General features: G+C 71.6%; 193 protein-coding genes, 1 tRNA gene and 11 pseudogenes (2 of these 205 only partly in view). 87 read left to right on the plus strand and 118 right to left on the minus strand.

Features of this window, described 5'->3' with window-relative positions:
- Positions 1-584, minus strand: the 5' portion of a protein-coding gene (locus tag QFZ58_RS07360) for an inositol monophosphatase family protein (RefSeq protein ID WP_307124106.1). Its footprint begins 253 nt before the window's first position; only the first 584 of its 837 coding nucleotides appear in the window; it begins with the start codon at positions 582-584; its stop codon lies off the left edge, out of view.
- A 45-nt stretch (positions 585-629) separates the two neighbouring features.
- A pseudogene (locus tag QFZ58_RS07365) lies at positions 630-1226 on the minus strand (gamma-glutamyltransferase); the annotation flags it as partial.
- A gap of 78 nt (positions 1227-1304) precedes the next feature.
- On the opposite strand from QFZ58_RS07365, the gene QFZ58_RS07370 reads away from it, so the two are divergent.
- Entirely contained in the window at positions 1305-2516 is a 1212-nt protein-coding gene (locus tag QFZ58_RS07370; protein ID WP_307124107.1) for a PP2C family protein-serine/threonine phosphatase, read from the plus strand.
- A 308-nt stretch (positions 2517-2824) separates the two neighbouring features.
- Here the strand turns inward: QFZ58_RS07370 and QFZ58_RS07375 are convergent, their stop codons facing one another.
- On the minus strand, positions 2825-3010 hold the full coding sequence (locus QFZ58_RS07375) for a hypothetical protein (protein WP_307129095.1): 186 nt from the start codon (positions 3008-3010) through the stop codon (positions 2825-2827).
- Between the two features lie 251 nt (positions 3011-3261).
- On the opposite strand from QFZ58_RS07375, the gene QFZ58_RS07380 reads away from it, so the two are divergent.
- Complete coding sequence (locus QFZ58_RS07380) at positions 3262-3519, plus strand: HU family DNA-binding protein (protein WP_307124108.1); 258 nt, start codon at positions 3262-3264, stop codon at positions 3517-3519.
- A gap of 140 nt (positions 3520-3659) precedes the next feature.
- Here the strand turns inward: QFZ58_RS07380 and QFZ58_RS07385 are convergent, their stop codons facing one another.
- The 6 genes from QFZ58_RS07385 to QFZ58_RS07410 form a co-directional block, all read right to left on the minus strand.
- On the minus strand, positions 3660-4001 hold the full coding sequence (locus QFZ58_RS07385; protein WP_307124109.1) for a DUF3140 domain-containing protein: 342 nt from the start codon (positions 3999-4001) through the stop codon (positions 3660-3662).
- Entirely contained in the window at positions 3998-4225 is a 228-nt protein-coding gene (locus QFZ58_RS07390) for a DUF2945 domain-containing protein (RefSeq protein WP_307124110.1), read from the minus strand. The genes QFZ58_RS07385 and QFZ58_RS07390 overlap by 4 nt, the downstream gene beginning before the upstream one ends.
- Positions 4226-4431: 206 nt before the next feature.
- Positions 4432-6270 (minus strand): glycoside hydrolase family 2 protein, encoded by a 1839-nt coding sequence (locus tag QFZ58_RS07395; protein ID WP_307124111.1) that lies wholly within the window; start codon positions 6268-6270, stop codon positions 4432-4434.
- Positions 6271-6326: 56 nt separating this feature from the next.
- A complete protein-coding gene (locus tag QFZ58_RS07400; protein WP_307124112.1) occupies positions 6327-7226 on the minus strand; it encodes a carbohydrate ABC transporter permease in 900 nt (299 codons plus the stop codon).
- 2 nt (positions 7227-7228) lie between these two features.
- Positions 7229-8179, minus strand: a complete 951-nt coding sequence (locus tag QFZ58_RS07405) for a carbohydrate ABC transporter permease (RefSeq protein WP_307124113.1) — start codon at positions 8177-8179, stop codon at positions 7229-7231.
- Between the two features lie 24 nt (positions 8180-8203).
- Positions 8204-9568 (minus strand): extracellular solute-binding protein, encoded by a 1365-nt coding sequence (locus QFZ58_RS07410; protein ID WP_307124114.1) that lies wholly within the window; start codon positions 9566-9568, stop codon positions 8204-8206.
- 247 nt (positions 9569-9815) lie between these two features.
- Between QFZ58_RS07410 and QFZ58_RS07415 the strand changes: the two genes are divergently transcribed.
- Both QFZ58_RS07415 and QFZ58_RS07420 read left to right on the plus strand, forming a co-directional pair.
- Positions 9816-10880 (plus strand): LacI family DNA-binding transcriptional regulator, encoded by a 1065-nt coding sequence (locus QFZ58_RS07415; RefSeq protein ID WP_307124115.1) that lies wholly within the window; start codon positions 9816-9818, stop codon positions 10878-10880.
- A 151-nt stretch (positions 10881-11031) separates the two neighbouring features.
- On the plus strand, positions 11032-12096 hold the full coding sequence (locus QFZ58_RS07420) for a biotin/lipoate A/B protein ligase family protein (RefSeq protein WP_307128794.1): 1065 nt from the start codon (positions 11032-11034) through the stop codon (positions 12094-12096).
- A gap of 93 nt (positions 12097-12189) precedes the next feature.
- Here QFZ58_RS07420 and QFZ58_RS07425 read toward each other — a convergent pair.
- Positions 12190-13168, minus strand: a pseudogene (locus tag QFZ58_RS07425) (hypothetical protein).
- A gap of 170 nt (positions 13169-13338) precedes the next feature.
- Between QFZ58_RS07425 and QFZ58_RS07430 the strand changes: the two are divergent.
- The gene (locus tag QFZ58_RS07430) at positions 13339-15591 is read left to right on the plus strand and encodes a cation-translocating P-type ATPase (protein ID WP_307124116.1); all 2253 of its coding nucleotides are present in this window, start codon (positions 13339-13341) and stop codon (positions 15589-15591) included.
- 186 nt (positions 15592-15777) lie between these two features.
- On the opposite strand, the gene QFZ58_RS07435 is transcribed toward QFZ58_RS07430, so the two are convergent.
- The 4 genes from QFZ58_RS07435 to QFZ58_RS07450 all read right to left on the minus strand — a co-directional run bounded on the left by QFZ58_RS07435 (position 15778) and on the right by QFZ58_RS07450 (position 20850).
- Positions 15778-16068 carry a hypothetical protein gene (locus tag QFZ58_RS07435; RefSeq protein WP_307124117.1) on the minus strand — a complete coding sequence of 97 codons (291 nt, stop codon included), beginning with the start codon at positions 16066-16068 and terminating at the stop codon, positions 15778-15780.
- A gap of 147 nt (positions 16069-16215) precedes the next feature.
- Positions 16216-18438, minus strand: coding sequence for an NADP-dependent isocitrate dehydrogenase (locus QFZ58_RS07440; protein ID WP_307124118.1), 2223 nt, complete (start codon positions 18436-18438; stop codon positions 16216-16218).
- A gap of 386 nt (positions 18439-18824) precedes the next feature.
- On the minus strand, positions 18825-20315 hold the full coding sequence (locus tag QFZ58_RS07445) for an amidase (protein WP_307124119.1): 1491 nt from the start codon (positions 20313-20315) through the stop codon (positions 18825-18827).
- Positions 20316-20490: 175 nt separating this feature from the next.
- Positions 20491-20850: a hypothetical protein gene (locus QFZ58_RS07450; protein WP_307128795.1), complete on the minus strand. Its 360-nt coding sequence runs from the start codon at positions 20848-20850 to the stop codon at positions 20491-20493.
- A gap of 258 nt (positions 20851-21108) precedes the next feature.
- Between QFZ58_RS07450 and QFZ58_RS07455 the strand changes: the two genes are divergently transcribed.
- A complete protein-coding gene (locus QFZ58_RS07455; protein ID WP_307124120.1) occupies positions 21109-21870 on the plus strand; it encodes a hypothetical protein in 762 nt (253 codons plus the stop codon).
- 108 nt (positions 21871-21978) lie between these two features.
- Here the strand turns inward: QFZ58_RS07455 and QFZ58_RS07460 are convergent, their stop codons facing one another.
- Positions 21979-22443: a MarR family winged helix-turn-helix transcriptional regulator gene (locus QFZ58_RS07460; RefSeq protein WP_307124121.1), complete on the minus strand. Its 465-nt coding sequence runs from the start codon at positions 22441-22443 to the stop codon at positions 21979-21981.
- 679 nt (positions 22444-23122) lie between these two features.
- Between QFZ58_RS07460 and QFZ58_RS07465 the strand changes: the two genes are divergently transcribed.
- The 6 genes from QFZ58_RS07465 to QFZ58_RS07490 all read left to right on the plus strand — a co-directional run bounded on the left by QFZ58_RS07465 (position 23123) and on the right by QFZ58_RS07490 (position 35105).
- On the plus strand, positions 23123-24955 hold the full coding sequence (locus QFZ58_RS07465) for a non-ribosomal peptide synthetase (protein ID WP_307124122.1): 1833 nt from the start codon (positions 23123-23125) through the stop codon (positions 24953-24955).
- Between the two features lie 211 nt (positions 24956-25166).
- Entirely contained in the window at positions 25167-29666 is a 4500-nt protein-coding gene (locus tag QFZ58_RS07470) for an amino acid adenylation domain-containing protein (protein ID WP_307124123.1), read from the plus strand.
- 88 nt (positions 29667-29754) lie between these two features.
- Entirely contained in the window at positions 29755-30972 is a 1218-nt protein-coding gene (locus QFZ58_RS07475) for a 3-deoxy-7-phosphoheptulonate synthase (RefSeq protein ID WP_307124124.1), read from the plus strand.
- Positions 30969-32951, plus strand: coding sequence for an anthranilate synthase family protein (locus QFZ58_RS07480; protein WP_307124125.1), 1983 nt, complete (start codon positions 30969-30971; stop codon positions 32949-32951). Before QFZ58_RS07475 ends, QFZ58_RS07480 begins: the two co-directional genes overlap by 4 nt.
- Positions 32938-33525 carry a flavin reductase family protein gene (locus QFZ58_RS07485; protein ID WP_307124126.1) on the plus strand — a complete coding sequence of 196 codons (588 nt, stop codon included), beginning with the start codon at positions 32938-32940 and terminating at the stop codon, positions 33523-33525. The genes QFZ58_RS07480 and QFZ58_RS07485 overlap by 14 nt, the downstream gene beginning before the upstream one ends.
- Positions 33526-33530: 5 nt before the next feature.
- Positions 33531-35105, plus strand: coding sequence for a 4-hydroxyphenylacetate 3-hydroxylase family protein (locus QFZ58_RS07490; protein WP_307124127.1), 1575 nt, complete (start codon positions 33531-33533; stop codon positions 35103-35105).
- A 73-nt stretch (positions 35106-35178) separates the two neighbouring features.
- Here QFZ58_RS07490 and QFZ58_RS07495 read toward each other — a convergent pair whose 3' ends face one another.
- Entirely contained in the window at positions 35179-35847 is a 669-nt protein-coding gene (locus QFZ58_RS07495) for an O-methyltransferase (protein ID WP_307124128.1), read from the minus strand.
- Between the two features lie 242 nt (positions 35848-36089).
- Here QFZ58_RS07495 and QFZ58_RS07500 point away from each other — a divergent pair, with 242 nt between their 5' ends.
- From QFZ58_RS07500 to QFZ58_RS07530, 7 genes are all read left to right on the plus strand, one after another.
- A complete protein-coding gene (locus QFZ58_RS07500) occupies positions 36090-36593 on the plus strand; it encodes a VOC family protein (RefSeq protein ID WP_307124129.1) in 504 nt (167 codons plus the stop codon).
- The gene (locus QFZ58_RS07505; protein WP_307124130.1) at positions 36590-37543 is read left to right on the plus strand and encodes a hypothetical protein; all 954 of its coding nucleotides are present in this window, start codon (positions 36590-36592) and stop codon (positions 37541-37543) included. Before QFZ58_RS07500 ends, QFZ58_RS07505 begins: the two co-directional genes overlap by 4 nt.
- A gap of 48 nt (positions 37544-37591) precedes the next feature.
- Positions 37592-38527, plus strand: coding sequence for an LLM class flavin-dependent oxidoreductase (locus QFZ58_RS07510; RefSeq protein WP_307124131.1), 936 nt, complete (start codon positions 37592-37594; stop codon positions 38525-38527).
- Entirely contained in the window at positions 38524-39387 is an 864-nt protein-coding gene (locus QFZ58_RS07515) for a PhzF family phenazine biosynthesis protein (RefSeq protein WP_307124132.1), read from the plus strand. The genes QFZ58_RS07510 and QFZ58_RS07515 overlap by 4 nt, the downstream gene beginning before the upstream one ends.
- A gap of 43 nt (positions 39388-39430) precedes the next feature.
- Positions 39431-41224 carry a gamma-glutamyltransferase family protein gene (locus tag QFZ58_RS07520; RefSeq protein WP_307124133.1) on the plus strand — a complete coding sequence of 598 codons (1794 nt, stop codon included), beginning with the start codon at positions 39431-39433 and terminating at the stop codon, positions 41222-41224.
- A 63-nt stretch (positions 41225-41287) separates the two neighbouring features.
- A complete protein-coding gene (locus tag QFZ58_RS07525; protein WP_307124134.1) occupies positions 41288-43588 on the plus strand; it encodes an excinuclease ABC subunit UvrA in 2301 nt (766 codons plus the stop codon).
- Positions 43589-43631: 43 nt separating this feature from the next.
- On the plus strand, positions 43632-43829 hold the full coding sequence (locus tag QFZ58_RS07530; protein ID WP_307124135.1) for a tautomerase family protein: 198 nt from the start codon (positions 43632-43634) through the stop codon (positions 43827-43829).
- A gap of 72 nt (positions 43830-43901) precedes the next feature.
- On the opposite strand, the gene QFZ58_RS07535 is transcribed toward QFZ58_RS07530, so the two are convergent.
- A complete protein-coding gene (locus tag QFZ58_RS07535; RefSeq protein WP_307124136.1) occupies positions 43902-45098 on the minus strand; it encodes an FAD-dependent monooxygenase in 1197 nt (398 codons plus the stop codon).
- 210 nt (positions 45099-45308) lie between these two features.
- On the opposite strand from QFZ58_RS07535, the gene QFZ58_RS07540 reads away from it, so the two are divergent.
- Positions 45309-47258: a chorismate-binding protein gene (locus QFZ58_RS07540; protein WP_307124137.1), complete on the plus strand. Its 1950-nt coding sequence runs from the start codon at positions 45309-45311 to the stop codon at positions 47256-47258.
- 13 nt (positions 47259-47271) lie between these two features.
- On the opposite strand, the gene QFZ58_RS07545 is transcribed toward QFZ58_RS07540, so the two are convergent.
- The 6 genes from QFZ58_RS07545 to QFZ58_RS07570 form a co-directional block, all read right to left on the minus strand.
- A complete protein-coding gene (locus QFZ58_RS07545; RefSeq protein ID WP_307124138.1) occupies positions 47272-48717 on the minus strand; it encodes an NAD(P)/FAD-dependent oxidoreductase in 1446 nt (481 codons plus the stop codon).
- A 338-nt stretch (positions 48718-49055) separates the two neighbouring features.
- A complete protein-coding gene (locus QFZ58_RS07550; RefSeq protein ID WP_307124139.1) occupies positions 49056-50057 on the minus strand; it encodes a TIGR03842 family LLM class F420-dependent oxidoreductase in 1002 nt (333 codons plus the stop codon).
- 271 nt (positions 50058-50328) lie between these two features.
- Positions 50329-51543 (minus strand): D-mannonate dehydratase ManD, encoded by a 1215-nt coding sequence (gene manD, locus QFZ58_RS07555; RefSeq protein WP_307124140.1) that lies wholly within the window; start codon positions 51541-51543, stop codon positions 50329-50331.
- Positions 51544-51691: 148 nt separating this feature from the next.
- Positions 51692-53089, minus strand: a complete 1398-nt coding sequence (hydA, locus tag QFZ58_RS07560; protein ID WP_307124141.1) for a dihydropyrimidinase — start codon at positions 53087-53089, stop codon at positions 51692-51694.
- 150 nt (positions 53090-53239) lie between these two features.
- Positions 53240-54523: an aspartate aminotransferase family protein gene (locus QFZ58_RS07565; protein ID WP_307124142.1), complete on the minus strand. Its 1284-nt coding sequence runs from the start codon at positions 54521-54523 to the stop codon at positions 53240-53242.
- Complete coding sequence (locus QFZ58_RS07570; RefSeq protein ID WP_307124143.1) at positions 54520-55362, minus strand: nitrilase-related carbon-nitrogen hydrolase; 843 nt, start codon at positions 55360-55362, stop codon at positions 54520-54522. Before QFZ58_RS07570 ends, QFZ58_RS07565 begins: the two co-directional genes overlap by 4 nt.
- 831 nt (positions 55363-56193) lie before the next feature.
- On the opposite strand from QFZ58_RS07570, the gene QFZ58_RS07575 reads away from it, so the two are divergent.
- Positions 56194-57249: an aldo/keto reductase gene (locus QFZ58_RS07575; protein ID WP_307124144.1), complete on the plus strand. Its 1056-nt coding sequence runs from the start codon at positions 56194-56196 to the stop codon at positions 57247-57249.
- A gap of 3 nt (positions 57250-57252) precedes the next feature.
- Here QFZ58_RS07575 and QFZ58_RS07580 read toward each other — a convergent pair whose 3' ends face one another.
- From QFZ58_RS07580 to ggt, 4 genes are all read right to left on the minus strand, one after another.
- The gene (locus QFZ58_RS07580) at positions 57253-58653 is read right to left on the minus strand and encodes a hypothetical protein (RefSeq protein ID WP_307124145.1); all 1401 of its coding nucleotides are present in this window, start codon (positions 58651-58653) and stop codon (positions 57253-57255) included.
- Between the two features lie 130 nt (positions 58654-58783).
- A complete protein-coding gene (locus QFZ58_RS07585) occupies positions 58784-59164 on the minus strand; it encodes a PPOX class F420-dependent oxidoreductase (RefSeq protein WP_307124146.1) in 381 nt (126 codons plus the stop codon).
- A 20-nt stretch (positions 59165-59184) separates the two neighbouring features.
- Positions 59185-59487, minus strand: coding sequence for a helix-turn-helix domain-containing protein (locus QFZ58_RS07590; protein WP_307124147.1), 303 nt, complete (start codon positions 59485-59487; stop codon positions 59185-59187).
- A 242-nt stretch (positions 59488-59729) separates the two neighbouring features.
- A complete protein-coding gene (gene ggt / locus QFZ58_RS07595; protein WP_307124148.1) occupies positions 59730-61535 on the minus strand; it encodes a gamma-glutamyltransferase in 1806 nt (601 codons plus the stop codon).
- A 104-nt stretch (positions 61536-61639) separates the two neighbouring features.
- Between ggt and QFZ58_RS07600 the strand changes: the two genes are divergently transcribed.
- A complete protein-coding gene (locus QFZ58_RS07600; protein WP_307124149.1) occupies positions 61640-62389 on the plus strand; it encodes a hypothetical protein in 750 nt (249 codons plus the stop codon).
- 482 nt (positions 62390-62871) lie between these two features.
- Here the strand turns inward: QFZ58_RS07600 and QFZ58_RS07605 are convergent, their stop codons facing one another.
- From QFZ58_RS07605 to QFZ58_RS07625, 5 genes are all read right to left on the minus strand, one after another.
- Positions 62872-63753, minus strand: coding sequence for an amino acid ABC transporter permease (locus QFZ58_RS07605; protein WP_307124150.1), 882 nt, complete (start codon positions 63751-63753; stop codon positions 62872-62874).
- On the minus strand, positions 63750-64394 hold the full coding sequence (locus tag QFZ58_RS07610) for an amino acid ABC transporter permease (RefSeq protein ID WP_307124151.1): 645 nt from the start codon (positions 64392-64394) through the stop codon (positions 63750-63752). The genes QFZ58_RS07605 and QFZ58_RS07610 overlap by 4 nt, the downstream gene beginning before the upstream one ends.
- 16 nt (positions 64395-64410) lie before the next feature.
- Positions 64411-65322, minus strand: a complete 912-nt coding sequence (locus QFZ58_RS07615) for a glutamate ABC transporter substrate-binding protein (protein ID WP_373428652.1) — start codon at positions 65320-65322, stop codon at positions 64411-64413.
- 14 nt (positions 65323-65336) lie between these two features.
- Positions 65337-66080, minus strand: a complete 744-nt coding sequence (locus QFZ58_RS07620) for an amino acid ABC transporter ATP-binding protein (protein WP_307124153.1) — start codon at positions 66078-66080, stop codon at positions 65337-65339.
- Between the two features lie 101 nt (positions 66081-66181).
- Positions 66182-66643 carry a DUF6278 family protein gene (locus QFZ58_RS07625; RefSeq protein ID WP_307124154.1) on the minus strand — a complete coding sequence of 154 codons (462 nt, stop codon included), beginning with the start codon at positions 66641-66643 and terminating at the stop codon, positions 66182-66184.
- A gap of 103 nt (positions 66644-66746) precedes the next feature.
- Between QFZ58_RS07625 and QFZ58_RS07630 the strand changes: the two genes are divergently transcribed.
- On the plus strand, positions 66747-67526 hold the full coding sequence (locus QFZ58_RS07630; protein WP_307124155.1) for an SDR family NAD(P)-dependent oxidoreductase: 780 nt from the start codon (positions 66747-66749) through the stop codon (positions 67524-67526).
- A 144-nt stretch (positions 67527-67670) separates the two neighbouring features.
- Here QFZ58_RS07630 and QFZ58_RS07635 read toward each other — a convergent pair.
- A tRNA-Cys gene (locus QFZ58_RS07635) sits at positions 67671-67766 on the minus strand.
- 20 nt (positions 67767-67786) lie between these two features.
- Positions 67787-68524 (minus strand): Clp protease N-terminal domain-containing protein, encoded by a 738-nt coding sequence (locus tag QFZ58_RS07640; RefSeq protein WP_307124156.1) that lies wholly within the window; start codon positions 68522-68524, stop codon positions 67787-67789.
- A gap of 129 nt (positions 68525-68653) precedes the next feature.
- Between QFZ58_RS07640 and QFZ58_RS07645 the strand changes: the two genes are divergently transcribed.
- Positions 68654-68941 carry a mycoredoxin gene (locus tag QFZ58_RS07645; protein WP_307128796.1) on the plus strand — a complete coding sequence of 96 codons (288 nt, stop codon included), beginning with the start codon at positions 68654-68656 and terminating at the stop codon, positions 68939-68941.
- Between the two features lie 30 nt (positions 68942-68971).
- Here QFZ58_RS07645 and QFZ58_RS07650 read toward each other — a convergent pair whose 3' ends face one another.
- The 9 genes from QFZ58_RS07650 to QFZ58_RS07690 all read right to left on the minus strand — a co-directional run bounded on the left by QFZ58_RS07650 (position 68972) and on the right by QFZ58_RS07690 (position 77794).
- The gene (locus QFZ58_RS07650) at positions 68972-69751 is read right to left on the minus strand and encodes an exodeoxyribonuclease III (RefSeq protein WP_307124157.1); all 780 of its coding nucleotides are present in this window, start codon (positions 69749-69751) and stop codon (positions 68972-68974) included.
- A 59-nt stretch (positions 69752-69810) separates the two neighbouring features.
- Positions 69811-70458 (minus strand): MBL fold metallo-hydrolase, encoded by a 648-nt coding sequence (locus QFZ58_RS07655; protein WP_307124158.1) that lies wholly within the window; start codon positions 70456-70458, stop codon positions 69811-69813.
- 12 nt (positions 70459-70470) lie between these two features.
- Positions 70471-71754 (minus strand): alpha/beta fold hydrolase, encoded by a 1284-nt coding sequence (locus QFZ58_RS07660; protein WP_307124159.1) that lies wholly within the window; start codon positions 71752-71754, stop codon positions 70471-70473.
- A 148-nt stretch (positions 71755-71902) separates the two neighbouring features.
- A complete protein-coding gene (locus tag QFZ58_RS07665; protein ID WP_307124160.1) occupies positions 71903-72514 on the minus strand; it encodes a hypothetical protein in 612 nt (203 codons plus the stop codon).
- Between the two features lie 80 nt (positions 72515-72594).
- The gene (locus QFZ58_RS07670; RefSeq protein WP_307124161.1) at positions 72595-73761 is read right to left on the minus strand and encodes an ROK family glucokinase; all 1167 of its coding nucleotides are present in this window, start codon (positions 73759-73761) and stop codon (positions 72595-72597) included.
- Between the two features lie 131 nt (positions 73762-73892).
- Positions 73893-74753 carry an ATP-binding cassette domain-containing protein gene (locus QFZ58_RS07675; RefSeq protein ID WP_307124162.1) on the minus strand — a complete coding sequence of 287 codons (861 nt, stop codon included), beginning with the start codon at positions 74751-74753 and terminating at the stop codon, positions 73893-73895.
- Complete coding sequence (locus QFZ58_RS07680; protein ID WP_307124163.1) at positions 74750-75802, minus strand: ABC transporter permease; 1053 nt, start codon at positions 75800-75802, stop codon at positions 74750-74752. Before QFZ58_RS07680 ends, QFZ58_RS07675 begins: the two co-directional genes overlap by 4 nt.
- A complete protein-coding gene (locus QFZ58_RS07685) occupies positions 75799-76782 on the minus strand; it encodes a sugar ABC transporter substrate-binding protein (RefSeq protein WP_307124164.1) in 984 nt (327 codons plus the stop codon). Before QFZ58_RS07685 ends, QFZ58_RS07680 begins: the two co-directional genes overlap by 4 nt.
- A gap of 250 nt (positions 76783-77032) precedes the next feature.
- Positions 77033-77794, minus strand: a complete 762-nt coding sequence (locus tag QFZ58_RS07690; RefSeq protein ID WP_307124165.1) for a GntR family transcriptional regulator — start codon at positions 77792-77794, stop codon at positions 77033-77035.
- Between the two features lie 93 nt (positions 77795-77887).
- Here QFZ58_RS07690 and QFZ58_RS07695 point away from each other — a divergent pair, with 93 nt between their 5' ends.
- A complete protein-coding gene (locus QFZ58_RS07695) occupies positions 77888-78892 on the plus strand; it encodes a Gfo/Idh/MocA family oxidoreductase (RefSeq protein WP_307124166.1) in 1005 nt (334 codons plus the stop codon).
- Between the two features lie 11 nt (positions 78893-78903).
- Here the strand turns inward: QFZ58_RS07695 and QFZ58_RS07700 are convergent, their stop codons facing one another.
- The 3 genes from QFZ58_RS07700 to QFZ58_RS07710 all read right to left on the minus strand — a co-directional run bounded on the left by QFZ58_RS07700 (position 78904) and on the right by QFZ58_RS07710 (position 81650).
- Positions 78904-80100: a cytochrome P450 gene (locus QFZ58_RS07700; RefSeq protein WP_307124167.1), complete on the minus strand. Its 1197-nt coding sequence runs from the start codon at positions 80098-80100 to the stop codon at positions 78904-78906.
- Positions 80101-80111: 11 nt separating this feature from the next.
- The gene (locus QFZ58_RS07705) at positions 80112-80531 is read right to left on the minus strand and encodes a PaaI family thioesterase (RefSeq protein ID WP_307124168.1); all 420 of its coding nucleotides are present in this window, start codon (positions 80529-80531) and stop codon (positions 80112-80114) included.
- 198 nt (positions 80532-80729) lie between these two features.
- The gene (locus tag QFZ58_RS07710) at positions 80730-81650 is read right to left on the minus strand and encodes a DMT family transporter (RefSeq protein ID WP_307128797.1); all 921 of its coding nucleotides are present in this window, start codon (positions 81648-81650) and stop codon (positions 80730-80732) included.
- A 223-nt stretch (positions 81651-81873) separates the two neighbouring features.
- Here QFZ58_RS07710 and QFZ58_RS07715 point away from each other — a divergent pair, with 223 nt between their 5' ends.
- Positions 81874-82599, plus strand: a complete 726-nt coding sequence (locus tag QFZ58_RS07715) for a TetR/AcrR family transcriptional regulator (protein WP_307124169.1) — start codon at positions 81874-81876, stop codon at positions 82597-82599.
- A gap of 13 nt (positions 82600-82612) precedes the next feature.
- Here QFZ58_RS07715 and QFZ58_RS07720 read toward each other — a convergent pair.
- Together QFZ58_RS07720 and QFZ58_RS07725 are read right to left on the minus strand one after the other, a co-directional pair.
- Positions 82613-82780: pseudogene (locus QFZ58_RS07720) on the minus strand (dihydrofolate reductase); the annotation flags it as partial.
- 227 nt (positions 82781-83007) lie between these two features.
- Complete coding sequence (locus QFZ58_RS07725; protein ID WP_307124170.1) at positions 83008-83841, minus strand: helix-turn-helix transcriptional regulator; 834 nt, start codon at positions 83839-83841, stop codon at positions 83008-83010.
- Between the two features lie 117 nt (positions 83842-83958).
- On the opposite strand from QFZ58_RS07725, the gene QFZ58_RS07730 reads away from it, so the two are divergent.
- From QFZ58_RS07730 to QFZ58_RS07745, 4 genes and pseudogenes are all read left to right on the plus strand, one after another.
- Positions 83959-85023 carry an aldo/keto reductase gene (locus QFZ58_RS07730; RefSeq protein ID WP_307124171.1) on the plus strand — a complete coding sequence of 355 codons (1065 nt, stop codon included), beginning with the start codon at positions 83959-83961 and terminating at the stop codon, positions 85021-85023.
- A 40-nt stretch (positions 85024-85063) separates the two neighbouring features.
- Positions 85064-85174 (plus strand): annotated as a pseudogene (locus QFZ58_RS07735) (IS5/IS1182 family transposase); the annotation flags it as partial.
- Between the two features lie 129 nt (positions 85175-85303).
- Positions 85304-86041 (plus strand): SDR family oxidoreductase, encoded by a 738-nt coding sequence (locus QFZ58_RS07740; protein WP_307124172.1) that lies wholly within the window; start codon positions 85304-85306, stop codon positions 86039-86041.
- A 77-nt stretch (positions 86042-86118) separates the two neighbouring features.
- Positions 86119-86955, plus strand: a complete 837-nt coding sequence (locus QFZ58_RS07745) for an aldo/keto reductase (RefSeq protein WP_307124173.1) — start codon at positions 86119-86121, stop codon at positions 86953-86955.
- Positions 86956-87157: 202 nt separating this feature from the next.
- On the opposite strand, the gene QFZ58_RS07750 is transcribed toward QFZ58_RS07745, so the two are convergent.
- From QFZ58_RS07750 to allB, 3 genes are all read right to left on the minus strand, one after another.
- Positions 87158-87487 carry a putative quinol monooxygenase gene (locus QFZ58_RS07750; protein ID WP_307124174.1) on the minus strand — a complete coding sequence of 110 codons (330 nt, stop codon included), beginning with the start codon at positions 87485-87487 and terminating at the stop codon, positions 87158-87160.
- A gap of 105 nt (positions 87488-87592) precedes the next feature.
- Positions 87593-88708 (minus strand): allantoicase, encoded by a 1116-nt coding sequence (gene alc, locus QFZ58_RS07755; protein ID WP_307124175.1) that lies wholly within the window; start codon positions 88706-88708, stop codon positions 87593-87595.
- A 2-nt stretch (positions 88709-88710) separates the two neighbouring features.
- The gene (allB, locus tag QFZ58_RS07760; protein WP_307128798.1) at positions 88711-90090 is read right to left on the minus strand and encodes an allantoinase AllB; all 1380 of its coding nucleotides are present in this window, start codon (positions 90088-90090) and stop codon (positions 88711-88713) included.
- A gap of 360 nt (positions 90091-90450) precedes the next feature.
- On the opposite strand from allB, the gene QFZ58_RS07765 reads away from it, so the two are divergent.
- On the plus strand, positions 90451-91254 hold the full coding sequence (locus QFZ58_RS07765; RefSeq protein WP_307124176.1) for an IclR family transcriptional regulator: 804 nt from the start codon (positions 90451-90453) through the stop codon (positions 91252-91254).
- A gap of 202 nt (positions 91255-91456) precedes the next feature.
- On the opposite strand, the gene QFZ58_RS07770 is transcribed toward QFZ58_RS07765, so the two are convergent.
- Positions 91457-92137, minus strand: a complete 681-nt coding sequence (locus tag QFZ58_RS07770; protein WP_307124177.1) for an ABC transporter ATP-binding protein — start codon at positions 92135-92137, stop codon at positions 91457-91459.
- Positions 92134-93226 (minus strand): annotated as a pseudogene (locus QFZ58_RS07775) (ABC transporter permease). Before QFZ58_RS07775 ends, QFZ58_RS07770 begins: the two are co-directional and overlap by 4 nt.
- A 110-nt stretch (positions 93227-93336) precedes the next feature.
- Between QFZ58_RS07775 and QFZ58_RS07780 the strand changes: the two are divergent.
- The 6 genes from QFZ58_RS07780 to QFZ58_RS07805 all read left to right on the plus strand — a co-directional run bounded on the left by QFZ58_RS07780 (position 93337) and on the right by QFZ58_RS07805 (position 99574).
- Positions 93337-94581 (plus strand): sensor histidine kinase, encoded by a 1245-nt coding sequence (locus QFZ58_RS07780; protein WP_307124178.1) that lies wholly within the window; start codon positions 93337-93339, stop codon positions 94579-94581.
- On the plus strand, positions 94578-95210 hold the full coding sequence (locus QFZ58_RS07785; protein ID WP_307124179.1) for a response regulator transcription factor: 633 nt from the start codon (positions 94578-94580) through the stop codon (positions 95208-95210). Before QFZ58_RS07780 ends, QFZ58_RS07785 begins: the two co-directional genes overlap by 4 nt.
- A gap of 156 nt (positions 95211-95366) precedes the next feature.
- A complete protein-coding gene (locus QFZ58_RS07790) occupies positions 95367-95972 on the plus strand; it encodes a nucleotidyltransferase family protein (protein WP_307124180.1) in 606 nt (201 codons plus the stop codon).
- A 265-nt stretch (positions 95973-96237) separates the two neighbouring features.
- Entirely contained in the window at positions 96238-97860 is a 1623-nt protein-coding gene (gene aceB, locus QFZ58_RS07795; protein WP_307124181.1) for a malate synthase A, read from the plus strand.
- A 409-nt stretch (positions 97861-98269) separates the two neighbouring features.
- Positions 98270-98908, plus strand: a complete 639-nt coding sequence (locus tag QFZ58_RS07800) for a hypothetical protein (RefSeq protein ID WP_307124182.1) — start codon at positions 98270-98272, stop codon at positions 98906-98908.
- Positions 98909-99031: 123 nt separating this feature from the next.
- Positions 99032-99574, plus strand: a complete 543-nt coding sequence (locus QFZ58_RS07805) for a DUF1360 domain-containing protein (protein WP_307124183.1) — start codon at positions 99032-99034, stop codon at positions 99572-99574.
- A gap of 416 nt (positions 99575-99990) precedes the next feature.
- On the opposite strand, the gene QFZ58_RS07810 is transcribed toward QFZ58_RS07805, so the two are convergent.
- A complete protein-coding gene (locus QFZ58_RS07810; RefSeq protein WP_307124184.1) occupies positions 99991-100983 on the minus strand; it encodes a fibronectin type III domain-containing protein in 993 nt (330 codons plus the stop codon).
- Between the two features lie 117 nt (positions 100984-101100).
- Between QFZ58_RS07810 and QFZ58_RS07815 the strand changes: the two genes are divergently transcribed.
- The gene (locus QFZ58_RS07815; protein ID WP_307124185.1) at positions 101101-101709 is read left to right on the plus strand and encodes a TIGR03086 family metal-binding protein; all 609 of its coding nucleotides are present in this window, start codon (positions 101101-101103) and stop codon (positions 101707-101709) included.
- A gap of 217 nt (positions 101710-101926) precedes the next feature.
- On the opposite strand, the gene QFZ58_RS07820 is transcribed toward QFZ58_RS07815, so the two are convergent.
- Complete coding sequence (locus QFZ58_RS07820) at positions 101927-102610, minus strand: alpha/beta fold hydrolase (protein WP_307124186.1); 684 nt, start codon at positions 102608-102610, stop codon at positions 101927-101929.
- A 65-nt stretch (positions 102611-102675) separates the two neighbouring features.
- On the opposite strand from QFZ58_RS07820, the gene QFZ58_RS07825 reads away from it, so the two are divergent.
- Together QFZ58_RS07825 and QFZ58_RS07830 are read left to right on the plus strand one after the other, a co-directional pair.
- Positions 102676-103479 carry a chitosanase gene (locus tag QFZ58_RS07825; protein WP_307124187.1) on the plus strand — a complete coding sequence of 268 codons (804 nt, stop codon included), beginning with the start codon at positions 102676-102678 and terminating at the stop codon, positions 103477-103479.
- A 512-nt stretch (positions 103480-103991) separates the two neighbouring features.
- Positions 103992-104900 (plus strand): chitosanase, encoded by a 909-nt coding sequence (locus QFZ58_RS07830; RefSeq protein WP_373428531.1) that lies wholly within the window; start codon positions 103992-103994, stop codon positions 104898-104900.
- 66 nt (positions 104901-104966) lie between these two features.
- Here QFZ58_RS07830 and QFZ58_RS07835 read toward each other — a convergent pair whose 3' ends face one another.
- The 9 genes from QFZ58_RS07835 to QFZ58_RS07875 all read right to left on the minus strand — a co-directional run bounded on the left by QFZ58_RS07835 (position 104967) and on the right by QFZ58_RS07875 (position 113234).
- Complete coding sequence (locus tag QFZ58_RS07835) at positions 104967-106481, minus strand: nucleobase:cation symporter-2 family protein (protein WP_307124189.1); 1515 nt, start codon at positions 106479-106481, stop codon at positions 104967-104969.
- A gap of 220 nt (positions 106482-106701) precedes the next feature.
- On the minus strand, positions 106702-108090 hold the full coding sequence (locus tag QFZ58_RS07840; RefSeq protein ID WP_307124190.1) for an 8-oxoguanine deaminase: 1389 nt from the start codon (positions 108088-108090) through the stop codon (positions 106702-106704).
- A gap of 45 nt (positions 108091-108135) precedes the next feature.
- Positions 108136-109536, minus strand: coding sequence for a nucleobase:cation symporter-2 family protein (locus QFZ58_RS07845; protein ID WP_307124191.1), 1401 nt, complete (start codon positions 109534-109536; stop codon positions 108136-108138).
- Positions 109537-109598: 62 nt separating this feature from the next.
- Positions 109599-110522 (minus strand): factor-independent urate hydroxylase, encoded by a 924-nt coding sequence (pucL, locus tag QFZ58_RS07850; RefSeq protein ID WP_307124192.1) that lies wholly within the window; start codon positions 110520-110522, stop codon positions 109599-109601.
- 6 nt (positions 110523-110528) lie between these two features.
- Positions 110529-110921, minus strand: coding sequence for a hydroxyisourate hydrolase (gene uraH / locus QFZ58_RS07855; protein ID WP_307124193.1), 393 nt, complete (start codon positions 110919-110921; stop codon positions 110529-110531).
- A gap of 41 nt (positions 110922-110962) precedes the next feature.
- On the minus strand, positions 110963-111469 hold the full coding sequence (uraD, locus tag QFZ58_RS07860; protein ID WP_307124194.1) for a 2-oxo-4-hydroxy-4-carboxy-5-ureidoimidazoline decarboxylase: 507 nt from the start codon (positions 111467-111469) through the stop codon (positions 110963-110965).
- A 156-nt stretch (positions 111470-111625) separates the two neighbouring features.
- Positions 111626-112003 (minus strand): helix-turn-helix domain-containing protein, encoded by a 378-nt coding sequence (locus QFZ58_RS07865; protein WP_307124195.1) that lies wholly within the window; start codon positions 112001-112003, stop codon positions 111626-111628.
- Positions 112000-112251, minus strand: a complete 252-nt coding sequence (locus QFZ58_RS07870) for a hypothetical protein (RefSeq protein ID WP_307124196.1) — start codon at positions 112249-112251, stop codon at positions 112000-112002. The genes QFZ58_RS07865 and QFZ58_RS07870 overlap by 4 nt, the downstream gene beginning before the upstream one ends.
- A 140-nt stretch (positions 112252-112391) precedes the next feature.
- Positions 112392-113234, minus strand: a complete 843-nt coding sequence (locus QFZ58_RS07875; protein WP_307124197.1) for a GntR family transcriptional regulator — start codon at positions 113232-113234, stop codon at positions 112392-112394.
- A 247-nt stretch (positions 113235-113481) separates the two neighbouring features.
- Between QFZ58_RS07875 and QFZ58_RS07880 the strand changes: the two genes are divergently transcribed.
- From QFZ58_RS07880 to QFZ58_RS07920, 9 genes are all read left to right on the plus strand, one after another.
- Positions 113482-114747: an extracellular solute-binding protein gene (locus QFZ58_RS07880; protein ID WP_307124198.1), complete on the plus strand. Its 1266-nt coding sequence runs from the start codon at positions 113482-113484 to the stop codon at positions 114745-114747.
- Positions 114748-114790: 43 nt separating this feature from the next.
- Complete coding sequence (locus QFZ58_RS07885; protein ID WP_307124199.1) at positions 114791-115759, plus strand: carbohydrate ABC transporter permease; 969 nt, start codon at positions 114791-114793, stop codon at positions 115757-115759.
- The gene (locus tag QFZ58_RS07890) at positions 115756-116595 is read left to right on the plus strand and encodes a carbohydrate ABC transporter permease (protein WP_307124200.1); all 840 of its coding nucleotides are present in this window, start codon (positions 115756-115758) and stop codon (positions 116593-116595) included. The genes QFZ58_RS07885 and QFZ58_RS07890 overlap by 4 nt, the downstream gene beginning before the upstream one ends.
- Positions 116596-116683: 88 nt before the next feature.
- On the plus strand, positions 116684-118246 hold the full coding sequence (locus tag QFZ58_RS07895; protein ID WP_307124201.1) for a beta-N-acetylhexosaminidase: 1563 nt from the start codon (positions 116684-116686) through the stop codon (positions 118244-118246).
- Between the two features lie 34 nt (positions 118247-118280).
- Positions 118281-119711 (plus strand): cellulose binding domain-containing protein, encoded by a 1431-nt coding sequence (locus QFZ58_RS07900; RefSeq protein WP_307124202.1) that lies wholly within the window; start codon positions 118281-118283, stop codon positions 119709-119711.
- A gap of 156 nt (positions 119712-119867) precedes the next feature.
- Entirely contained in the window at positions 119868-120710 is an 843-nt protein-coding gene (locus QFZ58_RS07905) for a TIM barrel protein (protein WP_307124203.1), read from the plus strand.
- A 46-nt stretch (positions 120711-120756) separates the two neighbouring features.
- Positions 120757-121650: a 2-hydroxy-3-oxopropionate reductase gene (locus tag QFZ58_RS07910; RefSeq protein ID WP_307124204.1), complete on the plus strand. Its 894-nt coding sequence runs from the start codon at positions 120757-120759 to the stop codon at positions 121648-121650.
- Between the two features lie 282 nt (positions 121651-121932).
- Positions 121933-123390 carry a catalase gene (locus QFZ58_RS07915; protein ID WP_307124205.1) on the plus strand — a complete coding sequence of 486 codons (1458 nt, stop codon included), beginning with the start codon at positions 121933-121935 and terminating at the stop codon, positions 123388-123390.
- Positions 123391-123726: 336 nt separating this feature from the next.
- Positions 123727-124815: a tyrosine-protein phosphatase gene (locus QFZ58_RS07920; protein ID WP_307124206.1), complete on the plus strand. Its 1089-nt coding sequence runs from the start codon at positions 123727-123729 to the stop codon at positions 124813-124815.
- Positions 124816-125053: 238 nt separating this feature from the next.
- On the opposite strand, the gene gcl is transcribed toward QFZ58_RS07920, so the two are convergent.
- Positions 125054-126838, minus strand: a complete 1785-nt coding sequence (gene gcl, locus QFZ58_RS07925; RefSeq protein ID WP_307124207.1) for a glyoxylate carboligase — start codon at positions 126836-126838, stop codon at positions 125054-125056.
- A 254-nt stretch (positions 126839-127092) separates the two neighbouring features.
- Here gcl and QFZ58_RS07930 point away from each other — a divergent pair.
- The 3 genes and pseudogenes from QFZ58_RS07930 (at position 127093) to QFZ58_RS07940 (ending at position 128647) form a co-directional block, all read left to right on the plus strand.
- A pseudogene (locus tag QFZ58_RS07930) lies at positions 127093-127807 on the plus strand (hypothetical protein).
- A gap of 19 nt (positions 127808-127826) precedes the next feature.
- The gene (locus QFZ58_RS07935) at positions 127827-128354 is read left to right on the plus strand and encodes a GNAT family N-acetyltransferase (RefSeq protein ID WP_307124208.1); all 528 of its coding nucleotides are present in this window, start codon (positions 127827-127829) and stop codon (positions 128352-128354) included.
- A 71-nt stretch (positions 128355-128425) separates the two neighbouring features.
- The gene (locus tag QFZ58_RS07940) at positions 128426-128647 is read left to right on the plus strand and encodes a hypothetical protein (protein ID WP_307129096.1); all 222 of its coding nucleotides are present in this window, start codon (positions 128426-128428) and stop codon (positions 128645-128647) included.
- A gap of 70 nt (positions 128648-128717) precedes the next feature.
- Here QFZ58_RS07940 and QFZ58_RS07945 read toward each other — a convergent pair whose 3' ends face one another.
- Positions 128718-130325, minus strand: coding sequence for an AMP-binding protein (locus tag QFZ58_RS07945; RefSeq protein WP_307124209.1), 1608 nt, complete (start codon positions 130323-130325; stop codon positions 128718-128720).
- Positions 130322-131998 carry an AMP-binding protein gene (locus QFZ58_RS07950; protein ID WP_307124210.1) on the minus strand — a complete coding sequence of 559 codons (1677 nt, stop codon included), beginning with the start codon at positions 131996-131998 and terminating at the stop codon, positions 130322-130324. The genes QFZ58_RS07945 and QFZ58_RS07950 overlap by 4 nt, the downstream gene beginning before the upstream one ends.
- 106 nt (positions 131999-132104) lie before the next feature.
- Between QFZ58_RS07950 and QFZ58_RS07955 the strand changes: the two genes are divergently transcribed.
- Complete coding sequence (locus QFZ58_RS07955) at positions 132105-132950, plus strand: helix-turn-helix transcriptional regulator (protein WP_307124211.1); 846 nt, start codon at positions 132105-132107, stop codon at positions 132948-132950.
- 12 nt (positions 132951-132962) lie between these two features.
- On the opposite strand, the gene QFZ58_RS07960 is transcribed toward QFZ58_RS07955, so the two are convergent.
- The gene (locus QFZ58_RS07960; protein ID WP_307124212.1) at positions 132963-134102 is read right to left on the minus strand and encodes a winged helix DNA-binding domain-containing protein; all 1140 of its coding nucleotides are present in this window, start codon (positions 134100-134102) and stop codon (positions 132963-132965) included.
- Between the two features lie 95 nt (positions 134103-134197).
- On the opposite strand from QFZ58_RS07960, the gene QFZ58_RS07965 reads away from it, so the two are divergent.
- Positions 134198-135070: a DMT family transporter gene (locus tag QFZ58_RS07965; protein ID WP_307124213.1), complete on the plus strand. Its 873-nt coding sequence runs from the start codon at positions 134198-134200 to the stop codon at positions 135068-135070.
- A gap of 34 nt (positions 135071-135104) precedes the next feature.
- On the opposite strand, the gene QFZ58_RS07970 is transcribed toward QFZ58_RS07965, so the two are convergent.
- On the minus strand, positions 135105-136151 hold the full coding sequence (locus QFZ58_RS07970) for a glutathione S-transferase family protein (RefSeq protein ID WP_307124214.1): 1047 nt from the start codon (positions 136149-136151) through the stop codon (positions 135105-135107).
- Positions 136148-137644 carry an MFS transporter gene (locus QFZ58_RS07975; RefSeq protein ID WP_307124215.1) on the minus strand — a complete coding sequence of 499 codons (1497 nt, stop codon included), beginning with the start codon at positions 137642-137644 and terminating at the stop codon, positions 136148-136150. Before QFZ58_RS07975 ends, QFZ58_RS07970 begins: the two co-directional genes overlap by 4 nt.
- A 321-nt stretch (positions 137645-137965) precedes the next feature.
- Between QFZ58_RS07975 and QFZ58_RS07980 the strand changes: the two are divergent.
- Positions 137966-138346, plus strand: a pseudogene (locus tag QFZ58_RS07980) (VOC family protein); the annotation flags it as partial.
- A 49-nt stretch (positions 138347-138395) separates the two neighbouring features.
- On the opposite strand, the gene QFZ58_RS07985 reads toward QFZ58_RS07980, so the two are convergent.
- The 7 genes from QFZ58_RS07985 to QFZ58_RS08015 form a co-directional block, all read right to left on the minus strand.
- Positions 138396-139430 (minus strand): aldo/keto reductase, encoded by a 1035-nt coding sequence (locus QFZ58_RS07985; RefSeq protein ID WP_307124217.1) that lies wholly within the window; start codon positions 139428-139430, stop codon positions 138396-138398.
- A gap of 226 nt (positions 139431-139656) precedes the next feature.
- Positions 139657-141036, minus strand: a complete 1380-nt coding sequence (locus QFZ58_RS07990; RefSeq protein WP_307124218.1) for an LLM class flavin-dependent oxidoreductase — start codon at positions 141034-141036, stop codon at positions 139657-139659.
- A 30-nt stretch (positions 141037-141066) separates the two neighbouring features.
- On the minus strand, positions 141067-141813 hold the full coding sequence (locus QFZ58_RS07995) for an ABC transporter ATP-binding protein (RefSeq protein ID WP_307124219.1): 747 nt from the start codon (positions 141811-141813) through the stop codon (positions 141067-141069).
- Positions 141789-142670 (minus strand): ABC transporter permease, encoded by an 882-nt coding sequence (locus QFZ58_RS08000; RefSeq protein ID WP_307124220.1) that lies wholly within the window; start codon positions 142668-142670, stop codon positions 141789-141791. The genes QFZ58_RS07995 and QFZ58_RS08000 overlap by 25 nt, the downstream gene beginning before the upstream one ends.
- Positions 142667-143731: an ABC transporter substrate-binding protein gene (locus tag QFZ58_RS08005; protein WP_307124221.1), complete on the minus strand. Its 1065-nt coding sequence runs from the start codon at positions 143729-143731 to the stop codon at positions 142667-142669. Before QFZ58_RS08005 ends, QFZ58_RS08000 begins: the two co-directional genes overlap by 4 nt.
- A gap of 13 nt (positions 143732-143744) precedes the next feature.
- Positions 143745-144311 (minus strand): flavin reductase family protein, encoded by a 567-nt coding sequence (locus tag QFZ58_RS08010; RefSeq protein WP_307124222.1) that lies wholly within the window; start codon positions 144309-144311, stop codon positions 143745-143747.
- Positions 144312-144696: 385 nt separating this feature from the next.
- Positions 144697-145950 (minus strand): ROK family transcriptional regulator, encoded by a 1254-nt coding sequence (locus QFZ58_RS08015; protein WP_307124223.1) that lies wholly within the window; start codon positions 145948-145950, stop codon positions 144697-144699.
- A 561-nt stretch (positions 145951-146511) separates the two neighbouring features.
- Here QFZ58_RS08015 and QFZ58_RS08020 point away from each other — a divergent pair.
- Positions 146512-148930: pseudogene (locus QFZ58_RS08020) on the plus strand (endonuclease/exonuclease/phosphatase family protein).
- A 19-nt stretch (positions 148931-148949) separates the two neighbouring features.
- Here QFZ58_RS08020 and QFZ58_RS08025 read toward each other — a convergent pair.
- From QFZ58_RS08025 to QFZ58_RS08035, 3 genes are read right to left on the minus strand one after another with little or no spacing between them, the layout of a single operon-like run.
- Complete coding sequence (locus tag QFZ58_RS08025) at positions 148950-149855, minus strand: alpha/beta fold hydrolase (RefSeq protein ID WP_307124224.1); 906 nt, start codon at positions 149853-149855, stop codon at positions 148950-148952.
- A gap of 16 nt (positions 149856-149871) precedes the next feature.
- Positions 149872-151146: a beta-ketoacyl synthase gene (locus tag QFZ58_RS08030; protein ID WP_307124225.1), complete on the minus strand. Its 1275-nt coding sequence runs from the start codon at positions 151144-151146 to the stop codon at positions 149872-149874.
- A complete protein-coding gene (locus QFZ58_RS08035) occupies positions 151143-151376 on the minus strand; it encodes an acyl carrier protein (RefSeq protein ID WP_307124226.1) in 234 nt (77 codons plus the stop codon). Before QFZ58_RS08035 ends, QFZ58_RS08030 begins: the two co-directional genes overlap by 4 nt.
- Before the next feature lie 328 nt (positions 151377-151704).
- Between QFZ58_RS08035 and QFZ58_RS08040 the strand changes: the two genes are divergently transcribed.
- Together QFZ58_RS08040 and QFZ58_RS08045 are read left to right on the plus strand one after the other, a co-directional pair.
- Positions 151705-152451, plus strand: a complete 747-nt coding sequence (locus tag QFZ58_RS08040) for a nitroreductase family protein (protein WP_307124227.1) — start codon at positions 151705-151707, stop codon at positions 152449-152451.
- 212 nt (positions 152452-152663) lie between these two features.
- Entirely contained in the window at positions 152664-154226 is a 1563-nt protein-coding gene (locus QFZ58_RS08045; protein WP_307124228.1) for a peptidoglycan-binding protein, read from the plus strand.
- Between the two features lie 68 nt (positions 154227-154294).
- On the opposite strand, the gene QFZ58_RS08050 is transcribed toward QFZ58_RS08045, so the two are convergent.
- Positions 154295-155509, minus strand: coding sequence for an FAD-binding oxidoreductase (locus tag QFZ58_RS08050; protein ID WP_307124229.1), 1215 nt, complete (start codon positions 155507-155509; stop codon positions 154295-154297).
- 208 nt (positions 155510-155717) lie between these two features.
- Between QFZ58_RS08050 and QFZ58_RS08055 the strand changes: the two genes are divergently transcribed.
- Complete coding sequence (locus QFZ58_RS08055) at positions 155718-157208, plus strand: FG-GAP repeat protein (protein ID WP_307124230.1); 1491 nt, start codon at positions 155718-155720, stop codon at positions 157206-157208.
- 80 nt (positions 157209-157288) lie between these two features.
- Here the strand turns inward: QFZ58_RS08055 and QFZ58_RS08060 are convergent, their stop codons facing one another.
- The 6 genes from QFZ58_RS08060 to QFZ58_RS08085 all read right to left on the minus strand — a co-directional run bounded on the left by QFZ58_RS08060 (position 157289) and on the right by QFZ58_RS08085 (position 167943).
- A complete protein-coding gene (locus QFZ58_RS08060; protein WP_307124231.1) occupies positions 157289-161044 on the minus strand; it encodes a S8 family serine peptidase in 3756 nt (1251 codons plus the stop codon).
- A 131-nt stretch (positions 161045-161175) separates the two neighbouring features.
- Positions 161176-162315 (minus strand): XdhC/CoxI family protein, encoded by a 1140-nt coding sequence (locus QFZ58_RS08065; RefSeq protein ID WP_307124232.1) that lies wholly within the window; start codon positions 162313-162315, stop codon positions 161176-161178.
- Positions 162316-162358: 43 nt separating this feature from the next.
- Positions 162359-163816 (minus strand): NCS2 family permease, encoded by a 1458-nt coding sequence (locus QFZ58_RS08070; protein ID WP_307124233.1) that lies wholly within the window; start codon positions 163814-163816, stop codon positions 162359-162361.
- A gap of 217 nt (positions 163817-164033) precedes the next feature.
- On the minus strand, positions 164034-166451 hold the full coding sequence (locus tag QFZ58_RS08075; protein WP_307124234.1) for a xanthine dehydrogenase family protein molybdopterin-binding subunit: 2418 nt from the start codon (positions 166449-166451) through the stop codon (positions 164034-164036).
- A gap of 2 nt (positions 166452-166453) precedes the next feature.
- Positions 166454-167050, minus strand: a complete 597-nt coding sequence (locus QFZ58_RS08080; RefSeq protein WP_307124235.1) for a (2Fe-2S)-binding protein — start codon at positions 167048-167050, stop codon at positions 166454-166456.
- 2 nt (positions 167051-167052) lie between these two features.
- Positions 167053-167943, minus strand: coding sequence for a xanthine dehydrogenase family protein subunit M (locus QFZ58_RS08085; protein WP_307124236.1), 891 nt, complete (start codon positions 167941-167943; stop codon positions 167053-167055).
- Between the two features lie 270 nt (positions 167944-168213).
- Between QFZ58_RS08085 and QFZ58_RS08090 the strand changes: the two genes are divergently transcribed.
- Together QFZ58_RS08090 and QFZ58_RS08095 are read left to right on the plus strand one after the other, a co-directional pair.
- A complete protein-coding gene (locus QFZ58_RS08090; RefSeq protein ID WP_307124237.1) occupies positions 168214-169956 on the plus strand; it encodes a PucR family transcriptional regulator in 1743 nt (580 codons plus the stop codon).
- Between the two features lie 163 nt (positions 169957-170119).
- Positions 170120-170902 carry a hypothetical protein gene (locus QFZ58_RS08095; RefSeq protein WP_307124238.1) on the plus strand — a complete coding sequence of 261 codons (783 nt, stop codon included), beginning with the start codon at positions 170120-170122 and terminating at the stop codon, positions 170900-170902.
- Between the two features lie 79 nt (positions 170903-170981).
- On the opposite strand, the gene QFZ58_RS08100 is transcribed toward QFZ58_RS08095, so the two are convergent.
- Complete coding sequence (locus tag QFZ58_RS08100) at positions 170982-171731, minus strand: GntR family transcriptional regulator (protein ID WP_307124239.1); 750 nt, start codon at positions 171729-171731, stop codon at positions 170982-170984.
- 144 nt (positions 171732-171875) lie between these two features.
- Here QFZ58_RS08100 and QFZ58_RS08105 point away from each other — a divergent pair, with 144 nt between their 5' ends.
- Positions 171876-172721 (plus strand): (2Fe-2S)-binding protein, encoded by an 846-nt coding sequence (locus tag QFZ58_RS08105; RefSeq protein WP_307124240.1) that lies wholly within the window; start codon positions 171876-171878, stop codon positions 172719-172721.
- Positions 172722-172925: 204 nt separating this feature from the next.
- Entirely contained in the window at positions 172926-174014 is a 1089-nt protein-coding gene (locus QFZ58_RS08110) for a DUF2637 domain-containing protein (RefSeq protein WP_307124241.1), read from the plus strand.
- Between the two features lie 35 nt (positions 174015-174049).
- Here QFZ58_RS08110 and QFZ58_RS08115 read toward each other — a convergent pair whose 3' ends face one another.
- From QFZ58_RS08115 to QFZ58_RS08125, 3 genes are all read right to left on the minus strand, one after another.
- Positions 174050-174460, minus strand: coding sequence for an ATP-binding protein (locus tag QFZ58_RS08115; protein ID WP_307124242.1), 411 nt, complete (start codon positions 174458-174460; stop codon positions 174050-174052).
- 211 nt (positions 174461-174671) lie between these two features.
- The gene (locus QFZ58_RS08120) at positions 174672-176414 is read right to left on the minus strand and encodes a pyruvate dehydrogenase (RefSeq protein ID WP_307124243.1); all 1743 of its coding nucleotides are present in this window, start codon (positions 176412-176414) and stop codon (positions 174672-174674) included.
- A gap of 111 nt (positions 176415-176525) precedes the next feature.
- Positions 176526-178151, minus strand: a complete 1626-nt coding sequence (locus tag QFZ58_RS08125) for a protein phosphatase 2C domain-containing protein (protein ID WP_307124244.1) — start codon at positions 178149-178151, stop codon at positions 176526-176528.
- A gap of 316 nt (positions 178152-178467) precedes the next feature.
- Here QFZ58_RS08125 and QFZ58_RS08130 point away from each other — a divergent pair, with 316 nt between their 5' ends.
- Both QFZ58_RS08130 and QFZ58_RS08135 read left to right on the plus strand, forming a co-directional pair.
- The gene (locus QFZ58_RS08130; RefSeq protein ID WP_307124245.1) at positions 178468-179454 is read left to right on the plus strand and encodes a helix-turn-helix domain-containing protein; all 987 of its coding nucleotides are present in this window, start codon (positions 178468-178470) and stop codon (positions 179452-179454) included.
- Between the two features lie 89 nt (positions 179455-179543).
- Positions 179544-180026 carry a DUF456 family protein gene (locus tag QFZ58_RS08135; protein WP_307124246.1) on the plus strand — a complete coding sequence of 161 codons (483 nt, stop codon included), beginning with the start codon at positions 179544-179546 and terminating at the stop codon, positions 180024-180026.
- 18 nt (positions 180027-180044) lie between these two features.
- Here the strand turns inward: QFZ58_RS08135 and QFZ58_RS08140 are convergent, their stop codons facing one another.
- The 6 genes and pseudogenes from QFZ58_RS08140 to QFZ58_RS08165 all read right to left on the minus strand — a co-directional run bounded on the left by QFZ58_RS08140 (position 180045) and on the right by QFZ58_RS08165 (position 184604).
- Positions 180045-181421, minus strand: a complete 1377-nt coding sequence (locus tag QFZ58_RS08140; protein WP_307124247.1) for a DNA-3-methyladenine glycosylase 2 family protein — start codon at positions 181419-181421, stop codon at positions 180045-180047.
- Positions 181422-181490: 69 nt separating this feature from the next.
- Complete coding sequence (gene rsgA / locus QFZ58_RS08145; protein WP_307124248.1) at positions 181491-182654, minus strand: ribosome small subunit-dependent GTPase A; 1164 nt, start codon at positions 182652-182654, stop codon at positions 181491-181493.
- 453 nt (positions 182655-183107) lie between these two features.
- On the minus strand, positions 183108-183311 hold the full coding sequence (locus tag QFZ58_RS08150; protein ID WP_307124249.1) for a hypothetical protein: 204 nt from the start codon (positions 183309-183311) through the stop codon (positions 183108-183110).
- 184 nt (positions 183312-183495) lie between these two features.
- Positions 183496-183588, minus strand: a pseudogene (locus QFZ58_RS08155) (RdlA protein); the annotation flags it as partial.
- A 159-nt stretch (positions 183589-183747) separates the two neighbouring features.
- Positions 183748-183981: a chaplin gene (locus tag QFZ58_RS08160; protein WP_307124250.1), complete on the minus strand. Its 234-nt coding sequence runs from the start codon at positions 183979-183981 to the stop codon at positions 183748-183750.
- 221 nt (positions 183982-184202) lie between these two features.
- Entirely contained in the window at positions 184203-184604 is a 402-nt protein-coding gene (locus QFZ58_RS08165; RefSeq protein ID WP_307124251.1) for a rodlin, read from the minus strand.
- Positions 184605-184872: 268 nt separating this feature from the next.
- On the opposite strand from QFZ58_RS08165, the gene QFZ58_RS08170 reads away from it, so the two are divergent.
- A complete protein-coding gene (locus tag QFZ58_RS08170) occupies positions 184873-185616 on the plus strand; it encodes a chaplin (protein WP_307124252.1) in 744 nt (247 codons plus the stop codon).
- 64 nt (positions 185617-185680) lie between these two features.
- Here QFZ58_RS08170 and QFZ58_RS08175 read toward each other — a convergent pair.
- The 5 genes and pseudogenes from QFZ58_RS08175 to QFZ58_RS08195 all read right to left on the minus strand — a co-directional run.
- Positions 185681-186146, minus strand: a pseudogene (locus QFZ58_RS08175) (oligopeptide/dipeptide ABC transporter ATP-binding protein); the annotation flags it as partial.
- A 157-nt stretch (positions 186147-186303) separates the two neighbouring features.
- Positions 186304-186751: pseudogene (locus QFZ58_RS08180) on the minus strand (MaoC family dehydratase).
- A 58-nt stretch (positions 186752-186809) separates the two neighbouring features.
- Positions 186810-188153, minus strand: a complete 1344-nt coding sequence (locus tag QFZ58_RS08185; protein ID WP_307124253.1) for an MFS transporter — start codon at positions 188151-188153, stop codon at positions 186810-186812.
- A gap of 177 nt (positions 188154-188330) precedes the next feature.
- Positions 188331-189557: an acetyl-CoA C-acetyltransferase gene (locus tag QFZ58_RS08190; RefSeq protein WP_307124254.1), complete on the minus strand. Its 1227-nt coding sequence runs from the start codon at positions 189555-189557 to the stop codon at positions 188331-188333.
- 104 nt (positions 189558-189661) lie between these two features.
- On the minus strand, positions 189662-190576 hold the full coding sequence (locus tag QFZ58_RS08195) for a LysR family transcriptional regulator (RefSeq protein WP_307124255.1): 915 nt from the start codon (positions 190574-190576) through the stop codon (positions 189662-189664).
- 155 nt (positions 190577-190731) lie between these two features.
- Here QFZ58_RS08195 and QFZ58_RS08200 point away from each other — a divergent pair, with 155 nt between their 5' ends.
- From QFZ58_RS08200 to QFZ58_RS08220, 5 genes are all read left to right on the plus strand, one after another.
- A complete protein-coding gene (locus QFZ58_RS08200) occupies positions 190732-191649 on the plus strand; it encodes a CoA transferase subunit A (RefSeq protein ID WP_307128799.1) in 918 nt (305 codons plus the stop codon).
- Positions 191650-191675: 26 nt separating this feature from the next.
- Complete coding sequence (locus QFZ58_RS08205) at positions 191676-192551, plus strand: CoA-transferase subunit beta (protein WP_307124256.1); 876 nt, start codon at positions 191676-191678, stop codon at positions 192549-192551.
- 34 nt (positions 192552-192585) lie between these two features.
- Positions 192586-194118 carry a 3-hydroxyacyl-CoA dehydrogenase gene (locus QFZ58_RS08210; RefSeq protein WP_307124257.1) on the plus strand — a complete coding sequence of 511 codons (1533 nt, stop codon included), beginning with the start codon at positions 192586-192588 and terminating at the stop codon, positions 194116-194118.
- Positions 194119-194200: 82 nt separating this feature from the next.
- Entirely contained in the window at positions 194201-194593 is a 393-nt protein-coding gene (locus tag QFZ58_RS08215; protein WP_307124258.1) for a VOC family protein, read from the plus strand.
- Between the two features lie 195 nt (positions 194594-194788).
- Positions 194789-195592 (plus strand): SDR family oxidoreductase, encoded by an 804-nt coding sequence (locus QFZ58_RS08220; RefSeq protein ID WP_307124259.1) that lies wholly within the window; start codon positions 194789-194791, stop codon positions 195590-195592.
- A 47-nt stretch (positions 195593-195639) separates the two neighbouring features.
- Here QFZ58_RS08220 and QFZ58_RS08225 read toward each other — a convergent pair whose 3' ends face one another.
- Together QFZ58_RS08225 and QFZ58_RS08230 are read right to left on the minus strand one after the other, a co-directional pair.
- Complete coding sequence (locus QFZ58_RS08225) at positions 195640-196359, minus strand: helix-turn-helix domain-containing protein (protein WP_307124260.1); 720 nt, start codon at positions 196357-196359, stop codon at positions 195640-195642.
- A gap of 17 nt (positions 196360-196376) precedes the next feature.
- Entirely contained in the window at positions 196377-197555 is a 1179-nt protein-coding gene (locus QFZ58_RS08230) for a YihY/virulence factor BrkB family protein (protein WP_307124261.1), read from the minus strand.
- A gap of 17 nt (positions 197556-197572) precedes the next feature.
- Between QFZ58_RS08230 and QFZ58_RS08235 the strand changes: the two genes are divergently transcribed.
- From QFZ58_RS08235 to QFZ58_RS08295, 14 genes are all read left to right on the plus strand, one after another.
- Positions 197573-199210: an acyl-CoA dehydrogenase family protein gene (locus tag QFZ58_RS08235; RefSeq protein ID WP_307124262.1), complete on the plus strand. Its 1638-nt coding sequence runs from the start codon at positions 197573-197575 to the stop codon at positions 199208-199210.
- A 259-nt stretch (positions 199211-199469) separates the two neighbouring features.
- Positions 199470-200762, plus strand: coding sequence for a GAF domain-containing protein (locus QFZ58_RS08240; protein WP_307124263.1), 1293 nt, complete (start codon positions 199470-199472; stop codon positions 200760-200762).
- Between the two features lie 47 nt (positions 200763-200809).
- Positions 200810-201448, plus strand: coding sequence for a GNAT family N-acetyltransferase (locus QFZ58_RS08245; protein WP_307124264.1), 639 nt, complete (start codon positions 200810-200812; stop codon positions 201446-201448).
- A 119-nt stretch (positions 201449-201567) separates the two neighbouring features.
- Complete coding sequence (locus QFZ58_RS34440; protein WP_310591794.1) at positions 201568-201651, plus strand: putative leader peptide; 84 nt, start codon at positions 201568-201570, stop codon at positions 201649-201651.
- Between the two features lie 117 nt (positions 201652-201768).
- Positions 201769-203466, plus strand: coding sequence for a nitrite/sulfite reductase (locus QFZ58_RS08250; protein ID WP_307124265.1), 1698 nt, complete (start codon positions 201769-201771; stop codon positions 203464-203466).
- Positions 203463-203642 (plus strand): hypothetical protein, encoded by a 180-nt coding sequence (locus QFZ58_RS08255; protein ID WP_307124266.1) that lies wholly within the window; start codon positions 203463-203465, stop codon positions 203640-203642. The genes QFZ58_RS08250 and QFZ58_RS08255 overlap by 4 nt, the downstream gene beginning before the upstream one ends.
- On the plus strand, positions 203639-204355 hold the full coding sequence (locus QFZ58_RS08260) for a phosphoadenylyl-sulfate reductase (RefSeq protein WP_307124267.1): 717 nt from the start codon (positions 203639-203641) through the stop codon (positions 204353-204355). Before QFZ58_RS08255 ends, QFZ58_RS08260 begins: the two co-directional genes overlap by 4 nt.
- A 23-nt stretch (positions 204356-204378) precedes the next feature.
- The gene (gene cysC / locus QFZ58_RS08265) at positions 204379-204924 is read left to right on the plus strand and encodes an adenylyl-sulfate kinase (protein ID WP_373428532.1); all 546 of its coding nucleotides are present in this window, start codon (positions 204379-204381) and stop codon (positions 204922-204924) included.
- Entirely contained in the window at positions 204921-205856 is a 936-nt protein-coding gene (gene cysD, locus QFZ58_RS08270; protein WP_307124269.1) for a sulfate adenylyltransferase subunit CysD, read from the plus strand. The genes cysC and cysD overlap by 4 nt, the downstream gene beginning before the upstream one ends.
- Positions 205857-205858: 2 nt before the next feature.
- A complete protein-coding gene (locus QFZ58_RS08275) occupies positions 205859-207208 on the plus strand; it encodes a sulfate adenylyltransferase subunit 1 (RefSeq protein ID WP_307124270.1) in 1350 nt (449 codons plus the stop codon).
- A 225-nt stretch (positions 207209-207433) separates the two neighbouring features.
- Positions 207434-208543 carry an aliphatic sulfonate ABC transporter substrate-binding protein gene (locus QFZ58_RS08280; RefSeq protein WP_307124271.1) on the plus strand — a complete coding sequence of 370 codons (1110 nt, stop codon included), beginning with the start codon at positions 207434-207436 and terminating at the stop codon, positions 208541-208543.
- A 50-nt stretch (positions 208544-208593) separates the two neighbouring features.
- Positions 208594-209385, plus strand: coding sequence for an ABC transporter ATP-binding protein (locus QFZ58_RS08285; protein ID WP_307124272.1), 792 nt, complete (start codon positions 208594-208596; stop codon positions 209383-209385).
- On the plus strand, positions 209372-210250 hold the full coding sequence (locus tag QFZ58_RS08290) for an ABC transporter permease (RefSeq protein ID WP_307124273.1): 879 nt from the start codon (positions 209372-209374) through the stop codon (positions 210248-210250). The genes QFZ58_RS08285 and QFZ58_RS08290 overlap by 14 nt, the downstream gene beginning before the upstream one ends.
- Positions 210251-210257: 7 nt before the next feature.
- On the plus strand, positions 210258-211016 hold the full coding sequence (locus tag QFZ58_RS08295) for a sirohydrochlorin chelatase (RefSeq protein ID WP_307124274.1): 759 nt from the start codon (positions 210258-210260) through the stop codon (positions 211014-211016).
- Positions 211017-211039: 23 nt separating this feature from the next.
- On the opposite strand, the gene QFZ58_RS08300 is transcribed toward QFZ58_RS08295, so the two are convergent.
- From QFZ58_RS08300 to QFZ58_RS08355, 12 genes are all read right to left on the minus strand, one after another.
- Complete coding sequence (locus QFZ58_RS08300; protein ID WP_307124275.1) at positions 211040-211672, minus strand: DsbA family protein; 633 nt, start codon at positions 211670-211672, stop codon at positions 211040-211042.
- A gap of 68 nt (positions 211673-211740) precedes the next feature.
- Entirely contained in the window at positions 211741-212328 is a 588-nt protein-coding gene (locus QFZ58_RS08305; protein ID WP_307124276.1) for a TIGR03086 family metal-binding protein, read from the minus strand.
- A 171-nt stretch (positions 212329-212499) separates the two neighbouring features.
- Positions 212500-212958 (minus strand): DUF6098 family protein, encoded by a 459-nt coding sequence (locus QFZ58_RS08310; protein ID WP_307124277.1) that lies wholly within the window; start codon positions 212956-212958, stop codon positions 212500-212502.
- 246 nt (positions 212959-213204) lie between these two features.
- The gene (locus tag QFZ58_RS08315; RefSeq protein WP_307124278.1) at positions 213205-213795 is read right to left on the minus strand and encodes a hemerythrin domain-containing protein; all 591 of its coding nucleotides are present in this window, start codon (positions 213793-213795) and stop codon (positions 213205-213207) included.
- Between the two features lie 8 nt (positions 213796-213803).
- Entirely contained in the window at positions 213804-215003 is a 1200-nt protein-coding gene (locus QFZ58_RS08320) for a hypothetical protein (RefSeq protein ID WP_307124279.1), read from the minus strand.
- 244 nt (positions 215004-215247) lie between these two features.
- Positions 215248-216165 (minus strand): S1 family peptidase, encoded by a 918-nt coding sequence (locus QFZ58_RS08325; RefSeq protein WP_307128800.1) that lies wholly within the window; start codon positions 216163-216165, stop codon positions 215248-215250.
- A 598-nt stretch (positions 216166-216763) separates the two neighbouring features.
- On the minus strand, positions 216764-217153 hold the full coding sequence (locus tag QFZ58_RS08330) for a nuclear transport factor 2 family protein (protein ID WP_307124280.1): 390 nt from the start codon (positions 217151-217153) through the stop codon (positions 216764-216766).
- Positions 217146-217694, minus strand: coding sequence for a DUF1697 domain-containing protein (locus QFZ58_RS08335; RefSeq protein WP_307124281.1), 549 nt, complete (start codon positions 217692-217694; stop codon positions 217146-217148). The genes QFZ58_RS08330 and QFZ58_RS08335 overlap by 8 nt, the downstream gene beginning before the upstream one ends.
- A 92-nt stretch (positions 217695-217786) precedes the next feature.
- Entirely contained in the window at positions 217787-218989 is a 1203-nt protein-coding gene (locus QFZ58_RS08340; protein ID WP_307124282.1) for a S8 family peptidase, read from the minus strand.
- A 700-nt stretch (positions 218990-219689) separates the two neighbouring features.
- Positions 219690-220988: an ABC transporter substrate-binding protein gene (locus tag QFZ58_RS08345; protein ID WP_307124283.1), complete on the minus strand. Its 1299-nt coding sequence runs from the start codon at positions 220986-220988 to the stop codon at positions 219690-219692.
- On the minus strand, positions 220988-221827 hold the full coding sequence (locus QFZ58_RS08350; protein WP_307124284.1) for a carbohydrate ABC transporter permease: 840 nt from the start codon (positions 221825-221827) through the stop codon (positions 220988-220990). Before QFZ58_RS08350 ends, QFZ58_RS08345 begins: the two co-directional genes overlap by 1 nt.
- Positions 221824-222762, minus strand: coding sequence for a carbohydrate ABC transporter permease (locus QFZ58_RS08355; RefSeq protein WP_373428533.1), 939 nt, complete (start codon positions 222760-222762; stop codon positions 221824-221826). The genes QFZ58_RS08350 and QFZ58_RS08355 overlap by 4 nt, the downstream gene beginning before the upstream one ends.
- 124 nt (positions 222763-222886) lie before the next feature.
- Between QFZ58_RS08355 and QFZ58_RS08360 the strand changes: the two genes are divergently transcribed.
- Positions 222887-223753 (plus strand): phosphotransferase enzyme family protein, encoded by an 867-nt coding sequence (locus tag QFZ58_RS08360; protein WP_307124285.1) that lies wholly within the window; start codon positions 222887-222889, stop codon positions 223751-223753.
- A gap of 11 nt (positions 223754-223764) precedes the next feature.
- Here QFZ58_RS08360 and QFZ58_RS08365 read toward each other — a convergent pair whose 3' ends face one another.
- The gene (locus tag QFZ58_RS08365) at positions 223765-224496 is read right to left on the minus strand and encodes a 3'-5' exonuclease (RefSeq protein ID WP_307124286.1); all 732 of its coding nucleotides are present in this window, start codon (positions 224494-224496) and stop codon (positions 223765-223767) included.
- Between the two features lie 77 nt (positions 224497-224573).
- Positions 224574-225806 (minus strand): SAV2148 family HEPN domain-containing protein, encoded by a 1233-nt coding sequence (locus QFZ58_RS08370; protein ID WP_307124287.1) that lies wholly within the window; start codon positions 225804-225806, stop codon positions 224574-224576.
- 380 nt (positions 225807-226186) lie between these two features.
- On the opposite strand from QFZ58_RS08370, the gene glgX reads away from it, so the two are divergent.
- Positions 226187-228067, plus strand: partial view of a glycogen debranching protein GlgX gene (gene glgX, locus QFZ58_RS08375; RefSeq protein WP_307124288.1) — the 5' portion only. It continues 285 nt past the right edge of the window; the window shows 1881 of its 2166 coding nt (coding positions 1-1881); its start codon is at positions 226187-226189; its stop codon lies off the right edge, out of view.

Consider the following 228067-nt stretch of genomic DNA (forward strand, 5'->3'; position numbering starts at 1 on the left):
GCGTCGATGCCCTCGGTGTGCAGGCCGAGCAGGGCGCGCTTCTGCGCGTCGGAGGTGTAGTCGGGGTGGGACATCGCCACCTTGAGCACGGCGCCGGGCGCGGGCGAGCCGCTCCGCAGCGGCCTGCCGTTGAGCGTGGCGCCCCTGCCCCGTACGGCGACGGCCCACTCGCCCAGTACCGGGGCGTACGTCCACGAGGCGAACACCTCGCCGTGGTGGGCGAGGGCCACCAGGGTGCAGAAGCCGGGCTCGCCGTGGACGAACTGGCGGGTGCCGTCGACCGGATCGACGATCCATACGGGGGCGTCCCCGCCCAGGGCCTCGTACACCGCCGGGTCGGCGTGCACCGCTTCCTCGCCCACGACGACCGAGCCGGGCAGCAGCCTGGTCAGGGAGGCCGTGAGGTGCTCCTCGGCCAGCCGGTCGGCGGCGGTGACGAGGTCGTGGGGGCCGCTCTTCTCGACGATCTCGTGCGCGGCGAGCTGCTGGTAGCGCGGCAGGATCTCGTCGGCGACCGCGGCGCGCACCGCCGCCTCGACCTCGGTCAGGTGTCCGCCGCTCTCGGCAAGGAAGTCATCGATCATGCTTCCAGCTAAGCACGGTCCGCCGCCCGGCCTCCCGAGGGGTTGTCAGCGGCCGACGGCGTACCCCTGCATGCCGCGCGGGTTGGCGGCCGCCGACAGCACGCCCGTCCCGGGGTCGCGGGCGACGGCGCTCAGCCGGCCCTCGGACCAGGGTTCGCCGACCACCACGTCGTGCCCGCGGCGGCGCAGTTCCTCGACGATCCGCGGGTCCGTCCGCTCCTCGGCGCTCACGCCGCCGGGGCGCATGCCTCGCGGATGGAAGGAACTGGGGAAACTGTCGTTGTGCCAGTTGACGGCGTCGATGGCGCCCTGCAGGTCGTAACCTCCGCGTACCTTCGGACGCAGGGCGACGGCAAGGAAGAAGTGCAGCTGCCACTGGTCCTGCTGTTCACCGCCGGGGGTACCGAACGCCAGCACCGGCACCCCGTCGCGGAGCGCCGGGGACGGGGTGAGCGTCGTGCGGGGGCGACGGCCCGGGGTGAGGGTGTCGGGCAGCCCTTCCTCCAGAGCGTCGAACGCTCCCGGTACGGCGGCGGCGAGCGGGCCCGTGCCGGGAACCAGGCGGAGGCGGCCGCCGGGGCCCCGGGCCCTGTCGCACGTCTCTCCGGCGCCCCCCTGCGCGCCCCCTATTCCCTCCACCGGCCCTTCTCATGCCCGGACGCACCGGGTGAGGTCGGCGAAACCCGGGGAATAAGTGGCGACAGACGATGGGAGGTTGCCATGCATGGCAGAGACTTGGAACTGGGTGAGCTCCTGGCCGCCGCGGAATCCGCGCCGCCCGGGGAGTCCGTCGGGGTACTCGCGGACGACCTGCGCAAGCGCTTCGGGGCGGAACGGGTGTCGTTCCTGTTCGCCGATCTCATGGGGCAGCGGCTGCTGCGCCTGACCGCACCCGACGAGGGTGACAGGGCGGACGCCGCGGAGCAGATCGATCTGCAGGGCAGCGTCTACGAAACGGTTCTCCGGAGCCAGCGCCAGCGTGTGGAACCGGAAGGTCAGGGCGGGCAGCGGGTGATCTCGCCGGTCACCAACCGCGGCGACTGCATCGGTGTGCTGGAGGTGACGCTGCAGTACGCCGACGAGGGCGTACTCGGGCAGATCAGCGACGCGGCCCACGCGCTGGCCTACATCATCGTCACGGACAGCCGCTTCACCGACCTCTACCACGCCGGCCGGCGGACGACCCGGACCAGCCTGGCCGCCGAGATCCAGCACCAGCTGCTCCCTTCGGCCTCCTGCTGCGAGGCCCCCCAGTTCACCCTCGCGGCCGGCCTGATCCCGGCCGACGACATCGGCGGCGACACCTACGACTACACGCTCGACCGGGACACGCTTCACCTCTCCATCACCGACGCCATGGGCCACGACACCGACTCCGCCCTGCTGGCGACCCTGGTCACGGGTGCGTTGCGCGGCGCCCGCCGCACCGGGTGCGACGCGCTCCATCAGGCCCGCCGCGCCCATGAGGCCCTGTTGACCCACAGTCGCGGGCTGGTCACCGGGCAACTGCTGTGCGTCCGGCTCGAGACGGGCACCTGTGAACTGGTCAACGCGGGCCATCCCTGGCCTCTGCGCCTGCGGGCCGGCGCAACCGAGGTCGAGGAGGTCGAGCTCGCCGTCAACCTGCCGTTCGGCGTGGCGGCGCCCACCTCGTACCAGCTGCAGGAGGTCCAGCTGAACCCCGGCGACCGACTGGTCCTGCTCACCGACGGAATGCAGGAACGCGGTGCCGCGGATGTCGACCTGGCCTCCGTCGTGCGCGACACCCGCACCTCGCATCCCCGGGAGGCGGTTCGCGCCATGACGACAGCGGTACTGACTGCCTGCCGCGGCAACCTCAAGGACGACGCCACGGTCCTCATACTGGACTGGCACGGGCCCGCCCGGCGCGATGCCCGGCGCGATGCCCCGCCGGGGCCGGCCTGGCGATGAAACGCCCGCCCTCCTTCCGTACGGTCGCGCGACGACACGGCGCAGCGGGCCGTGGAGCACCGGACACGGCCGGCCCGATCGACGCGGCACCCGCTCGGTCCCTCGTCCCGTAGCTCCGCAGCCCCAGCCCCACAGCCTCGCAGCCCCGTGCACCCTGCGTACGGAGCCACCCATTGCACGCGTGGAGGGGCCTCGGTGGCATACCGCCACCGAGGCCCCTCCGAGGAACTGCTTCACCATCCGCGCCGCGGCGGGACCCTGCACCAGGCGCAGGCCGTCGCACGGACTCCGCCCGCGCCGGGGCGCGGTCAACGCCGCACGCTCTCCTTGGCGTCGCGGGCCTTGCCGCGGGTCTCCAGTGCGGCTCCCTTGGCAGCGGTGGTCTCGTCGCCCATCGCGTGGGCCACCTTCCTCACGGCCTTCCCGACAACCTGCTCGGTCTTGGCCTTGGCCTTCTCTCCGGCGCTCATGTCGGTCCTTTCGTAGGTGCTCATGGATGCGCCTGCCCCTGGCCCCAGAGTGGAAACACGGGGGCATCGCAGTGGCCGTGGCCGAGTCGGCTGTCAGGGGGCCGCGCCGCACGTCCGTGTCACCGGCCTTCCGGCGAACCGGTGAACATCCGCGCCACACTCCCGGGCAACGGCGTGCCGTCCGGCCGGGGTGCTTGGGTGCGAGTGCATGGGTTCACGTGCCCGGGCTCACGTCGGGCAGCGCATCGGACAGCCGGGGAAGGAAAAGGATCAACATGGACAGGAACGCGCTCATCGAGGCAACCGTCCGCAAGGCGGGCGGGGACGCCGGTCAGGTGTCCGCCCAGCACGTCGAGCAGATCCTGGACGCGCTGTTCGGCACGGTGGACCGCCCCGGAACGATCGCCGAGGGGCTCCGGGACGGTGAAACGGTCTCGATCATGGGATTCGGGGATTTCCACCTCGAAGGGGCCCGGCCCGCTCTGCGTCCGGGCCGGGCCCTCAACGAGTTCGTCGACGGTACGGTCGGCTGAGACGACCCACGGTCGGCCTGGACGACGTACGGTGACGGCGACCTGACACGGCGTACGGCCGACGTGTGCGGCGTGATGCGGCGTGATGCGGCGTACGACCCGTCGGCACGGCCGGGGCGCGGGCGCACCGCCCCCCGCTGTCACTTCTCCGGATCGTGGCCCCAGTTCATGAGGGAGTGACGCCACCGCGTGTCGGTGACGTCCCCTTTCGGCCGCTGCTTCCCGTGCCGGTGCACATAGCCGACGACCTTGCGCATGTGCGCGACGTCGTCGTCGGTCAGGTCCGCCTTCTCGGTGCGCAGCAGTTCGACGATCCGGCGGCCCGACGCGTGTCCCACGCTCTCACCCGAGCCGTCGGACTGCCCCGCGCCGCGCGACTCGTCCGTGTCCAGCCACTTCTCCATCTCGCCGGCCGTCATGTTCACGGCCTCGCCGAAGCGCCGCACGCTCTCCTCGCGGTCCGCGTCACGGCCACCGGTCACGACTTCTTGCCCTCCTTGTGCAGGGAGCCCGGCTTGTGTACGGCGTGAGCACCCGACTTGTCGCTCTCGACCTCGTACTGCGGGTCGTCCTTCGACGCGTCGACCGTGCGTCCGGCCGCCTCGGTCCGCTCGGTGATCTTCTTGCGCACCGTGCCCGGGACGTCCTGTCCGTGGCTGCTCCACGTGACGTCGTCGCCCTTGTCCAGCTTCTTGTCCTCGGCCATGGGGGTGCCCTTCCTCTCGATCGGAGCCGCCGTACGGTCGGCGGGCGGGGGCCGCACATTCCATGATGAAGGCGGACATCACATCGGTCATCCGCAGCCGTGCGGACGGCGGAGGGACTGCGGGAGCGGAGGGACTGCGGGCAGCAACGGGACACCTCCCCGGGCTGCGGACCGGGGAGGTGTCCTCCGTGGCCGGGCGTACGCCGTTAGGCGCCGCCCTCCTCGACGGCCTTGTCGGCCTCGATGGCCGCCGGGCGCGTCTGCGCGGCGCGGATGCGTTCGATGTCCAGCTTGGTGCCCCGGTCGAAGCGGTAGACGCCGTTCTGCTCCTGGAAGACGTCGGTCAGCTGCGTGTAGCAGTAACCGAACATGTTCGGGTCCTGCAGGAGTACGCCGGTCAGGCCTTCGAAGCGTGCGTGGAACTCCTCCTCGTCGCGTACGCGCTCGCCGTAACCCCACGAGGCGGTGCGGTCCTCGCCGGACTGGGCTGCCGCCGCCTCGGGGTCCCACCAGATGCCACCGAACTCACTGACGAAGTAGGGCTGGCCACGGTAGGGCTGCGAGTAGGCGGCACCGTTCTCGTAGGCGTTGACGAACGGCTCGTCCTTGGCGAGGCCGGCCATCAGCTGCCGGAAGGCGGCCGGATCCTGCTCGTAGTTGTGGGCGTCGTAGATGTCGGTCTCGGCGACCCGGTGGGCGTAACCGGAGGCGTCGATGACCGGCCGGGTGGTGTCCATCGCCTTCGTGGCGAGGAACATCGCCCGGGTCACGGAGTCGAGCTGCGTGATCCGGTCGTGCAGCTTCTGGTACGTCTCGTTGAGCGGGCACCACCCGATGACGGAGGGGTGCGAGTAGTCACGCTCCAGGGCTTCGAGCCACTGGCCGGTGTACGAGGCGTCCGGCTGCTGGTTGTCTCCCGAGGAGCCGCCGGTCTCGCAGCCCCAGTCGCCGAACTCGCCCCAGACCAGGTAGCCGAGGCGGTCGGCGTGGTAGAGGAAGCGCTCCTCGAAGACCTTCTGGTGGAGCCGGGCCCCGTTGAAGCCGGCTGCCATGGCGATCTCGATGTCGTGGACCAGCGCCTCGTCGCTCGGGGCGGTCATCAGCCCGTCGGGGTACCAGCCCTGGTCGAGTACGAGCCGCTGGAAGACGGGCCGTCCGTTCAGGGTGACGGCCTTGCCCCGCAGGCCGACGGCGCGCAGTCCCGCGTAGCTCTCGGCGCTGTCGACCACCTCGCCCGACCCGTCGAGCAGTTCCAGCCGCAGGCCGTACAGGTGCGGGCTCCCGGGCCCCCACTCGTGTCGCCTGCCGTCCGGTACGGGCAGGTGGAGCCGGGGTGCGAGGTCGAGGTCGGCGCGTACCTCCGCGCGGCAGACCTCACCGTCGCCGTCGGAGAGGACGGCGCGCACCCGGTGGCCGGGGCGGTTGCCGGACAAGGGCAGTTCCAGGTGGAAGGCGGACCCGCCGAGGTCGGGTGTGATGCGGGGACGACGCATGTGGAGGTCGGGGACGGGCTCCAGCCAGACCGTCTGCCAGATCCCCGTGACGCGTGTGTAGTTGCAGTCGTGGTTGGCGTACTGGACGGCCTGCTTGCCGCGGGCCTGCGGGCCGGAGCGGGAGTCGCGGGCCCGGACGGTGAGGGTGACCTCCTCACCGGGGCCGGCGACGTCCCCGAGGTCGGCGGTGAAGGGGGTGAACCCGCCGCGGTGGCGTGCCACTTCGACGCCGTTGGCCCAGACGGTCGTGTCGTGGTCGACGGCGCCGAAGTGGAGCAGTACACGGCGTCCGGCCCATGCGGAGGGCAGGGTGAGGACCCGCCGGTACCAGACGGCTTCGAGGAAGTCGGTGTCCCCGATGCCCGACAGTTCCGACTCGGGCGGGAAGGGTACGAGGATCTCCCGGTCCAGGTCGCGGCCGAGGAGACCGCGTTCCAGGCCACTGTCTCCCTGGTCGGTCTCGAACTGCCAGGCGCCGTTGAGGCTGAGCCAGTCGCGACGGACGAACTGCGGTCGCGGGTACTCGGGACGGGGCAGGGCGGGGGTGGGCAACACATGCTCCAGTGAGTGAGGGGTTCGTGGTGAGCGCGGAGGGGCGGGCGCGGAGGTCAGGAGCCGCCGAGTCCTGTCGTGGCCACCGAGCTGACGATGCGCCGCTGGAAGAGGAGGAACACCACGATCAGCGGGAGTGCCGCCAGCAGCGCGGAGGCCATGGACTGCGCGTACTGGATGCCGTAGGCGTCCTTGACGGTGGCCAGACCCACGGGCAGCGTCATCAGGTCGGGGTCGTTGGTGACGATGAAGGGCCACATGAAGTTGTTCCAGGCCCCGATGAAGACGAAGATCGACACGGCGGCCACGATCGGCCGGGACAGCGGCAGCACGATCGACAGGAACACCCTGATCTCGGACGCGCCGTCGATCCGGGCCGCCTCCTCGAGTTCCCTGGGGACGCCGTCGAAGAACCGCTTGAGGATGAACACCATCATCGGCGCGACCACTTGGGGCAGGATCACCGCCGCGTAGGTGTCCACCATGTCGAAGAGGAGCATCTGCTCGAACAGGGGCACGACGAGCAGTTGCGGCGGGACCATGACGGCCGCGACGGTGACGGCGAGGAGGACCTTGCGGCCGCGGAAGGTGCCCCGCGCGAAGCCGTACGCGGCCAGGGTCGAGACGACCACGGTGATCAGGGTGACGAGGCCCGCGACGAGGAAACTGTTGAAGGCCCACAGGAGCACGTTGCCGCGCTCCAGGATCTGCTCGTAGGACCCGAGGGTGAGGTCGCCCTTGAACGGGGAGAGGCCGGGGGTGGCCACGTCCTGTTCGCTCTGGAAGGACGTGGCGACGGACCAGACGAACGGCAGGAGCCAGACCGCCGCGAGGACGCACAGCGCGGTGGCTGCCAGGACGCGCGGCAGCCGTCCGTGACCGAGGAGCAGCGGCGAACCGGCCGCTTCACGGGGTGCCCGGCGGCGTGGGCCGAGTGAGGGTGCGGTGGCGGACACGGTCAGTCCTCCTGGCGGAAGAAGCGGAGCTGCGCGACGGAGACGATGATCACGAGCGCGAAGAAGAGGTAGGAGACGGCGGAGGCGTAGCCCAGCCGGTAGCCGGTGAACCCGACGTCGTAGACGTATTCGAGGATGGGCCGGGTCGAACCGTTGGGTCCGCCCTTGGTGAGGATGTAGATCTGGTCGAAGACCTTGAGCGAGGCGAGGACCTGCAACATCCCCACCAGCACCGTCGTCCTGCGCAGTTGGGGCAGGGTGACGGACCACAGCCGCCGCCAGGCTCCCGCGCCGTCGAGCGCGGCGGCCTCGTCCAGGGCCGGGGGGAGGGCCTGGAGCGCGGCGAGGTAGAGGAGGAAGTTGAAGCCGACCGTCCACCAGACGGTCAGTGCGGCCACGGACCACATCGCGACCGCCTCGTCGGAGAGCCAGCCCACGGGCTCCATGCCGAGGGAGGTCAGCAGCTGGTTGCCGAGGCCGATGTCGGGCTGGTACAGCCACGTCCAGATGAGGGTGACCACCGTCACCGGCAGCAGGTACGGCGCGAAGAAGGCGAGCCGCCACACCCACTGGCCGGCCAGTCCGCTGTGGACGAGCAGCGCCATCGCCAGGGCGAGCAGGACCAGCGGTACGCAGGAGATGAGGGTGAAGACGACCGTGTTGCCGAGGCTGCTCCACACGTCGGGATCGCCGAAGGCCTCGGTGTAGTTGGCGAAGCCGACGAAGCTCGTCTCCCGTAGCGCGAGTGAGGCGTCGGTCAGGCTCATCCACAGCCCCTGGACCACGGGCCAGACGAGGAAGAGGGCGAAGACGACCAGGAAGGGCAGGACGAAGATCAGGCCGTTGCCGGTCGCGGCGCGGGCTCCCGTCCGTGCGGCGCGGCGGGTTCGGCCGGTGCCGGAAACGGGTGTGCCGGCAGGCGCGTCGGCACCCGGAGGTGCGGTGGTGGTCACGTCGGTAACTCCTTCTGGTCTCGGTCAGGCCACCGGATCGGGCTGCCTCAGCAGCGCGTCCGCTTCCCGGACCATCTGCCGTACGGCCTTCTCGGCGGTGGTGTTGCCGAGCAGCGCCGACTGGAGCGGCTGGCACATGCGGTTCTGGAAGTTCGAGCCCGCTCCGGCGAACCAGTTCGGCGGGTCGAGCACCGCCACTTCGGCGGCGTCCGCGTACGAGGACTGCGGTGTCAGCTCGGCGTACTCGGGTTCGGCGAGCACGGGCTGGTAGGCGGGGATGTGACCGGCGCTCGCCCAGGTGATGCTCTGTTTGAGCATCTGCGCCACATAGCGGTGGGCCTCCCGGCGCCGGGCGGGGTCGGGGTGCTCCTGGTGGGGCAGGACGAAGCTGTGCGAGTCGGTGTAGACGGCGGGCCGCTCGAAGACCTGCGGGAAGGGGGCCGCGCCCAGGTCGAGGTCGGACTTCCGGAGCGTCGGCAGCTCCCACTCCCCCAGCATGGCCATGCCGCCGCGGCCGCCCAGGAAGGCGGCCATCGCGCTGTTGTAGTCCAGGTTGTTGGGATTGGTCCTGCCGTCGAAGAGCTGCTGCATGAACGTCACGACCCGTACGGCCGCGTCGGTGTCGATCTCGGCAGGGCCGCCGTCGGGGAGCGTGAAGGCGGCGCCGGTCTGGGCGTAGAGGGCCGCGAACTGCCGCCAGTTCTGCGCCGTGTCGGTGACGTGCCCGAAGAGGATGCCCGCGCCCCCGGTCGCTTCGGCGAGCGCTTCGCCCGCGTCGAGGAGGGCCCGTGGCGAGCCCATCGGCGCCAGCTCGCCCGAGGGGTCGAGGAGACCCGCCTTGTCTGCGGCCCGGCGGTCGTAGAAGACGATGAAGGGGTGGACGTCGAGGGGGATCGCGTACACCGTGCCTTCGTGCCGGGTCCGCTTCCACACCGCCGGGGTGAAGTCCTTCGCCGTGACACCGAACTCGGCGAGCAGGTCGAGGTCGAAGGGGTCCAGCAGGCCGCCGGGGGCGTAGCCGGCCAGCCGGGACAGGTGCAGTACGGCGACGTCGGACGCCCGGCCTCCGGCGGCCGACACGGCGAGCTTCGTGTAGTAGGACGGGCCCCAGTCCAGGATGGTCCGGTCGACGGTGAAGCGGTCAGGGCCGTGGGAGACGGCGTCGATCATGTCGTCCATGAGCATGCCGTCGCCTCCCTGGAAGAGGTCCCAGACGGTCAGGGCGGACGCCCCGGAGGAGGCGGCCGGTGAGGCACAGCCCGCCAGCGGGCCCGAGGCGAGCAGGGCGCCCGCCATGCCGTGGCGCAGGAGCCTGCGGCGGCCGATGCCGCCCGCAGGGGGAACCGCCGGTGCGGGCCCCGGTGCACGGGCGGGGAAAGAGGAACTCATCGCGGACCTTTCGACGGCCGGACGCTCATGCCGAAGCGGCGGTGGGCCGCCGTGTGAGGCCGGTCCACCGCGCACGCCAGGTGGTGTGGACGCACCGGCTGAAGCGGTGCGGTGGCCCTTTTTTACATCGATGTACATTCGCTGTAAAGGGTTCCGGCACCACCGGGATCCCGGTGGGGTCCCACCGCGTCCGGGGCCGGCACGCCAGGACATAGACTCGGCAGCGCGCGAGGGCGGGGAGGTTGCGGTGGCACGGCCCAGGATCAAGGACGTCGCACGGCACGCGGGGGTGTCGGAGAAGACGGTGTCCAATGTGATCAACGATTACGTCCATGTCTCCGACCGGACCAGACGTGTGGTGCGCGAGTCCATCGAGCACCTCGGATACCGGGTCAACCTGGCAGGCCGTCACCTGCGCAAGGGCCGCACCGGCATCATCGCGCTCGTCGTGCCCGAGCTCGACGTCCCGTACTTCGCCGAGCTCGCACGCCATGTCATCCGTGAAGCCGAGCGGTGTTCGCTGACCGTGCTGATCCACCAGTCCGGCGCGGACCGCGAGCACGAGCTCGCGGCGCTGGCCGGCTTCGGCTCGGACTTCGTCGACGGCATCATCCTCAGCCCGCTCGCCCTGACCGCCGACGACCTGCGCGAGCGCACCGGCGCACCGCCGACCGTGCTGCTCGGAGAGCTGCTGGAGGAGGGGGCCGACCATGTCGCCATCGACAACGAGAAGGCCGCCCGCGAGGCCACCGAGCACCTGATCGCCCTCGGGCGCCGTACCGTCCTGGCCGTGGGCGGACGGGACCACGACGCGGGCCTGGGGACCGCCGAGGCGCGCACCCGCGGTTACCGGGCCGCCCTGGCCGCGGCGGGCATCGCCTGCGGACCGGACTCGCTGCTTCCCGTCGGCTCCTTCCGGATGCCGGACGGCGCCGAGGCGGTGGCCGGGGCTCTTGCCGCCGGGGCCCGTCCCGACGCGTTGCTGTGCTTCAACGACCAACTCGCCCTGGGGGCTCTGCGGGCGCTCCACGAGCACGGCCTGAGGGTGCCCGAGGACGTCGCCGTCGTGGGCTTCGACGACGTGGAGGGCGGCCGGTTCAGCGTGCCGACCCTGAGCACCGTCGCCCCGGACAAGGCGGCGGTCGCCAAGGTCGCCGTGGAGCTCCTGCGCCGGCGCATCGCCGAGGCGGCCCGGTCACCGGACCCGGTGGACGCCGCACAGCCCGGCGGCGCCCCCGAGGACCGTATCGTGGCGCACCGCCTCGTGCTGCGTGAGAGCACCGAAGGTCAGCGCGGGGGCCCCCGGCGCTGACCGGGGGCATGCCGGGCCGCGGCTGTGCGCGCCGGCCTCGGCCCGCACCGGGCCGCAGTCCGCGGAGCGCGGATTAAACCGCCCATCCATGGCGTTGTGCCTGATCACAAGCTTGTTCATGGACATGAGTCGACGCATGCGGAGGCCTGAGGTGCACGGTGAGTACAAGATCCCGGGCGGCAAGCTCGTCGTCGTCGACCTGGACGTCCAGGGAGGCGCTCTGCGGAACGTGCGGGTGGCCGGCGACTTCTTCCTGGAACCGGACGAGGCCATCCTCGCCATCGACGCGGCCCTGGAAGGGGCTCCGGCCCACATGGACACCACCGCTCTCGCGGCCCGCATCGACGCAGCCCTTCCCGCCGGCACGGTGATGCTCGGTCTGACCGCCGAGGGCGTCGCCGTGGCCGCGCACCGCGCACTGTCGCAGGCCGGCGAGTGGCGGGAGCACGACTGGCAGCTCATCCGGGAGGGACCGCAGTCCCCCGCTCTGCACATGGCGCTGGACGAGGTCATCACCAGGGAGGTCGCCGCGGGCCGCAGGCCGCCCACGCTGCGGGTCTGGGAGTGGGCCTCGCCCGCGGTGATCATCGGGAGCTTCCAGTCCCTGCGCAACGAGGTCGACCCACAGGGCGCCGCCCGCCACGGCATCACCGTCGTGCGCAGGATCTCCGGGGGCGGGGCCATGTTCGTGGAGAGCGGCAACACCATCACGTACTCGCTGTCGGTACCCGCTTCCCTCGTGGCCGGCCTGTCCTTCGCCGACTCCTACGCCCATCTCGACGCCTGGGTCCTCCAGGCACTCGGCGACATGGGCATCAATGCCTGGTACCAGCCGCTCAACGACATCGCCACCGATGTCGGCAAGATCGCCGGCGCCGCCCAGAAGCGGATGGTGGGCCCGGACGGCGGGCCGGGAGCCGTCCTCCACCACGTCACCATGTCCTACGACATCGACGCCGACAAGATGCTGGACGTCCTTCGCATCGGCAAGGAGAAGATGTCGGACAAGGGCACCGCGTCCGCCAAGAAGCGCGTCGATCCCCTGCGGCGGCAGACGGGCCTGCCGCGCGAGACGGTCATCGACCGCATGGTGGAGTCCTTCCGCGACCGGTACGGGCTCACCGACGGGCGGGTCGGTGACGAGGAACTGGCGCGCGCCGAGGAGCTGGCCGTCAGCAAGTACAGCAGTGAGCGATGGACGGCGCGCGTGCCGTGACGGGGTCCGTCTCTCGGCGTGGGGCTCCGCCCGAGAACGCCGACGTGACGCGGCCCGCCCCCTCGGCGTGGGGCTCCAGCCCGAAGGCGCCGGTCAGTGCTGATGCCCGTCCGCCCCGTGCTCCTGCACGACGGGCTGCCGAGCGGCGCCGCCCTCGGTGTGCAGGGTGAACGCGGCCGTGCGGACCTTCCCCCCCGTGCCGGAAGTCGAGGAAGAGGCGGTACGACCCCTCGCTGGGAGCGGTCACCGTGAAGGAGACCTCCGGACCCGGTCGGGTCGTGCCGTCGCCGGGTCCACCGTTCGGGTGGACGTGCAGATAGGCGAGGTCGCCTGAACGCAGTGCGACAAGGTGCCCGTACGCACCGAGGTAGGGCTGGAGGTCGGTGACGGGCTCGCCGTCCTTCGTGATCGCGAGCTTCAGCTCACTGCCCGCCCCGGGGCGAAGGCCGCCCTCGAGTCGCACCACGTACCCGTCCACGGCCACCGTCCGCCCGCCGCGAGCGAGCGGCTCCGGCGTCGAGAGACCCGAGACGGCCAGGTCGGCACCCAGCGTGAGCCCACCGGCCGGCCCCGCGTCCGGCCGGAAGTCGGCGAAGAGGCGGTAACCGCCGGCCTTCGGGAGGTCTACAGGGGTGGACCAGGTGCCGTCTGCGGCCCGTTCGGGGTGCAGGTGCCGGTATGTCGCCAGGTCGCGGGAGGCCACGATCAGGTGCAGTTCCTTGCCGTGCTCGCGCCGGAAGGCGGTCACCGTTCGCCGGGTGCGCTCCTCGACGACGGCGAAGCGCAGCTCGGCCGCCTCACCCGCCTCGATGCGCGGCGTCCGGAGGTCCAGGGCGTAGCCCCCCTCGGAGATCTGGAGCCCGCCGGGTGGCGACGCCGCCTCACCGGCTCCCTCCCCCCGGCGGCCCGCGTGCTCGCCGCCTGCCTCCCCTTCCGGCACGTGCCGGCCGGCGTGCTGTGCGGGCCCGCTCCTGCCGGCGACGGGGGCGACGGCACCGCCCGCCGCGTACGCCGTTCCGAACGTCGCCGCCAGCACTGCTGCGTAGACGCTGATTTTGAGGCCTGTGTTCATGGGTCCCTCCCTGCTGCCGGGCCGCGGTCGCGACCCCTTGGAAGATACCCCCCCGGGGTAATTAGTCAACCCGCCGCACACGCTTGCCACGCATACACCTGGGGGGTATACATGGAGCCGTTCACCTCATACCCCGGTGGGGTATGAAGAAGCCACCCGAGGAGCACGTCATGGCCACCCCCAGCACGACAGCCGAAACGGCCTCGGTCGAGCTCGCCATCGGCGGGATGACCTGCGCCTCGTGCGCGGCCCGCATCGAGAAGAAGCTCAACCGCATGGACGGTGTCGAGGCGTCCGTCAACTACGCGACGGAGAAGGCGAAGGTCTTCTTCACCGGTGACGTCGAGATCTCCGACCTCGTCGCCACCGTCGAGGCGACGGGCTACACCGCCCACGAACCGCCATCCGCCACCGAGACCGGGCCGGACGGGGAAGGCGGGCAGCGGCGCGACGAGCTCGCCCCTCTACGGCAGCGGCTGGTCACCGCCACCGTCCTCGCCGTCCCGGTGATCGCGATGGCCATGGTCCCCGCACTGCAGATCGAGTACTGGCAGTGGCTCTCTCTCACCCTGGCCGCACCGGTCGTCACGTACGCGGCCTGGCCTTTCCACCGCGCCGCGTTCACCAACGCCCGCCACGGCGCCGCGACCATGGACACCCTGATCTCGGTCGGCACCTCGGCGGCGTTCCTGTGGTCGCTGTGGGCCCTGTTCTTCGGCACCGCCGGCACCCCGGGCATGACGCACCCCTTCGAGTTCACGATCGCTCGCAGCGACGGCGCGGGGAACATCTACCTCGAAGCGGCGGCCGGCGTGACCGCGTTCATCCTGGCCGGTCGGTACTTCGAGGCCCGCTCGAAGCGCAAGGCGGGGGCGGCGCTCCGGGCCTTGATGGAGCTGGGCGCGAAGGAGGTCACCGTGTTGCGCGAAGGGCGGCAGGAGACCCTCCCGATCGCCGCCCTGGAGACCGGGGACCACTTCCTGGTGCGGCCGGGCGAGAAGATCGCCACCGACGGCACGGTGATCGAGGGGTCCTCGGCCGTGGACGCCTCCATGCTCACCGGTGAATCCTCCCCGGTGGAGGTCGCGACCGGCGACGCCGTGACCGGCGCGACGCTGAACGTCGGCGGCCGTCTCGTCGTCGAGGCCACCCGGGTCGGCTCCGACACCCGGCTCGCCCGGATGACCGGACTGGTGGAGGAGGCGCAGAACGGCAAGGCCGCGGCCCAGCGCCTCGCGGACCGGATCTCCGCCGTCTTCGTACCGGTCGTCATCGCACTCGCCCTCGGCACCCTGGGCTTCTGGCTGGGCAACGGGACAGGGCTGACCGCCGCGTTCACCGCCGCCGTCGCGGTCCTGATCATCGCCTGTCCCTGCGCCCTGGGCCTGGCCACCCCTACCGCCCTCATGGTGGGCACCGGACGCGGCGCCCAGCTCGGCATCCTCATCAAGGGCCCGGAGGTACTGGAGACCACGCGCCGGGTCGACACGATCGTCCTGGACAAGACCGGCACCGTCACCACCGGCCGTATGACCCTGCTCGCCGTCCACACCGCGGAGGGAACGGACAGGGCCGACGTGTTGCGGCTCGCCGGAGCTCTCGAGAACGTCTCCGAACACCCCGTCGCCCGGGCCGTCGCCACCGGCGCGACCGCGGAGGCCGGCGGTCTGCCCGCGCCGGAGGACTTCGCGAACGTACCGGGACTGGGCGTGCAGGGCGTCGTCGAAGGCCACGCGGTACTCGTGGGCCGCGAGAAGCTGCTGGCCGCATGGGCGGTCGAACTGCCCGCCGGGCTCCTCCGGGCCGCGCGTGACGCGGAAGCCGCCGGGCGCACCGCCGTCGCCGTGGCGTGGGACGGCGAGGCCCGCGCCGTCCTCGAGGTCGCCGACGCCGTCAAGGACACCAGCTCCGAGGCGATCCGCCGGCTCCGGGCCCTCGGTCTCACCCCGATCCTGCTGACCGGCGACAACCGGGCCGTCGCCGAGGCCGTCGCCGAGGAGGTGGGGATCGACCAGGTGATCGCCGGGGTCATGCCCGAGGACAAGGTCGACGTCGTCCGGAAGCTGCAGGCCGAGGGCCGCAGCGTCGCGATGGTCGGCGACGGCGTCAACGACGCGGCGGCGCTGGCCCAGGCCGATCTGGGCCTGGCCATGGGCACCGGTACCGACGCCGCCATCGAGGCCGGCGACCTCACCCTCGTACGCGGCGACCTCAACTCCGCCGCCGACGCCATCCGCCTCTCCCGCAGGACGCTCGGCACCATCAGGACCAACCTGTTCTGGGCCTTCGCCTACAACATCGCGGCCCTGCCGCTCGCCGCCGCCGGCCTGCTCGACCCGATGATCGCCGGGGCGGCCATGGCCTTCTCCTCCGTCTTCGTCGTCGGCAACTCCCTGCGGCTGCGCGGCTTCAGGGCCGCGTAAACGTCGGCACGCGGGCAGGACGCGGCGGCGGAGGCCGACCGGCCTCCCGGATGCTCCACCTACGGGAAGAGTGCTTCGACGTCGAGCGGGCGTGGCTGCGGTGGTCCTCGTCATGGACGCGACCCCGGGTGCCGTCCGGCCCGAGCTGCCGGGCGGGCCCGCGGTGCGGGCCGCCGACGGCAGGACCTACGGCGTGACGGGCGGGGACGGCACCGGGCCGGTGGGCGCCGGGCCGGGGGCGCCATGCCGGGGGGCGCCAGGCCGCTGCTCCCGGTCCGTACCGGCGCCGGCGGCCGCGTCCAGGGTGACGGCAAGGAGTGCGGCGTCGTCCTGCAACTCCTCCCCGGTGTGACGGAACACGGCCGACAGGACGGTGTCGAGAACCGTCCCCGGATCGGGTGGCAGGGGCCCGGACAGTGCGGGGACAGGGTCGAAGAACGTGCCGTCCGGCACCACGTGCTGAACCGCCGCCGCCACCTCGCGGCTCGTCCGCGACTGCTGCCGGTCACGCGTTGCACGCCCGTCAGGTGCCACACCCGCGCACGCGGGCCGCCCCCGGCAGGCGGAGTGCCTGCCGGGGGCGGCCCGGGCGTGCGGTGTGGTGCGGCCGTGCCGCGCCGGGGATCAGCCCAGCGAGGCGATGGCCTTGTTGAAGGTCGCCGACGGGCGCATGACGGCCTCCGCCTTCGCCGGGTCGGGCTGGTAGTAGCCGCCGATGTCGGCCGGCTTGCCCTGGACCGCGATCAGCTCGGCGACGATGGTCTGCTCCTGCTCGGACAGCGTCCTGGCGAGCGGCCCGAACGCCTCGGCGAGCGCGGCGTCGTCGGTCTGCTTCGCCAGCTCCTGGGCCCAGTAGAGCGCCAGGTAGAAGTGGCTGCCACGGTTGTCGATGCCGCCGAGCTTGCGGCTCGGGGACTTGTCCTCGTTGAGGAAGGTGCCGGTGGCCCGGTCCAGGGTGTCGGCGAGCACCTTGGCGCGCGCGTTGTCCGTGGTGGTGGCCAGGTGCTCGAAGCTGACCGCGAGGGCGAGGAACTCACCCAGGCTGTCCCAGCGCAGGTAGTCCTCCTTGACCAGCTGCTGGACGTGCTTGGGCGCGGAGCCGCCGGCGCCCGTCTCGAAGAGCCCACCGCCGTTCATGAGCGGGACGACGGACAGCATCTTGGCGCTGGTGCCCAGCTCGAGGATGGGGAACAGGTCGGTGAGGTAGTCACGCAGCACGTTGCCGGTGACCGAGATGGTGTCCTCACCGCGGCGGATGCGCTCCAGGGAGAAGGCCGTGGCCTCCTCCGGCGTCCGGATGGAGATGTCCAGGCCGTCCGTGTCGTGCTCGGCCAGGTAGGTGGTGACCTTGGCGATCAGGTTGGCGTCGTGCGCGCGGCCCTCGTCCAGCCAGAACACGGCCGGGTTGCCCGTCGCGCGGGCGCGGGTGACGGCGAGCTTGACCCAGTCCTGGATCGGGAGGTCCTTGGTCTGGCACATCCGGAAGATGTCACCGGCGCCCACGGCCTGCTCCAGCACGACGTCGCCCTTGCCGTCGAGGACCCGCACCGTGCCGGTGGCGGGGATCTCGAAGGTCTTGTCGTGGCTGCCGTACTCCTCGGCCTTCTGCGCCATCAGACCGACGTTGGGTACGGAGCCCATGGTCGACGGGTCGAAGGCACCGTTGGCGCGGCAGTCGTCGATGACGACCTGGTAGACGCCCGCGTAGCTGCTGTCGGGCAGGACCGCGAGGGTGTCGGCCTCGTTGCCGTCCGGGCCCCACATGTGGCCGGACGTGCGGATCATGGCAGGCATGGACGCGTCGACGATGACATCGCTCGGCACGTGCAGGTTGGTGATGCCCTTGTCGGAGTCGACCATCGCCAGGGCGGGGCCCTCGGCGAGCTCGGCCTCGAAGGACGCCTTGATCTCGGCGCCGACGTCGGGCAGGGAGTCGAGGCCCTTGAGGATGCCGCCGAGGCCGTCGTTCGGGGTCAGGCCGGCCGACGCGAGCACGTCACCGTACTTAGCGAAGGTGTTCGGGAAGAAGGCGCGGACCACGTGGCCGAAGATGATCGGGTCGGAGACCTTCATCATCGTGGCCTTCAGGTGCACGGAGAACAGGATGTTCTCGGCCTTGGCGCGCGCGACCTGGGCGGTGAAGAACTCGCGCAGCGCGGCGACGCGCATGACGGCCGCGTCCACGACCTCGCCCTCCAGGACCGGCACGGACTCGCGCAGCACGGTGGTGGTGCCGTCGTCGCCCGCGAGCTCGATGCGCAGCGAGCCGGCCTCGGAGATGACGACGGACTTCTCGGTCGAGCGGAAGTCGTCGACGCCCATGGTGGCGACGTTCGTCTTCGAGTCGGCGGACCAGGCGCCCATGCGGTGCGGGTGCGCCTTGGCGTAGTTCTTGACCGACGCGGGGGCGCGGCGGTCGGAGTTGCCCTCACGCAGGACGGGGTTCACCGCACTGCCCTTGACCTTGTCGTACCGCGCGCGGACGTCCTTGTCCTCGTCGGTCCGCGGGTCGTCCGGGTAGTCCGGAAGCGCGTAGCCCTGCGCCTGAAGCTCGGCGATCGCGGCCTTCAGCTGCGGGATCGAAGCCGAGATGTTGGGCAGCTTGATGATGTTCGCGCCGGGCGTCCTGGCCAGCTCACCGAGCTCGGCGAGTGCGTCATCGATACGCTGGTCGGCCTTCAGACGCTCCGGGAACCCGGCGATGATGCGTCCTGCCAGGGAGATGTCACGGCGCTCCACCGTGACCCCCGCGGTCGAGGCGTAGGCCTCGATGACCGGCAGGAACGAGTACGTCGCCAGGGCAGGGGCCTCGTCGGTGTGCGTATAGATGATGGTCGAGTCAGTCACCGGGTGCTCCGCTCCACGTCTGCAACATTGCTTGACATCAAGATATCTCGTGACCGCCCCCCTCTCCACAGGGCCCCGCCCCGCCTGCGGCCCACGACCGGCCTGTCGTGTCGCCGCCGGGGCCCGGCGGGCCCGGGGTGCCCGGCCGTCCGCGGGCCCCGACCAGCCCGGACTCGTGCGCGAGGACCACGGGCCGCGCCCGGTCCCGCGCCGTCGGCCTGACCGTCGTGCGGCCGACACGCGTCGTGGCCGGGGAGGCAGTTGACCACCATGTGGGACGACGCCCTCCTCGTCGCGCCGCCCGAGCCGCTACCGGGGCCGCTGACCGAACGTCCGGCCCGGCCCGGCGCCCTGACGCGTGCCGCCGTGGGCAGGGATGCGGTGGTTCAGCGCCCGTCGCCCCCGGTGAGCCGTACCGCGACGGGGTCGGGCGGGCGGTGCTCGTACCAGCGCCGGTCGGCTTCCAGCTGGGCGGCGAGCGAGATGAGCCGTCCCTCGCTGCGGGAGGGTCCGAGCAGCTGGGCGCCGACGGGCAGGCCGTCGCGGGTGAAGCCTGCCGGGACGTTGACGCCGGGCCAGCCGAGGACGTTCCAGGGCCAGGCGTACGGACATGCGGCGGTCATGGCGAGGTCGGTGCGCCAGGCGCTCAGGTTGTCGAAGGCTCCGATCCGGGGCGGCGGGGCGGCGGTGGTCGGTGTCAGCAGCACGTCGTATCCGGACCCGGCCGGATCGAAGAAGGCGCCGATCCTGCGGTGCTGGCGCACCTCCCGCGCGCGGGCCGCCCGTACCACCCGGCCGCCGAGGCGCGTGCCGGTACGCAGGGCACTGCGGGTGCGCGGGTCCAGGAGCCCGGGTTCGGGGTGCAGCGCGGCGAGTTCGGCGATGCCGGCGGTGGCGCGGGGGACGAAGGAGAGGCCGATCAGGCCGTAGCGGGGACGGGCCTCGTCGACGTGGTGGCCGAGGCCGGCCAGGACTTCGGCCAGCGCGGTGACGGCGCGCAGGACCTCTGGGTGGGGTGAGTTCCGCGTGAGGGTGAGCGGGGGGTCGAGGGCGAGGCCGATCCGGAGCCGGCCGGGGTCGCGGCGGGCCGCGGCGGAGGCGTCGACGGCGGGCGGGCGGTGCGGGTCGCCGGGGTGGGAGCCCGCGGCGGCGTCCAGGAGCAGGGCCGCGTCGGCGACCGTACGGGCCAGGGGGCCGTTGACGGTGAGCCCTTGGAAGGCGTCGCTGTGGGGGTGGACGGAGATCCGGCCGCGCTGCGGCTTGATGCCCACGAGGTGGGTCCAGGCCGCCGGGATGCGGATGGATCCCGCCCCGTCCGAGCCGAGTGCGGCGGGGACCAGACCGGCGGCGACGGCCGCGGCGGAGCCGCCCGAGGAACCTCCGGGTGTGTGGGCGGTGCTCCAGGGATTGCGGGTGGCGCCGAAGGCGGGCCCTTCGGTGAAGGCCCACTGACCCAGCTCGCAGGAGTTGGTCTTGCCGACGATCACGGCCCCCGCCGCGCGCAGCCGGCGGACCGCCTCGCTGTCGGCGGAGGCGGGCGGCAGTTCCCCGTCGCAGCCGAAGTAGGTGGGCATACCGGCGACGTCGGTGTCGTCCTTGACGGCGACCGGTACGCCCAGCAGCGGCAGCCGCTCGCCCGCCGCGAGCCGCCGGTCGGCCTCGGCGGCCTCGGCGAGCGCGGCTTCGGTGCGCAGGTGCCGGAAGGCGTTGAGGGTGTGGCGGCTCGCCTCGATGCGCGCCAGCGCATCGGCGACGAGCGCCTGTGAGGTCGTACGGCCCTCGGCGAGCTCCTGGGCGCTGCCCACGAGTCCGGCCTGCGGGGCCGGCTCCTGCGGCCCGCTGCGCCCGGAGCGTTCGGTGGGGTCTGCTGAGGACATCGCTGCCGCCTCCTCGCGTCCGCCCCGGGCCCCGGGTCCCGGGTCCGCCCCGGAACCGCCCCGGCGGATGTACTGGAGAGTAACGAGGTGGCGGAGCCCGCTCAAGCATGCCGCGGCGGGAGCCACCGACTCCGGCCGGCCCGGCAGCCGGCTGCCGTGGAGGGACGGGCGGGCCCTAGGGCCGCACGTGGATCTCGCCGATCCCCGTGCCCAGGCCGGCGCAGTGGGCGGTCGACTGGCCGGACTGCCCCGGGGCGAGGGTCACGTGCTCACCGTCCACGTCCGGTGACCAGCCGCAGACCAGGTGGACCCAGAAGATCTGTGTCGAGGTTCCGTTGTTCCGGCACAGTGCGTACCCGGTGTAGTCGTCGATCGCGTGCTTGCCCGTGTCGCAGGAGAGACCGGGCGGTGTGGCGGCGACCGCGGTCGCCGGCACGACCGGCGCGAGGGTCACACCGGCGACGACGGCGGCGCGCAGGAGGGCGCGGGCGGCCCTCCCGCCGTATGTCTTCCGCGTCCTTCCCCCGACGTTCATGTCGCCCCCGAGAGCCATGTCTCCACCGACGGTCATGTCGCCCCTCGTGTTCATCTCGCCCCTTCGCGCCCTGGTCATCGCTGCTTCCGGGGCAGATCTCCCCCACGCTCCGTAGCCGAAAACACCGCTGAACATCACACTCCGTGCATGACAGCCGCCGTGCGGCGCCCCGGCCCCCGGCGTACGCTCGCAACGGGGGACACACGGGAACACACACGCGAGAAGGCCCTGGACAGGGGCGTTCGCCGAGGAGGCACCGTGACCGGACAACGCGTCGCCGCTCGCGCGGCAGCCTGCGGGGCAGCGGTCGTGCTCGCCGTCACGAGCGGCACGGCGGCCGGTGCGGACGACGACTTCGAGTCGCTGCCCGCCCAGCAGATCGCCGACCGTTCCCGCGACGCGCTGCTGAGCGCGAAGTCCCTGCACCTCAGCACCCGGGGCGACCTGGGAAAGGGCCGCGACCCGATGAGCATCGACCTCACCCTGGACCGGGACGGCAACTGCGCGGGCGGTGTCGACCTGGGCGGCGACAAGGGCTCGGTCGAGATGATCAAGCGGGGCGACGCCGTGTGGGTGAAGGCGGACGCCGACTTCTGGAAGAACCACCTACCGGTCGGCGGCAGCGCCTTCGAAGCCATCCTCGGCGGCCGGTATCTGAAGGCATCCGTCAAGGACGCGAGGCTGCACACCGTCGTGGCGGCATGTGATCTCGACACCGTCCGCGACCTGGTCTCGAAAAGCGCCGGCGTGGGCACGGGAACGCTCACCAAGGGAGCGGCGAAGACGGTCGGCGGGGCGCGGGCCGTACCCGTCACGAAGAACGCCGCCGGGCAGGAACTGACGCTGTACGTGGCCACCGAGGGCAAGCACTACCCGGTGCGGCTCACCGTACGGAGCGACAAGGCGGACGCGTCCGTGGACTTCTCCCGCTTCGACAAGCCGGTGGCCACGGCCACTCCGTCGCCGGACGACACCGTGGACATCAACGCTCTGCTGGGCCGGAGTCCCTCGCCGTCCTGACCCCGCGCCCCCCGCTCACCGACGAGGACCGGGAACGAGAACGGATGCGTCGCCCATGCCCGGCACGACGAGCGAACCGGCGGGTGGCGACGGCGCGTCCGGCGGGGATCATCGTGCGGGCTGGGCCTCCATGGCCGCGGCCACCTTCTCGCAGAGCTCCGCGAACAGGACGCCCTCGCCCTCGGTCAGGACGGAGGCCGCGAGCTGCCCGATGTCCTGGCGGCCCCGCGCGATCCGGGCGAGGAACGCCACCCCGTCGGAGGTGAGCGAGGTGCTCAGTTCGCGCCGGTCCTCCCCGGCGGCCCTCTGCGTCACCAGGCCCAGGTCCTTGAGCACCCGCAGGGCCTTCGACGTGGTCTGCCGGGAGACGTCGAGCGCGGTGCTCAGTTCGGAGGGTCTCATGGAGCCCCGCGCCCACAGCAGTTCCAGGACGTCGTACTGGTGCCAGTTGACGCCCTCCGGGTTCGCGCGGGCCCGCCGTGCGACCAGGAGGCACTGCAGGTGGGTCAGGGCGGCCTCCAGACCGCTGGGTTCCGGCGGCCAGGGGCGCATCGAGCAGTCTTGTGGAGTCATAAGTGCTTTCCGGTACGGGGGTTACCGGTAGTGGGAGGTTCAACGATATCAAGGGGCAGCCTCGATGACACGGCCGGACACCTCCGGGCTCCGCCGTACCGCGCCCACCGTGCCCCGTGCCGTCGGGCGCGGTACGGCGATCGGACGCGGTGACGCCGCCGGCTTCGGGGTCCGGAAAAAATGGTTGCCCTGAGGACACCATCAGGGGGCGTGGCCCACCGAACCGGGGGTACCGGAGTCCATGAGCCGGTGCAGGACCGGCCGACCGTGACGCTTCCAAGGCATCGAAGCGGCCTCCACGCGGAGGCCGTGGCACAAAGCAATTGCTCCGCCCTCTGATGCAGGGCCGGAGCAATTGCTTTGTGCCACGGCCTCCACGCGGAGGCCGTGGCACAAAGCAATTGCTCCGGCCCTGCATCAGAGGGCGGAAAGCGCATCCGTCCTCGATTCCCACCGTCCGGGGACCGCGGACGGCGTACCGGTATTGCCGCCCAACTCCCGCCGCACCAGAGACGTTTGACATCGATCCCGGCATGTGATTAGCATCGTTTCCCTGCGGAAACCATATCTTCGCACCGCATGCAGGAAATCGACATCCCGGCTCGCGTTTCTCGCAGAACGCACCAGTGAGATCGCTGAAGCCATTCCTTCGGACAGCACGCCGAGGAGATCAGCGAAAATGAAAAACAATTCCCCCCACTTATCAGCGGGCACCCCCCTCGTCCTGACCGCCCTGTTCGAGGAATCGGTACGCGGCAACAGCGAGGCCGTAGCTCTGGCACAGGGCGCGAAAAGCGTCACGTACGACCAGCTCAACCGGCAGGCCAACCGCATGGCACGTCATCTCGCCGACAGAGGTGTGGTGAGAGGCGACCGCATCGGTGTGCACATGCGCCGGTCTCCGGACCTCTACGCCGTCATGCTCGCGGCACTCAAAGCCGGCGGGTGCGTGGTGCCGCTCAACCCCGAGCATCCTGCGGAGTTCGTCGGCCGCATCCTGCGCGAGGCCGGGACGTCGCTGGTGGTCTGCGACGATCCGGGCGGCCTGCCCCCCGGCACCCGCGCGGGCGCGCTCCCGCTGGAGGACCTGGCGCGGCTGAGTGAGGGCCTGGACGACCGCGACACCGATCTCGGCATCGGGCCGGAGGACACCGCCTTCCTCATGTTCACCTCCGGTTCCACGGGTGAGCCCAAGGGCGTCCGGATCGCGCACCGCGGACTGGCGCGACTGGGACCCCACAGCGGTGCCCTCGACATCACCCCGCGGGACTGCCTGACCCAGTCGGCCGCCTTCTCCTTCGCCGCCTCGACCATCGAGATCTGGCTCGCCCTGCTGCACGGCGCCACGCTGCTGCCGATGCCTCCCGGACTGCCCTCGCTCCCCGTGCTGCGCGAGGCCGTGGAGGATCGGGGCGCGAACGTGCTCAGTCTTCCGTGCGGCCTGTTCAACGCACTGGTGGACCAGGAGCCGGAGTGTCTGAGAGACGTCCGGATCGTGCTGCTCAGCGGCGACTTCCCCTCCCCCGCCCACTTGCGGAAGGCCATGGCGCACACTCGCGCGACCATCTACAACGGTTACGGCTGCACGGAGAACTCCTCGATCTCCGCCCTGTACCCCCTGACGTCGGCCGACGAGGTGGACGGCCCGGGCGTCGTGCCGATCGGCAGGCCGCTGCCGACAGTCACGATGGACGTGTTCGGCCCGGAGATGCGCCCTTGCGGCACCGACGAGGTGGGTGAACTGTGCGTGAGCGGGACCGGCGTGGCCCAGGGGTACACCGGCCGGCCGGAACTGACCGCCGAGAAATTCACCCGGGCACCCGACGGCGGGCTGCTCTACCACACGGGCGACCTGGCGCGGCGTACCGCGGACGGCGACATCGTGCTGGTCGGACGGTCCGACAGCATGGTGAAGATCCGCGGGTTCCGGGTGGAGACCAGTGCCGTGACCCTGGCGATGCGCTCGCTCGACGGAATCAGGGACGCGGCGGTCAAGGCGTTCGAGGACGACACCCGGGAGAAACGTCTCGTCGCCTTCTACACCACCGGCGACGGCACGCCGGCCGAACCCTCGGACCTGGTCCGACGGCTCTCCGGGCAGCTGCCCTCCTACATGATCCCCTCTTCCTTCTGTCATCTCGAGAAGATGCCGACGAACGTCAACGGCAAGATCGACCGCACCGCGCTCATCCTTCCCGGGTCATCCGGTACCACGAAGCACGATTCCAGCGGAAAGAAAGGCGGAACAGCCATGCAGAACCCGCTCGAAGCAGTTGTCCTGCAGTCCTGGATCGACATCTCTGGAATGGACGACTTCTCCACCACGGACTCCTTCCTGGGCCATGGCGGGAACTCCCTCCACTTCGTGCAGCTCGCCTCCCGCCTGCAGAAGATATTCGGGGTCGAAGTCACCACCGAGTCGGTCTTCCGGCACGGCACGGTGGAAGAACTGGCGCGCTTCGTCGAGGAGTCCCGTGATCAGGAGCGGAGCACCTCGACACCCAACGGCTGACGGAGTTCCCGACAGCGTCCGGCACACGCGCTGCGCCGGTCGCGTTACGTCTCCGGAGGGCGACGCAATCGTGAACAACCCACTGACCTCAGCAATACTGGAATTGGCACGGAGAACGCTCCGGGCACCCGGTCTCGAACCGGACCAGGATTTCTCCGAGTGCTGCGAGGATCCCGCGCGGCTGGACGACCTGAGCGCGGTGTTACAGGCCGTGTTGGCCATCGACCTGCCGGCCGCCGAACTCCGCCGTGCGGGCACCGCCGCAGCGGTGGCAGAGCGCACCGCGCTGCAGCGTCCGCGTGCCCGGCACGAGGTGGAAGCCGGCTCCGCGCCGAGGACCGGCAACGCGACGGAGGCCTCCTTCGGTCAGAGCGGCATCTGGCTCATCGACCAGTACCTCCCCACACCGGAGGCGTACAACGGGCCGTTCCTGGTCCGTCTGCCGTTCCGGCTCGACGGGGAGCGGCTGCGCCGCTCCGTCGCCGGGGTGCTGCGCCGGCAGGAAGTGCTGCGCACCACCTACGCGTTGCGCGACGCCCGGCTCCTCCAGATCGTCTCGGACGACGACACCGCCTTCCACTACGGCGTCGAGCACTACGGCAGCGAGAAGGAACTGGACGCCATCGCCCAGCGGGTGGCGAACATCCGCTTCGACCTGGAACACGGTCCGGTGACCTCGGTGACCTGTGCGCTCGGCCCGGGCGAGGAGAGCGCGATCGTCTGCAACATCCACCACATCGCCTCGGACGCAGCCTCGGCCGGCATCTTCCTGCGGGAACTCCTGGACGCCTACGACCGGACCGGGCGGGGCCTGCCCGTGGAGGCGGTGCCAGGCCGGCCGGACTACGCGGACTTCGCGCACTGGTACCGCGAGCACCTGACGCCGGAAAGGACCGCGGCACTGCTCGACGAGTGGGCCGACCGGCTCGCCGGGGAACTGCCCGTGCTCGACCTGCCGGCGGACCGGCCCCGGCCCGCGGCGCAGGAACACCGGGGGGCCACCGTTCCCCTGCGCGTCCCGGCCGAGGTGACCGAGCGGCTTGAGCGGCTGGCCGAACGCGAGGGCGTGACGCTGTTCATGGCCCTGCTCGCGGTGTACGGCGTGTTCCTCGCCAAGCTGTCGCGTCAGGAACGCGTGCTCATCGGCTCCCCGGTCTCGCTGCGCGACGATGCGCAGACCCGGGACCTCATCGGCTACTTCGTCAACATGGTCGTCCTGCGCCAGGACGTCACGGGCTCGATGAGCGTGCGTGAGGTACTGCGGCAGGCGCGCGGGGAGGTCGCCGACGCCCTGCGGCTGAAGTGGGCCCCCTTCGACAAGGTCGTCGAACGTCTGAGGCCCGAGCGCACCAGCAGTCACACCCCCGTCGTCCAGACGATGCTCGTCCTGACCGACCCGGGTTCCGCGCGGAGCGCCCACGACGGCGCGCCTCTGCCCATCCGGCGCGGTATGGCGCACGGCGCGAAGTACGACCTCTCCCTGGTGTTCGCCCGCGAGGAGGACGGGCTGCACGGCACGCTCGAATACGACTCGCATCTCTTCGACGAGTCCACGGCGAGGAGCATGGGCGAGCGTCTGGGCCGGCTGCTGGGCCGGTTCGCCGAGGCGGGACCGGACACCCTCCTCCGTGATCTCGGCCTGCTGGCCGCCGACGAGGAACGGGAGCTGCTGGCCCGCAACGATCTGGTGGACGGGTCCGCGCGCCCCGTGCCGGTGGGCGAGCTGTTCGAACGGCAGGTGTCCGCCACACCGGACGCCGTCGCGGTGACGGACGGCGGCCGCTCGTGGACGTACCGGGAACTGGACGAACGGGCCAACCGGCTCGCCCACGTCCTGCGCGAGGAAGGGGCGAGGGCGGGCCGCCGGGTGGGCATCAGTCTGCCTCGCTCGTTCGACATGCTCGTCGGGCTGCTCGGCGTCCTGAAGTCGGGGGCCTCCTACGTCCCGATAGACCCGTCCTACCCGGCGGAGCGTGTGGCGTACATGCTCGATGACGCCGAAGTCTTCCTCGTACTCACCGACAGTGGTGTCCGCGCGGAACTCCCCGCCGGACGAAGGCTGTTCGAGATCGATCGGGAAGCGGACCGGACGGCTGGGGCCTCCCCCACGACGCCGGGCCGGACCAGGACGCCAGACGACGAGATCTACGTGGTGTACACCTCGGGGTCGACCGGTGCGCCGAAGGGCGTGGTGATCCGGGACCGCACGGTGGGCAATCTGGTCCGCGCCCAGCACCGGGTCTCTCCCTGCGGGGCCGAGGGCACCACTCTCCAGTACATGACGCTCTCCTTCGACGTCTCCGTCATGGAGATCCTCGGGACGCTCTGCGTCGGTGGCACGCTCGCCCTGATACCCGAGGAACTGCAGAAGGACCTGCACCGGCTGGCCGCGTTCGTCGCCGAGCACGGCGTCACGCGTCTGTACCTGCCCTACATCGCACTCCAGCGGTTCGCCTCGATCGCGGTCGCGGAGGGCCTGCGGTGTGAGGCGCTGCGCGAGATCGCCTCCGTGGGCGAGGCCCTGGTCGTCTCGCCACAGATCCGGGAGTTCTTCGCCCGGCACCCCCGCGCGCGGCTGCTGAACATGTACGGCCCCTCCGAGACCCACCTGGCCACCTGGCACGAGCTGTCCGGCGACCCCGGCGAGTGGCCCGAGGCACCGGCCATCGGCCGTCCGGTCGACGGCATGCGGCTGCTCGTCCTCGGCCCCGACCGCGAACTCGTCCCTCCCGGCGTCACGGGTGAGCTGTACATCGGCGGCCCGCACCTCTCGCCCGGTTATCACGCCAGGCCCGAGGAGACGGCGCTGCGCTTCGTCCCCGATCCGCGCGGTCGGGACGGCGACCTCCTCTATCGCACGGGCGACCTCGTGCGGTGGAACAGGCACGGCGATCTGGAGTACCTGGGCCGCGCCGACGACCAGATCAAGATCCGCGGTTACCGCATCGAACCCACCGAGGTCGAGGCCGCCCTCGACGCCCTCGAGGGGGTGAGGAGTTCGGCGGTGGTGGCGGTCGAATTCGGAGCGGGCGACCGCCGGCTGGTCGCCGCGATCACGGGGGACGGCGCCGGAGACGACGGACGGCTGCGGGCCGGACTGGCCGCGCATCTGCCGGACCACATGCTGCCCGCCCACATCGTCCGCCTGGACCGGCTCCCCACCACTCCGAGCGGGAAGACCGACCGCGCCGGGCTGGCCGGCAGGCTGGCCGGCGAACTGCGCAGCCGGCGCGCGGACGACCGCGCCGGGGCGGCAGAACCGCCGCGGGCCGGAACCGAGCGCGAGATCGCCGACCAGTGGTCGGACGTGCTGGGAACCGGGTCCGTGGGACGGGACGAGGACTTCTTCACGCTGGGCGGCAACAGCATCATCGCCACCGAACTGGTCTACCGCCTGCGGAGGCTGTACGACATGGAGATCCCGCTGCGGACCCTGTTCGACAATCCCACGGTCGCCGGCATGGCCGCGCGGATCGAGGAACGGCGCGGCGGCGACACCGCGGCGTTCACGGCGCCCGCGACCGACCTGCGCGGCGATGTGTCCCTGCCGGACACGGTACGGGCCGGCGACCGGGAAACGGTCCCGGTGGGCGACGCGACCGGACTCCTGCTGACCGGCGCGACCGGCTTCCTCGGCAGCTACCTGCTGCGGGACCTGGCAGCCACCCCCGGCCGTACGGTCAACTGCCTGGTGCGCGCGGCCGATGCGCGGGCCGCCATGGAACGGCTGCGCGCCACGGCGACCCTGTACGGCATCACGGACGACATCGCCTGGGAGCGGGTGCGCGCCGTACCCGGAGACCTCACACGCGGGCGCATGGGACTGTCCGACGCGGACCACGCGGAGCTGACCGGGTCGGTCCAGGTGGTCTACCACGCCGCGGCCCACATCAACTTCGTCCTCCCCTACGCCTCGGTGAAGCCGACCAACGTCGACGGTCTGCGGTCCGTACTGGATTTCGCCGCCACGGGGCGGCTCAAGCCGGTGCACCACATGTCGACCGTCGCGGTGTTCGCCCCCGGCCGGGAAGCCGGGCCGATCACCGAGGAGGCGGTGCCCGAAACGTGCGAGGGGCTAGGCATCGGTTACACCCAGAGCAAGTGGGTGGCCGAGGGAATCGTGCGGCTGGCGCGTGAGCGCGGCATGCCGGTGACGGTCTACCGCATCGGCCGGATCTCCGGGGACAGCGTCAGCGGTGCCTGCCAGGCCGACGACTTCCTGTGGCGCCAGATCAAGAGCTTCATCGAACTCGGTTCGGCCCCGCCCGCCGAGGAGCTGACGACGGACCTGCTGCCGGTGGACTTCGTCAGCCGGGCCGTCCTCGCCCTCTCCCTCGACCCCTCCGCCGACAACGCGACGTTCCACCTCTTCCACCCGCGCGGCTCCGACTTCACCCCGGTGCACGCCGCCGTCCGCGAGTGCGGCTACGCCCTGGACACGGTGCCGGCCGACGAGTGGCTGACGCGCCTGGAGGAATCGGCCCGCCTTCCCGGGGGCAACGCCCTCGCGGCGGCCGTGCCGTTGTTCAGGGAAGGCGCGCTGGAACTCGGCGAGAACACGTACGGCAACGCAACGACGTCCCGGCTGCTCGAACGTCTGGGGCTGCACTACCCCGACATCGACCACCGGTCCATCTCCCGCATGATCCGCTACTTCGGCTCGACCGGGCAGCTGACCGACGACCCGCACCGTGCGCGGCAGAGCGCGTAGGCGCAGGGCAGCCGGTCCGCAGCCATCCCTTTCCAGACATCCTCAGGCGGCCACCCCCACGGGCCGCCTCATAGCGAAGGCCGACAGCATGTCTCGAAACCCCGTGCCGGGCGCCGAACACGATCCGTTGATCGCCTCGATGGTGGCCGGACTGCCCGCCCGTCAACAGCCCCAGTGGCCCGACCGCTCCCTCCTCCCCCAGGTGCACGAACGACTGGCCGGTGAGCCGCCCCTGGTCTCGTACGACAGCGTCACCGCACTCGGCGGGCTGCTCGCCCGGGCCGCCGAAGGTGAGTTCTGCCTGCTCCAGGCCGGCGACTGCGTGGAGTTGACCACCGAGTGCGAACCGCGCGACATCGCCCGCAAGGTGGAGATGCTCGACGTGCTCGGGGACATCATGTGCACGAGCTCCGGGCTGCCCGTCCTGCGCGTCGGACGGATAGCCGGCCAGTTCTCGAAGCCCCGCTCCCAGGACTGGGAGACCGTGTACGACGACCGGCTGCCGGTGTTCCGGGGCCCGGTCGTCAACGCGCCGGACCCTTACCGGGCGGCCCGCACTCCCGACCCCTCCCGGATCCTGGCGGGGCTGAAGGCCGCCCGCTGCGCCGTCACCGCCATCGACCGGCTCGGGCGCGGCGAGGGCACCCTGCCGCAGGACCGGATATGGACCAGCCACGAGGCGCTCCTGCTGGACTACGAACTTCCCCTGGTCCGGCGGCACGGGGCGGGTGGCAGCTACCTGGCCTCCACGCACTGGCCCTGGATCGGCGAGCGCACCCGCCAGCCGGACAACGCGCACGTACGGCTGCTGGCCGAACTGGACAACCCGGTGGCATGCAAGATCGGCCCCGAAGCGACGGTCGACGAGGTGCTGGCCGTGTGCGCGGTGCTCGACCCGCACCGCACGCCCGGCAGGCTCACTCTCATCGCCCGTTTCGGCGCGGGGCAGATCGCCCGGGTGGCACCGCTGGTGCGGGCCGTGAAGCAGGCCGGGCACCCCGTGCTGTGGATGTGCGACCCCATGCACGGGAACACCGTCGTGACGTCGGACGGGCTCAAGACGCGCAAGCTCGACGCGATCATGTCCGAGATCCGGCAGTGCATCGACGTGGTGTCGGAGAACTCCGGGCGGTGCGCCGGGCTCCATCTGGAGGTGTCCCCCGACGACATCTCCGAATGTGACGGAGCGGGCCAGTCCCCCGTGCCGGGGCCCGCCTACCGAAGCCTGTGCGACCCCCGGCTCAGCCTCGTCCAGGCCGTGGCCGCCGCGGCACACTGGCGTCTTCCCGTCGGGGCGGCGGCATGAGCGCGGCCCGCCGGTCCGCCGTGCGGGCCCGCGCCCGTGACGCGACCCTGCCACCCCCGGGCCGGCCGTTCGCGGTGCTCCACCGCCCCGGTGCCGACCGCGCGGCGCCCGTCGAGATCCTGAGCGGTCCGGTCCGCCGCGCGGACGACCTCGACGCCCTGGGCCTGGACCGCCCCGCCCCGGCCGCCCGGGGAGCGGACGGGGCGGGCACCCTGGTGCTGGCCCCCTACCGGCAGATCCGTGAGCGCGGCTTCGCGTGCCCCGACGACGGTGAGCCGCTGCTCGCCATGGAGGTGCGGGACCACCGGCGGGTACCGCTGGACGAGCTGCTGGACTGCCTGCCGGACCGGTCTCCGCAGGTGGAGGACACCTGCTTCGACGTCGACGACGACGGGTACGCGGCCGCGGTGGACAGCATCGTCCACCGCGAGATCCATCACGGTGAGGGCTCCAACTTCGTGCTGGCCCGCAGTCTGCACGGCCGGATCCGCGACTTCGACCGGACCGCCGCGCTCGCGGTGCTGCGCGGGCTGATGACCGCGGAGACCGGCGCGTACTGGACGTTCCTGGTGTTCACCGGGGACCGGTACCTGATCGGCAGCACCCCGGAGCAGCAGGTGCGTGTCCGCGGTGACCGGGTGGACATGAACCCGATCAGCGGGACGTACCGGTACCCGGAGACGGGCGCGGATCTGCCGGGACTGCTGCGTTTCCTGCGGGACCCCAAGGAGACCGACGAGCTCTACATGGTGGTGGACGAAGAGCTCAAGATGATGACGTCCCTGTGCGGCCGGGACGTGCGGGTCAGCGGCCCGTCCCTGAAGTGGATGTCCCGGCTCGCACACACCGAGTACTACCTGTCGGGCCGCTCGGAGCGCCCGCTCACCGAGATCCTGCGCACCACCATGCCGGCGCCGACCGTGACGGGCAGCCCGGTGGAGAACGCCTGCCGGGTGATCGCGCGGTGCGAGCCGCAGGGACGCGGCTACTACAGCGGGGTCATCGCCCTGCTGGGCCACGAGGGCGGGCAGCGCCGGCTGGACGCGGCCATCATGCTGCGTACGGCGGACCTCGGTGTGGACGGCACGGTCCGGCTCACGGCGGGAGCCACGGTGGTGCGGGAATCGGTGCCCGCCAACGAGACGGCGGAGACCACCGCCAAGCTGTCCGGCCTGCTCGACGCGCTGTCCGGCCGGCGGACGGCCAAGGCCCCCGCCCGGGCCCCCGCCGCCGGGCTGACCGACGCCGGTCCGGTGCGCGGCGCGCTGGCGGCGCGCAACGACGGGCTGGCCGCCTTCTGGCTCGGGGACACCGGTCAGGCGGGCGGCGTGGGCACCGAGGTCACGATCGTCGACGCCGAGGACGGCTTCACCTCCATGCTCGCCTACCAGTTGCGGTCGCTGGGGTGCGCGGTGCGTCTGGTGCCGTGGTACCGCGCGGAGCGACCCGCCGCGGCGGGAGGCGCCTCCGGCGCCCGGGGCGTCGTCCTCCTCGGCCCGGGCCCCGGTGACCCGCAGGACTCCGCGAACCAGCGGGTGCTGGCCCTGCGGGCGGTCGCCTCCGAACGGCTCGCGGACGGTCTGCCGCTGGCGGCGGTCTGCCTGGGGCATCAGGTGGTGTGCACCCTTCTGGGGCTGCCCGTCGCCAGGCTGCCCGACCCGGCGCAGGGCAGGCGGCTACGGGTTCCCCTGTGGGGCAGGCAGCGCACGGCCGGCTTCTACAACAGCTTCACCGCGCACGCGGACCGCGACTGGCTGCGCCCACCCCTGTCCGGCTCGGCCGTCCAGGTGCAGCGCCGCGGCGACGAGGTCATCGCCCTGCGCGGGCCGGCCCTGTCCACCATCCAGTTCCACGCGGAGTCGTTCCTGACCGAGGACGGCCCCGGCATCCTGGCCGATCTGCTGGCCGGTGCGCTGACACCGGCCCGGGCGGACCTGGCGACGATCCACGAGAACAGGGGCACTCATGAACATGCCTGACGGCGGCGTGCGCACCGCGCCCCGCCCGATCGATCCGCGCGCGCTGCGCAGTTGCATGGGCCAGTTCGCCACCGGGGTCACGGTGATCACCTGTCGGCGGGGTGACGTCGTCCACGGCACGACGGTCAACGCGTTCACCTCGGTGTCGCTGGACCCGCCCCTGGCCCTGGTGGCCCTGGACCGGCGCAGCCGTGCGGGTGCGCTGCTGCTGGAGGACGGCGGGTACGTCATCAACATCCTCGACGAGACGCAGCGCGACCTCGCCATGCACTTCGCCGGGCGCCCCATGGCGGACCCGGTGCCATGGGTGGACGAGAGCGGACCGCATCCGCGGCTGGCCGGCGCGGTGGCCCACCTCGTCTGCCGCCCCTGGCAGGTGCACGACGGAGGCGACCACACACTGCACATCGGACGCGTCGAGGAGTTCGAGAGCCGCCCGGGGCGGCCGCTGCTGTTCCACCGCGGCGCCTTCCCGGAACTGGCGCAGGACGAGTCCGACGGCGCCTGGTCGCTGTGCCTGGACGGCATGGACCCGGTGGAGCACTTCCACGCCCGCGACGAGACAAGGGACTGAATCAGATGACGGAGAGGGACGATGTGACCGGCACGGCGGACTCCGGCGACCGGGCGCACGAGGCGCCGCGCCGCGTGACCCGGCCGCTGACCGGCGACGAGTACCTGGAGAGCCTCCGGGACGGCCGGGAGATCTGGGCGTACGGGGAACGGGTCGACGACGTCACCAAGCACCCTGCGTTCCGCAACACGGCACGGATGACGGCGCGCCTGTACGACGCCCTGCACGACCCCGAGCACCATGACACGCTGACCGCGCCCACCGACACGGGCAGCGACGGCTTCACGCACAAGTTCTACCGGGTGCCGCGCAGTGTGGAGGACATGGTCGGGGACCGGGACGCGATCGCCAGGTGGGCCCGGCTGACCTACGGCTGGATGGGGCGGAGCCCGGACTACAAGGCGAGCTTCCTGGTGACGCTGGGCGCGAACCCGGAGTACTACGGGGACTTCGCGGACAACGCACGGCGCTGGTACGCCGAGGCGCAGGAGCGGGTGCTGTTCTGGAACCACGCGGTGATCAACCCGCCCGTGGACCGCCACCGGGCGCCGGACGACGTCGACGACGTGTTCGTGCACGTCGAGAAGGAGTGTGACGACGGCCTCGTGGTGAGCGGCGCGAAGGTGGTGGCCACGGGGTCGGCCCTGACCCACTTCAACTTCGTCGCGCACTACGGCCTGCCGGTGAAGAAGAAGGAGTTCGCCCTGGTGGCCACCCTGCCGATGGGGGCGCCGGGGGTGAAGCTGATCTGCCGTCAGTCGTACGAGCTGGCCGCCAGCCGCATGGGCAGCCCGTTCGACTATCCGCTCTCGAGCCGGCTGGACGAGAACGACACCGTCTTCATCCTGGACAAGGTGAAGATCCCCTGGGAGAACGTCTTCATCTACGGGGACACGGCGAAGGCCGGTACCTTCCTGAACACGTCCGGGTTCACACACCGGCTCACGTTCCACGGTGTCACCCGGCTCGCGGTCAAGCTCGATTTCCTGGCCGGTCTGCTGCTCAAGGGGCTGGACGTGACCGGGACGAAGGATTTCCGGGGAATTCAGACGCGGGTCGGCGAGGTACTCGCCTGGCGCAACATGTTCTGGGGCCTCAGCGACGCGATGGCACACAATCCGAACCCGTGGCACGACGGCGGGCTGCTGCCGAATCTGGATTACGGCATGGCATACCGCTGGTTCATGACCATCGGGTATCCGCGTGTACGCGAGATCATCATGCAGGATCTCAGCAGCGGTCTGATCTATCTGAACTCGCACGCCAAGGATTTCCAGAACCCCGAACTGCGGCCGCATCTGGACCGGTACATGCGGGGCTCGAACGGATACGACTCGGTGGAGCGGGTCAAGCTGATGAAGCTGATCTGGGATTCGGTGGGCACGGAGTTCGCGGGACGGCACGAGTTGTACGAGCGCAATTACTCGGGTAACCACGAGAATGTGCGCATCGAACTGCTGATGGCACAGACGGCCTCCGGCCAGGTGGACGGTTATCGCGGTTTCGCCGAGGAGTGCATGGCGGAGTACGACCTGGACGGCTGGACCGCTCCCGACCTGATCGGGCCCGACCAGGCATGAGTGCCGGGGAACGCCTTCCGGGGCGGCGGGCGGCCGGTGTCCGGCCCGCCGCCCCGGGGGGTCCCGCGGTTCGTCAGGGCAGGATCAGCGCCAGGGTGAACCCGTCGTACCCCTTGCCTCCCACCGTCTGGATCGAGGTGGCGCTGACCCGGGGCTCGGCGGCCACCATCTCGTGGAACCGGCGCATTCCCCGCACACCTCCGTCCGGGTCGCCGGGTTCGCCGACCGCTCCGCCGAGCACGACGTTGTCGACGACGATCACTCCGCCCGGGCGGGAGAGTTCGAGCGCCCAGGTGAAGTACTCCGGGGTGTCGGGCTTGTTCGCGTCGATGAAGACCATGTCGAACGGCGGACCGCCGGCCTTCGCGAGGGTGGGCAGGATGTCGAGCGCCCTGCCCACGTGCTGCTCGACGACGCCGGCGACGCCGGCCTGTTCCAGATGGCCTGCGGCGGCCTCGGCGAACGCGCGTTCCCACTCGATGGTGACCAGCCGCCCGCCGGGCGGCAGCGCCCGGGCGAGCCAGATGGTGCTGTACCCGCCGAAGGTGCCTATCTCAAGAATGCGCTCGGCACCCTGGATACGGGCCAGCAGGTGCAGCAGTTTCCCCTGGGGCCGGGAGACCCCGATATCCGGGAGATCGAATGCCATGTGCGCCTGGGCGGCGGCCGCCAGTGCGGGGTCCTCGTCACCGAGAACCGTATCGAAGTAGCTGTCCACCGCGCTCCACAGTTTCTGTTCCATGACACCAATATTCTCCGGAAGGGACGGTACGGGCAAGCCCCGAAAGTAAATTTCACAAGAATTGCATGACATATGACCGATAGTCGATCCATCGATTCGTGCTGCCCTGGAAATGTTTCCCCGATCCACCTCGGCGATTGAATTGAAAAACCCCTCCCGCACTTGACCGAATTTCTCGGTAATCGCTAGCCTGAACGAGGAAAACAATTCGATCTCTCTTGCAACGAGAGGAGCGCAGTACCTTGCATCGAACCCTGACCGCGACAGAGCCACCGACGGGCTCCGACCTCGTACCGGAGCTTCACCACGTGGGAGTGCAGACGGGCGACCTCGACAACTGCGTCGCCTGGTACGAGGAGTTCTTCGGCTGCCGGCCGAACTGGACCCTGGACACGTTCTCCGACCTCACGCTGAGCCGGCTGCCCGGTATCACCCGGCTGACCGAGCTGGCGGTGGCCGGCCTGCGCTTCCACCTCTTCGAACGCGCCGGGCACGACAACGCCGTCCCCGGCGGCAACACCCGTCAGTTCCAGCACATCTGCCTGTCCACCGGATCGGCCGAAGAGCTCCGGGCCTGGCGTGACCGATGGTTACGCCTGTACGAGTCCGGCCGCTACACCTTCGCCGGCGACGAACAGCCCACCGACATCGTCACCGACGCGGACGGTGTGCAGAGCTGTTACGTCCTGGACGTCAACGGGCTGGAGTTCGAGTTCACCTACGTCCCGCCAGGAGGAGACCGATGAATACGCGTGTCCACCGCACCGTGACCGAACTGCCCGTACCCGAAGGCTGGGATTTCGGGGACTTCCCGTACGGCTTGGAACCGCTGACCCTGCCCGTGCCCCCGACGCCCGACGCGGGGTACGGCATACCCGACGTACTGCCGGCCGACGAGTCACTCGTGGACCGGAGCGGGGTCTGCCCGCGGGCGGGTGCCGCCCTCGCCTCGACCGACTTCTCCCACCAGCTCTTCTGGTTCCGCTGGATCACGGGGCACCAGGCCACCTTCGCCATCTGGCAGCTGACCGCGCACGCCCTGCACCAGGCCCGCACCCGGACCGATCCCGCCCCGTCCCTGTGCGCGATGGCGGACCTCACGGACGCGTACACCTCGATGCTGCTCTACACCAGCTCGTGCCCGGTCGACATCTACGGCGCGGTCATCCGTCCCAGCATGTACCTCCAGCACCGCAGTTTCAGCGGCACCTGGGCCCCGGACTTCGCGCCCGTGCGGAGCCTGCTGAGGGGCAAGAAGACGGAGTGGGTCAGCACGCCCGAGGGCGAGAAGCTGAAGCACGCGGTCCGGATGTACCACACGGTGCACTCGGGGGTGGCGGCCAAGCTGGTGCCCGGCGGCCGGTCACTGCTCCAGGAATCCACCGGGGAGACCACGCCGACGCGCCCCGAGACGCAGGCGCTGATCTACGACAACTACTTCCTGACCCTGAGGGCGCCGGTCGGCGCGGTGGAGCTGGTCGACCAGTTACGGAGCCGGCTGCGCGCGATCTCGCTCGACGTCGCGACCAACGGGCTCTACCCGGGCCTCACACCGGAGGACGAGGCGGCCTTCCCCGAGGAGTTGCGGAGCGACGAGGTACGGCGTTACGAGAGGGATTTCCCCGCGTGCCTGAGCCGGATCGACGTCGCGGCCCGGCAGCTCAAGCCGAAGGTGCTGCACAGCACCCCGTCCTGACCGCCCGCCGGTGCGCGGACGCCCGACACGGAACGGAGTTGAGAACGAGTGCGTCACGGAGTGGTGATCCTGCCCGAACGGCGCTGGTCCGAGGCTCGCGACCAGTGGGTCCGGGCCGAGCGGCTCGGCTTCGACCACGCCTGGACCTACGACCAGTTGATGTGGCGGTGGCTGCGTGACAAGCCCTGGTTCGCCTCCGTCCCCACACTGGCCGCCGCTGCCGCCGTCACCTCGCGGATCACGCTGGGCACGATGGTGGCCACCCCCACCTACCGGCATCCGGTGACCCTGGCGAAGGAGTTGATGTCGCTGGAGGACATCGCCGGGGGACGGTTCGTCTGCGGCCTGGGCGCCGGGGCGGGTGGCCTGGACGACCGGGTGGTGGACCCGACCGAACGCACCCCGCGTCAACGCGCCGACCGGTTCGCCGAGTTCGTCGAGGCGCTGGACCGGCTGCTGACCGACCGGGTCGCCTCCTACGCGGGCGCCCATTACGACTTCCGGGACGTGCCCATGAACCCGGGGTGCCTCACGCGCCCCCGAGCGCCGTTCGCCGTGGCCGCGACCGGGCCGCGCGGCATGCGGCTGGCGGCCCGGCAAGCGGACACCTGGGTCACGGCTGGACCACCGGGCCGCTTCGACGCCCTGCCCTACGAGAAGGCACTGCCCGAGATCGCACGCCAACTCGACCGCCTGGACACCGCCTGCGCCGCGGTGGGACGCGACCCGGCCACGCTGAACCGGCTCCTGCTGACCGGTGCCCTGGTCGGCGGAGTCCTCGAATCCGTCGAGTCCTACCGTGACGCGGTGGGCCGTTTCGGCGAGCTGGGCATCACCGACCTGGTCGTGCACTGGCCGCGGGAGTCCTTCCCCTACCAAGGTGATCCGCGCGTGCTGGAGGCCGTCGCGGACGAGGTGCTCCTCCCGCGCCCGCACATCACAGGCGCCACCGCACGGCAGAACACCGCAGGAGGCGGACGGTGATCGAATACGAGATCGTCGACATGTTCACCGACACACCGTTCAACGGCTGTGCCCTCGGGGTCGTACCCGACGCGCAGGGACTCTCGGAGGCGGACATGCTGGCTGTCGCCCGGGAGTTGGCCCTGACCGAGACGGCGTTCGTCCTACCGCCCGAACTCCCGGGATCCACCTACCGGGTGCGGGTGATGACGCCGACCGGGGAGTCGCCGTTCGGAGGGCACAGCGCGGTGGGCACGGCCAGTGCGCTGGTCCGTACCGGACGGACAGCGGCCGGCAAGGCGGTGCAGGAGTGCGGAGGCCGGCAGCTCACCGTGACGGCCGGGTCCGACGGCTCCGGCCTGGCCGTCGAGGGTACGCCGCTGCTGCGGCCCGAATGGGATCCCCGCCCCCTCCTGGCAGCGTGCGGCCTGTCCGGCTCCGATCTCTCCGCGACGCCGCACCTCACCGGCTTCGGACCGGCCTTCCACTTCCTGCCGGTGCGCGAGGAGGCACTGGCCGCGGCCTCGGCCGACCTGACCGACCCGGTCTGGGAGGACTGCCCTGACGCGGTGCTCGTCGCGTACGACCCCGCGAGCCGGACCGCGCGTATCCGGGTGTTCGCACCCGGATACGGCATGCCCGAAGACCCGGCCTGCGCTTCCGCCGCCCTGGGACTCGGCGCCTGGCTGGCCCGGGAGAAGGCGTTGCCCGGCACGGACGGCCGGCACGCCTACCGGGTTCTCCAGGGCGAGGACCTGGGCCGGCCGGCCACCCTCTCCTGCACCGTCGACCTGCGGGAGGGCCGGGCCACGGCCGCCACGGTGCACGGCCGGGTCGCCGCCGCCGCGTCCGGCCGGATGGCCGCGCCGCGACGGCCCTGAGCGCCACGCCAGCACCTCTCACCAGCAGAAAGGGACTTCCCACGTGCTTTTCCGACCGGAACTGCACGGCACCCGCGGTGCCGTGGCATCCACTCACTGGCTGGCCTCCACGGTCGGCATGTCCATGTACGGCCGCGGCGGGAACGCCTTCGACGCCGCGGCCGCCGCCGCCTTCGTCATCCAGGTGGTGGAGCCGCACCTCAACGGCCCGGGCGGTGATGTGCCCATCCTCGCCCACCGCTCCGGCTCCGGCCGGGTCGACGTCATCTGCGGGCAGGGACCGATGCCCGCAGCGGCGACCCCGGACGCCTTCACCGAGCGGGGCCTTGCCGTGGTCCCCGGTTCCGGACTGCTGCCGGCTGTCGTCCCGGGGGCCTTCGGCGCCTGGCTCCGGCTGCTGAAGGAGTACGGCACGCTGCCCCTGGAGGTCGTACTGGAGCCCGCCATCGGTTACGCGGAACGGGGATATCCCCTGCTGCCCAAGGCGGCGGCCATGATCGGCGCACTGTCGGAACTCTTCCGCGACACCTGGACGGAATCGGGCCGCACATACCTGCGGCGGGGCGTCGCTCCGCAGGCCGGGGAGCGGGTCACCAACCCCGTACTGGCTCGCACCTTCCGGCGCATCGTGAGCGAGGCGAAGGCGTCGGGGCGGGACCGTGAGGGGCAGATCGACGCGGCGACGGAGGCGTTCCACACCGGCTTCGTGGCGGAGGCGATCGACACCTATCTGGCCAAGGCGGAGGAGATGGACTCCACCGGGCGGCGGAACGGCGGGCTGCTGACCGGTGCGGACATGGCCGCGTGGCGGCCGGGGCTGGAGCAGTCGCTGAGCCTGGAGTACCGGGGCCATACGGTGCACAAGGCGGGCCCGTGGTCGCAGGGCCCGGTCTTCCTCCAGCAACTGGCCCTGCTGGAGGGCTTCGACCTGGCCGGGATGGGGCCGGGCAGTGCCGCGTACCTGCACACGGTGGTCGAGGCCGCCAAGCTCGCCTTCGCCGACCGCGAGGCGTGGTACGGCGACCCGGCCCACGCCGATGTGCCGATGCGGGGCCTGCTGGACCCGGCGTACACAGCCGAACGGCGCGCGCTCATCGGCTCCGAGGCCTCCGGAGAACTGCGGCCCGGCCGGCCCGGCGGGCGCGAGCCGCTGCTCCCGCCGCTGCACGACGACAGTGCCGCACCGGCGGACCCGGCCTGGCTGGGTGAGCTGGAGCAGGGCATTCCGGCCATCATGAAGCTGACCGCCGCCACCGGCGACACCTGCTGCGTCACCGCCACCGACGCCGCGGGCAACATGGTGGTGGCGACGCCCAGCGGCGGCTGGCTCAAGAGCTCTCCGGTGATACCGGGGCTGGGCTTCCCCCTCGGCACCCGGGGCCAGATGGCGACGCTGATGCCGGGCCACAACAACACGCTGGCGCCGGGCAAACGCCCCCGCACCACGCTCAGCCCCACCATGGTCCTGCGGGACGGCCGACCGCATCTGGCGTTCGGCACACCGGGTGGCGACCAGCAGGACCAGTGGACCCTGGGCTTCTTCCTCAACCACGTGGACCACGGCATGGGTCCGCAGGCGGCCATCGAGGCGCGGACCTTCCACACCGACCACGTACCCACTTCTTTCGCGCCGCGCCGGTTCCGCCCCGGGACCGTCGTGGCGGAGCGCGGCTGGCCCGCCGGGGAACTGGAACTGCTGCGGCGCCGAGGACACGAGGTGGAGCTGGTGGCCGACTACTCACTGAGCAAGGTGTGCGCCACCGGACTGACAGGGGACGGTCTCGTGCTCGGGGCGGCGAGTCCACGCGGCGCGCAGGCGTACGCGATTGCCGGGTAGGAGGGGAGCACGTGGAATGGTTTCCCCATGGAAATCATCCGTCCAGCTGGGGAAGGGGCTGACATGGCGGCTCACCGCAAGAGCGACCGCGAAGACTTCATCGTTCTGGGCGAGGCCCGGCAGAACAATCTCAAGGGCGTCAACCTCCGTATTCCGAAGGGGAAGCTGACCGTCTTCACCGGGGTCTCCGGATCGGGCAAGTCCTCGGTGGTGTTCGACACCATCGCGGTCGAGTCCCAGCGGCAGCTCAACGAGACCCTGCCGGCCTTCGTCCGCAACCGGATGCCCAAGTACGAGCGTCCGGACGCCGAGGTGATGGAGAACCTCTCCACGGCGATCGTCATCGACCAGCGGCAGGTCGGCGGCAACGCCCGTTCGACGGTCGGCACGATGACCGAGATCCTGCCCATGCTGCGGGTGCTCTTCTCCCGCGCCGGCAGCCCACGCCTGGGTCCGTCCCACCTGTACTCCTACAACGACCCGCGCGGCATGTGCGAGGAGTGCCAGGGCCTCGGCTCGACGGTACGGCTGGAACTCGGCCGGCTGCTCGACGAGAGCAAGAGCCTCAACGAGGGGGCGATCAACTTCCCGTCGTTCGCGGTCGGCACCTTCCAGTGGCAGCTCTACGGCGAGTCCGGGCTCTTCGACCCGGACCTGCCGCTGCGCGACTTCTCCGAGAAGGACCGCGAACTGCTGCTGCACGGCAAGGGGTTCACCGTCGACCGGGCCGGCCGCAACGGCGTGTACAAGAACGAGTACGAGGGGATCGTCGAGCGCTTCACCCGCCGGTACGTCAAGCCCGGCCTCGACCACGCGAAGGGCAAGGAGCGCGAGGCGCTCGAACGGGTGGTGACCCAGGGCCCCTGCGCCGTCTGCCACGGCGGCCGGCTCAACGCGGCGGCCCTCGCCTCGCGCATCGACGGGGACAACATCGCGGACTTCACCGCGATGGAGATCACCGAGCTGATCGAGCGGCTCGCCCGCGTCGACGCTCCGGCCGTCAAGCCGGTGGTGGCGGGCGCGCGGGCCGCGCTGGAGCGCATCAGGTCCGTCGGGCTCGGTTATCTGTCCCTCGGGCGGCAGACCACGACCCTGTCCGGCGGCGAGGCCCAACGGCTCAAGATGGTGCGGCACCTGAGCAGCAGCCTGACCGGTCTCACATACATCTTCGACGAGCCCAGTGTCGGCCTCCATCCGCGCGACGTACGCCGCATGAACGAGATCCTGCTCGCGCTGCGCGACAAGGGGAACACCGTGCTGGTCGTGGAGCACGACCGGGACGTCATCGCGATCGCCGACCACGTCGTCGACATGGGCCCCGGAGCCGGCCGTGACGGCGGCGAGGTGACGTTCGAGGGCACCCCGGCGGGTCTGCGCAGGTCCCGCACCGTGACCGGCAAGCAGCTGACGAACATCACCGGGCTCAAGGAGCGGCACCGCTCCCCCACCGGCTTCCTGACCGTCCGCGACGCCGGCCTGCACAATCTGCGCGACGTCACGGTCGACATCCCCACGGGGGTGCTGACGGCGGTGACCGGTGTGGCCGGTTCCGGCAAGAGCACCCTCATCTCCCGGGTGTTCACCGCTCAGCACCCCGAGGCCATCGTGATCGACCAGTCGTCGGTCGGCATCTCCCTGCGCTCCAACCCGGCCACGTACACCGACATCATGGACACCGTGCGACGGCAGTTCGCCCGTGCCTCGGGCGAGAAGCCGGGACTGTTCAGCTTCAACTCCGAGGGCGCCTGCCCGGAGTGCAACGGCAAGGGCGTCATCGAGACGGACCTGGCCTTCATGGACCCGGTCACCACCGTGTGCGAACGCTGCGACGGCCGGCGGTTCAACGACGAGGCACTGCGCCACACCGTGGACGGCAGAACGGTCGTCGACGTCCTGGCCATGACGGTCGAGGAGGCGGCCGGCTTCTTCGACGACGCGCCCGTCCTGCGGAAGCTGCACCTCCTCACCGAGGTCGGGCTCGGCTACCTGACCCTGGGCCAGCCGCTGTCCACGCTCTCCGGCGGTGAACGGCAACGGCTCAAGCTCGCCCACCGCCTCAAGGAGACGGGCAGCGTCTACGTCTTCGACGAGCCGACCACCGGCCTGCACATGAGCGACACCGGCCGGCTGCTGGACCTCTTCGACCGGCTCGTGGACAGCGACAACACCGTGATCGTGATCGAGCACGACCTCGACGTCGTCAAGCACGCCGACTGGGTCGTCGATCTCGGTCCGGACGCCGGCACCCATGGGGGGCACGTGGTGTTCGAGGGCACACCCGCGGAGCTGTCACGGGCGAAGGACTCGCACACGGGCCGCAGTCTCGCCGCGGATCTGCGCGGCCGGAAGACCCGATCCTCCTGAAGTACGCCTCCCCCGCAGCACACACATCCGATCGGAGTTCGGCATGCCTCTCATACACGTCACTCTGCTGGACGGGCGGTCACCGCAGGAGGTGGCGTCCCTCGGCCGGGCGCTCACCGCCGCGGTGCACGAGACCCTCGGCACCCCTGTGGACGCCGTGCGGGTGATCGTGGAGGAGTCGTCGCCGACGCACTGGTTCGTGGGTGGCAGGTCGGTGGCCGAGCGGCGCTCCGCGCCCTGACCCGGTGCCGTGGAGACGGGGGCGAGGCCCCTCGGCCACTTCGGCCGGGGGGCCCGACGCGGTGACCGCCGGTCAGCGGGCGGCGGTGCCCCGGAGCCGGCGGTCGGCCTCGGCGAAGCGGTCGCGGATCAGCTCGACCTGGTCCGGGGGCCGGGGCGGCAGGTCGTCCTGGGTGAGCCGGCCGCTGCGGGTGATCAGGTGGGCGTTGAACGCCTCCATGCCGAGGTCCGTGTACTGATCCAGCTCCTCGAACCACTCCTGGCTGATCCGCGCGGTGCGCTGCATGGACTCCACGTCCGGCCTGCGCTCCGCCTCGTAGGCGGTGAGGGCTTCGGGCGCCGCTCCGTGCCTGTCCACCGCCAGGGCGAGGGCCAGGCCGTCCTCCATGGCCAGCCTGGTCCCCGATCCGATGGAGAAGTGCGTGGTGTGCGCGCTGTCCCCGAGCAGAACGATGTTGCCGTGGCTCCAGCACCGGTTACGGACGTCCGAGAAGCGCCCCCACCGCGACCTGTTCGTCCGCAGCCGGTGGCCCTCCAGCACGTCGGCGAAGATTCCGGCGATCCGGTCGACGTCGGCCGGGCCGCCGTCCGCGCGTCCGCCGCCCCGCGTGTCGGAGCCCTGCCCCGTGAACCCGGCGGCCTCCCGGACGTGGTCGTCGACCTCGACGATGAACGTGCTGAGCCCGGGGGCGTAGGGGTAGGCGTGTGCGTGCATCGAGCCGAACTCCGTGTCGGCGACGGCGAAGGTCAGGGCGGTGAAGGTCCGGTCGGTGCCGAGCCACAGGTAACGCGAACCGCGCTCGCCGCGTTCGGTGCCGAACTTCTCCCGGTGGGCCTCGCGCGTCGAGGAGTTGACCCCGTCGGCCGCCACCACCAGGTCGTACGCCCCGGCCAGCAGGGCCGCTTCGGGAGCGCGCGTGCCGTAGCGGATGGTCACGCCCAGTTCCTCGCAGCGCGTACGCAGCATGCTCAGCAGGACACGCCGGCCGATCGCCGAGAAGCGGTAACCACCGTTGCGCATGGTCCGGCCGCGGTGGTGGACGTCGATCCTGGACCACTGGGCGCACTCGGCGGCCAGGCGGGCGAACAATCGGGGGTCGGCCGCCTCGATGCCGCCGAGCGCCCCCTCGGAGAAGACCACACCGAAACCGAAGGTCTCGTCGGGGGCGTTGGCCTCCCAGACGTCGATCTCACATCCGGGCCGGAGCCGTTTGACGAGTGCGGCCGTGTAGAGGCCGCCGGGGCCGGCTCCGATGATCGCGATACGCATGACACCTCACTGGGACTCGGTCGAGTGACTCGGTGGCGCGCGGGGCACACAGGGCATCCGGCCTGCGCAAGCAGCTCGGCCGATCCAAGTGGCTTGTTCCGTACGCCACTTGCAGCCCGTCAGGCCATAAAGCCTATCCGGTGGGTAACGAGTTGAATCAGACGGACCGGCAGACCGCCGTCCGGCGGAGCGAGAGGGAGGCCGCAGCCCATGGGACCGACGGACTTCGACGTCACCGAGGGGAGCGGCACCCGCTTGCTGGAACGTCTGTACGGGGCGGCCCCGCCACCCTTCGCCCTGCTGCGCAGGCATCACGCCGGTGCGCCCGGACCGGGCCCGGTGGAAGTGTTCTTCGGCGAGATGGAGACCGTCCGCTCGCTGGAGGGGATCGGTGCGCCCGACGGCGCGCGGGGTCCCCACGCCCTGGCTCTGCTGCCCTTCCGGCAGGTGGCCGAGCACGGCCTGCGATGCCATGACGACGGCACCCCGTTGCGCGTCCTGCGGATCTCCGAGCACCACCTGCTGCCGGAGCAGGCGCTCACCGGCCGCGGCGGCGACGAGCCGGTGCGGTGGCAGGACGTGGGCTTCACGACGGACGACGCCCACTACGAGAGGCTGGTGAGAGAGGTCGCGACCTCGGACGCGGCCCGTGGGGGCCTGAACGTCCTGATCCGGCGCGACTGCACCGCCCGGTTGCCCGGCTTCCGGCCGGCGGTCGCGGTGGAGCTGTTCCGGCGGTTGCTGACCGCCGAATCGGGAGCGTACTGGACCTTCCTCGTGCACACCGGGGGCGAGCGGCCCACCACCCTGGTGGGGGCGACACCGCAGGGACACGTGTCCATCGAGAACCGCAGGGTGGTGATGAACCCCCTGTGCGGGACGTACCGCTGCCCGCCCCACGGCCCGCGCGCCGGAGAGGTGCTCGCCTTCCTCGCCGACCGCAAGGAGTCCGAGGAGCTGGCGACCACGGTGGACGCGGAGCTGTCGGTGCTGTGCGGCCTGGCCGGCCCGGACGTACGGGTGGAGGGACCCTTCCTGCGGCGGATGGCCCATCTGCTGCACACCCAGTGCCGGATCAGCGGACCCGCGGTGCTGAGCGCCCCCGAGACCCTTTCGCGGGCACTGTTCGCCTCGACGACGGTGGGAAGCCCGTATGCCGAGGCGTGCCGGGCCATCCACCGTCACGAGACGACCGGCAGGGGGTACTACGGCGGTCTCCTCGCGCTGCTCGGCCGCGATGCCCGGGGCGACGAGGAACTGGACTCCGCAGCGGTGATCAGGACCCTGGACATCGATCACCTGGGCCGTGCGCGGTTGTCGGTGGGGGCGACCATCGGCAGCCGGTCGTCACCGGAGTCCGAGGCGGCGGAGACGCGGACCAAGGGACGGGCCGTGCTGACGGCCCTCACGACGGAGCCGGCCCCGCCGGCCTCCCGGCGCCGCCGCGGGTCCGGCGGCACCGAACCCGGTGCCGCCGCACCGGGGAGCGACGGGTCCGTCCGGGAGATCCTGGTCCGGCGGCACGCGGAGTTCTCGTCGTTCTGGACGAGCGGCGGGAGCGCACCGACGGGGCGGGCCGGCCGTGTGCTCGTGCTCGACACGGGCGGGGAGGACCTGGCCGCCCTGGTCCACATGGTGGCCTCGGTCCACGGGCCACCGGAGGTGGTCCGGTACGACGATCCGGACACGGGCGACACCCTGTCACGGCACCGGGGGCCCGTGCTGCTGGCCTCCGGCCCGGGCCGGCCCGACGCCCCCGGCAGCCCCCGGATGGCGGTGCTCAGGCAGATGTGCGCGTCACTCGTGCGGGAGCGGCTGCCAGGCGCGGCCCCGGTGGCAGGGGTGGGGCTCGGCTTCCAGTTACTGGCGCTCGCCGCCGTACCGGACGCGCGGGTCACGGCCAGGGCCGGCACCGGACTCGGCAGGGAGGTCGAGGTCTTCGGCCGGCCGGTCACGGCCGCCTTCCGCAACACCTACGCGCTCACGACCGGCCCGGCCGGCGCCGCGCCCGCTCGCCGCGGCCTGCCCGCGCTGTGCCTGGGCCCGGACGGGCGGGAGCTGATCGCGATGCACGGCCGGGCCGTCCGGGGCGTGCAGTTCCGCCCGGAGTCGGTCATGACCACGGACGGGGCCGAGGTACTGCGCTCGCTCCTGGGCTGAAGCCGGCCGGTCCTCAGGGAGTGCCGTTCCGGCCGAGTTCCAGGACGGTGCGGGCCGCGGACTCCAGGGCGAAGGTCATCGAACCGCCGTTGGGTTCGAAGCCGGCGTGGTCCCCGGCGAAGTGGACGCGCCCCTCCGGCCTGCGGATCACCGGCAGCAGGCCACTGTGCCCGCGCTCGGGAAGGATGTAGGCCCCTTCCGCGTAGGGCCGTTCGTCCCAGCAGACCGACGCGCCGGTCTCGAAGTGGTCGCGGGCCCCCGGGAGCATCCGGTCGAGTTCGGCCAGCACGAAGTTCTGGCGCTCCTCCTCGGTCATGACGGAGACCGCCCGCGCACGCCATCCCGTCATCAGGCACTCCAGTATCTTCCTGGGTCCCGGCAGCTGGGGCGTCGCGTCGCGTATCCAGCGTATGGGCAGGTCGGTGGAGAAGCTCGCGTTCCGCTGCGGCCAGAACTGGCTGCGCATCTGGAGGTACACCCGGACGACGGACGAGTACTTCACCCGGCGCATCGCGTCGTGCTTCGCGTCGGAGAGGCCTGCGTCGGTGAAGTCGATGTGCCGGATCGCGCTGAACGGGACGGTGACGACGACCCGTTCGGCTTCCATGGACCGCATGGCGCCGTGGTCGAGGTAGGTGACCCGGGCCCGCTCCTCGTCCTGTTCGACGCGGACCACGGGACGGCGGTAGTGGATCCTGCTCTTGAGCCGTTCCGCGAACGCGCCCGGGAACCGGTCGGTGCCGTCCTTCACCTTCGCCCAGCGGGGGTCGGCGTTGCTGAGCGAGTGCGGGCTCGCCTCGTGGCGCAGCCAGGAAAGCGCCGACGCCGTCTTCAGGTCACCTCCGCGCATCTCCAGGAACATGGGCTCCATGAGATCGATGGCAGCCTGGGAGGCGCCGCGGTCCGTCAGGACCTGGTGCACGGACCGCCGGTCGTACGGGGCGAGCAGCTCGGTGGCCTCCCAGTCGGGGGCGCTGATGTCCGGCTGGAGGCTGTCGCTGACGGCGGTCACGTACCGCTCGATCATGCCCGCGACGCCGAGGTCCTTCTCGTGCGGGTGGAGCGCCAGTCCCGCTGCGGCCACCGCCTCCGGGTCGGGGGTGAAGAACCGTCCCTGCGCGAAGTAGGAGAAGGTGGTGTCGTAGAGGTCGGCGGTCTCCGTCTCCACGCCGAGTTCGCGCAGGTAGTGCATCGCGTAGTGACAGTGCGGCGTGAGCGTCATCGCACCCGCCTCCGCGTGCAGCCCGTCGGCGAACGGAGCCCGTAACGTGTAGGCGCGCCCGCCGGGCCGGGTATCGGCTTCCAGGACCGTCACCTCGCATCGGCGCGCGGCGAGTTCGTGGGCGACGGCCAGCCCGGCAAGGCCTGCGCCGATGACGATCACGGACCGCGGTGGCCGCAGACCCGGCAGGCCGTTGTCGAAAGCGCGGCGTACTTCGGTCTGGGTGGCTTCACGCATGGGCGTTCTCCGTTCCGGTCAGTCGTACGACGGTGCTCTTCGTGCTCCTGCTGCGTGTACCACCTGACGGCCTGCCCATGTCCGTACGACGCACCGGCGGTGCGGCCCCGTCGGGGTGGGTGGGCGCGGCGTACCGGAGGGCCACGGCCTTGCCGGGCGGCACGGGCCCCTCGTGCCGGACCGCGGGACGGGTGGGGCAGGTGCGACGGCTGCGGTCATGGCGGCCGGGCCCTTCGCCCGGGAGCGGGGCCGTGCGGTGCGCGGGGGCGGTGTGTGCGGCCCAGGCGCGTACAGCGGGAGGGGCGGGGAGCGGCCGTACGGACGGAGAGGAAGGCGGGTCAGGCGGACAGGGCGGGGATGATCGTGGAGCCGTAGGCGTCGATCGTCGCCTCTCTCGCGTCGTGCATGGCATAGACGGCGAACTGGTCGACGCCCAGGTCGCGCAGCGCCTCGAGCTTGTCGATGTGCGCCTCCGCCGGGCCCAGCAGGCAGAACCGGTCGACGATCTCGTCGGGCACGAAGGCCGTGTCCGGGTTTCCGGTGCGGCCGTGGTGGCCGTAGTCGTAGCCGGACCGTCCGGCGATGTACGCCGTCAGCGCCTCCGGCACGAGGTCCGAGTGTTCGCCGTACCGGGAGACGAGGTCGGCGACGTGGTTGCCGACCATCCCGCCGAACCAGCGGCACTGCCCGCGGGCATGGTCGAGGTCGTCGCTCACGTAGGCGGGTGCGGCGACGCAGATGGTGACCGAGTCCGGGTCCCGGCCCGCGTCGGCCGCCGCCGCGCGTACCGCTTTGATCATCCACTCGGTGAGGTAGGGGTCGGCCAGCTGGAGGATGAAGCCGTCCGCCTTCCGGCCGGCCAGAGCGAGTGCCTTGGGACCGTAGGCCCCCATCCACACGGGGAGTCTGCCGTCCTTCACCCAGGGGATGCGGACCTGCTGCCCGTCGACGACGGCCTCTCGCCCCTCGGCGAGATCGCGGATCACCTCGATGGCCTCGCCCAGCCTCGCCAGGGTGTTGGGCTTGCGGCCGGCCACCCGCATGGCCGAGTCACCGCGCCCGATGCCGCAGACGGTGCGGTTGCCGTACATCTCGTTGAGGGTGGCGAAGGTGGAGGCCGTGACCTCCCAGGTGCGCGTGCCCGGGTTGGTCACCATCGGGCCGACGATCAGCCGCTCGGTGTGCTCCAGGATCCGGCTGTAGATGACGAAGGGCTCCTGCCAGAGCACGGCCGAGTCGAACGTCCAGCCGTAGCGGAACCCGTTGCGTTCGGCGCGGCGCATGAGCCCGACGACGGCCGAGGCGGGCGGATCGGTCTGGAGGACGAGTCCGAAATCCATGGCTGCTCCTGGTCGAGGAACGGGCAGGCGGCGCACAGGGGGTACGTGTCGCGGCCGGGCGCGGCCGGTGAGTCGTGGGGCGCTGCCTCGGGTGACGTGCTCCGGAAGATCCTTCCACATCGGGACGTGCCGGACGGTGTACGGCGACGTCTGGGGAGCGGGTCGCGGGGGACAATCCTGGACCGGTTTCCGCGCCTTGGGAAGAGGTCGTCTACACGCGTCCACCGCGAGGGGAGGGCGCCGGTGCCCGCGACGTGCGGGCCCGGCTCTTTCACCAGTCGTGGACGGTTCCGTCCTGGAGCCGGTTGACCGGCAGGTAGGCCGCCTCGTACGGGTGGGCGGCAGCCAGGTCCTCGTCCAGTTCGACGCCGATGCCGGGGGTCTCACCCGGGTGCAGGTGACCGTCCGTGAAGGTGTACCCGTGGCGGAACACCTCCTCGGTGAGCGGGTTGTGACCGGAGTACTCCTGGATGCCGAAGTTGTGCACGGCGAGGTCGAGGTGGATCGCGGCGGCCATACCCACCGGGGAGATGTCCTCCGGGCCGTGCACCGCGCTTCTGATCTGGTACTGCGCGGCGAAGTCGAACAGCTTGCGCAGCGGTGTGACACCACCGAAGTGGGTGACCGCCGAACGCACGTAGTCGATCAGCTGCTCGGTGATCAGGGCCTGGTAGTCGTGCATGGTGTTGAACACCTCGCCGATGGCCAGCGGTGTAGTGGTGTGCCGGCGCACCATGCGCAGCGCCTCCTGGTTCTCGGCGGGTGTGCAGTCCTCCAGCCAGAACGGGCGGTACGGCTCCAGGTCCTTGCCCAGCCGGGCCGCCTGGACGGGCGTGAGCCGGTGGTGGGCGTCGTGCAGGAGGGGCAGTTCGGCGCCGAACTCGGCGCGTACCGCCTCGAACACGGCAGGCATGTGGCGCAGGTAGGCGTCGGTGTCCCAGTCCTCCACCAGAGGGCGGGCCTGCTGGTGCGGGACGGGCGCGCCTCCGGCGTCGGTGGTGGACACCCCGTACACGGCCTTCAGCCCCGGGATGCCCGACTGGATGCGGACGGCGGGGTAGCCCTGGGCGAGGCGGGCGCGTACCGAGTCGAGCAGTTCGGGGATGTCGCGGCCGTTCGCGTGCCCGTACGTGCCGACGCGGTCCCGGCTCGCACCGCCGAGCAGTTGGTAGAGCGGAAGCCCGGCGGCCTTGGCCTTGATGTCCCACAGCGCGACGTCGACCGCGGCGATCGCGGCCATCGTCACCGGCCCGCGCCGCCAGTAGGCGCCCCGGTACAGGGACTGCCAGGTGTCCTCGATCCGGTGCGGGTCCAGACCGACGAGCAGGGGTGCCACATGGTCGGTGAGGTAGCCGACGACGGCGAGTTCCCTGCCGTTGAGGGTGGCGTCACCGAGGCCGGTGAGGCCCTCGTCGGTGGTCAGCTTGAGGGTGACGAAATTGCGGCCGGGGCTGGTGACGACGACCTTCGCGTCGACGATCTTCATCGCGCTCTCTTTCCGGGTGCTGCGGGAGGTGCCCCCGTAGCCGGCGCCGGACGAGGGAGAGGAGCCATTCAGCCCGTCGACGCGCCCGAGGTCAACCCGGCCCCCGGGCGCTTCCGTCCGGACACGGCGGCCCGCACCGCCACCGGTGTCACACGTACTGGCAGATCCCCCGTGGCAGGTACGCCCCGTGGCCCGCGTGGCCCACGTACGCACGGTCCTCGATCACCGCCACCCCGCGGGAGAGCACCGTCTCCACCCGTCCCGTCACGCGCTTGCCCTCGTAGGCCGAGTAGTCCACGTTCATGTGGTGCGTCTCGGCGGAGATGACCTGTTCGGCGTGCGGGTCGTAGATGACGACGTCGGCGTCGGACCCCGGCGCGATGGTCCCCTTCTTCGGATAGAGCCCGAACATCCGGGCCGGGGAGGCGCAGGCGATCTCGATCCAGCGACGCCGGGAGATATGGCCGTCCAGCACCGCCTGATGGAGGAGGTCCATACGGTTCTCCACGCCGGGCATGCCATTGGGGATCTTCGAGAAGTCGCCCCGGCCCATCTCCTTCTGCCCCGAGAAGCAGAACGGGCAGTGGTCGGTGGAGACGACCTGCAGTTCGTCGTTCCTGAGGCCGCGCCAGAGCGCTTCCTGGTGCTCCCTGGGCCGCAGAGGGGTGGAGCAGACGTACTTGGCGCCCTCGAAGCCGGGTTCGGCCAGGTTGTCCGTGGACAGGAAGAGGTACTGCGGGCAGGTCTCACCGAAGACCGGTAGCCCTTTGTGGCGGGCGGAGGCGATCTCGGCGAGGGCTTCGTCGGCGGAGACGTGGACGACGTACAGGGGCGAGCCTGCGACCCGGGCGAGCTGAACGGCGCGGTGGGTGGCCTCTGCCTCCAGCGCCACCTTGCGCACGTCGCCGTGGTGGCGGGGGTCGGTACGGCCTTGGGCGAGGGCCTGTTCCACGAGCACGTCGATGGCGATGCCGTTCTCCGCGTGCATCATGACGAGACCGCCGTTGCCCGAGGCCCGCTGCATGGCGCGCAGGATCTGCCCGTCGTCGCTGTAGAACACTCCGGGGTAGGCCATGAAGAGTTTGAACGAGGTGACGCCCTCAGCGACCAGGAGATCCATCTCCTTGAGCGAGGACTCGTTCACGTCGGACAGGATCATGTGGAACGCGTAGTCGACGGCGCAGTTCCCGTCCGCCTTCGCGTACCAGGCGTCGAGCCCCTCGCGCAGCGGCCTGCCCCTGGTCTGGACGGCGAAGTCGACGATCGTGGTGGTGCCGCCCCACGCGGCGGCCCGGGTGCCGGTCTCGAAGGTGTCGGAGGCGAACGTCCCGCCGAACGGCATCTCCATGTGCGTGTGGGCGTCGACGCCGCCCGGGAGGACGTACTTCCCGGTGGCGTCGATCCTGTGGTCGGCGCTCCAGCTCCCGGCGGCGTCGGTGCCGTGGGCGGCGAGGGCGGCGATGCGCCCGCCCTCGATGAGTACGTCGGCGTGGATCTCGTCCGACGCGGTGACGACGAGTCCGCCGTGGATGACGGTGCGGCTCATGTACCCCTCCTCGCGGTGGCGGAATGGCTGCTGCTGATCGATGACGGTGCGGGGCAGGGGGCGGGCGGGGCCTCGCCTCGCGCCGTGGCGTCGGGCCCGGGTCGTGACGTCGCCCCGCCCCGGGGCCGTGTCACCCCGTCCCGGGCCCGGTCATCCGGCCGCGTGCAGGGCGTCGGCCAGGATCGCCGCGCCCTCCTCCGCCTCGGCGACCGTGAGCGTGAGCGGCGGTGCGATCCGCAGGACGCTGGTGTCGTGGCCGCCGCCCTTCCCGATCAGCAGCCCGCCGGCGCGGGCGGCTTCCAGCACGGCCGCCGCGGCCTCCGGATCCGCCTCGTCGGTGCCGGGCTTCACCAGCTCGATGCCGATCATGAGCCCCCGGCCGCGCACTTCCCGAACGGCCGCGGATGCCGCGCCGACGGCCCGGAGCCGCTCGATGAGCAGCCCGCCGACCCGCCGCGCGTTGCCCTGGAGGTCGTGTTCCAGCAGGTACGTGAGGTTGGCGAGGCCGGCGGCCATGGTGACCGGGGACCCCCCGAACGTCGAGATGGAGTTGGCGTCCAGGCAGTTCATGACGTCGGCGCGGGCGACGACTCCGCCGACGGACATGCCGTTGCCGATGCCTTTGGCGAACGTCAGGATGTCCGGCGGCCCGCTCGAAGCGTGGGCCTGCCAGCCCCAGAAGTGGTCGCCGGTGCGTCCCCAGCCGGTCTGCACCTCGTCCGAGATCCAGAGGATGCCGTGGCGGGTGAGGACCTCCCGGAAGGCCGCGTACAGCCCGTCGGGAGGCGCGGTGAAGCCGCCGACGCCCTGGATGGGCTCGGCGATCAGTGCCGCGGCTCCCCGTGTGTGTCCGAGCAGGTCCTCCAGGTCGGCCACGCACGCCTCGATGAACCGCTCGTCGCTCAGCTCCGCGTAAGGTCCCCTGCTGCGGACCCCACCGTGGACGTACAGGGTCTGCAGCGGCGACAGACTCGTCGGCGACCAGGCCCGGTTGCCCGTGACGGACACCGCCGAGAACGACCTGCCGTGGTAGCTGTTGCGCATCGCCAGGATCTGGTTCGACCTGCGGTACGCCGTGGCGAGCAGCAGGGCGGTGTCGTTGGCCTCGGTGCCCGAGGTGGTGAAGAAGACCCGTGCGTCGGGGATGCCGGAGAGCTGGGCGACGCGCTCGGCGAGCTCGACCATCGGGCGGTTGAGGTAGAGCGTCGAGGAGTGGATGATGCGCCCGGCCTGCTCGGAGACGGCTTTCGTCACCTCGGGGAGGGCGTGCGCGGTCATGGTGGTGAGGATGCCGCCGAAGAAGTCGAGGTAGCGGTTGCCGTCCGCGTCCCAGACGTGGCGCCCCTCGCCGTGGGTGAGCTCCAGGGGGTGGCGGTAGTAGAGGGCCAGCCAGCCGGGGCTGACGGCGAGGTGCCGCTCGTGCAGACCGCTCACGGCTCCACCAGCCCGTCGTACGCGTCCGGCCGGCGGTCCCGGTAGAACGCCCACTGCTGCCGGACCTCCTCGATCACGCCGAAGTCGAGGTCGCGCACGACGAGTTCCTCCTCCTTGTCGCTGGCGACCTCGCCCACGAACTGCCCGCGGGGATCGACGAAGTAGCTGGTGCCGTAGAAGTCGTTGTCGCCGTACTCCTCCTGACCGACCCGGTTGATCGCGGCGACGAAGTACTCGTTGGCCACGGCGGATGCGGGTTGTTCCAGCTGCCACAGGTGCCCGGAGAGGCCACGCGAGGTGGCCGACGGGTTGTACACCAACTGCGCTCCGTTAAGGCCTAGTTGGCGCCAGCCCTCGGGGAAGTGCCGGTCGTAGCAGATGTACACGCCCACCTTGCCGACCGCCGTGTCGAAGACGGGCCAGCCGGCGTTCCCCGGCTTGAAGTAGTACTTCTCCCAGAAGCCTTTGACCTGTGGGATGTGGTGCTTGCGGTACTTGCCGAGGTACGAACCGTCGGCGTCGATCACCGCGGCGGTGTTGTAGTAGAAGCCGGACTGCTCCAGCTCGAAGACGGGCACGACGATCACCATGCCGGTCTCGCGGGCCAGGTCACGCATCCGCCGGACGGTGGGCCCGTCCGGCACCGCCTCGGCCCACCGGTAGTGCTCGGGTTCCTGCACCTGGCAGAAGTAGGGGGCGTTGAACACCTCCTGGAAGCCGATGATCTTCGCGCCCTGCCGGGCGGCCTCGCGGGCATGGGCCTCATGCTTGGCGATCATCGACTCGGTGTCGCCGGTCCAGGTCGCCTGGACGAGTGCGGCGCGTACGACGTGGGACATGAGCTGCTCCTTCGACGTGGCGTCAGAGAGCCTCTACGCGTTTTCTACGCACGTAGACACAGTGCGTAGGAGGAGAACGTAAGCCCCGCCACACGGCGGGGCAAGACCATCGCCGTGAACCGGCGGAGTCGATCATGTTTCACACCCGAGCGGTCCACACCTGACGGGTGCGGGCCCCGTCCGGCGCGCGCAGGGTCCCGTAGGCGGCCCGGACGAACGGCGCGAGCGGGGTGGGAGCCGTGTCGGTGAGGGCCACGAGCTCCGCTCCCGGACCCCGGGAGGAGACCCGCGAAGGGCGTGAAGCCGCGGGTGCCTCCGGGTCTGTCGGGGCATGCGCAGCGCCGGGTGCGGTCTGCCGTGCCAGTGCCCGGCCGCCTGGGCCCGGTCGGGGTCGCAGTCGGTGTCGGAAAGGCCGAGCGGGGTGGTGACGCGCTCGGACGGCAGCGCCTCGAGGTCGGCCCCGCTGCCGCCGGCCGCGCGGGCACCACCGGGGTGGGCGCGCTGATGGTGGGGCCTGCGGCCTCGATCAGCGCGCCCCGCTCCACACCCCGGAGGCCGAGCGCCTCCTGCCGCCGCGGACGGCCGCCACGGCCGTACCCGGTCCCTTGGCCGCCGGGACGAGGGGACGGAGACGGTCGGGTCAACGGCGGCCCCGCGATCCTCTGCCCCGGCGCCGTGGACGCGAGCACCCGCTTCGAGACCGGCTCGCCCACGGACTGGATCAGGAAATATCCCCGCGAGTCCGTGGCGCCGGGGCAGGACCCGTGGCCTTGCCATGGAGCGCGCTCCAGCCCGTAGCCTCCGGTGACCACCGACCGAAGGGGGAACCGTATGCGTTACACACTGTTCGGCAGGACCGGGTTGCGGGTCAGCGAGCTCGCCCTGGGCGCCATGACATTGGGCAGCCACGAATCGGAGCCGGAGGGCGTCCGGAAGGTCAGCGGGCGCATCCTCGACGCCTACACCGAGGCGGGCGGCAACTTCGTCGACACGGCAGACATCTACGGCGCCGGGTCCTCGGAGTCGGTCCTGGGCTCACTCCTCGGGCGCCGCCGGGAGAGCCTCGTCCTGGCCAGCAAGTACACCTGCGCGACCGCCGACGGCGACGTCAACGCGGCCGGCAACCACCGCAAGAACCTCGTGCGGTCGGTGGAGGCGAGCCTGGACCGGCTGCGCACCGACCGCCTGGACGTGCTGTGGGTCCACGCCCGGGACAACTTCACACCCGTCGAGGAGGTGATGCGCGCACTCGACGACCTCGTACGCACCGGGAAGGTGCTCTACGTCGGCGTCTCCGACTGGCCCGCCTGGGAGATCGCGCAGGCCTGCACCCTTGCCGAGCTGCGCGGCTGGACCGCGTTCGCGGGCTCGCAGCTGCGCTACAGCCTGCTGGAGCGGACACCCGAGCGCGAACTGCTGCCGCAGGCCCACGCCTTCGGCCAGGCCGTCTTCGCCTGGAGTCCGCTCGCCCGCGGCCGGCTCACGGGCAGGGGCCCCGGCGCCGGGCCCGCCGCCGACGACGGTCAGGAGGAGACACGGCGCCGCGAGCAGGAGACCGTCACCGCTGTCGTGGAGATCGCCGAGCAGGGCGGCTGGACACCGGCCCAGGTGGCACTGGCCTGGCTGCGCGGACGGCCGGGCAACATCGTGCCGATCATCGGCGCCTCCACGGAGCGCCAGCTCGCGGACAACCTCGCCTGCCTCGACGTGCGGCTCGACGCCGACGCGGTCGAACGGCTGGACAGGGCGAGTGCCGTGCCGCTCGGCTTCCCGCACGACTTCCTGCGCGACCGGGGGGTCACCGGGACGGTGTACGGCGATCGCTGGCGGGACATCGAGGACCGCCACTCCCCCACCCTGCGCACGGTCGACGGGTCGCCGTACTGACGGTCACGGCGTCACGGTCCCTGCCACCCGCAGCGCGTGGACCAGGTCCCGCTCCCGCGCCGCGGACACCTCGCGGGCGGCCGCGAGCAGCCGGGGCACGAGGCCGTCCGGCCCGCCCTCGGCGATGCGCGCCGCGTCCTGCGCGCTCCGCACGCGGACGAAGGCGCCGAGCAGCGCCCGCGCCTCCGGCTCCAGCCCCGCCCGGTCGAGGGCCACCACGGCGTCGGCGATCTCGGCGGCGGGCCGCGCCACGCCCTGCCGGAGGACCTGGCCGCAGTCCTCGGCACGGCCGGCCGAGGCCAGCGCACCGGCCGCGGCGGCCAGTTGGGCGGGCTGCAGCGAGGACACCTCCCAGAGCAGGGTGGCCCAGTCGGCTGCAAGACCCGCCCGGTGCAGGGCCACGGCGAGTACGGGCAGGTGGGCGGCGGGCCGGACGGCTGCCTCGCAGAGCACGGCGTGCGCCTCCCCGCTGCGACCCTGGGCACGCAGCCGGACGAGCAGCCCGACCGTCTCGTCGGCGGCGAGGCGGGCGGCCGGGCCGGCCGCCGTGGTGGTGGGTGGGGAGCCCGCGGAGCCCGTGCCGTCCGCCGGGGCACCTCGGAAGCGGGCCCCGCGCGGGGCGGCGGAGCCCGCTGAAGGGCCGGGCAGGGCGGGGTGGGTCGTCGGCAGGGGGCTGGGGCCCGCGTCGTCCCCCGGATCCAGGCCGGCGAACCGCGCGCCTCGCGGCTTACCGCGTCCCGGCGCGGGCGCGGGTCGGGCCGGTTCGTACGGCTCATCGGGTACGCCGTCCCGCTCTTGCCGCACGCCGTCGTCCGGTGGCCCGGCCGGGCCACCGGACGCGGGGTCCGGGAGCACGCTGCCGGCCCCCCGGGGGCGCGGGACGCGTTCGGCCCCGGGCCCGTGTCCGGGCCCGGCGCTCTCCACTGCCGTGAGCCGGCTGCGCAGCTCCGCGCAGCGGGCCGTCGCGCGCGTGTGGTCGTCCCGCGCCCAGGCGAGGGCCTCCGCGTCCGCGTCCTCGGTGGATGCCCCCTCCGCGCCGGCGGCTCGCAGCCGGTGGGCGGCGTAGGCCTGTTCGCGGGTCATCAGCCCCAGCCTGTCGACGAGGGCCTGCCGTCCGCCCGGGCGTCTGTCGTGCGCGCCCACCGAAGCGGAGTACAGCGCGGCGGCCCGCTCGGACTCCTGTGCGGCGTGCCTGGTGCCGCGCAGCACGGCCAGATCCTGGAGCAGTGACTCGACGACGTCCCAGGGGGGTACCTCGGTGCCGTCGAAGCAGGCGCGCATGCCGTGCGGATCGCGCGCACAGAAGACGCCGTACCAGCCCTGTCCCGGATCGAGCAGGGTGGCCAGCTCTCTCAGGTAGTGCGCGAACTTCCCTACCGCGCTCATGTGTTGCTGCACTGTCATCGCCGCCTTCGCCGGCCCGACGACTGGAGCGTTCCAGTCCGCAGGCATTCGACCGCAGGCGTGTTACGGACGGACTACGCAGGCTTTTCCGTCCCGGGGCATCCGCGGCGCGAGGCGGCCGGCGCGCGTCTCAGAAGGTGACGGCGATCCCCGTGTGGGGCCGCTTGCCGAGCCGTACGACGGTGGCGGGCCGTTCCACGAGCCAGTACTTCCATGTGTACTTGCGGGCCAGCAGCTTGCGGACCGTCGCGGTCCCGGCCTCGTCGAGCAGCCGGGCCCTGCCCTCGGCGCTCGGCGCGCCTTCGGCGACCCGGCCGCGGACGTCGCAGACGGTGACGCGCACACGGCCGTCGCGGCGCAGCCGCTCGACCTTCCAGGAATCGGACCTCGTCCAGATGTACAGCACGCCGTCCTCGGCGGCCGCCCAGACGGGGGTGGCCACGGGCGTGCCGTCCTTCCGGTACGTGATCAGACTGACGTACTCACTGCGGGCGAAGTCCTGGAGGGTCACCGACGTGACCCTACTCCGCCCTACGCGGTGAGCGGCAGCGCCCCCGGCGGCCCGGACAGGGTCAGAGGCACGGGGGCCGGCTCGGGCACGCACCGCGTGAGCAGTTCGTCCATCGACAGCCCGAGAGCTGCCGCCAGGGCCGCCACCGTGAAGAAGGCCGGGGTGGGGGCCCGGCCCGTCTCGATCTTGCGGAGCGTCTCGGCGGAGATTCCCGCACTCGCCGCGACCGCGACCATGCTGCGTCCGCCACGCGCCTCGCGCAGCAGTGCGCCGAGCCGCTCGCCGCGGCGGTGCTCTTCGGGGGTCAGGGGTGTCCGTACCATGCCGTCATTCTAATACCGGCCCGGACGGTATAGTAATTGGCTTGATGCGATCGTGGCGGCGCGCCCCGCGGCGCCGCAGGCCGCGCAGAGGACGCGCATGCGCGTACGCGCCGGTGGGAGTCGCCTCTCACCGGAGGCGGAGGGCCCCTGCGGGCCCTCTCACCGGAGGCGATGCGGGCGGGCCCCGCAGGGCCCGAGCCCGGCCGGCGTGACCTCCCGGCCCCGTCGCCCAGGCCGTACGGTCACCGACGGCCGCCCGGCCGCACCACCATCGCCGAGCCGCCACCCCTGCGCACCTTCTCCGCGGCCGCGAGCCAGCGCCCGTCCGGCAGCCGCTGGACGCCCGTGGCCGCCCCGATCTCCGGGTTCGCCTTGAAGACGTGACCGAGGGCCTCCAGCTGCCCGCGCACCGGGCTGTCCCACAGACCCGGCTCGATCTCGGTGGTGGCCGAGTTGCGCTGACTGGCGCGCGGCGCCGCGATCGCCTCGACGAGCGGCAGCCCGCGGTCCACGTGGCCGGTCAGCGACTGCAGCACGGTGGTGATGATCGTCGCGCCGCCCGGCGAGCCCAGTGCCAGTACCGGCCTGCCGTGCTCCAGCACGATGGTGGGCGAGATCGACGACCTCGGCCGCTTGCCCGGGCCGGGCAGATTCGGGTCGTGGACCGCCGGGACGGCTGGTGCGAAGGAGAAGTCGGTCAGCTCGTTGTTGAGCAGGAAGCCCCGCCCCGGCACGGTGATGCCGCTGCCGCCCGTCGACTCGATGGTCAGGGTGTACGCGACCACGTTGCCCCACCGGTCGGCGGTGGTCAGGTGGGTCGTGTTCTCACCCTCGTACGTCGTCGGGGCGGCCGTGCCACCCGATGCGCAGGGAGCGGGGCGGCGCGGATCACCCGGGGCCAGCGGGCTGGTGAGGACCGCGTCGTCCCTGATGAGGCACTCACGCGAGTCGGCGAAGCGCCGGCTGAGCAGGCCGCGTGTCGGCACGTCCTCGAAGGCCGGGTCGCCGACCCAGCGGCCCCGGTCGGCGAAGGCGATCCGGCTCGCCTCGATGAGACGGTGCAGGTACTGCGCCTCGCTCGCCTTCGACAGGTCGGTGGACGCCAGGATGTTGAGTGCCTCGCCCACGCTCGTACCGCCCGACGAGGAGGGTGCCATGCCGTAGACGTCGAGGCCGCGGTAGCCGACCTTCGTGGGTGCCCGGTGCAGGGCCCGGTACGTCTTCAGGTCCTTGGCCGCGAGGTCACCTGGACGCACCACACGGGCCGCGTCCGGGTCGACGGGCGGCCTGCGCACCGTCGACACGATGTCCTGGGCCAGCTCACCCCGGTACAGCTCGTCGACGCCCTCGCGGCCCAGGGTCTCGTACGTGCGGGCCAGGTCGGGGTTCTTGAACACCGAGCCGGTCACCGGGAGCCGGCCGCCCGGCAGGAAGAGCTTCGCGGAGGCCGGGAAGTCGGCGAACCGTGCCTGGTTGCCCGCGGTCTGGGAGCGGAACGTGTCGTCGACGACGAACCCGTCGCGGGCCAGCCGCTCGGCCGGCTCCAGCAGCTTGCGCAGCGAGGTGCTGCCCCAGGCGTCGAGCGCCTCGTCCCAGGTGGCCGGGGTGCCGGGAGTCCCCACGCTGAGGCCGCTGGTGACGGCGTCACTGAAGGGGATCGGCTGCCCCTTCTCCAGGAACAGCGAGGAGTCCGCGCTGCCGGGTGCCGTCTCCCGTCCGTCGATGGTCTGCACGGTGCGCTCACCGGCGTCGTAGTAGACGAAGTAGCCTCCGCCCCCGATTCCCGCCGAGTAGGGCTCGGTGACACCCAGTGCGGCCGCTGTCGCCACGGCCGCGTCGACGGCGTTGCCGCCCTTGCGGAGCACCTCGATACCGGCCGCCGACGCGTCCGCGTCGACGCTCGCCACCGCTCCCCCGTACCCCACCGCCACCGGTGACTTGGGGGGTGGCGCGGAGGGCGCCTGCGCCGCGGGAGCCGCGGCACCGAGCGAGCCGATCACGGCGATCACACTCAAGAACGACACATTCCGGCCGACGGAACGACGCATCCGTACCTCCAGTGAAGAATCGTCCGCGCAGGGTAACTCCGCACCGGGCGGATCGTCAGGACCGCCTCGGCCGCTCGCCCGGATGACCGCTACTATGCGCGCCCATGACTGACGACGTGCGCAACATCGTGCTGGGTGTCATAGCCGCCGGGATCAGTGCGGCCCTGGGCTGGCTCACCCGCAGCTACGTGTGGCGGCGCAGACTCCGCCGTAAGCAGGCCTTCTTCGGACTGCCCGGGAACTCCGAGTGCCTGCTGGTCGTCAACCGCGAGGCGGGCGGCGGCGACAGCGCGGTCCACCGCCACGACGTCTTCGCGCTGCTCGAACTCTCGGCACTCGTCAAGGAGTGCTCGGCCCACGTACAGATCGTGTCCCACGACGGCGCACGGCAAGGCTTCGGCGAGCGTACGGAGTTCTGCGTCGGCGGGCCGGGATCGAACCGGCGGATGGCCGCGCACCTGCAGTCGCTGCTGCCCGGAGTGAAGATCAACACCGGTCCGGAGCCCGGTCCCGACCGCGCCGCCTTCCAGGTGGGCTCGGAGCGTTACCGGATGGAGTCCGGTGTCGCGGAGTACGTCCTCCTGGCTCGCCTGACGGGTGGTCAGGACGCCCGCCCGGTCTTCCTCCTCTGCGGACAGCGCGCCATCACCAACCAGGCAGCCGCGCGCTACCTCGTCCGCCATTACGAGAAGCTGCTGCGCAAGCATCGCGGCAACTCCTTCGTGCTGCTCCTGAAGGTGGTCAACTCGCAGGCGTACGGACCCGATGTGGTGGAGCTGGTCGGTGACGTGACACGTGTGGCCCAGGCCCCCCTGCCCGCGGCTCCGCACACATCGCACCGGGCCGCGGGCTGAGCTGCGCGTGGAGGTGTGCTCCGGGGCGGGAGTGTCCCGACTGCCTCCGACGGACGGCGCCTCGTGTGCGGCGAGCGGGAACAGGAGCCGGTGACGTCGAGGCGGCGAAGACGCCGGACCGGGTGACCGTGGGTCTCGAGCCGGTCGAGCCGGCCGAGGAGAGCGGCACCCCCGTCGATGTACTGCGCGACGGGGGCCCGCTCGGCCTCGGCTTACTGGTCGCAACCGCCCCCTATACCTTCCACGGACGGACACCGCGCCGGCCGTCGCGTCGCGGACCCGGAACCCTTCTCCGCCGCCCACGTCGTCCCGGCCGGTCACCGTCCCGCCCTGGTGATCGACGTGCGTCGATCCTCTGTACTTCCGGCACAACCGTCCGGCTCGCAGCTGACCTTCCCCCACCGCCCGGACCGGAGTTCCGGTCCCGGCGGCGTGAAGTGATCACCGGCCGCTGCCGTGCGGGTTCGGGCCCTGCGTGCGGATCAGGCCCGAGGCTCCTGCGTGCCCGGCAGCAGCGTTCCTGGTTCGGCGGGGGCGACGCCCACCGCCTCCGTCTTCGGATTGCGCCGCTGCCGTCTGGCCATCCAGGTCGCGAACCACGAGAGCAGCATGCACATCCCGATGTAGATGGGCGAGATGACCATGACCACCGGGATGAACGGGAGGTCGTAGTCGAGGTTGGAGGCGATCAGCTTGCCGGCGTGCAGGAACTCCTCGTAGGTGATCAGGAAGCCCAGGGAGGTGTCCTTGAGGGCCACCACCAACTGGCTGATGATGGTGGGCATCATCGCGCGGACGGCCTGCGGGGCCAGGACGTGGGTGGTGACCTGCGTCTTGCGCATGCCCAGCGCGTACGCGGCCTCCCGCTGGCCCCGTTCCACGGAGTTGATGCCGGTGCGGAAGACCTCCGCGAGCACGGAGCCGTTGTACAGGGTCAGACCGGCCACCAGTGCGGGCAGCGGCTGCACCTTGAGGGCGACGAAGATGAAGAAGATCATCACCAGGACGGGCATGGCCCGGAAGAACTCGACCAGCAGCGTCGAGACCCAGCGCACCGGCCGGTGCGCGGAGAGCCGCCCGACGGCGAGCACGGCCCCGAGTGCGACCGAGAGCACCGCCGCGTACGCGAAGGCCTTGAGGGTGTTGCCGAGTCCGCGCAGCAGCAGCTCCTGGATGCCCTTGTAGGTGAAAGGGCTCCACTTGTCGGCGGTGAACTGGTCCGTGTCGAACAGCAGGTACAGCAGCCATCCGAAGGCCGCGAGGATGACGACGGTCGAGACGACCCCGTAGGTGAAGTGCCGTTTGCGTGTGGCGGGCCCGGGGATGTCGTACAGGGCGCTGGCGGAGACGGTGGAACGGGTCATCGGGCGACTCCCCAGTGCTTCTCCATCAGGTTGAAGAGCGCACTGATGGCAAGGGTGATGATGAGGTATCCGACGGCGATCCAGACGAACGACCAGATGATGCTGTAGCCGAGTTCGTTGAGGGTCTTGTAGGTGCCGAGCAGCTCGGTGACGCTGAAGGCCCCCGCGATCGCCGAGTTCTTGGCGAGGGCGATGAGGGTCGACCCTACGGGCGGGATCACCGACCGGAAGGCCTGTGGCAGCACCACGGTGCTCAGAGTCTGCCCGAAGGACAGACCGAGGCTGCGGGCCGCCTCGCCCTGGCCCGTGGGCACCGTGTTGATCCCGGAGCGCAGGGCCTCGCAGATGAAGGCCGAGGTGTAGCAGCCGAGGGCGAGGACCGCGAAGACCTCGAAGGGCAGCACCAGACCGAAGCGGGGCAGGCCGAGCAGCACGGCGAAGAACAGCAGGGTCAGCGGGGTGTTGCGGAGTACCGCGACCCACACGGTGCCGATCACCCGGAGCGAGCCGACGGGCGCGACCCGGAAGGACGCCATGACGAAGCCGAGCACCAGTGCGAGAACCGAGGCGTAGACGGTGAGCTCCAGGGTGCCGAGGAAGCCCTCGCCGTAGAGGGAGAAGTTGTCTGTCAGTACGTCCATGGCGGTGGCCGGCCCCTCAGTTCGCCGGGTAGCGGTCGATGGGCGGCGGTGTCGGCGCCGGCACTCCGGAGAGCCCCAGGGTGGCCTCGAACGCCTTCTTCCAGTTGCCGTTCTTCTCGTTCGCCTCGAGGGCGTCGTTCAGTGCGGAGCGCAGCGCGTTGTCGGAGCGCGGGACTCCGATGCCGTACGGCTCCTCGGAGAAGGGTTTGCCGACGACCTTCATCTCGTCCGGGGCCTTGGCCGCGAAGCCGAGCAGGATGGCGTCGTCGGTGGTGACGGCGTCGACCTGGAAGGTCAGGAGGTTGTCGACGCAGATCGAGTAGGTGTCGTAGGCGACGAGCTTCGCCTCGGGGTAGTCGGCGGCGATGCGCTGGTACGGCGTGGACCCGGCGGCCGAGCAGACGGTCCTGCCCGCCAGGTCCCCGGGCCCGTGGATGTCGTTCTCGTCGGTGCGTACGAGCAGGCCCTGGCCGGCCATGTAGTAGGGACCGGCGAACCCCACGAGCTTCTTGCGCATGTCGTTGATCGTGTAGGTGCCGACGTAGTAGTCGATCTGACCGTTCTGGAGCGCGGTCTCGCGGTTGGCGGAGGCGATGGTCCGGAAGCGGATCGTGTCCGGTTCGAAGCCGAGGGACGCCGCCATCATGCGGGCGATCTCGATGTCGAAGCCGGAGAAGACGCCGCTGGCCGGGTCCTTCTCGCCGAGGTAGGGCTGGTCCTCCTTGGCGCCGACGATCAGGTGGCCGCGCTTCTCGGCCTCGGTCCAGGTCTTCGACTCGGGCAGCCGGAAACCGGTGTCCACCGTGTAGTGGGGCAGCTGCTCGGCCCTCGGTCCCTTGACCGGTGGGCTGCCCTCCCTGCCGCACCCCGCGGCGAGTGCGGCGAGCAGCAGACCTGCCAGCAGGGCCGCGATCTTCCTCGTACGCAACACAGTGCTCCCTGTCAGTGCTTGAGGATCTTGGACAGGAAGTCCTTGGCCCGGTCGCTCTCGGGGGCGGTGAAGAAGTCCTCCGGAGTGCGGTCCTCGACGATGCGTCCGTCGGCCATGAACACCACGCGGTTGGCGGCGGACCTGGCGAAGCCCATCTCATGGGTGACGACCACCATGGTCATGCCCTCGCGGGCGAGCTGTCGCATGACCTCGAGGACCTCGTTGATCATCTCCGGGTCGAGCGCCGAGGTGGGCTCGTCGAAGAGGAGGGCCTTCGGGTCCATGGCGAGGGCCCGGGCGATGGCGACGCGCTGCTGCTGTCCACCGGAGAGCTGGGCGGGGAGCTTGTCCGCCTGCGAGGCGAGCCCGACCCGCTCCAGCAGTTCCCGGGAGCGCCGGTCGGCCTCGTCCTTCTTCCGCCGCCGGACCTTGAGCTGGGCGAGGGAGACGTTGGCCAGCACGGTCTTGTGTGCGAACAGGTTGAACGACTGGAAGACCATGCCGACTTCGGCCCGGAGCTGCGCGAGGCCCTTCCCCTCCTCCGGGAGCGCTTTCCCGTCGATGGCGATGCGGCCCGACTCGATCGTCTCGAGTCTGTTGATCGTCCGGCAGAGCGTTGATTTGCCCGATCCGGAGGGGCCGATGACCACCACCACCTCCCCGCGGCCGACGGTGAGATTGATGTCCTGCAGCACGTGCAACTTCCCGAAGTGCTTGTTGACGTCCCGCAGCTCGATCAACGGATCGACGGCCATACGCTGCCCTACCCACTTTTCGCTGTGTCGAGGTCAGCGCAAACTATCCAGGCCGGACACGCGCTTCGGAGCCGACACGCACCAACAGCGCATAAGGCTGTTTATCGCGTTTTGCCGACCGGTCCGCTCTCGGCCGACTCCGCGTACATCTCGGACAGCTCGGGACTTCCCGACATCGCCCAGTCGAGGCCCGCCGTGACGACATCGATCTCCCGCCCGGAGGCCAGCCGCACCACGGGCTTCCCGCCGGCCAGGATGTCCCAGGCGGCACCCGGCACCGTCCGCACGAGAACGGTGCCGAGGTAGAGGCCGGCGTCGTTGCCCAGCCAGGGAAGCTCCTCCGGGTCGTCACGCCACAACGGCGGCAGCTGGTCGAGCGCGGACAACGAGGCCGGGCTGTCGTCGAGTTCGAGTCCGCACTGTCCCGCGCGGGCGCGCAGGAGCTCGCATTCCGCGAGCAGTTCGGCCAGGCCGTCCGGATCGGTCTCGACGGCGGCCACGAGAGCCACCCCCTGCGTACCGCCCTGGCGCTTACGCCAGTTGTCCAGGAAAGGGATGTTCATGCCACAAGGGTCCCATCCCGGACGTGTTCCGCACCACAGGGCGCGCAACCGTTCCGGGAGACCTGCGGCGAAGGACGCGGGACACCCCGTCTACGCTGCGGGAATGACGTCGCAGAACTATCTTTCCGAACTCTTCTCGCTGGACGGCCGGGTCGCCGTGGTGACCGGTGGCAGCTCCGGCATCGGGCGGGCCATCGCCGGGGCGCTCGCACACGCGGGGGCGAGCGTCGTGATCGTGGCGCGCCGGGAGGCGGAACTGGTGCGTACGGCCGGCGAACTCACCGTCGAGGGCTGCCGGGCGGCCTGGGTGAGTGCGGACCTCGGCAGCAGTGACGGTGCGCGCGCGGCCGGCGACGAGGCGGCCGCGGTGTTCGGGGAGCCCGACATCCTGGTCAACTGCGCGGGCGTCAACCTGCGTCCGCCGATGAGTGAGCTGGACGAGGACGTCTGGGACACCACCATGACCGTGAACCTCAAGGCGCCCTACCTGCTCGGCCTGCGATACGGCCCCGGCATGGCCGAGCGGGGGTACGGGCGGATCATCCACATCACCTCGCAGCAGGCGCACCGGGCGTTCGTGCAGAGCGGGGCGTACGGAGTGTCCAAGGGTGCACTGGAGTCGCTGGCCCGCTCGCAGGCCGAGGCGTGGTCACCGCACGGCGTCACCAGCAACACCCTGGTGCCGGGTTTCGTGATGACCCCGCTCAACGAGCGGCTGTCGTCCGATCCGGAGAGGGTGGCGGCGCTGGCCTCGCGCACGATGGTGGGCCGCAACGGCCTGGCCGGGGACTTCGCGGGCGCCGCGGTCTTCCTGGCGAGCGCCTCCTCCTCCTACGTCACGGGGCAGTCGATCTTCGTCGACGGCGGATTCTCCGTGCACTGACGGGTCCGCGCACCGACCCGGTCCGGGACGCACGACGCCGCACACTCCCGCGGGAGTGTGCGGCGTCGTGACGCGTGGGCACCCGAGGTCCAACTCGGCTACGGAGACAAGACGCTGGGCCGCTGCACCACAGTCCGACCGAGGCCGGACCGCCGGGATTCGAACCCGGGTCCTCTTTTTTGCAGAAGGAAGTATCCGTCGCCTGCGCACCGGGCACGCGATGCGTCACCCTACGGTCTGACCCGGAGTGGCGGCATTTCTTACTCGGCGGCGGCCTCGCTCTCGGCGGCCACCGCTGCGGCGATGGTCCGTGAAGCCGCCTCCTTGTCGACGCCGAGTCCGGTGAGCACGCCCGTCCCGCCCTCGTACTCCAGCAGGGCCAGCAGGATGTGCTCGGTCCCGACGTGGGTGTGCCCGAGCCGCAGGGCCTCCCGGAAAGTGAGCTCCATGACCTTGCGCGCGCCCGCGTCGTAGGGGATCAGGTCAGGGACCACGTCGGCCGGGGGCGGCAGCACGCGGGTCGCCGCCTCACGGACGGCGTCCAGCGTGACGCCTTGCCCGACGATCACCCGCGCGGCGAGGGCGTCCGGCTCGCCCAGCAGTCCCAGGACCAGATGTCCGGTCCCCACCTCGTCACTGCCGGCGGCGTGGGCCTCGTTGTGCGAGCCCATCGCGACGTTGCGGGCCTGCTCGGTGAAGCGGCTGAAACCCTGGCCGGGGTCCAGGTCCGCGGGCTCGTCCGGCTTCTTGGGTACGAACCGCTTCTGGGCCGCCTGCCGGGTGACACCCATGCTCCTGCCGATGTCCGTCCAGGAGGCGCCCGAGCGCCGCGCCTGGTCCACGAAGTGCCCGATGAGGTGGTCGGCGATCTCGCCGAGGTGGTCCGCCGCGACGACGGCACCGGAGAGCTGCTCCAGTGCGTCCGTGTGCGTCTTCTTGACCGCCTCGATCAGATCGTCGAGACGGACGGGAGGATCGGCCGGGAGTGGTTTCGTCATGAGGCAACCCTAGGTTGACACTCTGCGGGCGTCAACCTTCAGTTGACGCACACTCGCTCTTGCCCGGGCGGGACCCTTGCTGTTGGCTGTGAGTGATCACCGCATGTGAACAGCTACGAGGGGCACTTCATGGCCGAGGACCGCGACGGCATGGTCGTCTACTGGCGGCCCGGCTGCCCCTACTGCATGAATCTCCGGCTGCGCCTGCGCCTCTCGGGGCTGTCGTACACCGAGGTGAACATCTGGCGGGACAAGGACGCCGCCGCGTTCGTGCGCTCGGTCGCGAACGGCAACGAGACGGTGCCGACGGTCTCCGTGGCGGGGCACGCCATGGTGAACCCCTCCAAACGCCAGGTGGTGCGGGCCGTCACGGAGCATGCCCCGCACCTGCTGCCGGAGGCCCCGAAGGGCCGGTGACCTCCGGCAGGGCACGGGGACGCGGGGGCGTCAGAGGTCGAGGTCCACGACCACCGGCGCATGGTCCGAGGCGCCCTTGCCCTTGCGCTCCTCACGGTCGACGTAGCTGTCCTTGACGGCGGCCGCGAACGGGGCGTTGCCCAGGACCAGGTCGATCCGCATGCCCCTGTTCTTCGGGAAGCCCAGCTGACGGTAGTCCCAGTAGGTGTACGGGTGGTCGTACTTCAGCGGGCGTGGCATCACGTCGGTCAGGCCCTCCGCGTGGAGCGTGGCCAGAGCGGCACGCTCGGCGGGGGTGACGTGCGTCGCGCCCTCGAAGAGAGACACATCCCAGACGTCGTCGTCCGTCGGGGCGATGTTGAAGTCGCCGAGGACCGCGAAGGGCAGCGCGGCCGCCGCGTCGACGGCGACGGCCTTCTGGAGGGCCTCCAGCCAGCGCAGCTTGTACGCGTAGTGGTCGTGCCCGACCTCGCGGCCGTTCGGCACGTAGACCGACCAGACACGGGCCGGGCCGCAGGTCGCCGAGATCGCCCTCGGCTCCGCCACGCCCTCGTAGTCGGGGCCTTCGGGAAGGCCCGTGACGACGTCGGCCAGACCGATCCGGGAGAGCACCGCGACGCCGTTCCACCGGCCTGTGGCGTTGACCGCGCTTTCGTAGCCCAGCTCGCGCAGCGCGTCGGCCGGGAACTGCTCGAGCGTGCACTTGGTCTCCTGGACGCACAGCACGTCCGTGCCGCTGCTCTCCAGCCAGGCGAGCAGCCTGGGGAGCCGGGCGGTGATCGAATTGACGTTCCAGGTGGCGATACGCATGGCTCAAACCTAGCGGCTCCCACTGACAGCCGGGCCGGAGCCCGGCGTGGCCGCGCCGGTCAGAGGCGGGAGGCGTCGCCCGGGGTCATGCGGCTGTGGTCCGTGCCGCCGAGACTGCCGATCTGGGAGTCGTAGATCGGACGGGCGAGGTCGGTGAGCAGTGCGTCGTGGATGTCGATCGCACGCCGCGGCCTGACCTCCCGCACGTAGTCGATCACCTCGGAGATCTTGTTCCAGGGGGCCATCACCGGCAGCATCAGGGTGTCCACCGGCCGGTCGGGCACGGTGAGCGCGTCGCCGGGGTGGAAGACCGATCCGTCCACCAGGAAACCGACGTTGGTGACCCTGGGGATGTCCGGGTGGATCACCGCGTGCAGTTCGCCGTGCACCTGCACGTCGAACCCGGCGGCCGCGAAGGTGTCACCGTGTCCGACGGTGTGGACCCGCCCCGGGAAGGCCGCGGAGAGCCGCTCGGCCACGCTCCGCAGGGTCCACAGGTGCACCGCCGGATCGGATTCCAGTCCGGCGCGCAGCCGTGCCTCGTCGAAGTGGTCCGGGTGTTCGTGGGTCACCAGGATCGCGTCGGCACCGACCGCGGCGTCCTCCTCGGAGAAACCACCGGGGTCGATGACGAGCGACTGGCCGTCCCGTTCGAGGCGGATGCAGGAGTGCTTCTTCTTGGTGAGCGTGAGAGACGAGGCGTTCATGCCACCATCCTGCTACGCGGGCGGGGTGGTTTCCTCCTGGATCACGGACTGCGCGACCGTGAACGCGGCGCCGGCCGCCGGAAGGCCGCAGTAGACGGCTGTCTGCAACAGCACTTCCTTGATCTCGGCGGGTGTCAGCCCGTTGCGCAGCGCGGCCCTGACGTGCTGGGCCAGGCTCCCCAGGTGCCCGGAACCGACGACCGCGGCGAGCGTGACACAGCTGCGGGCCCTGCGGTCGAGGCCCTCACGGGACCAGACCTCACCCCACGCGTATCGGGTGACGAGGTCCTGGAAGTCGTCGGTGAAGGCGTCGGACGCAGCCGTCACGGCGTCGACGTGTGCGTCGCCCAGCACTTCGCGACGGACCTTCATCCCGCTGTCGTACCGGTCGCGGACACCCGCCGGAGCGACCTCGGGCATGACGGGGGCGGAGGCGATCTCGGCCACCGGCACCACCGGGACGAACGCGGCCGTGCCCCCCTGCGGGGGCGGTACGGGGATCGACGCCAGGGTGTCCTGCCAGGACGTCGAGAAGTGCATCAGGAGCAGGTCGGTGACGGCGCCGGGCTGCTCGACCGGGGCCAGGTGGGAGGCGCCGGGGACCAGGGCCAGCCGGGAGTCCGGGATGCCCGCCACGAGCGTACGGGCCTCCGCGGGCCCCGTGACCTTGTCCTCGGCGCCGACCAGGACGAGGGTCGGCACTCCGATGCGAGGCAGTTCCGCGCGGACGTCGAAGGCGGCCAGGGCCTCGCAGGCGGCGATGTAGCAGCCGGGGTCGGTGGTGCGCACCATCTGGACGGACCACTCGACGATGGCCGGCTGGGCGGCGGCGAAGCCGGGGGTGAACCAGCGTTCCGGGACGGCGCGCGCGATCGGCTCCAGGCCGTTGCTGCGGACCATCACCCCGCGCTGCCGGAATTCGTCGGCACTGCCGAAGCGGGGCGAGGTCGCGACCAGCGCCAGCGAGGCGACCCGGTGCGGGTGGCGCAGGGCGAGGACGGCGCCGACGGCCCCGCTGATGGAACAGCCCACGTACCCGAAGCGCTGGACACCGAGGCTGTCCAGCGTGGCGAGCAGACGGTCGGCGAGGTCGGCGACCGCCGTGGCCGGATGGGCGGGGGCCCCGCCGTGGCCCGGCAGGTCGTACCGGAAGACCCGCCAGTGCTTCGAGAGCTCGGCTATCTGCCGGTCCCACATGTGCCACGTGGTCCCGAGGGAGGGGCCGATCACCAGGACCGGAGCGTCTTCCGGCCCGTCGAAGCGGTGTTGCAGGGTGTTCGGTGGTATCTCGCTCACCCGCTAGACCCTCTCATCTCTCGCAGCAGCCCTTGTGGCCGGGGCCTGTGGACGATGGCCGGACCGGGGGATTTGCCACCCGCGTGACTCGGTCGCCCGCGTCGCTCGGTCGCTCGGTCGCTCGGTCGCGGCCGACCGTCGGCCTCCGTCAGGGCGTCGCCGAGGACACCACGTAGACGACCGGGGCCGCCGGGTCCGTCATGTTGACGGTGATGTCCTGCGTGGGGCGGGGGTTCTTGTTCTTGTGGACCGTCCCCGCCCAGTCGACGCCGGGGCCGAAGTACCACCCGGTGATCTTGATGTCGCGTTCGCCGATCGTGACCCTGCCGGTCTCCAGCGCCGCGCGGCCCGTCCCGACACCGCTCAGGAACCTGTCGAGCCCCGCGGACGTCGTACGGAACTTCACGTACATCCGGCTGACTTTCCAGTTGTTCGTCTCGTAGTACTGGACCCCGGTCGCGTTGCCCGGGACCGGCAGTTCGAAGATGCGGCGCTGCATGCCGGACGGCCAGTCCTCACGCAGCCCCTGCGCGGCCGCCTCCGCCTCCTTGTCCTTCCCGGAGCGGCGGCTCTGTGCGGCGGAGATCACCAGATAGCCCGCCGGGATCCCGATGAGCAGCACGATGATGGTCAACGTGATCAACCGTCGGCGGACGACCCGGCGCCGGTCCCGGGGAGGCGTTCCGTCACCGTCGCCGTCGTCGGAGGAGCCGGAGGAGGCGGACTGGCGCGGCACGACGTGGTGCTCGGCTGCGGTCATGGTCGGTGATCCCTCGAAGCTGCGGTGCGGGGTGCTGGTGGCCGGGGCGGTGCGGGCGCGCGGTGGGGCGCTGCCCCGGATCAGTCCGCGGCCCGGGTGCTACGCGTGTTGCGGATGGTGCTCGCGGCCTGGTCGTAGAACTGCGCGTAGCGCTCGTACCGTTCGACCCGCCGGCGGTTGGTCCGCCGGAATCTGCGGGCGACCAGGCGGGCCAGGTCCGCGGCGCCGACCATGCCCGCCTCGGGGCCGAGTTGCGCCTTGGCGATCCGTGCCTCCGGACGGTAGCCGCGGCCGGTGAGGTGGCGCTTGAAGGCGTCCCTCGCCGGGCCGATCAGGAGGTCGTCGGCCGCGCTGACTCCGCCGCCGATCACGAAGCAGGAGGGGTCCAGCGCGGCGGCCAGATTGGCGATGCCCACGCCGAGCCACTGCCCGATGTCCTGGAGGAGTTCGACGCACATCGCGTCACCCTCCCGGGCGAGCTCGGTGATGAGGGGGCCGGAGATGTCCGCGATGTTCCCCTTGACGCGGTCCAGCAGGAAGTGCGCCACCGGGGAGTCCGCCGCGGCCAGCTCCCTGGCCTCGCGCACCAGGGCGTTGCCCGAGCTGTACTGCTCCCAGCAGCCGCGGTTCCCGCACGGGCAGCGGTGACCGCCGGGCACGACCTGCATGTGCCCGAACTCACCCGCGACGCCGTACTTGCCCCGCTTGACGTGCCCGTCCTCGAGGATCGCGCCGCCGATGCCGGTGCCCAGCGTGATCATGACCAGGTGGTCCTCGCCACGCCCGGCGCCGAAGCGCCATTCCGCCCAGGCCGCCGTGTTGGCGTCGTTGTCCACCATCACGGGGACGACGAGCCGCGAGGCCAGGGCGTCCCGCAGGGGTTCGTCACGCCAGGCGAGGTGCGGGGCGAACAGCACCTTGGAGCGGTCCGCGTCGACCCAGCCCGCCGCGCCGATGCCGACGGCGTGGACGTCATGGCGGTCGGAGAGGTCGAGGACCAGCTCGACGATGGTGTCCTCGACGACCTGGGGGCTCTTGGACTTGTCGGGCGTTTCCGTGCGCAGGGTCTCCAGGATGTTGCCGTCGGCGTCGACGACTCCGGCCATCACCTTCGTGCCGCCGATGTCGATGCCGACGGTGGGGACCCGCGGCGCCGTGAGGTGCGAGCGCCGCTCCTTCGTGCCGACGGTCCGAAGAACGGTGGCGCGGGCGGAGCCGCGGTGGGTGAAGTCGCGGTACGTGCTCATCGTCCCTGCGCAGGTCGGGGGGCCGGCGGTCGCTCTTCCGGCGGCGGACGGTGCCCGCCGTGCTCGATTCTGCCATTTCCCCGCCCCCTGGACCGGCGGACGGCACAGGGGGCGGGAAACGAGAGGGACGTCTACGCGGTGTCCCCGCCTGCCGGACGGGCGCCGGGCTCCCCGGCCCCGGAGGCGCGCCGGAGCTCGTGGCTCAGCTCCTCCAGCTCGCTGCCGCCCGCCATCTGACGGGTCAGTTCGTCCAGGGTGACGTCGTCCTTGGTGTGGCTGCCCGACATCGCGCCCCGCTTGAGGAGGACGAAGCGGTCACCCACGAGATACGCGTGGTGCGGGTTGTGCGTGATGAGAACCACGCCGAGCCCGGCGTCCCGGGCCGCCGCCACGTACTTCAGTACGACGCCGGACTGCTTGACGCCGAGCGCCGCGGTCGGCTCGTCGAGGACGAGGACCTTGGCACCGAAGTACACGGCACGGGCGATGGCCACGCACTGGCGCTCGCCGCCGGACAGGGTACCGATCGGCTGGTCGACGTCGCGCAGGTCGATGCCCATGCGCAGCAGCTCGGCGCGGGTCGTCTCACGCATCAGCCGGACGTCGAGGCGCTTGAACGGGCCGGCGCCCCGCGTCGGCTCGGAGCCGAGGAAGAAGTTGCGCCAGACCGGCATCAGCGACACGACGGCCAGGTCCTGGTACACGGTGGCGATGCCGTGGTCGAGGGCGTCGCGCGGGTTGGCGAGTGCCGCTTCCCCGCCCTCGATCAGGAAGGTGCCGGAGTCGTGCCGGTGCAGTCCTGCGATGATCTTGATGAGGGTCGACTTGCCGGCGCCGTTGTCCCCGAGCACGCAGGTGATCTCGCCGGCGTGGACCTGCAGCGACACGTCCTCGAGGGCCTTCACGTTGCCGTAGTACTTGCTGACGTGATCGAGCTCGACGAGCGCCGGGCGGGCCGTGTCCCGGGGAGCGGGAGCCTGGGGGGCCGTCATTTCGTCGCCTCCGCGCGCTTGCGTACCCATGCGTTGAGCAGGGTGGCCAGGAGCAGCATCGCCCCCAGGAAGAACTTGAACCAGTCGGGGTTCCACTCCGCGTACACGATGCCCTTGCTGGTCATGCCGAAGATGACCGCGCCGACCGCGGAGCCGATGGCGGAGCCGTAACCGCCGGTGATCAGGCAGCCGCCGATGACGGCCGCGATGATGTACGTCAGCTCGTTGCCGACGCCCTCTCCGGACTGCACGACGTCGTAGGAGAAGAGCAGGTGCTGTCCGGAGACCCAGGCGGCGAAGGCCACCCCGAGGTAGAGCCCGATCTTGGTACGGACGACCGGGACGCCGACCGCGCGGGCCGCGTCCGCCTCGCCGCCGACGGCGAAGATCCAGTTGCCGAAGCGGGTGCGCAGCAGGATCCAGGTGGCGACGGCGACCAGGACCGCCCACCACAGGATGGTGACCTTCAGCTCGACCCCGCCGACGGTGAGGTAGGAGGCGAAGATCTTGCGGGCCGAGGAGAAGCCCTCCATGTTGCCGATGGCCTTGGTGGACACGGTGCCGCTGATCAGCTTGGTGAAGCCGAGGTTCAGGCCGGTCAGCATCAGGAACGTGCCGAGCGTGATGATGAAGCTGGGCAGTTTGGTACGGGTGAGCATGAAGCCGTTGAACGCGCCGAAGCCGAGGGTGACCAGCAGCGACACGAAGACGCCGACCCAGACGTTGGCCGTCATCTGGTAGCTGAACATCGAGGAGATCAGGGCCGAGCTGGTCACCATCACACCGGCGGAGAGGTCGAACTCCCCACCGATCATGAGGAGCGCCACCGGCGCGGCCATGATCCCGAGGGTGGAGGCCGCGTACAGCACGGTGCCGAGGCTGGACGACTGGAGGAAGCTGTCGGCCACGATCGTGAAGAAGAGGAAGACGGCCACGGCCCCGACGACCGAGCCGAGCTCGGGGCGGCCGAGCAGTCTGCGCAACGGTGAGGTGCGCAGCAGCCGTTCGTCGGTTCCCGCCGGTGCCGCGGGTTGACCGGTCGCCGTCATCGGGTGCCCCGGTCCGTGTACTCGGCGAGCTGGTCGGCGTCGGCGGCGGTGATGATCTGCGGGCCGGTCAGGACGGGCCGGCCGCCGCCGAGCACATTCTTGTTGAAGCGGTGGAGCCAGAGCAGGTCGACGGCCTCGTACCCCTGGAGGTAGGGCTGCTGGTCGACGGCGAAGCCGAGCGTCTCGTCCGAGAGGCCGGCGGCGACGCTCGCGTTGAGGTCGAAGGTGTCGATCTCGGCCTTGCTGCCCGCGGTCTTCTTTGCCTTGACGGCCGCCGCGGCGAACGGGGCCCCGAGGGTGACCACCGCGTCGATGCTCTTGTCGGCGCTGAGCTTCGCCTCGATCGAGGCCTGGACGTCGGGCATGTTGGTGCCGTCGACGTACAGGTTCTGCATCGTGCCGTCGAAGGTCTTCTTCGCTCCGGCGCAGCGCTGCTCGTGGCCCACGTTGCCCTGCTCGTGCAGGACGCACAGCGCCTTCTTGCGTCCGCGCCCGCCGAGCTCGTCGCCGACGGCCTCACCGGCGATGGACTCGTCCTGGCCGATGTGGGTGAGCGCGCCGAAGGCCTTGGACTCGGCGGATCCGGAGTTCACCGTGATCACGGGGATGCCGGCCTTGACCGCCTTGGCGACGACGGTCTTCATCGAGTCGGGCTTGGCCAGCGAGACGATCAGGCCGTCGACCTTCTTGTCGATCGCGGTCTGGACGAGCTCGGCCTGCTGCTGGCCCTCGTCGTTGTGCGAGTAGAGGAAGTTGATGTTGTCCTTGTCGGCCGCCTGCTGGGCACCCTTCTGGACGATGTCCCAGAAGGTGTCGCCGTCGCCCGAGTGGGTGACCATGGCGAACGTCCAGCGGGGCGTGTTCACCGCGGACCGGCCCTCGGCGGCCTGCTTCGCCGCGCGCTCCTCCGCCCGCTTGCCACCGGTGCTGCTGCATCCCATGAGGGAGGCACCCAGCACCGCCGCCAGGACGGCGCCCATCGCACGTACCCCTGTCCGAACCCTTGCCACGACGCCGTGCCCTTCTAGTGCTGCTGGCTGTGCTGCCTGATGGTGCCGTGACCGCTGACTCGCGGCCCGGCCGCCCAAGTATCCCCGAGCGGGAGCGGGCCCTGCCCGGCAGGGGCGTGGGCCATGCCCCACGCCGTTGTAAGCGACCTTGCATGACCACGTCAACGCCCGCGTCGAACACCGTGTCCCGGCATGCGGGGTCCGGCCGCCCCGCCGCGGCTCAGGGACGTGCCAGCAGCTGGAACTCGAAGGAGTAGCGGGACGCCCTGTAGACGTGGGAGCCGAACTCGACCGCCCGGCCGCCCGCGTCGAAGGTCGTCCGCTCCATCGTCAGCAGCGGCGCCCCCACGGGCTCCTCGAGCCGCTCCGCCTCCTGAGCGGTGGCCGCCCGGGCACCGACGGACTGGCGCGCACTGTGCAGCGTGATCCCCGAGGAGCGCATCATCCGGTACAGCCCCGTCGACTCCAGCCGCTCCGAGCCGAGCTCCAGCAGGCCCGGAGGGAGGTGGTTGCGCAGGAGTGCCATGGGCTCGTCGTGCGCGTACCTCAGCCGCTCGACCAGGTGGACGTCACTGCCCTCCGCCACCCCGAGTGCGGCGGCGATCTCGGCCGTGGCCGGCTCGACCGTGTTGCGCAGGAGCCGGGTCGCGGGCTGCCGTCCGGCCGACTCCAGGTCGTCGTAGAGACTGCTCAGTTCGACCGGGCGCTTGATGCGGCTGTGCACGACCTGGGTGCCCACTCCCCGCCTGCGCACCATCAGTCCCCTGTCGACGAGCGACTGGATGGCCTGGCGGACGGTGGGACGGGAGAGCCCGAGCCGCGCGGCCAGCTCCAGCTCGTTGCCGAGGAGGCTACCGGGTGCGAGCCGGCCCTGCTCGATGGCCGCCTCCAGCTGCCGGGCCAGTTGGTGGTAGAGCGGCACGGGGCTGGTGCGGTCCACACCCAGCCCCAGAGCGGCGGAGTCGGCGGTGGGTTTCGGCACGGCAGGGAGCGTACCTCCTGGCGCCGCGCCGCACCCCCTGGTTTGTCAGGACATATAGTTGACAGCGCACCGGGCGGGCGGCACGTTGGGTCCATGCGCATCGGACTCATCGGCACGGGCCGGATCGGTTCCTTCCACGCGGGCGTCCTGGCACGCCACCGCGAGGTCGCCTCCCTGGTGGTGACGGACACCGACGCGGCCCGCGCCGCCGAGGTCGCCGGGCGGACCGGCGCCACGGCCGTCGCGGACGCGGCGGACGTCCTGGCCGCGGGCGTGGACGCCGTGGTCATCGCCTCCGCCACCGCGGCACACGCCGAGCTCATCGGCCGGGCGGCCCGGGCGGGACTGCCGGCCTTCTGCGAGAAGCCGATCGCGCTGGACCTGGCGGGGACCCTGGGCGCACTGCGCGAGGTCGAGCGGGCGGGCAGTGTGCTCCAGCTCGGCTTCATGCGCCGCTTCGACGCGGGATACGCGGCGGCCCGCGCGGCCGTCCGCAGCGGCGCACTCGGCCGGCTGCACACCGTACGGGCGGCGACGTCCGACCCCGCTCCCCCGCCCGCCGCCTATCTCCTCCTCTCCGGCGGCCTGTTCAGGGACTGCCTGGTGCACGACTTCGACATGCTGCGCTGGGTGACGGGACGCGAGGTGACGGAGGTGTACGCCACCGGGTCGGACGCCGGAGACCCGATGTTCCGTGCCGCGGCCGACGTGGACACGGCGGCGGCCCTGCTGACACTGGACGACGGCACGCTCGCCACGGCGACGGCAACCCGGTGCAACGGAGCCGGTTACGACGTACGCATGGAACTGGCCGGCGAGCTGGACCAGATCGCGGTCGGCCTGGACGACCGCACCCCGCTCACCTCGGTGGAGGACCAGGGACCTCCGGCACCGGCCGAACCGTGGCCCGGGTTCCTGGAGCGCTTCGCCCCGGCGTACGAGGCCGAGCTGGACGCGTTCCTCCGTGTCGTACGCGGGGAGTCGGCGAACCCCTGCGACGGCCGGGAGGCGCTCCACGCGCTGCGCATCGCCGAAGCCTGCGAGCTGTCGCGCGGGGAGCGCCGCCCCGTACGCCTGACGGAGATCGCCGACGCCTGAACCCCGTGCCGCTACCAGGCCACCGGGAGCCGCAGCGGCCCCCGTATCAGCATGCCCGTACGCCAGGACAGGTCGGCCGGGTCGGTGGCGAGCCGCAGCTCCGGGCAGCGTTCCAGGAGGGACCGGATGGCGATACGGGCCTCGATGCGCGCCAGTGGCGCACCCAGGCAGTAGTGGATGCCGTGGCCGAAGGCGACGTGCCCGCGTGCGTCCCGGGTGATGTCGAAGCGGTCGGCGTCCGGGTAGCGGGCGGGGTCGCGGTCGCAGTCGGCCATCGCGACCAGGACGAGTTCACCGCCGCCGGGGATCACCGTGCCCCCGACGTCGAGCGGCTCGGTGGTGAAGCGGTACGTGGGGGTCTCGACGGGCCCCTCGTAACGGAGCGTCTCCTCGACCGCGTTGTCGATGAGTCCGAAGTCGGCCCGCAGGAGCCGCAGTTGCTCGGGGTGGGTCAGCAGGCTGAGGACTCCGTTGGAGATGAGGTTGACCGTGGTCTCGTGTCCGGCGACCAGCAGCAGCCAGGCCATGCCCGTGAGTTCGTCGGGGGAGAGCCGGTCACCGTCGTCATCCGCCGTGTGGATCAGCGCGCTCATCAGATCGTCCCCGGGCGCCGCGCGCTTCTCGGCGAGCAGGTGACCCAGGTAGGCGGTCATGGCGGCGGTGGCCCGGCCGCGCGCCTCGGCGTCGAGGGACGACACCACCGTGTTCGACCACTCCCGGAAGGCCTGACGGTCCAGGGTGGGCACACCCAGCAGTTCGCAGATGACGGCCATCGGCAGCGGGAACGACAACGCCTCGACCAGGTCGGCGCTCCGGCCGGGACCGTCGAGCACGCAGTCGAGCAGTTCGTCCGTCATCTCCTGCACGCGGGGGGCGAGCAGGGCCATCCGGCGTGGGGTGAACTCCCTGGCCACGAGCCGGCGCAGCCGGGTGTGGGTCGGGGCGTCGGAGCTCAGCATGGACGTCCCCGCGGACACCTTGCTGACGCCGAGCGCGGGTGACGCCCTGTGCCACTCCTTGGAGAGCCGCTGGTCTGCGAGGAGGGCCCGCCCCGCTTCGTACCCGACCACGAGCCAGGCCGGTGAGCCCTCCGGGATGCGGACCCGGTGCACCGGCCCGCGGGCACGTAACCGGGCGTAGACGGGATAGGGGTCGCGGATGAAGTCGTCACCGAGTGCGCCGAGATCGAGCAGGACTTCCGTGGTCACGGTGGTTCCCTTCAGGTCGGGCGGGCGGAGAGTACGGTTCCCTGGGCCACCGCGCACAGCGCCTCGGCCCCCTCGTGGCTGACGGTGTACAGGTCGCAGCGCACGACGGCCTGTCTTCGGCCGGTGTGGACGACGGTGGCGCGGGCGGCGAGGGTACGGCCGGTCGCGGGGCGGACGTACTGGATCGAGAAGCCGCCCGTGAGGACGGCGGAGCCGAGTGTGGAGCCGGCGGCGAAGGTGATGGAGTTGTCGGCGGCGTAGGACAGCACCCCACCGTGCAAAAAGCCGTTCTGCTGCAGGAGTTCCTCGCGGACGTCGACCTCGAGGGTGGCGGCGCCGTTCCCGAACTCCGTGAGGCGTGCCCCGACGAGCCCGCTGAAGGGCTGGCTGTCGAGGACCTTCTGTGCCGACTGCAGGGAGAGTTCAGTCATGGTGGACCTACTGTCTCACCGGCGCACCCGCGAGGTGCCGTAGCTGTCGTCATCACCCGCCAGGGATCACGGGGCAGCCCTTGGGCCGGATCCCGGCGTCGGGGCGGTGGCGCGGCTCGGCTTCCCGGAGGGCTGCGGGCTCTTCGCCGGCATCGCCGGTCACGGCCGGCGCGGCAGTCGTGATCGCGGCCGCCTCGATCAGGGCGTGAGGTCCGCGCTGCGGCGCCCCCACGCCGTCCCCGCCAGGACGAGCGCCGCGCCCAGCACCCCGAGGACGCCGAGCCGCTCACCCCCGAGCGAGATGCCCACGGCGGCGGCCCAGAGCGGTTCCGTACCGAGGAGCAGGCTGACCCGGGACGGCGAGGTGCGGCGCACCGACCACATCTGCACGAAGAACGCGAACAGCGTGCAGAAGACGGAGAGGAAGACCAGCCCGGCCCATTGCGCGGCGTCGAAGTCCGCCGCGGCCGTCCAGGGCGCCTGCCCGGTCCCGGGCACGGCGGCCAGCACGGCGAAGACGGCGACCGCGCTGCCGAGCTGGACCGTGGTCAGGGACAGCGAGTCGGCGTCGCGCACCGCCTTGATGCGGGCCATCGCCAGGACGTGGACCGTACGGGCCAGGGCGGCGAGCAACATCAGCAGATCGCCCGCCGAGGGGCTGGTGAAGCCGCCGCCCTGGGTCAGGAGCACCACGCCCGCGACCGAGAGTCCGGCAGCGGCGAGGAAGGTCCCGGACGGCCGGACCCGGGTCACCACGGCCTCGGCCAGCGGTGTGAAGATCATCGTGAGGCTGATGATGAGCCCGGCGTTGGTGGCCGACGTGTGCACGACGCCGTACGTCTCGAGCAGGAAGATGCCGCTGAGTACGAGCCCGAGCAGGGCCGCGCCCCTCCACTGCGCCGCCTTCAGGGCGCGCAGCCTGCGCCGTCCGGCGACGACCAGCACGGGCAGGACGATCGCGAAGCGGAGCACGAGGACCGCGATCACGGTGTGCGTGGTGGTGATGCCCTTGGCCGCGAGGTAGCTGGCGCCCCAGACGACGGCGACGAGCAGCACGGGCAGATCGGTGACCCAGGCGCGGCGGGGCGGGGCGAGCGCGGGCAGAGCGGCAGCGGACACCTTGGGCTCCTGGTTCTCCACAGCGGAACGATGTGGAGACCTCGCCGGCTCACACGGGGAGCGATCACCGTACCGAACGGACGGACCCGACGGGAACCCCTGTCCGCGGCCTGACCGGGCCACGCGTTCCCGTGGGGTCGTCCCGGGCCGAAGCGGTCTCCCGGAGGTGCCGGATCCTCCTAGGATGTCGGTCCTGGGACGCTCGGACACACGGAGTTGGCACATGGGTGGAGCGCGGCCGGACGGACGGGTCGAGCGGGGGAACCAGACCAGGCAGCTGGTGCTGGGGCGCGCGGTCCACGTCGCCTCGACCGAGGGGCTGGAGGGCCTGTCGCTGGGACGGCTGGCCACGGAACTGAAGCTGAGCAAGAGCGGCGTGTTCGCCCTCTTCGGCTCGAAGGAGGAGCTGCAGCTCGCCACCGTACGCGCCGCCGTGTCCGTCTTCGTCGAACACGTGCTGACACCGACCAGGGCGGCGGCGCCGGGCCTCGGCCGGGTCTGGCGGATGTGCGAGAGCTGGCTCTCCTACTCGCAGCGGCGGGTGTTCAGCGGCGGCTGCTTCTTCTACGCGACCATCGCCGAGTTCGACTCCCGCACGGGCAAGGTGCACGACGCGCTGGCGGCCACGCAGACCGGCTGGGTCACCTTCGTGGAGGAGACCATCGAGGAGGCCAGGGTGCGGGACGAGTTGGCCTGGGACACCGATGTCTCCCAACTCGCCTTCGAACTCATCGCGTTCATGGAGCTGGCCAACGCCGAGTCCGTCCTGCACAACAACAATCCCGGCTACGTCAAGGCTGCGCGGGCGATCCTCGGACGGCTGCGGAGCGCGGCCACGGACCCGGCCGCGCTGCCGCCCGCTCCCTCGCTGGACGGCGTCGGCCCCCGGCTTCCCCGCCCGGTGAAGGCGGCGGGCCGGAAGGACCCGGCACGCTCGCCCTCGTCCTGACGCCCCCCGGGACGCCGTCCCGGCCCGAGATCTCGTCGATGAACGTTCCCATGCCCTCGTCGGCGTACGGCACGAGCCAGCCGCCGTACCCGAAGCCGCCCGAGGTGTCCTGGTCGGGCCCGCCGGGCGCCTGCATGACACCGTCGAGCGTCACGAACGTCGTGAGAGTCAGCTTCGCCATGGTCCCGCTCCGGTCATTCACGCCGCCGGGGGTCCCGGCAGTCCCTGTGCTTCCACCTGTTCCGACTGCGCCGCCGGCCGGAATTCATCGGTCCGGTGGGCGCTGCGTTTCCCCGTCAGCTTCTTCTGTTCAGCCCTCGTGCGCGAGTGGAGCTCGCCTGGAGTCCGGGACCTGGCCGTTCTTGCCAGCCTGTCCCTCATGGACTCCGAAGGCACGCCGGTTTGACGTCACCGTGCGCACAACCGGTCCAATGCCGACCGGCTCTCATCGTCCGCGGCGCGGCCGATCATCAACCGCTGGTCCGGATCCTGGAGTGGCACGAGCACTTCGAAATGGACGGCGATCACACCGGCGCCCGGATGCCGCATCACCTTGTGTCCGCGGCCGTTGACCTTCACGTCTCGCTCGGCCCACAAGCGCGCGAATTCCTCGTTGCGGGTGGTGCATTCGGTGATGAGGTCGATCAACGCCTGGTCCTCCGGGTGCGCGGCCCACGCTGCGCGCAGGTGGGCGATTCCCTCCCGTACGACGCGCTCGCGGTCGACATAGAACTCGCGCATTTCCGGGTGTACCAGGCACAGCCACATTGCATTGCGTCTCGACGGTGGCAGGGTGTCGAAGTCCAGTAGCAGCCTGGCCATTTCGCCGTTCCAGGCCAGGATGTCGTAGCGGTGGTTCATCAGCATGGCCGGCAGCGGCGACAGGTCGGCGACCAGCTGGGCCAGCGGCGGCGCTGCGGTGGTGGCGGGCTTGTCGGCGTTGCGGGGGCGCTGCTGGGCCAGGTTGAAGAGGTAAGCGCGTTCGTCGGGGGCCAGGCGCAGCGCCCGTGCCAGCGCCTCCACCACGTTCGCCGAGGGCCGCAGTCCCCGGGCCTGTTCCAGCCGCACGATGTAGTCGATGCTGACGCCCGCCAGTTCGGCGACCTCTTCGCGGCGCAATCCCGGGGTCCGCCGGGCCCGCCGGCGCGACGGCAGATCGAAATCGCGCGGGTCCAGGCGTTCGCGCCGGCTCCGCAGGAACGCGGCCAGCTCCTGTGTCGTGTTCACGGTGCCGGTCATCATGTTCGATCCAACAGCCAGGGTAGGACCGGTGTTCCCAGGAACTTCCTTCCCTTATCCCCGGCTCGCGGCGGTCACAGACTTGTTCTCGACAACGGATCACAAGCGCAGGAGGACACCATGTCGCTCACCCTCGACACCTACCGGCTGCTGGGCCGCTCCGGGCTGCGGGTCTCACCGCTGGCGCTGGGCGCGGCGACCTTCGGCACCGAGTGGGGCTGGGGCGCCGAGCAGGACGAGGCGCGTAAGCTGTTCGACCTCTACGTCGAGCGCGGTGGCAACTTCATCGACACCGCCAACACCTACACCAACGGCAGCTCCGAGCGGCTGCTGGGCGAATTCACCCGCGACAACCGCGAAAGCCTGGTGCTGGCAACGAAATACACCACGCTGCGTCGGCCCGGCGACCCGAATTCCGGGGGCCCTCACCGCAAGAGCCTTTTCGCGTCGGTGGAAGCCAGTCTGCGACAGCTGAATACGGACTACATCGATCTGCTCTACCTGCACGTGTGGGATTTCACGACACCGGTCGAGGAGATCCTGCGCGGCCTGGACGATCTGGTCCGGCAGGGAAAGGTCTTGTACGTGGCGATCTCCAACGCCCCGGCCTGGCAGGTGTCGCGCATGCAGGCGATCGCCGAGCTGCGCGGCTGGTCGCCGCTGGTCGCCCTGCAGATCGAATACAACCTGATCGAGCGTACCGGGGAACGTGACCTGATCCCCATGGCACGCGAGATGGGGTTGAGCGTGGTGCCGTACTCGCCCCTGGCCGGCGGGGTGCTCACCGGCAAGTACAGCCGCGCCGACCTGACCACGACGAACACCGCCGTCGACGACGGCACCCGTAAGAACTTCAACATCGCCAACGGCGGGCTCACCGAACGCAACCTGGACATCGCTGATGTGGTGAAGGAGGTCGCCACGGAGCTGGGCCGCACAACCGCCCAGGTCGGGCTGGCCTGGACCCTGCAGAACCCGGATGTGACGGCATCGCTCATCGGCGCCCGCACCCGCGCGCAGCTGGAGGACAATCTGGGCGCCCTGGATGTCGACTTCACGGCCTCCCAACTGGCCCGCCTCGACGAGGCCGGCGCGATCGAACTCGGCTTCCCGCATGACATGCTCGCCAGCGACAGGATGCGCGCGGTGACCCACGGCGACCTGAAGATCGAACCCCGCCGCTGATACGCGATGGAGCCCCGGGGCAGCACTGCCGCCGCCCTCGGGGTGCTCATCGGCACACCTCTCCCGTGGTACCTGCTCGGCCACCACGATCCGCAGTCGCCGCGACGAGTGGATCCGACTCGGCGTCTTCGCCCGGCTCAAGCAGATCGCGCCGGCGCTGCCGCTCGCGTCCGGGGTTGCCGTCCGTTTCCCGCCGGTGTCCGGGCCGCCGAGGCACTTCTCTTGTCCTTGTCGCCGCCGCATCGGTGCGGCCGGCTCTCCGACGGACAGGGAACCCGACATGACCAGCAGCAACAGGACCGCGCTCGTGACCGGCGGAAGCCGTGGCATCGGTGCGGCGACCGCCCTCCGGCTCGCCCGTGACGGCGCCGACGTGGCTCTGACCTACGTCCAGGACAAGGAAGCGGCCGACGCGGTCGTGCGCCGGATCGAAGGGTACGGACGCCGAGCGGTCGCCCTGCGCTCGGACGCGGCCGACGTGGAAGCGGCCGGCGGGGCGGTGCACGAGGCGGCCGACGCGCTGGGGCGGCTGGACATCCTCGTCAACAACGCGGGGATCGGCCTCATCGGGCCCATCACCGGCTTCACCCCCGCCGATGTGGACCGGGTCCTCGCCGTCAACGTGCGCGCGGTGTTCCTCGCCTGCCGGGCCGCAGCCGACAGGCTGGCGGACGGCGGCCGCATCATCTCGCTCGGAACGGCGCTGAGCAGGTACGCCGGCGGTCCCGGCGGCACGCTGTACGCGCTGAGCAAGTCCGCCCTGGCCGGCCTCACCAAGCCGCTGGCCCGAGAGCTCGGCCCGCGCGGCATCACGGTGAACCTGGTCCAGCCCGGGCCGGTCGACACCGACATGAATCCGGCCGACGGCCCGTTCGCGGGCGGGCAGCAGGCCGCCACCGCTCTGGACAGGTTCGGCACGACGGACGAAGTGGCGTCCCTGGTCGCCTACTTGGCGAGCGCGGAAGCCGCCTACATCACCGGTACGGAGGTGGTGGTGGACGGCGGCCACGCCGCGTAGCCCGCGACGCGCCGCCCCGCCCTCCGGCCGTTCTACGCTGGCGGGAACGGGACGGTACGCGAACGAAATGGGAGACCATGAGCCAGAACCCGACACCGGTGCACACGCTCAACGACGGCCGCACCATCCCGGCGGTGGGTCTGGGCACCTGGCCGCTGGACGACGACGCGGCCGAGAAGGCGGTGGCCGGGGCGCTGGGCCTCGGTTACCGGCTCGTGGACACCGCGCTGAACTACCGCAACGAGACAGGGACGGGGCGGGGGATCGCGCGGGGCAGGGTACCGCGTGAGGACGTCTTCGTCACGACCAAGGTGCCGGGCAGGCATCACGGTTACGAGGAGACGCTGGCCTCGTTCGAGGAGTCCCGGAGCAATCTGGGACTGGAGTACGTCGACCTCTACCTCATCCACTGGCCACTGCCGGGGGTGGGGAAGTACGTGGAGACCTGGAAGGCGATGATCAGGCTCCGCGAGGACGGTCTCGTACGCTCCATCGGCGTCTCCAACTTCACCGCGGACCAGCTGGACCGGCTGGAGCAGGAGACGGGTGTGGTGCCCGCCGTGAACCAGATCGAGATGCACCCGCTGCTCCCGCAGGAGGAGTTGCGGGCGGTGCACGCCGCCAAGGGCATCATCACGGAGAGCTGGAGCCCGCTCGCCCGGGGGCGCCAGGTGCTCGAGGCCCCGGAGGTGGTCGCCGCCGCCGAGGCGCACGGGGTGACGCCCGGTCAGGTGGTGCTGCGGTGGCACACCCAGCTCGGCGCGGTGCCGATCCCGAAGTCCGCCGACCCCGGGCGGCAGCGGGAGAACCTCGACCTGTTCGGGTTCGAGCTGACCCCGCAGGAGCTGGAGCGGATCGGGTCGCGGCCGCCGCACCGCTTCGGGGGCGATCCGGAGACACACGAGGAGTTCTGACGGGGCGCCACGGCCGTCCGCACGGACGGCCGGTAAGCGCGCCGGTGTCCGGGGGGACGGCCGGCGCCTCGCGCGGGGTCGCCGGTACATGCGCGGGGACGGCCGGCGCCTCGCACGGGGTCGCCGGTACATGCGCGAGGTCGGCCGGCGCCTCGCACGGCGGACGGGTGGTACCCGGCGCGGCCGGTACCGGCGTGGCCGGTCACCGGTTGCGCGGGGTGACCTCCGCCATCCGCGACCAGTCGTCCCCCGGGACCTCCACGTTGATGATCTCCGGGACCTCGGCGACCAGCTCCGACATCGTCTCGATCGCCGCCTTGAAGTGCTCCGAGTTCACGTGCGCCACACCCGCCTCCTGCGAGGCGAAGGCTTCGAGCAGGATGAACTGGTCGGGGTTCTCGACGCTGTACGACCAGTCGAAGAACAGGTTGCCCGGCTCCTCACGGGTGGCGAGGGTGAAGGCGTCGACGGCCGGGAGCCAGTTGTCGCGCTCGGCGCTGCGGACGGTGAACTTGACGGCGATGAAGATCATGGCGACTCCCGGTCGAAGCGGCTCCCCGCACGGTGCGGGCGTCGACCAGGGTCCCATACGCCCCCGAGGCCGGGTCTGTCCGGCACACCGCGTGCCGGGCGGGCCCTACCCGCCGAGCGCCTCGTGCCGGGAGGCCAGCCTGTCCGCCCCCTCCTCGGTCAGGGAACCGAAGAGCCGCAACCGGGAGATCCCGCCGTCCGGGAAGATGTCGATCCGGACACGGGTACCGCGTACCGGCTCCGGCAGGACGAAGCGGTGGTTCGTGTCGGGCTGCAGCCGGGTCCGCGGCAGGAGCTCGGACCAGCCACCGCCCTCTTGGTCGCTCACCGAGAGCGCCGCCCAGCCCGCTGCGTTGCCCTTGAGGTAGGCGGTGTCGATCTCGACGGCCCGGATCTCCGAACGCTCGGGCAGCCGGTATCGGATCCAGTCGTTGCCCCGGTCCCGCCTGCGGCGGGTCTCCCAGCCGTCGTCCATCTGGCGGGAGCGGCCCGGCGCGATGGTGTTCGTGGCCGGGGAGTAGAAGCGGTCGGAGGCGTCCTCGACCTGTCCGCCGTTCTCCAGGGCGACGAGGTCGAACGTACCGAGGGCGGCCAGCCAGGCGGGGTCCGGGGCCACCTCGCCGTGGACCCGCAGGCGGGCGATGCCACCGTCAGGGTGCTGATTGACCCTCAGGTGGGTGAAGCGCCGGCCGGCGTCGACCGCGAAGGCGTTGGCCGCGTGGCCGCCGACAGCCGTGCGCGGCACCAGGGTCGTCCACTTCACGCCGGGCGCGAGAAGGTCCTCGGGGGACGGCGTGCCGGGCAGTGAGGTCCCCTCGACGGAGACCGACTGCGGGTAGTTGCCGCGGAAGTGGGCGGTGTCGACGACCAGGCCGCGTATGACGCCGGGCGCGCCGAGCCGTACGAGGGCCCAGTCGTGGTCCTCGTCGGCGGGGTGCGGCTCGGCAGCGCCCGTACCGCGCCTGCGGCGGGTCTCCCAACCGTCCATGATCTTGCCCTTGTGGCCGAAGCGCTCCGGGTCGAACGCTGCGGGCTCCGGCTTCAGCAGGTTCTCGCGCTCGGCGAAGAACTCGTCGTTGGCCGCGATGACGCTGCCGCCGAGACGGCGGTCGGCGAGGTCGACGAGGTGGGTGAAGGGGAAGTCGGCGGTGCGGTAGTCGGCGTACGGGTCGCCGCCGCCGTACGGGTTCGCGTCACCGGTGAAGTGCGGTGTCTCCGGCATGGTCAGTGGTTCCTCTCGAGGAGACGGCCGGTGGGTTCGGCGAGCACGCCGTCGGCCGCGATCCGTGTGCCGCGCAGCCAGGTGGACCTGACGACACCGTGCAGGGTCTTCCCCGCGTAGGCGGTGACCTGGTTGCGATGGAAGAGCTCGGCCGGGTCGACGGTGAAGGTCTCGTCGGGGGCGAGGACCGCGAAGTCCGCGTCCCGCCCGGCCTCGATGGCGCCCTTGCGCGTGAGTCCGGCCAGTTCGGCGGGGGCGGTGGACATCCAGCGGGCGACGTCGTCGAGGGTGTGGCCACGTCGGCGTGCCTCGGTCCAGACGGCGGGCAGGCCCAGCTGGAGGGAGGAGATCCCGCCCCACGCGGAGGCGAAGTCCGGGGTCTTGAGGTCGGTGGTGCAGGGCGAGTGGTCGGAGACGACGCAGTCGATCGTGCCGTCGGCGAGCCCCGCCCAGAGGGCGTCCTGGTTCGCGGCCTCGCGAATGGGCGGACAGCACTTGAACTCGGTCGCCCCGTCCGGGACTTCCTCGGCCGTGAGGGTGAGGAAGTGCGGGCAGGACTCGACGGTGACGCGGACACCCTCGCGCTTGGCGGCTGCGATCAGCGGCAGCGCGTCGCTGGAGGAGAGGTGCAGCACGTGGACGCGGGCGTTCAGCCGCTTCGCGTGGGCGATGAGGCCCTCGATCGCGGTGTTCTCGGCGTCGCGCGGCCGGGATGCGAGGAAGTCGGCGTACGCGGGGCCGCTGCGCTGCGGCGCGGAGGCCAGATGGTGGGGGTCCTCCGCGTGGACGATCAGGAGGCCGCCGAATCCGGCGATCTCGGCCATCGAACGGGCCAGTTGCTCCTGGTCCAGTTCGGGGAACTCCTCGACCCCGGACGGCGAGAGGAAGCACTTGAAGCCGAAGACCCCGGCCTCGTACAGCGGGCGCAGGTCCTTCGTGTTGGCCGGGATCGCCCCACCCCAGAAGCCCGTGTCGATGTGCGCCTTGGGGCCGGCCACCTGCTGCTTGACGCGCAGGTGTTCCACGGTGGTGGTCGGCGGCAGGGAGTTGAGCGGCATGTCGAGCAGGGTCGTGATGCCGCCCGCCGCAGCGGCGCGGGTGGCGGTCCAGAAGCCTTCCCACTCGGTGCGGCCCGGGTCGTTCACATGCACGTGGGTGTCCACGAGGCCCGGTAGCAGCACGTCGTCGCCGAAGTCCTCCAGGCGGGCGCCGTCCGGAACCACGGCGTCGTGCGGGAGGACGGCCTCGATCGTCCCGCCCGCGACCAGCACCGCGGCCGCGCGGGTCCCCTCCGGGGTGACGACGCGTGTCGAGCGCAGCACGAGCTTCACATCGGCCCCGGCGCCCGCGCTCGTGTCCGCCCTCACGTCCGTCTCCTTCATGCCCGCCTTCACGTCCGCACCGGACACTCGTGCTCCTCACTCAGAATTTCAACGAACTGTTGAAGGAGTCTTCACTCGCGGACGCGAGCCGTCAAGACCTCACCTCCCCGCCGTGCCGCCCGGGGGACGCCAGGAGTGACGCTTGGATATTTCCACAAAGTAAAAGTCCAATTTCGCCAGGCGGAACGTAGAATGGGCCAGGAGCAACCCCGCCGAATGCCGGACCGACCGCGGACCCGACGGCCGACACCAGGACAAAACAGGTTCTGACCGGCAAGGACGCCCCACCGGGAGCAGTGGGCCGATCGGTGACAGCCCGGTAGGCTGCTGCCTTGCCTCCGCTTCGAAAGGACCGTTGACGTGCCGCCGTCCCACGCCAGCACTTCCGACTCCAAGCCCGCCGGTCCCAGTGGCGGGGTGCAGTCTCTCGAGCGCGCCTTCGACCTGCTGGAGCGCATGGCGGACGCCGGGGGCGAGGTCGGGCTCAGCGAACTCTCCGCGAGCAGCGGACTGCCGCTGCCGACCATCCACCGGTTGATGCGCACCCTGGTGGTGTGCGGATACGTGCGCCAGCAGCCCAACCGCCGCTACGCACTGGGCCCGCGCCTCATCCGGCTGGGCGAGTCCGCGGCCCGGCTGCTGGGCACCTGGGCCCGCCCGTACCTCCAGCACCTGGTCGAGGAGACCGGCGAGACGGCGAACATGGCGCTCCTCGACGGGGACGAGATCGTGTACGTCGCCCAGGTGCCCTCGAAGCACTCGATGCGCATGTTCACCGAGGTGGGCCGCCGGGTGCTCCCCCACTCCACGGGCGTCGGAAAGGCACTCCTCGCGCACACCCCGGCGGACGAGGTACGCGCACTGCTGGCCCGTACGGGCATGCCGGCGGCCACCGAGAAGACGATCACCACCCCGGACGGCTTCCTCGACGCTCTGGAGCAGGTGCGCAGGGCGGGCTACGCGGTGGACGACAACGAGCAGGAGATCGGGGTCCGCTGTCTCGCGGTCTCCGTGCCCGACTCCCCCACATCGGCGGCCATCTCCATCTCCGGTCCGGCGGGCCGGGTGACGGAGGCCGCGACGGAGCGGATCGTGCCCACCCTGCAGCAGATCGCGAAGGAGCTTTCGGAGGCGCTGGCCAGCAGCGGCGGTTCGGCCGGCTGACCCACCGGGGGCGGGTCCACCGCTCAGGGTGGGCCCCGGGGCGGCGGCTCCGGAGCGGGCCGGCTCTTCGGGGCCCCGCTTCCCGGCCGGGCCGGGGTCGGCACCTGCAAACGCCCCCCTCGTCGCCAGGCCGGAGTCGACGCCTGCAGGCGTCCCCCTCCTCGCCAGGCCGGAGTCGACGCCTGCAGGCGTCCCCTCCTCGTCAGGCCGGGGTCGGCGCCCGCAGGCGTCCGTCCTCCATCGTCACGACCCCGTCCACCCGGTCCAGGTGCGCCCGGTCGTGGGTGACCATGAGCGTGGCCGTGGAGCGTCGCCGCGTCAGGCCGAGCAGCAGGTCGAGGACCGCGGCGCCGCGCTCGTGGTCGAGTGCGCTGGTCGGTTCGTCGACGAGCAGCACCGCCGGCTCGTTCATCAGTGCCCGGGCGATGTTGATCCGCTGGCGCTGACCGCCCGACAGCTGGTGCGGCCTGCGGTCCGCCTTGTCGGCCAGACCGACCGCGTCCAGGAGGTCCAGCGCGCGGCCCCGGGCCGCACGGACAGGCCCGCGCGACAGGTGGGCCATCACCAGGAGTTGCTCGACGGCCGTGAGGGACGGCAGCAGGTTCGGCTGCTGGAAGACGATGCCGATACGGTCCCGGCGCAGGGACGCCTTCCCGGCGCGGCTGAGCCCCGCTGTCTCCGTACCGGCCACGACGACACGGCCGCGGTCCGGGGCGACGAGCGTCGCCGCCACCGCGAGCAGACTGGACTTGCCCGAGCCGGACGGCCCGACGACCGCGGTGAGCGTGCCGGCGGGTACGTCCAGCGAGCAGCGGTCGAGTGCCGTGAGCCGGGTGTCACCGTCGGGATAGGTGAGAGTGACATCGGTGAGGGCGAGGGTCATCGGGCACTCCCGAGTGCGGTGAGCGGGTCGACGGCGGTGATCCGCCGGATGGAGAGAGCGGCCCCGAGCGCACCGAGGGCGATCATCACCCCGGCCGATACGAGCACGGTCGGCGCGTCGAGGACGAACGGCACGGCGCCGTCGCCCCCGCCGATCAGCACGCCGGCACCCGAGGCGAGCCCGGCACCCACCCCGGTGCCGACGGTGAGCATGACCACGGCCTGCCCGAGCGCGTCCTTCAGCAGGTACGGAGTGGAGGCGCCCAGCGCCTTGAGCACGGCCACGTCGCCGCTGCGCTGGATGGTCCAGACGGTGAAGAAGGCGCCGATGACGAGCGCCGAGATGACGAGGAGGAAGCCGCGCATCAGCTGGAGCGAGCCGTTCTCGGCCTGGTAGGAACCGATCGCGGTGAGGGACTCGTCCGGCGTCAGCGTGCTGGTGCCCGCCGCCTCGTCCCCGGCGGCGAGATCGGCACCCCCCTGCGTGGTCAGGGCGATCACGGTCGCCTGTCTCCCGGCGCCGCCGATGCGCTGCCAGTCGCCGAGCGAGGTCCACACCACCGGCATGTGGCTGTACCAGGCGTCGCCCGTGACCGCCGCCACGGTCACCCGGGAGCCGCCGAGACCGAGCGTGTCACCGGCACCGGTGCCGAGGTCCTCGGCCGCCTGCTCGGAGAGGACGACCCGGCCGGCTCCCACACGGGCCGGCGCGAGCCCACTGCCCGGTGTGACGCCGAACGCCGACACCGCGGCCGTACGGTCCTCCTCGCCTTCGGCGGCGGCGGGTGGTGGCGTTCAGCGACCGGATGCCCAGGGGCTGTGCGGCGGTCACCCCCGGCTGCTCCGCCCAGGTGCGCCAGGCGCTCTCCCCGACGGTCGAATCGGTGAACGACACCGACCGGCCGTCCGGCGGGGCGGCGAACGCGATGTGGTCGGCGTTCAGCCCTGTGACGGCCGAGGTGTTCTCCCTGCTCAGGCCGGCCGCCAGGCCGGACAGCAACCCCACCAGCAGCGTGATCAGCACGACGACCGTGCCCATGAGGGCGAACCTGCCCCGGGCGAACCGTAGATCTCTCCATGCGACGAACATGACTCCAGGCTCACCTCGCGGGCCTGCGGAAACATCGCGCGCCGGACGGGGCCGGCATCAACCTTTCGATTGACCGCCCCGGCGCCCCGCGCGTCTACGCTGGAACGGCCATGGACCCACGTGCGTACACCCCCGTCACCACCGCGCTGCGGCTCTGTCTGCACGCGCTGCTGGCAGGGCTGCTGCTGCTCGCCGGGCTGCGCGCGGCCGGCGAGGGCGCCCCGCACGCGACGGCCACCGTCGTACTGGCGGGGGTGATGGCCGCGATGTACGCGGCGGGCGCGCTCGCTCCGGCCGTTCAGCCGCACACCCGGGCCGCCACCGTCTGGCTCGGCGCGCTCGGCGCCGTGTGGCTGGCGCTGCTCGCCCTGTCACCCGACGCGCTGTGGGTGGCCTTCCCGCTCTACTTCCTGCAGCTGCACCTGCTGCCGTCGCGGTGGGGGCTGCCCGCCGTCGCGGTCACGGCCGCGGCTGCGATCGGCAGTTTCCTGCTGCACGGGCAGCAGGTCACGCCGGGCACCTTCATCGGTCCGCTGCTCGGTGCGGCGGTGGCCGTCACGACCGTACTGGGGTACGACGCGCTGTTCCGTGAGAGCGAGCGTCGCCGCGAACTCATCGACGAGCTCGTCTCCACCCGGGCGGAGCTCGCCGACGCGGAGCGCACCGCGGGCACCCTCGCCGAGCGGGAGCGGCTGGCCCGGGAGATCCACGACACGCTCGCCCAGGGCCTCTCCAGCATTCAGCTCCTGCTGAGGGCGGCGGAGCGTTCGCTTCCCGAGGACGCGCCGGCGACCGCGCACGTGCGGCGCGCCCGCGAGTCCGCCCAGGACAACCTGGCCGAGGCTCGCCGCTTCGTCCGGGCGCTGACCCCGCCGGCCCTCCAGCAGGGCTCCCTGACGGCGGCCCTGTCCCGCCTCTCGTCCCGTACCACTGCACCGGAACCGACCGTGCGGTTCGCGGTCAGCGGCAGGCCGGTGGAGCTGCCCACCCCGTACGAGGTGGCGCTGCTGCGCACCGCGCAGTCGGCGCTGGCCAACGCGGTGCGGCACTCGGGTGCGCGACGGGTGGAGATCACACTCAGCTTCATGGAGACGTCGGTGTCCCTGGACGTGGTGGACGACGGCCAGGGCTTCGATCCGGCCGCCGGACCGGTGGACACGGACGGTGGGGGGTTCGGGCTGCCCGCGATGCGGGCGCGGGCCAGGTCGCTGGGCGGCACGCTGAGCGTCGAGACGGGGCCGGGTCAGGGGACGGCCGTCGCCGTCACTCTGCCGCTGCCGGCCGCCGAGGGACAGGACGGACGGGTGGCGAAGGGACGCGGAAGCACCGGCAGCGGGGAGGGCAGGGCCGCATGACCGACCCCGTCAGGCTGCTGCTGGCCGACGACCACCCGGTGGTCCGGGCCGGGCTGCGCGCGGTCCTGGACACCGAACCGGACTTCCAGGTCGTCGCCGAGGCCGCCACCGCCGAACGGGCCGTCGCCCTGGCGGCGACCGGCGTGTGCGACGTGGTCCTGATGGACCTCCAGTTCGGTTCGGGTATGCACGGGGCGCAGGCCACGGCGGCGATCACCGCCGCCCCGGACGCACCGAGGGTGCTGATCCTCACCACGTACGACTCGGACGCCGACATCCTGGCCGCCGTGGAGGCGGGCGCGGGCGGCTACCTGCTGAAGGACGCCCCGCCGGAGGAGCTGGCCGCCGCCGTGCGTACGGCTGCGGCCGGCCGCTCGGCGCTCGCCCCGGCGGTCGCCCACCGGCTGATGGACCGGATGCGGACACCGGCCCAGGCGCTGACCAGGCGTGAGCTGGAGGTGCTCCAGCTGGTCGGTGAGGGCCTGTCCAACCAGCAGATCAGCAAGAGGCTGTTCCTGAGCCAGGCGACGGTGAAATCGCACCTGGTGCACGTCTACGCCAAGCTGGGCGTCGACTCGCGCACGTCGGCAGTCGCCGCGGCGACGGCTCGCCGCCTCCTCCGCCGCTGACCGGTGGCGGAAACGAGGGCGGCCCCGGCCTCGGGGACGACGCCCGCGCACCCCCTCGGGAACGACGTGCGGGCACCCGCCGCGGTGCGTCCGCGCAGCCCCGGGGTAGTGGTGTCCATGTCGCCCCTCCACACGGGCCGGTGGTATCCAGGGCTCATGTCTCACACACACCGGATTCCCCAGGTCGCCGGGCTGCTGCTCGCCGCAGGCGGCGGCCGCCGGCTGGGCGGCCGCCCGAAGGCCCTGCTGGAACACCACGGCCGCCCCCTCGTCGAGCACGCGGCCCGGGCGCTCCGCAACGGCGGGTGCGGCCCTGTCCATGTGGTGCTGGGCGCCGCCGCCGACGACGTGCGGGCGCGCGCGGACCTCGCCGGGTACGTGGTCAGCGTGAACCCGGGGTGGGAGGAGGGCATGGGATCGTCGCTGCGCACGGGGATCGAGGCGCTCGCCGATTCGGGCGCGGACGCGGTGCTCGTACTCCTGGTCGACCAGCCGGGCATCGGTGCGCAGGCGGTGGCGCGGGTCCGGTCGGCTTACCGGTCCCGGACGACCCTGGCGGCTGCCGCGTACCAGGGGGAGCGTGGCCACCCCGTCCTGTTCGGGGCCGACCGGTGGGCGGACATCGCCACGGACGCCGTGGGTGATCAGGGGGCGCGGGCCTACCTGCGCGCGCATCGCGATGCGATCACGCTCGTCGAGTGTTCCGATGTGGCGGAGGCGTTCGACATCGACACGGCGCAGGACCTGGGGCGCCTCGACTGAACGGACGGTGCACACCGTGGCACGCTGCGCCACCGGAGTCGTACATCTGTCGACCCGGAGAATCTCGACATCAACAAACCATTGAACTTCCACCATGAGGAAACTAATATCCACTGATCAGAAGCACGCAGCACGTACGCAGCGTCGTTTCCGCACCTCGACGGCACCCGCAGCCGTATCTCGGAGCCATGGCACGCAGTGCCGACCCAGGCGACCCGGCAGCTGTGGGCACCGCCGCGCCGCCCCGCTGAAGGAGTGACAGCTCATGTCCGCACCAGCGCCGTCCCCGCTGGCCATCGTCGATGCCGAGCCCCTGCCCAGGCAGGACGAGGTCCTGACCGATGCGGCCCTCGCGTTCGTGGCCGAGCTGCACCGGCAGTTCACGCCGCGGCGTGACCAGCTGCTCGCCCGCCGCGCAGAGCGCCGCGCGGAGATCGCCCGCACGTCTACGCTGGACTTCCTGCCGGAGACGGAAGCGATCCGCGTGGACGACACCTGGAAGGTCGCGCCGGCCCCGGCCGCGCTCGACGACCGCCGGGTGGAGATCACCGGTCCGACCGACCGCAAGATGACCGTCAACGCCCTGAACTCGGGCGCCAGGGTCTGGCTCGCCGACTTCGAGGACGCGTCCGCCCCCACCTGGGAGAACGTGGTCCTCGGCCAGCTCAATCTGATCGACGCCTACGCCCGGTCCATCGACTTCACCGACCCGAGGTCCGGCAAGTCGTACGCCCTGCGCCCCGCCGAGGAACTCGCGACCGTCGTCATGCGCCCGCGCGGCTGGCACCTCGACGAACGACACCTGCGGCTCGACGGAACGCCGGTGCCCGGCGCACTGGTCGACTTCGGCCTCTACTTCTTCCACAACGCCCAGCGCCTCATCGAGCTCGGCAAGGGCCCGTACTTCTACCTCCCGAAGACGGAGTCGCACCTGGAGGCACGCCTCTGGAACGACATCTTCGTCTTCGCCCAGGACTACGTCGGCATCCCGCAGGGCACCGTGCGGGCGACCGTCCTGATCGAGACGATCACCGCGGCGTACGAGATGGAGGAGATCCTCTACGAGCTCCGCGACCACGCCTCCGGGCTGAACGCGGGCCGCTGGGACTACCTCTTCTCCATCGTCAAGAACTTCCGTGACGGCGGCCGGAAGTTCGTCCTGCCGGACCGCAACCTCGTCACGATGACCGCCCCGTTCATGCGGGCGTACACCGAACTCCTCGTCCGCACCTGCCACAAGCGCGGCGCGCACGCCATCGGCGGCATGGCCGCCTTCATCCCCTCGCGCCGCGACGCCGAGGTCAACAAGGTCGCCTTCGAGAAGGTCAAGGCCGACAAGGACCGCGAGGCGAACGACGGCTTCGACGGCTCATGGGTCGCCCACCCGGACCTGGTCCCGATCGCGATGGCCTCGTTCGACGCGGTCCTCGGCGCCAAACCGAACCAGAAGGACCGGCTGCGCGACGACGTCTCGGTGGCTGCGGGCGACCTGATCGCCATCGACAGCCTGGACGCCAGGCCCACGTACGACGGCCTGCGCAACGCCGTCGCGGTCGGCATCCGGTACATCGAGGCGTGGCTGCGGGGCATGGGCGCGGTCGCCATCTTCAACCTGATGGAGGACGCGGCCACCGCCGAGATCTCGCGCTCGCAGATCTGGCAGTGGATCAACGCGGACGTCGTCTTCGAGAACGGCGAGCACGCCACGGCGGACCTGGCCCGCAAGGTCGCGGCCGAGGAGCTCACCACCATCCGCGCGGAGATCGGCGACGAGGCCTTCGCCGCCGGCCGCTGGCAGCAGGCCCACGACCTCCTGCTCCAGGTCTCCCTTGACCAGGACTACGCGGACTTCCTGACGCTGCCGGCGTACGAGCAGCTGCGCGGCTGACACGGACCGAGGCGCCGCCCCGCAGGCCGCAGGCCCGGGGTGGCGTTTCTCTGCTCCCGCCGCCGTACCGGACAGCATGGCGCAGACGGGCAGGTCTCCGACCACGCCCCCGTGATCGGCCGTCCGCCGCCGTGTCAACGCGGTGGCGGCCACACGTGGGACTGAGCGGGCAGTCGGTGTAATCGCCCACCAAGCGCGTTAACCGCCGCGGGCACCGAGGGAGAGACCGGGGGAAAGAAGGTCGGCGCACGTCACACCTCGTCACACCTCCGTGCGCCCCGCGCCCCGCGAAACGGAGTAGTGCGCCATGCAGTGCGCCATGCCGCCCGGCCTCGACACCTACCTGGACGACATCCAGGGCTCCGTCTCACCCGACCCGGGTTCCCTCACGAACACCGGCGCGTAGCAGGTGGCCCCGGAGGAGGCAGGAGGCACCGCTGACGACCGCGGTCCGCGGACGGAACGGAAGGCCGCGCCCGGGAAGGGCGGCGACGGCGCCCCGCCCCAGGCCGGGGTCATCGGTATCGGGCTGGCCGCCGTGCTGACGTTCTCCCTGGCGGATGGCGCCTGGGAATGGTTCGCCACGTACATCGGGGTGACGCTCCTCGCGGTGGTCTTCTCCTTCAACCGCCTGCCGAGGTCGAAGCCCGGCCTGCGTTCCTCGTACATGAGCACCCTGTCGGCGTTCTCGATGGTCGTGGGCCTGTGTGTCGCGATCGCACTGGCCCCGGCGCTGCAGCGATCGGCATGGCTCTTCCCGATGCCAGGCACGCGCGACGGGTGCCGGCACCAGGGGGCGTACGAACGGCTCCGCACGGAGGCCTCGCTGGCCGGCCTCGCCGGTCGTGACAAGGCCGCCCTGGCCTACGCCCAGGACGCGCAGGGGCAGAACGCCGTCGCCGACTGCCTGGCACACGTCACGACCCTGTGGCTGCCGGTGTACGGGCTCGGGGCGTCCGTACTGGTGGGTCTTGGGGCATGGTTCTTCGACCGTGCCCGGGCACGGAGGGAAGCAGCCGCGGCTGCCCGGAGCCCCCACCGGAGCTGACCAGGGGAGCGGTCCTCCCCGCCGCGGATTCCCGTCGGCTCCGAGGTCGGCCGCGGCGGCGATGTTGCGTCCGGGCGGGACGGGGTACTCGGCGCTTCTCAAGCATCACCGACGGGAGACACCATGGCATCCGAGCCCTTCGAAGCGGCGGACAACAACGAGGAAGGCACCGGAGACGCGCGCGAGGCGAACGGCTACTCGCCCGGTGAGGACATCCCCCTGCGGGGCTATGCCACGCTGGCGGGGGTCTACGCCGGCAGCGTGGCACTCTTCACCCTGGCCGCCCGGGCATCGGGGCGTTCACTGCCTGCCCGCATCCCCCTGCAAGATCTGCTGCTGCTCGGAGCGGCCACCTACAAGGCATCACGGCTCGTCACCAAAGCCAAGATCACCAGCTTCGTACGGGCTCCGTTCACCCGCCGTGAGGGAGCCATCAGTGCGAGCGAGGTCATGGACGAGCCGCGCGGGCACGGTCTGCGGCTGGCCACCGGCGAGCTGCTCGCCTGCCCGTTCTGCCTGTCGACCTGGGTCGCCGGTTCGCTGGTCTGCGGATACGTCGTAGCTCCCCGCGCCACTCGGCTCGTCGCCGGTGGCCTGAGCGCCGTCATGATCTCCGACTGGCTGCAGTACGCGTGGAGCTTCACGCAGGAACGCGCGGAGGGCTGAGTCCGGGCTGTACACGCGTGGGTCCGGGCTGCCCACGTCAGCCCGGGCCGCACACGGCCGTACATGTGGGTCCGGGCCGCACACGGCCGCACACGTCAGTCGGGGCTGCACACCGCCGTCGGCCGAGGGCAAACCGGCCCGGCGCTTACCGGCCGGGCGGATCAGCGGCACGGCGGCCGCGCTCGTCGGCCCCTCCGCCCCGGCCCCACCGCCGTGGGTCGAAACGGTGCGCATCCCGGTATGAGCGTGCCCCGCGGGACGTACGGGGCCGGGAGGCATCGCACGCCGTACCTGCGTACCCGGCCCGCGACCCCCGGCCGGTCGGTCGGTGCGCGCCGGGCTCTTGGCTCCGGGACGGGCCCGTGGCTGCGGACCGGGCCCGTGGCTCCGGGAGGGGCCGTGGCTCCGGGACGGGGTCAGCCGCGCAGGACGACCGTGCGCTGGGCCGAGAAATCGCCCCACGTCCCGTCGGGGAGCTTGGGCCGGATCTTGAGCGAGTAGCGGGTGCCGGGCGGGTCGGGAAGGGTGAGCCGGTAGGTCGCCCGGCCGGCGGGAGGGTTGCCACCCCAGACGATCGTGGTGGTCATCTTCCCGTTCAGGAACAGCTGGTACGCGGGGATGGTGCCGCCGGTGTCCGGCTGATCCCAGGACAGGTCGACCGCGAACTCCCCGCCCTCGGCCGTCGTCCTGGTGCGCAGGCCGGTGGGCGCGGTGCTCGCCGGGGCTGCGGGGGCGGACGGGGTGGTGAGGTCGATGGCGTTGCTGTCCGGTGAGGACTTCTCGGACGCGTCACGGGCCCGGACGGTGAAGGTGTAGACGGTGCCGGGCCGCAGTCCGGTGAGCCGGGCCGTGGTGCCGGTGCCCGCGACACTGTGGATCCTGGAGTCCTCCTGGTAGACGTCGTACGAGGTCACGCCCACGTCGTCCGTGGAGCCGCCCCAGGACAGGGTTACCGTCCGGCCGCCGCCGCCGGCCGTGCCCCGCAGTTCGACGGGCGCGGTCGGCGGCGTCGCGTCGGCGGGTGCCGCGGCGGGAGTGGTGACGGGAACGGCGGTGCTCGGCGCGGAGACGTTCCCGGCGGCGTCGCGTGCTCTCACGGTGAAGGTGTAGGCCGTGGAGGCGGTCAGACCGTCGACGTCCGTCATCAGCTTCGCCGCGTCCACCGATGCGGCCTTCTTCCCCTCGCGGTAGACGTCGTAACCGGTGATCCCCTCGTTGTCCGAGGCCCGCTCCCACATCACGTGGGCGGAGGTGGCGCTGCCCGCCTGTGCTGTCACCCCCTCGGGAGCTGTCGGTTTCCTGGTGTCCGCTTCCGCGGCTCCGGCGCACGCGGTGAGCGTGGCGAGGAGCAGGGCGGAGCAGGCGAACGCGGTGCGCGCGTGGGGGCTTTGCACTGTGATGCCTTCCATCCGACAGGAATGGTCCAGACCTATATGCCATGCGGGTGGGGGCGCCGACAAGGGGGTGGATCGGAACGTTCCGCAATGTCCGTGATGAGTTTCGGGCTCGGGCGCGGTCTGAAAGGCATGGATACGCATGAGGGAACCCCACCCGGCCTCGCTCTCGGACCGGAGGCGCGGCAGATCCGCGAGCTGATCGCCTCCGTCGAGGACCGGCAGCTGGACGGCCCGACGCCCTGTCCTGAGTCCTCGGTACGGGAGCTGCTCGGGCACCTGCTCGGGCTGACCGTCGCCTTCCGCGACGCGGCACGCAAGAACTTCGGGCCCACCACCGACACCTCGCCGGCAGCGGCCCTGCCGGTGCTCCCCGCCGACTGGCGCACGGCACTGCCGCCCCTGCTGGACGAGCTGGTCACGGCCTGGCGCTCGCCGGCCGCCCTCGAGGGCATGACCCGGGCGGGCGGGGTGGATCTGCCCGGCGCGGTCGCCGGTGCGGTCGTACGGAACGAGCTGCTGGTGCACGGCTGGGACCTGGCCAGGTCGACCGGACAGACGTTCCGGGCGGACGAGGCGAGCCTGCGCGCGTCGGAGGCGATGCCGGCACCCGGGGACGACGACAGGTCCGGGCCCGACACGATCTTCGGCCCTCCGGTCCCCGTCCCGGCCGACGCGCCGCTGGTCGACCGGGTGATCGCCCTGAGCGGGCGCCGGCCCGACTGGCAGCCGGGCGGTTGAGGGCGCCGCGCGCCGCGGAGGGCTTCATGGGGCCGCGCGTGCACTCCAGCGCGCGGGTCCACGCACCCCGCCCGGGCTCCACGTGCGTTCTACGCACCCCGCCCGGGCTTCACGTGCGTTCTACGCACCCCGCCCGGGCTCCACCCGGGTCGCACGTGCCCCGCCAGGCTCCACGAGCCCCGCGCGGCCGACGGCCCGTCGCACCCGGGGCACCGCCTCAGCTGGTGAAGAACTCCGTGATCCGGGCCGCGAACTGACCGGGGTCCCGCTCGTGCGGCCGGTGGCCGCCGCCCAGGGTGATCAGCTCGGAGTCCGGGATCAGGGTCGCCAGGTCGGCCAGCCGATCCTGCGGCATGGTGCTCTCCGGACCTCCGGCGAGGATCAGCGTGGGAGCGACGATCTGCCCGAGCTCCTCCTCCCACCGCGGGTCGGGGCCGGCCACCTGGGCCGCTACGGCGGGTACCACGTTCTCGTCGTAGTCCACCGGACCCGACGGGCTGAACTCGGCGCCCGGCTCCCCGGGGAAGGGCGGCGGGGTCTCCACCAGGACCAGCCGCTCCACCCGGTCCGCGTGCTCCTCTGCCAGGAGGTAGGCGACCACTCCGCCCATCGAATGCCCGACGAGGCCGACACGGTCGAGTTCGAGCTCGTCGAGGAAACCGAGGACGTCGTCCCGCATCTGCTCGAAGCCGTACTCGTCCGGCCAGTCGCTCTCACCGTGCCCGCGCAGATCCAGGGCGTACACCCGCCACTCCGCACCGAGCAGGCCGCCCACCGCCTCCCAGCTCGCGGACGAGCCGCCGAGGCCGTGCAGCAGGACGACGGGCGAGCCGAACGGGTCACCCCAGGCCCGGTACGCCAGCCGCACGTCGCCGACATCCACAACAGACTGATCTTCCATGCCCCGAACGCTACAGGCGCCGGACGTCCGCCGGCTCCGGCCCCCGGCCTGGCACGCTTGGTCGCGTGAAGCTCAGAAGTCTCGCCCTCGCCACCGCCCTGGCCCTCGCCCTGACCGGCTGTTCCGGATCCGGCTCCGACGCCCCGGAGAAGGGGCTCGGCGACCCCGCGATGAAGGACATCGCGATGCAGCTGGTCTCCAGCGCGGAGAACTCCTCGCTGGACTGGAAGGCCCAGTACGGCTACATCGAGGACATCGGCGACGGCCGCGGCTACACCGCCGGCATCATCGGATTCTGCTCCGGCACCGGCGACATGCTGAAGGTCGTCCAGCGGTACGCGGCCACGCGCCCCGGCAACGCGCTGGAGCGTTTCATGCCGGCACTGCGCGCGGTGCGGGGCAGCGACTCGCACGAAGGGCTCGGCGCGGCGTTCACCCGGGCCTGGGAGGAAGCCGCGGCGGACCGGGCGTTCCGCGCGGCCCAGGACGCGGAGCGTGACGACGGGTACTTCGATCCGGCGGTCGCCCGCGCCGAGGCCGACGGCCTCAGCGCCCTGGGCCAGTTCGTCTACTACGACGCCTACGTGATGCACGGTTACGCCGACGCGAAGGGCACGGTCGGCTTCCGGACGATACGCGCCCAGGCCCTCGCCGCTGCCGATCCGCCGTCCGAGGGAGGCGACGAGGAGGCGTATCTGAACGCCTTCCTCGACGCCAGGGTGGCCGCGATCCGCAAGGAGCCCTCCCACGGCGACGCCAGCCGGGTGGAGACCGCGCAACGCGTCTTCGTACGCGAAGGCAAACTTCAGCTGGAGACTCCGCTGGCCTGGCGGGTGTACGGCGAGAGTTTCCGCATCGACAAGGCGTAAACACCCGATGGGTGGGCGCTCGAAGCATCCGCCGGACACTTCGCGTACGCCGGTTGCCCGGCACCTGACCTGCACACACGTCGGCAGCCGAGGCCTACCTCCGGGCCGTTACCGGAAGCGGTGGCTCCCGTTCTGACCGGTGGAGGCACACAATCGCGTGGGGTCTCGCAGCCCCAGGGAGACAGTCCACTGATCAAGAAGATGTTTCTGACCGCAATGGCTCTCGCCGCCGGTCCCAGCCTCGCCGTGAACCCCACCTCGGCACCGTGAACCGGGGCCAGAACCTCGACCACCGGGGCCAGCAGGGCAACTGGGTCATGGGCAACCTCTGGGGCGGCCCCACCGGCGTCTGGATCCACGTGGCCTACCTCGACTGCTGAGAGTAACGACGCCGGGTCCCGCACCCACACCTGGTGCGGGGCTCTTTCGCGTGCAGGGACGTTTCCGCTCGCCCGTGCCGGGGGTCTGTACCGCACCGCCGGGGCCTGATAGGAAAGCTTCCTAACAGAACAATGGAACGACGAACTCCCTTTGGAGGTCTGGTGCTCCACCCCCACAATGGCACCGCACGTCGCACCATCCGTCCCACACGTTTCACTCGACCCTTCGGTCTCGCCGTGGCCGCCCTCGGGCTGACGCTCACCGCGATTCCGGTCACCGCCCACGCCGGCGCCCCCACGCCGCCGGCCGCTCATCACCTGGAGGCAGCCACGGCCGGGCTCGACGACCCCGCTAAGAAGGACATCGCGATGCAGCTGGTCTCCAGCGCGGAGAACTCCTCGCTCGACTGGAAGGCCCAGTACGGCTACATCGAGGACATCGGCGACGGCCGCGGCTACACCGCCGGCATCATCGGATTCTGCTCCGGCACCGGCGACATGCTCGACCTGGTCGAGCGGTACACGGACCGTGCGCCGGGCAACGTCCTCGCGGCGTACCTGCCCGCCCTGCGCGCGGTGGACGGCACCGACTCCCACGAGGGACTCGACCCCGGTTTCACCGGGGACTGGGCCCGAGCCGCGCCGGACCCCGTGTTCGAGCAGGCGCAGAACGACGAGCGGGACCGGGTGTACTTCGACCCGGCGGTCCGCCAGGGCAAGGCCGACGGCCTGGGCACACTCGGTCAGTTCGCGTACTACGACGCCATCGTCATGCACGGCGGAGGCGGCGACAGCACGAGCTTCGGCTCCATCCGGCAGATGGCTCTGGACCGGGCCCTGCCCCCGTCGCAGGGCGGCGACGAGGTCGCCTACCTCGACGCGTTCCTGGACGCGCGGGTCTGGGCGATGAAGCAGGAGGAGGCCCATTCGGACACCAGCCGCGTCGACACGGCCCAGCGGCTCTTCCTGCGGAACGGCAATCTGGATCTGGACCCGCCTCTGGACTGGCGGGTCTACGGCGACAGCTTCCACATCGGCTGACGCCGGCCGTTCGCGGTGCGCGTACCGCGGTTCCCGCGCGGGGCCGCCGTACGCGCACCGGTCGGGTCAGGGGGCCACGGGCAGGGCCATGGGGTCCTTCGGCTGTTCGCTGTCCGCGGCTTCCCCGTCCGCCGCCTCCCCGCCCGGGGCCCGGTCGGCGCCCGGTTCCCGCCCCAGGTGGTTGAAGGCGAGGTTCAGCAGGATCGCCACGACACAGCCCGTGGAGATGCCCGAGTCGAGGACGACGAGCAGGTCCTCGGGGAAGGCGTGGTAGAAGTCCGGCGCGGCGATCGGGATGAGGCCGACGCCGACGGCGGCGGCGACGATCAGCGCGTTCTCGCCCTTCTCCAGGGCCGCGGCGGCCAGGGTCTGGATGCCGCTCGCGGCGACCGAGCCGAACAGCACGATCCCGGCGCCGCCGAGGACCGGCAGCGGCACGAGGGCGATGACGGACGCGGCGACGGGTACGAGTCCCAGCACCACCAGGATGACGCCCCCGGCGGCGACGACGAACCGGCTGCGGACCTTGGTCATCGCGACCAGCCCGATGTTCTGGGCGAAGGCGCTGCACATGAAGCCGTTGAAGAGCGGGCTGACTGCGCTTCCCAGGGTGTCGGCGCGCAGACCGCCCTCGATGGTCCGCTCGTCCGCCGGCCGGTCGACGATCTTGCCGAGTGCCAGCATGTCGGCGGTGGACTCGGTCATGCAGACCAGCATGACGATGCACATCGAGACGATCGCGGCGATCTCGAACTGCGGGGCGCCGAAGTGGAACGGCGTCGGGAAGCCGACCAGGTCGGCGTCGCCCAGGGCCCCGAAGTCGGTGATGCCCACCGGGATCGCGATCAGGGTGCCGATGACCAGGCCGAGCAGGATCGCGATCTGCTGGAGGAAACCGCGCAGCAGCTTGCGCAGGGCCAGCACGATCACGAGGGTGACCGCGGCCATGATGATGTTGGTCGTCGAGCCGTAGTCGTCGGCGGTCGCGTTGCCGCCCTGCGACCAGTTGAAGGCGACCGGCAGGAGCGAGACGCCGATCAGTGTGATGACGGTGCCGGTGACGACCGGCGGGAAGAACCGCACGAGTTTGCAGAAGTACGGTGCGAGGAGGAAGCCGAGGAGGCTGGCGACGATGATCGCGCCGAAGATGACGGCGATGCCGTCGTGCCCCCGGTCCTTGCCGATCGCGATCATCGGGGTGACCCCGGCGAACGAGACCCCGTTGACGAACGGCAGCCGGGCGCCGATGCGCCAGAAGCCGAGGGTCTGGAGCAGGGTGGCTATGCCCGCGGTGAAGAGGCTCGCCCCCATGAGGAAGGCGGTCTCCTTCGCGCTGAGACCCACGGCGGGTCCCACGATCATGGGCGGGGCCACCACACCCGCGTACATCGCGGCCACGTGCTGGAGGCCGCTGGTGAACATCCTGAGGGGCGGGAGCGTTTCGTCGACCGGATGTTTCCGGCCGGGCCCGGCCGGGTCTGTCCGGCCGGATCCGCCGGGGTCGTCCCCGCCGGGTCCGGCAGGGTCTTTCCGGTCGGGTCCTTCGACTGCGTCCTTGCGAAACCTGGGCGTGGCTGCCACGGCTTCCTCCGGTCGGGTACACGTCGGCGACGTGGGTGTCAGGGAGGTGGTGCTGAGTGGTGCGTTGGTACAGGTCGTGCAGCTGGTGCGGGCAGCTCGGTGCACCTGCGCGGGTGCGCGTACGCGAGGTACGCGCACCCGCGCGGGCTGCCGTGGGCCTGTCGGTCCACGGCGGCCGGTCGAGGGCCGTCCCCCTCGGCCGGCCTGTCGGGGGGAGCCGTCAGGCCCCGGCGGCGATCTGCGCCAGACGCCGTGCCTCGTCGCGGGTCGCGCGGGCGATGGCGTCCTCGTCCACCGTGGTCAGGTGGCTGTCCTCGACGACGGGCCTGCCGTCGACGAGGGAGAGGGTGACGGGGGCCGCGGCGCCGAAGACGAGCGCGGTCACCGGGTCGGCGATGGAGGCGTGCGCGAGGGTGTCCAGCTTCCACAGGACGAGGTCGGCGAGCTTGCCCGCCTCGAGGGAGCCGATCTGGTCGGCGCGGCCGAGGACCTGTGCGCCGCCGTAGGTACCGAGGCGCAGCGCCTGGCGTGCGTCGAGGGCCTTCTCGCGGTGGGCGCCGAGGCGGTTGATGAGGAGGGCGTTGCGCAGCTCGGTGTGGAGTTCGCCGGATTCGTTGGACGCGGTGCCGTCGACGCCGAGCCCGACCGGTACACCGGCGGCGAGCATGTCGGGGACGCGGGCGATGCCCGCGGCGAGGCGGGCGTTGGAGGACGGGCAGTGCGCCACGCCCGTGCCGGTACGCGCGAAGGCGGCGATGTCGGAGTCGTTCATGTGGACGCAGTGCGCCATCCACACGTCGTCGCCGAGCCAGCCCGTCGACTCGAAGTAGTCGGTCGGGCCCATGCCGAACAGCTCCTTGCAGAACTGTTCCTCCTCGACGGTCTCCGAGCCGTGGGTGTGCAGCCGTACGCCCCGGCGGCGGGCCAGTTCCGCGCCCTGCCTGAGCAGTTCGGTGGAGACCGAGAAGGGTGAGCAGGGTGCGACGGCGATCTGTGTCATCGCGTCGAAGGAGGCGTCGTGGTGGGCGTCGATGGTGGCCTCGGTCGCGGCGAGCGCCCCTTCCAGGGATTCGACGGCGAAGTCCGGCGGCAGCCCGCCGTCCTTCTCGCTGCGGTCCATGGAGCCGCGGGCGAGGGTGAACCGTACGCCCATGTCGCGGGCGGCGCCGATGATGGCGCCGGAGAGATCGCCGGAGCCCCGCGGATAGACGTAGTGGTGGTCCATCGCGGTGGTGACGCCGCCGCGGGCCATCATGGCGAGCGAACCCTGCGCGGCGGCCCGGGCCATCGGCTCGTCGATGCGCGCCCACGTCGGGTACAGGGCGACCAGCCAGTCGAAGAGGTTGTGGTCGGTCGCCAGGCCCCTGGTGATCCACTGGTAGAAGTGGTGATGGGTGTTGACGAGGCCGGGCGTGACGAGGTGGCCGGTGCCGTCGATGCGCCGTACGACGTCGGCGAGGCCCTGCGGAGCCTTGCCCGCCCCGACGGACTCTATGCGGTTGCCCGCCACGACGATGTGCCCGGAAGCGTATTCGGTGTCGTGGGCGTCGACGGTGGCGATGGAGCAGTTCTCGATGACGGTGCGCTGTGGGTCTGCCGATGCTGCCATGGCGCTTCCTTCTTCTTTCCCGGGATGTATGGGCACGGCAGGACCCTAGGAGGATTTGAGTGCCACAGCGTTGCGGCTGTGGGTGCCGAGATGGTGGAAGAACAGGTTGAGCAGGACCGCGACGAGCGCTCCCGCACTGATTCCGGAGCCGAGCACGGTCTGCGCCCAGGAGGGGAATCCGGCGTAGAAGGCGGGTGCGGCGAGGGGGATGATGCCCGCACCGAGTGCCACCGCGACGAGGATGATGTTGGAGCTGTCGTCGAGGCCGGCTTCGGACAGGGTCCTGATGCCGCTCACCGCGATCGAGCCGAAGAGGACGATGCCGGCGCCGCCGAGCACGGGCATCGGGACGAGTGAGACGACCGCGCCGAGCACGGGGAAGGCGCCCAGGACCAGCAGGACACCGCCCGCAGCCGCCACGACGTAGCGGCTGCGCACCCGGGTCAGCGACACGACGCCGACGTTCTGCGCGAAGGCGCTGGTGGGGAAACCTCCGAAGACGGGCCCGAGGAGGGTGGCGATGCCGTCGGTGCGCAGCCCGCGCGTGATGGTGGCGCCGTCGGTGCGGCGTTCACAGATCTCGCCGAGCGCGAGCATGCTCGCGGAGGACTCCGTCATCAGCACCAGCATCACGATGCAGAGCGAGAGGATCGCGGCGGGCTGGAACTCGGGGGCGCCGAACGCGAAGGGCGTGGGCAGGGCGGCGACGGGTGCGGACCCGAGTGCGGAGAAGTCGGCGAGCCCGAACGGAATGGCCGCCAGCGTGCCGATGAACATGCCCGCGAGCAGGGCGACCTGCTTGACGAAGCCGCGCCCGAACCGCTGGATCAGCAGGATGACGACGAGGGTGAAGGCGGCCAGCGCCAGGTACTTCATCGAGCCGAAGTCGGCGGCCGTGGCGTCGCCGCCCTGCGCCCAGGAGACCGGTACGGGCATCAGGGTGACCCCGATGAGGGTGATGACGACGCCGGTGACGAGCGGCGGGAAGAACCGCAGCAGTCGTCCGAAGAAGGGCCCGACGGCCAGGCAGAAGGCGCCTGCGACGATCACCGCGCCATAGATGGCGGGGAGTTGGTGGCCGTCCGCGCTGGTCTCGGCGATGGCGAGCATCGGGGCGATGCCCGCGGAGGAAGCCGCGTTGACGAAGGGCAGCCGGTTCCCGGCGAAACGGCCGGCGCCGAGGGTCTGCAGGAGGGTGGCGAGCCCGGCGATCAGCAGGCTCGCAGCGATCAGGCGGGTCATGCCGGCGGTGTCCAGTCCGGCCGCCTGCCCGATGATGAGCGGAGGGGTGACGACGCCCGCGTACATGGCGGCGATGTGCTGGAGCGCGGCGGGGACGAGCCGCGGGGGCGGGAGCTTTTCGTCCACCGGGTGAACTGCCGTTCCAGCAGCGGCCGGTGGTGCGGTACATGGGCCTTTCACCGGCCCCGTTGCAGGCTGTGCCATGGGATTTCCCTCCGGGATGACCGGCCCCCGCCGCCGAGGGCGGGGGCCGGTTCAGCACCGCGTCAGAGGTTGGTCATGTCGACCGGGATCTTCGGCTCGACGCCGTCCCGCAGGACGGTCGCCTCGATGAGGCCGTACGGACGGTCGGCCGCGAAGTACACCTCGTTGTCGTTCTTGAGGCCGAACGGCTCCAGGTCCACCAGGAAGTGGTGGTTGTTCGGGAGCGAGAAGCGGATCTCGTCGATCTCGCTGCGGCTGTTGATGATGCGCGAACCCATCTGGTACAGGGTCTGCTGGAGCGACAGGGAGTACGTCTCCGCGAAGGCCTGGAGCATGTGCCTGCGCGCCTGCTCGTAGGACTTCTCCCAGTTCGGCATGCGTTCTTCGTCGCTGGTCCAGTTGTACCGCCACTTGGCGGAGACGTCGGTCGCCAGGATGCGGTCGTACGCCTCCTTCAGGGTCGTGTACCTGTCCTTGACGTAGCCCCAGAACTCCGAGTTGGTGGAGTTCATGACGCTGAGGTCCTTGAGACCGGAGATGACCTCCCACTTCTCACCGTCGAAGGTGATCTGGGTGGTGCGCGTCTCCTGGCCCTTGCGGACGAAGGAGTGCTTGACCTCGTCGGCACCGATGAACTTCGAGTTGCCGTCGGAGGTCGCGATGCGCTCCCAGGCGTACTCCTCGATCCGGATCCTGGCGACCTTGATCGGCTCCTGCGAGCTCACGAAGTGCCGGGCCAGGTGGATGCCGAACTGCTCGGCGGACTCGATGCCGTGTTCCTTGGCGAAGGCGAACACCGTGTTCTTGGTGGTGTCGGTCGGCAGGACGTTGGCGTTGGAGCCCGAGTAGTGGACGTCGTCCATGTCACCGGAGAGGGCGACGGAGACGTTGAGGTCCTTGATGTGGTGGGTGTCGCCGTCCCGCGTGATCTTGACGACGCGGTTCTCTGCTTTGCCGTACTGGTTCTGGCCGAGAATCGTGGGCATTGTCTGCTAGCTCCCTCGGTAAACGGAGTAGCCGAACGGGTTGAGCAGCAGCGGTACGTGATAGTGCTCGCCCGGGGTGACGGCGAACGCGATCGCCACCTCCGGGAAGAACGCGCCGCTGTCCCTTACGCGGGGGGCGTCCTGCTGCGCCTCGGCTTGCTTCTTCGCTGTGAAGTACGACTCGGTGTCGAAGACGAGCCGTACGTGGGTGGTGCCTTCCGGCAGGGCCGGCAGGTCTTTGCAGCGCCCGTCCGCGTCGGTCGCGGATCCGCCGAGCGTCACATACTGCGTTTCGCCGCCGCTGCGGGCGGCCAGGGAGACGGAGACGGCTTCGGCGGGACGGCCGATGCTGGTGTCCAGGATGTGGGTGGACACCGATGCGGTGGTGTCGGTGCTCAAGACCGTCACGCTCCTTGTTCTCGGGAGTGCTGTACGGGACCTCAGGAGTCCTGTAGAAGGCGGGTCAGCCGGATGCGGTTGATCTTGCCCAGCTCGGTGCGGACGATCTCGCGTTCCTGCTCGGGCGAGTTGCCGATCCGGGCCTTCACCGCGTCGCGCATCTGCTCACCGGTGGCTCCGGTGGCGCAGATCAGGAAGACGTGCCCGAACCGCTCCTGGTAAGCCAGGTTGAGTTCGAGCATCTCCGCCCTGAGCTCCTCGGACGCACCGGCCATTCCGCGCTGTTCACGGGCGGAGGCCGGGTCCCCCGGCTTGGGGCGGCCGATGGGCGGGTGGCCGGCCATCGCGTCGGCCAGGTCCTCCGCGGTGAGCTCGGCCATGGCGGCGTCGCTCGCGGTGAACAGGGCTTCCGTGTCGGCGTAGGGCCGGTGGGCGAGGATGATGCTTCCCCACTCCGCACTGGCACACACCTCGTGCAGCACGGCTGTGGCCTCGTCGGCCGCCAGGGTGTTGAACCGGGCCAGACCCGGTGTGGAGCTCGTAGTCACGGGAGCCTCCGTGGCTTTTTTCCGCTGTGCGTTTTCGGGCTGCGGACAGCTAACGCCCTTCCCCACACCACGTCAACAGTTTGTTGAAATTCCATGAACAGATAATGCCGCCGCCCCAGTTCCCGGACGACGGCATTGACCGCGCATTACGCTCAGCTACTCACCCTTGGCCGCATCGTCCCGGTTCAGGTAGTTGTAGACGGTGAACCGGGAGACCCCGAGGGCTCCGGCCACGGTCTCGACACCGTGCCGCACCGAGAAGGCACCGCGTGCCTCCAAAGTGCGCACCACGCCCTGCTTCGTCTTGCGGTCCAGCTCAGCCAGTGGCATTCCGTGCCGCCGCTCCATCGCGGCCAGGATGTGGTCGAGCGATTCGGAGAGCTGCGGGAGCCGTACGGCTATGACGTCCGTCCCCTCCCAGGCGAGCACCACGTCCTCGGTGGTGGCCTGCCCCGGGTCCAGCAGCTCGGCGCCCATGGCGTCGACGAGCGGCTTCACGGCGGTGACCAGGGGGTGATCGGCCGGTGCGGTCACGGGGTGTCCTCCCCGATCACGTTGAGCTGGAGGGAGACCCGGGTGGCACCCGAGGCCAGGGCCTTGTGGAGCAGGGAGTCCACCGCCTCGAGGACCTGACCGGCCTCCCCCTCGGCCGTGTTCCCGAAGGGGCCCACGTCCACCGCGTCCAGGTCGGCGGTCTGGATGACCTCGCGGGCCGCCACCGCGTGCGCGGGTGCCTCGTCGAGATCGAACGGCTCGGTGGTGAACTCCACCCTCAGGCGCACGGTGCCTCCTCATGTCCCGCCGCGTCCGTCGGCTCGCACGGCTCGTCCCGACCTTAAGGCACGCCCTCCGGGACGCGGAGGTCCTGAGAAAGGCGGACCGCGGCGGCACGGCGGGCCACGGCACGGCGGTCCCCGGGGCTTCACGGCCCGGCCTGGATGTCCCCCCGGGTGGACGAGGTGATCGGATCGCCGTGCGCGAAGTCTCCGGGCGGGATACCCGGGTGGTGCCCGTCCCTGACGAGTCCGGCGGTGGCGGCGGCCGGCCCGAGCGCGAGCCGGGAGACGATCCGGTAGCGGTCGCCCCGGTAGAGCGAATGGACGTACTCCACGGGCAGCCCGGCCGTGTCCGAGGTGAGGCGCTCGAAGAGCAGGGCCGGGGAGAGTTCGGGGACCTCCAGGAGCTGGGCCTCCGCCCGGGTGACGACGGTGGGCTCGATGGCCTGGACGGCCTCGCGGACGTGCACCCCGTGGGTGTGGCGCAGGTGCTCGTAGAGGTCGCCGTCCTCCAGCTCCTGCGCCGACAGGCCGGGGACGAGCGCCGCCCTGATGTGCAGGTGCTCGATCGCCATCGGTGCGCCGTCGACCAGGCGCAGCCGTGCGACGTAGACGATCTCCTCGGCGGGCGACATCCGCAGTTTCCGGCCGACCCGGGCGCCGGCCTGCAGGGTGGTGAACTCCAGCAGACGGCTCGACCACGCCCCGGCCGCCTGCGGCACGCTCAGCGCCAGGTCGGCGGAGACCAGCTCCTGGGTGATCTTCTCCGGTGCGACGAACATCCCCCGCCCGTGCTCGCGGACCAGCAGCCCGGCGGCCACCAGCTCGTCGACGGCGGCCCGCAGGGTCGGCCGGGACACGCCGAGCAGGGTGCAGAGCGCCCGCTCGGACGGGATGGCGTCCCCAGGACTGCGGCTCTCGATCAGCTGGAGGACCGCGTCGCGGGCCCGTTCCCGCTTGAGCACCGTCCCCGGTACGTCGGCTTTCATCCACGCCCCTTCTGGAGGTCAGCTCCCTTTACCAGTTGAGCATCCGGCGGCCACTGGTCAGGGGAAGTGTAGCCACCCGCGCCGGGAAGAACAGTGGCCGACCGGCGCAAGGTCGCCAAAGTCCCTTTTTACAGGAGGGGTTGACGGCCCCATTGGTCTATGCCACCTTCATCCACCATCAAGAGGTGAGCTGTCCAGTGGACTTCACTGGTCAGGTGGTCAGGTCTCTGCCCCGTTGAGGTGAACCGTGAAGTACCGCTTGCTTGCCGGCGTGTCCGCGCTCGTGACGGCCGCCGCCCTCAGTTCCTGCAGTTCCGCGGAAGACGGTGCCGACGAGGCCGGGGGCAGGACCGCGGTCGACGTCTGGCTGATGCGCGACAGCGTCTCGGCCGCGTTCCAGAAGGAGTTCACGGCGGGTTTCGAGGCCACGCACCCGGACATCGACGTCAGGATCCAGATCCAGGAGTGGGACGGCATCGGCCAGAAGATCACCGCCGCCCTGGCGAGCAACGACGCCCCGGACGTCATCGAGGCGGGCAACACGCAGGTGGCCCAGTTCGCGGGGAGTGGCGGCCTGCTGGACCTCAGCGACAGGAAGGACGAGCTGAACGGCGAGGACTGGCTGAAGGGCCTGGCCGAACCCGGCTCGTACGAGGGCAAGCAGTACGGCATCCCGTACTACGCGGCCAACCGCGTCGTGATCTACCGGACCGACCTGTTCGAGAAGGCCGGCGTCGACGCCAAGCAGATCACCACGCGTGAGCGGTGGATCGACGCCACCACGAAGCTCGACAAGGGCGGCACGCAGGGCATCTACCTGCCCGGCCAGCTCTGGTACGCGCTGGGCGGCTTCATCTGGGACGAGGGCGGCGACTTCGCCACCGAGTCCGGCGGCCGGTGGAAGGGAGCGCTGGACACTCCCGAGGCGATGCGGGGCATGGCCTTCTACGCCCGGCTGCAGGCGCTCGGCAAGGGTCCCAAGGACTCCGACGAGGACGATCCGCCGCAGGCCGAGGTGATGGCCCAGGGCCAGGTGGCCCAGGTCATCTCCACCCCGGGCGGAGCCAACGTGATCATGGAGAACAATCCCGCCCTCAAGGGGAAGCTGGGCTTCTTCCCGATCCCCGGCAAGACGGCCGGGACACCGGGGGCGGTGTTCACCGGCGGTTCGGACCTGGTCGTTCCCGCGGCGGCGGGCCACCCCGACGCGGCACTGACCTTCATCAAGGAGCTCACGGGCGACGCCTGGCAGAAGAAGCTCGCGGTGGCCATGAGCTACGTGCCCAACCGGACCACGCTGGCCTCGGCCGTGGCGGACGACCCCGGCGCCTCGGCGATGGCCGTCGGCGCGGCGAACGGCCGTGCGACGCCGAACACCCCGGGCTGGGCGGCGGTGGAGGCAGAGAACCCGGTCAAGGACTACATGACCGCCGTCCTCACCGGCGGTGACACCGCCGAGGAGGCGGCCAAGGCCTCCGCGGACATCACCCGGGCCATGAACGCCGGCTCCTGACCCGGCCCCCACCCGTTTCCCGCCACCGAGAGGAGGCCCCGCCGTGCCGGCTGTCCGTGAACGGCACGCGCCACGCGTCCACCGCCCCCCGAAGGCACCACCGGGGCGGCGGCCCGGACGGCCCCCGCGCAACCTCTGGCCGTACGCCCTGATCGCGCCCGCGATCGGCGGCATGCTCTACCTGCTCGTGTATCCGCTGGTGCGGGCCGTGGTGATCTCCCTGCAGGACTTCCGGCTCCGCCAGCTGATCAGCGGGGACGCCGAGTTCGTGGGGCTGCGAAACTACCGGACGCTGTTGTCGGACCCTCGCTTCTGGGAGGTCACCGGCCGCACCTTCGTCTTCATGGCCGTCGGCGTCGTGCTGATCCTGGTCATCTCCACCCTGGTCGCGCTGATGACGGAGCGGCTGGGCCGGGTCGGACGTACGGTCGTGCTCTGCTCGCTGGTGCTCGCCTGGGCCATGCCGGTGGTCGCGGCCACGACCGTCTTCCAGTGGCTGTTCCACTCCGAGTTCGGCATCGTCAACCAGCTGCTGACGGCGCTCGGCTTCAGGTCCTTCGACCGCTACCCGTGGTTCGCGAACGGGACGGCGTCCTTCACGATCCTCGTCACCCTGATCGTCTGGCAGTCCGTGCCGTTCGCCGCGGTCACCCTGTACTCCGCGCTGACGACCGTCCCCGCCGAGCTCTACGAGTCGGCCCGCCTGGACGGCGCGTCCGGCTCCCGCATCTTCCGCTCGGTCACCTTCCCGATGCTCCGGCCGATCTTCATGCTGGTCCTGTCGCTGGAGGTGATCTGGACCTTCAAGGCGTTCGTCCAGATCTGGGTGATGACCCGCGGCGGGCCCGGTGACGCCACCACGATCCTTCCCGTGTACGCGGTCCAGACGGCGCTCTCCAGCCAGCGCTACGACCTGGGCTCCGCCGCGTCGATGATCACCGTGGTGCTGATGTCGGGGGTGCTGGTCCTCCACTTCCGCCAGATGTTCCGTCAGGAGGACGACTTACCATGACCCTGCCGCGCCCCCGCGTCCGGCGGATCCCGCTGAACGCCGCCGCCGTCGTGACCGTCGTGGTCTGCCTGTTCCCGGTCTACTGGATGGTCACCACCGCCTTCAAGCCGTCCCGGGACATCCAGTCCTCCGAGCCCCGGATCGTTCCCCGCACCTGGACGCTGGACCACTTCCGCCGGGCCGTGCAGGCGGACGGTTTCGAACTGTTCTGGCGCAACAGCGTCCTGGTCACGCTGGGGGCCGTGCTGCTCTCGCTCGCCGTGGCGCTCGGGGCGTCGTTCGCCGTCGCACGGCTGCGGTGGAAGGGCCGGCGCCAGTTCATGCTGCTGGTCTTCGTCGCCCAGATGGCGCCCTGGGAATCGCTGATCATCCCGATCTACATCATCTCGCGCGACACGGACATGCTCGACCGGCTGCCGACGCTCACCCTCGTCTACTTCATGATCACACTGCCGTTCACGATCGTGGTGCTGAGGGGTTTCCTCGCCACGATCCCGCCCGAACTGGAGGAAGCCGCCCAGGTCGACGGCTGTACCCGGACGGGCGCCTTCGTGCGGGTGGCACTGCCGCTGCTCGCCCCCGGCCTCATGGCGACCTCGCTCTTCGGATTCATCACCGCCTGGAACGAGTTCGCCTACGCCAACTTCCTGATCATCAAGCAGCAGGACAACCGCACGCTCCCGGTCTGGCTCTCCTCCTTCCAGAACACCTTCGGCACGGACTGGGGCGCCACCATGGCCGCCTCGACGCTCTTCGCACTGCCCGCGCTCGTGATCTTCCTGCTGCTCCAGCGCCATGTGACCTCCGGCTTCGCGGCCGGCGCCGTCAAGGGCTGAGCCCGGCCGGAGGCCGCGTCCGCCCCGCGGGCCCACGCCCCCGCGGCCGTCCCCGCGAAACGCCCGAGATCCGAATCCGGAGGCCCCCGTGCCCGCATCACGCCCCGAGCTCTCCCTCCTCCCCCGTCCCGGCAAGGTCTCGCCGCGGCCCGGCCGCTTCGTCCTCGGCCAGGACACCTCCGTACGCGCCCTGCCGGGTGCGGAAGGGGCGGCGGACCTGTTGCGCACACTCCTCGGGCCGACGACCGGCCTGCCCTTGACGCCCTCCGCGGACGGCCGTGTCGTCCTGGCGCTCGATCCGCAGCTCGGCGGACTGGGCGACGAGGGGTACGGCCTCACCGTCGGGCCCCAGGCGCTTCTGCTGCGCGCCGCCCGGCCGCAAGGGTTGCTCCGGGGGATCCAGACGATCCGGCAGCTGCTGCCGCCCGAAGCCCTCTCGGGTGGTGCGCGCGGCATGACCTGGGAGCTGCCGTGCGTCGAGATCAGCGACGTACCGCGCTACCCCTGGCGCGGCGCGATGCTCGACGTCGCCAGGCACTTCCAGCCCGTCTCCTACCTGCGCCGGTACGTGGACCTGATGGCGCTGCACAAGCTCAACGTCCTCCATCTGCACCTCACCGACGACCAGGGCTGGCGCATGCCGGTCGACGCGTTCCCCCGGCTGACGTCGGTGGGCGGCCACCGGTCCCAGTCCCTGGCCGACGGGGTGCCGCACGGGGGTGCGTACACCAGGGCGGAGCTGCGTGACCTGGTACGCCACGCGCGGGAGCGGGGGGTGAGCGTCGTGCCGGAGATCGAGATGCCCGGCCATGTGCGCGCGGCCCTCGCGGCCTACCCCCACCTGGGCAACCACCCCGAGCGGCGCCTCGACGTGTGGACCAGGTGGGGCGTCTGCGACACCGTGCTGGGCGTCCACGAGGAGGTCTTCGACTTCTGCCGGACGGTGCTGGAGGAGGTCATGGACGTCTTCCCGTCGCCGTACGTCCACATCGGCGGCGAGGAGTGCCCGACCACCGAGTGGGAGGACAGCCCGGCGGCCAGGGCCCGTGCGGCGGCCGAAGGGCTGGCCGGCCCCCAGGAGCTGCACGGCTGGTTCATGGGCCGCATCGGCTCGTTCCTGGTGGAGCACGGCCGCCGGCCCACCGGCTGGGCCGAGAGCGGCAGCGAACTGCCCCCCGAGTTCACGGTGATGACCTGGCGCGATCCGGCCCATGCCCGCACCGCGGCCCGGCGCGGGCACCGGGTGGTGACCGCGCACCACCGTGCCACCTACCTCGACTACGCCCAGTCCGCGGATCCGGAGGAGCCCCAGGCCCAGCCGGGCGCCCCCGTCCCCCTGTACGCGGTCCACGCCAACGAGCCGGTGCCGCACGACTGGGAGCCGGAGGAGGCGTCACGTGTCCTGGGCACCCAGGCGCAGTTGTGGACCGAGTACGTGACGACGCCGGACCGGATCGAGTACCTCACCTATCCCAGGCTGTGCGCACTGGCGGACCGGGCCTGGTCCGGCGGCCCCGGTGACTGGCCCGGATTCGTCGAGCGACTGCGCCACCACACGGCCCGGCTGGACGCCCTCGGCGTCCCCTACCGGCCTCTGACCCCGCGGTCCCTGATGACCGCGGCCGCAGGTACAGCGCCAACCCCCCGGTAGCTCATCCCCCACCGTTCCGGAGAGGAACACCGCCATGAGGACATTCCGCAGGAGCCGTATCCGCGCGGCTGCGGCCGCCGCCGTCACCCTGGCCCTGGGCTGCACGGCCCTCGCCGCCCTGCCCGCGACCGCGGGTGCCGCGGCGGCCGGCGGGCTCGTCGTCCAGTACCGCACGAGCGCGCCCGGTGCCACGGCCGACCAGAGCGAGCCGTGGCTGAAGGTACGCAACACCGGCAGCGCGAGCGTGCCGCTCACCGACGTCAAGGTCCGCTACTACTTCAAGGGTGACTCGGCGTCGGCGGCCTACCGGTTCGCCTGTTCCTGGGCGGTGAAGGGCTGCGCGAACATCACCGGGACCTTCAGGACCCTGCCGAACCCGACCGCCACCGCCGACCGCTACCTGGAGATCGCCTTCACCGCCGGCGCGGGCTCCCTGGCCCCGGGCGCGGACACCGGTGACATGCAGCTGCGCTTCCACCGCTCGGACTGGCAACCGCTCGGGCAGAGCGACGACTACTCCTTCGGGGCCGAGCGGAGCACGTACGGCGACTGGTCCCGGGTCACCGCACAGGTGGGCGGTGTCACGACCTGGGGCGAGGCGCCCGGCGGCAACGGCCCGACCGATCCGACCGACCCTCCCACCGACCCGCCGGCCGGCGGGCCCACCCTGTTCGACGACTTCGACTACACCGGTCACGCGGACCCGAGGATCGCGGCGAACGGCTGGAGTGTCCGCTCCAACTCCGGTGGTCCCGGAGTGCCCGGGGCCGTGTGGGCTCCGGAGAACGTCACCTTCAGCCGTCAGAGCGGCAACTCCGTGATGAACCTGGAGACCTCCACCGCGGGCACAGGCGCCTCGACGGTGCAGACGGAGATCCTCACGCGGTCCATGAAGTTCCGCAACGGCACCTACGCGGCCCGGGTGAAGTTCAGCGACGCCCCGCGGTCGGGCCCGGACGGTGACCACCTCGTCCAGACCTTCTTCACCATCAACGACCTCAAGGCGCCGATGGCGGACGACTACGCGGAGTACGACTTCGAGTACCTGCCCAACGGAGGCTGGGGCGAGCCGGCCGACATCCTCTACACCACCTCGTGGGAGACCTACCGGCCCGACCCGTGGGAGGCCGTCAACCAGCACAGTGAGGCGCGGCAGAGCTACGCCGGGTGGCACGACCTGGTGCTGACCATCGACGACAACGCCATCACGTACTACATCGACGGCCGGAACTTCGGCACGCACGGGGCGGCCTACCTCCCCGAGCGGCCGATGTCGATCAACTTCAACCAGTGGCTGATCGACCTGGCCGGCCAGAGCAGCACCACGCCACGCTCGTACGACCAGCAGGTGGACTACGTCCTGCACGTGAAGGACCGGGTGCTCTCCCCCACGCAGGTGTCCGCGCTGGTGAACGGGTACCGGGCCGCTGGCACGACGTTCCAGGACACGGTGCCGGCCACCTGACCCACGAGGTGTGACCAGGAGCGGGGTGGAGGCGACACGGCCTCCACCCTGCTTTCGCGCGTCCGGAATTCAGGTCCCCTCTTGACAGCTCCACCACCCGCCAGGCAATCTTCCGTTACGCAGAAAATAACTTCCGCAATACGGAAGGAGCGCACTATGGGTTACTCGGACCAGCGCTTCGATGTGAACCTCTCGATCCTCTTCACCGAACTCCCGCTCCTGGAGCGTCCCGCGGCGGCCGCCACTGCGGGCTTCACCGCGGTCGAGCTGTGGTGGCCGTGGACCGGGACCCCCACCCCTGCGCAGGCCGAACTCGACGCCCTGAAGAAGGCGCTCGACGACGCGGGCACGCAGTTGGTGGGACTGAACTTCTACGCGGGCCAGCTGCCCGGCCCCGACCGCGGCGCGCTCTCCGTGCCGGGTGAGGAGTCGGACCGGTTCCGCGCCAACATCGACGTGGCGGCCGACTTCGCCGCCTCGGTGGGCTGCAAGGCGCTCAACGCGCTGTACGGCAACCGCGTCGAGGGGGTGGACCCGGCCGCGCAGGACGAACTCGCCCTGCACAACCTCGTCCTGGCGGCCCGCGCGGCCGGCCGGATCGGGGCGACGCTCCTGATCGAGACCCTCAACAAGCCGGAGTCGCCCCTCTACCCCCTGGTGAGCGCACCGGCGGGCATCGAGGTCGTCGACCGGGTCAACGAGGCGACCGGTCTGGGCAACGCCGCGTTCCTGCTGGACCTCTACCACCTGTCGATGAACGGCGAGGACCTCAGTCAGGTGATCAAGACGTACGCCGCGAAGACCGGCCACGTCCAGATCGCCGACAACCCCGGCCGCGGCGCGCCCGGCACCGGCTCACTCCCGCTGGAGCGGCTCCTCGACGAACTGGCGCAAGCCGGTTACGAGGGCTGGGTCGGCCTGGAGTACAAGCCGGGCGACCGGCCGAGCGCCGACTCCTTCGCCTGGCTCCCCGCCGAGGACCGCGCCGCGGCGCGCTAGGGCCCAGGCGCCCCCCGTACACACGCTTACCCGGAAGGCACCCCTCATGAGCAGCAACCTCCCCAAGGTCGCCTGGATCGGTCTCGGCATCATGGGTTCGCCCATGTCGGAGAACCTGGTCAAGGCCGGTTACGACGTCACCGGTCACACCCTGGAACAGGACAAGGTCGACCGGCTGGTCGCGGCGGGCGGAAAGGGCGCGGCCTCGATCGCCGAGGCGGTGCGCGACGCCGATGTCGTCATCACCATGGTCCCCGCCTCCCCGCAGGTCGAGGCCGTCGCGTACGGCGCCGACGGCATCCTGGAGAACGCCCGGAAGGGCGCACTGCTGATCGACATGTCCTCGATCACCCCGCAGACCTCCGTGGACCTGGCGAGAAAGGCGAAGGACAAGGGCATCCGCGTGCTGGACGCCCCCGTCTCCGGTGGTGAGGCCGGCGCGATCGAGGCCGTCCTGTCCATCATGGTCGGCGGCGAACAGAGCGATTTCGACGCCGCGCTGCCCCTCCTGGAGACGCTGGGCAAGACCATCGTCCTGTGTGGCCCGCACGGCTCCGGCCAGACGGTGAAGGCCGCCAACCAGCTGATCGTGGCGGTCAACATCCAGGCCTGCGCCGAGGCCGTGGTCTTCCTGGAGAAGTCCGGGGTCGACCTCGCCGCCGCCCTCGACGTGCTCAACGGCGGCCTCGCCGGCTCGACGGTCCTGACCCGCAAGAAGGACAACTTCCTCAAGCGGGACTTCGCCCCCGGCTTCCGCATCGACCTGCACCACAAGGACATGGGCATCGTGACGGACGCCGCCCGCAACGTCGGTGCCGCGCTGCCCGTGGGCGCGGTCGTGGCCCAGCTGGTCTCCTCGCTGCGCGCCCAGGGCGACGGCGGCCTCGACCACTCCGCGCTGCTGCGTTCGGTCGAGCGGCTCTCCGGCTCCCAGGTCTGACACCCCGGCCCCTCGCACGGCACGCGGCCCTTCCGGGGGCACGCGGGCCCTCCCGGGACACCCCGCCCTTCCACATGGCGCGGGCACCCGCCCTCCAGGGCACCCGGCCCTTCCCAGGGCCCCCCGAACTCCGGGTCGCGGTGGCGCTGACACCTGTCCTGTCGCGCCCAGGCGCCGCCGCGGCCCGGAACCATCTCCTCCATATTCAACAAACTGTTGACGTTACGTTCCCGGCGAATCTACGCTCCTGAGGCCGTCAGCAGCCCCGTACGGAAGGCCCTCATGTCCCAGCGTGTGCTCACGACCGAGTCAGGTGCCCCGGTCGCCGACAACCAGAACTCCGCCACGGCCGGCGCCGGCGGGCCGATCCTCCTGCAGGACCAGCACCTGCTGGAGAAGCTCGCCCGCTTCAACCGTGAGCGCATCCCGGAGCGCGTCGTCCACGCGCGCGGCTCCGGCGCGTACGGCTACTTCGAGGTCACGGACGACGTCACCGGCTTCACCCGCGCCGACTTCCTCTCCGAGGTCGGCCGCCGCACCGAGACGTTCATCCGCTTCTCCACGGTCGCCGACTCGCTCGGCGGCGCCGACGCCGTCCGCGACCCCCGCGGCTTCGCGCTGAAGTTCTACACGAACGAGGGCAACTACGACCTCGTCGGCAACAACACCCCGGTGTTCTTCATCAAGGACCCGATCAAGTTCCCCGACTTCATCCACTCGCAGAAGCGCGACCCGTTCACGGGCCGTCAGGAGCCGGACAACGTCTGGGACTTCTGGGCCAACTCCCCGGAGGCGACGCACCAGATCACCTGGCTGATGGGTGACCGCGGCATCCCCGCCTCCTACCGCCACATGAACGGCTTCGGCTCGCACACCTACCAGTGGACGAACGCGCAGGGCGAGGCCTTCTTCGTCAAGTACCACTTCAAGACCAACCAGGGCGTGCGCTCGCTCTCCGCCGAGCAGGCCGCCGAACAGGTCGGCAAGGACGCCAACTCGCACCAGACCGACCTGCTCCAGGCCATCGAGCGGGGCGTCAACCCGTCCTGGACGCTGTACGTGCAGCTCATGCCGGCCGCCGAGGCCGCGGACTACCGCTTCAACCCGTTCGACGTGACGAAGGTCTGGCCGCACGCCGACTACCCGCTGCGGCGCGTCGGCCGCCTGGTGCTGGACCGCAACCCGGACAACGTCTTCGCCGAGGTCGAGCAGGCGGCGTTCTCGCCCAACAACTTCGTGCCCGGCATCGGTCCTTCCCCGGACAAGATGCTCCAGGGCCGGCTGTTCGCGTACGCCGACGCGCAGCGCTACCGGCTGGGCATCAACCACACGCAGCTCCCGGTCAACGCGCCGAAGGCGGCCGACGTCGACAACTACGGCCGCGACGGCCTGCACGCGACCCGCTACGGCTCGCGCCAGGACAAGAACTACGAGCCCAACTCGTACGCCGGCCCCGCCCAGACCGGTGCCCCGCTGGCCTCCCCGCTCGCGGTGCACGGCTGGACGGGCACGCACGAGGCGCCCCTGCACACGAAGGACGACGACTTCTTCCAGGCGGGCGAGCTCTACCGGCTCATGTCGGACGAGGAGAAGGGCCGGCTGGTCGCCAACATCGCCGGAGGCCTCTCGCAGGTCACCCGCGACGACGTGATCGAGAAGAACCTCGCCCACTTCCACGCCGCCGACCCCGAGTACGGCAAGCGCGTGGAGGAGGCCGTCCGCGCCCTGCGCGAGGACTGAGCCTCCTTCCCCAGGGCCCTGCCCGTGCCGCGCACCCGGATGAGGGGTCCGCGCGGCACCGGCAGGACGGGACCGCGGCGGCGGACGACGCCAGTGCGGTGGCGATGGGCCCGGACGGGCCGGCTCCTGACATGAAGGAACCGGCCCGCCCGGGGCCCGCGGTCCGCCGTCGCGGTCACTGTGAGCCCGGCACCAGGACACCAGGGGTGCGGTGCGCGCCGTCGGCGCGCACCGCACCCCTGTGCCGTGTCCGGGTCCGGCACGTTCGGAGCGTGTTCCCGCGCCGTTCATGGTCCGTTGCGGACGATCTCGACGGGGGCGCGGAACATCCCCGTCATGAACACCATGACTCGTGTCAGGACCTCCTCCGCGGCCCTGGCCGCCGCACTCGTCGTCGGCCTGACCGCCCCGGCCGCCACGGCCGTCCCCCACCTCACCCCCGCCCACCACTCTTCGGCGTCGCAGCAGCGGATCCCCTTCACGGCTGCCGAGGTGACGGCGAACGAGGACGGCTCCTTCACGGTGGAATGGACGGCACCCGGTGTCCGCCACGTCGCCGTGCGCACCGGCGGGCGGACCGTCGCCTCCGGCGGCGCTTCCGGCAAGGTCACCGTCCGCGGTCTGACCGCTCAGGACCGCCGGTGGTTCGACCTGGTCCCCGAGCGTGGTGGCTCCCTCCACCTCGCCGACCGCCTGATCCGGCTGGAGGGCACGGTCAACTTCCGTGACGCGGGCGGCTACCGCACCACGGACGGGCGCTGGGTGAAGATGGGCGAGATCTACCGCTCGGACGCCCTGGACAAGCTCACCACCGCCGACCTGGCGAAGCTGCGCCGCCTGTCCGTCCGTACGATCTACGACCTGCGCCAGGAGTCCGAGCGCGTGGCGGCCCCCGACCGCGTCCCCGCGGGCTCCTCCCACGTCGTCGCCGACGTCCTGGCGGGCTCCCCCGTCTTCACGGACATGCCGAGGACGGCCGCGGAGGCGGCCGCCATGATGACCGAAGGCGAGAAGTTCATGGTGAGCGGTGGCACCGCGCGGGCGGCCTACCGCGCGGTCTTCTCGGGTGTCACCGACGGCGACGCCCGTGGCGTCCTCTTCCACTGCACGGCCGGCAAGGACCGCACCGGCTGGGCGAACGCCGCGCTGCTCACCGCGCTCGGGGTCCCCCGCTCCACCGTGACCGCGGACTACCTCGCCTCCAACGACTACCGCGCGAAGGCGAACGCGGCGGCTCTGGCGTCGATGCCGCCGGCCCAGGCCGAGGTGTACAAGCCGATGCTCGACGTCCGCGTCGAGTACCTCGACTCCGGTTTCCAGGAGGTGGCCGAGGAGTTCGGCTCCTTCCAGGCGTACGAGAAGCAGGCGCTCGGCCTGAGCGGCAAGGAGCTGAGGGACCTCGAGCGCGACCTGCTGGTCGGCTGAGTAGGTGTCACACGGCGGCTGCGGGAGCCGGCGTGGGGCGGCCGCGGCCGCCCCACGTGAGAAACACGGCACGGTCTTCGAGCCGGAACTGTCGGCATCCGCGTACGACGTGGCGCTCAAGGGTGAGAAGGCGGACCCGACACGGCAGCAGGCCGAGGAGCGCCGGACGCGACGCCGGCCTTCGCGACCACGGGGGGTCGTGAAGGCCGGCGTCGCGCGAGCCCGGGACGGGCGGCGGTCAGGAGACCGTCAGCGCACGGATCGCCGTCGGGGCGTGGCCCGGCTCCGTGGCCACGTCCTCGAACTCGTTGACCGACGCGATGTCCGACCCGCTCATCGAGATGTTGGTGATCCGCTCCAGGATCGCCTCGACCACCACCGGCACGCGGAACTCGGCGGCCAGCTTCTTCGCCTCCTCGAAGGCCGGCAGCAGCTGGTCCGGCTCGGTGACGCGGATGGCCTTGCAGCCCAGACCCTCGACGACCTTGACGTGGTCCACGCCGTAGACGCCCAGCTCGGGGGAGTTGAGGTTCTCGAACTCCAGGTTGACCTGGAAGTCGATGTCGAAGTTGCGCTGTGCCTGCCTGATGAGCCCCAGGTAGGAGTTGTTGACCAGCACATGGACGTACGGGATGCGGTGCTGGGCGCCGACCGCCAGCTCCTCCAGCATGAACTGGAAGTCGTAGTCGCCGGAGAGCGCGACGACGGATCCCCCGGGATCGGCCGTGGCGACCCCCAGCGCTGCCGGGATCGTCCAGCCCAGGGGCCCGGCCTGGCCGCAGTTGATCCAGTGGCGCGGCCGATAGACGTGCAGCATCTGCGCGCCGGCGATCTGCGAGAGGCCGATGGTGGTGACGTAGCGGGTCTCGGGGCCGAACGCCCGGTTCATCTCCTCGTACACCCGCTGCGGCTTCAGGGGCACGTCGTCGAAGTGCGTACGGCGCTGCAGGTTCGCACGGCGCTCCTGCGTCGACGCCGCCCACCCCGAACGGTCCTTCAGCTTCCCTGCGGCCTTCAGCTCGCGCGCCACCTCGACGAAGAGCTTCAGCGCGGCCTTCGCGTCGGAGGCGATGCCGAGGTCCGGGGCGAAGATCTTGCCCAGCTGGGTCGGCTCGACGTCGACGTGGACGAAGGTGCGGCCCTGGGTGTAGACGTCCAGCTTGCCGGTGTGGCGGTTGGCCCAGCGGTTGCCGATACCGAGGACGAAGTCGGACTCCAGGAAGTTCGCGTTGCCGTAGCGGTGCGAGGTCTGCAGACCGACCATGCCCGCGTTCAGCTCGTGGTCGTCGGGGAGGATGCCCCACCCCATCAGGGTCGGCACGACCGGGACACCGGTCAGCTCGGCGAACTCGACGAGGAGTTCACAGGCGTCGGCGTTGATGATGCCGCCGCCCGCGACGAGCAGCGGGCGCTCGGAGGCGTTGAGCATCTCGACGGCCCGTTCGATCTGCTTGCGGGTCGCGGCGGGCTTGTGCACCGGCAGCGGCTCGTACAGGTCGGGGTCGAACTCGATCTCGGTGAGCTGCACGTCGATCGGCAGGTCGATGAGCACGGGGCCGGGGCGGCCGGCGCGCATCAGGTGGAAGGCCTGCTGGAATACGCCCGGGACCTGGGCCGCCTCCAGGACGGTCGTCGCGGCCTTGGTCACCGGCGCGGCGATGGAGGCGATGTCGACGGCCTGGAAGTCCTCCTTGTGGAGCACGGCCGTCGGGGCCTGACCGGTGATGCACAGGATGGGCACGGAGTCGGCGATGGCGGAGTAGAGACCGGTGATCATGTCGGTGCCGGCCGGCCCCGACGTGCCGATGCAGACACCGATGTTCCCGGCCTCGGCGCGCGTGTAGCCCTCGGCCATGTGGGACGCGCCCTCGACGTGGCGGGCGAGGGTGTGGTGCACCCCGCCGGCGGCCTTGAGCGCCGCGTAGAACGGGTTGATCGCCGCACCCGGCACACCGAACGCGTTGGTGACGCCTTCGCGCTTGAGGATCTCAACTGCCGCTCGGGCAGCGGTCATACGAGGCATTGAGTGCTCCTGCTCGGACGTGTGGTGGATTCGGGCTCTGTCGCGCCACCTGAGAGCACCAATTCCGTATTACGGAAGATTTGTTCTGCTATACGGAACAATCTAGAGCGGCGCCCGACGGCCGTCAAGGGAGAGGAGAGGGAAGGGCAGGAGCACGAAGTGCGCCGAGTAGCTGCCCGTACGGTCGCTCCTGGTGGACGATGGGGACACGCACCGCAGTCACCGCCGCGCCGGTGCCGGGGAGGGGGAGCAACGTGGAATCCGTACCGGTGCCGCTGCCCGGTCTGCCGTCGGGACCACGCGTACGTCACGCCGGTCTACCCCTGCCCGTGCGGCTCCCCCACCGCCCCGCCCCTGATGCGCGGCGCGCCGGTCGAGCCGATCACGCACCGCACCTGGAACGACGACTGGGTCAGCGTGCGCTGCCACTCCTGCGGACGCCGTGACCAGTGGCCGCATCCCGAGCTCTGCTGTCCCTGCGGGGCGGTCCTGCGCATTCCCGTACGCCCGGTGGCGACGCGGGGGACGACGCCGCCGGGCCCGGCCCGCCCCTCGCCCACACCGCCGCCGCGCACGACCGCGCACCCGCGCCCGCCGTTCCGGCCCCTGGTGATCCGCACGGCCCACGACGCGGTGAGCGCGGCCGCCCTCTATCTCACGTGGCTGGGCTACCGTGACGTCGTCCAGCCCGGGGCCCGGGCCGGCTCACGGGCGGACCTGCAGGCGGCCGGGGTCATCGCCCAGGTCGACTCGACCACGCGGCCGACCGCCCTGCGCGATGTCGAGTGCCTCTGGCTGCACGCCCTCAACCACTCGGTGGCCGGCGTGCTCTTCTCCCTCGCCGGTTACGCGCGTGACGCCCGCGCACGCGCCGACGGTCTGGCCGTCCCGCTCTTCGTCATGGACCTCACGGGGACCCCGCAGCCGGTGAACGCCCCCGCCGACGAACTGGTCCGCACGGGCCCCTGACCTCGGCCATACTGCCCCCATGCGCTTCCGCCGAGCCCTCAGGGCCGAACTGCCCCTGCTCCAGGAGATCGAGCGCGCCGCCGGTGAGCCGTTCAGGGCGTTCGGCATGGAGCCGGTGGCGGACGACGAGCCACCGCCCCTCCCCCTGCTGGAGCGCTACCGCCTCGACGGGCGGTGCTGGGTGGCCGCGGACGGGGAGACGGACCCCCCGGTCGGCTACCTGATCGCCGACCGCGTCGACTCGGCAGCCCACATCGAGCAGGTCTCGGTCACTCCGGCGGCATCGCGCCGGGGTGTGGGGCGCGGCCTCATCGACCATCTCGCGGGCTGGGCCGGACACCAGGGGCTGGCGGCCCTCACACTGACCAGCTTCGCCGAAGTCCCGTGGAACGCGCCGTACTACGCCCGCCTCGGTTTCCGGACACTGGCGGAGCACGAGATCGGCGAGGGGCTGCGGGCGATCAGGGCGCAGGAAGCCGAACACGGCCTGGATCGCTGGCCGCGCGTCTGCATGCGCCGCGAACTCCCCATCGGCACCGGGCAATGATTTCGGTCACCTGTGCCTCGTGAGACGCATATGTTCGGGCTGTTGTCAGTATGGGGACGTAGAGTGAAGGCATGGTCTTAACTCCTCGACTCTCCACCCACTCCACCCCCGTTTTCCCGATGCAGCCGACCCATCCGGCCGCCGTCGAGGCGAACGAGGCGATCCGCGCGCTCGTGGACGCCCGCGCAGGCCAGGACTGGTCCTCCGTGGAGGCCGCGGCGTACGAGGTACTCCTCGTCGAGTGGGCGGCGGCGACCCAGGGCATCCGCTCCGACGTCATCGAAGCCGCCTGACCGCCACGCCGCCCCGCCTGTCCCCGGCCGGCCCCGCTCCCGCTCCGCCGGGTGTGGTGCGCCGGGCGCTTCAGGCGCCGTAGCCCTCGCGCAGTTCGATCTTCCGGACCTTGCCGCTGACCGTCATCGGGAAGGACTCCAGCACGCGCAGTCCGCGCGGGATCTTGTAGTGCGCCAGTTGCTCGCGGCAGAACGCCGTCACCTCGTCGAGCGTCGGCGGGTCGGCCGGATCGCGCGGGATCACACAGGCGAGGATCTCCTCGCCGTACACGTCGTCGGGCACCCCGACCACCTGCACGTCGGCGATCTTCGGGTGGCCGTACAGGAACTCCTCGATCTCCCGCGGGTACACGTTCTCGCCACCGCGGATGATCATGTCCTTGATCCTGCCGACGATCCGGACGTACCCGTCGTCGCGCATCACCGCCAGATCGCCTGTGTGCATCCAGCGTCCCGCGTCGATGACTTCGGCGGTCCGCCCGGGCTGGTCCCAGTAGCCGAGCATCACGCTGTATCCGCGGGTGCACAGCTCACCGGCCTCACCGCGCGGCAGGGTCACCCCCGACACCGGGTCGGTCACCTTCACCTCGATGTGCGGCATCACCCGGCCCACCGTGCCGGTGCGGCGCTCCAGGTCGTCCTCCCGGCGGGTCTGGGTGGAGACCGGGGAGGTCTCCGTCATGCCGTAGCAGATGGACACCTCGGCCATGTGCATCTCGGCTACGACCCTCTTCATCACCTCGACCGGGCACGGCGACCCGGCCATGATCCCGGTGCGCAGCGAGGACAGGTCGTACGAGCCGAAGCCGGGGAGGTTCAGCTCCGCGATGAACATCGTCGGCACCCCGTAGAGCGAGGTGCAGCGCTCCTGCTGGACGGCGGCCAGCACGGCGGCGGGCTCGAAGGCCGGGGCGGGGATCACGATGCAGGCACCGTGCGACGTGATGCCGAGGTTTCCCATGACCATGCCGAAGCAGTGGTAGAACGGCACCGGCAGACAGACCCGGTCCTCTTCGGTGTAGGCGACCATCTCCCCGACGAAGTAGCCGTTGTTGAGGATGTTGTGGTGGGAGAGCGTGGCCCCCTTGGGGAAACCGGTGGTGCCCGAGGTGTACTGGATGTTGATCGGGTCGTCACAGGACAGCTCCGCCTCCCGGGCGCGCAGCTGTTCCGGGGTGACGGCCCGCGCCGCGGCGGTCAGCTCGTCCCACGACGGATCGCCGATGTGGTGGACGGCGCGCAGGTCCGGGCAGTTGGCACGGACCTGCGCGACGAGGGCCCGGTAGTCACTGGAACGGTGGGCGAGCGAGGCGACCAGGAGGGAGATCCCGGCCTGGCGGAGCACGTACTCCAACTCGTGCGCGCGGTACGCAGGGTTGATGTTGACCATGACGGCACCGATGCGGGCCGTCGCGTACTGGACGAGTACCCACTCGGGGCAGTTCACCGCCCAGATGCCGACCCGGTCACCCTTGGCCACCCCGGACGCCATCAGTCCGCGGGCCAGCTCCTCGACGGCCGCGCCGAACGCGGCGTACGTCCAGCGGCGCCCGGACGCGACGTCGACCAGGGCCTCCCGTTCCGGGAAGGCCTCCACCGCCCGGGCCAGGTTGCGGCCGATGGTGTCGCCGAGCAGGGCGGTGGTGCCGGCGCCGTGCGCGTAGGACAGGTCGCTCATCGCAGGTTTCCCTCGTCGAACTCGGTGCCGGTCCCCAGCGCCGTACGCTCGCGGAGCTCGATCCGGCGGATCTTGCCGGAGACGGTCTTGGGAAGCTCGGCGAACTCCAGCCTGCGGATGCGCTTGTACGGGGCGAGAACGGCCCGGGAGTGTTCGAACAGCACCTTCGCGGTCTCCGGACCCGGCTCCCAGCCCTCCGCGAGCACGACGTACGCCTTCGGGACGGCCAGCCGTACCGGGTCGGGTGCGGGGACGACCGCCGCCTCCGCCACCGCCTCGTGCTCCAGCAGGGCGCTCTCCAGCTCGAACGGCGAGATCTTGTAGTCGGAGGCCTTGAACACGTCGTCGGCGCGGCCCACATACGTGATGTAGCCGTCCTCGTCGCGTGTTCCGATGTCGCCGGTGCGGTAGTAGCCGCCGGCCATGGCCTCGGCCGTGCGCTCGGGGTCGCCGTGGTAGCCCGTCATCAGTCCCACCGGTGCGGTGGCGAGGTCCAGCGAGATCTCGCCCTCGGACGCGCCGGGCTCTCCGGTCACCGGGTCGAGGAGCTCCACCGTGAAGCCGGGGCTGGGGCGGCCCATGGAGCCGGTCTTCAGCCGCTGCCCGGGACTGTTGGCCACCTGGACGACGGTCTCCGTCTGGCCGAAACCGTCCCTGATGGTGACGCCCCAGGCGCGCCGCACGGTCTCGATGACCTCGGGGTTGAGCGGCTCACCGGCCGCGACGACCTCACGCGGAGGGGTCCTCAGCTGCGAGAGGTCGGCCTGGATGAGCATCCGCCAGACGGTGGGCGGGGCACAGAAACTGGTCACGCCGGAGCGGTCCATCTCCGCCATGAGCCGGGCCGCGTCGAAGCGGGTGTAGTTGAAGATGAAGACGGTGGCCTCCGCGCTCCACGGGGCGAAGAGGTTCGACCAGGCGTGTTTGGCCCAGCCGGGCGACGAGATGTTCAGGTGGACGTCACCTGGCTCGAGCCCGATCCAGTACATCGTGGCCAGGTGGCCGACCGGGTAGGAGACGTGGGTGTGTTCGACCAGCTTGGGACTGGCCGTCGTGCCGGAGGTGAAGTAGAGCATCAGGGGCTCGTCGGCGTCGGTCTCCCGTTCCGGCGTGAAGGTGTCCGGTGCCTCGTCGGCCCCGCTGTAGGACAGCCAGCCCTCCAGGCGAGCGCCCACGGCGATGCGGGTATAGTCGCCGGGCACCTCGTCGAACTTCGCCGCGTCCCCGGACCGGACGAGGACGTGGCGGACCTTGCCGCGCTCCACCCGGTCACGCAGGTCGACCGGGCCCAGGAGCGGGGTGGCCGGGATGACGACGGCGCGCAGCTTCATCGCGGCGAGGGCGGTCTCCCACAGCTCGGCCTGGTTGCCGAGCATGACCAGGATCCGGTCACCGGCCGCGACGCCTTGGGACCGCAGCCAGTTCGCGGCACGGGCGGAGCGGGCCGCCATGTCGGCGAAGGAGACCTCGGTGCGCCCGCCGTCCTCCTCCACGATGTGCAGGGCGGTGCGGTCGTTGCCCTCGGCGATGACGTCGAACCAGTCGAGCGCCCAGTTGAAGTGGTCCGGCCGGGGCCAGCTGAAACCTTCGTAGGCCTTCAGGTAGTCCTCACGGTGCTCGAGCAGGAAGTCCCGGGCCGCCCGGAACGTCTGCGTCGCGCTCGTTGCCGACATGTGCCCTCCTCATTGCGAACCCTTCGCCTACCATCATGGGAACAGTGACCCAGATCTCACCACCCCCGGACGGGGGGGACGACCCACAGGGCGGAGAGTCATCGGCGTGCCGGAACCGGGCGAGGCGAGCGAGCTGCAGACGGCCCTCCTGCGGCTGCGCCGCGCGAGTGGGCTGCCCATGGTGTTCGGCGGACTGCTCTCCGATGCCCGACACGCCCGGATCGCCGAACTGAGCGGGGCGCAGACCACCGCGCTGCGCGGGCTCGTCATCTCGGCGGGCAGCGGGCTGGGCGGCAAGGCGATCGCGCTGTCACGCCCGTGCGCCGTGACCGACTACCCCTCCTCGCGCCACATCAGCCACGAGTACGACGTGGCCGTCGCCGCGGAGGGCCTGCGCTCGGTCGTCGCGGTGCCCGTCGTCGTACGCCGCAAGGTGCGCGGCGTGCTGTACGGGGCGCTGCGGACGCCGCTCACGCTGGGGGACCGTACGTTCGACGCGGCGACGGCGGCGGCCCGTGATGTGGAGCAGGCGCTCGCCGTCCGCGACGAGGTGCGGGAGCTGCTCGCGGTCGCCCGGGAGCAGGTGACCGGCCCGGGCGCCGGCCCCGGCACCTGGGAGGACGTCCGCGAGGCCCACCGCGAGCTGCGCGCACTGGCACCGAGGATCACCGATCCGGCCCTGCGCGGGGAACTCCTCGCGGTGTGCGGGCGACTCGCCTCGGCCGCCGGTGCGCCCAGGACCGCCGCGGTCCCGGGCGTGCGGCTGGCGCCCCGCGAGCTGGACGTGATCGCCTGCGTGGCGTCCGGGGCGACGAACGCGGCGGCGGCCGAGCGGCTGGGGCTGCGGCCGGAGACCGTGAAGGGCTATCTGCGCTCCGCGATGCGGAAGCTGGGGGCACACACCCGGCTGGAGGCGGTGGTGGCCGCGCGCCGGTCGGGACTGCTGCCCTGAGGACCGCGCGGGTCACTCCGTGCGGCCGGCACCGTCGTCGGGGAAGTCGGCGAAGGAGGCGAACCGGACGTCGTACGCGGGCGCGGGAGACATCACCGTCAGCATGCCCACGGCCTCCTGCGTGATCTCCTCGCGTGCGGCCGGGCCGAGTTCACCCAGGGCCTGCACGGTGACGGTCGCCTCGGCCGCGGTCTCGTCGAGGCGCCAGAGCGCGGCCAGGAAGCCATCGGCCAGGACGCTCCCGTAGGACTGGTTGCCCACCCCGTTGCGCCCCTTGTACGCGGGCGGGATGACGCGGGTCCGGTCGGCGTGGCCGAGCAGGACGTTGTCGAACTCGGGCAGGAAGCGCGGCGGTGCCGGGGTGTCCGGGTCGGGGCGCGGGGCGTCGGGCAGATCGAAGAGCTCGGTGCCGTTCTCGTCGCGGAAAGTGACCAGCTCGGGGCGCAGACGCTCGAAGACTTCCCGCATCCGGGTGAGTCCGGCCCACACCTGCATGTCCTTCACGGACGCGGGTCCGAACGCGCCGAGGTAGCGCAGCACGGTCGCGTCGGGCGAGGCCGCGGGCCGCGGCGGGCAACCGAGCCAGTGCTCGGCGGTCGTCAGTGCGACCTGTCCGCTGCGCCCCCACAGTCCGCGCGGGGTGACCTGGACAAGGGGCAGCAGGCATCGGGCGGCGACGGACAGGGACCTCGCATCGGCGTCCGGCCAGTGGACGGCCAGTTCCTGCCTCAGTTCCCTCATCGTGCGCGGTCGCTCCTCGACGAGTTCCCTGGCGCGGGAGGCGAGCCGGTCGAGGTCGACGCCGGTGAGCCCGTGCCGGAACATGTTCAGTTCCCGCAGGCGGGCCGGCTGGACCAGGGGGCGCAGGGTGAGCGCGTCCTCGGCGGTGTGGGTGTGGATGGTCGAGCGCAGGGTGACGATCCTGACCACCTCGCGGGACTCCATGAGCGAAGAGAGCTGCACGGGGTCGAATCCCTCGAGGCGGGCGAGGAGCTGGAAGTAGGGCGGTCTGGTGTTCTGTGCCTGCAGGCCGAGGAGGTGCCCGACGGTGTCCGACACGGACGCGGTGGTGCGGCTCAGCAGCAACTGACGCGCCAGGGTTGCCCTGTTGAGAGCCCGGGTGGAGAGTGACGGAGCGTTCTTCGCGACCATGGACCGCAGGGTACGCGGGCGCCGCCCGGCACGTCCGACACACTCGCAGGACGCGGCACCACGGGGCGGGCGCGGTCGGCCCCCATGATGGTCGCGTGATCAGTGTCCTGTTCGCCGTTCTGACCGCCCTCAGCAACGGGTCCGCCTCCGTCCTCCAGCGGCGCGCCGCCCTGAACGTGCCCGACAGCGAGGCGATGCGCCTGTCGCTGTTCGGGCACCTGCTGCGCCAGAAGGTGTGGCTCGCCGGGATCGCCCTGGTGGTCGTCGCGGCCGTCTGCCAGGCCGTGGCGCTGGCCACCGGCCCGATCGCCGTGGTCCAGCCCATCTTCGTGATCGAGTTGCCCGCGACGCTCCTGCTCGCCGGGTTCGTCATGCGGGTCCGGATGCCGCGGTCGGTGTGGCTCGGGGTGGGGGCGGTGACGCTCGGGCTGGCGCTCGGCATGGCGTCCGCCGCGCCCGTCGGGGGCAGCGACAGTGTGCGCGGCGCCGCCTGGGTCCCTGCCCTGGTGCTCACGGGTCTCTTCGAGGCCGCGCTGATCGTCGCCGCGCTCGGCCTGCGCGGCAACCCCCGGGCCGCGCTGCTCGGGCTGGCGGCGGCCTGCGGTTACGCGCTGACGGCCGCGCTCATGAAGGACGCCATGGCGCGGCTGGAGGCCGGGGACGGGCTGACGTCCCTGCTGACGGCATGGCAGCTGTACGCCACGGCCGTGGCCGGCGTCGGCGCGCTGTACCTCCTCCAGAACGCCTTGCAGGCGGGCACGCTGGTGGCCGTACAGCCGATGCTGACCCTCGGGGACGCGCTGATCAGTGTGCTCTACGGGGTGACTCTGTTCGGTGAGAGGCTGCGGACCGGATGGTGGCTGCTGCCCCAGCTGACCGGAGTCGCGCTGATCGCCGTGGGCTGCGTGGTGCTGGCCCGTTCGCCGCTGGCCTCCGGGGGCGCGGGGCCGCGGCCGAGGGTGAAGTGACCGCCAGGACGCGACGCGCCGCCGGGCCGGCCGGTCAGGGCCGTCCCGTGGGCGCCACCTCCTCACCGGGCGGCACGGGCCCGGGCGGGGTGCCGTCACCGAACGGCCGGCCGCCCAGCTGTTCCCGGTGGTGCGGGGTCAGCCAGCCGGACAGGTCGGGTCCGAGCGGCACGATGCCGGTGGGGTTGATGCCGGTGTGCACCCGGTGGTAGTGCCGCTTGATGTGGTCGAAGTCGACGGTGTCTCCGAAGCCGGGGATCTGGTACAGGTCGCGGACGTACGCCCACAGGACGGGGTCCTCGGTCAGCTTGGCGCGGTTGCACTTGAAGTGGCCGTGGTAGACGGCGTCGAACCGCACCAGGGTGGTGAACAGCCGGATGTCCGCCTCGGTGATGGTGTCCCCGACCAGGTAGCGCTGCCCGGCGAGCCGCTCGGAGACCAGGTCGAGACGGCGGAACACGTCGACGTAGGCGGCCTCGTACTCACCCTGTCCGCTGGCGAACCCGGCCCGGTAGACGCCGTTGTTGACGTCCCGGTAGATGCCGTCCATGACCTCGTCGATCTCGCCGCGCAGCCGTTCGGGGTAGAGGTCGGGGGCGCCGGGACGGTGCAGGTCCGTCCACTCGGTGGCCAGGTCGAGGGTGATCTGCTGGTAGTCGTTGGTGACGAGCCGGCCGCTCGGTACGTCGACGATCGCGGGCACGCTGACGCCCCCGGGGTAGTCCCGCTCGCGGGCGTCGTACGCCTCGCTCAGGTAGCGGATGCCGAGCACCGGGTCCCGGCCGTCCCCGTACAGGGTGAAGCGCCAGCTGCGGTCGTCCTGGATGGGGTCGGCGACGGCCAGGGACAGGGCGCTCTCCAGGCCGAGGAGCCGCCGGGAGACCAGCGACCGGCTGGCCCACGGGCAGGCCCGGCTGACCACGAGCCGGTAGCGGCCCGCCTCGACGGGCCAGCCGTCGCGTCCGTCGGCGGTGATGCGGTCGGCGAAGTGGCTGCGGGACCGCTTGAAGGGCTTGTGCCCGTACGAGGTGTTCCCGCCGGGTTCCCGGTCGGCTGGGCCCTGGTCCGCTGCGTCGCTCATGATGCTCTCCTCGTCGGTTCGGGTGTCGCGGCCTTCTCCTCATGACTGCTGCCCCGCCTGCCCGCCACGACATCGGCCAGGGCGACGATCAGCCCGGCAAGGACGAAGGCGACCGAGACGATCAACCCGTGGTCGTAGGCGTCCGCCCAGCCGTCTTCCCCCAGGTGGGCGAAGAAGACCGAACCCACAGCGGCGATCCCGATGGCCGATCCGACGCGCTGGCTCGTCTGGAGGCTGCCTCCGGCGCTGCCCGCGTTCGGCACGGGGACCTCGGAGAGCGTGAGGGTCTGGTTGGGCGCGATCACGAGACCGCTGCCGAGTCCGGCCAGCAGCAGGGGGGCCGCCATGGCGAGCCCGGCACCCCGTCCCGGCACCAGGTGGGCGGCGAGTGCGGTGAGGCCGAGCCCGGCGGCCACCATCGCGAGTCCGACGACGATCAGCGGCCGTCCGAAGCGGTGGACCAGCCTGCCGCCGATGCCCGCGGAGGCGCCGGCGCCCAGGGCGAACGGGGTGATCGCGAGGCCCGCCTCCAGGGCGCTGTAGTGCAGTCCGGACTGGAAGTAGAGCGTGGTGATGAAGAAGATCGAGGTGAATCCCGCGAAGTACAGAAGGATCATCAGACAGCCGAGCCAGAAGGACCGGAGCCGGAAGAGGGAGAGGTCCAGGACCGGTTGGACACGGCGTCCGGCGCAGCGCGACTCCCAGGCGGTGAACGCGGTGAGCAGGACCAGGGCCACCAGCAGGAGCAGCCATTTGCCGTTCCCCGGCCATTGCTGGGCCTGGACGAACGGCAGCAGCAGGGCGAGCACCCCGGCTCCGAGGAGCAGCACGCCGACGGGGTCCAGGTCGCGCGGCCTGACCCGGGTCGCCGACGGGGTGTCCGGGAGCAGCCGCCGGGCCAGCAGGAGGCAGACGAGTCCGATGGGCAGGTTGACGTAGAACACCCAGCGCCAGCCCTCCTCGGCCCCGGCCATCTGGATGAGCAGCCCGCCCAGGAGGGGTCCGACCGCGGTGGAGATGCCGACCACGGTGCCGAACATTCCGAAGGCGCGGCCGCGTTCGCGGCCGGAGAACATCTGCTGGATCAGTGCGGAGATCTGGGGCGAGAGCAGCCCGCCGGCCGCGCCCTGGACGAGCCGGGCGACCACGAGCCAGGTGCTGGACTGGGCGGCCCCGCAGGCGGCCGAGGACAGGGTGAACAGGGCGAGCCCCGCCATGAACACCGCTCGGCGCCCCCGGGCGTCGCCGAGCCGTCCGCCGGGGATGAGGACGAGTCCGAAGGCGAGCGCGTAGCCCGAGAGCACCCACTGGAGGTCGGACTCCGGGGTCTGCAGGCCCTCCTTGATGGACGGCAGTGCCACGTTGACGATGGAGACGTCGAGCAGCGTCATGAAACCCGCCACGAGACAGACGGCGAGGGCGCGCCAGCGACGGGGATCGGAGGGTGCCGGACCGGAGGCGGCTGTGTCCCGGTTCCCCGTGCTCTCTGCCATGCCCGCACCCTAGGCGCCGGTCCGCCCATCGTCACCCCGGGCGCGCCGCGCACCCGGGCGGCGCGCCCCTGTCAGCCGCGTGCCCGGGAGGTGCGGTTCAGCGGTCCGCGGTCCCCGGTCCCGATCGCCTGGAGCGGCCCGTGGACGGGAGGCCGCGTCAGGGGCGGCCCGGCACGGGAGCGGACAGCGTGCCCGGTGGCAGGTGGCCGTCCGGTCGGCGGTCGGCGGTCGGCGGTCGGCGGTCGGCGGTCGGCGGTCGGCGGTCGGCGGTCGGCGCCCGCACCCTGGCGTGTCGGGCCCCGACGGGGGTACCGGTGGAACATGACTGTCGCAAAAACGAGTGTTCTGGTTCTGGACTGCGCCGAACCCACCGAGCTCGCGCAGTTCTACGCCTCCCTCCTCGACGCCGAGACGCGCCTGGCGGACGACCCCGACTTCGTCGAGATCGTCGGCCACGACGGCGTGCACATGGCCATCCGCCGCGACCACGGTCACGCACCGCCGAGCTGGCCGCGCCCCGAGAACTCCCAGCAGGCGCACCTGCGCATTCTGGTGGACCCGGGAGACATGGACGAGGCCGAGCGCGAGGCGATAAGCCTCGGCGCCCGGCCGGTGGACACCCGGGACAGCAACAGCGGCCCGCGCGACGTCCGCGTCTACAACGATCCGGCCGGCCACTCGTTCTCGCTGGCCGTCTACCCGGCCCGTCGGGCGGAGGACGGTACGGCGGAGGACGGTACGGCGGAGCCCGTCAGGCGGAGCGGCGGCGCAGCGCCGGCTCGGTGAGCGCCGGTGGGGTGTAACCGGCGTCGCGTGCCGAGAGGTTGGTGCCGGGCGGGACGATCTCGTCGATCCGGTCCAGGACGTCCCTGCCCAGCCGCACCTTGTCCGCGCCCAGCTGGCTGTCCAGCTGTTCGAAGGTGCGCGGGCCGATGATCGCCGACGTGACGGCCGGGTGTTCGAGGACGAAGGCCAGGGCGAGCTGTACGAGGGTGAGTCCGGCCTCCTCGGCAAGGTGCGCCAGCACCTCCGCGGCGGCCAGCTTGGCGGCGTTCTCCGGTGCGGTGACGTCGAAGCGGGCGGCCTGGCGGGCGGTGCGGCTGGACGCGGGCTGCGCGGCGCCGGTGCGGTAGCGGCCGGAGAGCCATCCGCCGGCCAGCGGACTCCAGGACAGCACCCCGAGGCCGTACCGCTGGGCGACCGGCAGGACCTCACGCTCGATGCCACGGGCCAGCAGGGAGTACGGCGGCTGCTCGGCGACCACGCGTTCACGGCCCCTGCGCTCGGCGAGCCACTGGCCCTCGACGATCGCGGACGGCTCGAAGGTCGAGGTGCCGATGTAACGGATCTTGCCCTGGTGGACGAGGTCGGAGAGCGCGCCGAGGGTCTCGTCGAAGTCGGTGTCCGGCTCGGGACGGTGCACCTGGTAGAGGTCGATCCAGTCGGTGCCGAGCCTGCGGAGGCTGTTCTCGACCTCCCGGATGATCCAGCGGCGGCTGTTGCCCCGTTCGTTGGGGCCGTCGCCGAGGCTGCCGTGGAACTTGGTGGCCAGCACCACGTCGTCGCGCCGCCCCCCGGCGAGGGCCTTGCCGACGATGGTCTCCGACTCGCCCGCGGAGTAGACGTCCGCGGTGTCGACGAAGTTGATGCCCGAGTCGAGCGCGTGGTGGATGATCCGGACGCCGTCGTCGTGGTCGGCGTTGCCACGGGGGCCGAACATCATCGTGCCGAGGGCCAGCGGGCTGACCTTCACGCCGGTGCGCCCGAGGGTGCGGTACTCCGTCATCGTGCGTTCTCCTTGACCAGTTCATCGGTGCGGTGACGGCCGGTGAGGCCGTCGGCCGGTGAGGGGTTCCCCTTCTGCCGGAAGGCTTCCCACGAGCGGTGGCAGACGCCTCGTACGGCCGGCGACGAGGTGGGGGTGCCGTGAACGGGGAGGAGGCGCCCGTGTGGCGCCGGCCGGTCGCCGGCTCCTCCTCCCGGATCACTCCACCCGCCGTCAGGACAGCCGGTCACCGGGCCGCAGCCGTCGCGAGACCGATACCGGTGTGGCCGTCGCCGGTGTCGACGGTGTCGAACAGCCGGTTGGCGGGCCTCGGCAGTCCGTAGTGCTCGCGCAGGGTGGCTCCGGTGTACTCGGTGCGGAACAGACCGCGCTCCTGGAGTATCGGGACGACCCGGTCGACGAAGCTCTCGAGCCCGGACGGGAGCACGGCGGGCATGATGTTGAAGCCGTCGGCCGCACCGCTGTCGTACCAGTGCTCGATGGTGTCGGCGACCTGCTCGGCCGTTCCCGCGAACGTGCGGTGGCCGCGCCCGCCGCCGAGCCGTCCGATGAGCTGGCGCACCGTCAGCCTCTCCCGTCGCGCGAGCTCCACCACCAGGGTGTAGCGGCTCTTGGCCCCCTCGATCTCGTCCTCGTCGGGGAGGTCGGCGGGCAGTTCCCGGTCGAGGTGCAGGTCGGCGGCGTCGAGCTTCAGCGTCCGGGCCAGCTGGCGCTTGGCGTACTCCGGGACGATGAGCCGGTCGAGCTCCGCGTCCAGTGCGAGCGCCTCGGCCTCGGTGTCGCCGATGACCGGGACGATGCCGGGCAGGATCTTGATGCCGTCCGGGTTGCGGCCCAGCGCCTCGGCACGCTGCTTGACGTCCTTGTAGAAGGCGATGCCCTCCTCCAGGGTCTGCTGCGCGGTGAACACCGCTTCCGCGTAGCGGGCCGCGAAGTCCTTGCCGTCCTCGCTGGAGCCCGCCTGGACGAGCAGCGGGTAGCCCTGCGGGGGGCGTTCCACGTTGAGCGCGCCCTCGACGCGGAAGAACTCGCCGGTGTGGCCGATGCCGCGGACCCGGTCGGCCAGCGCGTGGACCCCGGCCTCCTTGTCGGCCACGACCGCGTCGTCCGCCCAGCTGTCCCAGAGCTTCGTGGACACCTCGACGAACTCGACGGCGCGCCGGTAGCGGTCGCGGTGCAGGGGTGTGTCGTCGAGACCGAAGTTGCGGGCCGCGTCGGCACCGGCGGTGGTCACGATGTTCCAGCCGGCCCGGCCCCCGGAGACGTGGTCCAGCGACGCGAAGCGGCGGGCCAGATTGTACGGCTCGTTGTAGCTGGTGGACGCGGTGGCGATCAGGCCGATGCGCTCGGTGACTCCGGCGAGCGCGGTGAGCAGGACGGTGGGTTCCAGCTTGGCGGCGGGGCGCCGGCCGGGGTCGCCCATGAGGACGGGCCCGTCGGCGAGGAACAGGGAGTCCAGACGGCCGCGTTCGGCGATGCGGGCCAGGTTCTTGTAGTGCTCCAGGTCGGAGCCGGCCCCGGCGTCGCTCTCGGGGAGGCGCCAGGACGCCTCGTGGTGGCCGGTGGACATCAGGAAGGCGTTCAGGTGGAGCTGCTTGCGCGGCATGGTGTCTTCTCCTCGGACGGACTCGGAAAGTCAGTGGGTGAGCTGGGGCTGTGTCACGCCGAGGGCGGCGAGCAGTGTGTCGCGGTACTCCTGGAAGCGCGGTTCACGCCGGGAGCGTGGGGAGGGCAGGTCGATCCTGAGGTCCATGGAGATCAGGCCGTCCTCCAGGACGAGCACCCGGTCGGCGAGTTCCACGGCCTCGTCGACGTCGTGGGTGACGAGCAGGACGGCGGGGCGGTGGCGTTCGTAGAGCTCGCGCAACAGGCCGTGCATCTTGATCCGCGTCAGCGCGTCCAGGGCACCGAACGGCTCGTCGGCGAGCAGGAGTTCGGGGTCACGGACGAGCGCCCGGGCCAGGGCGGCGCGTTGCTGTTCGCCGCCGGACAGCTCGTGGGGCCAGGAGCGGTCGCGGCCTTCCAGTCCGACCTCGGCGAGCGCCGTGAGGCCCCGCTCGCGGGCCCCGGGTCCGCGCAGCCCGAGGACGACGTTGTCGAGCACCCTCAGCCAGGGCAGCAGCCGGGAGTCCTGGAAGGAGAGCGAGACCCGGTCGGGCACGGAGAGTTCGCCGGATCCCTCGACCGTGTGGTCGAGCCGGGCGACGGCCCGCAGGAGAGTGGACTTGCCGGAGCCGCTGCGGCCGAGGAGGGCGGTGAACTCCCCCGGCGCCACGATCAGATCGAGCTCCTTGAGGACGTCCCGGTCCCCGAACCGCCGTACCAGCCGGGAGGTGCGGATCGCGGGCCGGGCTTCCGTCAGCCTGCCAGTGTGCGGCGCCATGACAGGGCCTTCCTCTCGACTGCGCGTACCGCCGCGTCCGAGGCGAAGCCGAAGATCCCGTAGGCCACCAGCCCCACGATGATCACGTCGGACTGGGCGTACTGCTGGGCCTGGAACATCATGTAGCCGATACCGCTGGTGGCGTTGATCTGCTCGACCACGATGAGGCCGAGCCAGGAGGAGGTGACGCCGAGCCGCAGGCCGACGAAGAAGCCGGGCAGCGATCCGGGTACGACGACCTTGCGGATGAAGGTCGCCCGGCTCAGGTCGAGTCCCTCGGCGAGTTCCACGTACTTGCCGTCGATGCCGGTCAGCGAGGCGTACGTGTTGATGTACATGTTCACCGCGACGCCGAGCGCGATGACGGTGACCTTCATCTGCTCGCCGATGCCGAGCCAGAGGATCAGCAGCGGGAGCATGGCCAGGGAGGGAATGGCCCGCTTGATCTGGAGCGGGCCGTCCAGCAGGTACTCCCCGCTGCGGCTCAGTCCCGCCGCCACGGCGAGGACGACGCCGGCGGACACACCGAAGAACAGTCCGAGTCCGGCGCGCTGGAGCGAGACGAGGACGTTGTCCTGCAGGCGGCCGGTGGTGATCAGGTCGGCGGCGGTGGCGAACACCGTGCCGGGCGAGGACAGGATCCGCGGGTCGAGGTAGCCGGACGCCGAGGCCCCCCACCACAGCAGAACGAGGAGCCCCGGGCCGATCAGCCGTCCGAAGGGCAGCGCCCGGCCGGGGCCGAGCCGCCGTCGGGTGCCCCTGGAGACCGGGGCGGCCCGGGCGGCCTCCGGTCCGGTCTGCCGCGCCTCCGGCGTCCCGGGCCCGGCCAGATATGCCTCGGCCAACAGGTCGGTCATGACTCCTCCCGGTACTCGGCGGCCACGGCCTCGGCCGCCAGCCCTTCGAAGCGGCGGTCGAACAGTTCGGCGGCCTTCTGCTCCGGCACGAAGCCGCCCTCGGCCATCAGGTCGGCGGTCTCCTGCTCCCAGGCGATGGCGTCGTCCCAGCTGACCGGGAACTGCGGCTTGTGCAGGGAGGCGACGATGCGTCTGCCGTCCTCCTTCGTCACGCCCTGGTCCTTGACGTAGTAGGCGTCGATCCACTCGTCGGGGTTCTCCCACGCCCACACCTGACCGCGTGCCCACAGCGGTACGAAGCTGCGCACGGCCGCGGCCTTCGCCGGGTCGTTGAGGACCTCGTTCGGCGCCCAGAGCACGGTCAGCAGGTCGACGACCTCCGTCTTCACCCCGCGGGCGCCGTCCTTGGCGTACTGGTCGAGGTATTTCGTCAGGGTCGGTTCGCCCAGCGGCGCCACATCGACCTGTCCGGACTGCAGGGCGGTGAGGAACTGCGTGCTGGGCAGGGCGACCAGCTCGACGTCGCTGTTCTTCAGCCCCGCCTCCTTGAGCGCCCGCAGGACGACGACGCCCTGCGCCTGCCCTTGGGAGAACGCGATCTTCTTCCCCCGGAAGTCCGCGGCCTTCGTCACGGCCGAGCCGGGAGCCGTCGCGAACGTGTACAGCGGGTATCTGCGGACCTGCACCCCGACTATTTTCGCCTGTACGCCGATGGCGTGAGCCTGGATAGGCGGAATTCCGGCATTGGTGGCCAGGTCGATGGATGTGGCGCGGAAACCCTGGATGATGTCGGGCCCTGCCGACAGGTTCGGCCACTCGGAGACGGTGAAGGGGAGTTCCTTCGCCAGCCCGGAGGCCTCGAACTGGAGCCGCGCCGTACGGACGGCTATGTTCAGCTCGGTCCCGGGCGGCGGATCCCCGGACGGCAGGGCGCCGGCGGGTTCTGCCGAAGCCACGGATTTCGTCTGCGGGGAGCAGGCGGCAACGCTCAGTACGGCCCCTCCGGCCAGTGCGAGGAATGATCTGCGGGCCAGGGCCCGCCGGTTGTCATGGCGTGTCATCGTGTGTTCCTGCTCACTGGTCGGGCGCGGGGCGGATGGAGTGGTAGGAGCCGTCGTGGAAGAGCAGCGGGCTGCGCCCCTCGTCGAGCCAGGACTCCTCGACCCGGGCGACGACGATGCGGTGGTCCCCGGCGGGGACGACGCTTCGGAGGGTGAGCCGCAGCCACCCGGTCACCCCGTCGAGCACGGGCTCCCCGCCGGCCAACCGGCTCCACCGGGTCGGCGCGGCGAACCGGTCGATGCCGCTGGTGGCGAACGTGGTGGCCAGCGCCTCCTGTTCGGCGCCGAGGAAGTTCACGACGGCCGTGGCGGCCCGCTCGATGTGCGGCCAGGACGAGGTGGACGTCCCTATGCCGAAGGAGACCAGCGGCGGCGTGAGGGAGAGCGAGGTGAGGGAGGTGGCGGTGAATCCCACCGGCCCGCGGCCGGCGTCGGCGGTGACGACGACGACACCGGACGGGTACCGGCGGAAGGCCTGCTTGAAGCGCTCCGCGGCGATACCGGGGGTGCCGGCAGGAGCGGCGGGCACGGCGGGTGCGGGCGGCTGGACGGCGGCGTACGAGGACACGGTGACGGTCAATGTCTCTCCTCGGTCGAGAGGCGGAAAGCGGGGCGTGCCGAAAGGCGCGCGGGCATCAGGGAACACGGGAGTGCGCGGGAGTGCGCGCATCCGGTGTCCGGGAAATGCGGGGAGGAAGGCGATGCGTATTTCAGGGCGGAGGGGGAATCACGCGCGGAAGCGGACCGCCCCGAAATTACTGCCTATCGCTGCCGGTTACCCGGACAGGGGCGACAACAGGAGCGCCGGGCGTTTCCGCTCATCGGCGCGGCCGCGCGGCAGGAATGTGCCGGCGTGGACACGTTCCTCGAATTCCGCTGTCGGCTGGTCATGAATCCATCTTCCCGTTCGCGGGGCGGGCGGTCAACAATGCAACGTTCTGAATTAAAGCGGGAACCGGCGGCGGTCAGGAGACTTTCGGCAGCGCGGGCCAGGGCCCCAGCGGGTCGGTGTGGAGGGCGCCCAGCGCCACGGCGCCGCCTGCGGTGGCCAGGACCGATCCGGTGAAACTGCTGGGCACCACGGCCCGTTCCGGGTCGTCGCAGACCCAGGAGCGCGTTCCCACCTCGGCCCGGAGGTCGGCGAGACACTCCGGCAGCCGGCCCGTCCCCGGTTCCACCACCACCAGGCACTCCGGGTCGAACATGTCCAGGAGCAGAGCCGCGGCCCGCCCCACCAGCCGGGCACGGCGGCGGAACAGTTCCACAGCGCGCCGCTCCCCCGCCACGGCGTGGTCGAGCAGCTCCTGAAAGGTGTCCACGCGCAGGTCCTGCGCGGCCGCGCGACGGACCATGGCACGCTCGGACACCTCCGACTGCAGACAGCCGGTCCGCCCGCAGCCGCAGGGCCCCGCGTCACCCGATCCGCCCGCCCCCAGCGGCAGATGGGCCACGCTGCCGGCACCGGAGCGGGGGCCCCGGTGCAGCTCTCCGGAGGTGGCGAAGGCCGCGTCCACGACCGCGCCGATGAAGAGCAGCACCGTGCTGGCCCGGGTCGACGCCTCACCGAAGAGCTGCTCCGCCCGCGCCAGCGCCCGCGCGTGGCTGTCCACATGGACCGGGAGCCCGGTGGCGGCGGTCAGGATGTCGCGTACCGGCACGGCCCGCCACCCGAGGTGCGGGTGCTCGACGACGACTCCGGCGTCCGGGTCCACCCGGTGGCCGGTGGCGACGCCCAGGGCCAGCACCTGCCGCCCGGCCGCGTGCGTGGCCGTCAACCGGGGCAGCCGGGCGGCCAGGTCGTCGAGGATGTGGCGGGGTTCCGTGCCGCGGTGCGGCCTGCGGTCCTCGGCGACCACCCGCCCGCGCAGGTCCATCAGGGCAACCGTCGAGTGCGCCACCGCGATGTGGGCGCCGGCCACGAGGAAGCGGCCGGTGTCGATCTCCACGGGTACGTGCGGGCGGCCGAGCCCGCGCGGACCGGTCGCCTCGGCGCTCTCCCGGACCAGACCGCGGGAGATGAGCTGTCCGACGTGTCCGGTCACCGAGGCCGGCGAGAGGCCGGTGAGCCGGGCGACGGTGGAGCGGGCCACCGGGCCGTGGTCGAGGATCGCGCCCAGCACGGAGCCCGTGCCGGAGGCACGACGGCCGTGCCCGGCCGAGCGGATCTCGAAGCGGCGCGGAGGCCGGGAGCGGGGGGCGGGCGCAGGCAGACTCGTCACGGGTGTCTTCCGGGTCCTCGATGGCAGCGGGCGTGGAGGGGGTGCCCCTGGACGGGGCCCCTGACGGAAGGGCCGGCGTCGTGCCGGCCGTTCAGCGTTCCCGTGACGGTGCGCCGTGCGCACGGCGGTGGAGACGTGGTCTCCGGTGCGGTCGCGGGGACGGGTCGGTCAGCCCTGGTGACACGCCGCGGAGCACACGCGCTTCAGGTCGACGTGACCTCGCGTCGTCAGGTGTGCGGATCGCTGCATGCCGCGCAACGTAGCCGGACCGCCGCGAGCCGGTCAAACCTCTGACCGCATGATGGACGGCCTGTCCACGGCGGTCGTTGCCCCCGTGTTGCGTCACGTCGAGGGGGTGTGTACGGCGTGTGGCCGCGTCGTGCGGGCAGGGCCGCCGAGCGCGGCCCCATGGCAGCGAACGCGACGTCCCGGCCTGCCCGTTGTCCCCTGCCGGGGCCCACCGGCCCCACCGTTTCCAGGAATTAACCTTTCGATACCTTGTCACCTCCGGTCTACGCGCATAGTTTTTGCCCCCTCACTACATACTTGGGGGCAGTTCCCGTGCAGATAGCCAGACCCGGCTCCGCCCTGCTGGCCGGCGCCGTCGCCGTGACCCTTTCGGTGACCGCGCTGCCCGCCGCCTTCGCGACACCGTCGTCCTCCCGCCGTCATATCCGAGGTGTACGGCGGCGGGGGCAACTCCGGTGCGACGCTCACCCGTGACTTCGTCGAGCTGGCCAACGCCGGTTCGAGCCCGTTCGGCCTGTCCGGCCTCAGCGTCCAGTACCTGCCGGGCACCCCGTCCGCCGGCTCGCTGTGGCAGGTGACCGCGCTGACCGGCACCGTCGCGCCCGGTGGCCGCTACCTCGTCGCCGAGTCCGCGGGCACCGGCGGCACGGTGCCGCTGCCCGCCGCGGACGCCACCGGCACGGTCGCGATGTCCGCGTCGAGCGGGACCGTCGCACTCGTCTCCGGTACCACCCCGCTGACCTGCAGGACCGCCGCGGACTGCGCCGCCGACACCCGGATCGTCGACCTCGTCGGCTACGGCTCCGCGGTCGTGCGCGAGGGCGGCGGCCCGGCGACGGGCGCCTCGGCCACCGCCTCCGTGGCCCGCGGCGCGTCCCTGGCGGACACCGACGACAACGCGGCGGACCTCGGCGCGGGCACGCCGACGCCGGTCAACGCGGCCGGCGGGAGCACGGGCGGCGGGACGGATCCCGGCGAGCCCGGCGGACCGACCGAACCCGGCACCGTGCGGGTGCACGACATCCAGGGCACCACCCGCGTCTCCCCGCTGGCCGGCCAGGCGGTGACCGGCGTGCCCGGCGTCGTCACCGGCGTACGCGCCACCGGCTCGCGCGGCTTCTGGATCCAGGACACCGCGCCGGATGCCGACGCCCGTACGAGCGAGGGCCTGTTCGTCTACACGGGCTCCGCCGCCCCCACCGTCGCGGTCGGGGACTCGGTGCTGGTCAGCGGCAAGGTGGCCGAGTACTACCCGGCCACCGGCACCCAGTCGCTCACCCAGCTCACGGCCCCGCTGACCACGGTCCTGTCCTCGGGCAACGCCCTGCCCACGCCCGTCGTCCTCGACGCGGCCTCGGTGCCGGACGGCTACGTCCCGACGGCCGGCGGCGGGTCGATCGACGCCCTGGCCCTCGACCCGGCGACGTACGCGCTGGACCTGTACGAGTCGCTGGAGGGTGCCCGCGTCACCATGGCCGACACCCGGGTGACGGGTGCGACCACCGCGTACGACGAGGTCTGGGTGACGGTCAAGCCGCAGGAGAACCCGACCCGGCGCGGTGGCACCCTCTACTCGTCGTACGAGGACCAGAACACCGGCCGCCTCAAGGTCATGTCGCTGGACGCCGCGCAGCCGGTCCCGGCGGCCGACGTCGGCGACGTCCTGTCCGGCACCACCACGGGCGTCGTCGACTACGCCTCGTTCGGCGGCTACAACGTGCAGGCCACCGAGCTGGGCACCCTTCTGGACAACGGCCTGAAGCGTGAGGTGACGCGCAAGCAGAAGCGCAGGGAACTCGCGGTCGCCACGTACAACGTGGAGAACCTGGACGCGCTGGACGGACAGGCCAAGTTCGACACGCTCGCCACCGGTGTCGCGGTCGGGCTCGCCTCCCCCGACATCGTCTCGCTGGAGGAGATCCAGGACGACAACGGGGCGGTGAACGACGCCACCGTGGGCTCCGAGGCGACGCTGAAGCGCTTCACGGACGCGATCGTCGCAGCCGGCGGCCCGCGGTACGCCTGGCGTTACATCGCCCCGGCGGACGGCCAGGACGGCGGCGAGCCCGGCGGCAACATCCGCAACGTCTTCCTCTACAACCCCCAGCGGGTCGACTTCGTGGACCGGGCGGGCGGCGACGCGACCACCGCCGTGGAGGCCGTGAAGACGAAGAAGGGCGCCACGCTCTCCGTCTCGCCGGGCCGCATCAACCCGGCGAGCGCGGCCTGGGACGACAGCCGCAAGCCGCTGGTGGGCGAGTTCCGCTTCCGCGGCGAGCCGGTCTTCGTCATCGGCAACCACTTCACGTCCAAGGGGGGCGACCAACCCCTGCACGGCCGCTACCAGGAGCCGGTGCGCAGCTCGGAGACGAAGCGGGTGCAGCAGGCCGTGGAGGTCAACACCTTCGTGAAGTCGCTGCTGAAGGCGGACAGGTCGGCCCAGGTGATCACGCTCGGCGACCTGAACGACTTCGCGTTCTCACCGACGATGGACGCCCTGACGGACGGCAGGGTCCTCAAGCCGCTCATCACGACGCTGCCCGGTAACGAGCAGTACAGCTACGTCTACGACGGCAACTCCCAGACCCTGGACCACATCCTGACCAGTCCCGGCATCCGCCGCCTCGACTACGACGTGGTGCACATCAACGCCGAGTTCGCCGACCAGGCGAGCGACCACGACCCGCAGATCGTGCGGATCGACGTGCGCGGCGGGGGCCGCGGGCACTGACGGCCCGCCTGCGTCCCGCTCAGGTCACGGCCGCGCCGTCCGCGGCCGTGACCTGGTGCGGGAGGCGGGCGGACGCCGCCTCGAGGGGCTGGTCCGTGAAGAAGCGGGTGACGAGCGCGGCGACGTCCTCGGAACGCTCCAGCACGACCCAGTGGTCGGATTCCGCGAGTGTGAGGAACCGGCTGCCCTCGATCGTGCCGGCGAACGCCCGCTGCCGCTCCGGTGACGTCACCGTGTCGTGCTCCCCCGCGAAGACCAGCGCCGGGACGCCCGACAGTCCCCCGGAGAAGTCCGGCCGGTCCCCCAGCGCCCGCTCCAGCGAATCGACGGCATGCGGCGAGTGGTTGAGCGCGTGCAGGAACGAGCGGCGCACGTAACGCCTGGCGAGCTCCCTGCGGTGCACCGGCCGCTCCGGGTCCAGGCACATCAGCCCGTCGGCGGCGAGCACCGCGAAACCCTCCGCGTCACCCTCGGCGAGCCGACGCCGCGCACGGTTCCAGTGACCCCGCTGTTCGTCGGTGATGTGGACGGGTACGCCGCCGAGGACGAGCCGGGCGATGCGTCCCGGGTCGTGCCGCGCACAGCCGAAGGCGATGGCCGCGCCGTAGGAGAAGCCGAACAGGTTGATCCGGGGCGCGCCGAGGTCGTCGATGATCCCGGTGACCGCGGCGCGCAGGAGGGAGGCGCTCGGCCCCGGCGGCAGGGGGTCGGCCGTACCCATGCCGGGCAGGTCCGCGGTCACCACGTCGGCCACCGGGCCGAGGTGATCGTCCATCTGCGGCCAGCCGAACATCCCCTGCAGGGCGCCGCCCAGGACGAGGACGGGGGCGGTACAGTCCGCGCCGGGCTGCCCGGCGCGGGGCAGCACCCGGTATCCGTACCGCAGTCCCGCCACGGACAGGGTGCGGATGATCTCCTGGGACATCGTGCTCCCCTTTCCGTCAGGCCCTGCTGAGCACGAGAGCCGCGTTGTGGCCGCCGAAGCCGAGCGACGTCTTGACCGCGTGGTCGAACGTGCTCCGCCTGGCCTCCTTGCTCACCACCTCGACGGGGATACCGGGGTCCGGAGCGTCGAGGTTGGCGGTCGGCGGGACGAGCTGGCGCTGGAGCGCCATGACGGTCAGCGCGGCCTCGATGCCGCCGGCGGCACCGAGGGTGTGCCCGGTCATCGCCTTGGTGGACGTGACGAGGGGCTGGTCGCCGAGGACCCGCCGCAGCATGGTCGCCTCGATGAGGTCGTTGGCGACGGTGGAGGTGCCGTGGGCGTTGACGTGCCCGATGTCCGACCCGTCGATGCCGGCGTCGGCCAGGGCGGTGCGCAGTGCCCGTTCGATGCCGAGGCCGTCAGGGTCGGGGGCGACGGCCGAGTGGGCGTCGCTGGAGGCGCCGTAGCCCGCGACGCGGGCCCGGACGGTGGCCCCACGGGCGCGGGCGTGCTCCGGACGCTCCATGACGAGGAGACCGGCGCCCTCGCCGACGACAAAGCCGTCGCGGTGCGTGTCGAAGGGGCGGCAGGCCGCCTGCGGGTCGTCGCGCCGGGTGGAGACCGCCCGCATCTGGCAGGCGCTGGCGATCAGGAGCCGGGAGCAGACCGATTCGGCGCCGCCCGCGACGACGATGTCGCACGCGCCGGTGCGGAGCATCTGGTGGGCGGTGCCGATGGCGACGGTGCCGGAGGAGCAGGCCGTGGAGACGGCCTGGCTCGGTCCGTGGACGCCCAGGTCCATCGCGACGCTGCTGGCCGCCCCGTTGACGACGGTCAGCGGGGCGAGCTTCGGGGACACCCGCCGGGCGCCGCGTTCGGTGAGGGTGGTGTGCTGCGCGTCGTAGAAGGGCAGGCCGCCGTGGGCGGAGCCGATGACGACGGCGACGCGGCCGCTGTCCCAGACCGACGGGTCGAGTCCGGCATCGGCGACGGCCTCGCGGGCGGCGATCACGGCGAGCTGCGAGAAGCGGTCCATCAGCCGCAGGGCGGCGACGCCCAGGACGCCCTCGGTGTCCAGGCCGGTGATGGTGTACATGAAGTCGCACGGCAGGCCGGCCAGTTCCTCCCGGTGCAGGACGTTCGGGGCGGCGGTCGCGTCGCACACCCCGTCCCACGCCGCCCCGGCCCCCACCCCGGCGGCGGTGACCAGGCCGATGCCGGTGACCGCCGCGTCGAACGGCTCGATGCCAGGCCGTGTGGACGCGCGTGCGAAAGGCCGGCGGCCGCTCACGCGCCGGCCTTGCTGCTCACGGCCGCGACGAGCCGGCCGACGGTGTCGCGCGAGGACAGGACGACGTCCTCCAGGTCGATGTCCATCCGGTCCTCGATGAGCAGCCGCAACTCCTCCAGGGCGAGTGAGTCCAGCCGCAGCTGACGCAGCGGCACCTCGGGCCGGATGACATCGGGATCGGTCCCGAATCGGGTGACGAGCAAGGCGCTGATCTCTTCCGAGGTGCTCATGGGGACGCTCCTCCGCTCTCGGTACGCGGTGACGCCGGCCGCGTGGGGGGTGAGATGGCCATCGGGGACGCCGGCTGCTCGGGAGGGACCCTTTATACGCCTTCGCGGCCGGGATTCCGGACTCCGTTCCCCCGTGAGGAGGGGGGACGGCCAGGTGTGCGAATCCGCCGGGCCGAGGCGGCGGGCGACACGGCGGGCGGGGAGCGGGCCCCGCGGGAAGGCCGGGGAGCCAGGGCGGTGGCGCCCGTCCGGCAGTGCCGGCCCGCGCCGTCATCCGGAGCCCAACGGGGCTGCCCGCGGCGGGCCTTGAGCCGTACACTCCGCGATCATGACCTTCGAAACGGTTCAGGCCGGCACCGGCGCAGCCGAGGGCTCCGCACTCGCCGGGCCCGGCCTCTTCGCGACCATGTCCACCATGCGCGCCATGCGCCGCCTCGAGCCGGACCCCGTGCCGGACGAGACGATCGAGCAGCTCATACAGGCCGCCGTCTGGGGGCCCAGCGGCGGCAACATGCAGTGCTACGAGTACGTGGTCGTCACCGACCGCGAGGTGATGGCCCGCCTGGCCCCGCTGTGGAAGCGCTGCGTGGACGCCTATCTGGCGACGACCGGGAAGTACGCGCCCCAGGGCATGGACGACGCGGCGTACGGGCGGATGGTCGCGGCCATCGAATACCAGCGCGACCACTTCGCGGACACGCCGGCCCTGATCATCCCCTGCTACAAGTTCCCCGAGCCCCGGCTGGAGAAGGAGGGTCTGCAGGCGTACGCCCAGGCGCTCGGCCCCGAGGGGGTCGCGCACATGACGAGCACGCAGACGCGCTTCCAGGCGCTCGCCGAGGGCTCCTGTGTCTATCCGGGCGTCCAGAACCTCCTGCTCGCGGCGCGGGCGCTCGGGCTCGCCGCGAACATCACCATCTGGCACCTGATGCTGGAGGCGGAATGGAAGGAGGCGCTCGGGATCCCCGCCGATACGCGCACCTTCGCCGCGATCCCGGTGGGCCGGCCGCAGGGCAACTTCGGACCGGTCCGGCGCCGGCCGGTGGCCGACGTCATCCACCGGGACCGCTGGTAGGGCCGGGCGCGCCGCCGCCCTCCGCCCGGGGCGGCGGCTCCACCGGTGTGCCGTCCCTGCCGCAACTCCATTGGAGTGAGTGGACATTGGACACACCGTGACACCGTTGTCATGCCATATTCAGCTGGATAGCCTGTGCGGGCTCGAGGCCCCCGCCCCACCCCACCGGGCCCGGGGGACCTCCACTCTCCCCCCACGGACCAGGAGCAGGTATGCCCCGACGCCCCGCCGGCCACACCGCAGGACGCACAGCGGTTCTGGCCGCTCTCGCCGTCACCGCCCTCGTCGCCGCCGGCCGGCCGGCCCCGGCCGCGACCACCGCCCCACAACCCATGAACCAGGCCTTCGACAGGGCGGCCGAGAAGTTCGGCGTACCGCGCGATCTGCTCGCCGCCGTCGGCTACGGCGAGACGCACCTGGACGGCCACGCCGGGCGCCCGAGCCAGGCGAACGGATACGGAGTGATGCACCTCGTCAGCAACCCGGCCAACCGCTCCCTGGAGAAGGCCGCCGCGCTGACGGGCGAGTCCGCGGCCGATCTGCGCCAGGACACCGAGGCCAACATCCTGGGCGGCGCCGCCGTGCTGCGCAACCACGCCGACGCGCTCGGCCTGGACGGGGCCGAGCGCCGGGACATCGACGCCTGGTACCCGGCCGTCGCCCGGTACAGCGGCGCGCAGGGCCCCGTCGCCGCCCTCTACGCGGACACCGTCTACACCTTCCTCGCCGAGGGTCTGCGCACGACGGTCCGGGGCGGCGAACGGGTCTCGGTGCCTTCCCGCCCGGTCGCTCCCGAGAAGGGTGACCTGGCCACCGCCCAGGTCACGACGCCGAGCCCCGACTACCCCTCGGCCCTGTGGCTGCCCGCCGCCTCCGCCAACTACGCGACGGGCCGGACGGCGACGGTCGACAAGGTGGTCATCCACGTCATGCAGGGCTCGTACGCCGGCACGATCAGCTGGTTCCAGAACGCGGCGTCGAAGGTCAGCTCCCACTACGTCGTCCGCTCCTCGGACGGCGAGGTCACCCAGATGGTGCGGGACAAGGACACCGCTTACCACGCCAAGAGCGCCAACGCCTCGTCGCTGGGCATCGAGCACGAGGGCTTCATCGACGACCCGTCGTGGTTCACCGACAGCATGTACCGCTCCTCCGCGGCGCTCACCGCCCACCTGTGCGACCGGTACGGCATCCCGAAGGACCGCTCCCACGTCATCGGGCACAGCGAGGCCCCCGGGAACGACCACACCGACCCGGGAGCCAACTGGAACTGGACCCTCTACATGCAGCTCGTCACCGGCACCGGCACGACCGGCGGCGGCGGGAGCGAGAGCGACGGGCTGACCTTCGGCGCGTACGCGACCCAGCAGCCGGGCTCGGCGGGCACGCAGGTCAGGGCCGCGCAGCAACTGCTCGACCGGCAGGGCTACGAGGTGGGCGCCGTGGACGGTGTCTTCGGCCCTGCGACGAAGTCCGCCGTGCAGGCGTTCCAGACGGCCCGCGGGCTGACCGCCGACGGCACGGTCGACACGGGGACCTGGACCGCCCTGCTCTCCGCGGGCACCACCCCGGTCCTCGCCGAGGGTCGTACGGGTGAGGCGGTGAAGCGGCTGCAGCGGGCGCTGACCGCCGCGCTCGGATCGACGGTCGCCGTCGACGGGACCTTCGGTTCGGCGACGGACACGGCCGTGCGCGCGTACCAGAAGGCGCGGGGCCTGACGGTCGACGGCGGGGTGGGACCCGACACCTGGGCGGCGCTGCAGACCGGACGCTGACCCCGCGCGGTGCCTCCGGCCGCGGCGAGGCGGGCCCCCTTGTGCGGGGGCCCGCCTCGCCGCCGGCGTCAGTGGGCGTCGTACACGCTCCGGTAGTGGCCGAGCGCCGTCTCGCGCACCTTGCGCTCGTCCCAGGTGTCGAAGCGCCCGGGGTCGAGCCGGGCGGGGTCCACCGGTGTTCCGCCGGTCCCCAGCAGCTGTCCGGCCAACTGCCGGCCGACACCTGCGGCATGGGTGATCCAGCTCGCCTCCGCGAACCACAGCCCGGGGACACCGGCTGCCGGGCCCACCAGCGGGAGTTCGTCCGGCGTCATGGCGAAGACCCCGTTGAGGCGGCGTCCCAGCGGCGCGTCGCGGAAGGCGGGCACGAGGCCGGTGGCCTCGGCCAGGGCGGTGCCGAAGTCCAGTTCCCTGAACGGACGTTCGGCGGTGGCGAGGCCGGAGGTTGGCTCCATGGGCAGCGGCGGGTGCGCGTAGCTGCCCAGCCCGTAGCGGCGGCCGTGGCGGCGGGTGTACACCGACTGGTCGGGGTAGCGCACGATGGGGGTGTCGATGGGGGTGTCGTCCAGCTCGGGGCGTTCGGCGGTGAACAGGTACGGGTGCTGCACGCTTACCATGGGCAGCCGGACACCGGCGGTCGCCGCGAGCACGGGCCCCCAGATCCCGGTGGCGAGCACCACCCGCCCGGCCCGCACCACGGCGCCGTCCTCACGCGTGCGTACTCCGGTGACGCGGCCGCACTCGGTCTCCAGCGCACCGACCGGGGTGTTCCAGCAGAAGCGCGCACCGGCCCGCTCCGCCGCGGCGACCAGTGCGCCGGTCAGCGCGACCGGGTCCGCCGCGCCGTCGGACGGGATGTGCAGGCCCCCGACGGCCTGGTCGGCGTCGACCAGCGCAGGGGCGAGCGCCACGGCCGACGCCGCGTCCAGCACGTGCGCCTCGACACCCAGCGCCATGCCGTGCTCGACGTCCTGGTAGCACTGTTCCAGCCGCGCCTCGGTGGTCGCCACCTCCAGGCAGCCGACCTGGCGGAAGGGCGGTTCGGCCGCGGAGGCGGAGAGCTCGAGGTAGGTGGCGACGCTGTCCTTGGCCAGTACGGCCAGCTCCGGCGTCACACTGAGCTGGCCGACGAAGCCGGGCGCCAGACCGGTCGATCCGGGCAACCGCTCCGGCCCCCGGGCATCCAGCACGGTCACGCGCTCGTGACCGAGCAGGGCCAGGTGGTACGCGACCGAGGCTCCCACCACTCCGGCTCCGACCACCAGGATCTCGTCCGCTGCCATCGGTTGCTCCTTCTCGGTGAACGCGTATGCGGCGCCCGCATTATGGCATCGGGGGCGCCGGACGATCACGGCCGCCGGACGCCCGCATCTCGCCGCGCCTTGTGTCACCGCTCCGTAACAGGCCGGGGGCCGGACACAACTTCCAGCCCCTGTCGCGACTCCAACTCACCACCGACAGAGCACCATCGACACGCATGGGGGCACCACAATGACCCACCGGCGTCACGCGGCCGTTGCCGCCGCGTCCTTCCTCCTCCTGACGGGCCTCGGCATCGCGGCCCCCTCCCCGGCCTTCGCGGGCACGCCCGGCGGCACGCACGCCGACGACCGCAACAGCGACTTCGACGGTGACGGGTACGACGACGTCCTGACCGGTGCTCCGGGTGGCACCGACGGCGGACGCAAGGGCGCCGGCTACATCAGCGTCCAGTACGGCGCCGCGAACGGCATAGGCACCGCCACCAGCACGCCCAGGGTCCGCACCGCCGTCTTCGGTCAGGCGAGCTCCGGCGTCCCGGGCAGCGCCGAGGCGGGTGACGGCTTCGGCGCGGCCGTCGCCACCGGGGACCTCGACGCCGACGGGTACGACGACGCGGTCGTCGCCGCGCCGGGTGAGGACGAGGGCGCGGTGGCCGACGCCGGCCGCGTGACCGTCCTGTACGGCTCCAGGACCGGGCTGTCCACGGCCCGCTCCACCACCATGAGGGCCGCCGCCCCCGAGGCGGACGCCCGGTTCGGTCTCGCCCTCGCCGCCGCCCGGCTCACCGGAGCCACACCGGGTGATGCCCTGGTCGTGGCCGACCGCGGGGGTGCGGACCTGTTCGTCCACACCGCCGGCGCCCTGCGGCCGGCCGGCCGCCTGGACACGAGCGGCTCCCCCGGGGGTGTGAGGATCAGGCCCGCTTCCCTGACGACCGGCGACTACGACGACGACGGGTACGCCGACCTGTTCGTGGCCGGGATCAGCCTGGAGGAGGACCAGCGCGGACGGTCGGCCCTGTACGCGGGCGGCGCCGACGGTCCGGCGTACGTCCGCGACCTGTCAGGCGGCCCCGCCACGGCCTCGGGGGACATCAACGACGACGGGTACGACGACTTCGTCTACGGCAAGCCCGACCGGCTCGCCGACGTCTACGAGCCCCTCAACGGCGGCTACGTCGGCGTCTACCTGGGCAGCGACCAGGGCATGCGGGACTACGACGAGCTCGGCACCCCTTCGCAGGTGTGGGCCCAGTACACCGCCGGGGTGCCGGGCACCGCCGAGCTGGGTGACGGCTTCGGCGCCGACGTCTCCCTCGCCGACATCGACGGGGACGGTTACGCGGACCTGGCTGTGGGCGTGCCCGGCGAGGACATCGGCAGCGTGGCGGACGCGGGCGGGGTACGCGTCCTGCGCGGCTCGGCCGCCGGGCTGACCGCGGCCCGCGCGCGGTCCTTCGACCAGGACTCGGCAGGGATACCCGGGACGGCGGAGAAGGGAGACCGCTGGGGCGCCCAGGTCCGGCTCGCCGACACGGACGCCGACGGCCGTGCGGAGCTGCTGGCCGCGGCGCCCGGTGAGAACACCTCCGACGGAGTGGTCTGGGTCCTTCCCGCGGCCACGACCGGGACCGTGAGCACCGGATCGTGGTCGTACGGCGGAGGCTCGCTCGGCGCGTCCGGCGCGGACGCACGGTACGGCGAGGCGATCGACGAGTAGACCCTCACGGACCACCGGAGAGCGGCGCCCCGCACCGAGCCTCTAGGTCTCGGTGCGGGGCGCCCGGCGCACTGCCCGGGTCACTTCAGGCCGAAGGCCCTGATGATCTCCTGGTCGACGGCGAGTCCGCCGTCCGCCTCGGCGTGCGCCTTGAGCGAGACGAACGAGGCACCCTCCCGGGGCGTCCTGAACCGGGCGGTCCACGAACCGTCCGCACCCTTGCGCGGCTGCACCGCGCTCCAGGTCTGCCCGTCGTCGTAACTGACCGACAGCGAAGCCTTGTTCGCGCTCACCGCTGCCTCCAGCCACTCCTGGGTACCGGAGGACAGGCCGACCTCGGTCCACTTCCCCGCGTCGACGTCACCGGCGAGGTCCGTGTCGACGTCGAAGTCCAGCTGGAGCATCGGGATGTCCGCCTGCCACGGGCCGTCCGCGTCGAGCGCGCCCGACTCGAACTCCCACGAACTGTGGGTGCGGGTGGAGGTCTTCCAGGTGCCGCCGTCCCGGACGGAGTCGATGGTCAGCCGGTACGGCAGCCTGCCGGTGGACAGGTTCCCCGCGTAGCCGGCGCGGCCGGCGCCCTTCCCGAGCAGTGTGCCGCCCTGGTACAGGGCGTACGAGGTCGTGTCGTACTCGTCCGCGGGCATCGAACCGGAGTGTCCGGCACCGGAGTCCGTCCACGGGGTGATGTTGAACTGCATGTCGTTGTTCACGGTCCGGAAGGGACCCCAGTACCCCGTGCCGAGGCGCGGACGGGTGACCGGTGCGAACCACTCGGCCGGGTAGGTGCGGCCCGCCGTGTAGTCCAGTTCCCCGCTGCGCATCTCGGCGGCGGTGTCGGAGGTGGCGGCGTTCAGGACCGAGTGGTTCTCGTACCAGAACGAGTCGCCCGGCAGGGGGCTGACCCACTCGGTGCGGATGCCCGGGAACTTCTCGTACTCCTCGAAGCCGAGACCGGGGCCGTAGTCCGGGATGTCGTAGCGGTAGCCCGCGCCCGGAGTCTCCTTGTGGCCGTAGAAGGTGTTCTCGACCTTCGCGAGCCGGCCGGCCGACGGGGCGAAGGCCAGTGACCGGTCCGGGATGGTCCCGTCATGACGGTCCACCAGGTCGTAGACGTACGAGGCGAACTTCTTCTGGTCGACGGAGAGCTTCCTGCCGCGCTGCGCCGCCTTGATCAGCGTCTCACCCGCGATCTTCTGCACCGAGGCGACCGGGATGGTGGTCTGCTCGCCGTACGGCACGTAGCTCTCCAACGCGACTCCGCGGCCGTCGTTGACGACGAAGAGCGCCTTCGCGCCCGCCGCGAGTGCGTTGGCCAGCCGCTCTGCGGGCGGGACCGTGTCGCTGCGCGTGACGACGACGGCCTTGCCCTTGACGCTGCGGCCCTTGTAGTCGGCCGCGGCGCCGTCGCCTGCGAAGACACCGGTGAGCTTCTGTTCGCTGTCCTCGGCGACGACCGAGCCGTTCTGCACCGTGACCGGGACGTCGTGGCCGTCGGCCGTCAGGTCGATCAGCTCCTCGCCCTGGCGCCAGCGTGTGAGGAAGCTGAAGCTGCCCTGGGTGACCTTCTTCGTCGGGCTCGCCCACAACTGGTCGTAGGCCAGCGGGATCTGGAACGCGTCGCGCTGGACGGTGCCGTCCGGGGCGGTGCGTGCCATGTCGTACCGCAGCTGCCGGGTCTCGGTCTCCTCGGGGGTGCGCACGGTCACCTTGCGGGCCTTCGACGCGTCCAGGGTGACCGTGGTGGGCTCGTCCAGGATGGTCTCGGGGGCCGCGAGGAAGGCCACGGCCTTGGAGTCCGCTCGGTCACCGTCGATGTCCACGGAGGTCCAGGCGGTGTAGTTGCCGGGAGGCAGTCGCAGGGTGGTCTCGCCGGGGACCGCCACGACACCCAGGTTCGGGTCGCCGAGCTGGGCGATGACGACGTTGCCGTCCATCGGTCCGCCCGACCGGTCACGCAGCTTCAGGGTGAGGTCGTAGAGCTCCTGCTCCTTGTTCAGGGCGAAGCCGGTGTGCGCGACGGTCTCGCCGGCCGCGTCCTTGGCGACGACCTGCCCGGAGAACTGGGTGTCGTTCGGGACCTCGGAGGGATCCAGCGACAGCACCGCCTGGGCGGTGGAGCCCGCCGGGACGGTCAGCGTGGACGTGGACAGTGTGTAGGCCGCGGAGTCCGTGCCGGTGGCCAGGCTCAGGGTGACGTCCTGCGCACCGGTGTTGCGGTAGGTGATGGTGCGCTCGGCGACCGGGTCGGAGGCGGAGTGCGGCCAGTCGTAGGACGCCACCTCGACGGAGCCGGTGGCCTCGATCGTCGTGTCGATCGCCGCCTTGACGTCGAGCCGGCCGGTGCCCTGCTCGTACGGCGTGTAGGCGGGCAGCTGCTCGGAGGAGGTCATCAGCGCGTCCTTGATGCGCTGACCGGACCAGTCGGGGTGGCGCTGCTTCAGGACGGCCGCGGCGCCCGCGACGTGCGGGGTCGCCATCGACGTACCGGACATCCGCTGGTACATGCCGCTGATGCCGGGCACCGCCTGCGAGGCGGCGGCGTTGATGCCGACTCCGGGAGCCGACAGGTCGGGCTTCAGGCCGTACGACCTGACCAGCGGGCCCATCGAGGAGAAGTCCGCGCGGTTGTCCTGCTTGTCGACGGCCGCGATGGTGAGCGCCTTGCCGGCGGAGCCGGGCGATCCGATGGTGCCCGCGCCGTAGGCGTTGCCGGCGGCGATCACGAAGAGCGGCCCGCCGTCCGCCGAGAGGGCGTCGACCGCCTGGGCCATCGGGTCGTCACCGTCGTCCGGGATGCTGGAGCCGAGGCTCATGGAGACGACGTCGGCTCCTTCGGCCTTCGCCCACTCCATGGCCTCGATGATGCCGGAGTCGGCGCCGGAACCTTCGTCGCCGAGCACCTTGCCGACGATCAGGTCGGCGGCGGGGGCGACGCCCTTGTTGGCGCCGTCCGATGCGGCGCCGGACCCGGCGATGGTGGAGGCGACGTGCGTACCGTGACCGTTCCTGTCGAGGACCTCTTCGCCGGGGACGAAGCTCTTCGCCAGTTTGATCCGGTCCTTGACGTCCGGGTGGGTGGCGTCGATGCCCGTGTCGAGGACGGCGACCGTGGTGCCCTTGCCGTCGTAGCCGGCCGCCCACGCCTGCGGGGCGCCGACCTGCGGGACCGAGTCCTTGAGCACCGCCTCGGCCCGGCCGTCGAGCCACAGTTTCGCGATGCCGTCGTCCAGTGCGCGGCTCTTCCCGTTCCGGGTGATGTCGCTCCAGAAGGCGCGGGCGTCGTCCTTGTCGGCCTTCAGTGCCGCACCGTGGATCGACTCCAGATGCCGGACCGTCCTGCTGCCGCGTGGCGCGGCGGGCAGCGAACGTGCCGCGCCCGCGGGGTAGGTGGCGATCAGCGGGATGCCGCCCGCGTGCTCGTCGTCGTAGCCCATCCCGGCCAGCGCGGTGACGTTGAAGAGCCGGCGGTCCAGCTTCCCCGCCGCGATGAGGGTGCTCGCCTCGTCGGGCAGGACGTAGATGTCCTCCCCGGCCTGCTGCACGTGGACCCCGCCCGTCGCGCCGTCGGGTCGGTCCACCGTGACGGTGTCCTGGTTGCCCGCGCCGTCCGAGTAGTGGACGACGTCACCGGTGACGAGGGTGATGTCGTGGTCACGGACCGGGGCCGCCTGGCGGTCCCCGGCGGCCGGCGGTTGCGGAGCGGCGGTGGCGGAGCCCGCCGCGGGGAGCATGACGCCGCTCACGAGGGCGACCGAGGTCGCTATGAGCAGAGCCCTGCGTCCGGCGCGAGCGGGTCTCGCCCGGCCGGAAACGGAGGAGAGGGAAAGTGTCATGCAGCTGATCTACCGGTAAATCCGGGACCACAGACGGCTTCGCCCTGGCGTGAAACCGCCGTGGCGGCTACCCGCCCGCGCCGATCACCCGTTGTCCGCCCCGTTCAGGGGGCGTGCGCCGGTGGCCCGGTTCAGGCCACCGAGGCGAGTGGAGGGCCGCTTTCGTGGTGGATCGCGGTGTGGGCGCCTTTCAGCGGGACCCCACTGCCGCCGCGCCGTACCGCGACGATCTCTGCCGCGATCGAGAGGGCGGTCTCCTCCGGGGTACGGGCTCCGAGATCGAGCCCGATCGGCGAGTGCAGCGCGGCCAGTCGGCGCTCGGTGACACCGGCCTCGCGCAGCCGCTCGTTGCGCTCCAGGTGGGTGCGGCGCGAGCCCATCGCGCCGACGTAGGCGACCGGCAGCCGCAACGCCAGTTCCAGCAGCGGTACATCGAACTTGGCGTCGTGCGTGAGGACGCAGAGCACCGTGCGCGCGTCCACGTCGGTGGCGGCGAGATAGCGGTGCGGCCAGTCGACGACGATCTCGTCGGCGTCCGGGAAGCGGGCCGCCGTGGCGAAGACGGGGCGGGCGTCGCAGACGGTGACGCGGTAGCCGAGGAAGCGGCCGGCACGCACCAGGGCGGCGGCGAAGTCGATCGCCCCGAAGACGATCATCCGGGGCGGCGGGACGCTCGATTCGACGAGCAGGGTGACGGGGCTGCCGCATCGGGAGCCCTCGGCGCCGATGGTGATCGGACCGGTACGGCCCGCGTCGAGCAGCGCGCGTGCCTCGGCGGCGGCCGTGCGGTCCAGTTCGGGGTCTCCGCCCAGCCCGCCCTGGTACGTGCCGTCGGGGTGGACGAGCAGGGGACGGCCGAGCAGGCCGTCCGGGCCTTCGGTGACCCGGGCGACCGCCGCCGCGCCGCCGCCCGCGGCGGTGGCGAGCGCGGCGGCGAACACCGGGCGCGCGGGGTCGTCCGCGCGCACCGGGGTCACCAGGACGTCGATGACTCCCCCGCAGGTCAGACCGACCGCGAAGGCGTCGTCGTCGCTGTAGCCGAAGCGCTCGCGCACGGTGACGCCGTCCGCGAGGGCCTGCCGGCACAGCTCGTAGACCGCGCCCTCCACACACCCGCCGGAGACCGACCCGACGGCCGTGCCCTCGCTGTCGACGGCGAGGGCGGCGCCCGGCTGCCGGGGGGCGCTGCCGCCGACCGCCACCACGGTGGCCACGGCGAACGCGCGTCCCTGCCCGACCCACCGGTGCAGCTCTTCGGCGATGTCCAGCATGGCGTGTCTCCTTCTGACAGAGGTGCGGAGGTTCGGGGTGACGTCAGTTGACGCCCAGCCAGCTCTCGATGGGATGCAGGGCGAAGTAGACGACGAAGACCAGTGTCAGGGCCCACATGAAGACGCCGACCTCACGGGCCCTGCCCTGCGCGAGCTTGATGGCGGAGTACGAGATGACGCCCGCGGCGACACCGGTGGTGATGGTGTACGTGAACGGCATCAGGACGACGGTGAGGAAGACCGGGACGGCGACGGAGCGGTCGCTCCAGTCGACGTGCCGGGCGTTCTGCATCATCATGGCGCCGATGATCACGAGGGCCGCGGCAGCGACCTCGGCCGGCACGATCGCGGTCAGCGGGGTGAAGAACAGGCAGGCGGCGAAGAAGAGCCCGGTGACGACGGACGCGAGCCCGGTGCGGGCCCCCTCCCCGACGCCGGTCGCCGACTCGACGAAGACCGTCTGGCCGGAGCCTCCGGCGACCCCGCCGATCGCACCGCCGGCACCGTCGATGAACAGCGCCTTGGACAGGCCCGGCATCCGCCCCTTGTCGTCGGCGAGGTTCGCCTCGGTACCGACTCCGATGATCGTGGCCATCGCGTCGAAGAAGCCGGCCAGCACCAGGGTGAAGACGATCATGCCCACCGTCATCACGCCGACGTCGCCCCAGCCGCCGAACTCGACGTCGCCGAAGAGCGAGAAGTCCGGTGAGGAGACGGCGCCGCCGCTCAGCGCGGGCGGCCCGCTGCTCCAGGACTTGGGGTCGATGTCGACGACCGCGTTGGCCACGATCGCGACGACGGTTCCGGCGACGATGCCGATCAGGATCGCGCCCGGGATGTTCCGTGCCTGCAGCATGAAGATGAGCAGCAGCGTCAGGGCGAAGATGAGGACCGGCCACCCGGTGAGTTCGCCCGTGGGCCCGAGGGACAGCGGGGTCGCCGTTCCCTGGTGGACGAACCCGGCCTTGACGAGGCCGATGAGCGCGATGAAGAGCCCGATACCGATGGTGATGCCGTGCTTCAGCGCGAGCGGGATCGCGTTCATGATCAGCTCGCGGAGGCCGGTGACGACCAGCAGGCAGATCACGACGCCGTAGACCACGCACATGCCCATGGCCTGGGGCCACGTCATGGCGGGGGCGACCTGCGAGGCGAGCACGCCGGAGACGCTGAGGCCGGCGGCGAGCGCGAGGGGCACCTTGCCGACGAAGCCCATCAGCAGGGTGGTGGCCGCCGCGGCGAGGGCGGTGGCGGTGATCAGTCCGGACTGGCCGAGCAACTGGCCGTCGACGTCCTTGCCGCCCAGGATGAGCGGGTTGAGCAGGAGGATGTACGCCATGGCCATGAAGGTCGTGACGCCGCCGCGCACCTCGCGCGCGACGGTCGATCCTCTTTCGGATATGTGGAAGTACCGGTCGAGCCAGGACCGTCCGGCGGGGACGCGTGAGCCGGGGCCCGCGTCCTGCGCGCTCGTCCTGGGTTCCACTGACTGCTGGGTCATGTTGCCTGACTCCCAAGGTTCACAGGGGCACCCGCGTGGAGCTGCCGTGATTGCGGGATTTGGGATGACTGCGCGGCGGCACGACCCGGGGGACGGCCCGAGACGAACTACGTGGTGCAGGCTGAACGGGTGGTGCGAGAGCTCCGGACGGTGCGCGGCGCGGGGAAGTGTGACGTTCACGGCAGGCGCGCACCGCCCGGAGGGCTGTGGCGGCCCGTCAGGTGCCGGTGATGTGCTCGGGGCGCACCGGTGTCCTGGTGAGCTCGAGCCCCGTCGCGTTCCGGATCGCCGCGAGGACGGCCGGCGTGGACGACAGGGTCGGCGCCTCGCCGACGCCACGGAGCCCGTACGGGGCGTGGTCGTCGGCGAGTTCGAGCACGTCGACCGGGATGGTCGGGGTGTCGAGGATGGTGGGGATCAGGTAGTCCGTGAAGGACGGGTTGCGCACCTTCGCGGTCTTCGGGTCGACGATGATCTCCTCCATGACGGCGACACCCAGCCCCTGGGTGGTGCCGCCCTGGATCTGCCCCACGACCGACAGCGGGTTCAGGGCCTTGCCGACGTCCTGGGCGCAGGCGAGCTCGATGACCTTCACCAGTCCGAGCTCGGTGTCGACCTCCACGACCGCGCGGTGCGCGGCGAAGGAGTACTGGACGTGGCCGTTTCCCTGACCGGTGCGCAGGTCGAAGGGTTCCGTGGGCCGGTGGCGCCACTCCAGCTCGACGTCGACGGCCTCGTCCTCCAGTACGTCGGCGAGGGAGGCGAGCACCTCGCCGCCGTCGGTGACGACCTTGCCGCCCTCCAGGAGGAGTTCGGCGGTGGCCCAGGCGGGGTGGTAGGTACCCAGCTTGCGGCGGCCCATCTCCAGGACGCGCTCGCGCACGGCCTCGCAGGAGTTCTTCACGGCGCCGCCGGTGACGTACGTCTGGCGGGAGGCGGAGGTGGAGCCGGCGGAGCCGACCCGGGTGTCGGCCGGGTGGATGGTGACCTGGTTGACGCCCAGTTCCGTACGTGCGATCTGGGCGTGGACGGTGACACCGCCCTGCCCGACCTCGGCCATCGCGGTGTGCACGGTGGCGACGGGTTCGCCGTTGATGACCTCCATCCGCACCCGGGCGGTGGAGTAGTCGTCGAAGCCTTCGGAGAATCCGACGTTCTTGAGGCCGACCGCGTAGCCGACGCCCCGTACGACGCCCTCGCCGTGGGTGGTGTTGGAGAGTCCGCCGGGCAGGGCGCGTACGTCGACGGAGCTGCCCTCCGCGTCGGCCGAGAGCCACTGCTGCTCGGGCGGCAGGGGCCTGGCCTTGACGCGGCGCAGCAGTTCGGCCACGGGCGCCGGCGAGTCGACGGGCTGCCCGGTGGGGAGCAGGGTGCCCTGCTCCATGGCGTTCAGCTGCCGCAGCTCGACCGGGTCCATGTCCAGGGCGGCGGCGAGCTTGTCCATCTGCGCCTCGTAGGCGAAGCACGCCTGGACGGCGCCGAAGCCGCGCATGGCGCCGCAGGGCGGGTTGTTGGAGTAGAGGGCGATCGCCTCGATGTCGACGTCCTCGACGGCGTACGGTCCGACCGCGAGGGAGGAGGCGTTGCCGACGACGGCCGGGGAGGCGGAGGCGTAGGCGCCGCCGTCCAGCACGATCCGGCACTTCATGTGCGTGAGCTTGCCGTCCTTGGTGGCGCCGTGCTCGTAGTGGAGCTTGGCCGGGTGCCGGTGGACGTGTCCGAAGAAGGACTCGAAGCGGTTGTAGACCATCTTGACGGGCTTGCCGGTGCGCAGCGCCAGCATGCAGGCGTGGATCTGCATCGACAGGTCCTCGCGTCCGCCGAAGGCTCCGCCGACGCCGGAGAGCGTCATGCGGACCTTGTCCTCGGGGAGCCCCAGGACGGGGGCGATCTGGCGCAGGTCGGAGTGCAGCCACTGGGTGGCGACGTACAGCTCGACGCCACCGTCCTCGGACGGCACGGCGAGTCCGGACTCCGGGCCGAGGAAGGCCTGGTCCTGCATGCCGAAGACGTAGTCGCCGGTGACGACGACGTCGGCGCGCCGGGCGGCCGCGTCCGCGTCGCCGCGGACGATGGGCTGGCGGTGGACGATGTTGGGGTGCGGGACGTGGCCGATGTGGTGGTCGGTGCGGCCCTCGTGGATCAGGATGGCGCCGGGGGCGGTCGCGGACGCCTCGTCCGTGACGACCGGCAGTTCGGCGTAGTCGATTTTGATCTTCGCAGCGGCCCGGCGCGCGGTCTCGGGGTGGTCCGCGGCGACCAGCGCGACCGGTTCCCCGTGGTGGCGGACCTTGCCGTGCGCGAGGACGGGCGTGTCCTGGATCTCCAGGCCGTAGTTCTTCATCTCGGCGGGCAGGTCGTCGTAGGTCAGCACGGCGTAGACGCCGGGCGTGGCGACGGCCTCGCCGATGTCGATCGACCTGATCTCGGCGTGCGCGAGGGTGGAGCGCAGTGTGTGGCCCCACAGCATGTCCTCGTGCCACATGTCCGAGGAGTACGCGAACTCGCCGGTGACCTTGAGGGTGCCGTCGGGGCGCAGCGTGGACTCGCCGATGCCGCCGCGGGTGTGGGAGCCCTGGGTGATCTTGGTGGGGGTGCCGGCCGGTACGGATGCGGCTCGTGGGTTCAGCGCCATGGTTATCGGACCGCCTCTTCCTGACGGGCGGCCGCGAGGCGGACCGCGTCGAGGATCTTCTCGTAGCCGGTGCAGCGGCACAGGTTGCCGGAGAGCGCCTCGCGGATGTCCTGGTCGGACGGGGAGGGGTGGGCCTCGAGCAGCTCGTCGGCGGCCACCAGGAGGCCGGGGGTGCAGAAGCCGCACTGCACGGCGCCCGCGTCGATGAACGCCTGCTGGATGGGGGAGAGCTCGGTGGCCTCGGCGCTCTGCCCGTCGGTGGGCTTTGCCTGCCACCGCTGGGCGGCGTCGAGAGAGGTGCCGCAGGCGCCGGAGGCGCAGCCGGCGCCGGGGTGGGCGTCGTCGCGGTGCCTGGCGTAGTCGGCGAGGCCCTCCACCGTGACGACCTCGCGGCCCTCCGCCTGGCCCGCCGCCACGAGGCAGGAGCAGACCGGCACGCCGTCGAGGCGGACCGTGCAGGAACCGCATTCGCCCTGCTCGCAGGCGTTCTTCGACCCCGGAAGGCCCATGCGTTCACGCAGGACGTAGAGGAGGGACTCTCCCTCCCAGACGTCGTCGGCTTCCTGCTTGCGCCCGTTGACCGTGAAATTCACTCGCATGGTTAAGCAGCTCCTTCGAGGGTGCGGCCCGCGCCGCGGTACTGCTCCCAGGTCCACCCCAGCGTGCGCCGGGCCATGATGCCGACCGCGTGCCTGCGGTAGGCGGCGGTACCGCGTACGTCGTCGATGGGGTTGCAGGCCCCGGAGGCGAGTTGGGCGAACTGCGCGGCGACCGAGGGGGTGATGATCTTGCCGCTCTCCCAGAAGCCGCCCTCCTCCAGCGCGGCGTTCAGGAACTCCTCGGCCGCCTCGGCCCGGACCGGGGTCGGGGCGGCGGAGCCGATGCCGGTGCGTACGGTGCGGGTCTCCGGGTGGAGGGCCAGGCCGAAGGCGCAGACGGCGATGACCATCGCGTTGCGCGTGCCGACCTTGGAGTACTGCTGCGGGCCGTCGGCCTTCTTGACGTGCACGGCCCGGATCAGCTCGTCCGGGGCGAGGGCGTTGCGCTTGACGCCGGTGTAGAACGCGTCGATCGGGATCATGCGCGTCCCCCGTACGGATGCCACCTCGACCTCGGCGCCCGCGGCGAGCAGCGCCGGATGGGCGTCGCCCGCGGGGGAGGCGGTGCCCAGGTTGCCGCCGACACCGCCGCGGTTGCGGATCTGCGGCGAGGCGACGGTGTGCGAGGCCAGGGCCAGGCCGGGCAGCTCGGTCCTGAGGTGCTCCATGACGGCGCTGTACGGCACGGAGGCACCGAGCCGTACGGTGTCCTGGCCCACCTGCCACTCGGACAGCTCACCGATGCGGTTCAGGTCCAGGAGGTACTCGGGGCGCCGGTGGTCGAAGTTGATCTCGACCATCACATCGGTGCCACCCGCGATGGGCACGGCCGTCGGGTGCTCGGCCTTGGCGGCGAGCGCCTCCTCCCAGCCTGCGGGGCGAAGGAAGTCCATGAGTGGCTCTCTTCTCAATCTGTCGTTTCGCTGGGGCTGGGGGACGGCCGGCCCTCGACGTGGTCGTTCATGTCTTGTTCACGCGGTGTGTGAGCCAGTACACAAGCCTTGGGCCAGTCGGTGCAGTCACCGAAACCATGAAGGAATTGGCTGGCCGCCGTCCTCGTCTTGTAGATTCGAACGAATGGCGGGTATCGGTAACCTCACCGCAATTCACAGGTATCCCCAGCTGTCCCCCGCACCAACGAAGAAGATCGGCGGCAACCGACGATGCGGCTCCGCGCACTGCTGGACACCGACGCGCTGGGCCTGCGGCTGCTCGGCGGTGAGGACGAGCTGGACCGTTCGGTCCGGGGCGTCATGACGACCGACCTGCGCGACCCCAGCCGCTATCTCTCCGGCGGTGAACTCGTCCTCACGGGCCTGGCCTGGCGCCGGGACGCCTCGGACTCCGAGCCCTTCGTCCGGCTCCTGGCGGGCGCCGGGGTCGCGGGGCTCGCGGCCGGCGAGGCGGAGCTGGGGGCCGTCCCCGACGATCTCGTCCAGGCGTGCCTGCAGCACCGGCTGCCGCTCTTCGCCGTGCACGAGACCGTCGCGTTCGCGACGATCACCGAGCACGTGGTGCGCCAGGTGTCGGGCGAGCGCGCCGGGGACCTCGCCGCCGTCGTCGACCGCCACCGCCGCCTGATGACCTCAGGCCCGGCGGGCGGCGGCCCGGAGGTGGTCCTCGACCTGCTCACCTCCGACCTGGACCTGCGGGCCTGGGTCCTCTCCCCCACCGGCCGCCAGGTCGCCGGCGCGGGGGAACCCCTGGCGGGCCGTGTCGGCGCCGCACTGGCCGGCCGCCATCTCGCGGCCACCCGCACCGGCCGCCGGGGCCCGCACCGGGCGGAGGTCGACGGCACGACGTACGCGCTGTTCCCGATCCGGAACAACGGCCGGGACGCGGACCCGGTCCCTCCCCGCGACGTCCGCGAGTCGCTGCTCTCGGACTGGCTGCTGGCCGTCGAGGCCGACGCGGGCGACTGGCCGGCCCCGCGGCTGGACCTGCTCCAGGGCGTCACCCAGCTGATCGCGGTCGAACGCGACCGCCGCGACGCCGCCCGTACGGTGCGCCGCAGGCTCGCCCAGGAGGTCCTGGAGCTGGTCCAGACGGGCGCCGCCCCCACCGAGATCGCCGCCAGGCTGCGGGTGGCCGCTCCCGTCCTGCTGCCGGGCCTGGGTACGGCGCCGCACTGGCAGGTCGTCGTCGCGCGGGTCGAGTGGACCGGGCAGGGCCCCGGCGCGGATCCGTCGGGCGGCCGGGCCGCGCAGGCGGTGCTGGAGGAGATCCTGGTCGACCCCCGGGTGACGGGCCCCGACTCCGCGGACCGGATCGCCGTGGCGCACACCGGCGACGAGGCCGTGGCCCTCGTGCCGCTGCCCGCGGTCCCGCCGGCGCCCGCCGCCGAAGCCGATGAGGCGGGTGAGGCGGGTGCCTCCCCCGCCGCCGCGGGCACCCCCGAGCAGCGGGACGCCGCACTGCACGCCGACGTGCTGCTCGCCGGCATCCGTGAACCGCTCTCCGCCGGGCTCGCGGACGACGGCCGCCTGACACTGGGTGTCAGCGCCGCCGTGCACTCCGCCGAAGGGCTGCGCGGCGCCCTGGAGGAGGCCCGGCACGCCCGCCGGGTCGCGGCGGCCCGCCCGGGCCCGGTCTGCGCGGCAGGCCACCACGAACTCGCCTCCCACGTCCTGCTGCTGCCCTTCGTGCCGGACGACGTCCGCCGTGCCTTCACCGCCCGGCTCCTCGACCCCCTGCGCGACTACGACCGGCGCCACCGCGCCGAGCTGATCGAGACGCTGGAAGCCTTCCTGGACTGCGACGGTTCCTGGACCCGCTGCGCGGCCCGGCTGCACCTGCACGTCAACACGTTGCGCTACCGCGTCGGACGAATCGAGCAGTTGACGGGGCGTGACCTTTCGCGCCTCGAGGACAAGCTCGACTTCTTCCTCGCCCTGCGTATGAGCTGATCTCCCGGCACCACCCGGGACCGGCGGGGCTCCGGCCGATTGTGAAATCTTTCACCTGACATCGACCCCACCTCTTGGCCCGGCGTGCCATTCCGTGCTGAGATGCGCCAGGACCCAACAGCTCGATGGCGCGCTCGGGGAGGGCAACGTGGCGCACACCGCCATGTCTGGTACCGGAACGACAGCAGATGACGATCCGCCGCTCCAGACAGCGGTATGGCGGCTGCGTTCACGCGCCTGCTGGACCGACGCGGCCGCGCTGCTCGAACCCGGCGCGGCCACCGATCCCGCCGTCGCGCTGCAGCGCACCTCCCTGCTGATCGAGCGGTGTCTCTACACCGGTACCGGCTGGACCGACGCCGAGGACGCGCTGCGCACGGCCGAGGCACTCGCCCACGACGACACCGAGCGCGGGACGGCCGCCTGCGAGCGCGGCTACCTCGCCTACGCCTCCACGCTCCTGGGCGTACGCGACCGGGCCGACGAGGCCAGCGTGGCGCTGAGCCGGGCAGCGGCCCTGCTCTCCCCCACGGCCCCCGGCCGCGCGCTGCTGGACCTGCGCCGCGGTCTGATCGCCCAGAACATCGCCGACGCGCCCCAGTCCGCCCTCGCCGCCTACCGCAGGGCCCACGCCGGAGCGCTGGCCCAGGGCGACGCGCTGCTGCTCTCGTCCACCTGGCGGCACCTCGCCTCGCTCGCGCTGCGTGAGGGCGAGCTCGCGGAGGCCCGGCACGGCTTCGCGGAGTCCCTGCGGATAAGGGAGGAGCTGGGGTTCCTCGTCGGTACGGCCCCGGCGCTCATCTCGCTCGCCGACGCCGGGTCCGGGCCCGAGGCGGCCCGGCTGCGCGCCGAGGCCGGCCGGCTGTTCCGGCTGCTGGGCGGCGTACCGACCTGGCTGGCGCCGCGGCTGGAGCCACCGGCCCCGGAGACCGCCGAGGCGAACTGACCGGTGCGGCCGGCCGGACTTCCCCGGCGGCCCGCGCCCTGATCAGCGGCCGGGCACCGGTGCTCCACGGTCCCGCCGGTCAGCGGTCGGCGCCCGTGAAGTGCTCCCGCACGAGGGACTGCACCACGGTGAGGTCCCTCGCGATCAGCGCGTCCAGGAGCGCCGTGTGCTCCGACGCGTCGGCGAGCAGGTCGGCCCGCCGCGTGGCGGGATTGCTGACCAGTGGCCACTGGGACCGGCGGTGGAGGCCGTCGGCGACCGCGACGAGCTGTTCGTTGCCCGCGAGCGCGAGAACGGCCCGGTGGAAGGCGCGGTCGCACTCCGCGTAGTTCGCCCGGTCACCGACCGCGGCGGCCGCGACGGTGGCGTCGGCCAGCGGGCGCAGCGCGCACCAGTCGGCGGCGGGGACGGTGCGGGCCAGCCGCAGCATCACGGGAACCTCGATCAGCGCGCGCACCTCGGCGAGCTCCGCCAGCTCGCGGGGGCCGCGCTCGCTGACCCGGAAGCCCCGGTTCGGCACGACCTCGACGGCGCCCTCGGAGGCGAGTTGCTGCATGGCCTCGCGCACCGGCGTCGCCGAGACACCGAGGCGGGCTCCGAGCGCGGGCGCCGAGTAGACCTGCCCGGGGGCCAGCTCCCCGTCGACGAGGGCGGCCCGCAGCGCGTCCAGGACCTGGCCTCTCACCGAGTGCCGCCGCACCACGCGGGGGGCGGGCGGCTCACTGTGGGTGTGCTCGCCGCGCGCCTGTCCGGGCACGCGGGCGTCCGGCGGGGTCGCCGCGTACGCGTACGACGGTCGTACGTCCTCACGGGCTCTGCCCTGCTCCACTGGACCTCCTCGGACCGGCGGGCACCGGCTCGCGTGCGCCGGGCCCCCTGTGCACGATAGGCGGAGCGGACCACAGTTCACACACCGCGCAGTTCGGGTAAGGTAAGGCTTACCTGTAAATGATCGCGATTCGGTGGTCCCCACATGCCCGTGTCCACTCTGCTCGCCGCCACGCCGTCCCCCGTGACCGCGGCGTACGCGCGTATGACCGAGGTCTTCCCCGGGCTGCGCGCGGAGGTGCTCAGCGACGACGTCGCCGCACCGTCGGACGGCGGCTGGGTGGGGGCGGCCGAGCTCGCGGAGGGCGGCACGGCACTTGACGCCTTCCTGGCGTGGGACGACGCCCAGGTGGTGCGCGACTACGGCACCCAGGCCCGCCCCGACGTGGTGGCCAGCTTCGGGCTGCACCGCTACGCGTGGCCGGCCTGTCTCCTGGTGACCGTGCCGTGGTTCCTCCACCGCAGGGTGCCCCGCATCCCCGTCCAGGACGTCTTCTTCCAGCGGGCCCTCGGCCACCTGAGCGTCCGGGTGCGGGAATTCGCCTGCCTGCCGGACGACCCTGCGGCCTCTCTGCCCGGCGCCCGGGTCGTGCCGGACGAGGCGGCCCTGCGCGCGGAGGTGCTCGGCGCGGTGGCGGAGCACCTCGGCCCGGTCCTCGAGGGCTTCGGGCCGCGCATGCGGCGCGGCAGGCGCGCCCTGTGGGGCATGGCCACGGACGAGATCGTCGAAGGGCTCTGGTACGTCGCCCACCTGCTCGGCGAGGAGCGCCGCGCGATGACCGAGCTCGAACTGCTGCTGCCCGGCACGACCGGGCCGTACGTGGGCACCGCCGGCTTCCGCGAGCTGACCGGGCCGAACGGCGAATCATTGCCGACCCGCGACCGGGCGAGCTGCTGCCTCTTCTACACACTGCGGCCCGAGGACACCTGCGTCACCTGCCCCCGCACCTGCGACGCCGACCGCGTACGGAAGCTGACGCCCGCACCGTGACCCGGTCCGGCCGGTCACACCCCTCGCCCGGGTGATCCGATTCGAACGCAACACCGCTTAACCGTAGACGCGTTCGACAACATTCCGCCCAACGATGGTCCCGGCCACCCCAATGGCGTTCACTTGCCCCGAAACCGCCTGAGCGAGGGGGCATTTCCGTCACGATGGCGCCCGAAACGCCCTACGTGACGCAAGGGACCGCGCATGAGACTGACCGACATATCGCTTGACTGGCTGCTTCCGGGCGCCGTACTGCTCGTGGGGGTCATGGCGGCGGTGACGGTGGTCGCGCGCGGCAGGCGCGCCGCTGAGAAGGCCGCGGCCGACGACAGCTGGGAACGCAGCGAGGACCGTCGCAGGCGCAAGGAGGCGCTCTACGCCACCGCCTCGTACGTCCTGCTGTTCTGCTGTGCGGCGGTCGCCGCCGCCCTCTCCTTCCACGGGCTCGTCGGCTTCGGCCGGCAAAACCTCAACCTCACCGGCGGCTGGGAGTACCTGGTGCCGTTCGGCCTCGACGGGGCCGCCATGTTCTGTTCGGTGCTCGCGGTGCGCGAGGCGAGCCACGGTGACGCGGCCCTCGGCTCCCGGCTGCTGGTCTGGACGTTCGCCGGCGCCGCCGCCTGGTTCAACTGGGTGCACGCACCGCGCGGGATGGACCACGCGGGCGCCCCGCACTTCTTCGCGGGGATGTCGCTCTCGGCGGCCGTGCTCTTCGACCGCGCGCTCAAGCAGACCCGGCGTGCCGCGCTGCGCGAGCAGGGCCTGGTGCCCCGCCCGCTGCCGCAGATCCGGATCGTGCGGTGGCTGCGGGCCCCCAGGGAGACCTTCGGCGCCTGGTCGCTGATGCTCCTGGAGGGCGTACGCACCCTGGACGAGGCGGTCGACGAGGTCCGCGAGGACCGCAGGGAGAAGGAGCAGGACCGGCTCCGCCGGCGGGACCGGGTGAAGTTGGATCGCGCCCGCATCAAGGCCCTGAACCGGCAGAACCGGGCATGGGGGCGTGGGGGCCGAACCGGCCATCAGGTGGACGTCCAGCCCGCCATCGCCCCGGGCGGCGGCGGCGGCACGCAGGCCGTCGCGGAGCCTGCCATAACCGAGCCGGGACAGCTGCCCCTGCGCCCCCGGCCATCCCTGCAAGCCGTGAACGGCTCGAACTCCACGAGCACTTCGGCACAGAGCGCGAGCGGTGATCCCGCGACGGTCGACCTCACCGCCGAGGACGACACCCAGGCCCTGCCGCGACTCGATTCGCTGGAGCGCAAACTCAAGGACCTGGAACAGCAGTTCGGCTGAGGAGGATGAGCCTCCCAGGCCACTCGGGCCTGGGGTCAGGCCGTCCGGCCGCTCAGCTCGAACCACACCACCTTGCCCAGCGCCTGCGCCGTGACTCCCCAGGAGTCGGCCAGACTCTGCACGAGGAGCAGTCCCCTGCCGTGCGTACCGTCGTCGGCGTTCGGTACGTACGGCGCGGGCTCCTGCTCCGCCAGGAAGTCGCGCACCTCCACGCGCAGGCGCGCGGGCGCCGAGGTCACCGTGACCACCGCACCGTTGCGGGTGTGGATCAGAGCGTTCGTCAGGAGCTCGCTCAGCAGGAGCTCGGCCACGTCGGTGTACTGCCTACCCGAGCGGTGGCTCAGAAACTCCCTCAGGGCACACCGCACCTCGCCCACGGCCGACATGTCGGCGTGACCGACTCTGCGATGCAGTCGCGTCGGCCCGCTTTTCTGACGTCTCGTCATGTCCCCCGTCAGCACGCTGATTCGTCCCCCTGTTTCCGACACGTCTCGAACACCATCCCGGGATGCATGCCCCACAGACGGGCGCCCACGCGTCCCCGGGCCTCAACAGGTGAACGAACACCTGCGTCGCCCCCGGCGTGCGCCGGGCGCAACTCGTGCCCGTACGCACGGCCGGCCCTTCAGAGATTCACCGCGTCCGCGGTGAGGACCTTCAGAGGCGCGGCACGTTCCGGAGGTTGGAGCGCGCCATCTGGAGCATGCGGCCCACCCCGCCGTCCAGCACGATCTTGCTGGCGGAGAGCGCGAAGCCGGTGACCATGTCGGCACTGATCTTCGGCGGGATGGACAGGGCGTTCGGGTCGGTGACCACGTCGACGAGCGCGGGACCCTTGTGCTTGAAGGCGTCCTTGAGCGCGCCCGCCAGCTGTTTCGGCTTCTCCACCCGCACCCCGTAGGCACCGGCGGCGCGGGCCACGGCGGCGAAGTCCGGATTCTTGTTGGTCGTGCCGAAGGAGGGCAGGCCCCCCACCAGCATCTCCAGTTCCACCATGCCGAGCGAGGAGTTGTTGAAGAGGACGACCTTCACCGGCAGGTCGTACTGCACGAGCGTGAGGAAGTCGCCCATCAGCATGGTGAACCCGCCGTCGCCGGACATCGACACGACCTGCCTGTTCCGGTCCGTGAACTGGGCGCCGATCGCCTGCGGGAGGGCGTTGGCCATCGAGCCGTGGCTGAACGAACCGATCACCCTGCGCCTGCCGTTGGGTGTGAGGTACCGGGCCGCCCATACGTTGCACATGCCGGTGTCGACGGTGAACACGGCGTCGCCGTCCGCCAGTTCGTCGAGCACCGCGGCGACGTACTCCGGGTGGATCGGCACGTGCTTGTCGACCTTGCGGGTGTAGGCCTTGACCACGCCCTCCAGCGCGTCGGCGTGCTTCTTCAGCATCCGGTCGAGGAACCTGCGGTCGTCCTTGACCTTCACCTGCGGTGTCAGGCACCGCAGCGTCTCGCGCACATCACCCCAGACGGCCAGATCCAGCTTGGACCGCCGGCCCAGGTGCTCGGGGCGGACATCGACCTGGACGATCTTCACATCGGTGGGAAGGAAGGCGTTGTACGGGAAGTCGGTGCCCAGCAGGATCAGCAGATCGCACTCGTGGGTGGCCTCGTACGCGGCTCCGTAGCCCAGGAGCCCGCTCATCCCGACATCGAACGGATTGTCGTACTGGATCCATTCCTTGCCGCGCAGGGCGTGGCCGACCGGAGCCTTCACCCGCTCGGCGAACTCCATGACCTCGGCGTGTGCGCCGGCCGTGCCGCTGCCGCAGAACAGCGTCACCCGTGCGGCCTCGTCGACCATCCGGCAGAGCTTGTCGATCTCCTCGTCCCCGGGCCGCACGGAGGGCCGTGAGGTGACCAGGGCGTGCTCGACGGACCTCTCCGGGGCCGGCTGCCCGGCGATGTCACCGGGCATGGAGACGACGCTGACGCCGCCCCGCCCGACGGCGTGCTGGATGGCCGTCTGCAGCAGGCGCGGCATCTGTTGCGGGTTGGAGATCATCTCGTTGTAGTGGCTGCACTCCTGGAAGAGCAGCCCGGGGTGGGTCTCCTGGAAGTACCCGAGTCCGATCTCGCTCGACGGGATGTGCGAGGCGAGGGCCAGCACCGGGGCCATGGAGCGGTGGGCGTCGTAGAGGCCGTTGATGAGGTGCAGGTTGCCGGGCCCGCAGGACCCGGCGCAGGCCGCGAGATTTCCGGTGATCTGGGCCTCGGCCCCGGCGGCGAACGCGGCGGTCTCCTCGTGCCGGACCTGGACCCACTCGATGCCGGAGTGGCGCCGGACGGCGTCGACCACGGGGTTGAGGCTGTCACCGACGACGCCGTACAGCCGCTCGACCCCCGCCCGTACGAGAATGTCGACGAACTGCTCCGACACGTTCTGCTTGGCCATGGGTGCGCGCCCTTCCTGCCTGTGCTCCGTGCACACGCGGCTGTCCCGGCTCCGGGCGCCGGGACACCGGCCGGCCGGACTCCGGAAACCATCAACCCATGGCGTGCGCGGTTACGCCTCCCAGACTGCGGCGCTCGTGCGGTCGTCGGCGTACCCCTTGGCCCGCAGCTGGGTGTCGGCCAGATAGGCGGGCAGACCCGGCGGTCCACCGGCCGCCCAGCGGCGGGCGAGTTCGCCGGCGAGGGCCGGTTCGCCGCGCATCGGCTCGGCCAGGCCGCTGCTGCAGAGCAGCAGGGTGTCCGCCGGACGGGCGACCGAGGCACGGAAGCGGAAGGGCTCGGCGGGCGGGGGCGGCGGGCTGTCGGCGTACGGCGAAGGGGGCGAGGTGATCTGCAGATCCATGGTCAGCCTGTCCCCGCCGGGGCCCTCCTCCTCCTGTGCGGCAGCACCTGGCACCACGGGGTCCAGGTCCTGCCAGGCGCCGTTGCGCAGCCGGAAGAGGCCACCTGCGCCGACGCCGAAGAAGACCCGTGTGCGGCACTCGGGATCGGCCGGCAGAAGCAGGCAGCGCAGCCCGGCGGTGTACGCGGGTGGCTCCAGGCCCAGCTCGGCGGCGCGTGCGCGGAGTTTGCCGTACGTGCGGTCGGTGAGGCGGTGCAGGCCGGACTTGAGATCGCCCCTGCGTCCCGCCCTTATGTCGTCGCAGAGCCTGGCATGGCTCCGGGCGACGGCCGCGCCGATCCAGCGGCAGGCGTCGGCGGCGGCGACGTGCCCGTGCACGGCCACGCGGGCGCCCGCGGCCATGGCGACCAGGACCAGGGCGCTGTCCCCGGCGCCGAAGCGCGCGGTGAGCAGGGCGTCGCGGCGCGGTTCGCCGCGGAAGCGGGCCGAGTCGCCCCGGACGGACGCGGCCCGCAGCGTGTACGTCCCGTAACGGGCGCCGTCGAGGACCGTGTCGGGGACGAGGCCGTCGAGGTCGTCGGGCCCCGACGCGGGCAGGGCGGCCGGATCGGCGTCGTAGGTCGGCGGCCGGTCCCCCACGTGGGTGACGACCGGTCGCGGCTCCGGTGGACCGTCCGGGAGGGAGGGCGGGTCCGCCGGAGCGGGCTCCTGGGCGGGGACCGGCGGCGGCAGCGGTACGGCGAAGGTGCGCGGCTGCGGGGACCCGGCCGGGGGTTCCCACGGGGCGCGCACGGCGGTGGGGCGCGCGGAGGGCGCGGGAGGCGACGGCGGCACGGGCGGCGGCTCCGGTGCTCGGGGAGCGGCCCGGGGCGGCGCGGGAGCGGCGGGAGGCGGCGCGAGCGTGGGTTGGGGCGGCAGCACCGCGGGCCCGACCGTCGGCTCCGGCGCGGGCGGCGGTGGCACGGGGGGCGCGGAAGGTGCGGGAGGCCGGCGCGGAGCGGCAGGGGAGTCCGGCGTGCCGCGGGCGGGCCGGCGCCGCGCCTCCGGCGCCCGGGGGTCCGGCACGGGTGTCACGGGTGTCACGGTGACCGGGTGGTCCGCCGTCGCTCCCACGGTGCCCGGAGCCGGGCCTGCCGGGTCTGCCGTCGGTCCCTCGGCGTCGGAGACCGGGCCTGCCGGGCCCGGCGTCGCTCCCACGGCGTCCGAGGCCGAGTCGAAGCGGTCGTCGAGACTGTCCGCCGCGCTGCTCGGACCCGTGTCGGGCGCGGTCTCGTCGTACAGCCTGCGCCACCAGTCGTCCTCGTGGGCGGCGGGCCTCTCCCCCTGCTGACTCATGCCCATAGTGTCCACCGCGAGGGCCGTGCCAAAACGGGTCATCCGGAAAAGAGGCCCGGAATTGACGCACCTGGGAGGGGGTCCGCCGGGCGGCCCCACCCCCCACGGGAAGGACGCCCGGCGGACCGGCCCGGGTGGGCGGCGGAGGGTGTGGGCACTCTTCTCGGACGCCGCGGTGACGCCACCTTGACAGAGTGGCCGGTGCTCGGGGGGATGATGGGTCCGGCGGGTTTGCGCCGTGGCTGTTTCCCGCCACTGCGGGGCCTGCCCGACAGGCGCAGAGATGCGCGATCACCACCGCGGGGAGGGTGCGAGGATGCTGGCAGCGATAGGTCTAGACGGGAGACAGGAAGCGGCTTACCGGGCACTTGTCGCGGCGGGCGCCGCCGAACTCTCCGATCTGGCGCGCCGGCTCTCGCTGCCGGAGGCGGACACGGAGCGGGCGTTGCGCCGGCTGGAACAGCAAGGGCTCGTGGCCCAGTCGTCCTCCCGCACGGACCGCTGGGTGGCCGCGCCGCCGGGCGTGGCGCTGGGGGCACTGCTGACCCAGCAGCGGCACGAGCTGGAGCGGGCGGAGCTGGCGTCGGTGCTGCTCGCCGAGGAGTACCGGGCGGAGGCGGCCGAGCCCGCGGTGCACGACCTGGTGGAGGTGGTGACCGGCGCCAGTGCGGTCGCACACCGCTTCCACCAGTTGCAGCTGGGCGCCACCTCGGAGGTCTGCGCGCTGGTCACCGGCAAACCGATCGCGGTCACCGGGATGGAGAACGAGTCGGAGGAACGGGCGACTTCGCGTGGGGTCACCTACCGGGTGGTGGTCGAGCGTGACGTGCTCTCGCTCCCCTCAGGGATCGTCGAGCTGTCGGCCGCGCTGAGCCGTGACGAACAGTGCCGGGTCGTCGACCGGGTGCCGACGAAACTCGTCGTCGCCGACGCCGCGCTGGCCATGGTGCCGCTGACGGGGCGGGGCGCCGAGCCCGCCGCACTGGTGGTGCACGGCAGCGGCCTGCTGGAGTCGCTGATGGGCCTCTTCGAGGCGGTGTGGCGGGATGCCATGCCGTTGCGGCTGGGTGAGAACGGCGTCGACGAGACGGACGGGCCCGGGCCGGACCCGACCGACCTGGGGATCCTTTCGTTGCTGCTGGCCGGCCTGACGGACGCGAGCGTGGCCAAGCAGCTGGATCTGGGGCTGCGGACCGTGCAGCGGCGGGTCAAGGGACTGATGGAGCTCACCGGGGTGTCCACCCGGCTCCAGCTGGGCTGGCACGCGTACGAGCGCGGATGGGTGGCCCGCGCCCCGCGCTGACCACCCGCGCGGCGCGGGCTCCGGGGTATCCGCCCTTCGCGCGTACGCGCCGGCGGGCGGTTCCGGTCGGACTCGGGCAGGCTGGTCGAATGAGTGGGTGGCAGCTCGTTGCCGTGGGCGCGGTGATGCTGCTCGGACTGGTCGGTGTGCTGGTGCCCGGCGTGCCCGGGCAGGCGATCGTCTGGGCCGCGGTGGCGTGGTGGGCTCTCACGGACACGTCCACGGTCGCCTGGGGCGTGCTGATCGCCGCGACATGCCTGCTGTTGCTCAACCAGGCGTTGCAGGCGCTGCTGCCCGCCCGCCGCCCCCATGAGACGGGCGCCCCCCGCAAGACGTTGGTGCTCGGCGGCCTCGCCGCGATCGCCGGGTTCTTCGTCGTTCCGGTGGTGGGTGGCGTCCTGGGGTACGTGGGCGCGGTCTACGGCGCCGAGCGGTTGCGGCTGGGCAGTCGCGGCGCGGGCTGGACCTCCCTGAAGTCGGTGATGCGGGCGACGGGTTACGCGGTGCTGGTGGAGCTCCTGTGCTGTCTGCTCGGCGTCGGGGCGTGGCTGGGCGCCCTGATCTGGGGCTGACCACCGCGCGGCCCGGGATCAGCGCACCGGGTGACAGTGCGGAGCGAGTGCCAGGTGCCGCACGGCGTACGAACGCCACGGCCGCCACGCACCGGCCCCAGGCGTCCGGTACGGATCGACATCGGGATCTCCCAGGGCCCGCATGCGGACCAGCGCCGCCGTCTCCGGCGTGATCCCGGGCAGGCGCAGCAGTGCCCGCTCGGCCTCGTCCCGGTCCGCTCCGGCGTCGAGCCGCACCGCACCGTCGGCCAGCGCGCCCGCCAGCGTCCGCAGTACCGGGTCGTCGGCCGCGCCGGCCAGCACACCCGGCTCGGGGAACACGTGCGTGAGCCCGCCGCACGGCACGTCCAGCACCTTCCCGTACCGCTCGACCAGCTCGTCCGCGGCCCGGGCGCCGACCAGCGCCCGTACGGCGAACTCCTCCGGGTCCGCTGCGCCGGGCGAGCGCAGGCCGGGGCGCGCGGCGACGAGCGGTGCCAGGCGCGGATCGGCGCCCAGCGCGTCGTCCACGGCGTACGGATCGGCGTCCAGGTCCAGGAGACGGCGCAGCCGTTGCACGGCGGTCGTCAGGTCGCGCAGGTCCGTCAGTTCGATCCGGGCCTCCAGCCACGGCCCCGTGGAAGCCTCGTCCACGGCCACGATGCCGGAGCCGTACGGCAGCCGCAGGGTGCGCCGGTAGGTACGGGCCCCGGGGGCACCGCTGATCTCCTCGGTGCGGGTCACCGCCTCGGCACCGAGCAGGTCGAAGACCTCGCGGGCGGCGTACGGGCCGCGGTGCGCGAGCCTGAGCGGGATGCCCGCCCGGCGCCCCTCGCGTACCCCCGCCCCCAGGCCCGTGCCCGCCTCGGCGCGCAGGGCACTGGGGGTACGGGCGTAGATCTGCCGGACGGTGTCGTTGAACTGGCGCACACTGGCGAACCCGGACGCGAAGGCGATCTCGGTGACCGGCAGGTCGGTGGTCTGCAGCAGGACCCTCGCGGTGTGGGAGCGCTGGGCACGGGCGAGGGCGACGGGGCCCGCGCCCAGCTCTGCGGTGAGCTGGCGCTGCACCTGGCGGGCGCTGTACCCGAGCCGGCCCGCGAGTCCGGGAACGCCTTCGCGGTCCACGACACCGTCCCCGATCATCCGCATGGCGCGGCCGACGACGTCGGCACGGACGTTCCAGTCCGCGGAGCCGGGCACGGCGTCCGGGCGGCAGCGTCTGCACGCCCGGAAACCGTGGCCCTGCGCCGCGGCGGCGGTCGGGAAGAAGCGCACGTTCTTCCGCTTGGGGGTGACGGCGGGGCAGCTCGGCCGGCAGTAGATGCCGGTGGTCGCGACGGCGAAGAAGAACTCTCCGTCGAAGCGCGCGTCGCGGCTGCTCACCGCCTCGTACCTGGTCTCCTCATCCGTCACACCGTCCAGTGTGCGCCACCGCCGAGGGGCACACTCGCGGTTTTCGGACGCCGAACCAGGGCGGCTCCGCTACCGGGCCCGGCCCCGCTTGACCGCCAGGGCCTCGCGTCCCTCCGCCCCCCTCCGCTTCCACTCCCGGAGCGTCTCCTGGCGCAGCCGGGCATCGGTCTTGGCCGCGATCCGGTGGTTCTCCCGGAGCAGCTTGCGGTAGCTGTCGAGACGCCGTGCGGGCAGGGTCCCGTCCTCGATGGCGCCGAGCACGGCGCAGCCCGGCTCGGCCTCGTGGCCGCAGTCGTGGAACCGGCACTGCCCGGCCAGTTCCTCGATCTCCGAGAAGACCTGGCCGACGCCGCTCTCCGCGTCCCAGAGACCGACTCCGCGCAGCCCGGGGGTGTCGATCAGCACGCCGCCGCCCGGCAGCACGAGAAGGTTGCGCGTCGTGGTGGTGTGCCGGCCCTTGCCGTCCATGTCACGTGTGGCCCGCACCTCCATCACGTCGGCGCCGAGCAGGGTGTTGGCGAGGGTCGACTTGCCTGCGCCTGAGATGCCGAGCAGGACGCTCGTACCGCCGCCGACGATGGCGCCGAACACGTCGGTCCCCTCCCCCGTGGCCGAGCTGACCGGCAGTACCTGCACTCCGGGGGCGATGCGCTCGACGTCCTCCACGAGGTGGGACAGGGTGGAGGCGTCCGGAACCAGATCCGCCTTGGTGAGCAGCACGAGCGGCTGCGCCTCGTACTGCTCCGTCCGCGACCCGTCGCCGAGGAGCGCGGGACCGGCGGTGCTGGACATGGCCAGGGCGAGGAACCGTTCCAGCCGTCCGAGATCCAGCTCGACGGCGAGCGAGACGCAGATGACGACGTGGTCGATGTTGGTGGCGAGCACCTGTCCTTCGGAGCGCTGCGAGGACGTCGACCGTACGAAGGCGGTGCGCCGCGGGAGGAGCGTGCGGACGAACCGCGGGTCACCGTCGGGGTCGACGGCCACCCAGTCACCGGTGCAGACGATGCGCATGGGGTCGCGGGGCACCACGAAGGCGGTGTCCGCCCTGAGGGTGCCGTCCGGGGTGACCACGTCGCACTGCCCGCGGTCCACCCGCACCACACGTCCGGGCAGGAGTCCCTGCTCGGCGTACGGGGCGAAGGCGTCGGCCCAGTCGTCGTCCCAGCCGTACGGGGCCAGCGGGTGCGACGAGAGGGAAGGCAGGGAGGAAGGAAGATCGGAGAAAGACAAGGGAAACCCTTCACAAGGGCGGCCCCGGCACCGCGCGTTCAGGCGCGGAGAGAAAAGGACAAGGTCAGCCGGTGGCCACGGGGGTGAGAACGATGCACTTCCGGTTGTGGGCAGCGCCCACCGCAACGACAGTCATCAATGTCCTCACCTCCTGATTTCCTCGAACTGCGCCCACCCTAGCCCGCGGCCACCCGGCGACGTCAACGGATTTTCGCCGGACCTCCGCGCGTCCACCTCCTGCCGGTCCACGGGCCGGGCTGACGGTCCGGGCGGTGCACGGCCGACGGACGCCGCCCCCCGCCCGGCACACGAAGGTGCCCACCACCCCCCGTGGAGTGGTGGGCACCTTCGTGACGCGGTGGCTCACGAGGCATGACGGTGGCTCACGACGCGGGGCGTGCGGTCCGCGACCCTACGCACGGCGCTGCGACGTCAGTCGTAGCCGGCCGGGGGTCAGCGGCTGCCGTCCGCACGGTCCGCCCTGCGCGCCGCCGGCACGAAGGCGCCGGCCCGCTCCGGGTCCGGCGCCGGCGGCACCTCCTGCTCGACGTTCCGGCCCGCCTCGCACCATTCGGCGAGCAGCCGGTCGTAGATCGGCGTGGAGCGGTCGGGCGCCGCTTCGGGGTTTCGGCGGGACTGACTGTCGTACTGGTCCATGGGGTGCCTCTACCCGACCGGCCGGGACAGGTCGGTCGGCTGTACGGCAACCGGGCCAATTTCCGCACCATCGGGCTACCCGATCGGCCGGAGGCACCCGGAAGGGGGCCGGTTCGTCCCGGCTGCCACTCCCCGAGGAGCGGTCACCGCGCGGACGGACCGGTCCCCGGCGCCCGACGCGGCGTCAGTTGTCGCCCGCGCCGTGCGCCGGCGGGGTCGGGATGTCGTCGAGGACGTGCGACAGCGCCTCATCACCCTTCGCCCGGGTGGAGTTCTCCTGCACCGGCCCCACTCCCTCCGGGCTCGCCCCCGCTGTCCGTGGAGGCTTCACAAGAGTCCTCGGCCGCGTGCACGGCTTCCGGGACCGGAAGGCCCCGGACCGCAGGTGCGGTCCGGGGCCTTCCTGTGACGGGTGATCGGCTCGGGATCAGCCGATTCAGTCGTTGACGCAGACGTTGCCGAAGGCCGGGTTCAGCGCGCCGATGACGTTCACGGTGTTGCCGCAGATGTTGATCGGGATGTGGATCGGAACCTGGACGACGTTGCCGGACAGAACGCCCGGGGAGCCGATGGCGGCGGCCTCGGCGCCGGCGTCGGCCATGGCCGGAGCAGCGGCTCCCAGCGCCATGAGGGTTCCGGCGGCGACGGCGGCAACCTTGGTGTACTTCACTTTCGTCCCTTTCTGCAGCGGAGCCCTGAGCGGTCACGTCTTTCGTGCCGCACGAGTGCCACGGTCTGCGCACTCGTGGCTCCGGAGCTGTAATCCGTAACGATTGGCGGGCCACATCGAAACTCTGTGGGAGCAGTTTCTCGGAAAACCGCCCGAATGACGCAGGCCCGGGCCGCACGATGGAGGAATGTCGGCGGCCCGGACCGGTCGTTGCGGCTGGATCAGCCGTTGCCGGCACCGTTGCCCGAGGGCACCGGGATGTCCGACAGGATGTGTGACAGCGACTCGTCGCCCTCGGCCTGGGTGCACTGCTGGTTCCGCGGGTTCGACAGGACGTCGGCGTCCTCAACCTTGGACGGGACGACGCCGATCAGCGAACCGGCGTCGGCCTTGCGCGGCAGACCGGCACAGGACTTGTCGAGCGATCCCCGGACGAGGCTGAGCTGCGGGCCCTGGTCGACATCGGTCTCGGAGTCGCCGTACTCGGACTCGGCGCCGTTGACGTTGCCGTTGCCGTTGCCCACGGTGGTCCCCGCACCGTCGCCGATGACCACGGCGCCCGTGGCCGTGGAACCGGGGACGGAGGCGGCGACGGCGCCCGTGGCCGGAACCTGCTTGATCACGATGAACCCTTCTCCTGCCGATTGCCCCATGACGGAGCTTCCTGCTCAACTCCCCGCCCCGCGTTCGGTTCCGCCTGTTCACCCGAATGCCAGAGTTCCCGTTATCGAACGAACACCCGTGCGCAACTCTTTCGGGTGGTTACGAAATTTCCACGATCCCCCGAGTTTCCCCCGCAACCCCGGGGTCGTTAGGGAGTCGTCCGCGTAGATGGAATGACTTTCCATCAGGGTCACCGCCCACGCGAATTTCCCTAAGAAGGGCATGTAAATGCGACAGGTTCTGAATAAAAGCATGATCGTCATGGCGGCGGCGTCGGGCATCCTGAGCGCCGCCGGGGGCTACGCTCACGCCGATGCCTCGGCCGACGGTCTCGCCGCGGGCTCGCCCGGTGTCGGCTCGGGCAACGCCGTCCAGGTGCCGGTGCACATCCCGGTCAACCTCTGTGGCAACACCGTCGACGTGATCGCTCTGCTGAACCCGGCCTTCGGCAACAGGTGCGCGAACGTGGACAGCGGCAAGGACCACGACGACGACGGATCCGGTGCGAGCGCCGAGGGTGCGGCCACCGGCTCGCCGGGCGTACTGTCGGGCAACCTCGTCCAGGTCCCGGTGGACGTCCCGGTGAACGTCTGCGGCAACAGCGTCAACGTCGTGGGTGCGCTGAACCCCACCGCCGGCAACAACTGTGTCAACGACAGCGGCCACCAGCACGAGCACCCGCCGGTCGACGAGCCGCCGGTGGACGAGCCGCCGGTCGACGAGCCCCCGACCTCCGAGCCGCCGGTGGACGAGCCCCCGACCTCCAAGCCGCCGGTGGACGAGCCCCCGGCCTCCGAGCCGCCGGCCGGGAAGCCCCCGGTGGACCAGCCGCCCGCCGGCAACCCCGGCCCGAACTCCCCCGGCACTCAGCTGGCCCAGACCGGCGCCGGTGACATCGGCCTGGCCGCCGGCGCGAGCGCCGCGCTGCTCCTCGGCGGAGCCGTTCTGATGCGCCGCACCCGCCGCAACTGAGTCAGGAACGCGATGAGGCCGGCCCGGCAGCCCAGCTGCCGGGCCGGCCTCCGTCGTGCGGTGCCTACCCGGTGGCCGCGACGGTCAGCGGGTGGACACAGTGCCAGCGGTGCTCACCGGGGCCGAAGGTCTCCGCGGGGAAGAGTGCGGCGCACTCCTCGTCGGCCCTCCAGCAGCGCGTCCGGAACGGGCAGCCGGTCGGCGGCTCGGTGGCCGACGGCACCGGGCCGGTGAGCACGATGCGCTCGGTCTCCTCCATCAGGCTGGGCGTCGCGGACAGCAGAGCCTGCGTGTACGGGTGCCTGGGGGCACCGGCCACATCGGCGGCCCGGCCCTCCTCGACGATGCGGCCGAGGTAGAGCACGGCGATGCGGTCGGCGAGGTACCGCACGGTCTGGATGTCGTGCGAGATGAACACCATGGCCAGGCCCGGACGCTCCCGCAGGTCGACCAGGAGGTTGAGCACCTGGGCGCGTACGGAGACGTCGAGCGCCGAGGTCGGCTCGTCGGCGACGATCAGCTCCGGGCAACCGCCTGACGGACGCCGACGCGACGGACGACCACCTGGCAGCACCGGCCAGGAGCGGTGAACCGGCGACGCCCGCCCGGGTGGGCTGACCCCTCCGGCACATGGCAGCGCCCGCCCGGGGTCGCCGCCTCGGACGGGCGCTTCGGCGTCCCCGGGGTCTACGGGTAGAAGTGCGTCAGCGACTGGGCCACGCAGGCCGGCTTCTGCGATCCCTCCAGTTCGAAGGTGAAGGCCCGTTTCATCTGTACGCCGCCCCGCGCGACCTCCGTCACCTCGGTGACGGAGGCGTGCAACCGCACGCGGCTGCCGACGGGGACGGGCGCCGGGTACCTGACGCGGTCGACGCCGTAGTTGAGCGCACGTCCCACGCCGCGCACCTGGAGCAGCTCGCCAAACATCGGGATGCCCCAGCTGAGGACCATCTAGCCGTGGGCGATGGTGCGCCCGTACGGGCCGGCCGCGGCGCGGTCGGATCCACTGGTGGTCCCCGGAGACGTCCGCGTACGCGTCGATGAGATCCTGCGTGACCTCCTTCCAGCCGGAGTGCCCCAGGTCACGCCCGCCGAGGGCGAGGATCTCCGGGATGCCGTGCACGGTCAGGGGCATGGGCGGTACTCCGTTCTGCGCGTACGGGAGGCTCACGCGCGGGCGGTGGCGGTGGCCGTCAGGCGGTGACGGTGGCGGGGCGGGCCGCGGCCACCGGGCCGGCGGCCTGCTCGTCGTGGTTGGGCCGCTTGAGCAGGAGGAGCATGCAGCCCAGGGTGAGGACGACCTGGAACACGGCGTAGGCGATGACCGCGGCCACGGAGCCGGTCCGGTTGAGCAGGAACTGGCCGATGATCGGGGTCGTACCGCCCAGCAGGGTGCCGCAGAGCTGGTAGCAGAGGGAGATGCCGGTGTAGCGCAGGTGGGCCGGGAAGCGGCTGGCGAGCATGCCGGCGAGGGCCGCGTAGTAGAGGCAGTGGGGGATCGTGGCGACGGCGACACCGACCATCGCGAGGCCGTAGTTCTCGGTACCGATGAGGATGAACATCAGCGGCATGAGAATCAGTTCGGGCAGCAGCATCAGGGTCACCGCCCGGGACCAGCTCTTCATCCTGGTGGCGAGTACGGCACCGAAGGGCTGGACGATGATCTGCGTGACGTTGGCGACGAGGATGATCGTCAGGAACGAGCTGCGGTCGAAGTCGAGCGACGTGGTGGCCCAGGACAGGGCGAACGTCGACTTGAAGTACGTCGCCGACAGGCCGATGGTGCAGGCGCCGATGCCGAGGACGATCAGCATGGGGTGGTTGCGCAGGACCTCGGTCAGCGGGAGCTTGACGACTGCCTTCTTCTCGATGAGCCCGGCCATGGCCGGGGACTCGGCGACCTTGAGCCGGACCAGCAGGCCGACCATGACGAGGGCGGCGGAGGCGAGGAACGGTACCCGCCAGCCCCAGGAGACGAAGGCGTCGTCGGGCAGCTGGCTGATGGCGAGGAAGCTCAGCGTCGAGAGGGTGTTGCCGACGGGCGAGCCCTGCTGGGCGAACGCCCCGTACAGCACGGACTTGCCCTTGGGGGCGTGTTCGGAGGCGATCAGGACGGAACCGCCCCACTCGCCGCCGAGGCCGATGCCCTGGATCATGCGGATGCAGACCAGCAGGATCGGGGCCGCGACGCCGATGGACGCGTAGCCGGGCAGCAGGCCGATCGCGGTGGTGGAGACGCCCATCATCAGCAGGGTGATGACGAGGGTCTTCTTACGGCCGAGGCGGTCGCCGTAGTGTCCGAAGACGATGCCGCCGATGGGGCGGGCGAGGAAGCCGACCCAGAAGGTGGCGAAGGCGACCAGGGTGCCCAAGGGGCCTTCCAGCTCGGGGAAGAACACCTTGTCGAAGACGAGCGCTGCGGCGGTTCCGTAGATGTAGAAGTCGAACCACTCGATGGTGGAGCCGATGAAGGCTCCGAAGCCTGCTCGGTTGGCGGCTTTCGTCTCCGCGCGTGCGGTAGCGGTGGGCGCACTCATGGGTGACTCCGTGAACGTCGTTGATCAAGCGGATGGAGGCATGGCCGATCCGGGCGTCGCCCGTGTCGCCCGGTGCCGCGCGGGGGTGGTGCGGGGACGGCGGCGGGGCGGGACGGTGCGGGACGGCGGGGGGAGGGGACGGGGGCGCGGGGGTGCTGCGGTGCGGCGCGGGGGTTCTCAGGCGGCGATGCGTTCGAAGACCGCGGCGAGGCCCTGACCGCCGCCGATGCACATGGTCTCCAGGCCGTAGCGCGCCTCGCTGCGGTGCATCTCGCGGGCCAGCGTGGCGAGGATCCGGGCACCGGTGGCGCCGACCGGATGACCGAGCGAGACTCCGGAGCCGTTGACGTTGATCCGCTGTTCGTGGTCCTTCTCTCCGAGGCCCAACTCGCGGGTACAGGCGAGGACCTGTGCGGCGAAGGCCTCGTTGATCTCGATCAGGTCGAGGTCGGCGAGGGTGAGCCCGGCGCGGCCGAGGGCGGCGTGGGTGGCCGGGACGGGGCCGATGCCCATCGTCGCGGCGGGGACACCGGCCCGGGCGAAGGAGACGAGACGGACCAGCGGGGTGAGCCCGAGCCGTTCGGCCGTGGCGGCGGTGGTGACCAGGCAGGCGGCGGCCGCGTCGTTCTGGCCGCTGGCGTTGCCCGCGGTGACGGTGGCCTCCGGATCGGTCTTGGCCATGATGGGGCGCAGTGCGGCGAGTTGCTCGGCGGTGGTGTCCGGGCGGGGGTGCTCGTCGGCCGAGACGACCGTCTCGGCCTTCCTGGTGCGCACGGTCACGGGGACGGTCTCGGCGTCGTAGCGCCCCTCCTCGGCGGCGCGGGCGGCACGGGCCTGGGAGCGCAGCGCGAGGGCGTCCTGATCGGCACGGCTGATGGAGTAGGCGCGCCGCAGGTTCTCGGCGGTCTCGATCATGCCGCCGGGTACGGGGTGGTGGACGCCGCCCGCGGTGACCCGGCCGCGGGCCAGCGAGTCGTGGAGCTGGAGGCCGGGGCCCTTGATGCCCCAGCGCCCGTCGTGCGTGTAGTACGGGGCGGCGCTCATCACGTCGACCCCGCCGGCGATCACGACCTCGCTGAACCCGGCCCTGATCTGCATGGCGGCGTCCAGGACGGCCTGCAGGCCGGAGCCGCAGCGCCGGTCGATCTGGGTTCCGGTGACGGAGTCGGGCAGTCCGGCGTCCAGGGCGGCGACGCGGCCGATGGCCGGGGCGTCGGACGTCGGGTAGGCGTGCCCGAGGATCACCTCGTCGACCCGGTCCGGGTCGATTCCCGTGCGGGCGACGACCTCGGCGATGACGCGTGCGGCGAGCGCGGCAGGCGTCTGCTGGGCGAAGGCCCCGCCGAAACGCCCGATGGGGGTGCGCAGCGGTTCGCAGATGACGACATCAAGCTGGTCGGGCACGGCGGGACACCTTTCGGCGGGTTCAGGTCTGTGGGGCGACCTTCGCACCCGACCACTGAGTCGGTCCAATATCGAGTTTCCCGCCCTTCAAGACGCAGAGCGTCTCAATCCGCTCCTCGCGGGGCGGTCCGGGGGGTCGGCAGGGCTTCCTCGCAGACCGCGAGCACCGCGCGGAGTGCCGCGGACGGGTTGTCGGTGCGCCAGGCCAGTGCCGCCTGGCGCCGGATGGGAGGGCCGGCGAGGGGGCGGTAGACCAGTCCGTTCTGCTGGATGTGCCGGCAGGAGGAGACCGTGAGCGTGACGCCGACGCCCGCGGCGACGAGCGCCAGGATCGTGTACGAGTCGGGGGCCTCCTGCACCACGCGCGGATTGAAGCCGGTGGCCTCGCAGGCCTCGACCATCGCGTCGCGCACCGTGGAGCCCGTGTTCGCGGGGAAGGAGACGAAGGGTTCGTCGGCGAGGACCCCGATCGGGACGGTCTCGAGCCGGGCGAGGGGGTGGTCGGAGGGCAGCGCGCACAGCAGCTCCTCCTCGTCGATCACCCGGTAGGCCACGCCCGGCTGGGTCACCGGGAGCCTGACGAAGCCGAGGTCGAGCGAGCCGTCGGCGACCCTCGACAGCGCGACGTTCGCGTACGTCTGGCCCTTCATGACCAGCTCCAGGGCGGGGTGGGCCGCCCGCACGGCCCGCGTCAGCCGGGGCAGCGTCTCGTGGCTGGAGGCGCCGGCGAAACCGATCGTGACCCGGCCGTACTCCCCGCGACCGGCGGCCTTGGCGGCCCGGACCGCCGTGTCGAGGTCCTCGAGCACGATGCGTACGGGTTCGAGGAAGGACTCCCCCGCGCTGGTCAGGCGCACGGATCGGGTGTTGCGTTCGAAGAGCTGGACGCCCAGCTCCTTCTCCAGCTGCCGGATCTGCTGGCTGAGCGGCGGCTGGGCCATCTGCAGCCGCTTGGCGGCGCGGCCGAAGTGGAGTTCCTCGGCCACGGCGGTGAACGCGGTCAGATGACGCAGCTCCATACAGGCACCCATTCATTGCTCAGCGGTCTTGATCCGACCTTAATTTGGTATTGGACAGCAATCAATGGCCGCTGGCACGGTAGGGCGAACTGCACACACACTCGCCGAGGAGCACCGTGGAACGGACGGATACGGCCGACGGAGCCGGCAAGGTCATGTCGATGAGGGAGGCCGTCGCCACCTTCGTGCATGACGGCGCCACGGTGAGCCTCGAAGGCTTCACCCACCTCATCCCCACCGCCGCCGGCCACGAGATCATCCGCCAGGGCCGCCGGGACCTCACGGTCGTCCGGATGACGGCGGACATCGTGGTGGACCAGATGATCGCCGCGGGCTGCGTCTCGCGGCTGGTCTCCTCCTTCGTGGGCAACTCCTCCGCCGGTTCGCTCGGAGAGCTGCGGCGCAGGATCGAGCGCGCCGACCCGGCACCGCTCGCCTTCGAGGAGTACAGCCACTACGGGATGATCTGCCGCTACCTCGCCGGTTCGCAGCGGCTGCCGTTCTATCCACTGCGCAGCTACGGGGGAAGCGACCTGCCCGCCGTCAACAGCGATCTGCGCAAGGTCACTTCGCCCTACCCCGGGCCGGACGGCGAGCCCGAGCAGATCTACGTGGTCCCGCCGGTCAACCCGGATGTGACGATCATCCACGCCCAGCGGGCCGACCGCCGGGGCAACACCCAGATCTGGGGCCTGACGGGCATTCAGGCCGAGGCGGTGTACGCGGCGGACAAGGCGATCGTCGTCGTCGAGGAGGTCGTCGAGGACGACGTGGTCCGCTCGGACCCCAACCGCACGCTCGTCCCGGCGCACGCCGTGGACGCCGTCGTCGTGTGCCCGCGCGGTGCGCACCCGTCGTTCGCCCAGGGCTACTACGACCGCGACAACGGTTTCTACCGCGCCTGGTCCCACATCAGCAAGGACCCGGAGCGGCTGCGGGAGTGGCTGGCCGAGTGGGTGTACGGGACGGCCGACCACGCCGAGTACACCGCCAAGCTGGGCGAGGAGTTCTGGGCCGGGCTGGCGGTGGGCGAGGCGCTCAGCGAACCGGTGAACTACGGACGGCGACTGTGAGCGCGGAACACGAGAAGGAGCTGGTCATGGCCACCCCCACGGCGGAATCCACGGCGGAACCCACGGCGGGCACCACGGCCCCGGACACCGCCGCACCGGGCACGAGTGCCCAGGACGCCGCCGCACCCGGCGCCGAGGTGACGGACGCCGTCACGTCCTCGGAGCTGCTGTCCGTCGTCGCCTCCCGCGAACTCGCGGCCCGCCGGACCGTGTTCGCCGGCATCGGACTGCCCACGCTCGCCACCGAGCTGGCCCATCTGACGGTCGCGCCGCAGATCGAGGTCGTGTACGAGTCCGGGGTCTGCGGCGCGCACCCCTCGCACCTGCCGGAGACCATCGCCGACGCCGTCCTCATCTCGGGCGCCGAGGCGGTCCTGTCGATGCCGGCCCTGTTCGGCTGCGTCCTCCAGGGCGGCCACATCGACGTCGGCTTCCTGGGCGCCGCCCAGATCGACCGGTGGGGCAATCTGAACACCTCCGTCATCGGGGAGTGGGACAGCCCGCAGGTGCGGCTGCCCGGTTCCGGCGGCGGCATCGAGGTGATGGCCAACTCCCGTGAGGTCTTCGTCGTGATGCGCAGGCACAACCCGCGCTCCTTCACCGGGACCCTGGACTTCTGCACCACTCCCGGCCCGGACCGCGCGCTCGCGGAGGGCATCCGGCCGCTGGGCGTCGGCGTCACCCGGGTCATCACCGAGCTGGGCATCCTGGCCCGCGAGGGCATCGGCGAGGAGCTGCGTCTGGTCGCCGTCCACCCGGGCGTCACGGTCGAACAGGTCCGGGCGGCGACGGGCTGGGACCTGAAGGTGGCCGACGAGGTCGGGACCGTACCGCCGCCGACCGCCGCGGAGCTGCGGCTCCTGCGCGAGGACGTCGACCCCGATCGCGTCTATCTTCGCTGACACGTACCGCACCTGCGAGAGGACCGTAACCGCCATGCGCATCAGGATCGTCGGCGCCGGAGCCATGGGCCGCGGCATCGCCCAGTGGGCGGCGAGCGCCGGACACACCGTCGAGTTGTGTGATGTCCGGACGGAGGCCGTCACCGAGGCCGTGGACTTCGTGCGGTCCATGCTGGGACGCGCGGTGGCCAAGGGCCGGATGTCCGCCGGGGCCGCCGCCGCCGCCCTGGAGCGGCTGGTCCCCCTGGACGACCCCTGGGCGCCGGGCCCGGACGTGGAACTGGTCGTCGAGGCCGTACGGGAGGACCTGGACACGAAGGCCGAGGTGTTCGGGAAGCTCGAGCAGGTCCTGCCCGCCTCCACCGTGTTCGCGACCAACACCTCCTCCCTGTCGGTGACCCGCATCGCCGCCTCGCTGGGCGACCCGACGCGGCTGGCGGGGCTGCACTTCTTCAACCCCGTGCCGCTGATGCGGATCGTGGAGGTCGTGCCGGGCGCCGCCACCCGCCCGGAGATCCCGCCGGCCCTCACCGAGCTGGTCGAGAGCTGCGGCCACCGCGCGGTCACGGTCGCCGACACCCCGGGCTTCCTGGTCAACCACGCCGGGCGCGGCCTGGTGACCGAGGCACTGGCACTGCTGGAGGAGTCGGTCGCGGGCCCGGCGGACATCGACCGCATCGCCCGGGACGTACTGGGCCTGCGGATGGGCCCCTTCGAGCTGATGGACCTCACGGGCCTCGACGTGACGGCTGCGGTGATCGACTCGATCTGGCAGGGCTTCCGGTACGAGGACCGCCTCCGTCCCTCCTACCTCACACCGAACCGGGTGACGGCGGGGCTGCACGGCCGCAAGACCGGACAGGGCTGGTTCCCGTACGGCTCCGAGGCGCCCGCCGGTGCGGCCGAGCCGCCCGTGACGGGTGAAGCCGGCCGGCCGGTGTTCGTGGTGGGCGACGACGACGGCGGGCTGCGGGACGCGCTGGCCGCGTCCGGGGCCGCCGTCGAGACCGGCGGGCAAGCCTCCGCCGGCGCCCTCGTCCTGGTCCCGGTCTGGGGCACCACCGTGGCCGCCGCCGTGTCGTCCCTGGGGCTGCCCGCCGGGCGCACCTTCGGGGTGGACCCGCTGCCCGGCGCGGGCCGTCGCCGGGTGCTCGCGGTGACGCCGGCGGCCGACCCGGCCGCCGCGCGGGACGCCCGAGCCGTCCTGGCCCGGGCGGCGGACGGCGGGGAGCCCTACGCCGTGTCCGTGGTCCGGGACACGGCGGGTTCGGTGGCGCAACGGCTGCTCGCCTCGGTGGTGTCGGTCGCCACGTCGATCGCGGAACGCGCGCTCGCCACCCCGGCGGACATCGACCTGGCCGTGACGACCGGTCTCGGCTACCCGACCGGACCCCTGGCCTGGGGCGACCGGGTCGGCGCCGCCCGGATGCTGGCACTGCAGCGGGCCCTGCACTCCACGACCGGCGACCCGCGCCACCGCCCGACCCGCTGGCTCACGGAACGGGCCCAGCTCGGCCTGGCGCTGACGGACCCGGGCACCGCGCCCGGCGCCTGCGTCGACCTGTAGCGGCCGGGCGGCGCGGCGCGGGCGTGGAGGCCATGACCGTTTCGTACAAGACCCCGGCGTGGCGCCCGCGTACGTTCGGTCCATGACTCCACGACTGGACGCCGTCTCCGTCACCACGGCGGACCTGGCCGCATCGCTCGCCTTCTACCGCCGGCTCGGGCTCGACATCCCCGCCGGCGCCGAATCCGCTCCCCATGTCGAAGTGGCCCTCCCGGGCGGGCAGCGCCTGCTGTGGGACACGGAGGACGTGGTCCGTTCCTTCGACCCCGGCTGGACGGGGCCGCAGGGCGGCGAGCGCCTCGGGCTCGCCTTTCTCTGCGACAGTCCGGCGGAGGTCGACGCGGTCTACGCCGACCTGACCGGCGCCGGACACCAGGGGCATCTGAAGCCCTGGGACGCCGTCTGGGGCCAGCGCTACGCGGTCGTCCTGGACCCCGACGGCTGCGCGGTGTCACTCTTCGCCCCCGCGTCGTAGGCGGATCGGGCGGCAGCCGCCGCCGAACCGGGCCGCCGGCTGTGCGAGGCCGGCGGCCCGGTAGCCGTTTCGGCCCGGCTCCGTGGCCGCCGCGCCGCCGCGTCGCCGGAGGTCACGCCACCGCGTTCCCCCGCGGCCCTCACGGGGCCGGGCCCTCTTCGCTTGTACCGTGTTGCCTCGGAGACAGGAGAGGCGATGGGCGCACAGCACGGCAGGGCACTGGTCACGGGGGCCTCCTCGGGCATCGGAGCGGCGTACGCGGCTCGGCTGGCTGCCGGAGGATGGGACACCGTCCTGGTGGCCCGGCGGGAACAGCGGCTCGCCGACGTGGCGTCACGGTTGCGCGAGGAGACCGGATCGGCCGTGGAGACCCTCGTGGCGGACCTGTCGGATCCCGGCGGTCTGGCGCGTGTGGTGGAGCGGGCGGGGCGTGACGACATCGGTTTCCTGCTGAACAACGCGGGGATCAACGGGTACGGCCCGTTCGACGAGCTCGAGCCCGCGCTGATGGCGAAGGTGATCGACGTCAACGTCCTCGCCGTCACCGCGCTGGCACGGGCGGCGATCCCGGCCATGCTCCGCCAGGGCCGGGGCACGGTGGTCAACGTGGCCTCCCAGCTGGCGTTCGCCGGCTCGCTGCCGCCGCGGCCACTGCCCGAGCGTGCCGTGTACGCCGGTAGCAAGGGGTACGTGGTCACCTTCACCCGCACCCTCGCGGCCGAACTGGCCGGCTCACCCCTGCGCCTGCAGGTGCTGTGCCCCGGCCTCACCGCCACCGAATTCCATCGCTCGCGCGGCGAGGAGCCCGTCGGCGGACGCGAGCAGTCCGTGCACGCGGACGGGGGTGTGCCCGTGGACCAGGTGGTCGACGCCTCGCTGGCCGCGCTGGAGGACGGCCGGGTGGTGTGTGTGCCCGGACTGCCGGACGCGACGCCGGTCGACGGCCTTTCGGCGGCGGAGCTGGCGATCCGGACGGCGGCCCGCGGCGGCCACGGCTGAACGGGCCCCTGGCCCGCGCCCGGGCGCCGGCGATCCGGACGCCACGGCTACGCCGTGTCCGCGAGGCCCCGTGCCGCCAGGTAGCCGCCGAGCGTCGTGCCGGCCAGGTCACGCATCTCACGGGCCAGGTGGGCCTGGTCGGCGCAGCCCGCGGCGCAGGCGGCCTCGGCGTACGGCGTTCCCGCCCGTACGAGGGCCAGGGCGCGCTGCAGGCGCAGGATCCTGGCCAGCGTCTTGGGCCCGTAGCCGAACGCGGTGAGGGAGCGGCGGTGCAGCTGGCGGGCGCCGAGGCCGACTGCGCGGGCGGTGGCGGCGACGGAGCTCCCCCGCCGCAGCAGGGCGGCGACGGCCACCGTGAGGGGGTCGGGCGGCTCGCACTCGGCCGCCCTGCGCAGGGCGAGGGCCTCCAGCGCCGCGACCGGGTCGGCGGCACCGGCGATCCGCTCGGTGAGCCTGCGGACCTCCGCGCCCGGCCAGAGGGCGTCGAGGGCGATCCGCCGGTCGCGCAGTTCGTGGGCCGGTACGCCGAGCAGCGCGGGCGCGGTGCCGGGGGCGAAGCGGATTCCGGCGCAGGGCCGGCCGTCGGTCCCGGAGGGTGTGAACGCGTGGGTGTCGGGGCCTGCCACCAGCAGCCGGTCCCCTACCCTGAGCAGGTCCATGCAGCCGTCGGGCAGTACCTGCCGTGCGGGGTCGCGGGGCCCGCTCCAGGTCCAGACCGTGGCACCGCCGAAGGCCGATGCCCGCTCCTCGTACCGTGCGCCTCCCATGGGCTCCACGCTACGGGTCACTGGTCCCTGGTGTCCTGGGGGCCCTTGGGGTCCCGGGCGTCCCGGGGATCTCTCTGTTCCTTCTCGCGGCTCGCGTGCAGCCGGGACCTCACGTCGTCCGGGGGCAGGAAGCGCGACCAGCGTTCCGGGTACTCGGACGGCATGTACACGTCCTCCTCGTCGTCCGCCCAGGCGTCCCAGTTCGCCGCCTGGGCGCGGGCCACGAGCTCGGCGGCCTGTGCCGCCCGGGCCCGCTCGGTGACCGCCCGGGCCGCGGCCGTGGCCAGCGACGGCCATACGCGGTCGATCGCGGCGTTCACCGCCGCCCCCACGAGCACCGCGAAGGCGGAGATGCCTATCCAGAGCAGGACGGCGATCGGCGCGGCCAGCGAGCCGTAGATGGTGGGCCCTTCCACCGTGCTCGTCAGGTAGATCCGGAGCAGGAAGCTGCCCAGCACCCACATCGCCAGCGCCACCAGCGCCCCGGGCACGTCCTCTATCCAGGGCGAGCGGACGGGGACCGACACGTGGTAGAGCGTCGTGAGGAACGCGATGGACAGCACCATGACCAGGGGCCAGTACAGGACGGCGAGGACTTCGGTGCCCCAGGGGACGAACTCCACCACCCGGTCGGGGCCGACCACCAGCAACGGCAGCACCACCGCCCCCAGCAGCAGAGCGGTGACGTACAGCAGGAAGGCGAGCAGCCGGGTCTTGACGATGCCGCGGTGCCCGTCGAGCCCGTACATCACGGTGATGGTGTCGATGAAGACGTTCACCGCGCGGGACCCCGACCAGAGGGCGATCGCGAATCCGATCGAGATGACATCGGGCCGGGCGCCCGTGGTGACGTCCTCCATGAGTGGTTTGGCGATGTCGTTGACGCCGCGCTCGGACAGCACGGTCTGCACCGCGTCCAGGATGTTCCGCTCGAGGGAGGCGACCGTCGTGGTGGCCGTCCAGTCGTCGACGTAGCCCAGCAGCCCGATCAGGCCGAGCAGCAGCGGAGGCAGGGACAGCAGGGTGAAGAACGCCGCCTCGGCCGCGAGACCGAGGATGCGGTACTCGATGCACGAGTTGACCGTGTCCTTGAGCAATTGCCACGCCATCTGGCGCTTGGACACGTTGCGGTAGAGGACTCGAGCCCGGTGGAGCCGACCCGGTGGCCGCTCGGGTGTTTCATTTGCTGCCTGCACCTCCTTACCGTATCGGCATGGCAGCAACCACCCACACAGTGACCAACCAGGTTCCGCCGCTGGTCGGCTATGACGTCTACGCGACCGACCGGGCGCTGACGGAGGCCGTCGAGCGGCACATCGGGCCGGAGGACCTCGACGAGGCGCGGAGCGAACTCGAGACGCTCGGAGTGGCCGCCGGTTCCGCCCAGGCCCAGGCGTGGGGTGCGCAGGCGAACGAGAATCCGCCGAAGCTGCGTACCCACGACCGCTACGGGCACCGCCTCGACGAAGTGGAGTTCCATCCGTCCTGGCACCGGCTCCTGGGGCACGCGGTCTCGGCCGGGCTGACCGACGCCTGGGGCCGGCCGGCCGGGCACGTCCGCCGGGCGGCCGGCTTCCTGGTGTGGACACAGACCGAGGCGGGCCACGGCTGCCCGCTGTCCATGACGCACGCGGCGGTCCCCGCGCTGCGGACCGATCCCGCGCTGGCCGCCGAGTGGGAGCCGCTGCTCACCTCCCACGTGTACGAGGAGGGGCTGCGGCCGGCGCCGGAGAAGGCCGGCGTGCTCTTCGGGATGGGCATGACGGAGAAACAGGGCGGCACCGACGTGCGGTCCAACACCACCCGGGCCGAGCCGCTGGCCGGCGACGGGGAGTATCTGCTGACCGGGCACAAGTGGTTCTGTTCGGCGCCCATGTCCGACGGGTTCCTCGTGCTGGCGCAGGCTCCGGGTGGGCTGAGCTGCTTCCTCGTGCCGCGGGTCCTGCCGGACGGCGCCCGCAACGTGTTCGCGATCCAGCGCCTCAAGGACAAGCTGGGCAACCGGTCGAACGCGTCCTGCGAGGTCGAGTTCGACGGCACGTGGGCCCGCCTGGTCGGCGAGGAGGGGCGGGGGGTGCGCACCATCATCGAGATGGTGGCGGCGACCCGGCTGGACTGCGTGGTCGGTTCGGCGGCGCTGATGCGGCAGGCGGTGGCCCAGGCGATCCACCACAGCGCGTACCGCAGCGCGTTCGGTGGCCTGCTGATCGAGAAGCCCCTGATGCGCAACGTCCTGGCCGATCTGGCCCTGGAGTCGGAGGCGGCGACCACGCTCGCGCTGCGGCTGGCCGCCGCGTACGACGCGGACACGGAGGAGGAACGGGCCTTCCTGCGGATCGCCGTGCCGGCCGCGAAGTACTGGGTGACGAAGCGGTGCACCGCGGTGGTCGGCGAGGCTCTGGAGTGCCTGGGCGGCAACGGTTACGTCGAGGAGTCCGGCATGCCCCGGCTGCTTCGCGAGGCTCCCCTCAACTCGATCTGGGAGGGCTCGGGCAACGTACAGGCGCTCGACGTCCTGCGGGCGCTGCAGCGCGAACCGCAGGCGCTCAACGCGTTCCTGCGGGAGGTCGGGAAGGCCCGCGGCCAGGATCACCGCCTCGACGCGGCGATCAAGGACCTGCTGACGGAGCTCGCGGATCTGGATGCCGCCGAGGCGCGGGCCCGGCGGCTCGTGGAGCGGATGGCCCTGGTGCTGCAGGGATCGCTGCTGCTGCGCTGGGCCCCGCCGGAGGTCGCGGACGCGTTCTGCGCCTCGCGGCTGGGCGGGGACTGGGGCTCGGCCTTCGGCACGCTGCCGCACAGCCTGGACCTGGCATCGGTCGTGGAACGGGCGCGGGCGCAGGACCGGTAGCCCCGCGCAAGCGACGGAGGGTGGTGCTGCGCCGACACGGCACCACCCTCCACGCTTGTGCACCACCGCCCGGTGGGGTCGGGGCCCCGCCGTACGGTGTTCCGCCACTCTTGTACGGTCCGGGACGTGTCACCAGAGTTGCAAAGGGTTGCAACCATTGTGGGGAGTGCGGGGCGGCGGCACCCACGGCACGGCAGGATGGCCCTGGGTCCGGTGTTTCCCCACCGGACCGGGCCCACGCTTCATGGGGGGACCCGTCATGGAAACACGCTCTGTCGCGGCGCCGGGTGCGGCCCCCGCCGCGTACTCGGCGGCGGGCGCGCGCCGGCTCCACCGCATCCGCGACGCCCGCCTTGCGGGCGAGCGCACGGCGGAGGTCCCGCGTGCGGAGATCGACGCGTCCTGGGACCGGGTGCTGCGCAGCGGTGTGGATCCCGAGCAGTCCCCGGAGAGCAGGCTGCTGGAGACGGACGAGATCGAGCACCGGCGCAGGAGCTCGGCGCTCGGCGAGATCATGCCGCTGCTCCGGGACGGCCTGGCGACCATCGCCGACGCGGCCCAGCAGATCATGGTCGTCACCGACGGCGAGGGCCGGGTGCTGTGGCGTCAGGGGCACTCCGCCGTGATGCGCCTGGCCAAGGACATCTGCCTGGAGGAGGGGGCCGCCTGGGAGGAGGGGGTGACCGGCACCAACGCGATCGGTACCGCGCTCGCCACCCGCTCCCCCATCCAGGTCCATTCCGCGGAGCACTTCGTCCGCGCCCTGCACAACTGGACCTGTGCGGCGGCCCCGGTGCGTGATCCCCGCGACGGCCGGCTGATGGGAATCGTCGACATCACGGGGCCCGCCTCCACCTTCCACCCCACGACGATGGCCCTGGTCGGCTCGGTGGCGGCGCTCGCCGAGAGCGAGCTGCGCAACCGGCATCTGATGGCTGTCGAGCGGCTGCGGTCGGTGGCCGCCCCGATCCTGTGCCGGCTGGGCGGGCGCGCCATGGCGGTGGACACGCACGGCTGGTCGGCCGCCGTCAGCGGGATGGCGCCCGTCGACCGGCTGCCGCTGCCGAAGTCGCTGCGGCCCGGCCGGGTCTGGCTGGCCTCGCTGGGCATGTGCGAGGTGGAGCCGCTGCCCGGCGGCTGGCTGGTGCGGGTCGCGGACGGCCCGTCGGAGGGGCCGCCGCGCCGTGTCGTGCTCGACCTGAGCCGGGAGCGGGGGCTCGCCGTCCATGTGGCCGGTCCTGTGGGGACGTGGACGCGGCCGCTCTCGCCCCGCCACGCGGAGCTGCTGTACGCCCTGTCCCTGCACCGGGAGGGGCGGACCGCCGCCGAGCTCGCCCAGGACGTCTTCGGTGATCCCACCCGGACGGTGACGGTGCGGGCGGAGATCTCACGGATCCGGCGCCATCTCGCCGAGGTGCTCGCGCACCGCCCGTACCGCTTCGGCGAGGGGGTCGAGGTGGAGGTGATCCACCCCGCCGTGCCGGCCGACCTGCTGCCCCGCTCGACGGCTCCGGTCGTGGTCGGGGCGCGTGGCTCGGCGGGGGCGCCCTGAGATCCGCCGGTTTGGGTGCGGCCCGGCATCATGGTTTTCTGGCGGCCATGAGCAACCTGACGCATCCCACCGATCCCGCCCCCGAGGCAGCTGCCCCGCAGGAGGCGACCTCCGAGGTGACGGTCTGGTCCCTGGAGCAGACCGCGCCCACCGACCTGCGCCCCGCCGTCGCGCCTGCCGGTGAGGTGCGGATCGTACGGTCGCAGATACCGCTGCCGGAGTTCAGCCGCTTCCTCTACACGGCGGTCGGCGGGGACGTCCGCTGGACCGACCGTCTCGGCCTGACGTACGCCGAGTGGCGGGAGATCCTGGAGCGGCCGGGGGCCGAGACGTGGGTGGCGTACGAGAACGGCACCCCCGCGGGATTCATCGAGCTCGACGCCCAGGAGGGCGGTGTGGTCGAGATCGGCTACTTCGGGCTGATCCCGGCGTTCCGCGGCCGCCGGATCGGCGGCCACCTCCTTTCGTACGGGGTGGCGCGCGCCTGGGACCTTGCCGAACGCCATCCCGGCCGGACGCCGACCGAGCGGGTGTGGGTGCACACCTGCTCCGACGACGGTCCGCACGCCATGGAGAACTACCTGCGCCGCGGCTTCCGCCTCTTCGACACCCGGATCGAGCGGGAGCCGGACGTGGAGAATCCCGGCCCGTGGCCGGGCGCGTACCCCGGACCGCACACCGATTGAGTCGCTTTGTCGACAGGCCTGACGTGACGGAGGCCACAGCGTCTCACATTTCGGGACCATCTCGTCCACATGGTGGATCGTGGTGGACTGGCCCGAGATGCGCGTGACACGCTTCCGTCATGTCTGGAACTGGAATTGCCTTGGTGAGTCGGCGGCACGTCGACCTCGGCCGCATGTCCAGCGCCATCTGTCCGGCCCGCTGAGAGTCTCCAGCACCGCCGCGACCACCTGAAGCACCGCTTTCCCCTGCGCACCGCCGCGCCTCGCGCGAGTGTGCAGTTCAGAGCCGCCCTCCTGCAGTCCCGAAGGACGTATTTGCCATGGCCGCCAGCCCGGAACAGCCTGCTACCGCCACGCCCCGCCGCAAGGCCGGACGGCACCGTGGTGAAGGTCAGTGGGCCATGGGTCACTTCACCCCGCTCAACGGGAACGAGCAGTTCAAGAAGGACGACGACAGTCTCAACGTGCGGACACGCATTGAGACGATCTACTCCAAGCGCGGCTTCGACTCGATCGACCCCAACGACCTGCGTGGGCGGATGCGCTGGTGGGGCCTCTACACCCAGCGCCGGGCCGGCATCGACGGCGGCAAGACCGCGGTGCTGGAGCCCGAGGAGCTCGAGGACTCGTACTTCATGCTGCGGGTGCGCATCGACGGCGGGAGGCTGACGACCGCGCAGCTGCGGGTGATCGGTGAGATCTCCGAGCAGTACGCGCGCGGGACGGCCGACATCACCGACCGGCAGAACGTCCAGATGCACTGGATCCGCATCGAGGACGTCCCGGCGATCTGGGAGAAGCTGGAGGCCGTCGGGCTCTCCACGACCGAGGCCTGCGGTGACTGCCCCCGCGTGATCATCGGCTCGCCCGTGGCGGGCATCGCCGCGGACGAGATCATCGACGGCACGCCCGCGGTGGACGAGATCCACGACCGGTACATCGGCAGCCCGGAGTTCTCCAACCTGCCGCGCAAGTTCAAGACCGCGATCTCCGGCTCGCCCGTCCAGGACGTGGTGCACGAGATCAACGACATTGCCTTCGTCGGTGTCGACCACCCCGAGCACGGTCCGGGCTTCGACGTCTGGGTCGGCGGTGGCCTGTCCACCAACCCGCGGCTGGCCGAACGCCTGGGTACCTGGGTGCCGTTGGACGAGGTGCCCGATGTCTGGGCCGGTGTCGTCGGCATCTTCCGCGACTACGGCTACCGCCGTCTCCGCACGCGCGCCCGCCTCAAGTTCCTGATGGCCGACTGGGGTCCCGAGAAGTTCCGTCAGGTGCTGGAGGACGAGTACCTGAAGCGTCCGCTACTGGACGGTCCCGCCCCCGCCGAACCCTCCTCGCGCTGGCGCGACCACATCGGCGTCCACCAGCAGCAGGACGGCCGTTTCTACGTGGGCTTCGCCCCGCGCGTCGGCCGGGTGGACGGCTCCACCCTGGCCAAGGTCGCGGAGCTGGCCGAGGCACACGGTTCGGGCCGGGTGCGCACCACCGTCGAGCAGAAGATGATCATCCTCGATGTGGAGCAGGACCGGGTCGAGTCCCTCTCCGCCGGGCTGGAGGCGCTGGACTTCCAGGTGAAGCCCTCCACCTTCCGCCGCGGCACGATGGCCTGCACGGGCATCGAGTTCTGCAAGCTGGCGATCGTCGAGACGAAGGCGCGCGGCGCCGCGCTCATCGACGAACTGGAGCGCCGCCTGCCGGACTTCGAGGAACCGCTCACGATCAACATCAACGGCTGCCCCAACGCCTGTGCCCGCATCCAGACCGCGGACATCGGTCTCAAGGGCCAGCTCATGCTCGACGCCGACGGCAACCAGGTCGAGGGCTACCAGGTGCACCTCGGTGGCGCGCTCGGCCTGGAGGCCGGCTTCGGCCGCAAGGTCCGCGGCCTGAAGGTCACTTCGGCCGAACTGCCCGACTACGTCGAGCGGGTCCTCGGCAGGTTCCAGGAGGAGCGCGAGGACGACGAGCGCTTCGCGACCTGGGCGGCACGGGCCAGTGCGGAGTCGCTGTCATGAGCGAACGAGCAGCGCCGTTCTACTGCCCGTACTGCGGCGACGAGGACCTGCGCCCGCACGAGGCCGGGCACGGCGCCTGGGAATGTGCTTCCTGCAATCGCGCGTTCCAGCTGAAGTTCCTGGGCCTGCTGGCTCACGGACTCCAGCGCAACGATGTCGAAGGGGACGGGATATGACGGACACCCTGCACGCCGCCGAGCTCACCGACCAGGCACTGAAGGAGCTCGCCGAACAGGCCGGCCGCGACCTGGAGGACGCCTCGGCCCTCGAGATCCTCACGTGGGCGACGGACACCTTCGGCAAGAAGTTCTGCGTCACCTCCTCCATGGAGGACGCCGTCGTCGCGCACCTCGCCTCCCGGGCCCTGCCCGGCGTCGACGTGGTCTTCCTCGACACCGGCTACCACTTCCCCGAGACCATCGGGACGCGGGACGCGGTCGAGGCCGTGATGGACGTCAACGTCATCACCCTGACGCCACGCCGGTCCGTGGCCGAGCAGGACGCCGAGTACGGCCCCGGACTGCACGACCGCGACCCCGACCTGTGCTGCGCCCTGCGCAAGGTGAAGCCGCTGGAGGAGGGCCTGACCGCGTACGCCGCGTGGGCGACCGGGCTGCGCCGCGACGAGTCCCCCTCCCGGGCGAACACGCCCGTCGTCGGCTGGGACGCCAAGCGCCGCAAGGTCAAGGTCTCGCCCATCGCCCGCTGGACCCAGGACGACGTGGACGCCTACGTCGCCGAGCACGGTGTACTGACCAACCCGCTGCTGATGGACGGTTACGCCTCCGTCGGCTGCGCGCCCTGCACCCGGCGGGTGCTGGAGGGCGAGGACGCCCGGGCCGGCCGCTGGGCCGGGCGCGGCAAGACCGAATGCGGGCTGCACGGCTGATGACGACTGATCAGGAGATATCGATGAGCGTGACGGAGACGGGAGCCACCGTCTGGCTCACCGGTCTGCCGAGCGCCGGCAAGACCACCATCGCGTACGAACTGGCGGGCCGGCTGCGCGGCGACGGGCACCGGGTCGAGGTTCTGGACGGTGACGAGATCCGGGAGTTCCTCTCCGCGGGCCTCGGCTTCTCCCGCGAGGACCGGCACACCAACGTCCAGCGGATCGGCTTCGTCGCCGAACTGCTGGCCGCCAACGGCGTCAAGGTGCTCGTCCCGGTCATCGCACCGTACGCCGACAGCCGTGACGCGGTCCGCAAGCGCCACCAGGCCGAGGACACCGCGTATCTGGAGGTGCACGTCGCGACCCCGGTCGAGGTGTGCTCCGTCCGCGACGTGAAAGGGCTGTACGCCAAGCAGGCGGCGGGCGAGATCAGCGGCCTCACCGGGGTCGACGACCCCTACGAGGCACCCGAGTCGCCGGATCTGCGGATCGAGTCGCACCGGCAGACCGTGCAGGAGTCCGCAGCGGCGCTTCACGCGCTGCTCACCGAGAGGGGCCTGGCGTGACGACCGTCGCCACCGTGCCGGAAGGCACCGACCACCCGTACGCGCTCAGCCACCTCGACTCCCTGGAGTCGGAGGCGGTCCACATCTTCCGTGAGGTGGCGGGTGAGTTCGAGCGGCCGGTGATCCTGTTCTCCGGCGGCAAGGACTCGATCCTGATGCTGCACCTGGCGCTGAAGGCCTTCGCCCCCGCCCCCATCCCCTTCACGCTCCTGCACGTGGACACCGGGCACAACTTCCCCGAGGTCCTCGAATACCGCGACCGCACCGTCGAGAAGCACGGACTGCGCCTGCACGTCGCCTCCGTCCAGGACTACATCGACGCCGGCAAACTCCGCGAGCGTCCCGACGGCACCCGCAACCCCCTGCAGACGGTCCCGCTCACCGAGGCCATCCAGCAGCACCGCTTCGACGCCGTGTTCGGCGGCGGACGCCGCGACGAGGAGAAGGCCCGCGCCAAGGAACGCGTCTTCTCCCTGCGCGACGAGTTCTCCCAGTGGGACCCCCGCCGCCAGCGCCCCGAACTGTGGCAGCTCTACAACGGCCGCCACGCCCCCGGCGAACACGTCCGCGTCTTCCCCATCTCCAACTGGACCGAGCTGGACGTCTGGCAGTACATCGAGCGCGAAGGCATCGAACTCCCCCAGATCTACTTCGCCCACGAACGCGAGGTCTTCAACCGCTCCGGCATGTGGCTCACCGCCGGGGACTGGGGCGGGCCCAAGGACCACGAGACGGTCGAGACCCGGCAGGTGCGCTACCGCACCGTCGGCGACATGTCCTGCACCGGCGCCGTCGACTCCGACGCCACGACCCTGGACGCCGTGATCACCGAGATCGCCGCCTCCCGCCTCACCGAGCGGGGCGCGACCCGCGCCGACGACAAGATGTCCGAGGCCGCGATGGAAGACCGCAAGCGCGAGGGGTACTTCTAAAAATGACCGCACCCATCAAGTCCGCAGAGCAGTTGTCGGCCACCACCCTGCTGCGCTTCGCCACCGCCGGATCCGTCGACGACGGCAAGTCCACCCTCGTCGGACGCCTCCTGCACGACTCCAAGTCGGTCCTCACCGACCAGCTCGAAGCCGTCGCACTGGCCTCCACCAACCGCGGCCAGGAAGCACCCGACCTGGCCCTGCTGACCGACGGCCTGCGCGCCGAGCGCGAGCAGGGCATCACCATCGACGTCGCCTACCGCTACTTCGCCACCCCGAAGCGCCGGTTCATCCTCGCCGACACCCCGGGCCACGTGCAGTACACCCGCAACATGGTCACCGGCGCCTCCACCGCCGAGCTCGCCGTGGTCCTCGTCGACGCCCGCAACGGCGTCGTCGAACAGACCCGCCGCCACGCCGCCGTCGCCGCCCTCCTGCGCGTCCCCCACGTCGTCCTCGCCGTCAACAAGATGGACCTCGTGGAGTACGCTGAGCCCGTGTTCGCCGCCATAGCGGAGGAGTTCACCGCGTACGCCGCCTCGCTCGGCGTCCCGGAGATCACCGCGATCCCGATCTCCGCGCTGGCCGGGGACAACGTCGTCGAACCCTCCGCCCACATGGACTGGTACGGCGGCCCCACGGTCCTGGAGCACCTGGAGACGGTGCCGGTCAGCCACGACCTGACCGCCTGCCACGCACGCTTCCCCGTGCAGTACGTCATCCGCCCCCAGAGCGCCGAACACCCCGACTACCGGGGATACGCCGGCCAGATCGCGGCCGGGGTGTTCCGGGTCGGCGAGACCGTCTCGGTCCTGCCCTCCGGACGCACCACCACGATCGAGGGGATCGACGCGCTCGGCGAGAGCGTCGACATCGCCTGGGCCCCGCAGTCGGTCACGATCCGGCTGGCCGACGACATCGACGTCTCACGCGGCGACCTGATCGCACCGGCCTCGGACGTGCCCGCGACCACTCAGGACGTCGAGGCGACCGTCTGCCACGTCGCCGACCAGCCGCTCACGGTCGGCCAGCGGGTGCTCCTCAAGCACACCACCCGCACGGTCAAGGCGATCGTCAAGGACATTCCCTCCCGTCTCACGCTGGACGACCTCTCCCAGCACCCGGCCCCCGGGCAGCTCGTCGCCAACGACATCGGCCGGGTCGTGGTGCGGACCGCCGAGCCGCTGGCGCTCGACGCCTACGCGGCCTCCCGGCGTACCGGTTCGTTCCTCCTGATCGACCCCGCCGACGGCACGACGCTCACGGCCGGCATGGCGGGCGCCTCGTTCTCCGCCGTGACGGCTCAGGACACCGAGGACACCACCGCCGAGGACGCGGAGTGGGACTTCTGATGCGTACGGACATCTTCTCGACTTTCGCGAAGGAGGGCGGCCGGGTCGGCAGCGGCGCCCTCGGCAGCGGTCAGGGCGGGGTCGGGCGATGTGCGTGATGACGTACGCGCACTGCCTGCGCGCCCGCTCGCACCGCCAGTTCCGACGAAGACCTGCCGACCACCCGGCCGCGCCACCCCGTCCCCGGGGGACGTGAGCGCCGGGCCGACGAGAGGAAAGCCTCCCGTGTCTGCCCCCCGCACCACCCTGCGCCGCAGCCTCACCGCCGCCGCCGCCCTGCCGCTGCTCGCCGTGGCGCTCACCGCCTGCGGCTACGGCTCCGAGGCGAAGGACGACGACACCAAGAGCGTCTCCACCGGCGGGAAGAAGCTCTCCGCGGACACCGTGAAGATCGGGTACTTCCCGAACCTCACGCACGCCACCGCCCTGGTCGGTATCCAGGAAGGCCTCATCGCCAAGGAGCTCGGCGGCACCACGATCAAGCCGTCGACGTTCAACGCCGGGCCCTCCGAGATCGAGGCGCTCAACGCGCGGTCGATCGACATCGGGTTCATCGGCCCCTCCCCGTCCATCAACGGTTACGCGAAGTCCGAGGGCAAGAGCCTGCGAATCATCGGCGGCTCGGCGTCCGGCGGCGTGAAGCTCGTGGTCGACCCGAAGAAGATCAAGAACCTGGACGACCTCAAGGGCAGGCGGATCGCCACCCCGCAGCTCGGCAACACCCAGGACGTGGCCTTCCTCAACTGGATCTCCGAGCAGGGCTGGAAGGTCGACGCCCAGAGCGGCAAGGGCGACGTCTCCGTGGTCCGCTCGGACAACAAGGTGACTCCGGACGCCTTCAAGGCCGGTTCCCTGGACGGCGCCTGGGTGCCGGAGCCGACCGCCTCGAAGCTGGTCGCGGAGGGCGGCAAGGTCCTGCTCGACGAGTCGACGCTGTGGCCGGACGACAAGTTCGTCATCACGAACATCATCGTGTCGCAGCAGTTCCTCTCCGAGCACCCGGACGTCGTGGAAGCGGTACTGCGCGGCACGGTGAACACCAACAAGTGGATCAACGCCAACCCGGACAAGGCGAAGGCCTCGGCCAACACCGCGCTGGAGAAGCTGAGCGGCAAGGCACTGTCCACGGAGGTCATCGACCCGGCGTGGGAGTCCATCCAGATCACTGACGACCCGCTGGCCGCGACGCTCCAGGCACAGGCGGACCACGCGGTCAAGGCCGGTCTGCTGGAGAAGCCCGACCTCGACGGCATCTACGACCTGAAGCCGCTGAACAAGGTCCTCAAGGCCGCGGGGCAGCCCGAGGTCACCGACGCCGGTCTCGGCGTCAAGTAGCCCACCCGACCCGCACCAAGAGGCCCCACGATTCCCAGGAGGTGACGACCATGGCGACCACCACCCTCACCAAGGCCGAGGACCGTGCAGCGGTCGAGCACGCCGCTCGCATCACGCACGTCTCGAAGTCCTTCGCCGGACCCACGGGGCAGCAGCTGGTCCTGGACGACATCACGCTCGATGTCGCTCCCGGCGAGTTCGTCACCCTCCTGGGAGCGTCCGGGTGCGGCAAGTCCACCCTGCTCAACCTGGTGGCCGGACTCGACCGCCCGACCGCGGGGGCCATCGAGACCCCCGGCGGGCGGCCGGCCCTGATGTTCCAGGAGCACGCCCTCTTCCCGTGGCTGACCGCGGGCAAGAACATCGAACTGGCCCTGCGGCTGCGCGGGGTGTCCAAGGCGGATCGCCGCACGGAGGCGGAGCGGCTCCTCGAACTCGTGCGCCTCGGCGGGGCGTACGGGAAGCGGGTGCACGAACTCTCGGGCGGGATGCGCCAGCGGGTGGCGATGGCCCGTGCGCTCGCCCAGGACAGCCAGCTGCTGCTGATGGACGAGCCGTTCGCCGCGCTCGACGCCATCACCCGCGATGTGCTGCACGACGAACTGACCCGCATCTGGCGCGAGACGAACGCCTCGGTCCTCTTCGTCACCCACAACGTGCGCGAGGCGGTCCGGCTCGCGGAGCGCGTCGTCCTGCTGTCCTCACGGCCCGGCCGGATCGCCCGGGAGTGGACGGTCGACATCGAGCACCCGCGCCGCATCGAGGACACCGCCGTGGCGGAACTGTCCGTCGAGATCACCGAACAACTGCGTGGGGAGATCCGCCGTCATGGCCAGCACTGAAACCAAGGCCGACGATCTGGCCGGACTCGAGGCCGGGCTCGACGCCCTGGACGCCGTACAGGTGCGGCGGACCCCGCTGCGCGAGGTACTGCTCGGCAAGGTCCTGCCGCCGGTGGTGGCGGTGGTCCTGGTCCTCCTCGTCTGGCAGCTGCTGGTCTGGGCGAAGGTGACCGACGACTACAAACTGCCGCCGCCGTCCGCCGTCTGGGACAGCGCGAAGGACATGTGGCTGGAGGGCACTCTGCTCGAGGTCATCTGGACCAGCGTGTCGCGCGGTCTGCTCGGCTTCCTGATGGCCGTGGTCATCGGTACCCCGCTGGGGCTGCTGGTGGCCCGCGTCAAGGTCGTCCGGGCGGCGATCGGCCCGATCCTGTCCGGGCTGCAGTCCCTGCCGTCCGTGGCGTGGGTGGCGCCGGCCATCATCTGGCTGGGACTCGACGACCGGACGATGTACGCGGTGATCCTGCTCGGTGCCGTGCCGTCCGTGGCCAACGGCCTGGTCTCCGGCGTCGACCAGGTGCCGCCGCTGTTCCTGCGCGCGGGCCGCACGATCGGTGCGACCGGACTGCGCGGGACCTGGCACATCGTCCTGCCGGCGGCACTGCCCGGCTATCTGGCGGGCCTGAAGCAGGGCTGGGCGTTCTCCTGGCGCTCTCTCATGGCCGCCGAGATCATCGCGTCCTCGCCCGACCTGGGCCTGGGGCTCGGCCAGTTGCTGGAGAACGGCCGGAACAACTTCGACATGCCGGGGATCTTCCTGGCGATCCTCCTCATCCTGTTCGTCGGTATCGCGATCGACCTGCTGATCTTCAGCCCGCTGGAGCGACGGGTGCTGCGCAGCCGCGGTCTCCTCGTCAGGAGCTGAGTCCCCCATGTCCTCCCCCGTTCTCCTCGTCATCGCCCACGGCAGCCGTGACCCGCGGCACGCGGCGGCCGTGCACGCGCTCACTTCGCGGGTACGGTCGCTGCGGCCCGGGCTGCGCGTGGAGACGGGCTTCCTGGAGTTCAACGCCCCGCCCGTGCCCAGGGTGCTGGAACGCCTGGCCGCGGACGGGGTGGACGAGGTCGTCGCGCTTCCGTTGCTGCTCACCCGGGCCTTCCACGCCAAGTCCGACATCCCATCGGTCCTGCGCGAGGCCCGGTCCCGGCTGCCGCGGCTGCGGATCCGGCAGGCCGGCGTCCTCGGCCCGTCGCCGCTGCTGAACTCGGCACTGGAGCAGCGGCTGTACGAGGCGGGCCTCTCCCCGGCCGACAAGGGCTCGACCGGACTGGTCCTTGCCGCGGCGGGATCCACAGACCCGGAGGCGATCGCAGTGATCGCTGAAATCGCGCGGGAGCTGCGGCACACCGGTTGGTGCGCCGTGCGGCCTGCGTTCGCCTCCGCATCCCTTCCAGGTACCGCCCGAGCGGTACGGGCCCTGCGCGCCGAGGGCGCCCGTCGGGTGGCGGTGGCCCCGTACGTGATCGCACCGGGTCGTCTCCCGGACCGGATCGCGGCGGGGGCGGAGGAGGCGGGGGCCGATGTCCTGGCCGGCGTGCTGGGCCCGTCGCCCGAGCTGGCCCGGTTGCTGGCGGCCCGGTACGACGAGGCGTGCGCGGTGTCGGACAGGCTGACCTCGCGCGTCGCCTGAGGCGGCCGGCCCTGGCCGGCCCGTCAGCCGCAGTCGAGGTTTCCGGTGCGGGTCCGCTTCAGCTCGAAGAAGTCCGGGTGACCGGCCAGCACCCGGAAGCTGTCGAAGAGCCGTGCCGCCTCCTCACCGCGCGGCACGGAGTTCAGGACCGGCCCGAACCACACGGTGCCGTCGACGTGGATCGTGGGCGTACCGACGTAGGAGCCGGCCACCGGGTCCTTGCCCCGGTCGTGGCTGCGGCGCACGGCTTCGTCGTACCGGTCGGTGTGCGCGGCGTCCGCCAGGGCGGCGGGCAGGCCGAGCTCGGCCAGGGATTCGGCGATCACGGCGTCGAAGTCGTCGTTCCCCCGCTGGTGGACGCGGGTGCCGAGGGCCGTGTACAGGTCGCGCAGGATGGCGTCCCCGTGCTCCTGCGCCGCGGCGGCCGCGACGCGTACCGGGCCGATCGACCTGTCTACGAGGTCCCGGTACAGGCCGGGGAGTTCGTTGCCGGTGTTGTGCAGGAAAAGGCTCATGACGTGGAAGCGGAGTTCGATGTCGCGCCGTTGCTCGACCTCCAGCATCCAGCGGGAGGCGATCCAGGCGAACGGGCAGGCGGGGTCGAAGTAGAAGTCGACGGCCGCTGCGCCCGTCGGGGGGTTCTTCGGGTCGGTCATGGCAGGAGCCTATGGAGCCGGTGGCCCGCCGTTGTGGGCCAATCGGCCGCCGGTGGTCCGGGCCGTTTTCAGCTCGCCGACCAGCTGGGGTCGCGCCCGCTGCCGGCCAGGGCCCGGTCGAACAGGGGCGCGTCCCCGTCTGCCCCGGCGACCTCGGCGGCGAAGCCGTCGTACTGCCGGTAGAGCGCGGCGGACGCTGCGACGACCTCCAGGACGTAGGCCGCCGCCGGGTCGGAGAGCCGGAAGTCCTGGCCGGTGGCCCGGGCCACGTCCCAGCCGTGCAACGCCGTCTCCATGACGAGCATCCCGGCGACGTCCCCGGCCGGGGAGGCACCATGGCCCGTGTCGATGTCCCCCTCCCAGGCGGCCGGGTCGGCCCAGGCGGCGACGGCACGGTCCAGTTGCGCCGCGTACCGCTCGGCCCAGTCCTCGTCGGCGGTGAAGTCACGGGTCGTCAGCTCGTCCGGGATCGTCGTGCGCAGAGCCCGGCATTCCAGGCCGTGTGCGGTGTGGAGCACCCAGTGGTTGATCAGTTCCCGCAGGTCCCAGCCGTCGCAGGGAGTGGTGGCGGAGGCGGTTCCGGCGAGGTCGGCGCAGCGGGCGACCCGGGCGGCCTCGGTGGCGCATTCGGTGAGGTGTGCGTGGGCGTTCTTCATGCGGCCCATCGTGCGTCCGGCCCGGGCCGTCGATCTTGAACAAACGCGACAGCGGTCGTTCCCGGTTCGCGCACCCGTGCGCCCGCGCGGCGGTCCGTGGACCCGGGCCGTCCCGGTCCGGCCGGCACGCGGCGGGGCGTCCGGGGAGGCCGTCCGCCCCACGGAGGACCGTCAGCCGGGCCTGTCTCCGTCGCGCCGCATCGGTCCCCACGGTCCGGGCAGACTCGTCACCTCGTGATCGGCCTCGTCGATGACGGACGCGGCGATCCATCCCAGCGGCTCGACGTCCCGGACGAGGGGCTCGTTGTCAGGCCCGCGCCCTGCCTCGGTGCCGTGCAGGATCCACGGCCGGGTGAACGTCCCCTTGAGGCGCGGGAGGTGGGAGTAGTCGTACAGACGCCGCGCCACCCACGTGCGCACCGGCCTGTCCCCCCACCACTCCTCCACGTCCAGCGCGTTCGCCGACAGCCCCGGCAGCGGTACGCCGGTGAGCTCGTCGCGGCTGGACAGCGTGTCCGTGTCCGGATGCGGCCCCCGGGACCAGCGCACGTACAGACCGCTGCGACGCCTCACCAGATCCGCCACGGCGTCCAGGGAGTCGAGAAGAGGCATCTCTTCGTTGCGGCCCATGGCCCCAGGTCACCTCGCATCCGGTCGCCGGTCCGTTCACCGGTCACGTGTTCCCCGCCTGCCTCCGCCGTAACCGAGGTTGCCGGCCGCGCCACGCCGTCGTCTTCCTGCCGCGCATGGGCTCCGGACTCCTGGTGGACCGGGCCCGTGCGGCGGCGGAAGAAGCGCGGAGCGCCGGCGCTGCGGTGTGTGCCCCGGATCAGCGGTACCACCGATCCGGGGCGCCCCGGCTACGGGCTCAGCGCGTCAGCCCTTGCCCATGGCTTTGCGCACCGTGTCCTTGGTGCGGTCCATCAGCGCGGCCACGGGGCCGAGGGCCGCGTTGGCCGCACCTGACTCCACACCCGGATGAGGCCGCGTCGGCGCCATGGCTTCCGCGGCTTTGACGGCCTTGGCCATGGCCGCCAGATCGGTGACGTCGCGGCTTCGCCGGATGTGGGTGAACTCGTAGCGCTCCTCGGCCCGCGCGTGTTCCTGCACGTCCGTCCGCAGAGCCTTCAGGCGCGGGAGGAACTCGGGGTCGTCGGTGTCCATGCCGTCCAGGGCGGACAGCGCCTCCTTGGCGGCCCGCTCTTCGGCGAGCCTGTCCGCCACCACCTGCTCGCCTCCCGGCAGGTTGCGCCGGGCGAAGGGATGCACGACTTCCTCCTCGGCGGTCTCATGGACAGCGAGGAGACGGACGAGGCGGCGGAAGGCGTCACGGCGGCCCTCGCCGGTGCTTCCCTCGACCTCGTCGAAGAGATTGCGGATGTCGCCGTGCTGGCGCATGAGCAACGCGACCACGTCGTTGTCCTGCGCCAGGTCGTCACCGGCGTGCGGGGTCCTGGGTCCGGGCATGGCGTCCCTCACTTCTCGCGCATGGCGGGGTCGGGGTGCTCGCCCTCGGACTGCACGCGGTACTCGCGGCCGAACATGGCGTCGTGATCCACGATGACCTGCTCGCTCGGAGGCTCCTCGCCGCCGTGGATCCGCTCCTGCATCGCCTCGAACCGTTCGTGCGCCTCACGCACGTAGCCGGCGCCGAGCGTGGTGAGGTCCATCTGGGTGTCGAGCAGCTCACGGAGGTAGGCCTTGTTCGGCTCGAAGGTGAGCACGTTCGGCAGCTCGGGGGCGAGCACCGACTCCGGGTCGCGGCCGTCGTGGCGCCGCATCAGGTCACAGGCGATGTGCAGGTGCTCCAGCTCCATGTTCAGGTGCAGCTCCCAGATCGCCTTGACCTTCGGGTCGCTCTCCTGCTCCATGAACGAGTGGTACAGGTAGCACTCGTTGTACTCGTGGTTGACCAGTTGCTCCCACCAGGTCTCCCCCGGGTCGACGAGGGACTCGTAGTGGGTGACGTGCTCCTCCTCGATGAGCCCGATCTCCTGGTAGAGCCGGCGGGCGATCGGCTCCATGTAGGTGGGGCCCGTGTTCATGTAGAAGTTCATCGTCTGCTGCTCCGCCGACATGATCGTCAGCGCGTGCAGCTTCGACAGGGGGTTCGTCCCGTCCTTCGCGTACGGGTCGCGGACGTTGTCGTACGGGTCGCGGTGGTGGTACTTCGTCGGGCGGCCCGGCATGACCTCGGTCAGCCCGTCGACGATCGACTCGGCCTTGCGGTGCTCGATCATCTCGTAGAGGTTCGCGTACCGGTACAGGTGGTCGAAGTCCTCCAGCACCCCGAACTGGTACGCCTGCTTCAGATACGGGTCCGGCTCCATGCGCGCGACCCAGGCGGTGAGGTCCACCGCGACCTGCTCGTACGCGATCGTCGTCTCGAGCACCGACGAGACGCCTGGCAGCAGCCAGTTCACGACCTTCTGCTGCTGTGCCTCGATGTAGCGCGTGCGGGCCAGCTCCCGCTTGATCTCGGGGTCGGGACAGTGCCGCGCCAGCTGGTGGCTGAACAGGATCGCCTCGACCTCGATGCCGTTCATGGTGATGATCCGGCACCGGGTGTAAGGGTCGCAGCGGTCCGGGTCGATCGGCTGCACGTCGAGCTCTCGCCAGTTGCGTAGCTGGCGGTCCAGCGGGATACCCCGCTGTTCGAGTGGATTGAACGCCATCCGTACATCTCCTCGGGGCTGGTGGGAAGCGGATGCGCCGTCGGGCCCCTCGGAAGGGAGGGGCACACGACGTATCGCCCGAGTTTGATACGGAGTGTCCCTTCCGGCCACTCGCCGGACCCTGGACTCACCCTGTTCGCCCGCTTGGCCCAGTGCCCCGTCGCCGGGGTGGCGGAAGGGGACACCGAAGCGGGCCGCGCTCGAAGAGCGCGGCCCGCGGCCGGGTGCGTGTGGTGCGTGCGCGCTAGAAGACGCTGACGCCGTAGGCGCTCAGCGCCTCGGTGACCGGCTGGAAGAACGTCGTGCCGCCGCTGGAGCAGTTGCCGCTGCCGCCCGAGGTCAGGCCCAGCGCCTTGGTGCCGGCGAAGAGGGAGCCGCCGCTGTCACCGGGTTCGGCGCAGACGTTGGTCTGGATGAGGCCGTTGACGATGTCGCCGCCGCCGTAGTTCACGGTCGCGTTGAGGCCGGTGACCGTGCCGCTGTGCACACCGGTGGTGGAGCCGCTGCGCTTCACCGCCTGGCCGACCGTGGGATTGCCGGCGGAGGTGATGTCCTGGTAGCTGCCGTTGTAGAGGTAGACCCGGCCGTCCGCGTTGGCGGAGTTGGTGTGCCGGATGAGCCCGTAGTCGTTGCCGGGGAAGCTGCTGCCGGCCCTGGTGCCGAGGGAGCTGGTCTGCCCGGAGTTGGTGTACCAGGTGCTGCCTATCTCGGTGCAGTGGCCGGCGGTCAGCGCGTAGTAGGTGCTGCCGCTGCGGACGTTGAAGCCGAGGGAGCAGCGGCCGCCACCCGCGTAGATGGCCTGGCCGCCCGCGATGAGCTTGTTGAACGTGCCGTTCGTGCGGTTGACGTCGACCTTGGCGCCGGAGTCGGTGACCGACTGCTTGATCGTGGCGATCTCCGCGGCGGAGACCGTGCTGTCCACGGTGACGACGACCTTGCCGGTGCTCGCCTCGGTGTACCAGGCGGTACCGGCGATGTCGGCACCGCGCACGGCGTTTCCGGCGTCGGCCAGCTCGGCCTTCGTCACCGTGGTGTCGGGTGCGGCCTGGGCGACCGCGGTCGGTGCCGCAAGCGCGACGGCGGTGACCAGACCGGAGGTCGCGGCGATGAGCCGTGCTCGTCTGGAGAGCGAGCCGAGGGGGGCGAAGCGCTTGAAGGTCACAAGTTCCTCCATGAAGGGGGGTGTGACGGCCCGCTGGGTGGGCGGGCCGCGCGTACGGCTGTCCGCGACCGCGGGTTCTAGTCGTGGACCTGCCAACCGCACGACGTGAATCCTTGACTCCGCTTGGCCCGGTGGCAAGGTCGCCTTCCGGACCGATGACGGAGAGCGGACAGGGGACTCCGATAGGCGACCGGATGATCTCCGAACGCCGGTATCCGCTCACCGGACGGATGCAGGAGGCGCATTGCAGCAAACCGCGAACGAGCGGCGGGACGTCGCACCTTCTCGCCGGGCGTCGCGATCACACACGCTCCGGACGCCCCGCCCCCGGTTGTGCACCGGCCTCCGCGACCCTGGACCGCAGGCTCCGGGCCACCGTCCGTTCGGTCGGCTTACCGCTGAATTGCCCGAGCCTCTGGCATGGCCGGAATCGGCCCTTTCGGCGAGAACAGGCCGCCATCGGGCGCCGGATCGGGCCGGGGCGGCACTCTTGCGGCCTTGCACCGGCCTGTGCTGCACGGGCTCCGGGCCCGGTCGCCGGCGCGGGACGGGCGCTGTACGGCGTACGGCTCACGCCCGGGCCGCGGCCCGGGCGCGGTCAGACCTCGGCGAACGGGTCGTCGATGAACGGAGTCGCCTGATGGAAGTAGAGCAGCCAGCCGGTCGCCGACAGCCGCCAGAGTGAACTGCGGTGAGAACGCAGCCCCCTGGACTCCGTGTCGAAGGTGAGGTGCACCAGGTCCGAGGCGAGCTGTTCGCCCCGCATCCGGGTCGCGGTCAGCGGGCCGGGGCGCGGTGCGCCGGGGTCGGGGGTCGTGAGCGCGGTGATGATCGTGTCCCGCTCCCAGAGCCTGCCGCTGGTACCGATCTCGCGGAATTCGGGGTGCAGCATCGCTCCCAGTACCTCCGCGGACGCCCGTACCACCGGGTCGAGGAGGCGGAGCTCGCCCTCGATGGCTGCGGCCACGGCGGGCGATCGCTCAGTCACGCGTCATCTCCACGAGTTCGGCCACGGTGTTCCAGTTACGGCTGGTGGCGACCAGGCCCCGGGTGAGGGCGGGCCGGCCGAGGGCGTCGGCCAGCTTGGAGCGGCCGAGTCCGTCGGGGGCGTACAGATAGAGCACACGCTCACCGAGCCGGAAGGACTCGGGGCGGTAGGCGGCGGCGTCGAGGCCGGCGAAGCGGGCGGCGTCGACGGGCCGGTCGAAGAAGGTGACGTGCAGCTGCTTGCCCTCGAGCTCTGCGGCCGGGAACGGACAGGCGTCCGCCACCGCCGCCAGATAGGCACCCGGGCGGACCAGACAGTCGACCGGGAATCCGAACCGCGCCTCGATCGCCCGCTCCAGTTCGGCGGCGAGCGCGCCCTCGTCACCCGACGCGCTGCTGAACACGGCGTTCCCGCTCTGCAGGTAGGTGGCGACGTCCCCGTGCCCCAGCTCCGCGAGGAGCGTGCGGAGTTCCACCATGGGGACTCTGCGGCGACCGCTGACGTTGACCCCGCGCAGCAGCGCCGCGTACCTCGTGCTCATGACCCCACCATAGGACGATCTTCCCGCCGGTCACGACCGCCGCGCCCCGTGGGGGTGGGCGCGGCGGCCCGTGACCGTTCCTTCTTACCGGCCTACTCGACGATCTTGAGGAGCCTGTTGGCCGTGCCCTCCGTCGCGTTGGAGATCACGTCCGGAGTGGCCCCGCCCGTGAGTGCCGCGGCGACCTGCTCCGGGGTGGCGTCCGGGTGCCCGCCGAGGTAGACGGCGGCCGCACCGACGACATGAGGGGTCGCCATGGACGTACCGGAGATGGTGTTCGTGCCGTCGTCGCTGTCGTTCCAGTCCGACGTGATGTCCGAGCCGGGAGCGTAGATGTCGACGACCGAACCGTAGTTGGAGAACGACGACTGCTTGTCGTCCACCGTGGAGGAGGCGACCGTGATGGCCTCGGGGACCCGGGAGGGCGAGCCTTCACCCGCGTCGCCCGACTCGTTGCCGGCGGCCACCGCGAAGGTGACGCCGGAGGCGATCGCCTTCTGGACCGCGGCGTCGAGGGCCGGGTCCGCGCCTCCGCCGAGGCTCATGTTGGCGACGGACGGGCCCTCGTGTTCGGCGGTGACCCAGTCGATGCCTGCGACGACCTGCTCGGTGGTCCCGGAGCCGGCGTCGTCCAGGACGCGGACAGCGACGATCTTCGCCTTCTTGGCCACGCCGTGGGCGGCGCCGGCGATCGTACCGGCCACGTGGGTGCCGTGTCCGTTGCCGTCGTTCGCGTCGTCGTCGTTGTCCACGGCGTCGAAACCGGAGGTGGCCCGGCCCTCGAAGTCCCCGTGGGTCGCCCGTACGCCGGTGTCGATGACGTACGCCGTGACCCCCTCACCCGCGGCGTCCGGATAGGCGTACGCGTGGTCGCCCGCGGTCGCGGTCTGGTCGATCCGGTCCAGGCCCCAGGACGGCGGATCGTCCTGGGTGGCGTCGATGTGGAACTTCTTGTTCTGCACGACCTTGGCGACGGCGGGGTCGGCGGCGAGCCGCCTGGCCTCGGTCTGCGTCAGGCCGCCGGCCGAGAAGCCGTTGATGGCGGAGTCGTAGGTGCGCGAGAGCTTGCCACCGTACTCCTCGGCGAGCTTCGACTTGTCCGCCTTCCCGTCCAGCATCACGATGTAGCTGCCGGAGACGGCCGTGGCGGCGTCGGCACCGTAGACGGTGCCCATCGCGGGGGCAGGGGCCGCTCCGGCGAACGGGGTGCCGAGAAGGCCGACACCCGCCGCGGCGGCGACGGCGGTTATCGCGGCGGTCAGCTTGACCCGGCGTGCACGCTTGTGAATTGCCATGAAGAGGGGTCTCCTCGTCATTCTTTGTGGGGGGATTGGCCCTCGGCCGGAAGATCTCCGGGGGCTGCTTCGAAACCCTGCTGGATTGACGCGCCCAGATCAAGAACTTCATGTAGCCGTCACGCAGTCACCCGTCTTTCGTCACAGGAAACCGGCGCACTCGCGACGAAATCGGGCCAGAGGAAGCGAAGACCGCGTAATCCGCACCCGGTGGCTGTGATCGCCGCGCTTGCCGACGACGGCCCGCGGCCCACTCCTTCGGAACCGCGCCTTCTTCTTCCGGCCGGGCGCACCCTCTGCCGCACACAGGACAGGGCTTCCCCGTACCGCGAAGCCGGGAAGCCGCGAAGCCGCGAAGCCGCGAAGCCGCGAAATGAAGCGGGACATCTGGCCGGTGCGAAGCGCCCGTGACACGCCGTCATCTCCGGGCCCGGACGCTTGGTCGGCGGCCCGGATTGCCGGCCGCGCCCGGTGCGGCGGCCGGCACGGTCACCCGTGGTGCCACCCCGCCTGCGGCGACCGTCCCCGCCGGAAGCCTGCCGGATCAGCTCCACCGCCGGCGCTCTCCCTGCACGCGGCGGGCCCCGTGCCCGCCGGCGTGGACACCTGCGGTCCCGCCTGGGAGACATCCGCGCCGGGCAGGTGGGCCTCCTGCCCGGCCGGCACGACGGCGACCGCCGGATCAGCCGCGACCGCCGGATCAGCGCTGATAGCGGGCGAGTACGCGGTTACCCGAACCGGCCAGGCGCTCCTCCAGCTCCTTCACGTCGATCGCCCCGCTGTAGAACTCCTGCAGCGCGGGCGTGGCGACCTTGTCCTTCCACTCCGGATAGCCGCGCACCGACTGGGCCGGGGCGGGACGCAGGGCGCCGGCGAGGGCCGCGCCGGTCGCCCAGCCGTTCTCGGTGGTGTGCAGCGAAGGATCGGCCAGGGCATCGGTGCCGGTCGGCAGCATCCAGTCGCCCCTGGCCAGTCGCACCATGTTCGGTGGACGCAGCAGGAAGTCGATGAACTGCACGGCTTCCTTCTTGTGCGGGCTGTCCTCGGCCACCGAGAGGGTCTGCGGGCTCACTCCCTGGGCGAGCCCGCCGGCGCCGGCAGGGGCGGGCAGGACGCTCCACTCGAAGCCTTCGGGGGCCTGCTCGACGACCTGCTGCCGGTAGGAGAAGCCCAGGGGGACCATGGCGTACCTGCCGCCGAAGAAGCCCGGCAGGGTGTCCGAACCGCCCATGCCCAGCGCCGTACGCGCCGCGCTGCGATCAGCGTTGACCTGGTCCCTGACCGTTTCGGGCATGACCTGGTCGCCCTCCTCGAAGCGGATGGTCACCTTGCCGTCCGCGTCGCGGTGGAAGAGCTTCCCGCCGGCCGACAGGCCCAGATTGAGCGTGACGGAGACCGGTTCCTTGAGCGGCCAGGCGACTCCGTACCTCCCCTTCGCCGTCAGCTCGTCGGTGATCTCACGGAACTCCGGCCAGCTCCAGGGCCGCTGCGGGGTGGGGATCCGGACGCCCGACGCCTGGAGGATCTTCGTGTTGGCGATCAGGACCTTGGGCTCCTGGAGGAAGGGAACCCCGTAGACACCGTCGCCGAACGTCGTGGTCCGCCACGACTGCCGCGGGATGTCCTCGGTCAGCCGGTCCGGCAGCAGGGTCCGCAGGTCGGCGAGGTAGCCGCCGTACGCGAAGTCCGCGAGGTCGTCGGAGGCGTCGTGGATGACGTCGGGCGCCTCGCCGCCTTCGAAGGAGGTGAGCAGCTGGTCGTGGACGGAGTCCCAGCTGCCCTGCACGTAGTCGACCTGGATGTCCGGGTGGATGCGGTTCCACTCCTGGACCAGCTGCTTGTTGGCGTCGACGGACTCCTTCTGCCAGGCCAGTGACTGGAAGCTCAGCCGGATCGTGCCGTCGGCGTCCGTGCCGCGGCCTCCGCCGGAACAGCCGGTCAGCAGAAGCGCCAGCGTGGCGGTCATCGCCGCGGCGGCCGCCAGAGGACTGCGGCGCATCAGTGCTTCACCGCCCCGGTCGTCAGTCCGCCCGTGATGCGCTTCTGGATGAACGCGAAGAGGAGGAGGGAGGGAAGGGTGGCGAGGGCAGCGGCGGCGGCGAGCGGCCCGAGGTCGGCCACCCCCTCCGCGCCGAGGAAGTGGGTGAGCACGACGGGCAAGGTCTGCTTCTCCGGGGTCTTGAGCAGGACGAGTGCGAAGAAGAACTCGTTCCACGCGGTGATGAACGCGAAGAGGGCGGTGGCGACGATGCCGGGAGCCAGCAGCGGTGCGGTGACCGAGACGAGTATCCGCGCCTTGCCGGCCCCGTCCACCGCCGCGGCCTCCTCCAGTTCGGGCGGCACAGCCCGTACGTACCCGGCGAGCATCCAGAGGGCGAAGGGCAGCGACCACACCACGTACACCATGATCAGCCCCCACAGTGAGTTGATCAGATGCAGGTTCTTCAGGACCAGGAAGAGCGGAATGATGACCAGGACGAAGGGGAACGCCTGACTGATCACGACCCACCCGGTGGCGGCCGTGGACAGCCTCCCGCGGTGACGGGCCATGACGTACGCCATGGGCGTGGCGATGACGACGGCGATCAGAGCCGCGCAGAGGGCGGCGGTCAGCGAGTTGGCGGCGGCGCGGAGCAGCGGCTGCTCGTCGAACGCCTGCCGGAAGTTGTCCAGGGTCGGGTCTTCGGGAAGCCAGGTGGGGTGCAGCGAGCCCAGCTCGCGGGCGGGCTTGAAGGCCGTGGAGATCAGCCACAGGAACGGGAACGCGAGGAAGACCAGATAGCACACGAGCGCCGCGTACTGCCCGGTTCGCGCCGCTCCGCCGGTACGCGGACTCACGCGTCCTCGCCTCCCCCGAGCCGGCCGGCGAGGAAGACGGCGAGGATCACGGAGATCACCGCGACCATCACGCAGCCCATCGCCGCGGCGTAGCCGAACTGTCCGTAGCGGAAGGCCTCTTCGTAGGCGAAGAGCATGGGCAGCCGTGTCCGTCCTCCCGGTCCTCCGCTGGTCAGGACGTAGACCAGGGCGAAGGAGTTGAAGTTCCAGATGAAGTTGAGCGCGCTGATGGCCAGGGCGACGGGCCTGATGGCGGGCCAGGTGACGGTGCGGAAGCGGCGCCAGGCCCCGGCACCGTCGAGGGCGGCCGCTTCGTGGAGTTCGTGGGGGGTGTTCTGCAGTCCGGCCAGCAGGGCCACGGTGGTCTGGGGCATGCCGGCCCAGATGCCTACGAGGATCACGGCGGGCAGGGCGGTCGCCGGTCCGGTCAGCCAGTCCCGGCCGTCTCCGAGCCCGAGGTCGCGGACGGTCTCGTTCAGGATGCCGGCGTCGGGGTTGTAGACCAGGCGCCACATGATGCCGACGACCACCTCGGGCATCGCCCACGGGATGATGGCCAGTGCTCTGGCCAGCCAGCGCATGCGCAGGTTCGCGTTGAGCAGCAGGGCGAGACCCAGCGCGAGTACGAACTGCGGGACGGTCACGCCGACCGCCCACAGCAGACCGATCCTGAACGAGTCCCAGAACAGGGTGTCGTGCAGGAGGTCCTGGAAGTTGAGGGCGCCGATCCAGCGGGTCGAGCGGGTGCGGCCCGACTGCGCGTCGGTGAAGGCCAGCGCGATGCCGTACAGCAGGGGCCCGACGCTCAGGAGCAGGATCGGGATCAACGCGGGCAGCACCAGGAACCAGGTGGCGCCGTCGCGTCTGCGCCGTTCCGGCGGCCCCCCGGGTGGGTGCTTGCGGCCCTGCGGTGCCACCACACCGGTCAATGTCACGAATCGACCCCTTTACCCCATTGGATCGGTTTCATCCATGTTTAGCCGTCCGCACGGCCCCCGTCATCGTGCTGACGGGCGGTCCGTTCGTCAAGGTGGCCTGCACGGATGCGAAAATCGGGCCATGGACGAGATGCGCGCACGCGAGGTACTGACCGCCACCGGGCTGACCGGCCGCGCCGAGCTGCTCGCACTGGGGGAGAACGCGGTGTTCGCCGTCGGCGACCTGGTGGTCAAGGTCGGCAGGGACGCCACGTCGCACCCGGAGCTGAAGGAGCGGGCCGAGCGCGAGGTCGCCGTCGCCCGGTGGCTCGCCGCCTCGGGTGTGCCGGCCGTACGGGCAGCCGAACCCGCGGCCCGGCTGGTCGAGGGCCATCCGGTGACCCTGTGGCACCGGCTCCCCGAAGCGGTGCGCCCTCCCGAGCCCCGCGACCTGGCCCCACTGCTCACCTCGATCCACGCGCTGCCCGCCCCGGAGGGCCTCACGCTGCCGCGCCGCGAACTGCTCGGCGGCGTGGAACGCTGGCTGCGGCTCGCGGGGGACGCGATCGACCCCGCCGACGCCGAGTACCTGCGCGGCCGGCGCGACGGTTTCGCGAGGGCGGCGGCCGCTCTGGCCCCGCATCTGACACCCGGTCCGATCCATGGCGACGCGCTCCCCCGCAATGTCCACGTCGGTCCGGACGGACCGGTCCTGGTCGACCTGGAGACCTTCTCCGCGGACTTGCGCGAGCACGATCTCGTGGTGCTCGCCCTCTCCCGCGACCGGTACGGCCTGCCCACCGAGGCGTACGACGCCTTCACGGCGGCCTACGGCTGGGACGTGCGCGAGTGGGAGGGCTGCGCCGTGCTGCGCGGAGCCCGCGAGACGGCCAGCTGCGCCTGGGTCTCCCAGCACGCCCCCGCCAACCCGAAGGCGCTGGCCGAATTCCGCCGCAGGGTGGCGTCCTTGCGCGAGGACGACCCCGAGGTCCGCTGGTACCCCTTCTGACGGGGCGGCCGTCAGGAGATCTGTGCCGGGGCCGGCTCGCGCAGCGGCCAGCGGCCGTCGATCACCGCGTCGGCCGTGCCCTTGCGGCGCAGGAACGTCTGGAAGTCCGCGGCCCACTGCGCGTACCACCCGATCTGGCGCTCGTGCAGTTCGGCGGTGGTGAGGGCGGCCACCGAACCGTGCCGCTCGGCTATCGCGTACGCCACGCGCACCGCGGCCAGCGCGTCGGCGGCGGCGTCGTGGGCGCCCCCGTGCACCACGCCGTACTCGACGCAGACCGCCTCGAGGGTGCGCTTGCCCCTGCGGTAGCGGTCGACCGCCCGGTCGATGGTGTACGGGTCGATGACCGGACCGATGCCCGGCCGGCCCAGCCGCTCGCTCAGGGACGGCAGTCCGTGGCGCCGCAACTCCGCGGAGAGCAGGGTCAGGTCGAACGCGGCGTTGTACGCCACGACGGGCACGCCCTCGCGCCAGTACTCCACCAGCGTCTCGGCGACCTCGTCCGCCACCTCACGGACCGGACGGCCCTCCGCCGCCGCCCGCTCGCTGCTGATGCCGTGGATCGCCGAGGCCTGCGCGGGGATCAGGATGCCCGGATCCGCCAGCCAGGTGCCGCACCGGACCGGCTCGCCCGCCCGGCTCTCCACCGCCACGACCGCGGCGGTGACGATCCGGGCCTCCAGCGGTTCCGTGCCCGTCGTCTCCAGGTCGAAGCCGACCAGACGCTCCCGGTGCCAGCTCATCCCGTACCTCCTCCTTGGTGCTCTCCCCCATGTGGAGACCACCTTCGCACGCGCCACTGACAACGCAGGAGGAGGCGTCAGGAGACGGGCCGGGAGTCCGTCCACACCGACTCGAACTCCTCGCGGTAGGTCTCGAAGAGACCGTGCTCGCTGTCCTGGCCCGCCCGGACCACGGCGCGCCCGCCCCCGCGCAGCACCAGTACGGGTGCCTCCATGCCGCGTGCGCGCCGCAGATAGGGCTGCACGACCCCCACCGCGTCCGGGCCGTCACCGTCCACCAGGTAGGCCGTGAAGCGTGGCGTCTCGTCGAAGACCTGGATCTGGAAGGCGCCCGGGTCACGGAGTTTGGAGCGCACCCGGCGCATGTGCAGGATGTTCATCTCCACGGACCGGCTCAGCTCGCCCTTCTTGAGCCCGAGTTCCCGCTCCCTGCGCTTGACCGCGCTGCTGGCCGGATTGATGAACAGCAGCCGGACGCGGCAGCCGGACTCCGCGAGGCGGACCAGCCTGCGGCCCGAGAAGTTCTGGGTGAGCAGATTGAGCCCTATGCCGATCGCGTCGAGCCGGCGCGCGCCGCCGAACAGGTCCTCGGCGGGCAGCTGGCGCTGGAGCCGCACCCGGTCGGGGTGGACGGAGACCACGTCGGCGTACCGGTCGCCGACCAGTTCCTCCACCGCGTCCACGGGCAGACGGTCGGCGGACGGGACGGCGGCTCCGCCGCCGAGGATCTCCAGGAGCCGCGCGGAGGCCCGCTCGGCCTGTGCGAGGACCGCCTCGTTCAGCGCGCGGTTGCGGGAGACGACGTTGCGCGCCACCTCCAGCTCGTCGAGCGCGAGCTCCACCTCACGGCGGTCGTCGAAATACGGTTCGAAGCAGGCCCAGTGCTGGACCATCAGCTCCCGCAGCTGCGGGAGCGTGAGGAAGCTGAGGACGTTGTCGTCGGCCGGGTCGAGCAGATAGCCCTTGCGCCGCGAGACCTCCCGGACCGCGACGGCCCGCTGGACCCATTCCTGCCCCGCGGGGCCCGCGGCGGCCACGACCCAGTCCTCGCCGTGCACCGGCTCGTAGATCGGCCGGACCACCGCGGAGACCACGGCGCGCAGCCGCTGTTCCACGAGATTCAGCCAAATGTACGCCCGGCCGGCGCGCTGGGCCCGTGTGCGCACCTCGTTCCAGGCGTCCGCTCCCCAGTCCAGCTCCGCGCCGATCTCCATGGGCTGCGCGAGGGAGACCGCCCCCGGCGGGGCATCGGTCGACTCCCCCTCGTGACCTGCGTCACCTGGGGGCAGCTCGAACCCTCCCGAGCTCACCCGTGTACCGCCTTCCGCTCCCCCACCAACGATCAAGGAAGGGTACTCCGGGACCGGGAGCCGGTGCAGCAGGATGCACAGGCTGCTTACGCAACTCCCATACGCGGCAGGCTCGTTCCATGCGGCGAGATCGGGGGGAGTGAGCTGATTCATAGCGTTTGGGCACCCCCCGGATGCCGCATACCGGACGGCGGGGCGCGTAGGGCGGGGCGGGGCTCCTCCGGGCGACACGGACGTGTCCGAAGTTGACCGTCCCGGCTGATTCCCGGCCGACGGGACCCGGCCGCACCGGCGGACGTACTAGGTGCGCGCACATCTTTCGGGGAGTATCGGGGCAAGAACCCTCCAACACCCGGATCAGAAATGGAAGAGTCCTATCTATGCAGGTCTGGCCGGGACAGGCGTATCCCCTCGGTGCCACCTACGACGGCGCCGGTACCAACTTCGCGGTCTTCTCGGAGGCCGCAGACCGAATCGAGTTGTGCCTGCTGCACGACGACGGTTCAGAAACGGCGGTGGAGCTCCGCGAGACCGACGCGTTCGTCCGTCACGCCTATCTGCCCGGGGTGATGCCGGGGCAGCGCTACGGCTTCCGGGTGCACGGCCCGTACGAGCCCCAGCGCGGGCAGCGCTGCAACTCGGCGAAACTGCTCCTCGATCCGTACGCGCGTGCGATCTCCGGGCAGATCGAGTGGGGCGAGGCGGTGTACGGCTACCCGTTCGGCAAGCCGAACGAGCGCAACGACCTCGACTCGGCGCCGCACACCATGAGCTCGGTGGTCGTCAACCCGTACTTCGACTGGGGCGACGACCGCAGGCCCCGCACGGACTACCACCGGACCGTGATCTACGAGGCGCACGTCAAGGGCCTGACGATGCTGCATCCGGGGTTGCCCGAGGAGCTGCGCGGTACGTACGCGGGGCTCGCGCACCCCGAGATCATCGCCCACCTGACGGAGCTGGGCGTCACGGCGATCGAGCTGATGCCGGTGCACCAGTTCGTCCAGGACCACCGCCTCGCCGACGCCGGACTCGCCAATTACTGGGGCTACAACACCATCGGCTTCTTCGCCCCGCACAACGCGTACGCCTCCTGGGGCGACCGCGGTGAACAGGTGCTCGAGTTCAAGCAGGCCGTGAAGGCGCTGCACCAGGCGGGCATCGAGGTGATCCTCGACGTGGTCTACAACCACACCGCCGAAGGCAACCATCTGGGCCCGACGCTCTCCTTCCGCGGCCTGGACAACGCCTCGTACTACCGGCTGACCGACGACCCGCAGTACTACATGGACACCACGGGCACGGGGAACTCCCTGCTGATGCGGTCCCCCCACGTGCTCCAGCTGATCATGGACTCGTTGCGGTACTGGGTGACCGAGATGCACGTGGACGGCTTCCGCTTCGACCTGGCGGCGACCCTCGCACGCCAGTTCCACGAGGTGGACCGGCTGTCGTCGTTCTTCGACCTGGTGCAGCAGGACCCGGTCGTCAGTCAGGTGAAGCTGATCGCCGAACCGTGGGACGTGGGTGAGGGCGGCTACCAGGTGGGGAACTTCCCGCCGCTGTGGACCGAGTGGAACGGCAAGTACCGGGACACCGTGAGGGACCTGTGGCGGGGCGAGCCCCGGACGCTGGCGGAGTTCGCCGGCCGGCTCACCGGCTCCTCCGACCTCTACCAGGACGACGGCAGGCGCCCGCTGGCCTCGATCAACTTCACCACCTGCCACGACGGGTTCACGCTGCACGACCTGGTCTCGTACAACGACAAGCACAACGACGCCAACGGCGAGGGCAACCGGGACGGCGAGGGCCACAACCGCTCGTGGAACTGCGGCGCGGAGGGTGACACGGAGGACAAGGAGGTGCTGGAGCTGCGCGGCCGTCAGATGCGCAACTTCATCGCCACCCTCATGCTGTCCCAGGGTGTGCCCATGCTCAGTCACGGCGACGAGTTCGCCCGTACGCAGCGCGGCAACAACAACGCCTACTGCCAGGACAACGAGCTCTCCTGGGTCCACTGGCCCGACCCGGCCGCCGCCCGCTCAGCGGAGGGCGACGGCGCGGACGCCGCAGGTGCCGACGGTACGGACACGAGCCTGCTGGAGTTCACCCGGTCCATGGTCTGGCTGCGCCGCGACCACCCGGTGTTCCGGCGCAGGCGCTTCTTCCACGGCCGCCCCGTGGAAGGCACGCACGACGAGCTGTCCGACATCGCGTGGTTCACCCCCCGGGGCGAGGAGATGACCCAGCGGGACTGGCAG

It is taken from the genome of Streptomyces sp. B1I3 (assembly GCF_030816615.1).
Taxonomy (GTDB): domain Bacteria; phylum Actinomycetota; class Actinomycetes; order Streptomycetales; family Streptomycetaceae; genus Streptomyces.

What these genes read in the sequence shown, in the direction of transcription:
- QFZ58_RS07370 (WP_307124107.1), top strand. Translation starts at nt 1,305, where the DNA reads ATGCATGGCAGAGACTTGGAACTGGGTGAGCTCCTGGCCGCCGCGGAA.
- QFZ58_RS07375 (WP_307129095.1), bottom strand. Translation starts at nt 3,010, where the DNA reads ATGAGCACCTACGAAAGGACCGACATGAGCGCCGGAGAGAAGGCCAAG.
- QFZ58_RS07380 (WP_307124108.1), top strand. Translation starts at nt 3,262, where the DNA reads ATGGACAGGAACGCGCTCATCGAGGCAACCGTCCGCAAGGCGGGCGGG.
- QFZ58_RS07390 (WP_307124110.1), bottom strand. Translation starts at nt 4,225, where the DNA reads ATGGCCGAGGACAAGAAGCTGGACAAGGGCGACGACGTCACGTGGAGC.
- QFZ58_RS07410 (WP_307124114.1), bottom strand. Translation starts at nt 9,568, where the DNA reads ATGAGTTCCTCTTTCCCCGCCCGTGCACCGGGGCCCGCACCGGCGGTT.
- QFZ58_RS07430 (WP_307124116.1), top strand. Translation starts at nt 13,339, where the DNA reads ATGGCCACCCCCAGCACGACAGCCGAAACGGCCTCGGTCGAGCTCGCC.
- QFZ58_RS07445 (WP_307124119.1), bottom strand. Translation starts at nt 20,315, where the DNA reads ATGTCCTCAGCAGACCCCACCGAACGCTCCGGGCGCAGCGGGCCGCAG.
- QFZ58_RS07450 (WP_307128795.1), bottom strand. Translation starts at nt 20,850, where the DNA reads ATGAACGTCGGGGGAAGGACGCGGAAGACATACGGCGGGAGGGCCGCC.
- QFZ58_RS07460 (WP_307124121.1), bottom strand. Translation starts at nt 22,443, where the DNA reads ATGACTCCACAAGACTGCTCGATGCGCCCCTGGCCGCCGGAACCCAGC.
- QFZ58_RS07465 (WP_307124122.1), top strand. Translation starts at nt 23,123, where the DNA reads ATGAAAAACAATTCCCCCCACTTATCAGCGGGCACCCCCCTCGTCCTG.
- QFZ58_RS07475 (WP_307124124.1), top strand. Translation starts at nt 29,755, where the DNA reads ATGTCTCGAAACCCCGTGCCGGGCGCCGAACACGATCCGTTGATCGCC.
- QFZ58_RS07480 (WP_307124125.1), top strand. Translation starts at nt 30,969, where the DNA reads ATGAGCGCGGCCCGCCGGTCCGCCGTGCGGGCCCGCGCCCGTGACGCG.
- QFZ58_RS07485 (WP_307124126.1), top strand. Translation starts at nt 32,938, where the DNA reads ATGAACATGCCTGACGGCGGCGTGCGCACCGCGCCCCGCCCGATCGAT.
- QFZ58_RS07490 (WP_307124127.1), top strand. Translation starts at nt 33,531, where the DNA reads ATGACGGAGAGGGACGATGTGACCGGCACGGCGGACTCCGGCGACCGG.
- QFZ58_RS07495 (WP_307124128.1), bottom strand. Translation starts at nt 35,847, where the DNA reads ATGGAACAGAAACTGTGGAGCGCGGTGGACAGCTACTTCGATACGGTT.
- QFZ58_RS07505 (WP_307124130.1), top strand. Translation starts at nt 36,590, where the DNA reads ATGAATACGCGTGTCCACCGCACCGTGACCGAACTGCCCGTACCCGAA.
- QFZ58_RS07525 (WP_307124134.1), top strand. Translation starts at nt 41,288, where the DNA reads ATGGCGGCTCACCGCAAGAGCGACCGCGAAGACTTCATCGTTCTGGGC.
- QFZ58_RS07530 (WP_307124135.1), top strand. Translation starts at nt 43,632, where the DNA reads ATGCCTCTCATACACGTCACTCTGCTGGACGGGCGGTCACCGCAGGAG.
- QFZ58_RS07535 (WP_307124136.1), bottom strand. Translation starts at nt 45,098, where the DNA reads ATGCGTATCGCGATCATCGGAGCCGGCCCCGGCGGCCTCTACACGGCC.
- QFZ58_RS07540 (WP_307124137.1), top strand. Translation starts at nt 45,309, where the DNA reads ATGGGACCGACGGACTTCGACGTCACCGAGGGGAGCGGCACCCGCTTG.
- QFZ58_RS07545 (WP_307124138.1), bottom strand. Translation starts at nt 48,717, where the DNA reads ATGCGTGAAGCCACCCAGACCGAAGTACGCCGCGCTTTCGACAACGGC.
- QFZ58_RS07550 (WP_307124139.1), bottom strand. Translation starts at nt 50,057, where the DNA reads ATGGATTTCGGACTCGTCCTCCAGACCGATCCGCCCGCCTCGGCCGTC.
- manD (WP_307124140.1), bottom strand. Translation starts at nt 51,543, where the DNA reads ATGAAGATCGTCGACGCGAAGGTCGTCGTCACCAGCCCCGGCCGCAAT.
- hydA (WP_307124141.1), bottom strand. Translation starts at nt 53,089, where the DNA reads ATGAGCCGCACCGTCATCCACGGCGGACTCGTCGTCACCGCGTCGGAC.
- QFZ58_RS07570 (WP_307124143.1), bottom strand. Translation starts at nt 55,362, where the DNA reads ATGTCCCACGTCGTACGCGCCGCACTCGTCCAGGCGACCTGGACCGGC.
- QFZ58_RS07575 (WP_307124144.1), top strand. Translation starts at nt 56,194, where the DNA reads ATGCGTTACACACTGTTCGGCAGGACCGGGTTGCGGGTCAGCGAGCTC.
- QFZ58_RS07580 (WP_307124145.1), bottom strand. Translation starts at nt 58,653, where the DNA reads ATGACAGTGCAGCAACACATGAGCGCGGTAGGGAAGTTCGCGCACTAC.
- QFZ58_RS07590 (WP_307124147.1), bottom strand. Translation starts at nt 59,487, where the DNA reads ATGGTACGGACACCCCTGACCCCCGAAGAGCACCGCCGCGGCGAGCGG.
- ggt (WP_307124148.1), bottom strand. Translation starts at nt 61,535, where the DNA reads ATGCGTCGTTCCGTCGGCCGGAATGTGTCGTTCTTGAGTGTGATCGCC.
- QFZ58_RS07600 (WP_307124149.1), top strand. Translation starts at nt 61,640, where the DNA reads ATGACTGACGACGTGCGCAACATCGTGCTGGGTGTCATAGCCGCCGGG.
- QFZ58_RS07605 (WP_307124150.1), bottom strand. Translation starts at nt 63,753, where the DNA reads ATGACCCGTTCCACCGTCTCCGCCAGCGCCCTGTACGACATCCCCGGG.
- QFZ58_RS07610 (WP_307124151.1), bottom strand. Translation starts at nt 64,394, where the DNA reads ATGGACGTACTGACAGACAACTTCTCCCTCTACGGCGAGGGCTTCCTC.
- QFZ58_RS07620 (WP_307124153.1), bottom strand. Translation starts at nt 66,080, where the DNA reads ATGGCCGTCGATCCGTTGATCGAGCTGCGGGACGTCAACAAGCACTTC.
- QFZ58_RS07625 (WP_307124154.1), bottom strand. Translation starts at nt 66,643, where the DNA reads ATGAACATCCCTTTCCTGGACAACTGGCGTAAGCGCCAGGGCGGTACG.
- QFZ58_RS07630 (WP_307124155.1), top strand. Translation starts at nt 66,747, where the DNA reads ATGACGTCGCAGAACTATCTTTCCGAACTCTTCTCGCTGGACGGCCGG.
- QFZ58_RS07640 (WP_307124156.1), bottom strand. Translation starts at nt 68,524, where the DNA reads ATGACGAAACCACTCCCGGCCGATCCTCCCGTCCGTCTCGACGATCTG.
- QFZ58_RS07645 (WP_307128796.1), top strand. Translation starts at nt 68,654, where the DNA reads ATGGCCGAGGACCGCGACGGCATGGTCGTCTACTGGCGGCCCGGCTGC.
- QFZ58_RS07650 (WP_307124157.1), bottom strand. Translation starts at nt 69,751, where the DNA reads ATGCGTATCGCCACCTGGAACGTCAATTCGATCACCGCCCGGCTCCCC.
- QFZ58_RS07655 (WP_307124158.1), bottom strand. Translation starts at nt 70,458, where the DNA reads ATGAACGCCTCGTCTCTCACGCTCACCAAGAAGAAGCACTCCTGCATC.
- QFZ58_RS07665 (WP_307124160.1), bottom strand. Translation starts at nt 72,514, where the DNA reads ATGACCGCAGCCGAGCACCACGTCGTGCCGCGCCAGTCCGCCTCCTCC.
- QFZ58_RS07670 (WP_307124161.1), bottom strand. Translation starts at nt 73,761, where the DNA reads ATGAGCACGTACCGCGACTTCACCCACCGCGGCTCCGCCCGCGCCACC.
- QFZ58_RS07675 (WP_307124162.1), bottom strand. Translation starts at nt 74,753, where the DNA reads ATGACGGCCCCCCAGGCTCCCGCTCCCCGGGACACGGCCCGCCCGGCG.
- QFZ58_RS07680 (WP_307124163.1), bottom strand. Translation starts at nt 75,802, where the DNA reads ATGACGGCGACCGGTCAACCCGCGGCACCGGCGGGAACCGACGAACGG.
- QFZ58_RS07685 (WP_307124164.1), bottom strand. Translation starts at nt 76,782, where the DNA reads ATGGGCGCCGTCCTGGCGGCGGTGCTGGGTGCCTCCCTCATGGGATGC.
- QFZ58_RS07695 (WP_307124166.1), top strand. Translation starts at nt 77,888, where the DNA reads ATGCGCATCGGACTCATCGGCACGGGCCGGATCGGTTCCTTCCACGCG.
- QFZ58_RS07705 (WP_307124168.1), bottom strand. Translation starts at nt 80,531, where the DNA reads ATGACTGAACTCTCCCTGCAGTCGGCACAGAAGGTCCTCGACAGCCAG.
- QFZ58_RS07715 (WP_307124169.1), top strand. Translation starts at nt 81,874, where the DNA reads ATGGGTGGAGCGCGGCCGGACGGACGGGTCGAGCGGGGGAACCAGACC.
- QFZ58_RS07725 (WP_307124170.1), bottom strand. Translation starts at nt 83,841, where the DNA reads ATGATGACCGGCACCGTGAACACGACACAGGAGCTGGCCGCGTTCCTG.
- QFZ58_RS07730 (WP_307124171.1), top strand. Translation starts at nt 83,959, where the DNA reads ATGTCGCTCACCCTCGACACCTACCGGCTGCTGGGCCGCTCCGGGCTG.
- QFZ58_RS07740 (WP_307124172.1), top strand. Translation starts at nt 85,304, where the DNA reads ATGACCAGCAGCAACAGGACCGCGCTCGTGACCGGCGGAAGCCGTGGC.
- QFZ58_RS07745 (WP_307124173.1), top strand. Translation starts at nt 86,119, where the DNA reads ATGAGCCAGAACCCGACACCGGTGCACACGCTCAACGACGGCCGCACC.
- QFZ58_RS07750 (WP_307124174.1), bottom strand. Translation starts at nt 87,487, where the DNA reads ATGATCTTCATCGCCGTCAAGTTCACCGTCCGCAGCGCCGAGCGCGAC.
- alc (WP_307124175.1), bottom strand. Translation starts at nt 88,708, where the DNA reads ATGCCGGAGACACCGCACTTCACCGGTGACGCGAACCCGTACGGCGGC.
- allB (WP_307128798.1), bottom strand. Translation starts at nt 90,090, where the DNA reads ATGAAGGAGACGGACGTGAGGGCGGACACGAGCGCGGGCGCCGGGGCC.
- QFZ58_RS07770 (WP_307124177.1), bottom strand. Translation starts at nt 92,137, where the DNA reads ATGACCCTCGCCCTCACCGATGTCACTCTCACCTATCCCGACGGTGAC.
- QFZ58_RS07780 (WP_307124178.1), top strand. Translation starts at nt 93,337, where the DNA reads ATGGACCCACGTGCGTACACCCCCGTCACCACCGCGCTGCGGCTCTGT.
- QFZ58_RS07785 (WP_307124179.1), top strand. Translation starts at nt 94,578, where the DNA reads ATGACCGACCCCGTCAGGCTGCTGCTGGCCGACGACCACCCGGTGGTC.
- QFZ58_RS07790 (WP_307124180.1), top strand. Translation starts at nt 95,367, where the DNA reads ATGTCTCACACACACCGGATTCCCCAGGTCGCCGGGCTGCTGCTCGCC.
- aceB (WP_307124181.1), top strand. Translation starts at nt 96,238, where the DNA reads ATGTCCGCACCAGCGCCGTCCCCGCTGGCCATCGTCGATGCCGAGCCC.
- QFZ58_RS07805 (WP_307124183.1), top strand. Translation starts at nt 99,032, where the DNA reads ATGGCATCCGAGCCCTTCGAAGCGGCGGACAACAACGAGGAAGGCACC.
- QFZ58_RS07810 (WP_307124184.1), bottom strand. Translation starts at nt 100,983, where the DNA reads ATGGAAGGCATCACAGTGCAAAGCCCCCACGCGCGCACCGCGTTCGCC.
- QFZ58_RS07815 (WP_307124185.1), top strand. Translation starts at nt 101,101, where the DNA reads ATGGATACGCATGAGGGAACCCCACCCGGCCTCGCTCTCGGACCGGAG.
- QFZ58_RS07820 (WP_307124186.1), bottom strand. Translation starts at nt 102,610, where the DNA reads ATGGAAGATCAGTCTGTTGTGGATGTCGGCGACGTGCGGCTGGCGTAC.
- QFZ58_RS07830 (WP_373428531.1), top strand. Translation starts at nt 103,992, where the DNA reads ATGGAACGACGAACTCCCTTTGGAGGTCTGGTGCTCCACCCCCACAAT.
- QFZ58_RS07840 (WP_307124190.1), bottom strand. Translation starts at nt 108,090, where the DNA reads ATGGCAGCATCGGCAGACCCACAGCGCACCGTCATCGAGAACTGCTCC.
- QFZ58_RS07845 (WP_307124191.1), bottom strand. Translation starts at nt 109,536, where the DNA reads ATGGCACAGCCTGCAACGGGGCCGGTGAAAGGCCCATGTACCGCACCA.
- pucL (WP_307124192.1), bottom strand. Translation starts at nt 110,522, where the DNA reads ATGCCCACGATTCTCGGCCAGAACCAGTACGGCAAAGCAGAGAACCGC.
- QFZ58_RS07875 (WP_307124197.1), bottom strand. Translation starts at nt 113,234, where the DNA reads ATGAAAGCCGACGTACCGGGGACGGTGCTCAAGCGGGAACGGGCCCGC.
- QFZ58_RS07890 (WP_307124200.1), top strand. Translation starts at nt 115,756, where the DNA reads ATGACCCTGCCGCGCCCCCGCGTCCGGCGGATCCCGCTGAACGCCGCC.
- QFZ58_RS07900 (WP_307124202.1), top strand. Translation starts at nt 118,281, where the DNA reads ATGAGGACATTCCGCAGGAGCCGTATCCGCGCGGCTGCGGCCGCCGCC.
- QFZ58_RS07905 (WP_307124203.1), top strand. Translation starts at nt 119,868, where the DNA reads ATGGGTTACTCGGACCAGCGCTTCGATGTGAACCTCTCGATCCTCTTC.
- QFZ58_RS07910 (WP_307124204.1), top strand. Translation starts at nt 120,757, where the DNA reads ATGAGCAGCAACCTCCCCAAGGTCGCCTGGATCGGTCTCGGCATCATG.
- QFZ58_RS07915 (WP_307124205.1), top strand. Translation starts at nt 121,933, where the DNA reads ATGTCCCAGCGTGTGCTCACGACCGAGTCAGGTGCCCCGGTCGCCGAC.
- QFZ58_RS07920 (WP_307124206.1), top strand. Translation starts at nt 123,727, where the DNA reads ATGAACACCATGACTCGTGTCAGGACCTCCTCCGCGGCCCTGGCCGCC.
- gcl (WP_307124207.1), bottom strand. Translation starts at nt 126,838, where the DNA reads ATGCCTCGTATGACCGCTGCCCGAGCGGCAGTTGAGATCCTCAAGCGC.
- QFZ58_RS07935 (WP_307124208.1), top strand. Translation starts at nt 127,827, where the DNA reads ATGCGCTTCCGCCGAGCCCTCAGGGCCGAACTGCCCCTGCTCCAGGAG.
- QFZ58_RS07940 (WP_307129096.1), top strand. Translation starts at nt 128,426, where the DNA reads ATGGTCTTAACTCCTCGACTCTCCACCCACTCCACCCCCGTTTTCCCG.
- QFZ58_RS07945 (WP_307124209.1), bottom strand. Translation starts at nt 130,325, where the DNA reads ATGAGCGACCTGTCCTACGCGCACGGCGCCGGCACCACCGCCCTGCTC.
- QFZ58_RS07950 (WP_307124210.1), bottom strand. Translation starts at nt 131,998, where the DNA reads ATGTCGGCAACGAGCGCGACGCAGACGTTCCGGGCGGCCCGGGACTTC.
- QFZ58_RS07960 (WP_307124212.1), bottom strand. Translation starts at nt 134,102, where the DNA reads ATGGTCGCGAAGAACGCTCCGTCACTCTCCACCCGGGCTCTCAACAGG.
- QFZ58_RS07970 (WP_307124214.1), bottom strand. Translation starts at nt 136,151, where the DNA reads ATGAGCGACGCAGCGGACCAGGGCCCAGCCGACCGGGAACCCGGCGGG.
- QFZ58_RS07975 (WP_307124215.1), bottom strand. Translation starts at nt 137,644, where the DNA reads ATGGCAGAGAGCACGGGGAACCGGGACACAGCCGCCTCCGGTCCGGCA.
- QFZ58_RS07985 (WP_307124217.1), bottom strand. Translation starts at nt 139,430, where the DNA reads ATGACGGAGTACCGCACCCTCGGGCGCACCGGCGTGAAGGTCAGCCCG.
- QFZ58_RS07990 (WP_307124218.1), bottom strand. Translation starts at nt 141,036, where the DNA reads ATGCCGCGCAAGCAGCTCCACCTGAACGCCTTCCTGATGTCCACCGGC.
- QFZ58_RS07995 (WP_307124219.1), bottom strand. Translation starts at nt 141,813, where the DNA reads ATGGCGCCGCACACTGGCAGGCTGACGGAAGCCCGGCCCGCGATCCGC.
- QFZ58_RS08000 (WP_307124220.1), bottom strand. Translation starts at nt 142,670, where the DNA reads ATGACCGACCTGTTGGCCGAGGCATATCTGGCCGGGCCCGGGACGCCG.
- QFZ58_RS08005 (WP_307124221.1), bottom strand. Translation starts at nt 143,731, where the DNA reads ATGACACGCCATGACAACCGGCGGGCCCTGGCCCGCAGATCATTCCTC.
- QFZ58_RS08025 (WP_307124224.1), bottom strand. Translation starts at nt 149,855, where the DNA reads ATGTCCCAGGAGATCATCCGCACCCTGTCCGTGGCGGGACTGCGGTAC.
- QFZ58_RS08035 (WP_307124226.1), bottom strand. Translation starts at nt 151,376, where the DNA reads ATGAGCACCTCGGAAGAGATCAGCGCCTTGCTCGTCACCCGATTCGGG.
- QFZ58_RS08040 (WP_307124227.1), top strand. Translation starts at nt 151,705, where the DNA reads ATGACCTTCGAAACGGTTCAGGCCGGCACCGGCGCAGCCGAGGGCTCC.
- QFZ58_RS08045 (WP_307124228.1), top strand. Translation starts at nt 152,664, where the DNA reads ATGCCCCGACGCCCCGCCGGCCACACCGCAGGACGCACAGCGGTTCTG.
- QFZ58_RS08050 (WP_307124229.1), bottom strand. Translation starts at nt 155,509, where the DNA reads ATGGCAGCGGACGAGATCCTGGTGGTCGGAGCCGGAGTGGTGGGAGCC.
- QFZ58_RS08055 (WP_307124230.1), top strand. Translation starts at nt 155,718, where the DNA reads ATGACCCACCGGCGTCACGCGGCCGTTGCCGCCGCGTCCTTCCTCCTC.
- QFZ58_RS08060 (WP_307124231.1), bottom strand. Translation starts at nt 161,044, where the DNA reads ATGACACTTTCCCTCTCCTCCGTTTCCGGCCGGGCGAGACCCGCTCGC.
- QFZ58_RS08065 (WP_307124232.1), bottom strand. Translation starts at nt 162,315, where the DNA reads ATGCTGGACATCGCCGAAGAGCTGCACCGGTGGGTCGGGCAGGGACGC.
- QFZ58_RS08070 (WP_307124233.1), bottom strand. Translation starts at nt 163,816, where the DNA reads ATGACCCAGCAGTCAGTGGAACCCAGGACGAGCGCGCAGGACGCGGGC.
- QFZ58_RS08075 (WP_307124234.1), bottom strand. Translation starts at nt 166,451, where the DNA reads ATGGCGCTGAACCCACGAGCCGCATCCGTACCGGCCGGCACCCCCACC.
- QFZ58_RS08080 (WP_307124235.1), bottom strand. Translation starts at nt 167,050, where the DNA reads ATGCGAGTGAATTTCACGGTCAACGGGCGCAAGCAGGAAGCCGACGAC.
- QFZ58_RS08085 (WP_307124236.1), bottom strand. Translation starts at nt 167,943, where the DNA reads ATGGACTTCCTTCGCCCCGCAGGCTGGGAGGAGGCGCTCGCCGCCAAG.
- QFZ58_RS08090 (WP_307124237.1), top strand. Translation starts at nt 168,214, where the DNA reads ATGCGGCTCCGCGCACTGCTGGACACCGACGCGCTGGGCCTGCGGCTG.
- QFZ58_RS08095 (WP_307124238.1), top strand. Translation starts at nt 170,120, where the DNA reads ATGTCTGGTACCGGAACGACAGCAGATGACGATCCGCCGCTCCAGACA.
- QFZ58_RS08105 (WP_307124240.1), top strand. Translation starts at nt 171,876, where the DNA reads ATGCCCGTGTCCACTCTGCTCGCCGCCACGCCGTCCCCCGTGACCGCG.
- QFZ58_RS08110 (WP_307124241.1), top strand. Translation starts at nt 172,926, where the DNA reads ATGAGACTGACCGACATATCGCTTGACTGGCTGCTTCCGGGCGCCGTA.
- QFZ58_RS08115 (WP_307124242.1), bottom strand. Translation starts at nt 174,460, where the DNA reads ATGACGAGACGTCAGAAAAGCGGGCCGACGCGACTGCATCGCAGAGTC.
- QFZ58_RS08120 (WP_307124243.1), bottom strand. Translation starts at nt 176,414, where the DNA reads ATGGCCAAGCAGAACGTGTCGGAGCAGTTCGTCGACATTCTCGTACGG.
- QFZ58_RS08125 (WP_307124244.1), bottom strand. Translation starts at nt 178,151, where the DNA reads ATGAGTCAGCAGGGGGAGAGGCCCGCCGCCCACGAGGACGACTGGTGG.
- QFZ58_RS08130 (WP_307124245.1), top strand. Translation starts at nt 178,468, where the DNA reads ATGCTGGCAGCGATAGGTCTAGACGGGAGACAGGAAGCGGCTTACCGG.
- QFZ58_RS08135 (WP_307124246.1), top strand. Translation starts at nt 179,544, where the DNA reads ATGAGTGGGTGGCAGCTCGTTGCCGTGGGCGCGGTGATGCTGCTCGGA.
- QFZ58_RS08150 (WP_307124249.1), bottom strand. Translation starts at nt 183,311, where the DNA reads ATGGACCAGTACGACAGTCAGTCCCGCCGAAACCCCGAAGCGGCGCCC.
- QFZ58_RS08170 (WP_307124252.1), top strand. Translation starts at nt 184,873, where the DNA reads ATGCGACAGGTTCTGAATAAAAGCATGATCGTCATGGCGGCGGCGTCG.
- QFZ58_RS08185 (WP_307124253.1), bottom strand. Translation starts at nt 188,153, where the DNA reads ATGAGTGCGCCCACCGCTACCGCACGCGCGGAGACGAAAGCCGCCAAC.
- QFZ58_RS08195 (WP_307124255.1), bottom strand. Translation starts at nt 190,576, where the DNA reads ATGGAGCTGCGTCATCTGACCGCGTTCACCGCCGTGGCCGAGGAACTC.
- QFZ58_RS08200 (WP_307128799.1), top strand. Translation starts at nt 190,732, where the DNA reads ATGTCGATGAGGGAGGCCGTCGCCACCTTCGTGCATGACGGCGCCACG.
- QFZ58_RS08205 (WP_307124256.1), top strand. Translation starts at nt 191,676, where the DNA reads ATGGCCACCCCCACGGCGGAATCCACGGCGGAACCCACGGCGGGCACC.
- QFZ58_RS08210 (WP_307124257.1), top strand. Translation starts at nt 192,586, where the DNA reads ATGCGCATCAGGATCGTCGGCGCCGGAGCCATGGGCCGCGGCATCGCC.
- QFZ58_RS08215 (WP_307124258.1), top strand. Translation starts at nt 194,201, where the DNA reads ATGACTCCACGACTGGACGCCGTCTCCGTCACCACGGCGGACCTGGCC.
- QFZ58_RS08220 (WP_307124259.1), top strand. Translation starts at nt 194,789, where the DNA reads ATGGGCGCACAGCACGGCAGGGCACTGGTCACGGGGGCCTCCTCGGGC.
- QFZ58_RS08225 (WP_307124260.1), bottom strand. Translation starts at nt 196,359, where the DNA reads ATGGGAGGCGCACGGTACGAGGAGCGGGCATCGGCCTTCGGCGGTGCC.
- QFZ58_RS08235 (WP_307124262.1), top strand. Translation starts at nt 197,573, where the DNA reads ATGGCAGCAACCACCCACACAGTGACCAACCAGGTTCCGCCGCTGGTC.
- QFZ58_RS08240 (WP_307124263.1), top strand. Translation starts at nt 199,470, where the DNA reads ATGGAAACACGCTCTGTCGCGGCGCCGGGTGCGGCCCCCGCCGCGTAC.
- QFZ58_RS08245 (WP_307124264.1), top strand. Translation starts at nt 200,810, where the DNA reads ATGAGCAACCTGACGCATCCCACCGATCCCGCCCCCGAGGCAGCTGCC.
- QFZ58_RS34440 (WP_310591794.1), top strand. Translation starts at nt 201,568, where the DNA reads ATGTCTGGAACTGGAATTGCCTTGGTGAGTCGGCGGCACGTCGACCTC.
- QFZ58_RS08250 (WP_307124265.1), top strand. Translation starts at nt 201,769, where the DNA reads ATGGCCGCCAGCCCGGAACAGCCTGCTACCGCCACGCCCCGCCGCAAG.
- QFZ58_RS08255 (WP_307124266.1), top strand. Translation starts at nt 203,463, where the DNA reads ATGAGCGAACGAGCAGCGCCGTTCTACTGCCCGTACTGCGGCGACGAG.
- QFZ58_RS08260 (WP_307124267.1), top strand. Translation starts at nt 203,639, where the DNA reads ATGACGGACACCCTGCACGCCGCCGAGCTCACCGACCAGGCACTGAAG.
- cysC (WP_373428532.1), top strand. Translation starts at nt 204,379, where the DNA reads ATGAGCGTGACGGAGACGGGAGCCACCGTCTGGCTCACCGGTCTGCCG.
- QFZ58_RS08275 (WP_307124270.1), top strand. Translation starts at nt 205,859, where the DNA reads ATGACCGCACCCATCAAGTCCGCAGAGCAGTTGTCGGCCACCACCCTG.
- QFZ58_RS08285 (WP_307124272.1), top strand. Translation starts at nt 208,594, where the DNA reads ATGGCGACCACCACCCTCACCAAGGCCGAGGACCGTGCAGCGGTCGAG.
- QFZ58_RS08290 (WP_307124273.1), top strand. Translation starts at nt 209,372, where the DNA reads ATGGCCAGCACTGAAACCAAGGCCGACGATCTGGCCGGACTCGAGGCC.
- QFZ58_RS08295 (WP_307124274.1), top strand. Translation starts at nt 210,258, where the DNA reads ATGTCCTCCCCCGTTCTCCTCGTCATCGCCCACGGCAGCCGTGACCCG.
- QFZ58_RS08300 (WP_307124275.1), bottom strand. Translation starts at nt 211,672, where the DNA reads ATGACCGACCCGAAGAACCCCCCGACGGGCGCAGCGGCCGTCGACTTC.
- QFZ58_RS08305 (WP_307124276.1), bottom strand. Translation starts at nt 212,328, where the DNA reads ATGAAGAACGCCCACGCACACCTCACCGAATGCGCCACCGAGGCCGCC.
- QFZ58_RS08310 (WP_307124277.1), bottom strand. Translation starts at nt 212,958, where the DNA reads ATGGGCCGCAACGAAGAGATGCCTCTTCTCGACTCCCTGGACGCCGTG.
- QFZ58_RS08315 (WP_307124278.1), bottom strand. Translation starts at nt 213,795, where the DNA reads ATGCCCGGACCCAGGACCCCGCACGCCGGTGACGACCTGGCGCAGGAC.
- QFZ58_RS08320 (WP_307124279.1), bottom strand. Translation starts at nt 215,003, where the DNA reads ATGGCGTTCAATCCACTCGAACAGCGGGGTATCCCGCTGGACCGCCAG.
- QFZ58_RS08335 (WP_307124281.1), bottom strand. Translation starts at nt 217,694, where the DNA reads ATGAGCACGAGGTACGCGGCGCTGCTGCGCGGGGTCAACGTCAGCGGT.
- QFZ58_RS08340 (WP_307124282.1), bottom strand. Translation starts at nt 218,989, where the DNA reads ATGGCAATTCACAAGCGTGCACGCCGGGTCAAGCTGACCGCCGCGATA.
- QFZ58_RS08345 (WP_307124283.1), bottom strand. Translation starts at nt 220,988, where the DNA reads ATGCGCCGCAGTCCTCTGGCGGCCGCCGCGGCGATGACCGCCACGCTG.
- QFZ58_RS08360 (WP_307124285.1), top strand. Translation starts at nt 222,887, where the DNA reads ATGGACGAGATGCGCGCACGCGAGGTACTGACCGCCACCGGGCTGACC.
- QFZ58_RS08365 (WP_307124286.1), bottom strand. Translation starts at nt 224,496, where the DNA reads ATGAGCTGGCACCGGGAGCGTCTGGTCGGCTTCGACCTGGAGACGACG.